Here is a 223,544-nt window from a genome sequence, read left to right as displayed (position 1 = left end):
GTCGGGCGCGAGCTTGGCGACGACGGGCACGTCGTAGCGCATGATCGAGCGGACGGAGGCGATGACCTCGGCCGCCGCGCTGCCCTCGCGGGCGAAGACGCGGCCGCGGTCCTCGATGTTGGGGCAGGACAGGTTGACTTCGAGCGCGGTCACGCCGGGCGCGTCGGCGAGCCTGCGGGCCAGCTCGGAGTACTCGGCGACGGTGCCGCCGCCGATGGAGACGATGGTCTTGATGCCGCGCTGCGCGAGCCAGGGCAGCTCGCGTTCGAGGAACGCCTCGATGCCGGGCCCCTGCAGGCCGACGGCGTTCAGCATGCCGGACGGCGTCTCGGCCATGCGCGGCGTGGGCCGCCCGGCGCGCGGCGCCATGGTGATGGAGCGGGTGGTCAGCGCGCCGAGCCGGTGCAGGTCGAAGAACTGGGCCAGTTCGCGGCCCGAGGACGCGCACCCGGCCGCCGTGGTGATCGGGTTGCCCAGCTCCACGTGCGCGAGGAACGTCCGCATGTCAACCGACATGGCGCGCACCGCCTCCGGGGGCGCCGAGCGCGTCGAAGGGGATGGTCCCCACGTCCTCGAACCGCACCCGTTCCCCCCGGAACACCGGGCCCTCGGCGCAGGCCCTGACCATCCTGGTGACGCCGTCGTCGCCGATGACCGGTATCACGCACGTCATGCACACCCCGATGCCGCAGGCCATCGCCTCCTCGACGGCCACCTGCACGGGGATGTCGAACTCCATCGCCACCGCCGTGACGGCGCGCAGCGTCTCCATGGGGCCGCACGCGTACACGGCGTCGGCCCGCGTGTCGGCGATCACCGAGGGCAGCGCGTCGGTGACCCTGCCGCGCAGGCCGAGCGAGCCGTCCTCGGTGGTGAGGGTGGTGGTCTCGGCGATCCTGCGGGCCCGCATGGCGCCGAACACGCGGTCGGCGCTCGCGCCGCCGAGCACGAAGTCGACCCGGCAGCCGCGCGCCAGCAGCGCGTCGGCCAGCGGGAAGAGCACGGCGGAGCCGTACTCGGCGCCGACCAGCACGCAGTGCGCCGGGTCGCGCGGCAGCGGGAACGGGCGGCCGAACGGGCCGACCAGGTCGAGGGTGTCGCGGGCGCGGCGCTCGGCCAGCCAGGCCGTGCCGGGGCCGCGCACGGTGAACACCAGCTCGACGGTGCCGCCGTAGTCGGACTTGACGTCGTGGATCGACAGGGCGCGCCGCGTCACCATGGACGTGTGCGCCCCGCCGACCGCGACGGAGACGAAGTGGCCGGGACGGTAGCGCTCGGCGATGCCGGGCGCCACCACGGTGAGCGCATGGTAGGCGTCGACCCGGCGCGTCGTCAGCACCGTGCCCGTCACCTGCACCGGAGTGCCGGCCAGACGTCTTCACCTCCCGATCGGGGGTCAGCCCCGTAGTGCCTGCGCGTGCTCCTGGAGGGAACGGACGCCGACGTCGCCGCGTACGATCGCCTGGATGCCGGCCGCGGCGGCGGCCAGGCCGGCGACCGTGGTGATGCACGGGATCCCGCGCAGCACCGCGGCGGTGCGGATCTCGTACCCGTCGAGCCTGGGGCCGGACTGCCCGGGGCTGCCGAACGGCGTGTTGACGATCAGGTCGACCTCGCCGCCGAGGATGCGCTGCACGATCGTGGGTTCACCCCCTGGACCGGTCCCTTCGCTGTGCTTGCGCACGATCTTGGCATGGACGCCGTTGCGCCGCAGCACCTCGGCCGTGCCCTCGGTGGCGAGGATCTCGAAGCCCAGATCGGCGAGCGCCTTCACAGGGAAGATCATCGCACGCTTGTCCCTGTTGGCCACGGATACGAACGCGCGTCCCTTCGTCGGAAGCTCTCCGTAGGCCCCCGCTTGGGACTTCGCGTACGCGATGCCGAAGAACCCGTCGATGCCCATGACCTCGCCGGTGGAGCGCATCTCGGGGCCGAGGACGGTGTCGACGCCGCGGAAGCGGTTGAACGGCAGCACCGCCTCCTTGACCGCGATCGACGCGTCGAGCGGCAGCGTGCCGCCGTCGCCGGTGGCGGGCAGCATGCCCTCGGCGCGCAGTTCGGCGAGGGTGGCGCCGAGCATCACGCGGGCGGCCGCCTTGGCCAGGGGCACGGCTGTGGCCTTGGACACGAACGGCACGGTACGGCTGGCGCGCGGGTTGGCCTCCAGGACGTACAGGACGCCGGCGGACATGGCGTACTGGACGTTGAGCAGGCCGCGCACGCCGACGCCCGCGGCGATGGCCTCGGTGGCGGCGCGGATGCGCTTGATGTCGGCGCCGCCGAGCGTGATGGGCGGCAGGGCGCAGGCGGAGTCGCCGGAGTGGATGCCGGCCTCCTCGATGTGCTCCATGACGCCGCCGAGGTACAGCTCGGAGCCGTCGTAGAGCGCGTCGACGTCGATCTCGACGGCCTCGTCGAGGAACTTGTCGACGAGCACCGGGTGGCCGCCCTCCTGGGCCGCCATGTACGTGGTGAGCGTGGCGTCGTCGTACACGATGGCCATGCCGGCGCCGCCGAGCACGTACGAGGGCCGCACCAGCACCGGGTAGCCGATCTCCTCGGCGACCTGGAGCGCCTCGGCGACGGTGGTGGCGGTGCCGTGCCGCGGGGCGGGCAGGCCGGCCTCGGCGAGGACGCGGCCGAACGCGCCGCGCTCCTCGGCCAGGTGGATCGACTCGGGCGAGGTGCCGACGACGGGCACGCCGGCGTCCTTGAGCGCCTGCGCCAGGCCGAGCGGGGTCTGGCCGCCGAGCTGGACGATGACGCCCGCGACGGGCCCGGTCTGCTGCTCGGCGTGGACGACCTCCAGGACGTCCTCCAGGGTGAGCGGCTCGAAGTAGAGCCGGTCGGAGGTGTCGTAGTCGGTGGAGACGGTCTCGGGGTTGCAGTTGACCATGACGGTCTCGAACCCGGCCCTGGACAGCTCGAACGAGGCGTGCACGCAGGCGTAGTCGAACTCGATGCCCTGGCCGATGCGGTTGGGGCCGGAGCCGAGGATGATGACCTTGCGCCGCTCGCCGTACGGGACCTCGGTCTCCTCGTCGTAGGTGGAGTAGAGGTACGGCGTCTTGGCGGCGAACTCGGCGGCGCAGGTGTCGACGGTGTTGTAGACGGGGCGCACCCCGAGTTCGTGGCGCAGGCCGCGCACGCGGGGCTCGTCGAGGCCGCGGATCTCGGCGATCTGGGCGTCGCTGAAGCCGAGCCGCTTGGCGCCCTCCAGCACCTCGGCGGTCAGCTCGGGCGCGGCGGCGACGGCCTCGGCCTCCTCGTGGAGGAGGAAGAGCTGGTCGAGGAACCACGGGTCGACGCTGGTGGCGTCGAACAGCTCCTCGGCGGTGGCGCCGGCGCGGATGGCCTGCTGCATGGTGCGCAGCCGGCCGTCGTGCGGGGTGCGGCAGGCGCGCAGCAGGTCGTCCTTGTCGCCGGGGTCGCCGGCCCAGCTGAACGACGAGCCCTTCTTCTCCAGCGACCGCAGCGCCTTCTGCAGCGCCTCGGGGAACGACCGGCCGATGGCCATGGCCTCGCCCACGGACTTCATGTGGGTGGTGAGGGTCTGGTCGGCCCCGCGGAACTTCTCGAAGGCGAACCTCGGCACCTTGACCACGATGTAGTCGAGGGTGGGCTCGAAGGAGGCCGGGGTCTCCTGGGTGATGTCGTTGGGGATCTCGTCGAGCGTGTAGCCGATGGCGAGCTTGGCGGCGATCTTCGCGATCGGGAACCCGGTGGCCTTGGAGGCGAGCGCGGAGCTGCGGGACACGCGCGGGTTCATCTCGATGACGATCATGCGGCCGGTGCGCGGGTCGACCGCGAACTGGATGTTGCAGCCGCCGGTGTCGACGCCGACCTCGCGGATGACCGCGATGGCGACGTCGCGCATGTTCTGGTACTCGCGGTCGGTCAGGGTCAGCGCGGGCGCGACGGTGACGCTGTCGCCGGTGTGGACGCCCATCGGGTCGATGTTCTCGATGGAGCAGACGATGACGACGTTGTCGGCCCTGTCGCGCATGACCTCCAGCTCGTACTCCTTCCAGCCGAGGATGGACTCCTCCAGGAGCACCTCGGTGGTCGGGGAGGCGTCGAGCCCGGCGCCGGCGATGCGGCGCAGGTCGTCCTCGTCGTACGCGAAGCCGGAGCCGGCGCCGCCCATGGTGAACGACGGGCGCACGACCAGCGGGTAGCCCAGCTCGCCCGCGGCGGCGAGGCACTCGTCGATGGTGTGGCAGATGACGGACCTGGCCGACTCGGCGTTGAGCCCGTGCTCGCGGGCGACCTTGGCGACGATCTCCTTGAACCGCTCGCGGTTCTCGCCCGCCTGGATGGCGTCGAAGTCGGCGCCGATCAGCTCGACCTCGTACTTGTCCAGCACGCCCGACTCGTGCAGCGCGACCGCGGTGTTGAGCGCGGTCTGGCCGCCGAGGGTGGGCAGGAGCGCGTCGGGGCGCTCCTTGGCGATGATCTTCTCGACGTACTCGGGGGTGATCGGCTCGACGTACGTGGCGTCGGCGAACTCCGGGTCGGTCATGATCGTCGCGGGGTTGCTGTTGACCAGGATGACGCGGAAGCCCTCGGCCCGCAGCACGCGGCAGGCCTGGGTGCCGGAGTAGTCGAACTCGCACGCCTGGCCGATCACGATCGGCCCGGAGCCGATCACCAGGACGGACCTGATGTCCTCACGCTTGGGCACGGCTCATGACCTCACAGAACTCGTCGAAGAGATAGGCGGCGTCGTGGGGCCCCGCCGCGGCCTCCGGGTGGTACTGGACGGAGAAGGCGCGCCCGTCGAGCAGGCGCAGCCCCTCCACGCAGCGGTCGTTGAGGTTGACGTGGCTGACCTCGGCCGGCCCGTACGGGGTGTCGAACGGCCCGTCGAGCGGCGCGTCGACCGCGAACCCGTGGTTGTGGGCGGAGATCTCCACCTTGCCGGTGCGCACGTCCTGCACGGGCTGGTTGACCCCGCGGTGGCCGTAGCGCAGCTTGTACGTGGACAGGCCGAGGGCCCTGCCGAAGATCTGGTTGCCGAAACAGATGCCGAAGAACGGCAGGCCGGCCTCCAGCACCCGGCGCAGCGGCGTGACGTCGACGGTGGCCGGGTCGCCAGGGCCGTTGGACAGGAACACGCCGTCGGGGCGCACCGCCATGATGTCCTCGAACGTGGCGGTGGCGGGCAGGACGTGCACCTCGCAGCCGCGTTCGGCCATGCGGTGCGGCGTCATGCCCTTGATGCCGAGGTCGACGGCCGCGACGGTGAAGCGCTTGGCGCCGATGGCGGGCACGACGTACGGCTCGGCGGTGGTGACCTCCTCCGCCAGCGCGGAGCCCTCCATGGCGGGAGAGCGCCGCACCCGCTCGACGAGCTCCTCGACGGGCTCGGACGGGGCGGAGAAGATGCCGGCGCGCATGGCGCCGCGCTCGCGCAGGTGGCGGGTGAGCGCGCGGGTGCCGGCGATGGCGATGCCGACGACGCCCTGCTCCTTGAGGTAGTCGTCGAGCGAGCGGTTCGCCCGCCAGTTCGACACCACCCTGGACGGTTCGCGCACGACGTACCCGGCGACCCAGACGCGGCCCGACTCGGGGTCCTCGTCGTTGACGCCGGTGTTGCCGATGTGGGGCGCCGTCATGGCGACGATCTGCCGGTGGTAGGACGGGTCGGTGAGGGTCTCCTGGTAACCGGTCATGCCGGTGTTGAAGACCATCTCGCCGAACGTCTCGCCTTCGGCGCCGTACGGGGTTCCGTGGAAGACTCGGCCGTCTTCCAGGACGAGCACCGCTGTGTTCAAACCAGCTTCCCTTCGAGAACGGTCGGCTTGCCGCGCAGGAACGTGGCGACGACCCGTCCGGGCAGGGTCATCCCCTCGTACGGGGTGTTCCTGCTCTTCGACGCGAACGCGGACGGATCCACCTCGGTGCGTACCGACGGGTCGTACAGCACGATGTTGGCCGGGGAGCCCACCTGCAGGGGCTGCCCCTGGCCGCTCAGGCGGCCGATGCGGGCCGGCGCGGCCGACATGCGGTCGGCCACGCCCGCCCAGTCGAGCAGGCCGGTCTCGACCATGGCCTCCTGCACCACGCTGAGCGCGGTCTCCAGGCCCACCATGCCCATGGCGGCGGCCGACCACTCGGTCTCCTTGTCCTCGACCGGGTGCGGCGCGTGGTCGGTGGCGACGACGTCGATGGTGCCGTCGGCCAGCGCCTCGCGCAGCGCCTCGACGTCGGCGCGGGTGCGCAGCGGCGGGTTGACCTTGTAGATCGGGTTGTACGCGCCGACCGGCGACTCCTCGACGAGGTCGTCGGTGAGGAGCAGGTGGTGCGGGGTGACCTCGGCGGTGACGTCCCAGCCCTTGGACTTGGCCCAGCGCAGGATCTCCACCGAGCCCGCGGTGGAGACGTGGCAGACGTGCAGCCTGGAGCCGACGTGCGCGGCGAGCAGGCAGTCGCGGGCGATGATCGCCTCCTCGGCGACCGCGGGCCAGCCGGTCAGGCCGAGCCTGCCGGAGACCTGGCCCTCGTTCATCTGGGCGCCGCCGGTGAGCCGAGGCTCCTGGGCGTGCTGGGCGACGACGCCGTCGAACGCCTTGACGTACTCCAGGGCGCGCCGCATGAGCACCGCGTCGTCGACGCACTTGCCGTCGTCGGAGAAGACGCGGACCCGGGCTGCGGAGTCGGCCATCGCGCCGAGCTCGGCGAGCTGCCTGCCCTCCAGCCCGACGGTGACGGCGCCGACCGGGTGGACGTCGCAGTGGCCGAACTCGTGGCCGAGCCGCCACACCTGCTCGACCACGCCGGCGGTGTCGGCGACGGGCGAGGTGTTGGCCATGGCGTGCACGGCGGTGTAGCCGCCGCGGGCGGCGGACTGGGTGCCCGTCTGGACGGTCTCGGCGTCCTCGCGGCCGGGCTCGCGCAGGTGGGTGTGCAGGTCGACCAGGCCGGGCAGCGCGAGGGCGCCCTGGCCCTCGACCACCTGGTCGCCGGCGGCGGGCGGCTGCGCCCCCGCCGGGGTGACGGCGGCGATCAGGCCGTTCTCGACGCGGATGTCGACCGGCTCGCCGCCCAGGATCCTGACGTTACGGATGATCACGCGGTCTCTCCCCCGAGCAGCAGGTACAGGACGGCCATGCGGATGGTGACGCCGTTGGCGACCTGCTCGACGATCGTCGAGCGCGGCGAGTCGGCCACCTCCGCGGCGATCTCCATGCCCCGGTTCATCGGGCCGGGGTGCATGACGATCGCGTCGTCGGGCATCTTGGCGAACCGGTCGCGGTCGAGGCCGTACCGGCGGGAGTACTCGCGCTCGCTGGGGAAGTAGGCGGCGTTCATCCGCTCCTTCTGCACGCGCAGCATCATGACGACGTCGGACTTCGGCAGCACCGCGTCGAGGTCGTAGGAGACCTCGCACGGCCAGGAGCCGACCGAGACGGGCAGCAGCGTGGGCGGCGCGACCAGGGTGACCTCGGCTCCGAGCGTGCCGAGCAGCAGCACGTTGGAGCGGGCGACGCGGCTGTGCAGCACGTCGCCGACGATCGTGACCTTGCGGCCTTCGAGCCCGCCGAGCCGGCGGCGCATGGAGAAGGCGTCGAGCAGGGCCTGCGTGGGGTGCTCGTGCGTGCCGTCGCCGGCGTTGAGCACGCTGCCGCGCACCCAGGTGGCCAGGCGGTGCGGCGCGCCCGAGGCGCTGTGGCGGATGACGACCGCGTCGGCGCCCATGGCCTCCAGCGTCAGCGCGGTGTCCTTCAGCGACTCGCCCTTGGAGACGCTGGACCCCTTGGCCGAGAAGTTGATCACGTCGGCGGACAGCCGCTTGGCGGCGGCCTCGAAGGAGATGCGGGTGCGGGTGGAGTCCTCGAAGAAGAGGTTGACCACGGTGCGTCCGCGCAGCGTGGGCAGCTTCTTGATGGACCGCTCCGAGACCCTCGCCAGCTCCTCGGCGGTGTCGAGGATGAGCAGGGCGTCGTCCTTGCCGAGGTCTCCCGCGGAGATGAGGTGGCGGTTCACCTGGCCTCCTCCTTGATGAGCAGCACCGCGTCGCGGCCGTCGGTCTCCTGGAGGAAGACCTTCACCTTCTCGCTCTTGGCGGTGGGGAGGTTCTTGCCGACGTAGTCGGCGCGGATGGGCAGCTCGCGGTGGCCGCGGTCGACCAGCGTGGCGAGCTGCACGGCGGTGGGCCTGCCGAGGTCGTTCAGCGCGTCGAGCGCGGCGCGGACCGTGCGGCCGGAGAACAGGACGTCGTCGACCAGCACGACGACCTTGCCGTCGATGCCGTCGGAGGGCAGCTCGGTGCGGCCGAGCGGGCGCGCGGGCCGCAGCCGCAGGTCGTCGCGGTACATGGTGATGTCGATCGAGCCGACCGGGATCTTGACGCCTTCGAACTGCTCGATGCGGCCGCCGAGCCGCTGCGCGAGCGTCGCGCCGCGGGTGGGGATCCCGAGGAGCACCACGTCGCCGGCGCCCTTGGTGCGTTCGAGGATCTCGTGCGCGATGCGCGTGAGAGCGCGGTGGATGTCGGGGCCTTCGAGGACGGCCCTGGACAGGGGCCCGTTTTCGGGCATGAGGTATCTCACCACCTTTCCCGCCTCACAGGACGGGGCTTAAAGGGTGTTGGCCGGGACACACAGTACCAGGGGCTACCAGCCACAATGCCGAGGGTCCCGCGGCGATCACGGTGCGCGGGAGGCACGCGAGGCGATCGGGGACCGCGATGGGTGCTCAGCTGCGGCGGATCCGCGGGCGGATCAGATCGGTCACGTCCACGGCGAAGATCACGCGGGCCCAGGAGCTGATCGCGTCCTCGCGGGTGGGCAGGGCCAGGGACCGCGCGGCGGCGGCCGAGCCGTACGCGCGGGAGATCTCCAGGGCGGTGACGGCGCTGGTCAGCCACCGGATGCGGATGGACCACCCGCTGCTGGACGAGCGGCCGGACGCCTCACGCGTCGCGGTGCTGCTGCTCACCAGCGACAGGGGGTTCGCCGGCGGTTTCAACGGCAACGTCCTCAGGCAGGAGCAGGCGCTGAGCGGCCTGCTGGAGGGGCAGGGCAAGCGGCCCGTCCACTACGTGGCGGGCCGCAAGGGCGTGGACTGGTTCCGCTTCCGCGGCAGGCCGGTGGCCGGGCAGTGGACGGGCGTGAGCGGCGCCCCCGACTACGCCACGGCGGCCGAGATCGGGCGGACGCTCATCGAGGCGTTCGACACCCCGACGGGCGAGGGCGGGGTGGGCGAGGTGCACGTCGTCTACACGCGGTTCGTGTCGATGCTGGCCCAGCGGGTGACGGTGACGCGGATCCTGCCGCTCGTGGTGGAGGAGGAGCTCGCGCGGTCGTGGCCGGAGGGGCGGGCGCCGCTGCTCGCGCCGTACGAGTTCGACCCCTCCCCCGAGGAGATCCTCGACCGGCTGCTGCGCACGTACGTGCGCTCGCGGCTGTGGCACATGCTGCTGTCGTCGGCGGCGTCGGAGCACGCGGCCAGGCGGGCGGCGATGATGGCGGCCACGGAGAACGCGCACGAGCTGATCGAGCGGCTGACGCGCGAGGCGAACGAGGCCAGGCAGGCCGAGATCACGACGGAGATCAGCGAGATCGTGGGCGGGGCGGAGGCGCTCAGGCACTCCTGATTTGCCAATTTACGACATATCGGTATAAAACCTCCTCTATCTGGGTTTTAGGGGGAGGTAACACCATGGGGCTGTCCGCGCGCGAGCAGGCCGTTCTCGAGGCGATCGCCCGCCGGCTCAAGGAGGACGACCCGGCACTGGTGAAGCGGCTGTCGGCCTTCGGCGCCCGCAGGGCGGAGGCCGCCTGCTCCCCCTCCTCGCACGAGGGCTGGCCGGTGGCGCTCATCGCCGTGTGCCTGGCCGTGTTCGCGCTGGTGCTGCTGCTGTCGGGGTCGGGCAACGGCCTCACCAACACCTCGATCAGGTAATTTACCGTTCCCTTCCGTGTCAGTCCCGTTCCGTGAGGGCAGGGTCATGAGCGGCCGCGTGCGCCAGCGGCGGCCGGTGTGACAGCTGGGCCTGCCGGGACCTGACCCGCCGCGGCCCTCAGGATCCGGGCCGGGGGACACACGATGGGGGAGGCGCCACCGTCCGACGGCACGCTGCCCGGCGGCCCCGCGGCCACGGCTCCGCGGAGCTCCCGCTCCCCCGCCCCCGCCGGACTCGGCTTCGGGTCCGCCGTCGCGCTCGTCATCGGCAACGTCGTCGGCACCGGCATCTTCCTGCTGCCCGCCTCGCTGGCCGCCATCGGCACGGTCAGCCTCGTCGCGATGGTCCTCGTCACGCTCGGCGCCGTCGCCATGGCCCTCGTCTTCGGCAGGCTCGGCGCCCGCATGCCGGTCAGCGGCGGCCCCTACGCGTACGCGCGGGAGGCGTTCGGCGAGTTCGCCGGCTTCTGGATCTCCTGGTCGTTCTGGCTGACCGCGTGGATCGGCAACGCCGCCATCGCGGTGGCCTGGGTCGGCTACGTCCAGTACGCCGCCCGCCACCTCCTCGGGCTCGACTGGGGCGGCACCGCCGGCTCCGTCGCCGTCGGCCTGGCCGGGCTGTCGATCCCGGCCGCGGTCAACCTCATGGGCGTGCGCAACATGGCCGCCTTCCAGACCGTCACCGCCGTGCTCAAGTTCGTGCCGCTGCTGCTCGTCGCCGTCGTGGGCCTGCTCTTCTTCCAGGTCCGCAACTTCCCCGCCTTCAACGCCACCACCGGCGGCTGGGTCGGCGCGCTGTCCACCGCCGGCGCGGTGACGCTGTTCATCTACTCCGGCGTCGAGAGCGTCGCCGTGGCCGCGGGGAAGGTCAGGGACCCCGCCCGCACCGTCGGCCGGGCCAGCGTCGCCGGGGTGCTGGCGTGCGCCGCCCTGTACCTGCTCACCACGGTCGCGGTCATGGGCACCGTCCCGCACGAGCGGCTCGCCCGCTCCAGCGCGCCCTTCGCCGACGCGCTCGACCAGATGGCGGGCGGCTCCGCCGGCGGCGTCGTCATCGCGCTGTGCGCGGTGGTCTCCGGCCTCGGCGCGCTCAACGGCTGGACACTGCTCGTCGCCGAGATGCCCATGGCCGCCGCCAGGCACGGCATGTTCCCGCCCGCCTTCGCCAGGACGTCCGCGCGCGGCGCCCCCTACGTGGGCGTCCTCGCCGGGACCGCGCTCACCTCCCTCATGCTGCTCGTCGGCTACGCCTCCTCCGACTCCTTCCGCACGATCGTGCTGCTGGCCTCGTTCACCACGGTGATCCCGTACTTCTTCTCGGCCGCCGCCCAGGTCCTCTGGCTGGCCACCGGCACGCGCGCGGTCGCCGGGGCCAGGCTCGCGCGCGACCTGCTCGTCGCGCTGCTCGCCCTGCTGTTCTCGTTCTGGATGGCGTACGGCTCCGGCGCCGACGCCGTCCTCGGGGGCGTCCTCATGCTGCTGGCCGGCGTGCCCGTCTACATCTGGCTGAAGGCGAGACGCGGTGAGTGCGGCCCGCGTGACTCGCGCCTCGTCGAGGGGATAGACACAGGATGAGGTTCCATGTCGATTCCGAGGTGGGCAGGCTCCGCAGGGTCCTGCTCCACACGCCCGAGCTGGCGCTCAAGCGGCTCACCCCGTCCAACAAGGACGACTTCCTCTTCGACGACGTGCTGTGGGTGCAGCGCGCCGTGGAGGAGCACGAGGAGTTCCAGCGGGTGCTGCGCGAGCGCGGCGTCGAGGTCCACATGCTGTCGGACCTGCTCAGGGAGACCGTGGACATCCCGGAGGCGCGCGAGCAGATCCTGGACGCCGCCGTGGACGAGCGCTGGCTCGGCCCCCTGGCCGTCGACGACATCCGCAGCGCTCTCGACGCGCTCGACGCGGCCACCCTGCAGATGCACCTGACCGGCGGCATCACCAAGCGCGAGCTGGTCGCGCTGGGCTGCTCGCCCAGGTCGATGGCCTTCCACGTCCTCGGCGACGACGACTTCGTCCTGCCGCCGCTGCCCAACCACCTGTTCACCCGCGACACGTCCTGCTGGATCTACGACGGCGTCTCCGTCAACGCCATGCGCAAGAAGGCCCGCATGCGCGAGACGATCAACATGGAGGCGATCTACCGGTTCCACCCCATGTTCGCGTCCGGCTTCGACCGCCCCGAGGCCGGCGGCTACCACGTCTGGATGCAGGGCCGCAAGGTCGCGCCCGCCACCCTGGAGGGCGGCGACGTGCTCGTGATCGGGCGCGGCGCCGTGCTCGTCGGGATGAGCGAACGCACCCAGCCGCAGGCCGTCGAGATGCTCGCCCGCGAGCTGTTCAGGGCCGGCTCCGCCACCACGATCGTGGCCGTGGACCTGCCGAAGGCCCGCGCCTTCATGCACCTCGACACCGTCATGACCATGCTGGACGTGGGCGTGTTCACCAAGTACGCCGGCCTCGGCATGCTGCCGGCGTACACGATCGAGCCCGGCCCCAACGACAAGGAGCTCAAGGTCACCGACCACCCGCCCGAGGACATGCACAGGGCCATCGCCCACGCGCTCGACCTGGACGACATCACCGTCCTCACCCCCACCCAGGACGTCTACGCCGCCGCGCGGGAGCAGTGGGACGACGGCTGCAACGGCCTGGCCGTCGAGCCCGGCGTCGTCATCGCCTACGAGCGCAACACCACCACCAACAACCACCTGCGCGACCACGGCATCGAGGTCGTCACCATCCGCGGCAGCGAGCTCGGCCGGGGCCGCGGCGGCCCGCGTTGCATGAGCTGCCCCCTCGAGCGCGACGGCGTCTGACCGCCGCCGCGCCGGACGAACTGGGAGGCTCAATGCGGGTCATCGTCGCGCTCGGCGGCAACGCGCTGCTGCGCCGCGGACAGCGGCCGGACGCCGAGACGCAGAAGGACAACCTTCGCCACGCTGTCAGGACGCTCGCCGCCCTCGCCGAGACTCACGAACTGGTCATCACCCACGGAAACGGCCCCCAGGTGGGCGTGCTCGCGCTGGAGAGCGCCAGCGACCCCAACCTGAGCAGGCCCTACCCGTTCGACACGCTCGGCGCGCAGACGCAGGGCATGATCGGGTACTGGATGCAGCAGGCCCTGCAGAACGCCCTGCCCGGCCGCCAGGTGCTCGCCGTGGTCACGCAGACCCTGGTCTCCGCCGTCGACCCCGCCTTCGACGACCCCACCAAGTTCGTCGGCCAGGTCTACGAGGAGGACGAGGCGCGCAAGCTGGCCGCCGAGTTCGGCTGGACCGTCAAGCCCGACGGGCCGTACTGGCGGCGCGTCGTCCCCTCCCCCGCGCCGCAGCGGGTCGTCGAGACCCGGCTCATCCGGATGATGCTGCGCGAGGGCGTCGTCGTGGTCTGCGCGGGCGGCGGCGGCATCCCCGTCGTGCGCGACGCCCGCGGCCGGCTCACCGGCGTCGAAGCCGTGATCGACAAGGACCTCACCGCGTCCATGCTGGCCGAGGCGCTCGAATGCGACGCCTTCCTCATCCTCACCGACGTCCCCCGCGTCATGCGGGACTTCGGCACCCCCCACCAGACCGAGATCGCCCACACCACCCCGCACGAGCTGCGCGCCCTCGACTTCCCCGCCGGGTCGATGGGGCCGAAGATCGAGGCGGCCTGCCGGTTCGTCGAGACCACCGGCGACATGGCCGCCATCGGCCGGCTCGACCAGGCCGAGGCCGTCCTGGCGGGCGCCGCCGGCACCATCGTCACACCCGGCGGCCGCTGGCCGCTGACGAGCACCCTGTAGGAGCGCGGCATGACCCTGGCCCGGAGGCTCCTGCGCACCAAGCCCGCCGAGATCCTCGTCGCCGAGGGCGGCCACGGCGAGGGCGGCGAGCTGCGCCGCACCATGTCGCTGTGGCAGCTCACCCTGTTCAGCGTCGGCGCCACCCTGGGCACCGGCATCTTCGTCATCCTCGGCCAGGCCGTGCCCAAGGCCGGCCCTGCCGTGGTGCTGTCGTTCCTGCTGGCCGCCGTCACCGCGCTGTTCTCCGCCCTGTCGTACGCCGAGCTCGCCGGCACCATCCCGGTGTCCGGGTCGTCCTACTCGTACGCGTACGCGACGCTCGGGGAGCTGGTCGCCTGGATCTGCGGCTGGTGCCTGATGCTGGAGTACGCCGTCTCCGTCGCCGCCGTCGCCGTCGGCTGGGGCGAGTACCTGAACGCCTTCCTCGGCTCCCTGCTCGGCTTCACCCTGCCCGACGCCGTCACGCGCTCCCCCGGCCAGGACGGCGGCGTGGTGAACCTCACCGCGATCCTCGTCGTGCTCCTCGCCACCTGGCTCCTCCTGCACGGCGCCTCCGAGAGCGCGCGGGCCAACGCCGTCTTCGTGCTCGTCAAGGTGGGCGTGCTGATGTTCTTCTGCGCCGTGGCGTTCACCGCGTTCAAGGCGGGCAACTTCGCGCCGTTCGCCCCCATGGGGGTGGCCGGCGTGACGGCGGCCGCGTCCCAGGTGTTCTTCTCGTACATCGGGTTCGACGCCGCCTCCACCGCCGGCGAGGAGGCCCGCAACCCCAGGCGCGACCTGCCGCTCGCGATCATCCTGTCGCTGGCCGTCGTCACCCTCGTGTACGTCCTCGTCTCCGTCGCCGCCATCGGCGCCCTGCCGTGGACCGCCTTCGAGGAGCAGGGGTCCGAGGCCGGCCTCGCCCACATCGTCAACCTCGCCGCCGGCTCCACCTGGCCCGGCGTGATCGTCGCGTTCGGCGCGGTCGTGGCCATCGCCAGCGTCGTCCTCACCGTCATGTACGGCCAGACGCGCATCCTGTTCGCCATGTCCCGCGACGGGCTCGTCCCCCGCGTCTTCGAGGAGGTGAACCCGCGCCGCCAGGTGCCCGTCGCCAACACGCTGATCGTCGCCGCGTTCATCTCCGTCCTCGCCGGGCTCGTGCCGCTCGGGCAGCTCGCCGAGGCCACCAGCATCGGCACCCTGTTCGCCTTCACCATCGTGAACATCGGCGTGCTCGTCCTGCGCCGCCGCAGCCCCGAGCTGCCGCGCAGCTTCCGCACGCCCCTCTTCCCCGCCACGCCGGTGATCGGCGCCGTCCTGTGCGTCGTCGTCATGGCCGGGCTCGCGGGCGTCACCTGGCAGGCGTTCGGCCTGTGGATGCTGGCCGGGCTGATCTGCTACTTCGCGTACGGCTACCGCCACTCGCGGCTGAACACCGAGGTCGTCGGATGAGGTTCGACAGCGTCCTTTGCGGTTTCATCCCCGAACCGCGCGGCCGCGACGGCCTCGCCCTGGCCATGCTGCTCGCCCGCCGGGCCCACGGCCGGCTGACCGTCGCCACCGTGCAGCCGCCCTCCTGGTCCACGCCGGGGCCGGCCAGGGCGGAGGCGTACGCGTGGCGGGCGTACCTGAAGGAGCAGGCCGAGGCCACGCTGGCGCAGGCGCGGTCGCTGGCGGGCGACGAGGCCGAGTACGTCGTGCAGGCAGGCAGGGGCAGCGGGCGCGGGCTGGTGGAGCTGGCGCGCAGGCGCGGCGCGGACGTCGTCGTCATCGGGTCGGCGCCGGGCGGCGCACGGGGCCGCATCGGCGTCGGCAGCACGGCCGACCAGTTGCTGCACTCGTCCACGGTGCCGGTGCTGCTGGCCCCGCGCGGCTACGCCCAGGACCCTCCCCCCGCGTTCGACCGGCTCACCGTCGCCTACCGGCGCGGTCCCGGCGCCGACGCGGCCGTCGCCCGCGCCGCCAGGGCCGCCGTCGCGCTCGACCTGCCGCTGCGGCTCGTCACGATGGTGGTCACGCACGGGTTCGGGGGCGGCGGCGCGACGGGGCCGGGGGCCGCCGTCGGCGGGGGCGGCAGGCGGGCCGGGGCCGGCCAGGAGATGCTCGCGCGGCTGCGCGAGCAGGCGGCCGCGGACCTGCGGGTCGCGGCCAGGGGCCAGCGCAGGCGGTGCCAGGTGGAGGTCGAGGTGCTGGAGGGCCGCACCATCGCCCAGGCGCTCCGCGCCGCCTCCTGGCTGCCAGGGGAGCTCATCATCTGCGCCTCCAGCGAGACCGGGCCGCTGCGCCGGGTCTTCCTCGGGGACACCTCACTCAAGATCGTGCGGGCCGCGACGCGGCCTGTCATGATTCTGACGCGACAGCCCTGACGGTGGGGCGACTGTCGGCAAACTGTGACGAACTAACGGTACTTTCGGGACACTAGGGGCGTATGTGGCGTTCCCTGCCGCACCGGATTCGGCATCTTTTTTCCAATCAGCTTGACCTCAGCCGCCCTCGCCTTTACCGTCACTGTGCGTAACCACCCGCGCGGCGTGCTGGGGTAAACCCGGGGCCATGGCTACCGATGGTGCCGAGCTCGGCACCAGACCCCCCGGTGGCACGGGCATTCGCCGCAAGGGAGCACAATCTACTGAGAGCGATACATACGAGAGCCGGGGGGCCACACGATGCCGTCTGAGTACGCCAAGTCGCTGGGTGCACGACTCCGCGCCATCCGCACCCAGCAGGGCCTGTCCCTGCATGGAGTCGAAGAGAAGTCCCGCGGCAGGTGGAAAGCCGTGGTCGTGGGCTCGTACGAGCGTGGCGACCGCGCCGTCACGGTGCAGAAGCTTGCCGAGCTTGCCGACTTCTACGGGGTGCCCGTCTCCGAGCTGCTGCCCGGAGGAGCGGCGCCGAGCCCGCTGGGGCCGACGCCGAAGCTTGTGATCGACCTGGAGAGGCTTGCGGCGCTGCCGAAGGAGAAGGCGGGGGCGCTCGCCCGTTATGCCGCCACCATCCAGAGCCAGCGCGGCGACTACAACGGCAAGGTCCTGTCGATCCGCCAGGAGGACCTCCGCTCCCTTGCCGTGATCTACGACAAGTCGCCGAGCGAGCTGACCGAGGAGCTCATCAGCTGGGGCGTGCTGGACGCGGAGGCCCGCAGGGCCGTCGAGTCCTTCTGACCCTGACGCTCCAGGGGAGCTCCACCCGGAGCTCCCCTTTGTGCTCCCCGTCCCCGCCTCCCGCCCTCACTCCAGACCCCCGGGCACACCACCACCCGAACCGGCTCAGTGAACCCCCTGATCCCCCGCACCCGAGCCGGACAGCCGAGCCCCACCCAGCCGGCAGCGCGTTCCGCAGGCCCACGCAGGGGCGCGGCCTTTCCCGGCGCACGGCGTCGCCCAGGGCCGGACATCGGGCAAGGCGGGGCCTTCCCAGGGTGGTGCGTTTCGCGGCGCGCGGCATCCCGCAGGGCACCGTCCTGCCCGGCGCCGTTGTACGACGCAATGGCGTTCTACGGCGCATGACGTTCCGCAGCGCATGGCATTCCGCGGGCACGAGGCTCCGCGGGCACCGCATTCTGCGGGCACGAGGCTCTGCGGGCACCACATTCTGCGGGCACCGCATTCCGCGGGCACGAGGCTCTGGGGCACCGCATTCTGCGGGTACGGAATTGCGCTGGGCGCGGCATCCCATCGCGCACGGCAATCCATCGTGCACGGCAATCCATCGTGCACGGCAATCCATCGTGCACGGCAATCCATGGGCCGCGGCATTCCCCAGGGCGCGGCGTTCCCCGGGCGCGGCATTCCATCGTGTACGGCATTCCCCGGGCCCGACATTCCGCGGGATGAAAGGGAGGCGGACTCCGGGGGTGTTCTGCGGGTGAGAGGGGCGTTCCCCGGGCTCAGCGGAGGGTGGGGGGAGGCGGAGAGGCCTTCTGCCGGCGGGATGGCGTTCTGCGGCGGGATGGCGTTCGCTGGCTCGCCAAGGCGCGGAAGGTGCGGCGTCGGTGGGCGGCGGCGGCCTGGAGGCGGCGGAACTGCCGGGAGGGGCGTGCCGGGAATCGTGTTCTCTGCTGGGGAAGGCGTTCTGAATCGCCATTCTTCATGGCGAGAGGGATGGCCGTGCCGGGGAAGGGGTTCTGCCGGTGAAAGAGCGCAGGGGGTAGCGCGAGCGGTGGTGCGATCTGGCCGGAAGACTCCCTTCCGGCTCCTTACGGCGTCCGATGCCTCCCGATGGCCCGCCCGTCGTACGGGCGCGGCTCCCGGTGTACGGGAGACGGCCGGCCGCCGTCTGTACGGCAGCGCCTCCGGATGGTCAGGCGCTGGCCTCGTTCCCCTGGGGTGGGGTCACCCCGCGAGAGGGACGTCCACGGGAAGCTGGCCCTGCGCCGGAACCCCGAGGATGTCCTCCACCGTCGAGACGAAGGTCTCGGCCTCCGTCAGCAGCTCGTCGGCGTCGGCCGCGCTGATGCCCCGCACGACGCCCGCCTCGGCGGCGGCGCGCTTGGCGGCGCTCTGCGAGAAGTACGCCGCCCACTCGGCCAGGTGCGGCTCGGCCTCGGGCAGCAGCTCCCAGGCACTGCGCAGGCGGCGCCTGCGCCCCTCCATGGGCCTCGGGCGGGCGGCCAGGAGCGCCGCCGCCGCCCGGAGGGCCGCCAGGTGCGCGGCGACGTAGCGGGATGCCGGGGCGCGAGCCGCGCTCGCCTCCGCCAGGCAGGAACGTGAATCGGCAAGGTGTGCCCGGACCGCGGGCGAAAGCCGGGGCCCGGGCGTGTCTCTCGGCCGTGGTGCCATCGTGCGCGCCTCCTCGTGTCGTGGGCGGCTCCCGGCGTCTCCGCCGGTGATGTCAACTCTCGCAGACCCCACCGACATTTCCGCCGGGCTGGCCGGACGAGGAGCTTCCCCTCACCCCGTCCGGCCAGGACGCGCCCACTCGTCTTCGCCGACGACGAGGACGCGACCTTCGCCCGTGGAGCCTGATCGCGGGTCGCGCTTGGGGAAGCGGACGGCCCGCGACCAGGTCCTGCCGACGTGAGCCGCGAGCCTCACGTCGCAACGTCGAACATAATTTCGACCACGCTCGGTGTCAACCTGTTCCACGAACATAGGTTCGATGCGAGACCTGCTCGTCTCCCCCGCACACGCCCCCTGGACGGTGAGCTGACACGACGCCCCGGGCCGCCACCCCTGATGGGGCGAGACGGCAGCGGCCACGCTTGGACGCGGATTGCGGGCGGTGGGTGTCGGGCCGTCAAGGACAGCGACGGAACGGAAGAGGGAGGGAAGAAGGAGGTGGAGAGACACGCGCGGGACGCAGACGAAGGTCCGCCGGGCGCGGGGGCCCCAGGCGCGGGGGCTCCGGGCGCGGAGGCCCCAGGCGCGGGGTGCCGGGCGCGGGGACCCCCGGGCGCGGGGTGCCGGGCGCGGGGTGCCGGGCGCGGGGTGCCGGGCGCGGGGACCCCCGGGCGCGGGGTGCCGGGCGCGGGGACCCCCGGGCGCGGGGACCCCCGGGCGCGGGGACCCCCGGGCGCGGGGTGCCGGGCGCGGAACCCCGGGCGTGGGGTGCCGGAGGTGGCGTGCCCGGGGTTCCAGGGGCGGCGCGCCCAGGGTGCCGGTGGCGAAGGCTCCTGGGCGCTGGCAGGGCCGACGGCACGGCACCGACCGCGGGATGGCGTGGGCGGGGGCTGGGCCGACGGCACGGCACCGACCGCGGGATGGCGTGGGCGGGGGCTGGGCCGACGGCACGGCAGCCGACCGCCGGGCGGGGTGAGCGCGGGGCTGGGCGGGCGGCACGGCAGCCGACCGCCGGGCGGTACCCCGGGGCGGAGGTGGGTCAGTTCGGGGGGCAGGGGGTGAGGGTGAAGTCGATCTCGAAGGTTCTGGTCCAGGGGAGGGTGAGATCGCCGAGGGTCCACCGGTCGTCGCCCGCCAGTGCGCGCAGCAGCGGTCGCAGCAGCGTCTCCACCTGGTCGAGGTAGCCCTGGGCCCGCTCGCCCCCGAAGGCCCCCTCCCTGAACTGCCCGGCCGTGTAGCCGAGCCGGTGCTCGCGGGCCAGCCGCGGCCTGACGACCGCCTGGTACGCGTAGTCCTCCACGAGGCGGTGCAGCTTGAGGCGGGTGGCCGCGCGGGCGTCGAGGGTGCCGTTCCTCCTGCCCGCGATGGTGGCGACGGCGGCGGCCACGACCGAGCCCATGGTGTTGCCCGCGGTGTTCCAGCCGCCGTAGGCGGCGAGCGGCTCGATGAGTTCCTGTTCGATCAGGGCTTCGACCAGGGCGGGGTCGGAGCCGTTGGTGTGGCGGACGTCGGCCAGGGCCACGGCGGCGCCGGTGTCGAGCGCGGCCCGTACCGCCTGGACGGTCGCCTTGGCGGCGGCGGGGTCGGGCTGGGGCGGTGCGCCGCACCAGTCGCCGCGCCCGGGGTCGGGGGTGTGGACGACCAGCACGACGTCGGCCGCCTCGGGGTCCTCCACGAGCGTGGTCCCGGCGGCCTGCGCCTGGCGGCGGGCGCCGAGGCCGGCGGGCAGGTTCTCGAAGGGCGCGACGAGGTCGAGCCCGGCGGGGTCGCCGGCGACGACGGCGACGCGGATGGGCTCGCCCTGGGCGGCGGCGAGCGCCCTGGCGACGAGCAGGGCGCCGACCTCGTCGGCCCCGGGGTACATCAGCAGCGTGCCGGGCGCGTCGAGGGCCCGCGCCCAGTGGCGCAGCCAGTCCTGCTCGACGGAGCCCGCCGAGTGGACGGCGGTGTCGTCGGCGGTGATGAGGAGCGGGTCGACGACGCCTTCGGCGTGCAGCCGCAGCGATTCGAGGTTGACGACGTGGTTGCGCAGCCTGCGGCGCTGGAAGTCGGAGCGGACGGGCGCGGGGATCTGCGCGTCGAGCTCGGCGAGCCGCTCGGCGACGGGTTCGCCCTGGTGGGCGCGATGCAGCAGGCCGCCGTAGGCGTGCAGCTCCCTGCCGTAGGAGGGCCAGTAGGACGGCTCCTCGTCGCCGCTGTAGCCGTCGCTCGCCCTGGTCACGAGGGAGACGGCCGAGATCGGCAGCGCGGGCGCCGCCTCCCGGAGGCGGCGCAGCACGTCGAGGCGGCGCAGGACGGTGGCGGTGGCGTCCTGGGTCGTCCTGGCCGCGATGAGCCCGCCGTGCGCCAGCATGTCGACGCTGACCACCGCGGCGTCGGCGTCGGCGTGGCCGAGCAGCCATTCTCCCAGCAGGTCGGCCTGGCCGGGCACGCGCATCCGCGGGAGGAGGTCGCGGCCGGGCAGGTGGACGCGGGCTCCCGCGACGGCGCCGACGTCCACGGGCAGGCGGGTGTTGACGGGCCGTTCGTCCAGGGGGAGCAGGGCGATGTTCACGTGGGGGCCTCCTGCGTGCTCAGGACGTCGCCGCGGGCGAGTCCCGGTAGATGGTGAGCTGGTAGAAGTAGCGGTCGCCGCGGTAGAGGGACTCGCCCCGCTCGATGGCGCGGCCGCGCGCGTCGTAGGCGGTCCTCTGCACGAGGAACGCGGGCGAGAACGGCGGCGCCTGCAGGGCTTCGGCGTCGGCGGGGTCGAGCACGGTCGCCCTGATCGTCTGCTCGGCCCGGTGGAGGGTGATGCCGCGGGTGGCGAGCTCGGCGTAGAGCGAGCCGTGCAGGGTGAGGACGAGGTCGCCGGGGATCAGCTCGGACGGGAAGTAGCTGTTCTCGAGGCACATGGGCTCGTCGTCGGCGGTGCGTACGCGGCGGACGTGCAGCACCTCGGCCGACGGGCTAATCCGCAGGGCGTAGCCGATCTCGGCGCCGGCCGGGACGCGCTCGCTGGTGACGTGGAGCGAGCCGGGCCGCCGCCCGCGTGAGCGCATGTCCTCGCTGAAGGAGGTCAGCTCCATGGACTTGGCGATGCGCGGCTCGCTGACGAACGTCCCGGAGCCCTGCACGCGGTAGACGTGCCCTTCCTGCTCCAGCTGGTCGAGGACGCGCCTGACGGTGAGCCGGCTGAGCGAGAACTCCTCGGCGAGGCTGCGCTCGGTCGGCAGCCTGTCGTGCGGCGACAGCCGCGTGGACAGCAGCCCGAGCAGGTGCCTGCGCAGGTGCTCGGACTTGGCCGGGCGGCGCGCGGGCGTGCCGGTGGCCGTCATCGTTCCTCCCGTCTCGGCTGCGTACGCCGCCGGTCCAGACCTCCTCGACATCATTGGAGTAGCCCAATCATGCACCGCAAACCCGACAGAAGGCTAGCTATTGACCGCTTTGAAGAAGGTGGGCTATACCAATTCAACCGAACCAACCTCTAACTGGGGAGTGCCTGGATGAGGATCCACGGATTAGGCATGTCCTGGGGCGTCGTGGGGACGGCGGTCGCGCTCACCGCCACCCTGACCGGCTGCGCGGGCTCGTCGGACCCGGAGGGCTCCGGCGGCTCCGGCGGGAAGACCACCATCACGTTCTCGTACCTCTGGACGGGCGCCGAGGCCGCCGCGCTGGAGAAGATCATCAAGGACTTCAACGCGTCGCAGAGCAGGATCGTGGTCAAGGGCGTGTCCAATCCCGACGCGCAGAAGCAGCTGGCCTCGATGTCCAGCGGCTCGGGATCCTTCGACATCTCCGACAACTTCGGCTCGAACGTCGGGGCGTGGGCGGCCAAGGGCATCCTGGCCCCGCTCGACGACCTGCTGAAGGACACCGACACCGCCGACTTCGCCCCCGCCGCCATGGCGCAGATGCGCCACAAGGGCAAGACGTACGCGGTGCCGATCTCCGTCCACACCCTCCAGCTCGTCTACAACAAGAAGATGCTCGCCGAGGCCGGGGTGGAGCCCCCGAAGACCACGGACGAGCTCGCGGCGGCCGTCGCCAAGCTCACCAAGGTGGGCCCCGGAGGCGACATCACCCGGCTCGGGCTGGGCAACCCCAGCCTGATGAACTCCCTGACCACGCTCGGCTTCGCCTTCGGCGGCACCTGGGACGGCCAGGACCCCGCCGCGCCCGCCCCGACCCCGTCGCAGCCGGGCAACCTCGCCGCGCTGAAGTTCTGGCAGGACACGATCACCAGCAAGTACGGGGCCGACAAGGTCGCCAAGTTCGTGGCCGGCTGGGGCCAGTACATGTCGCCGCAGGACCCCTTCTACGCCGGCAAGGTCGCCATGATCATGGATGGCGAGTGGCAGGCGGTGTCGATCCAGAAGAACGCCAAGGACCTGGAGTGGGGCGTAACCTCCATCCCGGTCGCCGAGCCCGCGCTCGAAGGCACGACGCAGCTCACCGCGAGCACGCTGTTCATCCCCGCCAACTCCAGGCACAAGGAGGAGGCCGCGGCCTTCCTCAAGCACCTGTCCGGCAAGGACGCCATGCGGGAGTTCAACCTGGCGCTCGGCAACCTGCCCGCCCGCACCTCGCTGCTGGACGACCCGGCCTTCAAGGCCATCCCCCAGTTCTCGGCCTGGCTGGACGCGCTGAAGTCGCCCAACGTCAAGTCACTGTCGAGCGCGCCCTACTCGGCGCAGTACGCCACCGACCTGAGCAGCGCCTTCGACTCCGTGGCCCGCGGCACGGCGACGCCGGAGCAGGCCATGGGGCAGGTCGCCGAACGAGCCAAGAGCTATGCCACGAACTGACCGGCGCCGCGAGCTCCTCAAGGGGCTCGCGTTCGCCTCGCCGTTCCTGATCGGCTTCGCCGTCTTCATCGCGTACCCGATCCTGGCGTCGTTCCGCTACAGCTTCACCGACTTCAACCTCTTCCAGGAGCCCACCGCGGTGGGCCTGGACAACTACGCGCACATGCTGTCGGACGACCGGTTCTGGCGCAGCCTGGGCAACACGCTCTACCTGACCGCGCTCGGCGTCCCGCTGACGATCGTCATCGCGCTCGCGGGCGCCCACGTGCTCAACCTGCCCGTGCGGGGGCAGCCGCTGTTCAGGGCGCTGGTGTACCTGCCGACGATCGTGCCCGTCGTGGTCGGCGGCTACCTGTGGCGCTGGCTGCTCAACGCCCAGTACGGCTTCGTCAACCACCTGCTGGAGCTGCTGCGCCTGCCCGCGCCGCTGTGGCTGGAGAGCCCCGACTGGTCGCGTCCCGCCATCGTGCTGATGTCGCTGTGGACCGTCGGCGGCACCACGATCATCTACCTGGCGGCGCTGAAGGAGATCCCGAAGGACCTGCACGAGGCCGCCGCCATCGACGGCGCCGGAGCCTGGCGCAGGTTCCGCCACATCACCTGGCCGACGCTGTCGCCGATCACGCTGTTCCAGGTGATCGTCACCCTGATCAGCTTCCTGCAGATCTTCACCCAGCCGTACCTGCTGACCCAGACCCGGCTCAACGAGAGCAGCGGCGGTCCCGACGACTCGATGCTGTCCTACTCGATGTACCTGTTCCAGAACGCGTTCGTGTTCCTGAAGATGGGCTACGCCTCGGCCATGGCCTGGGTGATGTTCCTGATCACGCTGGTCATCACCGCCCTGTTGCTGGCGAGCTCCAGGAGGTGGGTGCACTATGGCTCCCGTTGACCGGGCGGCCCCCGGGACAGGCCTGCGGGAGGCGGGACGGGCGGGCCGCTGGGCGCTGCGCAGGGTCGTCGTCCTCGGGCTGGCGCTGCTGTTCGTCTTCCCGTTCCTGGTCATGCTGACCACCGCGTTCAAGCTGCCGGACGACATCTTCCACGCGCCGCCCCGCCTGCTGCCGAGCAGCTGGACCTGGGACAACTTCACCCAGGCGTTCCAGCAGATGCCGGTCTGGAGGTACCTGGGCAACACGCTGTTCGTCTCGGCGGCGACCGTGGTCGGCACGCTGATCGCCTGCCCGCTGGTGGCGTACTCGCTGTCGAAGCTGCGCTGGCGGGGCCGCAGCGCGCTGCTGGCCGTGGTGCTGGCCACGATGATGCTGCCGCCGCAGATCACCATGATCCCGGTCTACCTGCTGTGGAACGCACTGCACGCGGGCAACACGTACTGGCCGCTGATCACCCCGGCGTTCTTCGGGACCCCGTTCCTGATCTTCATGATCCGCCAGTTCCTGATGAGCGTGCCCGACGAGCTGATCGCCGCCGCCCGCCTGGACGGCGCGAGCGAGCTGCGCATCTACCTGTCGATCGTGCTCCCGCTGGCCAGGCCCGCCCTGGTGACCTCCGCGGTGTTCCAGTTCGTCTGGACCTGGACGGACTTCCTGAACCCCCTCATCTACCTCAACGATAGCGAGAAGTACACCTTGTCGATCGGTCTGTACGCCTTCTTCGGCGAGCACGACATCGCCTGGGGCCCGCTGATGGCCGCCTGCGTCATGTTCACGATGCCCGCGCTGCTCATCTTCATCTTCGGCCAGCGGTACTTCGTGGGCGGCATCTCGGCGGGGGCGTTCAAGTGAGCGTCGCGGACGTGCTCGGCCTGCTGCGCGGCGGGCTCGTCGTCTCCTGCCAGGCGCCCGCGGGGCACCCGCTGCGGGACCCCGGCGTCATCGCCGCGCTGGCCGAGTGCGCGGTGCTGGGCGGGGCCGCGGGCCTGCGGATCAACTCCCCCGCCGACATCCGCGCGGTACGGCGGCGCACCGCGCTCCCGGTGATCGGCCTGCACAAGGTCAGGCACGGCCACCGCGACGTCATCACCCCGTCGCTGGAGCTGGCCGCCGGCCTGGCCGAGGCGGGCGCCGACGTCATCGCGATCGACCTGACGCCCGAGTCCCCGGCGCACGGCCCTGACCTGGTCGCGGCCGTGCGGGACGAGCTGGGCCGCCCGGTGATGGCGGACGTCTCCACCCTGGAGGAGGGCCTGGCGGCCTGGGGCGCGGGCGCCGACGTCGTGGGCACCACGCTGTCCGGGTACACCGCCCGCCAGCTGCCGCCCCCCGACGATCCCGACATCGAGCTCGTCGCGGCGCTGGCCGCCCGGGGCGTCAGGGTCGTCGCCGAGGGCCGCTACCGCACCGAGGAGCAGGTACGGCGGGCGTTCGACGCGGGCGCCTGGGCGGTCGTGGTCGGCAGCGCCATCACCGACCCCGTCGCCATCACGGCGAGGCTCCGCGCCGCGACCCCTCGGGCCGTGGACGAGCCGCGATGACGCCGCTCGCGCTGGCGGTCGACATCGGCGGCACCAAGATCGCCGCCGCGCTCGTGGACGGCGAGGGGCGCCTGGCCGAGCGGCGCAGGGTGCCCACGCCCGCCTCCGAGGGCGGTGAGGCGATCATGGCGGCGGTGGCGGCCGTGTCGGCCCCGCTGCTCGCCGCCGGCGGCTCCCGGGTGGTGGCCTGCGGGATCGGCACGGCGGGCGTCGTGGACGGCCGCGGCCGCGTCGCCAGCGCCACCGACCTGCTGACGGGCTGGGCGGGCACCGACGTCAAGGGCGTCGCAGAGCGGACCCTCGGGCTGCCGGCCGTCGTGATGAACGACTGCCACGCGGCGGGCGCCGGCGAGTCGCGGCTGGGCGCCGCCCGCGACGCCGAGACGGCCCTGGTCGTCGCCGTCGGCACCGGCATCGGCGGCGCGCTGTGCCGCTCCGGCGCGCCGGTCACCGGGCGTACCGGCACGGCGGGCAGCATCGGCCACGTCCCGGCTCCGCCGCCGCCCGCCCTCCCCCACGGCCCCGCGCCGGCGCCGCGCAGGTGCTCCTGCGGCGCGACGGACCACGTCGAGGCGTACGCGTCGGGCCCGGCCGTCGAGCGCGCCTACCGCGAGGCGGCCGGGCGCGCGCTCCCCCTCGCCGAGATCGGGCGGCGCGCGGCCGCCGGCGACGCCGACGCGGAGCGCGTGATCGGGGACGCGGCGACCCTGCTGGGACGCGTCCTGGCCGGAGCCGCGAACCTGCTCGACCCCGACGTGATCGTGATCGCCGGCGGGGTCTCCCTGCTCGGCCCGCCCCTGCTGGCGCCGCTCGCCTCCGCCTTCCGCGCCGAGGCGCTCCCCGGCCCCCGCGACATCCCCGTGCGCGCGGCGGCGCTGGGCGGCGACGCCGTCCTCGTCGGCGCGGGCACCCACGCCCTCGCCCGCGGGCGATGACGCATCGGACCCTCCCCTCCCCCCGACCCCCCGACCGATTGGACGACCATGAAGTCACGCCCCGGCCCCTCCCGCCTGCGCCCCTCCCTCGCCGTCGCCGCGACGGCGCTGCTCACCGCCGCGACGCTGGCGTCGGGAGCCGCGCCCGCCGCGGCGCAGGACGCGCCGTCCCAGAGCGTGCTGCGCCACCGGGCGCTGCACGGCGCGTCGATCGAGATCGACCCGACCTTCCCCTACTACAAGGACCGCTCCCCGGACAGCATCGCCGACGAGATCGCCCGCAACGGGTACACGGCCGTGCACTACTTCGTCGTCGACGAGAACCGGGTCGACGGCGAACTGGTCGCGGCGCTGCGCGAACGCGGCATCGCGGTCTGGGCGCTGACGCTGGCCTTCGGCTCGTACACGGTCGAGGGCTACCCGGCGGAGTGGCCGTCGTGGGAGCAGAAGCTGCTCAGCGCCTCGCAGCCCGGCTTCCACTCGTTCTCGCCCTGGAGCGCCGACTACCTGGCCTTCAAGAAGAAGTCGCTGGGCGACCTGATCAAGAAGTACCCGTTCGACGGCATCGAGCTGGCCGAGTCGTTCCTCCCCGACTGGAACGGCTTCACCTCCGGCTTCTACGGCGACCTGGGGCCGCTCGCCGAGGCGGCGTTCAAGGCCGAGTACGGCCTGGACATGCCGGACTTCACCGACCCCTCCTCGCCGAGGTACTACAAGACCGACACCGCCCGCTACGCCAAGTGGGTCGACTTCCGCGTGGCCGGGGTCAACCGCTTACTCGGCGACCTGGTCAGGGGCGAGGGCGGGCTGCGCTCGGCCCGTCCCGGCGTGCTGGTGGGGAGCTGGTCGGTGGCCGTGGACGCCGGGCCCGACTCGGTGCGGCTGGAACGCGAACTGCAGGCCGTGGACGCCCCTGCCATGATCGCCGCCGTCCGCCCGGACATCCACTTCATCCAGACGAACTGGCCCGACTGGCTCAAGCCCGACCTGGCCCCCGACTACATCAAGGGCTACCAGCCGTACGTGGACGAGATCCGGCGGAGCAACCCGGCGCTGCCGCTGGGCGTGCAGAACGACATCGGCTCCACCACCGGGACCGCGAGGGACCGCGCGTGGATCGGCGCGTTCTCCGACACGGCCTCCTCGATGGGGTTCTCCACCTGGACGGGGTACGAGTTCTCGCTGGCCAAGGCCATGTACACCGAGGCGCCCGAGGTGCGCGCCATCCGCTGCGACCGGGCGGCGGGCACCGTGGAGGTGAGCTTCCAGAAGCGGATCGACGCCGCGTCGGCCGCCCGCCCGGACAGCTTCGCCGTACGGACGCCCGCCGGACGGTCGCACGGCGTGCTGGGCGTCGAGGTGGACGGCAACATCGCGAAGCTGCGGCTGGACGGGCTGCCGCGCGGGCGGTTCGAGCTCGCGGTGCGGAACGTCAGCGACACCCCGTCGCTGTGGGTGTTCAACAAGACGCAGCAGCCCAACACGGTCGAGCCCGGCTACACGGCCGAGGGCCGCTGCACGGGATGACCGCGGCGGGCGCGGGCCGCGGGGTCGCCGCGGCCCGCTCCCCCCGCACGGGGTCAGGCGATCGAGATGGCTCCGGACGGGCAGAGGTTCACGGCGCGGCGCACGGCCTCATCGAGCTCTGCCGGCGGCTCCTTCTGCAGGAGCACCACCGTGCCGTCCTCCTCGCTCTGGTCGAACACCTTGGGCACCGTCAGGGCGCACATGCCCGCTCCGATGCATACCGACGTGTCAGCGTTGATGCGCATGGTGACCTACCAAGTGACAGGGAGGCGATGGACTCCGTAGATGCTCATGTCGGAGCGCATCGGCACCTCCTCGGGTGGTACCGCCAAGCGTAGGCCAGGCAGGCGGCGCAGCAGCGCGGGGTAGGCGATGCGCATCTCCACGCGGGCGAGCTGCTGCCCGAGGCACTGGTGGATGCCGTGCCCGAACGACAGGTGCCCTCCCGCGGGCCTGGTCAGGTCGAGCGTGTCGCCGCCGGGGAAGCGGTCGGGGTCGCGGTTGGCGGCGGGCAGGTGGAGGGTGACGGACTCCCCCGCCCTGACGAGGTGGCCGTCGATCTCGACGTCCTCGATCGCGGTCCTGATGGGCCCGAGGTGGACGATGGTGAGGTAGCGCAGCAGCTCCTCCACCGCGTTCTCGACGGCCCCCGGGTCGCCGCGCATGACGGCGAGCTGGCCGGGGTTGGTGAGCAGCGTGTACGTGCCCAGCGCGAGCATGTTCGCGGTGGTCTCGTGCCCGGCCACGAGCAGCAGGAACGACACGCCGGCGAGCTCGTCGTCCTTGAGCTCGCCGCCTTCGATGAGGCCGCTGATCAGGTCGTCGGCCGGGTGCTCGCGCTTGCGCCCGATGAGGTCGTGCAGGTAGGCGAAGACGCGGCCGATGGCGGCGATGGCCTCCTCGGCGCCGGTCTCCAGGTTGACCAGGATCTTGGAGTCGTCCTGGAAGCGGGCGCGGTCCTCGTACGGGACTCCGAGCAGTTCGCAGATGACCAGCGACGGGATGGGCAGCGCGAAGTCCTGCACCAGGTCGGCGGGCGGTCCGGCGGCCTCCAGCGCGTCGAGCGCGGAGGCGGTGATCTCCTCGATCCTGGGTTCGAGCAGCTTCATCCTGCGGACGGTGAACTGCCCGGTGAGCAGCTTGCGGTAGCGCGTGTGCTCGGGCGGGTCGGTCCGCAGGAAGAACCCCGGCGGCGTCTGGAACCCCCGCTCGCGGAGCTCCTTGCCGGCCGCGAACCGTCCCGGGATGGGCGGGTGCATGTTCTCGGGCCGGTTGCTGAAGCGCGAGTCGGCCAGCACGGCGCGGGCGGCGGAGTAGCCGGTGACGAGCCAGCCGACGTGGCCGTCGGCGTACGTCATCCGGTGCACGCCGCCCTGTTGTCGTAGCCGGGCGACCTCGTCGGGAGGATCGAGCGGCCGTTCGCGGACAGTGGGCAGGGCGGGCACGGTCAGGTCGGACATGCTGGGCTCCTTTCCTGGCTCACCTCCCAGAAAACCTCACGGAATGCAAACTTTCAATGGATGAAAAACATGGCGCCATGCAGTACAGTTCCGCCATGGTGGGTCTGCGGGAGCGCAAGAAGCAGCGCACGCGCCGGGCGCTGGTCGACGCCGCGCTCCGGCTGTTCGCCGACAAGGGCTACGAGGAGACCACGCTCGCCGAGATCGCCGCGGCGGCGGACGTGTCCACCCGCACGTTCTTCAGCTACTTCGCCAGCAAGGAGGACGTCCTCTTCTACGACGCCGAGGAGCGGATGGAGCGCCTCCTCGCCCTGGTCGCCTCCAGAGGGCCGCACGAGTCCCCCGCCGACCTGCTTGTGCGCCTCATCGACGAGATCGTCTACCGCTCCGGCGAGGAGGAGGACCTCACGCTGGAGGAGACCAGGCTCCGCATGCGGCTCATCATGAGCGTGCCGCCGCTGCAGGCGCGGGCGCTGTTCCTGCTGTTCGACACCCAGCTGCGGCTGGCCGAGGCGCTGTGCGAGGCGTACCCGGGGCGGCTCGGCCCCCTCGACGCGGCCGCCGCGGTGGGGGCGCTCACCGGCGCGGTGAAGCTGGCCGCGATGGCCGCCATCAGCCGGGGCGCCTCACTGCAGGAGATCTCGGACACCGCGCGCAGGGCGGCCGCGCTCGCCGCGTCCGGGCTGCGCTCCCTCGGCTGAGCCCCGCCGGTTCCTACCGGGCGGAGGCCAGCCGCGCCGCGACGACCCGCGCGGCGGGGCGCGGCACGTCGAGGAACGCCCGCAGGTCGCCGCCGCGCGACCGCATCAGGCCGGCCCCCGCCGCCGAGAACAGCGAGAGCGTGTGCCCCACCTGGTACGGCTCCAGCCCGCTCGCCCCCAGCGCCGCCCTGGCCTCGCCGAGCGGCACGGGCCGGTAGCCGACGGGCCGCCCGAGCGCCTCGGTGAGCAGCGCGGCGAGGTCCGCGCCGCCCAGCGCCGTCTCGCCCTCCAGCTCGTACGTACGCCCCGCGTGCCTGCGCGGCCTGCCGGCCGCGAGGTCGGCGTGGGTCTCGGCGGCGACGCGCACGGCGACGTCCGCGAGGTCGTCCCTGGCCACCACCGGCATGGCGCCGTCGGCGAGCGGCGCCGCGAGCACGTCTCCCACCGTGCCGGCGAGCGCCAGGTCGGCCAGCAGCTCGGCGTACAGCCCGTTGCGCAGGACCGTGACCTCGAACGGCGCCTCGGCGAGGCGGGCCTCGGTCCAGCGGTGCGCGAGCGCGATGGACAGGGGGTCGCCCGAGCCGGCCAGGCTGGTGTACACCACGTGCCGAACGCCCGCCTCGGCGGCGGCCCGCACGACGGCGCCGTGGCGGGCCAGCACGACGTCGTCCTCGGCGTACCCGGCCGAGACGAGGACCAGCACGTCCACCCCGGCGAACGCGCCGGGCAGCGTCCGCGGCCTGTCGAAGTCGACCAGGCGCACCCCGCCCGCCCCGCCGTCCCCCGCGCGGGAGCCGCCCGCCACCTCCAGGCCGCCGTGCGCGCGCAGACCGCGCAGGATCGAGCCGCCGAGCGCGCCGGAAACCCCGGTCACCAAGATCATGATTGGACACCCCTACTGTGGACGACGTGGATGGGTCGGTCGCCCCAGGATGGGGGCGGCACGCCACTCGGCGTAAGGAGGCACTCTCATGTCAGTCGGGCACACCGCGATAACCGCCCAGCTCAGCGGGCAGGCCGCGGCGCAGGAGGCCGGGCCGTGCGGTGACGACGACTGCGGGATCCGCGACGTCCTCGACCGTCTCGGCGACCGCTGGACGGTGCTCGTGGTCGTGGAGCTGGCCAAGGGCGTGCGGCGGTTCCGCGAGCTGCAGCGGGCGATCCCCGGGATCTCGCAGCGCATGCTGACGCTCACCACCCGCCGCCTGTGCAGGGACGGCCTGGTGGAGCGCACGGCGTACCCGACGATCCCGCCCCAGGTGGAGTACCGGCTGACCCCCATGGGTCACAGCCTGGCGGAGGCCGTGGCGAGCCTGGCCGACTGGTCGCGCGGCCACAAGGACGCCATCGCCGCGTCGCGGGCGCGCTGGGACGCCGAGCGGACGGGCTGAGCCCGCCCCCGCGCGGGGCGGGCGGGCGCGTCAGGCGCGGTGGAAGCGGCCCCGGACGTGCACCGGCACGCCGGTGCCGAGCAGGCCGGGCAGCACCTCGGCGACGTTCATCGGCAGGCGGACGCAGCCGTGCGAGGCCGGGTACAGCGGCACGGACAGCGCGCCGTGGAAGGCGATGCCGCCGTTGAAGAAGATCGGGTTGTACAGCCGCCCGAGGTACGAGGTGTGCCAGCCGCTCCTGCGCCAGGTCGTGCGGAAGTCGCCGGTGGGCGTGCTGGCCGAGCCGCAGAAGCGCTGCTTCCTGCCCTGCCAGGTGGCGGTCTCGCAGTACGGCACGCCGCTGCCGGACGAGATGTGGCTGATCAGCTTGGGCCGGCCGTCGACGTACAGGACCATGACCTGCTTGGTCAGGTTGACCTCGGCGCGGGTGGGCCTGCCGTTCTTCACGAGCACCTGCGGCGCCTTCGGCCGCTCCAGCGCCGCCCAGGTGGCCCTGGTGATCGTGCTGGTCGGCCTGATGCCGTTGACCTTCTGGAACGCCCAGACGGCGGCGAGGGTGGTGCCGCCGTACCTGCCGTCGGCCTTGCCGGGGAGGTAGCCCAGGCCGGCGAGGCGGTTCTGCATCCAGACCACGGCCTCGCCCCTGGCTCCGAGCTTCAGCGTCTTGACGGGCGCGGCGGCGAAGCGGGCGTACTCCGCCTGCTGGACGGTCGCGGAGCCGGTGACGGTCGCCGCGGCGGCCGGACCGGCGAGCGCGCCGGCCCCGGAGAGAGTCACGGAGAAAGTCACGGCGCCGGCCGTCAGGAGAGCGGCCATCGCGGGGAGCGGTCGCACTCGAACCACCTCTCATCTGCCCGGAATGTTCAAAAGACCCTACACCAGCGTCACGATCAGGTAATCGGGCCGTCAACCTGTTTAGAGTGTCCCCATGTCTGAGAAGTTGCCGGGGAACGCGGTGAAAGTCGACGCGGCGCTGCGCGCCCTGGGCGCCACGGGCGAGATCGTGGTGCTGCCGGAGAAGGCCCCGACGGCGGCCACCGCGGCCGCCCAGCTCGGCTGCGAGGTGGGAGCCATCGCCAACAGCCTGATCTTCGACGCCGACGGCGCGCCGCTGCTGGTGCTGACCAGCGGCGCGCACCGCGTGGACGTGGGGCTGATCGCGCGCACGGCCGGGGTGACCGAGGTGCGGCGGGCCACGCCCGAGTTCGTCCGGGCCGCCACGGGCCAGCCGATCGGCGGTGTCGCCCCGGTCGGCCACCCCGCCCCCGTGCGCACGCTGGTGGACAACTGGCTGAGCAAGCACGAGGTGGTCTGGGCGGCGGGCGGGCACCCGCTGACGGTGTTCCCGACGACGTTCGACGAGCTGGTGCGGATCACCGGGGGAACCCCGGTCGACGTCGAGTAATCTGCGACGGGTGATCGAGTTTCGCGGGGCGGGTCCGGCCGGTTTCACCGAACGGCTGGACACCGTGATCGACATTTACACCGCAGCCATGGATCCGCCTCGGGAGCAGATCGCCGGCCGTAAGACCATCATGCGAAATCACAGCACATATCCGTATTTCCAGTGCTATTTCGCAGAATTGCGGGATTCTCCGGGTGAGGGCGGCGCGCCCCGGCCGCCGATCGTCGTCGGCTTCGCGTACGGCTTCCGCGGCGCCCCAGGGCAGTGGTGGCACGACGTGGTGTACCGCGCCCTGGAGGAGCGCGCCGGCGAGGAGGCCGCCCACGCCTGGCTCGGGTTCGCCTTCGAGCTCGCCGAGATCCACGTCCACCCCGACCACCAGGGCAGGGGCATCGGGCGTGCCATGATCAGGACGCTGTGCGCGGGCCGCCCCGAGCGCTCGGCCGTGCTCTCGACGCACGACCGCCCCACCGCCGCCCGCCACCTGTACGCCGCCATGGGCTTCACCGACCTGCTGGCCAGGTTCGTCTTCCCCGGGGGCTACGAGGAGTACGCGATCATGGGCAGGCCCTTGCCGCTCGATTGATCTTTACCTTGCCCGCCGTTTGCCCGGGACGGCCTGCGGGCACGAATCATGACGGAAAGTAACCGTCTCATGACCCTTCGGGGTCGCCCCCCGCCCGTCACCCGCCCGGTCCCCCTGCGGACGGGTGGCGGGCTCCCCCATCACCTGGGTCAGGCGGGCTGGCGCACGTCCAGCCGCTGGAACACCTCGCGCGAGGCGCTCGACCTGTTGAACGTGATGAAGTGGATGCCCGGCGCGCCCTCGTCGAGCAGCCGCTGGCACAGCTCCGCGCCGTGCTCGATGCCGAGCGCCCGCACCGCCGCCGGGTCGTCGGCGACCGCCTCGAAGCGGGCCGCGACCTCGGCCGGGAACGGCGCCCCCGACAGCTGCTCGGACCTGGCGATCGTGCTCATCTGCGTGACGGGCATGATGCACGGGATGATCGGCGTGTCGCAGCCCTGCGCCTCGACCCGGTCGCGCAGCCGCAGGTAGTCGTCGGCCCTGAAGAACATCTGCGTGATCGCGAAGTCGGCCCCGGCCCGGCACTTGCGCACGAAGTACTCGGTGTCGGACTCGATGGACGGCGAGCGGGGATGCTTGTACGGGAACGCCGCCACGCCGACGCAGAAGTCGCCGGACTGGCGGATGAGGCGGACCAGCTCCTCGGCGTAGAGCACGCCCTCCGGGTGCTGGACCCACTCGCCCGTGACGTCGCCGGGCGGGTCGCCGCGCACCGCGAGGATGTTGCGCACCCCCGCGTCGGCGAAGCGGCCCACGAGGTGGCGCAGCTCGCGCACCGAGTGGTTGACCGCGGTGAAGTGCGCCACCGGCGTGAGCGTGGTGTCGTGGGCGAGGCGCTCGACGATGTCGACCGTGCGGTCGCGGGTGGAGCCGCCCGCGCCGTACGTGACCGACACGAAGGTGGGACGCAGGGACTCGAGCTCCCTGATGGCCCGCCACAGCTGACGCTCGCCCTCGTCGGTCTTCGGCGGGAAGAACTCGAACGAGAACGACCGGCCGCCGGAGGCGAGCAGTTCGCGGATCGTGGGGACACGATCGGGGAGGACCGAAGGTCGACCAAGCGCCATGACCCAAGGTTACGCCACAAGCCCGGACGGGAGATCCGAGACTCGCGGCCTGACCATTACGCTCAATGCATGACCAATGACGCAGCCAGCATGGGCACCTTGCGCGCGCACGTCGAGCAGGCACTCAGGGAGTTCGTCGAACGGCAGCTCCCCGCATCAGGCGACCCCGATCTGGAGCCGCTGCGCACCGCCGCCCACGAGCTGCTGGCGGGCGGCAAGCGGCTGCGTCCCGCGTTCTGCTACTGGGGCTGGCGCGGCGCCGGGGGCTCCGACGTGCCCGAGATCTTCACCGCCGCCGCGTCGCTGGAACTGCTGCAGGCCAGCGCGCTGGTGCACGACGACGTGATGGACAAGAGCGACCTGCGCAGGGGCATGCCGTCGGCGCACCGCCGCTTCCAGACGCTGCACGAGAAGGCGGACTGGCACGGCTCGGCCGAGCAGTTCGGCGAGGGCGCGGCGATCCTGCTGGGCAACCTGCTGCTCATCTGGTCGGGCGAGATGTGGCGCACCTGCGGCCTGCCGGCGCGCTCGCTGGCCGCCGCCCAGCCCGTGCACGACCACATGCGGACCGAGCTGATGTGCGGGCAGTACCTCGACCTGCTCGAACAGGCGCACGGCGAGAACACCTTCGACTCCGCGCTGCGCGTCGCGCTGTACAAGAGCGGCAAGTACTCGGTGGAGCAGCCGCTGCGGCTCGGGCTCGCGCTGGCGGCGGGCGAGCTGCTGCCGTGGATGGACGAGCTGTGCGCCGGCTACGGGCGGCGCGTCGGCATCGCCTTCCAGCTCCGCGACGACATCCTCGGCGTGTTCGGCGACCCGGCGCAGACCGGCAAGCCCGCCGGCGACGACCTGCGCGAGGGCAAGCGGACGATGCTCATCGCCCGCACCCTGGCCGCCGCCTCCCCCGCCGCGGCGGCGACGGTGCGCCGCCTGCTCGGCGACCCCGGCCTGGACGCGGACGGCGTCGCGGCGCTGCGGGAGATCATCGACGGCACCGGCGCGCTGCGCGCGTGCGAGGACCTGATCGGCGAGTACCTCGGGGAGGGCCTGGCCGCGCTGGAGGGGGCGCCCATCACGCAGGAGGCGCGTACGGCGCTGACCGAGCTCGCCATCGCCGCCACCTCCCGCAGGACGTGACGCCCGCCCGCCAAGAGGGCCCGCGGAGAAGGAGAAGGCCGGCCCCGGTGGGGGCCGGCCTGAGGACGGGGAGCACGCGGCGCGGGCCGGCCGCGTGAACGGGGGTCAGCGGCCCGGCCGCCGCGTGGTCGGGCTCAGCGGGCCAGCCGCTTGGCGAACTCGGCCGCGGCCGCGCCGGGGTCGTCGGCCTCGGTGATCGCCCGCACGACGACCACCCGGGTCACGCCGTACGCCATGACCTCGTCGAGGGTGGCCAGGTCGATGCCGCCGATGCCGAACCACGGGCGGTCGGCGCCCAGCGACGCGGCGTGCCTGAGCAGCGCCGGGCCGGGCGCGTGGCGGCCCGGCTTGGTCGGCGTCGGCCAGATCGGGCCGCAGCAGAAGTAGTCGACGCCCTCCTCCACGGCCGCGGCGGACGCCTCGGCCATGGAGTGGGTGGACCGTCCGATGAGGAGGTCGTCGCCGAGTATCTCCCGGGCGACGGTCACGGGAAGGTCGTCCTGCCCCAGGTGGAGCACGTCGGGCCGGGCGGCGTACGCGATGTCCGCCCGGTCGTTGACCGCGAGGAGCCTGCCGTGCCGGTCGCAGGCGTCGCGGAAGACCTCGAGGAGGGCGAGCTCCTCGCGCGCCTCCAGGCCCTTCTCCCGCAGCTGGACGATGTCCACGCCCGCCGCCAGCACCGCGTCGAGGAACTCCGCCAGGTCGCCGCGCTCGCGGCGGCCGTCGGTGCAGAGGTAGAGGCGGGCCCCGGCGAGCGCCTCAGAAAGCGAGGGCTTGGGCACGCCGCTTGACCTCCGTGTGGCGACCCGCCTTGATCGCGTCCATCGGCGTGCCGGGCAGGGAGTCGTCTGGAGTGAAGAGCCAGCGCAGGGCCTCGACGTCGTCGTAGCCGGCGTCCTGGAGCACGGTCAGCGTTCCGGGCAGCCCCTTGCGCACATCCTTTCCGTCGAGGAAGACCGCGGGCACGTGCGGCCCGCCGCTGCCGCGGCGCACGCCGAGCAGCTTGTGGTCCTTGAGAAGTTGCTTGACCCGGCCCAGCGGAAGCTCGAGGCGCGCGGCCACTTCGGGGAGGCTGAGCCACTCGTCGACGAGCTGCTCGGTCTCCCGGTCGATCTGTGCAACAGAAAGCGTCACGGAACCACAACTACCACATGCCGTGGTGGCTCAAACAACACAGTCTCGCAGGGCGACATCTGGATCTACCAGGCGTTCCGCGTCGAGGCGGTGCCCCGCCTCGATGATGCGCCGGCCCTGGACGAGATCGCGCGGACGGTCGACCGCGAGAACCGCGGCGAGGGTGTCGCCGGCCGTGAGCCAGCAGGCCGACCACTTGCCCTCGGGCTCGCCACGGTACACCAGCCGCTCGCCCGCCGGGTGGTGCCCGGCGTACTGCAGCATGTGCCCGAACTGCTCGGACCAGAAGTACGGCACCGGGTCGTAGACGGCGTCCTCACCCAGCAGCGTCGCCGCGGCGACCTCGGGGGCGTGCAGCGCGGTGTCCCAGTGCTCCACCCGCAGCCGCGACTGGAAGCGGCGCGACCACCAGGCGGCGCAGTCGCCCGCCGCCACGACGTTCGGCAGGGAGGTGCGCAGGTGCTCGTCGGTGACGACGCCGTTGTGCAGGTCGATCTCGGCGCTCGCCAGCCACTCCACGGCCGGGCGCACCCCGATGCCGGTGACGACGACGTGCGCGTCGACGAACTCGCCGCCGACCAGCTCGACGCCGCCCTCCCGCACCTCGTGGACCATCGTGCCGAGGCGCAGGTCGACGCCCTCGTACCAGCCGGTGGTGCGGGCGCCGAGCTCGGGGCCGAGCGCGTGGGCGAGCGGCGCCTCGCCCGCCTCGATCACCGTCACCGCGCAGCCGGCGCGCCGGGCGGCGGTGGCGACCTCCGCGCCGATCCAGCCCGCGCCGATGACCGCCACCCGCGCGCCGGGCACCAGCAGGGCGCGCAGCTCGTGGGCGTCGTCGAGGGTGCGCAGGACGTGCTGGGGGCCGTCGCCCGGCAGCGTGATCGGCTCGGCGCCGGTGGCGATGACCAGGCCGTCGTAGCCCAGATCGCCCTCGGTGGTCTCCACGGCGCCGTCGCGCAGCGCCTTGGCGGAGACGCCCGCCCAGAAGTCGACCTCGAGCGCCGACAGGTCGGTGTCGACGAAGCTGGAGTCGGCGTCGCCGAGCAGCACCGCCTTCGACAGCGGCGGCCGGTCGTACGGACGGTGCCGTTCCTGCCCGATGAGCGTGATCCGGCCCGCGAACCCGCGCGCCCGCAGCGCCTCGACACTGCGGACGCCCGCGAGCCCCGCTCCCACCACCACGACATGCTTCACGCCCATGACCATAACGGGGCGGGTGCGGGCGCGTCGCGGGGAGGCCGTAGGCTGGGGGCCGTAAGACGCGCGGGAGTCCGGCCGTAACCGGGCTGAGAGGAAGGCTTCACCAGGGCCTTCGACCGCAAGACACCTGATCCGGATCATGCCGGCGAAGGGAGCGCGCATGGACGTCACGGATGTCATGGATGTCGTCGTGGGCGGCGGGGTCGTCGGGCTGGCGGTCGCCTGGCGGCTGGCCCGCGAGGGGCGGCCGGTGACGGTGGTCGATCCCGCCCCGGCCTCGGGGGCCTCGCACGCGGCGGCCGGCATGCTCGCGCCGGTCAGCGAGGTGACCTACACGGAGGCGCCGCTGCTGCGGCTCGGGGCGGCCTCGCTGCGCCGCTGGCCGTCCTTCGCCGCGGAGCTGGCGGCCGACGCGGGGCTCGGCGACCCGGCGCGGGCGCTCGACCTGCGCGCCGACGGCACCCTCGACGTGGCGTTCGGCGCCGACGACCTGGCGGCGCTCGACGAGCTGGCCGCGTTCATGGAGAAGCTGGAGCTGCCGGTCGAGCGGCTGACCGGCCGCGAGTGCCGCCGGCTGGAGCCCATGCTCGCCCCCTCGGTGCGCGGCGGGCTGCTCGCGCCCGGCGACGCCTGGGTCGATCCGCGCCGCGTCACCGCGGCGCTGCTGGCCGCCCTGCACCGGCTCGGCGTGCCGCTGGTGCGGGCGCGGGTGGCCGGCCTGCTGCGCGACGGCGACCGGGTCACCGGGGTGCGGCTGGCCGACGGCCCCGGCGGGACCGGCCTCCAGGAGAGCGGCCCTCGGGAGATCGGCCCCCGGGAGATCCGGGCGGCGAACGTCGTGCTCGCGGCGGGCGCGTGGAGCGGCGAGCTGCTCGACCTGCCGGTGCGGCCGGTGAAGGGCCAGATCATGCGCCTGCGGTCGCCGCAGCCGCTGCTCGGCCGGTGCGTGCGCGGGATGGTCCACGGCGCGCCGGTCTACCTGGTGCCGCGGGGCGACGGCGAGCTGGTGCTCGGGGCCACGCAGGAGGAACTGGGCTTCGACACGCGGGTGACGGCGGGCGGCCTGTACGAGCTGCTGCGCGACGCCAGGGAGCTGGTGCCCGGCGTGACGGAGCTGGAGGTGGCGGACATGGTGGCGGGGCTGCGCCCCGGCACGCCGGACAACCTTCCGCTGATCGGGCCCGCCGGCGTGCCGGGGCTGGTCCTCGCCACCGGCCACCACCGGGGCGGCGTCCTGCTCACCCCGCTGACGACGGACCTGGTGCTGGACGCCCTGACGGCCGCGGGCGGCGGGGCGCGTGAGACGGAGACGGGCGAGACGGGCGAGCTGGCGGAGCTGTGCTCGCCCAGGAGGTTTCAGGAAACTTCATGATTGTGATGATCAACGGGACCGCGCACGAGGTCCCCGACGGCACGACCGTGGCCCAGGCCGTACGGACCCTCACGACGGCCACCGCCGGCGTGGCGGTGGCCGTGAACGACGAGGTGGTCACGCGCGGCTCGTGGGAGACGACGGCGCTGAGCGACAGCGACCGCGTCGAGGTGCTGACGGCGGTGCAAGGTGGATGAGCTGACCATCGCCGGGGAGTCCTTCTCGTCCCGGCTCATCATGGGCACCGGCGGCGCGCCGTCGCTGGACGTGCTCGACCAGGCCCTGGAGGCGTCAGGCACGGAGCTGACCACGGTGGCGATGCGGCGGCTCGACCCGGCGGCGCGCGGCTCCGTGCTGGACGTGCTGCGCAAGCGCGACATCAAGGTCCTGCCGAACACGGCCGGCTGCTTCACCGCGGGCGAGGCGCTGCTGACGGCCCGGCTGGCCAGGGAGGCCCTCGGCACGAACTGGGTCAAGCTGGAGGTCATCTCCGACGAGCGGACCCTGCTGCCCGACCCGATCGAGACGTTCGACGCGGCGGAGCGGCTGGTGGCCGAGGGGTTCGTGGTGCTGCCGTACATCGGCGACGACCCGGCGCTGGCGCGCCGCCTGGAGCAGGCGGGCTGCGCGGCGGTGATGCCGCTCGGCGCGCCGATCGGCTCGGGGCTCGGCATCCGCAACCCGCACAACATCGAGCTGATCGTGGAGGCCGCGTCGGTCCCCGTGATCCTCGACGCGGGCATCGGCACCGCCTCCGACGCCGCGCTGGCCATGGAGCTCGGCTGCGACGCGGTGCTGCTGGCGACGGCCGTCACGCGGGCGCAGCGGCCCGACACGATGGCGGCGGCCATGCGGGCGGCCGTGGAGGCGGGCAGGCTCGCCCGGCTCGCGGGCCGCATCCCCCGCCGCCGCTACGCCGAGGCCTCCTCCCCCATGACCCCCTGACGACCCCCACGCCGGGGGGCGGCGGCTCCCCTGCCGCCGGCCCCCCGAAACCCCGGAACACCTTGTGCGTCGGGCACGTATCGGCATCGGTTTCGGGTGGCGAGGCGGTGCCAGTGCCGAAACGCCCGTAAACTCAGCGGGGTGGATACGACGACAGCGGACCCCCTGGTCGGGCGGCTTCTCGATGGGCGCTACCGCATCGAGAGCCGGCTTGCCCGGGGCGGGATGGCGACCGTCTACCTGGCGCTCGACGTCCGGCTCGACCGGACCGTCGCGCTGAAGGTCATGCATCGCTCCCTCGCCGACGACCCCGCGTTCGTGCGCAGGTTCATCGGCGAGGCCAAGTCGGTCGCGAGCCTCTCGCACCCCAACGTCGTGCACGTCTTCGACCAGGGCACCGACGGCGAGATCGTCTACCTGTCGATGGAGTACGTGCCGGGCAGGACGCTCCGCGACATCCTGCGCGAGCGCGGCCGCATGCCGGCCCGCGAGGCCCTGGAGATCATGATCCCGGTGCTCGCCGCCCTGGGCGCGGCGCACTCGGCGGGCATGGTCCACAGGGACGTCAAGCCCGAGAACGTCCTGATGACCGACGACGGCCGGGTCAAGGTCGTGGACTTCGGCCTGGCCAAGGCCATCGAGGCCACCAACCAGACCCGTACGGGCGTGCTGATCGGCACGATCGGCTACATGGCGCCCGAGCAGGTCATGACGGGCGCCGCCGACGTCCGCAGCGACGTCTACGCCGCGGGCATCATGCTGTTCGAGCTGGTCACCGGCCAGCAGCCGTACGACGGCGAGACGCCGATGTCGGTCGCCTACCGGCACGTCCACGACACCGTGCCGCTCCCGTCGTCGATCGTGCCCGACGTGCCGCCGCCGATCGACGCCCTGGTCGCCCACGCCACCGCACGCGAGCCCCACGACCGCCCGGCCGACGCGTCGGCGATGCTGGTCGAGGCCGTCGAGACGCACCGGGCGCTGCCGCGGCTGACCACCCCTCCCGCGTCCCACTCGCAGCCGCACGCGAGGCCGGCCTCCGGCGCGCACTCCGTGCCGCAGCCGACCCAGGCCCTCCCGCAGGCGGCGCACTCGCAGCCGCACGCGGCCCATTCGGCCCACTCGGCCCCCTCGGCGCCGATGGCGGCGCCGAGCCACACCATGATCCAGCCGCGTGTCGAGGCGCCCGAGCGCCGGCGCGGCTTCCGGCCGAGCTGGTTCCTCGTGGCGCTGGCCGCCGTCATGGCGGTGGCGGTCGGCGTCACCGCCTGGTTCTTCTCTCGCCCCACCCTCGTCATCGTCCCCGACCTGGTCGGCAAGGACATGGCGCTGGCCGAGCAGAGCGCCGCCAGGCTGGGGTTCAAGGTGCGCAAGGCCGAGGGCCGCTACGACGAGAAGGTGCCCGCCGGCCTGGTGCTGAGCATGGAGCCGGTGGCGAAGACCGAGGTGGAGAAGGGCACCCAGATCACGCTGGTGCCCTCGCTCGGCGCCAAGCGCATCGTGGTCCCGAACGTGGCCGGCATGAGCCAGAACGACGCCCGCCTGGCCATCGCCGCGGCCGGCCTCACCGTGGGCGCGGTCAAGCGCCTGCCCGACGAGCAGGTCGAGCGCGACAAGGTGATCCGCACCTCGCCGCAGGTGGGCGAGAAGGTCAAGGAAGGCGCGAAGGTCGGCATCTACGTCAGCGCGGGCCTGGTGATGCCCGACGTGAGCAACATGCCGAAGGACGAGGCGGCCGCCTACCTCGGCGGCCGGGGCTTCCAGGTGCAGGTCAACGAGGTCGACGACGACGCCGAGCCGTGCACCGTCATCGCGCAGTCGCCGAAGGCCAGGTCCGAGGTCGACAAGGGCGCCGTGGTGATGGTCACCGTGGCCCGTTGCCAGACCGACTTCTGGCAGTGGTTCAACGGCGACAACGAGGCCCGCGACGACCAGGACGTCCGCCTGGTGCCCGCGGTGATCGGCAAGAACGTCAAGGACGCCAAGGCCGACCTGGAGGCGCTCGGCTTCCACGTACGGGTGAACCGGCTGAGCAACGGCGGCGTGGTGCAGTTCCAGCGGCCGCTGCCGAACAGCGAGCGGCCGCCCGGCACCACGGTCTACCTCTGGCAGTGACCCCGTGATCCCGCCCGCGCGGCGGGCGGGATCAGGCGGGATGCCCGAACAGGCGCACCCTGGCCAGCCCGCCGTCGGGGTGGATGTCCACGCGCACCGACGCCACGGGCTCGGTGTGGCGCAGCGTGAAACGGTGGAGCGTGTCGGGCCGCAGCGGGGTCCGCGGCAGCAGCTCGATCTCGCGGTCGTCGCCGCCGGGGCCCGGCGGGAGGCCGGTCAGCGCCACCTCGGCGGGGGCGTTGTGCACGAGGTTGGCGGTGTCGATCTCGGCGAGCCTGACGCGGCCGGGCGCGGCCAGCCGGATGACCAGCCACTCGTTGCCCGGCTCGCGGCGGCGCGCGGTCTCCCAGCCCTCCGCCTGGTGGCGGGCCAGGCCAGGGGCGATGACGTTGTGCGGCGCCGAGTAGAAGGCGTCGGAGCAGGCGGTGACGAGCCCGCCGTTGGCCAGCGCCGCCAGGTCGAGGCCGAGCCCGTCGTAGACGGACAGGTCGGCGCGGGGCTCGCCGTGCACGCGCAGCCTGGCCACGCCGCCGTCGGGGTCGATCGCGAGCCGTACGTGGGTGTACCTGGCCTCGTCGGCGACGGGGAAGAGGTGCTCGGCGTCGCCGGTGAGCGGGCTCCTCGGCACGAGGGTCGTCCAGCGGGCGGCGGCCAGCTCGGACGGCGACGGGTGGCCGTCCGCCTCGGTGGCCTCGACCCAGGCGTGGGGCGGGTGGTTGCCCGTGAACCAGGCGGTGTCGATGACGACGCCGCGGACGACGCCGGGCAGGCCGAGCCGTACGAGCGCCCAGTCGTGGCCGGGTGAGCGGCGGCGGCGCGTCTCCCAGCCGTCGTAGACCTGCCCCTTGCCGCCGAACGTCTCCGGGGTGAAGCCGGGGCGGCCCGGCCTGATGAGGTTCTCCTTCTCGGCGAACGACTCGTCGCTCGCGGCGACGACCGCGCCCCCGAACGTCCGCAGGGCCAGGTCCGGCAGGCTGGTGAAGTCCGGCATCTACTCTGCTCCCAGGAGGAATCGCCCGTGTGGTAGGCCGTCCACCGGCCTGCCGCGCAGCCAGGTGGTCAGGACGGCGCCCCGCAGGGTCCGGCCGTGGTACGGGGTGACGGGGTTCCTGTGGTGCAGGCGGGCGGCGTCGACCCGGACGGCCGCGTCCGGGTCGAAGGCCACGAGGTCGGCGTCGCGGCCCGGCGCGATCGCACCCTTCCCCGGCAGCCCGGCGAGCTCCGCAGGCCGCTCCGCCATCCAGCGGACGACGTCCGGCAGCCCGAAGCCGCGGCGCGACGCCTCCGTCCAGACGGCGGGCAGGCCGAGCTGCAGCGAGGAGACGCCGCCCCAGGCGGCGGCGAAGTCGGGCACCTTGAGGTCGGGCGTCGAGGGCGAGTGGTCGGAGACGACGCAGTCGAGCACGCCCCTCGCCAGGCCGTCCCAGAGCAGGTCCCGGTTGGCCCGCGAGCGGATCGGCGGGCAGCACTTGTACGCGGTCTCCCCCTCGGGCACCTGCTCGGCGTCGAGGGTCAGGTAGTGGGGGCAGGTCTCGGCGGTGATGCGCACGCCGCGCGCCCTGGCCGCCTCCAGGACGTCCAGGCACGCGGCGCTGGAGACGTGCAGGACGTGCACCCGCGCCCCGGTCCGCGCCGCCTCCTCGGCCAGCGACTCGACCGCGCCGCGCTCGGCCGCGTCCGGCCGCGACTCCAGGAACTGGCGGTAGGAGGGGCCGCCCGGCTCGCGCAGCAGCGCCGGGTCCTCGGCGTGCACCACGACCAGCCCGCCGAACCCGGCCGCCTCCGTCAGCGTCGCGCGCAGCTCCGCCGGGCTCAGCGGCGGGAACTCGTCCACGCCCGACGGCGACATGAAGCACTTGAAGCCGCGCACGCCCCTGTCGTGCAGCGGCCTCAGCTCCTCGACGTTGCCCGGCACGGCGCCGCCCCAGAACGCGACGTCAACGTGGCAGCGGCCCTCGGCGGCCCGCAGCTTCGCGTCCAGGGCGTCGGGCGAGACCGTGGGCGGCAGCGCGTTGAGCGGCATGTCCACGATCGTGGTGACGCCGCCCGCCGCGGCGGCCCTGGTGGCCGTCTCGAAGCCCTCCCAGTGGGCGCGGCCCGGGTCGTTGACGTGGACGTGCGTGTCGACCAGGCCGGGCAGGAGCGCCAGATCGCGCAGATCGACGTCCTCGGGGGCGGCGAGCGGCGCGCCGTACGGCTCGACCGCGGCCACGCGCCCGCCCCGGACGGCGACGGCCGCGGCCCGCTCCCCCTCGGGCGTGACCACCCGGCGGGAGCGGACCACGAGCTCGTACGCGGTCACCGCACCGCCCCCAGGTGTTCGGCGGCGACGCGCGCCGCGAGGCGTTCGAGCAGCTCCCCCGCCTCTGCCATGCAGCGGGCCGGGTCGGGCTCCAGGTCGGTGAGGGCGTAGGCGGCCTCGATGCCGACCGCCTTCAGCTCCTCGTCGGTGAGCGTGCGCCGCCCGCAGACCGCGACCACGGGCACCCCCGCCTTCGCGGCGGCCTGGGCGATGCCGACCGGGGCCTTGCCGCGCAGCGACTGCTCGTCGAGCGAGCCCTCGCCGGTGACGACCAGGCGGGCGTCGCGGACCAGCTCGCCGAAGCCGAGCAGGTCGAGGAGGTAGGCGATGCCAGGACGGAGGTCGGCGCGCAGGAAGGCCAGCGCGGCGAAGCCGATGCCGCCCGCCGCGCCCGCGCCCGGCGCGCCCGCCACGCCCATCGGCCGGGGGATGTCGTCGTGCTCGACCGCGCCCACCAGCCCGTGCGTACGGGTGGCGACGGCGGCGAAGCGGGACAGCGCCGACTCCAGGACCTTGACGTCGTCGGGGGTGGCGCCCTTCTGGGGGCCGTACACGGCGGCGGCGCCGAACGGGCCGAGCAGCGGGTTGTCCACGTCGCTCGCCACCACGAACTCCACGCCGGAGACGTCCAGGAAGCCGGTGACGTCGATCCGGTCGAGCGCCTTCAGGGCGGCGCCGCCGGGCGGCAGGTCGTGCCCTTCGGCGTCGAGCAGGCGCGCGCCGAGCGCCTGCACCATGCCCGCGCCGCCGTCGGTGGTGGCGCTGCCGCCCAGCCCGAGCACCACGCGGCGGGCGCCCCGCCGCACCGCGTCGGCGATCAGTTCGCCCGCGCCGTGGCTGGTGGCGGTCAGCGGCTCAGGGGCGCCGGGCAGCCTGCGCAGCCCCGACGACTCGGCCACCTCGATCACGGCCGTGGGGACGCCGCCGCCCTCCGCCGACGGCGCGCCGGCGGGGCGCCAGGCGTACGAGGCGGTCACCGGCTGCCCGGTCGGGCCCGTCACCTCGACGGTGACCCGGGTGAAACCGCAGGCCACGGCGGCGTCCACGGTGCCGTCACCGCCGTCGGCGACGGGCAGCTCGACCGCGGGGACGCCGAGCCCCGCCGCCACCCTGGCCGCCACCTCGGCCGCCGTCAGCGACCCCTTGAACTTGTCCGGCGCGACAAGCACCTGCTGAACCACTGCGAACTCCCACACGGTCGGGACATTGAGCGTCCTTCATCATCACACCTCCCGCCCCGGCGACCGTCACCGCGTCGCTCAGGGGCACGGGCACGAGGCGGGCGCGAGCCGGGCTAGGCTCCCGGCGGGACGTACGGACCGGCGAGAGCGCGGCGGGACGGCCGGCGAGAAGGGGGACGGCGTGCGGGTCACTGTGCGGCAGAGGCGGGAGAGGCTGGTCGCGCGGCACCTGCTGTCCGGCGGGGCGCAGACCGCGGAGCAGGCGGCGGCCGCGGTGGTGGCGCTGCACGGCACCGACCCGGCGACCGTGTTCCTCGCGGCGGGCGCCCGCCTGGCGGCGCCCGGCCCCGAGCCGGTCGAGCGCGCCCTGTACGCCGAGCGCACCCTGGTCAGGATGACCGGCATGCGGCGCACGGTGTTCGTCGTGCCGTCGGAGCTGGTGCCTGTGGTGCACCATTCGTCCATGCCGCCGATCGCCGCGAGGGAGCGCAGGTCGGTGCTGAAGGCGCTCGCCGAGGGCGGCGGCTGGGACGAGGCGTGGCTCAAGGACGTCGAGGCGTCGGTGCTGCGGGTCCTGGCCGAGGCGGGCGAGGCGTCCGCGTCGGAGCTGGGCGTGCTGGAGCCGCGGCTGCGCGAGCGGTTCAGGGTGGCGGTGGGCAAGCCGTACGAGGCGACGCACAGCGTCGGCAGCCGCCTGCTGCCGCTCATGGCGATGGAGGGCCTGCTGGTGCGGCGTGGCCGCCCGTCCGGCTCCTGGGTGGACGGCCGGCACCTGTGGGGCCTCGCGCCGGAGATGGAGGAGCTGCCCGCCGCGCAGGCCCAGGCCGAGCTGGTACGCCGATGGCTGGCGGCGTTCGGCCCCGGCACGGAGGCGGACCTGAAGTGGTGGACGGGCTGGACCGTCACCGAGGTGCGCCGCGCGCTCGCGGCCGTGGGCGCCGTGCAGGTGGAGCTGGACGAGGGCGCCGGTTACCTGCTCCCCGACGACCTGGACCCCGTCGAACCCGGGCACGTTCCCGAAGGGGCGGCGTTGCTGCCGGCGCTCGACCCCACCCCGATGGGCTGGCAGGCACGCGATTGGTACCTGCCCGCCGGGCACCGGGCCGAGCTGTTCGACCGCAGCGGCAACGTAGGGCCGACGGTGTGGTGGGACGGCCGGGTGGTGGGCGGCTGGGCGCAGCGCGCGGACGGCGAGATCGTCTGGCGGCTGCTGGAGGACGTCGGCGCCGACGCGGCGGCCGCGGTCGAGGCACGGGCGGCCGGGCTGGCCGCCTGGCTGGGCGACGTCCGCGTGACTCCCCGCTTCCGCACGCCGCTGGAACGCGAGCTGTCCGCCTGACCGCCGCGACGACTCCCCGGTCGGCGGGAGGCGTTCCGAGTCGGCGCGGCGTCGCCGGGCGGGGGTCAGGCCATCGCGCGGATGAACTCCTCGAGGGAGTAGCGGCCGTCCTGGTCGGTGTCGGCGGCCAGGCTCAGCTCCGCGAGCGCCTCCGGCGGCAGGTCGGGGAAGTGCCGCCGCAGCTCGGCCTCGGTGACGTAGCCGTCGCCGTCGGCGTCGATCGCGGCGAACGCGCTCTTCAGCTCCGCCAGCCGCTCTTCCGGGAGTTCCGAGGTCACGGGTCCGCCCTCCCCTCGCACCGCCCCGCCGGCCGGCGGGCGCGTCACCTGTCACCCTACCGGCGGCCGCCCGCCCGGCCGCCTCTGAGCGGGCCGTCACGGGAGGTGTGACCGTGCCAGCCGCATGAGGCGGCGGTGGGCGGCGGCGCCCGCGCGGCCGAGGTCGTCCTGCGCCGCGGTACGCAGCTCGCCGTCCTCGACGACCGTCTCGCCGCCCACGAGCAGGCGGGCCAGCGGCGGCTGCGGCCCGAGGACGAGCGCGCAGACCGGGTCGGCCACGGCCGCGGCGAACGGGCCGTCCACCCGCCACAGGGCGACGTCGGCGAGCTTGCCGGGTTCGAGCGTGCCCAGCTCGGCCGCCCGGCCGAGGTTGCGGGCCCCTCCGAGGGTGGCCAGCTCCAGCGCCTGCCGGGCGGTCAGCGCCCGCGGGCCGTACCTGGCCCGCTGGAGCAGCAGCGCCTGCCGCATCTCCCCGGCGAGCGGCGTCAGCTCGGACGAGGCGCTGCCGTCCACGCCGAGCCCGACGTTCGCGCCGCGCCGCAGCAGCTCCGAGACCCTGGCGATGCCGGCGCCGAGCCTGCCGTTGGACGACGGGCAGTGGGCCGACCCGGTGCCGGTCGCGGCGAGCCTGCCGATGTCGGCGTCGGTGAGGTGCACGGCGTGGGCCAGCCACACGTCGGGGCCGAGCCAGCCGAGCTTGTCCAGGTAGTCCACGGGCCGCAGGCCGAACCGGGCCACGCAGTGCTCGTCCTCGTCGAGGGTCTCGGCCAGGTGGGTGTGCAGGCGCACCCCCTTGTCCCTGGCGAGCGCGGCGGCCTCGGTCATCAGTTCGGCGCTGGCCGAGAACGGCGAGCACGGCGCGACCGCCACGCGCAGCCTGGAGGAGGGCGACGGGTCGTGGTGCTGGTCCACGGCGGCGGCGGTGGCGGTGAGGATCTCGTCGAGGTCCTCGACGACGGCGTCGGGCGGCAGGCCGCCGCGTGACCGGCCCCTGTCCATGGAGCCGCGCGCCGGGTGGAAGCGCAGGCCGACGCGCCGCGCCGCGTCGATGGTGGCGGCGAGCAGGTCGCCGCGCCCCTTGGGGAAGACGTAGTGGTGGTCGCTGGTGGTGGTGCAGCCGGACAGCGCGAGCCAGCCCAGCGCGGCCCCGGCGGCGCCGCCGACGACCTCGGCGTCCATGGCGGCCCAGACGGGGTAGAGCGCGACCAGCCACTCGAACAGCGTGGCCTCCTGCGCCAGCCCCTGCGTGGCCCACTGGTAGAGGTGGTGGTGGGTGTTGACCAGGCCGGGCGTGGCCAGGCAGCCGGAGGCGTCGATCCGTTCCGCGCCGGGCGGCGGCGCCGGGGCCCCCGCCATGGGGCCGACGGCGGTGATCGTGTCGCCGTCGATGCGGAGGCGGCCGCGCGGGATCTCGGGGCCCGCCACGGGGGCGACGTGGGCGTTCTCGATGACGAGGGTCCTCACCCTGACCTCCTCTCCTCCGCCTTCCTGGCCGCGGCCAGCCGGACCGCGTCGAGGATCTTCTCGTAGCCGGTGCAGCGGCACAGGTTGCCGGCCAGCGCCTCGCGGATCTCCGCGTCGGACGGCTCGGGCACGCGCTCCAGCAGGTCGTGCGCCTGGACGATCAGGCCGGGCGTGCAGAAACCGCACTGCACCGCCCCGCACGCGGCGAAGGCCTCCTGCACCGGGTCGAGCCGGTCGCCGGCCGCCAGACCTTCGATGGTGCGTACGCGGCGGCCCTCCGCCTGCCCCGCGGCCACCAGGCACGCGCACACCGGCGAACCGTCGAGGTAGACCGTGCACGAGCCGCACTCGCCCTGCTCGCAGGCGTTCTTCGAGCCGGGCAGCCCGACCCGCTCGCGCAGCACGTACAGCAGGCTCTCGCCCTCCCACACGCCGTCCACGACCTCCTCGCGGCCGTTGACCGTGAAGGTGACGCGCATCAGGCGGCCCTCCTTCCCAGGTGGTCGTCCCAGGCCCAGCCGAGGGTGCGGCGGGCCAGCACCGCGACGGCGTGCCTGCGGTAGGCGGCGGTGCCGCGCACGTCGTCGATGGGGTCGGCGGCCCGCGCGCACAGCTCGCCGAAGCGGCGGGCCAGCGCGGGCGGCAGGGGCGCGTCCCAGTCGAGCTCGGCCGCCAGGAACTCCTCCGCCTCCAGGGCGCGGCGCGGCGTGGGCGCGGCCGAGCCGATGCCCGTGCCGGCGCGCCGCGCGGCGGGGTCCAGGGCGATCGCGAACGAGCAGACCGCGATCACCATGGCGTTCCTCGTGCCGACCTTGGAGAAGTACTGCGGTCCCGGCGCGGGCCTGACCCTGATCGCCCTGATCAGCTCGTCGGGGCGCAGCGCGCTGCGCTTGACGCCCAGGTAGAACTCCTCGGCCGGGATGAGCCTGACGCCGCCGTCGCGCGACTCGGCCTCGACCACGGCGCCCGCCGCCAGCAGCGGCGGGTGGCTGTCGCCCGCCGGGGAGGCCGCGCCCAGGTTCCCGCCGACGGTCCCGCGGTTGCGGATCTGCGGCGAGCCCACCGTCCGCGCCGCCTGCGCCAGGCCCGGCAGCGCGCCGCCCAGCTCGGTGATCACCCGGGCGTACGTCACGTTCGCACCGATCCGGTACACGCCGTCCACGATCTCCCACCGGCCCAGCTCGGGCACCCGGGTGAGGTCGAGCAGCGCCTCCGGCCTGCGCACGTCGAAGTTGATCTCCACCATGACGTCGGTGCCGCCCTGGACGGGCGCCGCCCCGGGCCGGTCCGCCCTGGCGGACAGCGCCTCCTGCCAGGTGGCAGGCCGCAAGAAGTCCATGCGCTACTCCCAGGCGAATCCGGCGTCGGGGGCGTCCTCGCGCAGCACCGTGCCCTCGATCAGCCCGTACGGGCGGTCGGCCGCGTGGAACACCTCGTTGTCGTTGGGCAGCCCGAACGGCGACAGGTCCACGGGCAGGTGGTGCCGGTTCGGCAGCGACAGCCTGACCTCGCAGAGCTCGGGGCCGCCCGCGAGGACGCGCTCGCCCATCGCGTACAGGGTCTGCTGGAGCGACAGGCTGCGCGTTCCCGCGAAGGCGTCCAGCAGGCCGCGCCGCGCCCGGGCGTACGACTCGCCGTAGGAGGCCGTCTCCCCCGCGTGCCGCCAGCGGGCCGTGACGGCGGTGGCCAGCACCCGGTCGGTGGCCGGCTGGAGCGTCGTGTACGCGTCCACCGCGAAGCCGTGGAACTCGGAGGCCGTCGTGTTGAGCACCACGAGGTCCTTCAGCCCCGACACCACCGTCGTGGACCCGTCGTCGTCGTGGTGGACGACGCAGGTGCGCACCGCGCCGCCGTCCCTGACGAACGCGTGCGGGGGGCCGCCCGGCACCCGGTTCCACGCGTACTCCTCGATCTCCACCCTGGCGTGGCGCACCGGGGGCCTGGTGGCGACGAAGTGCCGGGCCAGCAGCGCCGCGAACTCCTCGATCTCGCCGACGCCGTGCCGTGCCGCGAACGCGTAGACGGTGTTCTTCTGCGAGTCGGTCGGCAGGACGGCGGCGTTGTCGCCGGTCAGGTGGGCGGCGTCCATGTCGCCGGAGAGCGAGGTGCTGACGCTGAGGTCCTTCAGGTGGTGGACGGGGCCCTCCCTGGCCACCCTGACCAGCCTGGTCTCCGCCTTGCCGTAACGGTTGGGGCCGAGCACGATCGACGACATCTAGCTCCCTCGGTAGGTGGAGTACGCGTACGGGCTGAGCAGCAGCGGCACGTGGTGGTGCGCGTCCGGGTCGGCGACCGTGAACGTGATGACGACCTCCGGGTAGAACGTGTCCGGCAGGTAGGCGCCCGTGTCGAAGACGGCGCGGTGCACCCCGGCGCCCGGGTTCCAGCCGCTGATGCGCCCGTCGGCGTCGGTGCGGCCCTCGGCCACCACCCTGCCTTCGTGCTCCAGGCGCACGGACAGGCCGGCGGCGGGCCGTCCGGTGACGGCGTCGAGGACGTGCGTCGAGAAGCTCATCGGGCCTCCCCCATGGTCCTCGCCAGCCGCAGCGTGGCGATGCCGGCGAGCTCCCGGCGTACGGTGGCGCGCTCGGTCTCCTCGTCGTGGCCGAGCCGCTCGCGCATGCGGGCCAGCAGCTCGTCGCCGTCCGAGCCGGAGGCGCGGACGAGGCAGACGTGGCCGAAGCGCTCCTCGTAGGCGCGGTTCGCCTCGGCGAGGGCGGCGCGCAGCCGGTCGGGCACGCCCGCCTGCTCCTGCCGCGACCAGGACGCCTCCCTGCCGTCGCCGGCGGGCGGCTCGCCGATCCTGGGGTGCGCGGCCAGCGCCTCCAGGACGTCCGGCCAGGCCAGCGCGCGCACCGCCGCCTCCGCGGCGTCCGTCAGCTCCGCCAGGTCCCGGTACGGCCGCCCGTCCGCCACGGCCGCCGCGAACGCGCGGGAGGCGCAGCAGGCGAGCAGCGCCTCCTCCGCCTCGGCGCGGGACGCGCCGTTGAATCCCGCGAGCGCCTTGCCTTCCGACATGTCAGCAGTACACCCAGCCGGTGCGCGTCCGGTCCATCCGCACAAGCTCCCAACCACCGGGCCCGCGGGCCCCGTCTTTTCGTGTCATGCTCCAAGGCCGGGGGGCTCACGTGGGCGTTCCCTGGACGGCGCCCGCCTACACTGAGTGCCATCATGAGCGCGACATCCCTGATCGGCGGACACGTGTTCGTCGCCGGCGGCCTGGCGACGGGCGGCCTCAAGTACATGGCCGACATCGGCGCCGAGATGATCCAGGTGTTCGTCACCAACCCGCGCGGCTGGGCGCTCCCCGAGGGGAAGCCCGACCAGGACGCGAAGCTCGCCGAGTCGGGCGTGCCGACGTTCGTCCACGCGTCGTACCTGGTCAACTTCGGCTCGCCGAACGAGGAGACGCTCGCGCACTCGGTGGCGGTCATCCGGCACACGCTGCGCCGCGCCGCGACGTTGCGCGCCAAGGGGGTGGTGGTGCACACCGGGTCGGCGGTGACGCAGTCGCATGACGACGCGCTGCGCCAGGTGCGCGAGCACCTGCTCCCGCTGCTCGACGAGATCCCCGACGACGGCCCCGACCTGCTGCTCGAACCCATGGCGGGCCAGGGGGCGATGCTGTGCGCGACGGTCGAGGACCTGGAGCCGTACCTGGCGAGCCTCGACTGGCACCCGAGGGCGGGCGTCTGCCTCGACACCTGCCACGCCTTCGCCGCCGGGCACGACCTGGCGGCCGCGGGCGGGGCCGCTCGGACGCTCGACACGCTGCACCGGATCGCGCCAGGACGACTCAAGCTCGTCCACGCCAACGACTCCAAGGACCTGTGCGGGTCGAAAAAGGACCGCCACGAGAACATCGGCGCCGGCCACATCGGCGCGCAGGCGTTCGCCGAGCTCCTGCACCACCGGGCGGCGGCCGGGGTGCCGTTCTGCATCGAGACGCCGGGCAAGGCCGACAAGCACCGCGAGGACGTCGCCCTGCTGAAGAAGCTGCGCGACGGCTGACGCGCGGGGCGGGCCGCCTGTCACGTGAGGCAAGGCGTTCACGTGACAGGGGCGCCTGCTCACGCGATCCGGCCGCCCCCGAAGGCCGGATCGCGGGGCCGGGTCGCGGCCGGTGCCGGCCGGTGCAGGCGCCCCCTCACGTGGACGGCAGGCGGGCCCTACCCCCCCGGTAAAGGGCCCGGCGGCCGCGGTGACCTGGGCGGTCACCAGTGAAGCCGGCGCATCAGACCTGCGGTGGGCCGGGCGGCCCGTCCCCCCCGATGCGCCGGGCGGCTTTCTGATGCCGAAACACTACGGTTGCGATCTTGTAGGTGAAACCCGGTTTACGGACAGCTCGTCGAACGGTCAGTAACCATCGATGTACGGAGCGCGTCCGTCCGGCGAGCGGGCGCTGCGGCGCGACGAACGGTATCCATGGGGGCCCGCGCAGCACTGCCCCGTCCTCGCGGCGGCGCGCCCGTCCCCGGCGGCGCCGCCCTCGAACCCGCGTGACCAGCGACATCGCCGCACAGCCGCCCCGACGCCGCACCGCCGGAGCGCGCGGACGGCGCCCCGACGCTCCGCCCCGTTTCACGCTCACCCCTTAGGAGGAGCCCTGGCCCCGTCCGGGTCGCCACGGCTGCTTCATGGACGCCCCGGCCGCGCGCCGCGGCCGGTCGAGCCCGGAGCCGCGAGGGTTGGGGGCATCCGGATCGCGCCCCCCGTCAAGCCGGAAAGGCGCGAGCACCCCGGCGGTCAGGAGAAGGTCGTCCTGGGCCCGCGGATGAGCTGCTCGCGGACCTGGCGGGTGTGGCGGCGGCTGACCTGAAGGGTCTCCGTGCCGACCGTCAGGCTGACGCGCCCGCCCTCGAACCTGAGCTCCGTGACATGCCGGGCCGAGACGAGGGTGCTGCGGTGGATGCGGATGAAGCCGGCCTCGGACCAGCGGCGCTCCAGCGCGGCCAGCGACATGCGGACGAGGTAGCTGCCGTCGCCGGTGTGCAGGCGCACGTAGTCGCCCTTGGCCTCGGCGAACCAGACGGCCACCTGGGGCACGAACCGGGTGCGGCCGCCCAGCTCCACCGGGATGACGTCGTCGCGCCCCGGCTCCGGCGGGGGCGAGGCCGCGGCCTCCAGGCGCCGCACCGCCTCGGCCAGCCGCTCGGCCCTGACCGGCTTGAGCAGGTAGTCGACGGCTTCGAGGTCGAACGCCTGCACCGCCCACTCGTCGTACGCGGTGACGAAGACGAGCTTGGGCGGGCTGGGGAAGCCGCCGACGAGCCGGGCGAGGTCGAGGCCGTCGAGGCCGGGCATGCGGACGTCGAGGAACACGCCGTCGAGCCGCTCTCCCCCGCCGATCATCTGGACCATGTCCTGCAGCGCGGTGACGCCGTCGGGCGCGGTGGTGACGTGCTCGATCCGGGCGTCCTGGCGCAGCAGGTAGGCGAGCTCCTCAAGGGCGGGCGCCTCGTCGTCGACGGCCAGCACTCGTAGCATGACCACCACGCTGCCGCATGAAGGCAAAGGTCACAACCGAGATTCCAACTTTGCGTCACCGCACGGTCACGCAACGCCACCGGTCAGGGCGGGCCGTCACCCGGCTCCTCCTGGTAGGAGTAGCGCTGCTCCTGCCACGGGTCGGCCAGGTTGTGGTAGCCGCGCTCCTCCCAGAAGCCCCTGCGGTCCTCCAGGAGGTACTCGATGCCGCGCACCCACTTGACGCTCTTCCACGCGTACAGGTGGGGGACGACGGCCCGCAGGGGGAAGCCGCGCTCCGGCGTGAGGGGCTTCTCATCGAGTTCCAGGGCGAACAGGGTGTCGGGGGCGACGAAGTCGGACATCCTGACGTTCGCGCTGTAGCCGTACTCGGCCCAGATCATGACGTGGCGCACCTCGGGCGCGGGCGGCGCGAACTCCATGATCGTGGACGGGGCGACGCCGCTCCACTCGTTGGCCATGAGCGAGAACTTGGTGACGCAGTGGAAGTCGGCCATGACCGTCAGGCGCGGGAGCCGCTCGAACTCGGGCCAGGTGAGACGGTGCACCTCGCCGGAGGCGGTGGCGCCGAAGACGCGGAAGTCCCAGCTGTCGGGCCTGAACGCCGGGACCCTGCCGTAGTGGATCACGGGTCGGCCGCGCGGCACGTACTGGCCTGGAGGCAGGCGCGACTCCTCCACGATCACTCCCCTCGACGGTCTCGCGGTCTTGGGCCATCCTGCCATCGGCCCGCCCGTGGTTCGCGCGCGGGTGCGGTGCGCTAGCATTGCGAGCTATGCGCACCGCGTTCCTGTTTTGGTATGGCGACGGACCCGAGTCCGTTCGCCATCTGACGCTGCGCTAGCAGACAGGCGAACGGAAGGCCCCGGGTCCAGCTGGACCCGGGGCCTTCTGCGTTTTCAGCAGGTGTCGAGAGAGACGTTGTCAACGAGGGAGAGCGGTAGAGATGGTCATCGTGATGGGCCCGGAGGCCACCCCCGGCGATCTGGAGTCGATCGTGTCGGTCGTCCAGGCGGCCGGCGTCGAGGCGTTCGTCAGCAAGGGGGTGCTGCGCACGATCGTCGGCCTGGTGGGCGACGTGACCCAGCTCGACGCGGCGGCGCTGCGCGGCATGCCGGGCGTGCGCGACGTCATGCGGGTGTCCACCCCGTACAAGCTGGTGAGCAGGGAGAACCACCCCGAGCGGTCCACGGTCAGGGTCGGCGGGGTGCCGATCGGCCCCGACACGGTCACGCTGATCGCCGGGCCGTGCGCGGTGGAGACGCACGAGCAGACGCTTGAGGCGGCGCGGATGGCGCAGGCGGCGGGCGCGACGCTGCTGCGCGGCGGCGCGTTCAAGCCGCGCACGTCGCCGTACGCGTTCCAGGGGCTGGGCGAGGAGGGCCTGCGCATCCTGGCGGCGGTGCGCGAGGAGACGGGCCTGCCGGTGGTCACGGAGGTCGTGGACGCGCAGGACGTGGAGCTGGTCGCCTCGTACGCCGACATGCTGCAGGTGGGCACCCGCAACGCGCAGAACTTCGCGCTGCTGCAGGCGGTCGGCGCGGCGGGCCGGCCGGTGATGCTGAAGCGCGGCATGAACGCCACGATCGAGGAGTGGCTGATGGCGGCCGAGTACATCGCGCAGCGCGGCAACCTCGACATCGTGCTGTGCGAGCGCGGCATCAGGACGTTCGAGACGGCGACCCGCAACACGCTGGACGTCTCGGCCGTGCCGGTGGCGCAGCGGCTGTCGCACCTGCCGGTCATCGTCGACCCGTCGCACTCGGGCGGCCGGCGCGACCTGGTGCTGCCGCTGACCCGCGCGGCGATCGCCGTCGGCGCCGACGGCGTGATCATCGACGTGCACCCGCGCCCCGAGCAGGCGCTGTGCGACGGCCCGCAGGCGCTGGTCTTCTCCGACCTCGGCGACCTGGCCCAGGTCATGACGGACTTCCCCCCGCTGCTCGGCAAGGCGGCGGCGGCCGCGCCCGTCACCGCCTGACCCCCGCCTCCCGGGGATGCGGGTACGTCCGGCCCACCCTCGCCGGTCGTACTCACCGGTGGTCTGAGTACGCGCACCCATGCGCCGGGCCGCCGCCGCGGGCCACGATGGGCCCATGACCAAGCCCATCAGGCCCACCCAGACCACCGCCTTCTACGCCCAGGCGGTGCTGTCGTTCGCCGTCTCCGTGGCGTCCATGGTGATCGCCCTGGCCTACCTGCCCGCCGCCGCGTGGGTCAGGGCGTTCCTGGCGCTCGGCCTGCTGTACGTCGTCACCTCCACCGTCACCCTGTGCAAGGTCGTCCGCGACCGGCAGGAGCTGGTGGAGGTGAGCAGCCGCGTGGACCAGGCCAGGCTGGACAAGCTGCTGGCCGAGCACGACCCGTTCAAGGTGGACGCCGCCTGACGGCGCGGCCGTCAGATCGTGTACTCCTGGACGGAGTCGGCGAGCTGGACGCACAGCTCCTCGGCGTCGAGCCGGCGCTCGATCTGCTTGAGGTCCTCGATCTTGGCCCGCGTCTCGGCGCGCTTGGGGGCGAGCAGTGAGCAGCAGTCCTCGTCGGGCAGCTCGGAGATCTCCAGCGTGCCGATGCGCCGCGCCTCGGCCATGATCTCGGTCTTGTCCCAGCCGACGAGCGGGCGCAGGATCGGCAGGTCAACCGCGTTGTCCTGGGCGGTGATGTTGGCGAGGGTCTGGGAGGAGACCTGGCCGAGCGCGTCGCCGGTGACGAGCGCCGAGGCGTGGATGCGGTGGGCGACCTCCTCGGCCGTCTTCAGCATCAGGCGGCGCTGCGCGATGACCGCCAGGCGGTCCTGGCCGGACGTGCGGATCGACTGCTGGGCCTTGCCGAACGGCACCACCCAGAGGCGCGACCTGCCCTGGAACCTGTCGAGCTTCCTGACCAGCGCGTACGCCTTGTAGATCGACTCGGAGGTGGTGAACGGGATGCCGGAGAAGTGCAGGAAGTCGACGTGGAGGCCGCGCCGCATCATGCGGTAGGCGGCGACGGGCGAGTCGATGCCGCCCGACATGAGCACCAGCGCCCGGCCGCTGCTGCCGACCGGCAGGCCGCCCTGGCCGGGGATGCCGTCGGTGTAGACGAACACCTCGTCCCTGTCGACCTCGATGGAGAGGGTCAGCTCGGGCCTGCTCAGGTTCACCGGAAGGCCGTACTCGTCGTTGATGGCCCCGCCGACCAGCCGGTCGAGCTCGTTGGAGCGCAGCGGGAAGCGCTTGTCGCGGCGGCGCGAGCGCACGGCGAAGCTGGCGCCCCGCTTGACCTCGTCGCGGTCGCGCAGCAGCTCCAGCCCGGCCTTCATGACGGTGTCGGGGTCCTTGGCGACCCGCCAGGCGCGGTGGATCCAGACCAGGCCGGGCACGTCGGCGACCCGCTGGGCCACGGCCTCGGCCTGCTCGACGGTGGCGCCCGGCGGCATGAAGATCGCGACGACGCCGTGGCGCCTGCGGACGTCGAGCTTGAGGTCGAGCTGCCGCAGGGCGTCGCGGATGTTGCTGACCAGCCGTCGCTCGAACAGCTCGCGGTTCTTGCCCTTCAGGACGATCTCGCCCAGCTTGAGCAGAACGCACGGCTCGCCCAGGGCGGACATCGTCATGGTGGAACCTCCGGGGAAGACGGGGAACGCGCGCCTAGATGGCAACGCCGCGACCCATCGAGTTTAGTCCGCGTCCAGGCCCTGCTCGATCGCATATCGGACCAGCTCGACCCGGTTGTGCAGCTGGAGCTTGCCGAGCGTGTTCTGGACGTGGTTCTGGACGGTGCGGTGCGAGAGCACCAGCCTGGCCGCGATCTGCTTGTACGACAGGCCCTTGGCGACGAGCCTGAGCACCTCGGTCTCGCGCTCGGTCAGCCGCGGGCCCTCGGCGGGGGCGGGCTGGGCGGCGAGCCTGCGGTACTCGCCGAGCACCAGGCCGGCCAGGCCGGGCGTGAACACGGCGTCGCCCTCGGCCGTGCGGCGCACCGCGTCGAGGAACTCCTCCTTGCGCGCGGACTTCACCAGGTAGCCGGACGCGCCGGCCTTGACGGCGTCGAGGACGTCGTCCTGCTCGGCGCTCGCCGACAGGACGAGCACGTGGGGCCGCGGCTCCACGGCGCCCAGCCGGGCCGCCACCTCCGCCCCCGACAGGTCGGGCAGGCGCAGGTCGAGCACGACGACGTCGGGCCGGACCGCCGCGGCGGCGGCGAGCGCCGCGCGGCCCTCGCCGACGGCGGCGACCACCTCGTAGCCCGCCTCGGTGAGGTCTCTCGCGACGCCGTCGCGCCACATCGGGTGGTCGTCCACCACCATCACCCGGATCGCGCCGGCCCCTGCCATGCGGGCCACTCTAGGACCGCTCCCGCCCGCCCGCACCCCCCGTCGGGGCGGGGACGGTGATCTCGACCTCGGTGCCCGCCGACGGGGCCGAGGTGATGACGACGGCGCCGCCGAGCCCGGCGACCCGTCCCCTGATCGACTGGGCGACGCCGAGGCGGCCGTCGGCGAGCGCCCGCTCCAGCCGTCCCTCGGGGATGCCGGGCCCCTCGTCCCTGACGGTCACCGTGATCGTGGCGTCGCCCGACTCGGCGAACACCCAGGCCCGCGCCCCGGGCCCGCAGTGCCGCCGAACGTTGTCCAGTGCCGCGCCGACGGCCGCCGCGGTCTCCTCGGCGACCCGGGCGGGCAGCACGAGCGGCGTGGCGGGCGTGGAGACGGTGATCAGCTCGGAGCCGTACCGCATGAGCAGGGTGCGCAGGTCGGCCGCGCCCGAGGGCGCGGGCCGGGAGGAGATGAGCTCGCGCAGCGCCGCCTCCTGCTCGCCGGCCAGGCGCCCCAGCTCGGCCGCCTCGCCGCCGAGCCGCCGCCCGCGCCGCTGGACGAGCGCGAGCACCTGCAGGACCGAGTCGTGGATGTCGCGGGCGATCCGCTCGCGCTCGCGCTGGGCGGCCTCCATCTCGACGGCGCGCTGCATGCGCGCCTCCGCCTCCCTGGCCAGCCGCGCGACGTGGCCGACGACGACGCCGGCGAGGAACAGCAGCACGGCGCCGTTGCCCGGCACCGCCGCGCCGGGGGTGCGGACGCGCAGCCACAGGTCGGTGGCGGCGACGGCGGCCGCTGCGACCGCTCCCGCCCGCCTGCCGCCGTGCACCGCCCAGGCGAGGACGGGCCCTGCCACCCAGGTGGCGGGGACCGGCAGGCCGCCCGCGCCGCCCTGCCCCGGGCCCTCGACGTACGGGGTGGCGAACAGGCAGGCCAGGGCGACGAGCAGGTCGAGCGCGAGGAGCGGGCGGCGGGGCACGCCGGCGGCCGGGTAGGCGAAGGCGGCGGCGGCCGTCCACACCGCCATGACGCCGATCACCAGCCAGCCCGCGACCGGGTGCGCGTAGCCGCCGTGCCGGGCCAGGAGGACGGCCGCGTACGCCAGGGACGCCACCCGGTACACGGTGATCGCCCGGAGGAACGGCCCCTCGATCCCGGGGTTATTCACCGCCGACTTGACAGATAGTTCGAGTATCCATGCGAAATGGACATTCACCCTGACACAATCCGTGAACCCCCAAATACAAGGAAGACCGTTATGTCCGCTGTGAATCATTTCACCCACGGTCCGCTCACGCCGGTCCTCGCCTACGTGATGTCGTGCATCGGGTCGATGCTCGGACTGCGGCTGACCGCCCAGGCGCACGTCTCGCGAGGAGCGTCGAAGGTGCGCTGGCTGATCGGCGCGGCCATCTCGATCGGCGGCACCGGCATCTGGGTCATGCACTTCATCGCCATGATGGGCTTCGAGGTCGAGGGCACGACGATCAGGTACGACGTGCCGCTCACCGTCGTCTCCGCGCTGGTCGCCATCGTGGTCGTCGGCACGGGCCTGTTCCTCGTCTCGTACGGCAAGGGCAGGCTGCTCTCGCTGGCCGGCGGCGGCCTGCTCACCGGCCTCGGCGTGGCCAGCATGCACTACCTCGGCATGTACGCGATGAACATGTCGGCCCACGTCACCTACGAGCGCCCGATCGTCGCCGCCTCGGTGGTCATCGCCGTGGTGGCGGCCACGGCGGCGCTGTGGTTCACGCTGCGGGTCAGGCGGCCGATCTGGATCGCGGGCGCCGCGATCGTCATGGGCGTGGCGGTGGCCGGCATGCACTACACCGGCATGGCGGCGATGATGGTGACGGTGGACCCGGAGCCCGGCGCGGTCACGGGCGCCGACGCGCTCGACTTCCTCGTCCCGCTCATGACCGTCATCAGCCTGATCACCCTCACCATGCTGCTCATGGTCCTGCTGTCGCCCTCGGAGGAGGAGCTGAACGAGGACGCCGCGCTCGTGGCCCGGCTGGAGATGCGCAGGCGCACCGCCGAGCAGCGGCCCCTCGCCGCCCCGCCGGCCTCCCAGGCCCCGCGGGCGCAGCCGGGGGCTCCCGTCCAGGCCCCGCAGGCCCAGCAGGCCCCGCCGGCCCAGGCGCCGCAGGTGCCGCCGGCGGCGCCCGCCCCGCCGTTCGCCGCGCAGCCCCAGCGGTACGCCCAGCCGTACCCCCCGGTGCCCGCCCAGCAGAGGCGCCCGCGCGGCAGGTGACGCGGGCGCCCCAGGGGCGCGGCTCGCGCCGCCGAGTGGGCCGCCTACGTCGCGGCGCGAGCCGTACCCCGGGCGGGACCGTAGCGGTGACCCCCGCCCGGGCAGAACGTACGGCGCGCCGCTTGCAGCCCGCTTTCACACCGCCGAAGCGCCCCGGGGGCACCGCCCGGCGGGCGCCGGCCGAAGCGCCGCGGCGGCGGCGGGCGTCAGCCGAAGAACACCTCGGCCTCGGCGTACCGCGACACCGGCACGGTCTTCAGCTCGGCCGTCGCCTCGCCGAGCGGCACGCGCACGATGTCGGTGCCGCGCAGCGCGACCATGGTGCCGAAGTCGCCCTCGTGCGCCGCGTCGATCGCCTGCAGGCCGAACCGGGTGGCGAGCACCCGGTCGAACGCGGTGGGTGTGCCGCCGCGCTGGATGTGCCCGAGCACGGTCGTGCGGGCCTCCTTGCCGGTGCGCTTCTCGATCTCCTTGGCCAGCAGCTCGCCGATGCCGCCGAGCCGGACGTGGCCGAACGCGTCGAGCTCGCCCGTCTGCAGTTCGAGCTGGCCCTCGATCGGGTGCGCGCCCTCGGCGACGACGAGGATCGGCGAGTAGCGGGTGCGGAAGCGGGACTCGACGTACTCGCAGACCCGGTCGATGTCGAACGGCTTCTCCGGGATGAGGATGACGTTCGCGCCCGCCGCCATGCCGGCGTGCAGCGCGATCCAGCCGGCGTGGCGGCCCATCACCTCGCAGATCAGGGCCCGGTGGTGCGACTCTGCGGTGGTGTGCAGGCGGTCGATGGCCTCCATCGCGATGTTGACGGCCGTGTCGAAGCCGAACGTGTAGTCGGTGCCGGACAGGTCGTTGTCGATCGTCTTCGGGACGCCGACGACCTTGACGCCGCGCTCGTAGAGCTGCCTGGCGACGCCGAGGGTGTCCTCGCCGCCGATCGCGATGAGCGCGTCGACGCCGGTGGCCCGGAGGTTGTCCTTGATCCGGTCGACCCCGCCCTCGATCTTGATCGGGTTCGTGCGGGAGGAGCCGAGGATGGTGCCGCCGCGGGGCAGGATCCCGCGCACGGCCTGGATGTCGAGCGGCATGGTGTCGCCTTCGAGCGGGCCGCGCCAGCCGTCGCGGAAACCGACGAACTCGTGGCCGTGGACGCTGACTCCCTTCCTCACGACAGCCCTGATCACAGCGTTGAGACCGGGGCAGTCGCCGCCTCCGGTGAGCACTCCGATACGCATGGCGGGTTCCTCCCGACGGGTTGTCCGACCACAATCGATTGTGCACGTCGGCACGGCAGTGGTCTAGACCAAAACGCGCGGCCGGTGAACCGGAACACCGATCAGGAGGCGATTGCGTGAGTGTGTTGGCCATCGACGCCGGGACCACCGGCGTCACCGCGCTCGTGGTGACCGAGGACGGCCGGATCGACTCCAAGGGGTACGAGGAGTTCGCCCAGCACTTCCCCCGGCCGGGCCAGGTGGAGCACAACCCGGAGGAGATCTGGCAGGCCACGCTCGCCGCGTGCGCGTCCGCGCTGCGCAGGGCCGCCACGGCGCCCTCCTGCGTCGGCATCACCAACCAGCGGGAGACGGCCGTCCTGTGGGACAGGCGGACCCTCGCCGCGCCGAGGCGGGCGATCGTCTGGCAGGACCGCCGCACGTCCGGCATCTGCCAGGAGCTGCGGGAAGGCGGGCACGAGCCCCGCGTGTCCGAGCTGACCGGGCTGCGGCTCGACCCGTACTTCACGGCGACCAAGCTGACCTGGGTCGCCCGGCACGACCCCGGCGTGTGGGAGGGCGTGACGTCGGGCCGGGTGGTGTGCGGCACGGTCGACTCGTACCTGATCGCCCGGCTCACGGGGGGCGCGCGGCACGTCACCGACCCGTCGAACGCCTCGCGCACCCTGCTGTACGGGCTGGAGTCAGGCGGCTGGGAGCCCGAGCTGTGCGCGCTGTTCGGGGTGCCCGAGGGGGCGCTGCCGGAGATCGTGCCGAACCACGGCGTGATCGGCCGCACCGATCCCGCCGCGTTCCTCGGGCTGGACCTGCCGATCAGCGGCGTGGCGGGCGACCAGCAGGCGGCGCTGTTCGGCCAGACCTGTTTCGACCCCGGCGACGTGAAGTGCACCTACGGCACCGGGTCGTTCATCCTGGCCAACACCGGGGGCGAGATCGTCCGTTCCGAGGCGGGGCTGCTCAGCACGGTGGCCTGGCAGACGCCGTCGGGCGAGCGCACGTACGCGCTGGAGGGGTCGATCTTCGTGACCGGCGCGGCGGTGCAGTGGCTGCGTGACGGGCTGGGACTGATCGGCACCGCGCCGGAGTCTGAGGCGGTGGCGCGCACGGTGCCCGACAGCGGCGGCGTGGTGTTCGTGCCCGCGCTGACCGGGCTGGGGGCGCCGTACTGGGAGCCGGAGGCGCGCGGCCTGATCACCGGCATCACCCGTGGCACCACGCGCGCGCACCTGGTGCGCGCCACGCTGGAGGCGATCGCGTTCGAGGTGCGTGACGTGGTCGAGGTGATGGCGTACGGATCGGTGCCGGTGCTGAAGGCCGACGGCGGGGCGAGCTCCAACGACCTGCTGATGCAGGTGCAGGCCGACCAGCTCGGCGCGCCGGTGGAGCGGCCGGTGATCCAGGAGACGACGGCGCTGGGCGCGGCGTTCCTCGCCGGGCTGGGCTCGGGCGTGTGGGGGTCGACCGCGGAGCTGCGCAAGACCTGGCAGCTCGACCGGCGCTTCGAGCCGGGCGCGCGCGACGACGCGGCGTACGGGCGCTGGCGGGAGGCGGTCCGGCTGGCGTCGCACGGATCGTCAACCGGGGGTTGACCGGAGGCGATCGTCAACGCAGGGTTGACGCATGGAAGGAACCGTCCGGCTCGACGACCTCATCTCCGTCGTCAGGAGCCGTCACCCCGACGGCGACCCGCTCGGGCAGCTCGCCGACGCCGTGGCGCTCGGCGAGCACCTGGGCGAGGTGGCCGACCACCTGATCGGGCACTTCGTCGACCAGGCGCGGCACGCGGGCGCGTCCTGGACCGAGATCGGGCGCAACATGGGCGTCAGCAAGCAGGCCGCGCAGAAGCGCTTCGTCCCGAAGGAGGGCGGCGGCTCGCTCGCCGACGACCTGCGCGCCTTCGCCCGCTACGACGACGGGGCCCGGGTCGCCGTCGTCGCGGCCCAGGAGGAGGCGCGCGCGGACGGGCACCGCCACATCGAGCCCGCGCACCTCGTGCTGGGCCTGCTGCGCGAGCCCCACGGGGTGGCCGCCCGCGCGACGGCCGCGCTGGGCGCCTCCCCCGAGGCGGTGCGCGGCGCCATGGCCGCCGCGCTGGGGGCGGGCGGCGCGCCGCAGCCCTCCGCGCCGCCACAGGGGCCGCCGCAGGGACCTCCGCAGGGGCCGCCTCCGGGGCCGCCGTTCTCCGCCCAGGGCAGGAAGGTCCTGGAGCTGGCGCTGCGCGAGGCGCTGCGGCTCGGCCACGCCCACGTCGGCACCGAGCACCTCCTCCTGGCCGTGCTGTCGCTCAGGGACGAGCCCGCCGCACGGGCCCTGAACGCTCTCGGGGTCGCCAGGGACCCCGCCGAGCGGGAGATCGCCCGCCTGCTCGGCGAGACCCCCCGGACGCCGGGGCCCTAGCCCGTCCCACGCGTGGAGGACAGCCCGCGCGCCCCGGGCCGCGCCGCGGGGCCGCGGGCGAAGCGGGTCAGCAGGTTCGTCGTCGCCCTGCGGGTGAAGGGGGCCGCCGACTCCGGCACCCCGTGGCCGCAGCTCCGCCCCCGCATGCCGCAGACCCAGCGCATCGTGCCCGAGGCGAACACCCCGGCCCCGCTCGGCGCCGTGTAGTACGTGGTGTGCGAGACGGTCTGCCGCCCCCCGCAGGAGAAGTGCGACTCGGCCAGCACCTCGATGTCCTCGGGCGACCCCGGCGAGACGCGGTCGGTCTCGACCCCCGCCATGCCGGGGAAGCGGGTGCCGCGGGTGCCGGCGAAGATCCAGTGCCGGGGGCGGCTCACCGTGTAGGCGCCCTCGGCGGGGAAGCAGTCGTACATCTGGCCCACCAGGGCACTCTCCGGCTCCGTGTCGCGCCACAGGCGGCAGCGCCGCTCCTTGTCGCACTCGACCGTCCTGTCGCCCAGGCCGATGCGCCAGTAGACGGCGTTCGCGCCGAGGAAGGCGAGGTTCGTCCCCTGGTCCCTGGCCCGGGTGACCACCGCGCGCATCTGCGGCGACCAGTACTCGTCGTGGCCGAGCGAGACCACCGCGCGGGCGCCGTCGAGCACGCCCGGCTTGAGGTCGAGGCTGGTCAGGTACGCGAGCGGCACGCCGCTCCGCTCGGCGACGGCGAACGCCTCCTGCTCGAAGTCGAGGAAGAGCCGCGCGCCCGACCCGTCGTACGGGCGGTCGAAGGTGACCGCGCGGGAGCGGTCCTCGAACCCGCCGGGCCCCTTGTACAGGCTGCGCCCGCCCCACAGGTTGTACGCCTGCCAGGTGGTGACGGCGTTCACCATGACGACCTTGCCGCTGGTGGAGGCCGACCGCACGGTGACGGGGACGTAGCGCTGGGCGCCGGTGGAGGCGTCCAGCCTGATCAGGTAGGGGCCCTCGGCCCAGCCGGCGGTGCCGACCGTGAGCGAGGGACGCCAGTGCGCGGCGGTGACGGTGCCGCGCACGGTTCTGGCCGGCGGCTGCCGCTCGCCCTTGACCTGCGCCGACCTCCACACGGCGGTGGGCTCGGCGCCCATGCGGAAGGCGGTGGCGGTGAAGCGCGGCGCGGTGGTGGAGACGTGCAGCGCGAACTTCTCCCCCGGCAGCACGCTGACCCGGTCGGCGTAGCCCTCGATCTCGTGCTCGGCGCCGCGCCTGTCCAGCCGCCAGGAGGCCGGCAGGTCCGCGGGGGGCCGGGACGGCGCGGCCGAGGCGGCGGGCGCGGCCGGCGGGGGCGCGGGCGCCGGGCGGGCCTGCTCGGTGGCGGGCACGGCCGAGCACCCGGCGGCCAGCAGGGCGAGTACGATGATCAGCTTGCGCACGCGCACATGATCACAGGAGCGCCGCCCCCGCGGGACGCGACTTGGCGAACTCCTTACGGCCGCGTCACGGCCCCATCTCCGAAGCGCCTCACGGCCGCGTCACGGACCCATCTCCAGAGGCAGGACGCACGCGGGGCTGTCGACCTCGTGCACCTCGCCGGTGGGCTCGGGCACGCCGTCCTTGATGGCGAACACGGCGACGCCGCCGGAGCGCTGGTTGGCGACGTACATGCGGTCGCCGTCGATGGCGAAGTGGCGGGGCCAGTCGCCGCCCGAGGGCACCTCGGCGACCATGGACAGGTCGCCGGCGCGCAGCACGGAGACCGTGTTCGGGCCCCGGTTGCCGACGTAGACGAGGTCGCCCTCCAGCAGCAGGTGGGAGGGGTGGTTCGGGCCGGGCACGGCGGAGGCGGGCGCCGCGGAGGCGCGGCCGTCCTCGATCATCCAGACGTTGCCGTCGAGCTCGCCCGCGACGTACAGCCGGCCTCCGGAGAAGGCCAGGTGGCGAGGGCCTGCGCCGGGCTGCAGGGTGAGGGGCTCCAGGGCGGTGCCGTCGGGCAGGTAGCGGCGGATCTCGTCGGTGCCGAGGTCGGCGACGTGGATGACGCCGTCGTGGAAGACGCACTGGTGGGCGTGCGAGCGCTCCTGCCGGTCGGCCACGGGGCCGCAGCCCTCGTGCGGCAGCACGACCGGGTCGCCGGTGAACGCGCCGCGGGCGTCGAGGTGGTGCAGGCTGACGGTGCCGTCGCCGTAGTTGGCCACGGCCAGGAGCGTGCCCGAAGGGTCGACGGCCACGTGGCAGGGGGTGTCGCCCTCGCTCGGCCGCTCGGCCAGCGGCACGAGGACGCCGTCCGCGGTCTCCTCCCCCGCCGCGGAGAAGGCGGTCAGCCAGCCGCGCTCCAGCTCGCCCACGGCGTACAGCACCGGCAGGGACGGGTGGGCCGCCAGGAACGACGGGGACGCGACGCGGGTCAGGCCGCCGCCGAGGGTGACGATGCCGGGGCCGTATCCGCCCACGTACAGGTGCTTCACAGGGGGCATCCTCTCATGGTTGACTATGGCAATGAATTCTTTGACGGAGGCAAGGGTCTCTGAGGTCCGGGCCTTCAACAGGTTCTATACGAAAGTGATCGGGCTGCTGCAGGCGGGCATGCTGGACTCGCCGTACTCGCTGACCGAGGGAAGGGTCATCTTCGAGCTGGCGCAGGCCGCGCGGATGGAGACCGGCGAGCTGCGCGGCCTGCTCGACCTCGACGCGGGCTACCTCAGCAGGATCCTCGCCAGGTTCGAGACCGACGGGCTGATCACCCGCGAGCGCTCCGCCGCCGACGCGCGCAAGCAGGTCGTCGCGCTGACCCCGGCGGGCACGCAGGCGTACGCCCACCTGGACAGGCGCTCGACCGAGGAGATCGAGGCCATGCTCGCGCGGCTGACGGAGGACGGCCGGCGCCGCCTCGTGGAGAGCATGGCCGCCATCAGGACCCTCCTCGGGTCCAACGCGCGCCACCAGGGGTACGTCATCAGGCCGCCCCGCACCGGCGACCTGTCCTGGGCCGCCCACCGCCACGCCGAGCTCTACAGCGAGGAGTACGGCTGGGGCACCGAGTTCGAGCAGCTCGTCGCGGGCATCCTCGCCGCGTTCGACCCGGCTCGCGACGCCGGCTGGATCGCGGAGGTGGGCGGCGAGCGGGCCGGCTGCGTCTTCTGCGTCCACCAGGACGACCGCACGGCCAAGCTGCGCATGCTGCTGGTCGAACCGTCCGCCCGGGGGCTCGGCATCGGGCGCAGGCTCGTGGACGAGTGCGTGCGCCACGCGCAGTCCCACGGCTACGAGCGCGTCGTCCTGTGGACCCGCGACTGCCTGACCAGCGCGCGGCGCATCTACGCGGCGGCCGGGTTCCACCTCGACTCGACCGAGCCAGGCGTCGAGAACGGCGTCGAGGTCGTCGAGGAGATGTGGTCGCGCGACCTGCGGCCCACCGGTTCAGCGGCCCCGCCGGACGCCTGAGGCCGGGCGGCGCGGCGTCAGGGACGGAACGGGCGGCACGGTGTCAGGGGGGAACGGGCGGCACGATGTCAGGGGCGGAACAGGCGGCGCGGTGTCAGGGGCGGAACGGGCCCGTCACCTCGAACGTGCAGCCGTCGGTGCGTCCGCGCCTGGCCGAGAAGTAGAGCCGCGCGCCGTCGGGCGAGAACGCGAGGCCCGTCAGCTCGGCACCGTCGTGCCCGGCCAGCCTCAGGAACGGGGTGACCTCGCGGTCGGGGGCGATCACGTGGATCTCCGTGGTCTCCCTGGAGACGTACAGGTCGCCGGAGGGGGCGGCGGTGACGGCGCGCACCCCCGAGCACAGCCGGTCCAGGCTGGACGCCTGCGCGTCGTACGCCCACAGCGTCGTGCCGCCCTTCGTGGTGAAGTAGCAGACGCCGCCCGCGTAGTGGCAGCCGTCGCCGCCGTCGAAGTGGCGGGCGGCCTCGACCTGGTAGCGGGTGGGCGTCAGCAGCGCCGCCGGCGACGGCACCTGCCGCCACTCGCCCGAGCCGCACAGCACCTCCAGCGTGCCCTCCGTCAGGTCGCCCCAGTCGCCAGGACGGAACCGGTAGAAGCAGCCGTCGGGCTCGTCCTCCGTCAGGTAGACGACGCCGCGCTCCGGGTCGCAGGCGGCCGCCTCGTGGCGGAACCGGCCCATCGCCAGGCGGGGACGCGCCGCGCGGGCGCCGTACGGGTCGCACTCGAACACCCGGCCCCGGTGCCCCAGCTCGCACGACAGCCAGCTGTGCCACGGGGTGGCGCCGCCCGCGCAGTTGAGGTCGGTGCCCGACAGGATGCGGTAGGCGTCGGCGATCGAGCCGTCGGGACGGAAGCGCAGCGCCGACGCGCCGCCGAGCAGCGGCAGCTCCGAGTTCGAGACGTAGATCCAGCCGGCGCCGTCGGGGAAGCAGGCGCCGCCGTCGGGGGCGGCGTGCCAGGTCAGCCCGGCGACCTTCTGGCCCGAGCGGGCCACGACCCTGCCGAAGAAGCCGGGGGGCAGGGCCAGACCGTCGGGACCCGGCCGGCCGGGCGGGCCGTACGGGCCGGCTCCGCCCTGCAAGAGCGGGCCCGTGCGGAGGAGCGTCTTGTGGGACATCGTGGGGCCTCCCTCTGGGTGCCACGCTAGTCGACCGCACGGACATGAATGGCAGGGATTCGCCAGATCAAACTCTGCGCAAACCCCGCGCGCCCGGCACCCGGCCGCCGGATGGCGACCGCCTTCCCGCCCCGTCCCACGCGGACGGCGAACGTCCTCGCGCTCCACGCGGCCGTCCTGGCGGTGGGGGGGCGGTTCCGCTAGACGTCGCTCCTCGTGGGGCGGCCGAGGACGGCGAACCAGCGGCCGTGGTCCTCCGCCAGCTCGACCCCCGCGAACCCCGCCCGCGCGGCCAGGGCGGGCGCGTCGCGGGCCGAGACGCGCGCCCAGCGGAACCAGGAGCCGGCCTCCTCGCCGCGCCGCAGCCGCACCAGGTCCACCCCGCTGGCGCTGCCCGGAGCCCCCACCTCCGCGATCACCTCGCCGCCCGGCCCGACCAGTTCGCGCACGCGGCGCAGCAGTGCCAGGGGGTCGCCGCCGATGCCGATGTTGCCGTCGGCGAGCAGCGCCGTCGCCCAGCGCCCGGCGCCCGGCACCGGGCCGAACACGTCCCTGCACAGCGCCAGGCCGCCCGCCCGCCGGGTGAGCCGTACGGCGTGCGGGGTGACGTCGATGCCGAGCGCCGCCACCCCCCGCCGGGCGAGCGCCACGGTGAGCCGCCCGGGGCCGGAGCCGACGTCCAGCGTGGGGCCGCAGCAGCGGGACAGCATCGCCTCGTCGCCGTCGATCGGCTCGCTCCGGCGCGCCGCGTCCAGCGGGACCCTGCCGCCCGCCACGTCCTCGACGTCCACCTCCGCCCCCGCGAGCGAGCGCGCGTACAGCTCGCCGATCATCCGGCGGCCCCGGCGCCGAGCCCGGCCAGGGTGGCGGCGAAGCGGGTGCCCGGCGCCAGCCCGGCCACCAGCCGCGCGGACGCCGCGTCGTCCACGTCGGTGAGGCACGGCAGGAACGCCACGGACAGGCCGCGCAGCCGCCCGAGCTGCGCCCTGCCGGTGTCCGGCCTGGACATGGGGACGCCGACCAGCCGCGCAGGGTCGGGACGGCGCAGCCCGAGCAGCCAGAACCCGCCGTCCGTGGCGGGCCCGAAGACGGCGTCGTGCCCGTCCAGCGTCTCGGCGGCGCGGGCGAGGAGCGCCGGGGTGAGCTGCGGGGTGTCCATGCCGACGAGCACGACGGGCAGGGGGCGCAGGGCGTACGCGTCGTGGAAGGCCCAGGCCAGCCGCTCGTCCAGGCCGGCGCCGCGCTGCCTGACGAGGTCGAACCCCGGCACGTCGGCGTCGTCGTCGAACGCCAGGACCCGGGCGGCGGCGGGGGCCGCGCGCACGGCGGCGAGGGTGTCGGCCAGAGCGCCCGCCGCCAGCTCGGCGGCCTCGGACGGCGTGTACGGCGGGGTGAGGCGGGTCTTCACCCGGCCGGGGCGGGGGCGCTTGGCGAGCACGACGATCTGCGCGCGGTTGCTCATACCCCGGCACGCTAGATCGACGAGGGCTGGTCAGCTCTTACGTGCTGCTTACGGCCGGGCACGGCTCGACGCCGCTCACCCCGGGGCACGGCCCCGTGCCGCTCGGATCGGGGCACGGCTCGGCGGAACCGGCGGCGCGCGGGAGCCCGGGGGCTCTTCCGGCTCCCGGGCTCCGTGCGGCGGCGACGTCAGCGCTGGGCCTGGAACATCCAGTGCTGCTTGTCGATGTCCTGGGCGATGGTGATGAAGAGGTCCTGCGTCACCGGGTCGGCCTCCTCGGTGGCCCGGATGCGCTCGTACATGCGCTTGCTGACCCCGGCCAGGATGTCGGTGACGGTCGCGACGACCTTGCCGTCCTCGATCCAGCCGTGCTCGGGCTGCTGCAGCCGGGTGGACTTCGCCACGGTCGCGGACCGCCCGTCGGGGCTGGACCCGAGCGCCACGCACCGCTCGGCGACGGTGTCCATGTGGGCGCGGGCGAGGTCGGTGAGCTCGTCGAGCTGCAGGTGGATCGCCCTGAAGTGCGAGCCGACCAGGTTCCAGTGCGCCTGCTTGGCGACGAGCGAGAGGTCGATCAGATCGACCAGGGCGCCCTGCAGTGCCTCGACGACGGTGTTCTTGGCATCCCCTGAGAGCGGACCGGTGATCGTAGCCATGTTCTGGTTCCTCCCCGTCGGTCGGATTTCTCCCTATTTAGAACGAAATATCCGAACTCGCTCTTCCGAAACGCCGAACGTTGACAGTGTCACGATGACAGTGTCACTGTGAAGGTATGAGCGACACCTGGACCATCGGCGAACTGGCCGAGCGGGCGGCCGAGGCGCTGCAGGCGCTGCGCGACGGCGGCGCGCCCGCCGGCGCCCCCGTCACCGGGCGCGTCATCGGGCGCGTCAGCGGGCGCGTCCGCGACGTGCCCGGTGAGCGGCTCATCCGGTGGTACACGACCATCGGGCTGGTCGACCCTCCGCTCGCCAGGCGCGGCAGGGTCGCCCTGTACGGCCGCCGCCACCTCCTCCAGCTCGTCGCCGTCAAACGCCTGCAGGCGGCGGGGCGCTCGATCGCGGAGATCCAGGCGGCGCTGGCCGGGGCGCCGGACGCCGCGCTGGAGGCCGCCGCCCGCCTCACCGCCCCGCCCGCTCCCCCGCCCTCCGGCCGGGAGGCGCCCCCTGTTCCCGCCCCCGCCGCCCGTACCGGCCCGGACGGGGCGTCGCCGGGCCGCTTCTGGACGCGCCGCCCCACCGGGCCGGGCGCGGAGAACGGCGCCGGGCGCCAGGGAGGACCCGTGCCGGGCGACGGCGGGCGGGCGGTCTCCGGGAACGGCGGGCTCCCTCGGGAGGGACTGGTGTTCGGGGTCAGGCTCGGCGACGGGGTACGGCTCGTGCTGGACGCGGCGCGCGCCCCGTCGGAGGAGGACGTTCAGGCGGTGCTCGCGGCGGCGGGCCCGTTGCTCGCGGTGCTCGAAGAAAGGGGACTGACATGAAGATCACTTCGCTGGAGCCCGCCCGGTGCCTGCCGGTGCCGGACGCCGGCTTCGGCGCGCTGGTGACCGGGCGCGGGAACCTGCCGCTGGAGAGCGTCGACGTCGCCGCCGACATCTCGGGCCTCGTCGCCGGGGTGGAGGTGACGCAGGGGTTCCGCAACCCGTACGACGTCACGCTGGAGGCCACGTACGTCTTCCCGCTGCCGGAGAGGGCGGCGGTCACCGGCTTCCGCATGGAGGCCGACGACCGCGTGGTGGAGGGCGTGCTGAAGGAGCGCGGCCAGGCCAGGGCCGACTACGAACGGGCGCTGAGCGAGGGCAGGCGGGCGGCCATCGCGGAGGAGGACCGCCCGGACGTGTTCACCATCAGGGTGGGCAACATCCTGCCCGGCGAGCGGGTCTCAGTGCGCCTCACCATGAGCCAGCCCCTGCCGTACGAGGACGGCGCGGCCACGTTCAGGTTCCCGCTCGTGGTGGCGCCCAGGTACGTCCCCGGCAGGCCGGTGGACGGGCCGCCCGCCGGGGCGGGCACCGCGCCGGACACCGACGCGGTGCCGGACGCGTCCAGGATCAGCCCGCCGGTGCTGCTGCCCGGTTTCCCCGACCCGGTGCGGCTGTCGCTGACGGCCCGCGTGGACGGGGCCGGGCTGGAGCTGCGCGAGCTGGCCTCCAGCCTGCACGTCGTCGAGGAGGACGGCGGCACGGTGCGGCTGCGTCCCGGGGAGCGGCTCGACCGCGACTTCATCCTGCGGATGGCGTTCGAGGCGTCCACGTCGCTGCAGCTCGACCGCCGGGACGGCGACGCCGCGGGGACGTTCGCGCTCACGGTCGTGCCGCCCCCGGTCGAGGCGGCACGGACGCCGCGCGACCTGGTGCTGCTGCTCGACCGTTCGGGCAGCATGGGTGGCTGGAAGATGGTGGCCGCGCGCCGGGCCGCCGCCCGCATCGTCGACACGCTGACCGCGCGCGACCGCTTCGCGGTGCTCGCGTTCGACTCGGTGGTCGAGGAGGCGTTCGAGGGGCTGGTGGAGGCGTCCGACCGCAACCGCTACCGCGCGGTCGAGCACCTGGCCAGGGTGGACGCGCGCGGCGGCACCGAACTGCTCGACCCCCTGCGCAGGGCGGTCGCGCTGCTCTCCCCCGAGGAAGGCAGGGAGCGGGTCGTGGTGCTGGTGACCGACGGCCAGGTCGGCAACGAGGACCAGATCCTGGAGCAGGCGGGCGGCGCTTTGTCGGCGATGCGCGTCCACGCCGTGGGCATCGACAGGGCGGTCAACGCCGGGTTCCTCGGCAGGCTGGCCGGGCTGGGGGCGGGCCGGTGCGAGCTGGTCGAGTCGGAGGACCGCCTCGACGCCGCCATGGAGCAGATCCACCGCCGCATCGGCGCGCCGCTGGTGACGGACCTGTCGCTGAAGGGGCTCGACGTCGAGCCCGAGACCGTCACCCACCTCGGCTCGATCTTCCCAGGCGTGCCGCTGCGCGTGTACGGGCGCCACCGCGAGGGCTCCTCCGTCACCCTGGGCGGCCTCGCGGGAGGCGCGCCGTGGGAGGAGCGGGTGACCGGCACCCCCGTGGACAACCCGGCCCTGCGCGCCGTCTGGGCCCGCGCGCACCTGCGCGAGCTGGAGGACCGGTACGCGATGGGCGAGCACGACCTGGAGGAGCGCATCGTCCGCACCTCGCTGGAGTACGGCGTGCTGTGCCGGTTCACGGCGTACGTCGCGGTGGACAGCAGGCAGGTGGCCGAGGGCGGGCCCGAGCACCGGGTGATCCAGCCGGTGGAGCCGCCGAGCGGGTGGGAGCCGCCGTCGGCGCCGCCGGTGTCCGGGACGTTCTTCGCGCAGGCGGCCATGACGGCGGCCGTGCGGCCGGCGCCCAGGATGCGGCTGCCCGAGCCGGGGCTCCCCGCCGGCGACGATCTCGACCTTCCCGACTTCCTCGACGCCGGCCCCGCCGGACCGGCGCCCGCCGGGGCTCCCGTCCCTGGCCGGCCGGCCGGTCCCGCCGGGCGGGGGCCGGGGGGCGGTCCGGGCTTCCCGAAGCAGCCGGCCGGTCCCGTCGTGCCGCCCTCGGCGCCCAAGCGCGGGTTCGCCGCGCCGGGGTTCGCCCGGCCGTCCGCCCCGCCGCCCGTGAACCGGCTGGACGCGATCAGGCCGCAGCTCGTGGCCGAGCTGGAACGGCTCAGGGCGCTGCCCGTGCCCGACCCGCTGTACCTGGCGGACCTGGGGTCGCGTCTCGCGGCGCTGGCGGCGTACCTGGGCGGGCACGAGGAGCTGGCGACGCTGGCGAGGGAGCTGGAGGCCGCCGAACGGCCGGGCACGGACCTGCGGGCCCTGCACGACGGCGCCGTCCGGCTCCTGACCGCCCTGACCCGCCGCACCCCGCCGCCCACGACGCCATCGGGCCCGGCGGCGCCCCAGGACCAGGAGGGACCGGCGGCGCCCCAGGATCAGGAGGGACCGCCCGCCCGGCGCCCCTTCTGGAAGCGCGCCTGACGACCGCCCGCCCCGCACCCCGGCGCGCCGGCTCCGAGAGAGCACGGCACGCCGGGCAGCGGCGGCAGGCAGGCCTGCAAGCCTGGAACGGCGAGAAGGCGCGGCGTCGGCGGTGCGCCGCGGGGCGCGAGGTCGCGGGAGGGGCGCCGGTGGCCGCGGGGCAGGAGCTGGTGGGAGGGGCAAGGGTGTGTCCCGGGGTGGCGGGACGGGCACGGGGGCGTCCCGGGGCACGAGGGTCGCCGGAGGGGCGCGGGTGCGTCCCTGCGCCTCATACCCTGGACGCGTGACGACACTTGTCCTGGATGGCGGCCTCGCCACCCACCTGGAAGCCCTCGGCGCCGACCTGCGCGACGAGCTCTGGTCCGCGCGCCTCCTCCTGGAGGACCCCGGCCTGGTCAGACGCGTCCACGCCGACTACTTCGCCGCGGGCGCCGACGTGGCGACGACGGCCAGCTACCAGGCGTCCATCCCCGGTTTCCGCAGCCGGGGCCTCGACGCGGCCGAGGCGGAGCGGCTCATCAGGCTGTCGGTCGAGCTGGGGGCCCAGGCCCGCGACGAGGCGGGCGGCGGCCTGGTCGCCGCGTCGGTCGGCCCGTACGGCGCGTACCTGGCCAACGGGGCCGAGTACACGGGCGAGTACGACCTGGACGAGGACGGCCTGTACGCCTGGCACCGTCCCCGGTGGGAGATCCTGGCGTCGGCCGGGCCCGACCTGCTGGCGTGCGAGACGATCCCGTCGTACCCGGAGGCGCGGGCCCTGGCGCGGCTGCTGCGGGAGACGCCCGAGGTCAAGGCGTGGGTGAGCTTCTCCTGCCGCGACAGCGCGCACCTGAACGACGGCACGCCGATCACGCAGGCGGCGGCCCTGTTCGCGGGCGACCCGCGCGTGGTGGCGGTGGGCGCGAACTGCACCGCTCCGCGCCACATCCCGGGGCTGATCGCGGCGCTGGACGGCGGGCTGCCGGTCGTCGTGTACCCCAACTCGGGCGAGACATGGGACGCCGGGAACCGGCGCTGGCTCGGCCTGGCCGACCCGGTGGAGTTCGGGCAGGCGGCCAAGGAGTGGCGTCAGGCGGGCGCGTCGCTGATCGGCGGCTGCTGCCGTACGACGCCGGAGCACATCAGGCAGGTCCGCGCCCACCTGTCCTGAGCCACCACAGCACGAGCAGCGCCCCGGCCAGCGCCACGGCTGCCACCACCCGGTACCCGGCGCCCATGCCGTGGGTCGCCATGACGGTGCCCATGACCGCGACGCCGACGGCGCTGCCGAGCTCCCTGGCGGCGCTGTTCAGCCCGGAGCCGAGCCCGGCCCGCTCGGGCGGGAGCGCCGCCATGATCTCGTGGGAGAGCACGGGCAGGCACAGGCCCATGGAGGAGCCCATGACGAGGAGCCCGGCGGCGTACAGCGGGTAGGGCATGGCGGCGTCGGCGAACGACAGCAGCGTCAGCCCTGCGACGTTCCCCGCGAGTCCGGCGGCGACGGCGACGGGGGCGCGCAGCCGTCCGGCCCGCCGCGACACGACGATCATGGGGATGGTCAGGGGCACGATGGCGACGCCGGTGAGCAGCGGGGAGAAACCCTTCACGTCCTGCAGGTAGCGGGCGTTGACGAAGAACAGCGCAAACAGCCCGAAGAACACCACGGCGACGCCGAACGCGCCCGCCCGCAGCCGCCGGCGGGCGAACAGCCGGGGGTCGAGCAGCGGCCGCGCCGCCCTGAGCTGGTGGGCGGCGAACGCGGCGGACAGCGCGGCGGCGGCGGCGAACGCGCCGAGCACGAGCCCGCTCCCCCAGCCCGCTTCCGGCCCTTCGATGACGCCGGTCAGCAGCGCCACGGAGGCGGCGGTGAGCAGCGCGGCGCCGGGCAGGTCGAGCGCGGCGGGGTGGCGGGGCACGCGCGGCACGACGGCGGCCACGGCCGCCGCGAGCACGGCGGCGAGCAGGACGGGCACCGCGAACAGCGCCCGCCAGGGCAGGAACTGCATGACGAGCCCGCCGCCGAGGTTGCCGACGACGCCGGCTGCGCCGGTGGCGGCGGTCCACGAGGCGACGGCCCGTCCGCGCTGCTCCGCCGGGTACGCGCCGACGGTCAGGGCGAGGGTCGCGGGCATGACGAGGGCGGCCCCCGCGCCGCTGAGGGCCCTGCCCGCGACGAGGACGGCGACGTCCGGCGCGAGCGCGCTGGCCAGGCAGCCGAGCGCGAACACGCCGAGCCCGGTCAGGAGCACGCCTTTGCGGCCGTAACGGTCGCCCGCCGCGCCGCCGGGGATGAGCAGGCAGGCGAAGACGATGACGTACGCGTCGACGATCCAGAGGAGCTGCGCCTGCGAGGGGCGCAGCGCGCTCGCGGCGAGCGTGGGGATGGCGAGGTTGACGGCGGCCACCAGGGCGACCGCGAGGATCACGGAGGAGACCATGAGGGCGGTGATCCGGCCGCGGGCGGGATGCCCGGTGCCGGGCACGCCGGTGGGGGTCGAGCTGGTCGTGGACATGGCAGAGCCTTCACGAGGTGTGGGCGGACGGATGGGGAGGCCTCCTGCCGCTCACCGTAGACTCGGCCGTGACTTGACCTCAAATGCAACTTCGACAGGTGATACATGCGCCGGACGCAACCCAGCCTCGACCTGCTGATCGCCCTGGACGCCCTGCTGGAGGAGGGCAGCGTGTCGGCGGCGGCCAGGCGGCTGCACCTGTCGGAGCCCGCGATGAGCCGTACGCTGGGGCGCATCCGCAGGGCGATGGGCGATCCGGTCCTGGTGCGCTCGGGGCGGCAGATGGTGCCGACGCCGCGCGCGCTGGCGGTGCGGGGCGAGGTGCGGGCGCTGGTGGAGGCGGCGGCCCGGGTGTTCACGCCGCAGGGCGCGCTCGACCCGGCGACGCTGGAGCGCAGCTTCGTGATCCTGGCGTCCGACTCGGTGGTCACGGCGGTGGCGGTGCCGCTGCTGACGGAGGCGGCGCGGTCGGCGCCGGGCGTGACGTTCCACTTCATCCCTGAGGGGCACGCCGACGTGACGGCGCTGCGCGACGGCGCCGCCGACCTGGAGGTGACGGTGATCCGCGGCGAGGCGCCGGAGACGCGGGTGGAGCCGCTGCTGCGCGACCGCCTGGTCGGCGTCGTACGGCCCGGCCACCCGCTGCTGGACGGCCCGGTGACGGCGGAGCGCCTGGCGGCGGCCGAGCACCTGGTGACGTCGCGCAGGGGCAGGACGCGCGGGCCGCTCGACGAGGCGCTGGCCGCGCTGGGGCCGGCGCGGCGCGTCGTCGGCTCGGTGCCGACGTTCGGGGCGGCGCTGCCGGCGGTGCGTGAGACGGACCTCGTCGGCATGACACCGGAGCTGCTCACGAGAGGGCTGGTGGAGGCGCTCGGGCTGGTGACGTTCCCGCTGCCGGTCGAGCTGCCCGACCTGACGCTGTCGCAGGCGTGGCACCCCCGCAACGACGCGGACCCCGCGCACGCCTGGCTCAGGGAGCGGGTGCGCGGGGTCCTGACCCGCCTGGGCAGCCTGCGGGACGCCTAGGCGGCGGCGCGTTCGGGGGTGCGGCGGCGGCCGAGCAGGGCGTCGAGCGCGAGCGCGCCTCCGCCGGTGAAGCCGACGGCCAGGCTGGCGGCGGCCAGGGTCAGCACGAACTCGTAGCCGCCATCCCCGGCGCCGAAGCCGTTCTGGCCGTGGACGAACACGACGGCGCCCAGCATGTCGAGCGCCAGCAGGGCGCCGGCGACGGGCAGCGCCGCGCCGAGGATCAGGGCGAGGCCGCCCACCACCTCCAGCACGGCCACCACGGGTGCGGCGACGCCGGGCAGCGGCACCCCGGCGGACTGGAAGAACTGGGTCGTCCCCGCGATGCCCATCGTGGCGAACTTCTGGTACCCGTGCACCAGGAAGACCGCTCCGACGGCCACCCGGGCGAGCAGGAGTGCGACGGGACGCGCGTGGTCGGTCATGGCGACCTCCTCGAAAAGTAGTTCAGATTTGAACAAGCACTCTAGCCCTAAAGTTCAAATCTGAACAACAAGTACACTTGGCCCGTGACGGACATCCGGTGGCTCGACGAGACGGAGATGGCCGCGTGGCGGGCCTTCCTGTCCACCTCCCACCTCCTCGAACGCCGCATCGAGGAGCAGCTCAAGGCCGCTGCGGGGCTCACCCACCCGCAGTACGAGATCCTGGTGCGGCTGGCGGACGCCCCGGGGCGCAGCATGCGCATGACGGAGCTGGCCAGGGGCGTGGTGGTGTCGAAGAGCGCGCTGACGTACCAGATCACCCAGCTCGAGAAGGCGGGGCTGGTGGAGCGGGCGACGTGCCCGTCGGACGAGCGCGGCGTGCTCGCCGTGCTCACGGACGCGGGGCGGCGCTGCCTGGAGCGGGTCGCGCCGGGGCACCTGGAGGTGGTGCGGGCCTACCTCATCGACCGGCTCAGCCGCGCCGAGCTGGAGACGATGACGACCGCCATGACGAAGACGGAGCGGGCCCTGCGCACCTGACGGCCCGGGGAACCCCACCGGGCCTGGGACGCGCCGCCGCGGCGGCCCTACTGCCTGGCGGCGGCCGCGCGGGCCGCGCGCTCCATCTCGACCTTGGCGCTGGCGGCGTACTTGTCGACGTACTCCTGGCCGGACAGCTCCATGAGGGCGTACATGATCTCGTCGGTCACGGCGCGCAGCACGAGCCGGTCGTCCTCCATGCCGTAGTAACGGGAGAAGTCGAGCGGCTTGCCGAACCTGACGCCCGGGCGGATGCCGAGCTTGGGCACCGGACGGCCGGGCGGCATCATCTCGAAGGTGTTGACCATGGCCCACGGGATGACCGGCGCGCGCGACATGAGCGCCAGCCTGGCCACGCCGGTCTTGCCCTTGTAGAGGCGGCCGTCGGGCGAGCGGGTGCCCTCGGGGTAGATGCCGAGGACGTCGCCCTCGCGCAGGATGCGCAGACCGGTGCGCAGCGCCGCCTCGCTCGCCTTGCCGCCGGAGCGGTCGATGGGCACGGTGCCGACGCCGCTGAAGAACATGCGGGTGAAGAAGCCCTTGATCCCGCGCCCGGTGAAGTAGTCGGACTTGCCGAGCGAGATGACCTTGCGGCGCAGGTGGAGGGGCCCGAAGAAGTGGTCGGCGAACGACAGGTGGTTTCCCGCCAGGATGGCCGGGCCCTGCTTCGGCACGTTCTCCACCCCTTCCGCCCACGGCCGGAAGACGACGTGGAGGAACGGCCCCAAGATGGCCTTGACCACCCAGTAGAACACGCGGCCACCTCTTCTCTTCGTCATATTGTCGGCAAGCAGAGTCATCTTCCCATCCCGGATGGGATGCTCCTACACCCGCTCTCGCACAATCCCCTCAGAACGTGCGACGATCGGGCAGTTCCGGGATGAAATTCCACGGAGGTGCTGTTATGCCGCTCATGCCAGGCGCGGAGCCCTACCACCACCAAGCAGGCCAGGTCGGTGTGCTGCTGTGCCACGGGTTCACCGGCACCCCGCAGTCGCTGCGGCCCTGGGGCGAGTTCCTCGCGGGGCACGGCGTGTCCGTGTCACTGCCCCGCCAGCCCGGCCACGGAACGAGATGGCAGGAGATGAACCGTACCCGCTGGGAAGACTGGTACGCCGAGGTGGAGAAGGCGTTCGAGGACCTCAGGGGGCGCTGCGCCGACGTGTTCGTGGCGGGCCTGTCGCTGGGCGGCTGCCTGGCGCTGCGGCTCGCCGAGGTGCACGGCGAGGCGATCAGGGGCGTGATCGCGGTCAACCCGTCGATCGCGAACGACGTGCCGCTGCTGCGGCTCGCGCCGGTGCTGAAGTGGTTCCTGCCGTCGGTGCCCGGAGTGGCGGGCGACGTCAAGAAACCCGGCGTGACCGAGCTGGGCTACACCCGCACCCCGGTGAAGGCCGCGGCGTCGCTGCCGCGGCTGTGGTCGCTGGTGCAGGCCGACCTGGCGAAGGTGACGCAGCCGCTGCTGGTCTTCCACAGCACGGAGGACCACGTGGTGAAACCCACCAGTGTGGCGATCATCCGCCGGAAGGTCCCCCAGGCCACGATCGAGGAGCTTACCGATAGCTACCATGTTGCGACGCTGGACAACGATGCCGACAGGATCTTTGCCGGGAGCCTCGACTTCATCCGTGCGCATGCCTCGGTACCCTTGCAGAGGGACTGATCGCACCCAGGGGGAAGTCGCGATCGCTGCGGAGAGGCCCATCTAGGTGACGCCCCAGAGTGACGAGGACGAGGTCTGGCGGCAGATCGTCGCGTCCTTCAACGACACAGCCGAGCGCGACTCGGCCGACCAGCCGTGGCCCGACAGCGAGAACCTGCCGCCGGAGCCCACGCGCAGGGTGGTGCGGCCACCGGAGGAGCCCGAGCCGGCGGGTCACGGGCCGTACGCCGAGCCGCCCGGCCCCGGCGTCGACGCGGGCGACCCCGACGACGAGGACGAAGGCCACTACGAGCCGCCGCCCCCTCCCCCGCTGCCCAAGCTCGACCTGCCGACCAAGCTGGCCTGGGTGGCGCTGTTCGGCGGCCCCGCCTACCTCCTGGTGGCGGCCATGGCGAGCTGGCAGATGGAGGGCTGGGCGCTGTTCACGGCGGTCGCGGCCTTCATCGGGGGGTTCGTCGCGCTGGTGGTGCGCATGGGCGACGGCCCGCCCAACGACTCGGGCTGGGACGACGGCGCCGTCCTCTGACAGCGCCCCGGGGGGCCGGGGCCGGCGTCAGGAGTCGCGGGACGAGCTGCCCTTGAGCGCGAACGACTCGACGACGTCGGTGTAGCGGTCGGCGGAGTCGACCGCGTGCCCCACGGCCCACACCGCGCCCTTGCCCGGCAGGTACGCGAGGGCCTGGAGCCGCACGCTGCTCCTGCCCTTCTCGGCCCGGCCCCTGATGATCTCGCAGGCGTCCTTCTCGCAGCGCAGCGTGAACGGCTCGGCGGCGTGCGCCGGGTCGTACCCGGCCATCCAGTAGCGGCCCTTGCCGTCGCCGGTGACGCCGTACAGGCGGGCGCCGGAGTCGGGCAGCCGCTGCTCCCTCCACTGCTTGCCGTTCCAGGTGAGGACGAGCGGGCTGATGTCGCCGGGCCCTCGGTAGACGCCGCCGACGGCGACGGCCCGCCTGGGGCTGTCGACCTGCACGTCACGCAGGTAGCCGCCGGGCACGTCGGGCAGGCGCATGGCCTTCCACGCGCCGTCGGCGTAGCGCATGACCAGTGGTTCGCTGCCGGTGTCGCCGACGGCGAAGCCGCCCGACACCGCGTACAGGGCGCCGGTCTCCTTGGTCTCCTGCACCGTCCACCCGCCGTTCTGGCCGGTGAGGATGAGGCCGTTGCGCTCGCGGCTGCCGACCGCCACGACCTTGCCCTGCCTGGCGTCGACGCCGCCGAGCCAGTCGCCGGCCCGCAGCCCCTGCGCCCTGACCCGTTCGAAGCCGTTCACGTCGCCGTGGGCGAGGTACGGCAGCCCGTCGTGCCCGTCGCCGACGGCCCACACGTCGGAGGCCCCGGCGGCGGCCAGGGCGCGCAGGTTGCCCGCGGCCGTGGCGTCGCTCACCGGCACCTCCGTCCAGGCGCTGCCGTTCCAGTGGCGGATCGTGCCGCGGTTCTTCCAGACGTCCCAGATCTCCTGCTGGCCGACCGCCCACACGTCGCCCCCCGACAGGGCGAGCACGTCGGACAGCGAGCCGTCGGCCGCGAGCCGCACGCTCGTGGACCGCTGCCACGCCTCGACCGACGGGCCGGGATCGGCATGCGCGGCAGGCGTGACCGGCGGCACGGCCACGGACGCCGCCAGGATCAAGGTGAGCGCACGCCGCTGAGAGCGACGGGTCATGAGCAAATGCTACGGGCTGCGCGGCGGCGCTCGCCCGTCAGGGGCGCAATCCCAGCTCAGCGACCACGGGCAGGTGGTCGCTGGCGGCCGTCAGGTCCGACGGGGCCGCCTGCGCCCCTCCGCAGGACACCACGCGGACGCCGGGCGCGGCGAAGACGGCGTCGATGCGCTCGGCGGGCCGGCGGGCGGTGAAGGTCAGGCCGTCGCCCTCCGGGGCGGCCGGGTAGCAGTCGGCCAGCCGGGCCGCCAGGTAGCGCCAGGCGGGCTGGTGAGCCTGCTCGTTGACGTCGCCCGCGAGCACCACGGAGGCGTCGTGCGCGGCCGCGGCGCGCTCCATCAGCGCCGCCGCCTCGCTCGCGTGGTGGAGCCTGGCCGAGCCGTTCAGGTCGAGGTGGAGGGAGCCGACGGCGAGCCTCGCGCCCTCGACGTCCAGCACGGCGACGGCGAGGGCGCGCGCCTCCAGCCCGGCGAACACCCGCAGCCGGTGCAGCCGCGCGTCCAGCACCCGCGCCCGGGGGCCCGCCAGCACGGCCACGCCGCCGACCCGTCCGGGGGTGGCCAGGCGCAGCCCGGCCGTGGCGGCCAGCGCCCGCCGCCTGGCCCCGGAGAGCAGGAACCTGGGCGCCTCCTGCAGGCACACGACGTCGGCGCGCAGGGCGGTGAGGACGCGGGCGAGCGCGGCCCGGTCGTCGCGCAGGCCGCGCACGTTGTACGTGGCCACCCGCACGGTCACGTACGCGCCCCCGCGCGGGGCCGGGGGCGGGTCGTGGACGTCCACAGGCGGCGGGGCGCGCTGGTCTAGCGGTGCCTGGCCAGGTCGGCGGCCCCGACGACGCCGGCGGACGCGCCCAGCTCGGCCAGGCGGACCTCCGCGAAGGGCCGGTGCTCACGCCCGGTGAGCCGCCGCGCGAACTCCTCGCGGGCCCGGTCGATGAACAGGTCGGCGGCGCGGGACACGCCGCCGCCGACGATGAAGCAGCCGGGGTCGAGGATGGCGGCGAGGTCGGCCATGCCCTGCCCGAGCCACTCGGCCAGCTCGGCGAACGCCGCGAGGGACGCGGTGTCGCCCTGCCGGGCGGCCTCGGTGACCTCCTCGCCCTCGATCGTGCCGCCCGACAGCCCGAGCAGGATCCTGGCCCGCTCCGGCTGCACCTCGGCGATCTCCCTGGCCGCCTTGACCAGGGCGTTGCCGCTGGCGTACTGCTCCCAGCAGCCGCGGTTGCCGCAGCCGCACAGCCGCCCGTCGCGGACGACCTGCATGTGGCCCAGCTCGGCGCCCATGCCCCAGCGGCCCCGGTAGAGCCGCCCGTCGAAGACGAGGCCGCCGCCGATGCCGGTGCCCAGGGTCAGGCAGACGACATGGGACTGCCCGCGCCCGGCGCCGAACCTGGTCTCGCCCCAGGCCATGGCGTTGGCGTCGTTCTCGATGACGACCGGCAGGCCGACCAGGCCGGCGATCTTCTTCTGCAGCGGCTCCTCGCGCCAGGCGAGGTTGGGGGCGAAGCGCACGATGGACCGGGTCTCGTCGACGAACCCGGCGGCGCCGACGCCGACGGCCTCGACGTCCCTGCCCGCCGACAGCTCGCCCACCACCTCGGCGACGGTCTGGGCGACCACGTCGGGCCGGTCGGCGGCGGTGGGCCTGAGGGTGTGCGCGACGATCTGGCCCTGGTCGTCCACGACGCCTGCGGCGACCTTCGTCCCGCCGATGTCGACACCGATCGTGAGCATGCCCCGCGCCCCCTATCCGAGGTCGATGTGTTCCACGTTGTCCCGGCCGTGCCCGCTCGCGTCGTCGCGGTCGTCGCGGGCGCCGGGGGTCCTGTCTCGGGGGCCGCGCGGCGCGGGCCTGCTGAGGGCGTCGAACGCCCCGCGCACGGCGGCGAACAGCTCGCCGCCCGCCGCCGCCAGGTGGCCGGCCACGTCGGAGCCCGACTCGCGCTGCGCGGCGATCGCGCGGCAGACCGGGCAGGCGCGGCAGATGTACTCGTCGTGCGGCTCCGACACCGCCTCGCTCCACACGTCGCGCTCGCGCCCGCCCCCGGAGGAGGAGCGGCCGGAGAAGGAGCCGCCGGTGAAGGAGTTGAGCACGGTCTTGCCGACCTCGCGGGTGGCGCGGTCCTGGAGCGCCTCGAACAGCTTGCGTGCCTCGTCGGCGACGGTGCCGATCGGGTCTCTGCCCGGCTCCCTGCGGGAGTCGCCGGGCTCCCTGTTCGGGTCCCTGCCCGGATCTCTGTCGTTGCTCTCGGTCATGTGGCCCTCCCTGCCTGTGGGGTCGCGCGTCGCGGGGGCTCAGGCGCCGCCCGATTCGCTCCCCGAGGTGAACCGTACCTGGAGAAGGCCGTCGCGGAGCACGGCGCCGGCGATCTTCCTGCGGGCCAGCGCGGCGGGCAGCGCGAGGACGCGCCGGTACGGCCCCGCGGTGACGATCAGCTCGTCCCCCTTGCGGGCCAGGTCGACGTCCTCGCGGTCGGCCCCGGGCAGGGCGAGGGTCAGCTCGTCGGCCGTCAGCCGCAGCGGCGGCTCGACCGCGGGCGGCGCGAACGGGTCGCTCTCGCCGTAGAGCCGGGCCCCGACGTCGGCCAGCGCGTCCTTGCCGACGGGCTCGGCCGGCAGGTACGGGACCACGTGGACGGGCAGCGGCGCGAACGACTCCTCGGCCTCGGCCAGCAGCCTGGACTGCGCCGACACCCACTGGGCGCGCCACTCGTCGGCGCCCTCCGCGGGGAAGACCCGGTTGGCGATGACGGCGTCGACCCGGTAGCCGTACAGGTTGAGCGAGGTGAGGGTGCGCCTGGCCTCGGCGAGCACCACCGCCTCAGGCGTGAGCACCAGCCGGACGGACGCGTTGTCGCCGGTGAGCAGCTCGCGCACCTCCATCAGGCCGCGGTGGAAGCGCTCGCCCGCGTCGACGACCTGGTCGCCGGGCGCGCTGACGTGCGCGACGCCGCGCACGAACGGCGCGACCAGCCTGACCAGCCTGCGGCCGAGCGGCAGCAGCCTGGTGACGTGCCAGTCGAGCGCCTCGGGCAGCGCGAGCAGCCGCAGCGTCTCGGCGGTGGGCGCGCAGTCGACGACGATGACGTCCCAGCGTCCGGCGCGGGCGTGCTCGCGCAGCTCCAGCAGCGCGATGATCTCCTCGGCCCCGGGCAGGACGGTGATCTCCTCGGAGGTGATCTCGTCGAGCCCCAGGTCGGTCAGGACGCCCCTCGCGTACTCCTGCAGCTCGCCCCAGTGGCGCTCCAGGGTCCGCTGCGTGTCGACCTGGTGCAGGTGCAGGCCGGGCGCGACCTCGCCGGGCGGGACGCCGAGCGCGTCGGCCAGCGAGTGGGCGGTGTCGGTGGAGACGATCAGCGTCTTGAGCCCGCGGCGGGCCGCGAGCGTGGCGGTGGCGGCGGCCGCCGTCGTCTTGCCGACGCCGCCCTTGCCGGTGAAGAGCAGGACCCGCGGGCTCACCTCAGCGGCCTTCGACGCGCTTCTTGAGACCCTTGAGCGCGGTGTCGACGATCACTTTCTCGGCCTTGCGCCTGATCATGCCGATCATGGGGACCTTCAGGTCGACCGTGAGCTCGTACGTCACGTCGGTGCCCCTGCCCGCTTCGGCGAGGTGGTAACTCCCGCGCAGGTCGGCGACCATGGCGCCGGGTTCGACCACCTTCCAGCTCACGCCGTCGTCGCCGAGCCAGGTGTAGCCCAGGGTGTAGGTGTCGCTGATGACGCCGGCGTCGAGGACGAAGCGGACGGTCTCGGGCCGGCCCTCCGCGTCGGTGGTGCGGACGTCGGCCTGCTTCACCTGGCCGGCCCACTCGGGGTAGGAGGGGAAGTCGGAGATGACCGCCATGACGTCGGCGCGGGAGGCGTCGACGGTGATGCTCGAGGAGGTGCGATCAGCCATGCGACCACGTTAGTGCAGAAACCGCTCCCCGCGGTGGACCGGCCGGGCCGCGCTCACCACTCCAGGACGAAGGGGACTCCCCTGCCGCGGAAGTGGCCGACGTTCACGCACTCCGTCCTGCCGATGCGGGTGCGGGCGGCCAGCGGCTGGTGGACGTGGCCGAACAGGGCGTAACGCGGCTGGGTGCGCCTGATGGCCTCCAGGGTGGCCTCGCTGCCCCGCTCGAACCGCCTGGCCACGACGTCGTAGAGCAGTTCGGGCACGGCGGGCGGGATGTGGCAGCACAGCACGTCCACCTCGCCGACCGCCTCGACCTTGGCGGCGAACTCCTCGTCGCCGATCTCGTTCGGGGTGCGGTAGTCGGTCTTCAGCCCGCCGCCGACGAAGCCGAAGCGCAGGCCGCCGATCTCCGCCACCTCGCCGTCGAGCACGCGGTGGCCGGGGCGCAGGTAGTCGGACCACAGCCGGGGGATGTCGACGTTGCCGTACGTGAGGTAGGCGGGCGCGGGCATGGCGGCGAACAGCTCGGCGTACTGGGCGCGGACGTTGCGCTCGATGTGCTCGCGCGGGTCGCCGCCGAGGCTCGCCCACAGCTCGGCCGACATGGCCCTGGCCTCGTCGAAGCGCTTGGCGGTGCGCAGCGCGATGAACTCGCGGGCCCGCTCGGCGCCGAACAGGTCGGCGAAGATGCCCTGGGCGTGGTCGTCGTAGTCGATGAAGAGGATCAGGTCGCCGAGGCAGACCAGCGCGTCGGCGCCGTCGCCCGCGCGGGCCAGCGCCTCGGCCCTGCCGTGAACATCGCTCACCACGTGGACCCTCATGGGGGAATCCTACGAGTGGTGGCTGCTAGCGTGATGAATGCCCTTCATAACGCCTCAATGACGAAGCTACCGGTGCGTAACTTAAGCCGGTAGCGTCCAGGCGGTCCCCGAAGAGGAGTTGAGTCGTGCGCGAGTACAGCGTCCCCGTCCTGGTCGACGTGCCTGCTTCCGCGAGCCTGCCCGACACCGTGTTCAGCCGTGCCGAGCGCGAGCCCGGCACCGTCGTCATGCGCAGGAAGACGGCCGGGGGCTGGCCCGTCGTCACGGCCGGCGAGTTCCGCGACCAGGTGGTCGAGGTGGCCAAGGGGCTGATCGCGGCGGGCGTCGGGCACGGCGACCGGGTCGCGCTGATGTCGCGCACCCGCTACGAGTGGACCCTCGTCGACTACGCCGTCTGGACGGTCGGCGCGGTCACCGTGCCCGTGTACGAGACGTCCTCGGTCGACCAGGTGCGCTGGATCCTGTCCGACAGCGAGGTCAAGGCGGCGTTCGTCGAGCTCGACGCGCACGAGCAGACCGTCCGCGAGGCGGCTCCCGACCTCAAGGACGTCTGGCGGATCGACGCCCCGCTCCCCGCCGGCGACGTCACCGAGGCGGCCGTCGAGGAGCGCAGGAAGGCCGTCACGGCCTCCGACCTCGCCACGATCGTCTACACCTCGGGCACCACCGGCCGGCCCAAGGGCTGCCGCATCACCCACGACAACCTGCTGTTCACCGCGCTCAACGTGCTGCGCGGGCCGCTGGAGCCGCTGTTCATGGGCAAGGCCCCGGCGGCGCTGCTGTTCCTGCCGCTGGCGCACATCTTCGCGCGGATGATCCAGGTGGTGCTCGTCGAGGCGGGCGCGATCATGGCGCACACGCCGAACATGAAGAACGTCGCGCCCGACCTGCAGGACTTCAAGCCGACCTTCCTGCTCGGCGTGCCCCGCGTGTTCGAGAAGGTCTACAACGCCGCCGAGCAGAAGGCCATCGCGGGCGGCAAGGCCAGGATCTTCGCCCGCGCCGTCGAGGTGGCGGTCGCCTGGAGCAAGGCGGAGAGCGCGGGCGGCGCGCCGCTCGGCCTGCGCCTGCGCCACGCCGTGTTCGACCGGCTGGTGTACGCCAAGCTGCGCCAGGCCACCGGCGGACGCCTGTCGGCCGCCGTGTCGGGCGGCTCCGCGCTGGGCGAGCGGCTCGGCCACTTCTTCAAGGGCGTCGGCATCGAGGTCTTCGAGGGGTACGGGCTCACCGAGACGTCCGCCCCCTGCTCCGTCAACATGCCGGGCGCCAACAAGATCGGCACGGTGGGCAAGCCGCTGCCCGGCGTGTCCATCCGCATCGCCGAGGACGGCGAGATCCTGGCCAAGGGCAGGAACATCTTCCACGGCTACTGGAAGAACGACGCCGCCACGGCCGAGGCGGTCGACCCCGAGGGCTGGTACCGCACGGGCGACGTGGGCGAGCTCGACTCCGACGGCTACCTTCGCATCACCGGGCGCAAGAAGGAGATCCTCGTCACCGCCGCCGGCAAGAACGTCGCGCCGGGCCCGCTGGAGGACGCCCTGCGCGCCCACCCGCTGATCTCGCAGGCGATGGTGGTCGGCGAGAACCGGCCGTTCGTCGGCGCGCTGGTCACGCTCGACCCCGAGGCGCTCGACCAGTGGAAGGCCGCCAACGGCCGCGCCGGCGCGACGCTCGACGAACTGCGCGCCGACCCGGCGATCCTGGCCGAGGTGCAGGCGGCGGTCGACCGCGCCAACGCGCCGGTGTCGCACGCCGAGCAGATCAAGAAGTTCGCGATCCTGGGCGTGGACCTCAGCGAGGAGACCGGGCACCTCACGCCCACCCTCAAGATCAAGCGCAACCTGGTGATGCGCGACTTCGCCGACGACGTCGAGGAGCTCTACCACCCCACCGCGTGACCCCTCGTGCGGCGGGCCTCACGCCCGGCTCGGCGCGGGGGTGAGGCCGGGCGGCCCCAGCAGCGCGCGGAAGCGGGCCGCGACCAGGTCCCACGCCCACTCCCTGGTGACCCAGTCGCGGCCGGCGGCGCCCATCTTGCGCGCCCGCTCCGGGTCGCCCAGCAGGTCGGCGAGCGCCTGCGCGATCTCCTCCACGTCCTCGCCGTCGACCACGAGCCCCGTCTCGCCGTGCCGCACCGCGTCGGGCGCGCCGCCCGACGCCCCGGCCACCACCGGCAGGCCGGTCGCGGACGCCTCCAGGAACACGATGCCGAGCCCCTCCACGTCCACGCCGTTCCAGCGGGTGCGGCACGGCATGGCGAACACGTCCGCCGCAGCGTAGTGGCCGGGCAGGCTCGCCGCCGGCACCGTGCCCGCGAACCTGATCGACTCCTGCCCCGCCGCCATCCGCTCCAGCGTCCCCCGGTACGGGCCGCCGCCGACGAACAGCAGGACCGCGTCGGGCACCGCGCGCAGCACCCTGGGCCAGGCCCTGATGAGCTGGTCCTGCCCCTTGCGCGGCACCAGGCGCGACACGCACACCACGACGGGACGGCCGGCGAGGCCCAGCGCCGCCTTGGCCGCCCCCGGGTGGAACTGCTCGACGTCCACGCCGGGCGCGAGCCTGACGAGCTTGGCGGGCGGGATCGCCGCCGTCAGCCGCGCGCGGGTGTACTCCCCGAGGTAGGTCACCACGTCCGCGCCCGCGCCGATCCTGCGCAGCGCCGAGCGGAACAGCGGCGCGCTCGCCCACGACGCCTCGTGGCCGTGCGTCAGCATGACGATCCGCCGCGCTCCCGCCGCGCGCATGCGGGGTGCGAGCAGGCCGAGCGGGGCGGCCGCGCCGAACACCACCGTCTCCGCGCGGTGCTCGGCCACCAGGCGGGCCGCCCGGCGGGCCACGGCGGGCGTGGGCAGCATGAGCCGCGTCGGGTGCCGCGTCACCGGGTACGGCTGCCGCCGGTCGAAGGCGGCGCACCCCGGCCAGGCGGGCGCGTAGACGGCCACGTTCGGCGTGCGCAGGGCGAGCCCATGCACGAACGACTGGATGCCGCCGGGTCTCGGCGGGAAGTCGTTGGTGACGACGAGCACGCGCGGCGCGTCGGGGCCGCGGGACGCCGTGCCGGTCACGGCTCGGGGACGCCGTTCAGCTTCGCCCACGAGCGGGCCATGGCGATGCGCTCGGGGGCGGAGGGGTGCGACGCGTAGAGCACGTACTCCACCGGATCGGGCGACAGGTCGGAGATGTTGGTCAGGGCCAGGCGCTTCTGCATGGCCACGAACGTCGCCGGGTCGCGCGTCAGGTCCAGGGCGTGGGCGTCGGCGCGCGCCTCGACGTGCCGGCTGATCAGGTTCTGGGCCGGGCCCGACGCGACCGTCGCGAGGCTCAGCAGCCCCATGAGCAGCGCCACCGCCCGCGGGTCGCCCGCCGACGCGACGCCCGTGCGCCGCCGCAGCAGGCCGAAGACCAGGAACAGCAGGATCGCGCCGAACCCGGCGCCCAGCCCGCCGACCAGCGTGCCGTAGAGCACGTCGTTCTTCTTCGCGTGCCCCAGCTCGTGCGCCACCACCAGCTCGACCTCGGTCTGCGGCGCCTTCAGCAGTGTGTCGTACACGACGATGCGCCGTGTCGCGCCGAAACCGGACACGTACGCGTTGAGCGCGGTCGTCCTGCGTGAGGCGTCGGCGATCAGGACGTCCTCCACCGGCACGCCGTCGCGTTCCGCCATGGCGAGCAGGTTCGCGCGCAGGGCGCCGCCGCGCATCGGCGTGAAGTCGTTGAACAGCGGCTCGAACACCACCGGGTAGACGAACGACGCCGCCAGCGTGAACGCGAACGCCCCCGCCGCGGCCGGGATCCACCAGCGCCGCACCTTCCTCGTCAGCGCGACCAGCACGAGCAGCATCACGGCGAGCAGGGCGGCGTTGACGCCGATGCTCTTCAGCCGGTCGGCGCTCCAGGACGCCCAGTCCTGGGTGGACAGGCCGTAGTCGCGCAGCACCGTCTCGAACCAGACCCCGAGCGGCCAGCGCACGGCCTCCACGACCGCCGTCAGCGCGACGACGCCCAGGATCACCCGCAGCCACCAGGGGCCGCGCAGGCGTCCCAGCAGCCGGGCGCCCAGCGGGGTGGCGACGAGCAGCCCGGCGAAGACCACGGTGAGAGCCAGCGAGAGGTAGGCCGGCAGGCTGGTGGCCGCGTCGAACGCCGCGGACCGCGCGATCTGCGCCGCCGTGAAGTCGCGCGCCGCGTCGGGCGCCACCGGCGGCGCGCCCTCGGCGAGCACCCGCCACGGCGTGGTCAGCGCCGCCACCGCGGCGATCGCCGCGCCCAGCAGGACCAGCGCGACGCCGGCCTGACGGCGCAGCCGCCGGTCGCCCTCGCCCTCGGGCGCCGGGGACGCCGGCCTCGGCGGCTCGGGGTGTCCCCGCTGGTCGTCCTCGTGCGTCGCCACACCTCCACCATGCACCAGGCCGCCGGAGGACGGGCGCGACGGGGACGCGGCCCCGGCCTCCTCGCCCTCCTGCGCGACGCCCTCCGCGTCGTGCCGCTCGCTCATCTGCCTCTCCTTCACCCGAGCTCGTCCAGGACGTAGCCGCGCCAACCGGCGGCCAGCGACCCGGCGGTGAGCCCCGCCGACGCCAGCGCCCGGTCCACGCCGTGCGCCCGCGCTTCACGGTAGAGCCTCACCAGGGTCTCCTCGCCGTACGACGAGGCGATGAAGCGACACGCCAGCCACGCCTCCTGGTACGCGCGGGCCAGGCGGGCGGGGTCGCCGCCGCCCGGGGCGAAGTCGTGGGGGCCCGGCAGGCCGCGCGGCGGGCGTCCTGCCCGTACCTCGGCGGCCAGTTCCGCGGCGGCCACGGGCGCGGCCAGGCCCGCGTCGCGGTAGCCCACGTAGTCGGCGAACCCCTCGTACAGCCAGGGAGGCAGCCCTCCCGTGCCCGCCGCGGCGTGGGTGAGCTCGTGGGCGAGCACGACGTCGCGTCCGGTGGGGGTCAGCCGCGCGAACGTCCCGGGGACGACGATCACGCGCCCGCGGTCGGCGACCGCCGCGAGCCCGTCGAGCCCGGCCGCCCCTGCGAGCCCGGCCAGCCGTCCGGCCTCCGCGGCGTCTTGGGGGACGATCACCAGCGCCCGTACCGGCTGCCGCAGCACGGCGGCGACCCGGCCGGCCGCCAGGTCGGCGCGGCGCGCGAGGTCGTCGAGCAGGTCCGGCGCGGTGCCGTGGCCGACGACGACGGACGCCCGCCCGCGGGCGACGCCGGTCTGCCCGCTCCAGAGGTTCTGGACGGCGGCGGGCAGGGCGGGAACCGCCACGGGCGCGCTTCCAGCGGCCAGGACGAGCGCCAGACAGGCCGCGGCACGGGCCGCACGGGCCGCAGCACGGGCCGCGGGCTGGGTGGTGAGCGCGTTCCTCAGCCCGGCCGTGACTCTGCTCCTGGCGGGGCGCGGGCTCACCGACACGCTGCCCGAGCCTAACGGCCTCCGGGACCCGGCAGGGCCCCGGCACGGCGACGCCCCCGCCCCGGGGGAACGGGGGGCGGGGGCGTGGAGGAGGCCGGCGGGGGGGACGCCGCCGTCACAGCCCCGGGCGGACCGCTCCGACGAAGGACCCCTTGCGCCACCGGCTGAGCTTGTCGACGCGGACCCGCTCGCCGGTCCTCGGCGAGTGGATCATCTTGCCGTGCCCGACGTACATGCCGACGTGGCCCAGCCCGCTGAAGAACATCAGGTCTCCCGGCCGCAGGTCACGCCAGGACACCTTGTGCCTGATGCGGGCGAACTGGCTGCTCGCCACGCGAGGGATCTTCACGCCGGCCTTCTTCCAGGAGTACTGGACGAGCCCCGAGCAGTCGAACGAACCGGGACCGGTGGCGCCGTACCGGTACGGGTCGCCGATCTGGCGCCGCGCCACGGAGACGGCCTTGCGCGCCCTGGTCGTCTGACGAGCGAGCCTGGCCGTCTTCCTGGCCTTGGCGGACGTGGCGGTCTTCCTGGCGGACGTCGTGGCCGTCGTACCGGCCCGCGTGGCCGACGAGGCGTCGGCCGTGGTCGTGCTGTCGGCCGTGGCTACGGATGCCGCGCTCGCCGACGCGCCGGACACCGTTCCCGTCTCCGCCCGTGCCGCCGGGGCGTGGAGCGCGAGTCCTCCCGCGGTCACGGTCATCGTGAGCGCGCCGAGGGCGAGACGGGACAGGCGGGGGTTGTGCACAGAGGTAGACAGGATTTCTCCTCGGGTCTTCCACCGACGCCTACCGGGTTAGCTGACGGGTTCGGGCCGGGAAGTAGCCCTACGGCGCAGGCGCGCCGATTCACCCCTGATCCCGCGTGACGGGATCCCTGGGTCCCCGGCTCCGTGCCTCATGGCTGCACGGATTCGGCAGGCCACCGCCTCGTGGGGTCGTGCTCGAGGGGATGGGGCGGTGGCCGACGGATGTTCGCCGCGACGTGGCGTGCCGCTGCGACGCCAGAAGGTACGACGAAAGGTCACGGACCGGCAAAGGCCGATGGCGCCTGTAAGGATCAGATAAAGATCGGAGTAAAGAGGGAATCCGCTGCTGGACGCCGAAGCGCCGTTACCGAAATGTGACCCTTCTCACAATCTGCGAGACACCCCCCTGTCAGGGGTTTTATGTCACGTTTGTCACGCTTTCCGCGCACGCCACAGCGCAAGCTCATCGGCGTGCACGGGGCTCCGGAGGACACCCGGAGGGCGCCCTCATCGCAGGGGCGCGGGATGACATGAAGCCGGGGCTTCCAGGGGCTGTCCTGAATGACGCAGGCGTCAGGGGCGGACGGCGCCGACGAGGCGGCCGCCGTACGACGAGAGGGTGGCCACCTTGACCACGTCACCGGTCTGGGGCGCGTGAACGATCTTGCCGCCGCCGGCGTAGATGCTGACATGCCCCAGCCCCTCGCTGAAGATGAGGTCGCCGGGCTGGAGCTGGTCGAGCGGCACCCGCCGGCTGGCGCCCCAGGCCCACTGCTGCCAGGTCGTCCGGGGCAGCGACACACCGCCGGCGCGCCAGGCCGCCTGCGTCAGGCCCGAGCAGTCCCACCCGCCCGGCCCGGTGCCGCCGTACACGTACGGCTTGCCGATCTGCGCGTACGCGAAGGTGAGGACGGCGGCGGCGTTGCCCGAGGCCGGGCCGGTGTACTTGATGCCGGTGCTGTTGGGGTTGCCGGCCCGGTACGCGCCGAGCTTCTTCAGCAGCTTCTTCTGCTCGGCGATCAGCTTGAGGATCTCCGAGCGCTCCTTCTCGACCTCGTCGCGTTCCTTGTCGGCGGCGGCGAGGGCGTCCTGCGCGTTGTCGCGCTCGGCCTTGAGCCCCTGGTTCTCCCTGTCGAAGGCGACGAGCTTCTCGGCGCGCTCCTGGGAGAGCTGCCCGGCGAGCGCGAGTCCGCTCAGCAGGCTGTCGGGGTTGGGCGCGCCCATCATGGCGGGCCAGGAGGTGGGGTCGGTGCCCAGCTTGTACTGGTCGACGGCCACCGAGACGACCTCGGAGCGCAGGGCGGCCACGGTGGCCAGCTTGGCCTTGTAGCGGTCGTCGAGCTTGGTGTAGGCGCGTTTGGCTGCCTTGTGCCGCTCGGTCGCCGTGTTGTAGCGGTCGACGACCTTGTCGGCCTTGTCGTTCAGCTTCTGCAGCTTGGCCTTGGCCTGATTCAGCGTCGGCTTCGGATCGGCGAGGGCCCCACTCGTCGTGGCGAGCAGCAGCCCGATCGCGAGACCCGTGGCCACCGGCACCCGGCCAATCCTCACAGCGTCGCCTCCCAGGGATTACACCTGGGGCGAAATAGTACAGAAGTGGCGAGTGGGGTCTGGCCCAAACCGCCAATTCGTAATCTAGGCCCGGCCGAGCCGGCGCAGCAGCAAACCAGAGGGAACCGGTCTGGCTCCCATGCGCCGTACGGACTCGGCGACCTCACGGTCGGAGGAGACCACGGCGATGGCGCGTCCGGGCGGCTCGGCCCGTACGAGCTGGCGGATGAGGTCGTCGGCGATCTCGCCGGGCGCGCTGAACAGGACGCGCACCCCCCGGGGGGCCACGACCTGCACCGGGGCGTTGAGCTCGGCCCCGTCGAACACCACGGTCACCTCGACCCTGGTCTGCGCGACCAGGCCGCCCAGCCCCGTCATCAGCCGGGTGCGCTGGTCGGCCAGGGTGAGGGTGCCGTAGCCGGTCTTGGTGACGTTGTAGCCGTCGATGATGAGGTGCACCTGGGGCAGCGCCAGGAGCTGGTCGAGGAGCTGCGGGTCGTCGTCGGCCAGCGCGCGGGCAGGCACCCCGCGCACTCCTGGACGCTCCCCGGTGACGGCGGCGACGGAGTCGGCGGGCCTGCTGATGGTGGTGGGCAGGGCCAGCTCCCTGCGCAGGCCGGCGGAGGCGTCCTGCAGGGCGTCGAGCAGCACCCTGATACGGGCCTCCTCGATGCTCCTGCCCTCGCGCGCGGCCCGGCGCGACGCCTCCAGCTGCCGCTCGGCGTCGGCCAGCCGCTCGCGCAGCCGGCGCAGCTCGGCCTCCCCCGCGCTGCCCGCGCTGAGCGCGGCGGCCCTGGCCTCCTCGGCCGCGTGCTCCATCTCCTCGGCCCTGCGCTGGGCGGCCTTGGCCCGCTCGCGGGCCTCGTGGAGCTTGCGCCGCAGGTCGGAGTTCTCGGCGCGGGCCTGCCTGATCTGCTCGCGCAGCCGGTCGGACTCCTCCTTGGCGGCGTTCTTCTGCGTGGCGAGCTGCTCGCGCAGCCGCGAGACGACCTCCTCGCGCTCCGACCCCTCGGCCACGCTGGCGGACTTCTCCAGGTCGGTGCGGGCCATCTCGATCATCTCGGCCCATCCCGGCGGGCGGATGAGGTACGCGGCCGCGGCCACGAGCACCGGATCGGCGGCGGGCGGCACCTGCCCGTCGGACAGCGAGGCGACCAGCTCGGGCCAGCCCGACTTCACCGACTCCGCGACCAGCTCACGGAACTTCTTGTCGTTCTCCAGCTGGGCGGCGATCGGGGCGCCGCCGAGCTTGGCCCTCTTGCGCGGGTCGAACTTGGCGATGCCTCTCAGCGGGGCCGGGATCGAGACAGCGGGCATCGCCCCGAGGACTTGAGCCGCCAGGTCGACCACGTTGAGCCGTACCTGCTCGGGAAGCGGGCGAGACAGGCCTTCACCCGCTGAACTCATCCCACTTGTCCCTTCGTGACATGGCCTTTCAGACAAGGGTACGGCTGCCGCGTACCGGACCGTAACGGCCACCCTCAAAGTGGACAAGCGCTTGGTTGGGAGTATAAGGGGACGTTCTCACCCGCTCGCGTCGTAGACCAGCAGGGCGATCTGGACCCGGTTGTTGAGTCCGAGCTTGGTCAGGATGCGCGAGACGTGCGCCTTGACGGTGGGCACGCTCATGAACAGCGCCCGCCCGATCTCCGCGTTCGAGCTGCCCCGGCCGACGGCCAGCGCCACCTCCCTCTCCCGCTCGCTGAGCCGGTCGAGCAGCGTCCGCGCCCGCTCGGCCCGGTGGCCGCGCCCGCCGTCGGAGACGTGCGAGATGAGCTGGCGCGTCACCACCGGCGACAGGATCGGCTCGCCCGCCGCCACCCGCCTGATCGCGTCGACCAGATCGGCCGGCGCGATGTCCTTGAGCAGGAACCCCGCGGCCCCGGCCCGCAGCGCCCGCAGCACCTGGGCGTCGGCGTGGAACGTCGTCAGCACCACCACCTCGGGCGGCGACGGCGCCGCGCGCAGCGTCTCGGTGGCGGTGAGGCCGTCGACGCCCGGCATGCGGATGTCCATGAGCACCACGTCGGGACGGCGCGCGGCGACCAGCGGCGGCACCTGGGCGCCGTCGCCCGCCTCCCCCACGATCTCGATGTCGCCCGTCCCGCCCAGGATCATCGACAGCCCAGCCCTGACCAGCGCGTCGTCGTCGACGAGCAGCACCCGGATCGGCGCCTGCGCAGGCGCGGTCATCTCTCCTCCTCATCGCGGTCGGCGGGCCACGGCAGCCAGGCCCGTACCAGGAAGTCGCCTTCGGCGGTGGGCCCGTGGCCCAGGCTGCCGCCCGCCAGCTCGGCCCGCTCGGTCAGGCCGATGAGTCCGGCCCCCGCGCCGGGGACGCGCGCGCCCTGCCGGACGGCCAGCGGGTTGCGCACCTCGACCGACAGGCCCGTGCCCGGGGCGCCGGACACCGTCACCGTGACCGGCGCGCCCTGCGCGTGCTTGCGGGCGTTGGTCAGCGCCTCCTGCACGATCCGGTACGCGTTGCGGCCCAGCCCGTCGGGCGCGGCAGGCGCGACCTCCACGCCCAGCCCGTCGGGCGCGGCAGGCGCGATCTCCACGCCCAGCCCATCGGGCGCGGCAGGCGCGATCTCCACGCCGGGCCCGTCCGGCGCGGCGGACGGGACGTCCAGGTCCAGCCGGACGTCCATGCCGGCCTGGCGGCACTCCTCCACCAGCGCGGGCACGTCGGCGAGCGTCGGCTGCGGGCGGTCGGGCACCGTCTCGTCCTCGTCCCCGGCCGCGTCCGCGGCGGAGCCGGTGTGCCGCAGCACGCCGATCACCTCGCGCAGGTCGCGCAGCGCCAGGTGGGCGTTCGCCCTGATCGCCCCCGCCGCCCTGGCGATCTCCTCGACCGGCGCGTCGGGACGGAACTCCAGCGCCCCAGCGTGCAGGCTCAGCATCGACAGGCGATGCGCGAGCACGTCGTGCATCTCCCTCGCGATGCGCTCGCGCTCCAGCCGCCGCGCCTCGCCGGCGGCGGTGAGCGCGCGCTGCCGCAGCGACCAGACGAGCTGCCGCCTGGCCCTGACGACGATGCCCCACGCGAAGACCGCGAGCAGGATGGCCGCGCCGAGGGCCATCGCCGGCATCGGGCCGCCCAGCGTGTTGTCCGGCCTGAGCAGGACGAACGGCACCAGCGTGGCCAGGTTGAGCAGCGCCACCGGGCCGGACACGCGGAACGGCCGGTGCACCGCCACGGTGAACAGGCCGACCAGCGCCGCCCCACCCACGAGCTCCAGGTACGTCGAGGCGACAGTGGTGACGACCGCGAGCGCCACGGGCCACCTGCGCCGCAGCCACACGGCCGCGCACGACAGCACGCCCGTCACCTGCTCCACCGCGAGGAGCGGCTCGGGCTGCCCGCGCATCTCCTCCACGGTCAGCAGCGCCACCAGGCACGCCAGCACGAACATGAGCGTGTCGACGATCCAGTCGCGGGTGGAGCGGCGCACCGGGCGGCCGTCGCCGCCGTCGCCGAGCAGCACCGAGGGCAACGCCCAGCGGTACTCGTGGTCGCCCGCGTCGGCCGGGCCGCTCCTCACCGTCACATGTCACGAGCCTAGGGCCACCACCGGCCCCGCCGACAGCGACCAAAGTCGATCCCGGCGTCAGCCCTCGGGCGGACGCCGGGCGACGGCGCCCGGCCAGCCCCGTGGTCCCCCAGGGCCTGCCCATGCCCCCTGCCCTCGGCAGGCATGACCACGCGACGCTGTCGCCCGGGGCGGCCCTGGTGCAGCGCCGGCGGGAGGACGATCACCGACCTCACCCTCGACCTGGCACCCGGCGAGCGGGTCGCGCCGCTCCGGTCGCCGCGCCGATCGCCTGGGCGACCTCCCCCGGGTGCGTCAGCTGGGGGTGGTGTCCCGCGCCGGGGACGACCGTCACGGTGGCCCGCGGCAGCGCGTCCAGCAGCGCGCGGCCCTCGGTCGTGAGCGGGTCGTCCGCTCCGACGACGACGTGCACCGGCCCCTCGTACCGCCGCAACGCGACCACGAGCTCCTCCCGCCACCGCCGTCCCGCCGCGGCGGCCAGCAGCCGGGCGGCCGTGCCCGCGACCCCCGCCCGGCGCAGGTCGGCGACGCTGCCGCGCAGCGCCTCCGCGTGCCCGGCGTCGCCGGTGAGCCTCCTGGACAGCGCCTGCGGGCTCACCAGGCGCAGGTACCGGCGGGTCAGGGGCGCCCACCGGGCGGCGCCCCCGGCCGGCGCCTGCAGGAAGAACGGCGAGACGAGCGTGAGCCGCTCCACCAGGCCGGGACGCGCCGCTGCCGCCGTCACGGCGGCAGCCGCGCCCACCGAGTGCCCCACCAGGTGGCGGGCGCCGGTCCCGGTCACGAGCGCCCCCGTCCAGTCCGCCCACACGGCGGGGCCGCCGCCGCTCATGCCGAGCCCCGGCAGGTCGGCGACCCGGGCGTGGCCCAGCGCCGCGGCGACCGGCGCCCAGGTGTCGGCGCTGACCGGCAGGCCAGGCAGCACCACCGTGGACGCGCCATGCTCGCCCAGCTCGCCCACCTCGAACGTCCGCACCCCGGCGACCGTCGTGAACCGCCGCCGGCCCTCCGCGGCGTCCCCGAACCGGTACGCCGCCAGGTGGTCGGCCCAGGCGAGGATCGACCGGGTGACGTCCGGCGTGGACAGCCCGTGGCGGGCGGCGAGCTCCCGCGCCGGCGCCGTCGGGTAACGGTCGCCCGACAGGAACGTCAGGGTCTCGGGGTCGGCCCCGGTCAGCCGGCGGGGCAGCCGCCTGAGGAGGGCCACGGGGATCCGGGCACGGGGCGGTCTCACCCCGTAGTGGTCGGCGACGAGCGCGAGCAGGCCGGGCAGCGCCGGGGTGGCGTCGTCCAGCACCCAGTACGCCGCGCCGCGGGTGGCGTCGTCCGGCGGGAGGAGGGTCATGAACCGGGCGAGGTGGTCGGCGGTCACCACGGGCACGAACGTCGTCCCGTCCCCCGGCACCGCCCTCAGCCTGCCCCGCCACAGGTCCTTCAGGGTCGCCGCCAGGCCCAGGTACTGGTCGGACTCGCCGGTGACGCTGTCGCCGATCACGCTCGACGGGTTCACCACCGACCAGGGCAGCCCCAGCCGCTCCGACTCGGCCGTGAACACGGCGTCCGCCTCCACCTTGGACGCCTCGTACGCGCCGAGCGCCGCGTAGGCCTCCCGCCGGCGCTCGGCGCTCCACGGCACCAGCGCCGGGTCCTGCCCGCCCACGCGGTAGCCGGAGACGTGGACGAGGCGGCGCAGCCGCGGCAGCTTCGCCGCGAAGGCCACGACCGCGAGGACGGTGCCGACGTTGGCCCGGTGGGCCTCCTCCGCCGTCATCCCGAACCGGTAGGCGCCCGCGCAGTTGTAGACCTCGGTGACGTCCTGCCACTGCTCCGGGTCGCCGAGGAGCGGCGACCCGGCCTCGAAGTCCACCCGCAGATCGGCGGGGGGCCGCCCGTGCCCGCGCTCCTCCAGCCACCGGGCCAGCCGCTCGTACGATCCGCGGCTCCTGCCGGCCGTGCTGACCCGCACGCCGGCCGCCCCGAGGGCGAGCACGAGGTGCCGTCCGACGAGCCCGGTCGCCCCGAAGACGAGCGCGTGCCGCTCCGCCGCGCTCACGGGGTCGCCTCGCCGCTCCGGCGGCCGTCCAGGAGGACGGCGAGGGCGTCGGCCGCGCAGCGCAGCGGCTCGTCCGACCGCTGGGCGCGCGAGACGATCATCGCCCCTTCGACCGTGCTGACCACGGCGGTGGCCAGCGCGCGGGCCTCGGCCGGCCCGTGCCCGCGCGCCGCCAGGAACTCGGCGACGGGCGTGATCCAGGAGTCGAACGCGCTCGCGCAGGCCGCCCGGAGCCGCTCGCTCTGGGCGCCCATCTCCAGCGTGACGACCGAGACCGGGCAGCCCAGCGTGTAGCCGCTGCCGGACAGCATCCCGGCCAGGACGGCGACCACGCGGCGGATCACCTCGCCCGCGCTGCCCGGCTCCAGCGTCGCGTCGGCCAGCAGGGAGCGGAAGCGGTCGGCCGCCAGCTCGACGGCCTTCTCGCCGAGCGCCTCCTTGCCCTCCGGGAAGTGGAAGTACAGCGACCCCTTGGGCGCGCCCGCGTGCTCCACCACCGTGTTGAGACCCGTGCCGCTGTAGCCCCGGGCCTGGACCAGTTCCAGCATGGACTCCACCAGCCGCGCGCTGGTCCGCGCGCCTTTGTTTCCCACCATGCGGTCAATAATAGACCGGTCTATATATTCTGCTGTCACGGGGGCGCCCGCCGTGGTCCTCCGCCGCCGCCGGGGAGCCGCCTGAGCCGTGCGCGAGGCCCCCTCAGGGGCTCCCGGGGCGGTTCAGCTTCCGGCCGGCTGCCTGGCCAGCTCCGCGACATACGCCCTGGCCATGTCCAGCGCGCCCGCGTTCGCCTGCTTCTCCGGCAGCAGCACCGCCTTCGGCGAGTTCGTCGGCTCGTCCTTCGGGCGGTCATGCCCGGAGAAGTCCACCTGGACGACCGTCGCGCCCTTCAGCACGAGCACCGTGCCCGACGCCGCGAACACCTCGCCCCGCCTGATCCTCGCGTACTGGCCGAACGCGTCCTCGCCGAGCCCGTCGATCTCGACGATCCTGCCCCAGGTGATGCCGCCGATCGACGTGCCCGCGGTGCCCTTGAGGCTGCCGCGCTGGCCCACGAAGTACGCCTTCGCCGCCGGGGCGTCGAGCTCGCCCGCCCGGTTCGTGAACCGGTGCGTCGTGATCAGCACGCTGCGGATCCTCGCCGTGTCGCCGTCGGCGATCTCCCTGTTCAGCCAGCGGCACTCCGTCTGGCTGTCGTTGCCCTGCTCCAGCCCCCTGGCGCGGGGCGTCGGGCTCGGCACGAGCCGCGTCGCCGCCTCCGTCACCGCCTGGCAGGCAGGCGGGAACGCCGCCAGGACCGTCGCCTCCGGCGTCGGCTCCGGGGTCGGGGACGAGACGGACTCCTTCTTGTCCGGCTTGGCCAGCACGCCCGGGTTGCGGGCCTTCCACGCGGCCACGCCCTTGGCGAAGTGCGGGATCAGCCGGCTCACCTCGCGCAGCGCGTTCTCCTCCGTGACCGACTGCACGGTGTCCGTGGACAGGATCTCGGCGTCCTTGCGCTGCTGGCTCGCCTGGAACCGCACCGAGATCGTGAAGTCGTCCACCCGGCCGAGCGCCTCGCCGAACGACAGCCAGGTCAGCTTGCCCGTGCGCTGCCAGGTGTACTGGGCGAACGCCCCCTCACCCACACCCGGGATGTCCCTGACCTTCGACTGGTAGAGCTTCTCGTCCTCCTTCAGCCAGGTGGGCTTCGCCGTCGCGCCGTACTCCGCGCCCTGCCGCTCCACCTCGAACGAGTTCTGCGCCATCGCCCTGCCGGTCTTCGCGCCGTCGCCGACGTGCTGCTCGACCTTCACCTCGACCAGCCTGCTGCGCCGGTACTCGCCGTACGAGATGTTGTCGTTGGCCCAGCTGCACGAGAAGACGACCGTGTACTCGTTCTCCCTGGACGCCCCGCTCACCTTCGCGTCCGGGACGAGCCGGTCGGCCTCGTCCTTCGGCAGCATCGAGCAGACGTCCGGACCGGCGGCGGCGCCGGCCGCGGCGGGGGACTTCGCGGCCGTCCTGCCCGCGGGCGACGTCGCGCCGGTCTTTCCGCCGAACACGACGTACGCGCCGACGCCGCCCGCCGCGACCAGCACCACGAGGGCGGCGGCCAGAGCGGGCATCGCCCAGGGCCGCCTGCCCGGTGCGGACCCGGGAGGCGCCGGCCGCCCAGGAACGGTCGGAGGCAACCCGGCCCCACCGTCCTCCACGCCACCGCGCCCCTCAACCCCAAGGGGAAAGCCGCCCCGCCCCCCACCGGGACCGGGAAAGGCCCCCTGCGCCCCCTCCGGAAGGGGCCCGTGCGGCCCGCTCGGAAGGGGCCCCTGCGGCTCGCCCGGCGGCCAGGCCGGGAAGGCGCCCTGCGGCCCGCTGGGCGGTCCGCCGGGAAAGGTCCCCTGCGGTCCGCTCGGGGGCCCGCCGGGAAAGGCCGCCTGCGGTCCGCTCGGCGTCGGCGTCGGCGACCAGGGGCCGGTGGGCGGCCCGACCCGTGCCGGGCCACCCGGTTGCGGGCCCGCCGCCGCGGGAGGCATCCCGTGGGGGACGCCGGGCGGCGCGGCGGGGGGCGGCCCGTGGAACGCAGGGCCGGGGGTTCCGCCGGGCATCCCGGACGGACCGGGCGGCCCCGCAGGAGGCCGTCCGTACGGCGTTCCCGGCGGCCCGGACGGCCCCGTAGGAGGCCCAGGAGGCGTCGCGGAAGGCGCGTGCGGCCCTGACGACGGCCCGTACGGCGTCGGAGCGGGCCCGGATGGCCCGGCAGGAGGTCCGCACGGCGTCGGAGCGGGCCCGGATGGCCCGGCAGGAGGTCCGTACGGCATCGCGGGAGGGCGCGGCCCCGGGGACTCCTGCGGCGCGGGCGGGCGCTCCGGCTGCGGCTCGAACGCGCGCTCCGACGGAGGCTCGAACGCGGGCTCGGGTGGGGGCTCGGCCGAGCCGCCCGGCATGGCGTACGGGTGGGTCGGCGGCTCGTACTCGCTACCGGGATTCACGCGGGACTCCTGGGGATTGCCCTGACTTGCGGGGGAACATGCTAGTCATCGCTCATGCAAGTCGCTCGCGACTCGGACATTTCACCAACACGTCCGGTGGACAGGAACGGCCCCGGGCCGGTCACCGCGTGAGGGACGTCGCCACGAGCCGGGCTCCCGACAGGGCGGGCCCCGGGTCCCCCGCGTCCTTGGACGGCGTGTCCTCCCGCCGCCAGACCACCTCGGCCAGCACGTTGCTCGTACGGAGGAGCACCCTGCTCTCCGCCAGCCCGCTCTCGGTCGAGGTCAGCGAGAGCCGGAAGTAGTCCTGCACGAACGCCGCCTCCCCGATGCCCTGCTCGTCCCTGACCGCGCTGTACGTCTCCCGCAGCTGGCTGCCCTGCGCGCCCGCCCTGGTGGAGCGTTCGCTGGCGAAGCGCCGCTGCGCGACGGCGGGCGCGCCGAGCCCGCCCGCCGGCCGCTCGGCCCAGACGCGGATGATGAGCTTGCGGGCCCTGCGCTGCTCGGCGGGCGTGGCCCACTCGCACTCGCCGGGCTTGGTGGGCGCGCGCCTCGGGGCGGCCACACCGATGATCTTCCCGGCGTCCGCGCCGGTGAGGAGCGCGCACGGGTCGGGCGCGGAGGCGAACCTGCCGGTGTCGCCGGTGCCGCGCAGCGCCGTGACGCCGTACCAGCCGCCCGCGCCGAGCAGGACGACGGCGGCGAGCACGGCGGGCAGCAGCCACCCGCGCCGCCGCGACGCCGCCCTTCCCTCGGCCGCGGCGGCGAGCACCTGGCGGACCTGGGCGGGGCCCGGGCGGTCGGCGGGCCGCTTGGCCAGCATCGCCATGATCAGCCTGCCCAGCTCGCGCCCGGCCCTGGAGGGGAACGGCGGCTCGTGCAGCAGCACCGCCGCGGCGACCGCGGCGGGGAGCTGGCGTTCGAACGGCGCCCTGCCCTCCACCGCCGTGTACAGGCTCGCCCCGAGCGACCACAGGTCGGAGGCGGGGCCGGACGGCTGCTCGTTCAGCCGCTCCGGCGCCATGTAGCCGGGCGAGCCCGCGGTGCCGGACCTGTCGCCCTGCCCGCCGAGCGGCGCGGCGATGCCGAAGTCGGTGAGCATGGCGGAACCGTCGGCGTCGATCAGGATGTTCGCCGGCTTGACGTCCTGGTGGAGCATGCCGTGCGCGTGCGCGACCTCCAGCGCCGACAGCACCGCCAGCCCGGCCCTGGCCACGAACGCGGGCGGCAGCGGCCCCGACTCCCTGATCACCTTGTCGAGCGACCGGCCCGCGACGAGGTCCATGATGATCCACGGCTGGTCGCCGTCGAGCACGACGTCGTGCACCATGACGATGGCGTGGTCGCGCAGCCTCGCCGCCGACCGCGCCTCGTGGATGGCCCGCTGCGTGAACTCGGCCCGCTCGTGCGGGGTCAGCCCCGGAGGCACCCGCACCTGTTTGACCGCGACCTCGCGGCTGAGCATCAGGTCGGCGGCCCGCCACACGGTGCCCGCGCCGCCCTCGCCCAGCCGCTCCACCAGCCGGTACCGCCCGGCCAGCACGTACGAGCCGTCCCCACCGCCGACGCCGCCGGGCCCGCCAGGACCGCCGGGACCGCCCCAGCTCCCTGTGCCGCCCGCACCGCCCCAGCTCCCTGTGCCGCCCGCACCGCCCCAGCTCCCTGTGCCGCCCGCACCGTCCCAGCTTCTTGTGCCGTCAGCCCGCACTGCGCAACGCCTGCTCGATCGCCCGTGCCGCCCGCAGCGCGGTCTGCTTGACCTCCTCGTCGGTGGGCCGGTTCATGAGCGTCGTGTACTCGACGCTCACCACCAGGTTGGCCAGCCGGTAGTAGACGACCGCCGAGTGGACGCGCTTCGTCGAGCCCGTCAGCTCGAACGCGAACCCCTCCTCCCCCAGCCCGCTCACCGGACGCACGGGGGTGCGCTTGGCCTTCCGGGAGTCCTTCACCCCGATCTCCGGCCACGTCCAGTCGATGTCGTCGTACCGGCCCCAGCGGCGCTGCTGGTTGGCGAGGAGCGTGTGCGCCGACTCGGGCGTCATCGACCACGGGTCGACCGTGTCGGAGTCCTTCTGCACCTGGAGCTCCACGCCCGTCTGCGGCACGGCCCAGCCGCACTTGGGGCCCACCTCGTCGGAGCTGGGGTCGGCCTTGGGCGGGCTGGCCGTGCGCAGGATCGCGCTTACCTCCTCGGCGGGGAGCAGCGTGCAGACGTCCATCGGCACGGTGAACGCCTCCGGCACCGCCTGCTCACGTACGCGGTACACGATGAGACCCGCGGCGGCCACGGCCGCCGCCGCGACCACGGCGACGCCGGTCCAGAGCAGCGTCCGGCCCCTGCGCCTGACCCGGCGGGGCGCCGTGGCGTCGGCGGCGAGCGGAAGGCGCGGATCCTGGCCCGCCGCGACCTGCCTGAGCGCCTCCACCATGGAACGCGGGTCGGGACGGGCGGCCGGGTGCCTGGCCATCATCGCCGCGATCAGCGGCCCGAGCGGGCCGGACGCCGTCGGCACGGGCGCGGTGAGCGTCGCCTTGATCCGCTCGGCCGCCGTGCCGGGGTAGGGCGGGCCGCCGGTCACGGCGACGTACAGGGTGGCGCCGAGCGACCACAGGTCGCTCGCGGGGCCGCCCGGCTCGCCGTCCAGCCGCTCGGGCGCGATGAAGCCGGGCGAGCCGATCATGAGGCCCTGCTCGGTGAGGGTCGCCTGGCCCTCCTGCCTGGCGATGCCGAAGTCGGTGAGCACCACCCTGCCGGCCTCGGTCAGGAACACGTTGCCCGGCTTGACGTCGCGGTGCTGCAAACCCTGCGCGTGCGCGGCCGACAGCGCCTCCAGCACGTCCGCGCCGACCCTGGCCGCGTACGGGTGCGGCATCGGCCCGAAGTCGCGGACCGTGTCGCCCAGCGTCCCGCCCCGCAGCAGCTCCATGACCAGCCACGGACGGTCCTGCTCGACGATGACGTCGTGCAGCGCCACGATGCCGGGGTGGCGCAGCCGCGCCGTGGCCTGCGCCTCACGCACGGCCCTGGTGACCAGTTCCTCCCGCTCCCTGGACGGGAGGCCGTCGGGCAGCGTCAGCTCCTTGACCGCGACCTCGCGCTGGAGCATCTCGTCTCTGGCCAGCCACACCTTCCCCATGCCGCCGCTGCCCAGGGGGCGCAGCAGGGCGTAGCGGCCGGCGAGTCGTGCGGACATAAGGGGAAGGGTAACTAAGGATCATCTCGGATGGTTATCCGAAGCCCTCGCCCCCTCCCTCACGCGCAACTGTCGGTCGGCGTCTCTATGGTCTTGGGACGTGGACGCGGTTCAAGGCACCCTGGACGAGCTCGGCACCCCGCTGAGCGACGTCACGTTCGTCGTGTTCGACCTGGAGACCACCGGCGGCTCCCCGGCGGAGCACACCATCACCGAGATCGGCGCGGTCAAGGTGCGGGCGGGCGAGGTTCTGGGCGAGTTCTCCACGCTGGTCGACCCCGGCGGCCCCATCCCGCCGTTCATCTCGGTCCTGACCGGCATCACCGACGCCATGGTGATGGCCGCGCCGCGCATCGAGGCGGTGCTGCCGAGCTTCCTCGAGTTCATCCGCGGCGCCACCCTGGTCGCCCACAACGCGGGCTTCGACACGCGCTTCGTCAAGGCCGCCTGCGCCGCGCACGGCTACCCCCCGCCGCCCAACCCGGTCGTCGACACCGTCGACCTCGCCCGCCGCGTCCTCACCCGCGACGAGATCTCCAACGCCAAGCTCTCGACGCTGGCCAGGTTCTTCCGCAGCCCCGTCGAGCCGTGCCACCGCGCGCTCCAGGACGCCAGGGCCACCGTCGACGTGCTGCACGGCCTCATCGAGCGGGCCGGGTCCTTCCAGGTCCACACGCTGGAGGAGCTCAAGTCGTTCGTCCGCGCCCCCACGCCGGAGCAGCAGCGCAAACGCCACCTGGCCGAGTCCGTCCCGCACGCCCCCGGCGTCTACCTGTTCGAGGACGAACGCGGCGAGGTCCTCTACATCGGCAAGAGCACCAACCTGCGCAACCGGGTCCGCTCCTACTTCACGGCCAGCGAGACCAGGCCGCGCATCCGCGAGATGATCGGCATCGCCGAGCGGGTCCGCCACATCGTCTGCGCCACCGCGCTGGAGGCCGAGGTACGCGAGCTGCGGCTCATCGGCGGGGCCAAGCCCCGCTACAACCGGAGGTCGCGCTTCCCCGAGAAGGTCGTCTGGCTCAAGCTCACCGCCGAGGCGTTCCCCCGCCTGTCCATCGTGCGCGAGGTACGCGACGACGACGCCACCTACCTCGGCCCCTTCAGCAGCACCCGGCTCGCCGACGACGCCCGCACCGCCCTGCACGAGGCCGTCCCGCTGCGGCAGTGCACCCAGCCCGTCGGGCCGCGCACCCGGCGCGCCGCCTGCGTCCTGCACGAGATGGGCCGCTGCGGCGCGCCGTGCGAAGGCAAGGAGACGCCCGACGAGTACGCCAGGCACGTCGAGCGGGCCCGGCGTGCCATGACGCTCGACGCCTCGCCCGTCTTCTCGGCGGTGTCCGCCCGCATGGAGCGGCTGTCCGCCGAGCAGCGCTACGAGGAGGCGTCCGTCGACCGCGACCGGCTCGCCTCGTTCGTCCGCGCCGCCGCGCGCATGCAGCGGCTCGGCGCCATCACCCGCATCCCGCAGCTCGTCGCCGCCAGCCCCGCCTTCGACGGCGGCTGGGACATCCACGTCATCCGGTACGGACGGCTCGCGGCCGCCGGCGTGATGCCCAGGGGGGCGCACCCCAAGCCGTTCGTCGCCTCGCTCACCGCCGTGGCCGAGGCCGTCATCCCCGGCCCGGGGCCCGTCCACGCGGCCAGCGCCGAGGAGACCGAGTGCATCCTGCGCTGGCTGGAGTCCCCCGGGGTGCGGTTAGTGGAGATCGACGGCGAGTGGTGCCTGCCCGCGCACGGGGCGGCCCGTCACAAAGCCCGCATCGACCTCGCCTACCGCACCCAGGACATGCGCCGATAGAGTTGGCTCATGGTCACGGCTATCGTCCACATCAACGCAGAGGTAGACCGGATCCCGGAGGTCGCCCAGGAGATCGCCGAGATCGAGGGCGTGAGCGAGGTCTACTCCATCACCGGCGAGTACGACCTGCTGGCCATGGTGCGGGTGGCGGCGTACGAGCAGGTCGCCGAGGTCATCCCGGGCCGGCTCAACAAGGTGCCCGGCGTGCTGCACACCGAGACCCACATCGCCTTCCGCACCTACTCCAGGCACGACCTCGACGCCGCCTTCTCCATCGGCTTCCCCGAGTCCGACTGAGCCGACCCGGAAACCGGAGCACCCCGCCCCGCCCGGCGAGCGTCCCCTTCCCTCTTGTGGGAGCCCAGCGGACACGGAGGGGGACGTCGCCATCCGCCCAGCGGCATCCCCCGACGCGCCCTGTGAGACCGGCCGACCGTCCGGAGCCGACGTCCCCACCCGCCCTGGCAGACCAGCCGACCGTCCCGAGCTGACCGTCCCCAGGCGCCTCACCGTCCGACTGAGCCATCCGCCCGGAGCCGCCGCACAGCGGGCACCCCACCCGCCGACACGGAAGGCGAGCCCGCCACCGGGCGGATCGCCCAGAGATCCCCGCGCGCACACCCGCCGGGCAATGAACCGGCCGCCCGGCGGACGTGCCGTACCCCTGCACGGCATACGAGCGCGACCGGAGCCGACGCAGGGACGTCTTCGGGCATCCGGTCGGCCCGGCTAGAACCGACCGCCGCAAGCCGCATCCCCCGCCCCTACCTGGTACGCCCCCGAGCCGACCGTCCAGAGCCGACCGAGCAGCGACATGCCCGCCGCAACCAACCCGGTCTCCAACCCGCCAGTCGAAGCCGAGAGCACAGAACCTCCCCCGCCCTCCCCCGGACCGGAGGCGGGCCCACCGCCCCGGACGCCGCCGCACAGCGGCCTCCCCAGCCTCTCCCCGGCACGGGAGGCGAGCCCGCACTCCGAGACGTCGCCTCCCCCGCCCCTCCCTCACACGGGAAGCGAGGCCGCACTCCGAGACGCCGCCGCACAGCACCATCCCCGGCCTCTCCCCCCACGTGAGGCGAGCCCACCTCCCGAGAGTTGGCGCACAGCGGCGTCATCCCCGCCCCTCCCCACGGAAGTCGGAACGCTCCCCAGGAGGTGGGTGTGCGGGGGCGGCCGTCCTAGCGGTGGTAGGTGCTGATCTCCAGGAGGTTGTGGTCCGGGTCGCGGAAGTAGACGCTGAGGATCGGGCCTGTCGCGCCGGTGCGTTCGACCGGGCCCTCCTCGACGGGGACCGCGTGCCGGGCGAGTTCCTCCATCACCTGGTCCAGCGGGTCGGCGGTGATGAGGCAGAGGTCGGCGCTGCCCGGTGTCGGACGGTGCGCCTTCGGCTCGAACTCGTGGCCGGCGCGATGCAGGTTGATCTTGGTGGTGCCGAAGCGCAGGGCGGTGCGTCCCTCGCCGAACGTGACCGCCTCCATGCCGAGCACCCGGCTGTAGAAGTCCGTGGTCACCTCGATGTCGGCGACGGTCAGCACCAGGTGGTCGAGCCGTTCGATGTGCATGCGGATCACCTTAGCGAGGCCGCCTGACGGGTGACGGCGGCGCTGCCGGCCGGCGTGCTGGTCGGTCCCGCGGGCCTGGCGCCGCTGCGCCGCCGGTACGCCGCCTGGCAGGCGCGTCTCGTCCAGGACGGGCTGGACCGGAGGCCGCGACGGCGATCAGGCCGGCCGTCGACGGCTGGTGGGCCGCCAGGCTGCTCGGCCTGGGCGAGCCGGAGGCGGGCCTGCGCGAGCAAACCCGCCGCTACCTGATGGAGGCCAGCGATGGCGCCGCGCGTCACCATGGCCCTGGTGCTGGTCACGGACCTCGGGTTCGTGGCCTGGAGCCATCACCGGGCCGGGCCTGATCCCGGCGGTGTGGGCGTTCGCCGACTGCACCGACCCGCTGACGGTCGCCTGCAACCGGTCGTTCCTGTGGTTCGACCTGCCGGCGAGCCTCACGGGTCTGGCCTCGCTCCTCCTGCGGCGCGGCCCGGCGCTGGTGCTGGCGGCCGCGTCGGGGCTGAGGACGAGCGCCTTGCGCACCCTTCGGGGCGACTTCTCGCCGGCCTGGTGAGGGCCGAACCTGTTTCTCCTGCTCTTCCCGCTCTCCGCCGCCCGTCCGCCTGACCGCCCCCATGCCGCGGGCCGCCGTCTGCGCGGCGCGGGCGAACCCGAGGAGCCCGGGAAGCCGAAGGGCCCGGACGACGGTGTCGTCCGGGCCCCGGTGGCGGCATTACCTCAGTGGGTCAGGGAGCGGTCGTCGCCTCCGGCGCCGATCGCGGCCTTCTCCTCCTCGTGAGCGTGCTCTTCCTCGAGCGGGATCTTCTCCCCGCCGTACGCCTTCGACATGCGGGCGCGCAGCTTGCCCAGCGGACCGCGCATGCCCTTCGGCGGGATGCCCGACTTGTCCTCCAGGACGGGGAGCATCCGGACGGGCTCCTTGCCCCGCAGGTGCGCCTCGAGGTCCTCGGCCGGCGGCGTGTGCACCTCGATGAACTCGCCGTGCGGCAGGCGCTTGATCACGCCGGACTCCACGCCGTGACCGATGATCGCGGCGTCGGAACGCTGCAGGCCCAGGCACATCCGGTACGTGATGATGTAGGCGATGACCGGAGCCACGATGATCATCACTCGGCCCGCGTACGTCGTGACGTTCAGGCTGACGTTGAAGACCTTCGAGATCTCGTCGTTGGCGCCCATCAGCCACAGCACGCCGTAGAACGTGATCGCCGAGACGCCGATCGCGGTGCGGTGCGGGTTGTTGCGCGGACGGTCGGCGATGTGGTGCTCGCGGTGGTCGCCGGTGATCCAGCGCTCCAGGAACGGGTAGAGCGCGAGGCCGGTCATGATGATGCCGAGCGGCACCAGCGCCGGGATGATCACGCTCAGCGGCAGCGTGCCCGCGTGGGCCGTGCCGAAGAGGTTGATCTCCCACGGCGGCATGATGCGCAGCGAGCCTTCGAGGAAGCCCATGTAGAAGTCGGGCTGCGAACCCGCCGACACGTCGGCAGGCGTGTACGGCCCGAACAGCCAGATCGGGTTGATCTGGGCGAACGTCGCCAGGCCGCTGATCACGCCGAGCGTGAACAGGAAGTACGCGCCGGCCTTGGCCATGAACGCCGGGTAGAACGGCGCGCCGACCACGTTGTGGTTGGTGCGGCCCTTGCCCGGCATCTGGGTGTGCTTCTGCACCCACATGAGCACCATGTGGGCCGACACCAGCGCCAGCAGGATGCCCGGGATGAGCAGGATGTGCAGGGAGTAGAACCGGGAGACGACATCCTCACCCGGATACTCGCCGCCGAACAGGAAGAACGTGACGTACGTGCCCACCAGCGGCAGCGAGATGGCCACACCCTCGGTGATCCGCAGACCGGCGCCGGAGAGCAGGTCGTCGGGGAGGGAGTAGCCGGTCAGGCCCTCGGCCAGCGCCAGCGAGAGCAGCAGGATGCCGATGATCCAGTTGAGCTCGCGCGGCTTGCGGTAGGCGCCGGTGAAGAACACCCGCAGCGCGTGCACCATCATGCCGGCGATGAACAGCAGGGCCGCCCAGTGGTGCATCTGCCTGATCAGCAGTCCACCGCGGACGTCGAAGCTGATCTCCAGCGACGACGCGTAGGCCTGCGACATCATCACGCCCTTGAGCGGCGCGTACGAGCCGTCGTAGGCGATCTCCGCCATGCTCGGCTTGAACCACAGCGTCAGGAACGTGCCCGTCAGCAGCAGGATGACGAACGAGTACAGGGCGATCTCGCCCAGCAGGAACGACCAGTGGTCGGGGAAGATCTTGCGCAGGTTGCGCTTCAGGGCGGAGGCGCCGCCGAGACGCTCGTCGAGGAAGTTCGACGGCCCGGCGATGCCCTTCGGTACGGCTGTCAGGTCGCTCATGCCTGGCCTCCCTTCATCCGCGCCTCAGCCTCGGCGTCGCCCCGCTCCCAGTAGCTGGGACCGACGGGGACGTGGAAGTCGCCCTGGGCGATGAGGTAGCCCTGCTCGTCGACGCTGATCGGCAGCTGCGGCAGCGGCCTGGCGGCCGGGCCGAAGATGACCTTCGCGCCGTCGGCCGCGTCGAACGTCGACTGGTGGCACGGACAGAGGATGTGGTGGGTGGTCTGCTCGTACAGGGCCGCGGGGCAGCCGACGTGCGTGCAGATCTTGGAGTAGGCCACGATCCCGTCGATCGTCCAGTTCTTGTTGACGCCGTCCTTCAGCTCTTCGGGACGGAACTTGATCAGGATCAGGGTGGCCTTGGCGAGGGCGTTCAGGTCGTGCTCGTAGCCCTCGGGGACGACGGACAGGATGCCGCCCGGCGAGTTGAAGTCGGCCGCGCGGATCGGCTGGCCGGTGCCCTCGACGACCAGGCGCAGCGGCTTGCCGTCCTTGGTCTTCTCGCCCCAGACGGTGTGCCGCAGCAGCTTGTTGAACTTCGCGCCCGGCATCTTGCTGTTGTCGAGGTCGCGCAGCAGCACCAGCGGGACGAGGCCCAGCGGGGCCGCGGCCAGCAGCAGCGTGCGGCGCAGCAGCTTGCGCTTGACGAAGCCGCTCTCGCCCGCGCCCTGCAGGAACGTCTCCGAGACGTACCGGCGGTCGTCGTCGTCGGAGACCATCGGGTGGCGCTCCTGGACGAGGGCGTACTTCGGCATGATCATCCGGACCCAGACGACGATGCCGATGGCCATCGCCAGGATGGCCACCGTCAGGGTGCCGCCGAGGGCCAGGTTCGACGTGCCGGTCGCCTCGGGGCTGCCGACCTGGAACACCACGTAGGAGATGATGAACGCGACCGCCGCGAGGAACGTGATCGTGAAGCAGAGCGCCACGATCTTCTCGGCCTTGCGCGCCTTCTTCTCGTCCTGCAGCGTCACGCCGGGGACGTCGCCGCCCGCGGCGGCCGCGGCCTGCTCCGCGGTGCCGAGCATCGAGGTGCCCGGCGCGGGGGTGCCGATGACGCGCTTGGGTACGCGTTCGTCCGGCTGCTCGATCTCGTGCTCGTTGTCAGTCATGACTTCTGTCGCTTCTTCGCGGTGATCCAGATGGCGGCAAGGGCGAGAGCGCTGAGGCCTGCGATCCACGCTACAAGACCCTCGGTGACGGGGCCGATGCGGCCCAGCCCGAAGCCACCCGGGTCCTTCTGCTCACGGACCTGGGTGATGTAGGCGATCATGCTCTGCTTCTCTTCCGGCGTGATCGTCGTGTCGTTGAAGACCGGCATCGCCTGCGGGCCGGTGATCATCGCCTCGTAGATCTGCGTGGGAGAGGCCTGGTTCAGGTCGGGCGCGTACTTGCCTCGCGTCAGCGCGCCGCCGGCGCCTGCCCAGTTGTGGCACTGGATGCAGTTGGCCCGGAACAGCTCGCCGCCCTTGCCGGCGTCGCCGCCCGCGGGGTCGACCTGCTCCTTGCCGGGAACCTGCGGGCCGCCGCCGAGCGACTGCACGTAGGCGCCGATCTGGCTGATGGCCTGGGGCGTGACCCACTTGGCCAGCGGCTTGCGCGGGGCCTGCGCGCCGGGGTCGGCGGCGGGCATGCGGCCGGTGCTCATCTGGAAGTCGACCGCGGCGGCGCCGACGCCGACGAGGGTGGGGCCGGTGGCCGTGCCCTCGGCGTTCATGCCGTGGCAGCTGGAGCAGTGCTGCACGAACAGGCTCTTGCCCTCGGCCACGTCGTCGACCTTGCCCGCCGCCAGCGCCGCGTCGGCGGGCTTACCCGCCTGGACGAAGGCGGCATAGACCATCCCGACCAGCGCCAAGGCGAAAATCAGGACGGCGTATCTCGCGAGGGGATGCCGCCGCCAAGCGGTGATCCTAGTCACAGAGATCCCGTTCCTTAACGAATGATGTAGATGGTCGCGAAAAGACCAATCCAGACGACGTCGACGAAGTGCCAGTAGTAAGACACGACGATCGCGCTGGTGGCCTGCTCATGCGTGAAGCGCTTCGCGGCGTACGTACGTCCCAACATGAACAGGAACGCGATCAGGCCACCGGTCACGTGCAGGCCGTGGAAGCCCGTCGTCAGGTAGAACACCGAGGTGTAGGCGTTGGCGGACAGGGTCGCGCCCTCCGACGCCAGCTCGCCGTACTCGTACAGCTGCCCGGCCACGAAGACCGCGCCCATGAGGAAGCTGACGATGTACCAGAAGCGGAGCTTGCCGACCTGCCCCTTCTCCGCGGCCCACACGCCCAGCTGGCACGTCACACTCGACAGAACCAGGATGATCGTGTTGACCGTCGCGAACGGGATGTTCAGGTGAGCGCCCTCCGCGGCCTCTACGCCCACGGGGTGGAGCGCGGGACCCCAGTCGAGGCCCTTGCCGACGCTCACTGACCGGATGGTGAAGTACATCGCGAACAGCGCCGCGAAGAACATGAGCTCAGAGGACAGCCAGACGATCGTCCCGACGCTGACCAGGTTGGGTCTGCGGTACGACTGTGCTGTCGTCGTCGAAGTTATTGCGGATGCTGTCGCCACGGGCAGCATTATTGCGGCTCCGGTGGTCGGTCCGGCGCACGACCCCCCGTTAGGGGGCCGAAACAGGCCAACAACCTGGGATAATTGGTGCAAAACGCCTGCAAGAGACGGCGGCCTGGGATTGCACGCCGGGGCACCGGTACGATCCCAGGTGACCATACCGCTACGACGGATAGTGAGCGCGACCGTGAGCACCGACGACACGATGAGGGTCCTCGTCTACAGCGACGACGCCGCCACCAGGGCTGAGGTGCGCGCGGCCATCGGCCGGCGCCCGGCCGCGGACCTCCCCCTCGTTGAGATCGTGGAGTGCGCCACCGAGCCCAAGGTGCACCAGTGGCTGAGCTCCGGCGAGATCGACGTGGCCGTCCTCGACGGCGAGACCCAGCCGGCCGGCGGCATGGGCGTCTCCCGCCAGGCCAAGGACGAGGTCTACGACTGCCCGCCCATCTGCCTCATCATCGCCAGGCGCGACGACAGGTGGCTCGCCGACTGGTCCAAGGCCGACGCGGTGGTGCCGCAGCCGATCGAGCCGATGGTCCTGGCCGACACCGTGGCCGACCTCATGCGCCGCCGCTCCTCCACCCGCCTCAACGCCAAGTAGGTGCCCATGGACTCCCGGACGACCTGGCCCGCGCTCTTCTCCGCCCTCCTGTCCGGTGAGCACCTCAGCTCGGACGAGACGGCGTGGGCGATGCGCGAGATCATGTCGGGCTCGGCCACGCCGGCCCAGATCGCGGGCTTCGCGATCGCGCTGCGCGCCAAGGGCGAGACGGTCCCCGAGGTGGTGGGCCTGGCCCGCACCATGCTGGAGCTGGCCACGCCGCTCACGGTCGAGGGCCCCGTGGTCGACATCGTGGGCACCGGCGGCGACCGCGCCCACACCGTGAACGTCTCGACGATGGCCGCCGTCGTGGCCGCCGCCGCGGGCGCCCGCGTGGTCAAGCACGGCAACCGGGCCGCCTCGTCGTCCTGCGGCGCGGCCGACGTCCTGGAGCACCTCGGCATCAGGCTCGACCTCACCCCCGAGCAGACGGCGCGGGTGGCGCGCGAGGCCGGCATCGCCTTCTGCTTCGCCCCCGTCTACCACCCCGCGCTGCGCTTCGCCGGCCCGCCGCGCAAGGAGATCGGCGTCCCCACCGTCTTCAACTTCCTCGGCCCGCTGACCAACCCCGCCCGCCCCGCCGCGCAGGCCATCGGCGTCTTCGACCCGGGCATGCTGCCCGTCCTGGCCGGCGTGTTCGCCGAGCGCGGCGTGCGCGCCCTGGTCTTCCGCGGCGACGACGGCCTCGACGAGCTGACGATCGCGGCCACCTCCACGGTGTGGGTCGTCCAGGACGGCGCCGCCACCCAGACCACGTTCGACCCGGCCGTGCTCGGCATCCCGCGCGCCGACGTCGGCGCCCTGCGCGGCGGCGACGTCGCCTTCAACGCGCAGGCCGTACGCGACCTGGTGGGCGGCAGGACGGGCCCGGTGCGCGACGCGGTGCTGCTGAACGCCGCGGCGGCGCTGGTGGCGCTCGACGGCCCCGGCGACGACCTCGACGCCGCGATGACCGAGGGCTACGCCCGCGCCGTCCAGGCGGTCGACTCCGGCCGCGCCGCCGCCACCCTCGACCGCTGGATCGAGGTCAGCGGCGCGGTCTGACCCGCCGCGCCGCCCCGAGGCCGACGCCGGGGCACCCCTGAGCCGCGCCGTTGAGCCGCGCCGCCCGGGGCCCACGGCGCCGGGCCCCTGAGCCGCGACGCCCGCACGACGCGACGCCTCCGATCCGCGCCGCCTGGAGGCGTACGACGGGAAGCCCCTGAGCCGCGTACGCGGCTGGAAGCCACCACGAGCCGCCCGCGAGGTGCCCCGGCCACCCGGAGGCCCCACGGGGCGGCTCGGACGCTCTGAGGGCCGCCAGAGGCCGCCGGCGCGGTAGAAGCGCGGCGTGGAGGCTCAGAACGTGATGGTGGGGCCGTCCTTCAGCACGCTCCACTTGAGCCAGTCGTGCCAGTCCTCCTGCCAGTGCCCCCAGCCGTTCGTGGGCTCCAGCTTGCGCGGCGACCCCGTGATGATGATCGGGTCGCCGATCAGGGTGTTCTTGAGGAACCACTCGGCGTTCTCGGGGCTGATGTTCACGCAGCCGTGGCTGACGTTCGCGCTGCCCTGCGACCCGACCGACCAGGGCGCGCTGTGGACGTACTCGCCGCTGTTGGAGATGCGGACCGTGTTGTACACGGTGAGCTGGTAGTAGCCGGCCTGTCCTGGGCCGATGCCGGGCGACGTCATGATGGTCACCGGCTCCCTGGACATCGCCAGGTGGATGCCCGAGGTCGTGTAGTACTTCCACTCGCCGCCCTGACCGGCGCTCATCGGCATCGTCCGGATCTTCTTGCCGTCGCGCCGGACCGTCAGCACGTGCTCGTCGGTGGTGCCGCGGGTGATCTGCGCTCGGCCGATCTTGAACTCCAGCCGGATGTCGCGCTTGCCGTACAGGCCGGGGCCGCCGCGCACGCCGGCGAGCTTCGCCTCCAGCTGGACCTTCGTGTGCGCCGGCCACCACTCCTGCGGCCGGAAGTCGACGTGGCGGTCGTCGAACCAGTGCCAGGCCCCCTCGACCGGCTTGGAGGTGCGGACGATGAGGTTGCGCTCGACGGCGACCCTGTCGGCGACGGGCTTGTCGAACGCGAGCATGATCGGCATGCCGATGCCGACGGTGAGCCCCGTGTCGTCCTTGTTCGGCGTCACCCGCTCGACGTCGAACATCTGGGTGGCCTTCACCGTGCTGAACGTGCTCGTCGTCTCGGTCTGCCTGCCCGACACGTCCGCCGACGTCGCGGTCACCGTGTACGTGACCCCGGGCCTGGCGGTGGCGGTGCTGCGCCAGCGCGTGCCGTCGCCGCTCACGGTGCCCGGCAGGACCCCCGCCTTGCCGCCGTCGACGCGGACGCTCCTCAGCGTGCCGCCGGGGGGAGCCGACACGACGACCGCCTGGTCGGTCGGCACGTTCCCGCTCTTGTCCTGCGGGGTGACGACCACGGACGCCTCGGGCGCGACCGCGCCGCCCGCCGGGCGTTCGCCCGGATCACCGGGGCCGCCGGCGGCCACGCTCGCCGAGCACGCCGTCAGCAACGTCAAGGCCAGCAGACCTGCCGATCCATACGCTACGCGCTCCACGAGTGACTCCCTCGTCCAAGATCGAACCGCTTCACCTCCTTTATTCCTCGGTGATCCATTGGCCACATCCGTACACCAGTAAAGAACATGAAAAAGCGGGCGCACTCCCCCAGGAGGAGTGCGCCCGCCCGAATCGGTTCGCTCAGTGCGAGAAGTTGCCCCGGTAGTACTGGAACACGAAGCCGATCATCGCCATGATCACGAGGAACACGCCGATGAGGAACATCCAGAAGCCGATCACGAACCCGGCGAAGGCGAACGCCGCCGCCAGGCACAGGAACAGCGGCCACCAGCTGCTCGGGCTGAAGAAGCCGATCTCGCCCGCGCCGTCGCTGATGTCGGCCTGCTTGTTGTCCTCCGGCTGGGCGCCGATGCGGCGCGCCGTGAACATCAGGTAGTAGCCGACCATGAACGCGAAGCCGACCGAGATGGCCATGGCGGTGGTGCCGACCGGCTCACCGTGACCCGTCGCGCTCTTGGTCCAGAACCAGTAGGCGATGTCGACACCGGCGAAGAACAGGCCGCACAGCAGGAACAGCCAACCCTGGACCTTCATCAGGCCTCAACCTCCTGGGCGGACTTGGCGGACACGCGCGGGAAGCGCATGTCGAACGCGGGACGCTCGGACCGGATGGGCGGCAGCGACGTGAAGTTGTGCCGCGGCGGCGGGCACGAGGTGGCCCACTCCAGCGAGCCGCAGTAGCCCCACGGGTCGTTGACGGTGACCTTGGGCGCGCTGCGCCACGTCTTCCAGACGTTGTAGAAGAACGGCAACGTCGAGGCGCCGAGGATGAACGCGCCGACCGAGGAGATGAGGTTCAGGTCGGTGAACCCGTCGGCCGGGCTGTAGTCGGCGTAGCGGCGCGGGAAGCCGAGCATGCCGAGCCAGTGCTGGACGAGGAACGTCGTGTGGAAGCCGATGAACAGCAGCCAGAACTGGATCTTGCCCAGCTTGTCGTCGAGCATCTTGCCGGTGAACTTGGGCCACCAGAAGTAGAAGCCCGCGAACATGGCGAACACGACGGTGCCGAAGACCACGTAGTGGAAGTGGGCCACCACGAAGTAGGAGTCGGTGAGCTGGAAGTCGAGCGGCGGCGAGGCCAGGATGACGCCCGTCAGACCACCGAGGAGGAAGGTGATCAGGAAGCCGACCGAGAACAGCATCGGCGACTCGAACGTCAGGTGGCCGCGCCACATCGTGCCGATCCAGTTGAAGAACTTCACACCGGTCGGGACGGCGATGAGGAACGTCATGAACGAGAAGAACGGCAGCAGCACCTGGCCGGTCGGGAACATGTGGTGCGCCCAGACCGTGATGGACAGACCCGCGATGGAGATCGTCGCGCCGACGAGGCTGATGTAACCGAAGATCGGCTTACGGCTGAACACCGGCAGGATCTCGGTCACGATGCCGAAGAACGGCAGCGCGATGATGTACACCTCGGGGTGGCCGAAGAACCAGAACAGGTGCTGCCACAGCAGCGCGCCGCCGTTGGCCGGGTCGAAGATGTGGGTGCCGAGCTTGCGGTCGGCCTCCAGGGCGAGCATCGCGGCGGCCAGCACCGGGAACGCCATCAGCACGAGCATGCTGGTGAGCAGGATGTTCCAGGTGAAGATCGGCATGCGGAACATGGTCATGCCAGGGGCGCGCATGCAGATGATCGTCGTGATGAAGTTCACGGAGCCGAGGATCGTGCCGAGGCCGGACAGCGCCAGGCCCATGATCCACAGGTCGCCGCCCATGCCGGGCGAGGAGACCGCGCCCGACAGCGGCGTGTAGGCGAACCAGCCGAAGGCGGCCGCGCCGCCCGGCGTGAGGAAGCCGGACACCGCGATGATGCTGCCGAACAGGTAGAGCCAGTAGCTCACCATGTTGAGGCGGGGGAACGCCACGTCGGGGGCGCCGATCTGCAGCGGCATCAGCTCGTTGGCGAAGCCGGCGAACAGCGGCGTCGCGAACATGAGCAGCATGATCGTGCCGTGCATGGTGAACAGCTGGTTGAACTGCTCGTTGCTGGTGTACTGCAGACCCGGCTGCGCGAGCTCGGCCCGCATCACCAGCGCCATCACGCCGCCGATGAGGAAGAAGGCGAACGACGTGATCAGGTAGAGGTGTCCGATGATCTTGTGATCGGTGGAGGACAGCCACTTGGCGATGGCCCGGCCCTTGGTCATGGGCCTGACGGTCGTCGTCCTGAGTGGTTCGTGGATGGCGGTCACTGGGCGCTCCCAGCCTGGGTCTGGACGTACTGGTCGAACTCAGCCTGCGGAACGAGCTTCACCGAGAAGAGCATGCGGCTGTGGTCGACGCCGCAGAGCTCGGCGCACCGGCCGGCGTACACACCGGGCTTGTCGAGGGTGTTGATCTCGAACTTGCGGCCGGGGTTGCCTTCGGGAATGCCGGGGATGACGTCCCGCTTGAAGAGGAACTCGGGCACCCAGAACGAGTGGATGACGTCGTCGGTGGAGAGGTCGAACTCGACCTTGGACTTCACCGGGAGGACGAGCTGGGGGCCCTGCCTGTAGTCGGAGACGGGCATGCCCGCCACCGGCTTGAGGGTCTTGCCGTTGACCGTGGTGGTGAAGCGCCAGCTCCACTGGTAGGCCTCGACCTTCACCTTCACCGTCGCGTCGCCCTTGACCTGGGTCAGGGTGTTGCTGTCGCGGGCGGTGAAGAAGAAGAACACCGAGACCATGACCAGCGGGATCAGGGTGTAGAGCATCTCGATCGGCAGGTTGTAGCGGACCTGCGGCGGAAGCTCGGCCTTCGCCCTGCGCTTGCGGTGGAAGAGGGACGCCCACACGATCAGGACGATGACGACGGCACCCGTGGCGAGTGCGGCGATCCAGGCCCCGTTCCACAACGTGGTGACCAGGCCACCCTGCTCGGTGATGTGGTCGGGAAGAAGGCCTCGAGACCAGTCTGCCTCGGGAACGTCATTAGCACACGCCGTAGCAGTGGCCAGCAGCAACGCCAAAGCGGCGGCGCGCGGCACCCTGCGCCGGGCCAACGAACGCCGCGTCGTACGGCGAGTCGGACTCACGGATCGCCTACCCCACAGATGAAGCCCAAGAGTCTCTCCCCTGGGCGCTCGTATTTCCAAATGCACAGCTGATTGCAGACACATTAGCGTGCAGGTGCCTCGCCCCACCGCGCGACCCCTCGGTGGGGCCGCAAGTGGGACGATAAGTGTCGTGGCGTACTTCGACGCGGCCTCAACCGAGCCGCTCCACCCCCAGGCTCGCGACGCGCTCCTGACGGCGATCGACGCCGGCTGGGCCGACCCCGCACGATTGTACGGCCAGGCCCGCCGCGCGCATCTGCTCCTGGAGCAGGCGCGCGCCGAGGTGGCCGAGGCGCTCGGCGCGCGCTCCGACGAGGTGTCGTTCACTCCGTCGGGCACGCAGGCCGTGCATCTCGGCGTCCTCGGCACCCTACACGGCAGGCGCAGGGCCGGGCGCCACCTGGTGGTGGGCGCGGTCGAGCACTCCAGCGTGCTGCACGCCGCCGAGCTGCACGAACGCGAGGGCGGCACGGTCGAGACCGTGGGGGTGAACCTGCAGGGGCGGGTCGACGCCGCGGCGTTCGCCGAGGCGGTCGCCCGCCCTGGCGCCGCGCTGGCCTGCCTGCAGAGCGCCAACCACGAGGTCGGCACGCTCCAGCCGGTCGCCGAGGCGGCGGCCGCCTGCCGCGAGCACGGGGTCCCGCTGCTGGTCGACGCCGCGCAGACGGCCGGCAGGATGCCGGTGCCCGAGGGGTGGTCGGTGCTGACGGCGAGCGCGCACAAGTGGGGCGGCCCGGCGGGCGTCGGCGTGCTGGCGGTGCGCAAGGGCACGAGGTTCCGCTCGTTCCTGCCGGAGGACGAGCGGGAGCGGCGCCGGGTGCCCGGCTTCGAGAACGTCCCGGCGATCTTCGCGGCGGCGGCCGCGCTGCGCGCGTCGCTCGCCGAGGCGGCCGAGGAGCAGGCGCGGCTCAGCGCGCTGGTGGACCGCGTGCGGCGGCGGGTGCCCGAGCTCGTGCCCGACGTGGAGGTGATCGGCGACCCGCGCGAGCGCGCGCCGCACATCGTCACCTTCTCCTGCCTGTACGTCGACGGGGAGGCGTTGCTGACCGAGCTGGACAAGGCGGGTTTCGCGGTATCGTCAGGAAGCTCGTGCACCGCCAGTACGCTTCGTCCATCGCACGTTCTGGAGGCGATGGGCGTCCTGACGCACGGCAACATCCGCGTGTCGCTGCCCAGGGGCGCGGCCGAGGCCGACGTCGACAGGTTCCTCGCCGTGCTGCCCGGGCTGGTCCACCGCATCCGTCAAGACGCAGGAGTGGCATGACCGAGGTTTCCGAGCCGGCCCTCACGATCGACGCGCTCGGCAAGAAGTGCCCGATCCCGATCATCATGCTGGCCGAGCAGATCAACCACGTCCCGCTCGACGGCGTGGTCGCCGTGCTGGCCGACGACCCGGCCGCCTACAACGACGTGCCGGCCTGGTGCCGGCTGAAGTCGCACAAGCACGTCGGCTCGTACGAGCTGCCCGGGGGCGGCTGGTCGATCCACGTGCGGCGCAACTACTGAGGGGCGCCCGCCGGGGTAGGTGGCGGCGGAGAGTCACCGACTTCCGGGGGTTGACCATGGAGAAGGCGCAGTCGCACGAGACCGCCCGCAGCGTCATGAGCGCGGGCGCCGAGTGCATCGGAGCGCACGAGACGCTCGACAGGGCGGCGCAGCTGATGCGCTCGCACGACGTGGGGGCGCTGCCCGTGTGCGGGCCCGACGACCGGGTAACCGGCATCATCACCGACCGCGACATCATCGTGAAGTGCGTGGCGGCCGGCCACGACCCGTCCAGGGTGACGGCGGGCGACCTCGCCACGGGCGTGGTGTGGATCGACGCGGACGCCTCCGTGGAGGAGGCGCTGTCGCGGATGGAGCAGCACCAGATCAAGCGGCTGCCGGTGATGGACGGGCACCGCCTCGTCGGCATGATCAGCGAGTCGGACCTGGCCCGCCACCTGCCCGACGACCAGCTCGCGGAGTTCGTCCACCGGGTCTACGCCAGGCCGTGACGCGACGCGGCGCCCGGTCCTGGTGGGCCGGGCGCCGCCGCGGTTCAGTGCGCGACGAGGGTCACGGGTGGTGGCAGCGGACGTGCGTGGCGACTTCTTCGGCCGCCTCCGGGCCGTAGGCGGTGCTGAAGCGCTCCAGGAACACCTTCTGCCCCAGCTCGTACTCCTGGCCGCCGACGCGCTCCAGCACGTGCGTGGCGGTGAGGTTGCCGATCTGGCCGCAGCGCTCCAGCGGCAGGCCCCAGGCGACGCCGGCGAGGAAGCCGGCGCGGAAGGCGTCGCCGACGCCGGTCGGGTCGGCCTTGCCCCGCTCGGGCGCGGGGGCGACGTGGATCGACGGCTCGCCCTTGCGGTCGATGACGGCGCCCTTGGGGCCGAGCGTGGTGACGCGGACGGCGACCCGGTCGAGGATCTCGGCGTCGGACCAGCCGGTCTTCTGCTCGATGAGCCCCTTCTCGTAGTCGTTGGAGAAGAGGTAGGCGGCGCCGTCGACGAGCTGGCGGATGTCCTCGTCGGCCATGCGGGCGAGCTGCTGGGAGATGTCGGCGGCGAAGGCGATGCCCCGCTGGCGGCACTCGTCGGTGTGGCGGAGCATGGCGTCGGGGTCGTTGGGGCTGATCAGCACCAGGTCGAGGCCGCCGACGCGGTCGGCGACGGGCTGGAGCTCGATCATGCGCGCCTCGGCCATCGCGCCGGTGTAGAAGGACGCGATCTGGTTGTGGTGCTGGTCGGTGGTGCACAGGAAGCGCGCCGTGTGCTGGGTCTCGGAGACGTGGACCGACTCGCAGTCGACGCCGTGGCGCTCCAGCCAGGAGCGGTAGTCGGCGAAGTCGTTGCCGACCGCGCCGACGAGGAGCGGCGTCAGCCCCAGGCATCCCATGCCGAAGGCGATGTTGGCCGCGCAGCCGCCGCGACGGATCTGCAGATCGTCGACCAGGAACGAGAGCGACACGCGGTCGAGCTGCTCGGCGATCAGCTGCTCCCCGAAGCTTCCCGGGAAGGTCATCAGGTGGTCTGTCGCGATGGAGCCGGTTACGGCGATGCGCACGGGATTCTTCTTCCTCGTTGTCAGCAGGCCAAATGAGCCCCACGAGAATACGCGAAGGTCCCGCCCGCACCAAGGCAGGCGGGACCCGCGCGTCGCCGTCCGGCCGGTCGGCTAGTTGAACGAGTCGCCGCAGGCGCAGGAGCCGGTGGCGTTGGGGTTGTCGATGGTGAAGCCCTGCTTCTCGATCGTGTCGACGAAGTCGATGGTGGCGCCCATCAGGTAGGGAGCGCTCATGCGGTCGGTGACCACGCTCACACCGCCGAACTCCGACACCACGTCGCCGTCCATGGAGCGGTCGTCGAAGAAGAGCTGGTAACGCAGGCCCGAGCAGCCGCCCGGCTGCACGGCCACGCGCAGCTGCAGACTCTCCTCGCCCTGCTGCTCCAGCAGGCTCTTGACCTTGGCGGCGGCCGCGTCAGTCAGGATCAGGCCCTGCGCCGTGGTCTCGCTGCTCTCAACCGTCATCTGCTGACTCCCTAACCGGCTGTCTGGTTCTGACGTCTTCCAACGACGCTACCAACACCTGCCGTGTGCCACACATTCCCGGGGCCGCGTACCCCCGGAATAAATCGCCTCGTCCCGTGTGTCATCATTAAGCGTCAATTCGACGATAAGGGGGTGTGGCCATGGCCGCACACACGGGCCTGCCGCTGTTCGTCCTCGGCGAGGGCGCGGATCCGCACAGTGAGAAGGGTGTCGAGTGCCCGGGCGAGCTGCCGCCCGCGAGCGACCCCGCGCTCGTGGAGCGGGCGCGCAAGGCCAAGGAGGCGCTGGGCGACCGGCTGTTCGTGCTCGGTCACCACTACCAGCGCGACGAGGTCATCCAGTTCGCCGACGTGACGGGCGACTCGTTCAAGCTGGCCCAGCAGGCCGCGGCCAGGCCGCAGGCGGAGTACATCGTCTTCTGCGGCGTGCACTTCATGGCCGAGTCGGCCGACATCCTCACCGGCGACGGCCAGCAGGTGATCCTGCCCGACATGGCGGCCGGGTGCTCGATGGCCGACATGGCCACCTTCGACCAGGTCGAGGAGTGCTGGGAGGCCCTGGAGGACGCCGGGCTGGCAGGACGGACCGTCCCGGTCACGTACATGAACTCCAGCGCCGACATCAAGGCGTTCTGCGGCAGGAACGGCGGCGCGGTCTGCACCTCCTCCAACGCCAGGCGCGCCCTCGACTGGGCGTTCCAGCAGGGCGACAAGGTGCTGTTCCTGCCCGACCAGCACCTCGGCCGCAACACGGCCGTGCTGGAGATGGGCATGTCCCTGGACGACTGCGTCGTGTGGAACCCGCACCGTCCGAACGGCGGCCTCACCCCCGAGCAGCTCGAACGGGCGCGCATGATCCTGTGGAAGGGCCACTGCTCGGTGCACGGCCGCTTCACCGCCGAGTCGGTGGACGACGTGCGCGAGCGCATCCCCGGCGTGAACGTGCTCGTCCACCCGGAGTGCCGCCACGAGGTGGTGCTGAAGGCCGACCACGTCGGCTCCACCGAGCACATCATCAGGACGCTGCAGGCCGCCCCCGCCGGGTCGAGCTGGGCGATCGGCACCGAGCTGAACCTGGTCAAGCGGCTGGCCCAGATGTTCCCCGACAAGAACGTCTCGTTCCTCGACAGGACCGTCTGCTACTGCTCCACCATGAACAGGATCGACCTGCCCCACCTGGTGTGGGCGCTGGAGTCGCTGGTGCTCGGCGAGGTCGTCAACCAGATCACCGTCGACGCCGACACCGCCCACTGGGCCAGGGTCGCGCTCGACCGCATGCTGGCCCTGCCCTGACCCCTGCCCTGACCCCGCCCCGGCTCCTGGCGGGCGCGACCCGGGCGCCGGGCTGCCCGGGTCCCCGGGTCAGGCGAAGGCGTAGCCGACCCGGACGCCGACCGTCAGGCTCTGGCGTCCCGGGCTGACCGAGCCGCCCTCCGCCGCCATCGCGACCGCCGTCGCGAGCGGCTGCGGCCCGCCCCTGACCTCCTCGCCGACCGACACGACCCGGCCGAGGCCGCGCCCCGCCAGCTCGGCGTACTGCGCGGCCTTGGCCGCGGCGTCGCGGAACGCCCCGGCCCTCGCCTCGGCGAGGGCCGCCGCCGGGTCGGACACCTCGAAGGCCAGCCCGTTCAGCCTGGCCTCCTCCCCCACCCCGGCCACCGCGTCGATGACCCGGTCGGCCGCCGCGAGGTCGCGGATGACCACCTCGACGCCCTGCGCCGCCCGGTAGGCCCCCACCTTGGGGTAGGCGTCGTACTCGGGGCCGAGCGACAGGTCGGTGGTGCGTACGTCCTCGGCGGCGACGCCGGCGTCGCGCAGCGCCTGCGCCAGGCGGGCCGCGGCCGCCCTGACGGCCGTGAAGGACTCCGCCGCCGAGCCCCTGCGCACCTCGACGCCCGCGTGCAGCCGCAGGACGTCGGGCGCGGCCAGGGCCGTCCCCTCGCCGACGACCGTGATGTCCGCGCCCGTGCCCCCGCCGGCGCCCCGGCTCGTGTCCGCGTCCATGCCGATGCCCGTCCCCTCTCCCCGTCGCAGGCTCACCGTACGCCGCCCATTCTGGGCCCGGCGGCGCGGCCCGTCACGCCCCCTCGGCCGCCGCCGCGACGGACCCCGCGTGGTCGGCGAGGATCCTGCGGCGCGGCCCCGGCAGCCGCACCAGGACGCCGCCCAGCTCGGAGGCGACGGCGCGGGCGCACCCGGCGCCCCGGCGCGGGCCGAGCACCGTGACGGGCACGCGCGGGAACGGCATCCCGGACCTGACCGCCAGCAGGTCCGACGCCATCCGCCCGCGCGACAGCCGCTCCCCCGCCGCCGCCGCGAGCACCCGGCCGCGCCGGTACACGCCGCACGGGTCGGGCAGGCCCGACAGCAGGCGGTTCACGGCGGGACCTGCCACGCGGGCCAGCGCGGCGGCGCCCCAGGCGCCTCCCAGCGCGGGCAGCCAGCGCACGACGGGGTCCGCCGGCGCCGCCCGGCCGCGCCGCTTCGGGCAGGGCGGGTCCACGAGGACGAGCCGCTCCACGCGCAGCGGGTGCAGCCTGGCGAACGCCTCGGCGTGCCAGCAGGCGTCCCTGTGGGCGACCACGGTGACGCGTTCCGGGTGGGCGGGGGCCAGGGCGGCCAGGCGGGCGGCCTCGGCGTACAGGGTGGGCGGCAGGGGCGAGGGCGGGCTGAGCCCGAGCCCGGGGCGGTCGAAGCGGACGACGCGCCGGGCCCCGGCGAGCGCCCCGGCCACCGGCTCCCAGTGGAACCAGGAGCGGCCCGTCCCCGGCGCGAGGATGACGGCGGGCCCGTCGCCCTGCGCGACGACGTGCGGCGTGCCACCCTCTCCCGGCATGGTGGGCGGCACGGGGGGCGGCACGGGGGGCGGCATGGTGGGCGACACAGTGGGCGGCACGGGGGCGGCGACGAGCAGCCGCATGGCCGCGTACACGAGCCAGGCGGCCACCAGGGCGAGCTGCACGCGGTGCGCGACGCCCGCGAGGTGGCCGAGGACGACGGCGGCCGCGGTGACGGCGACGGCCCCGGTGGTCATGCCCGACAGCAGCCACGACAGGCGGGCCCGCCAGCTGGCGCCCAGCAGCGCCATGGCGGCCGGGGCGCTGACCGCGGCGAGCGCGGCGGTCACCGTGTGCGCCCGGTGCGGCAGCGACAGCGCGTGCCGCCCGCAGGCGGGGTCGCTCAGCGCGGCGCAGTCGAGCGGGAAGACGCCCGTGGCGGCCGTGAGGAGCCCGAACGCGGCCAGGGCGAGCCAGCCGGGCCACTCGCGCCGCTGGACCGGCGTGAGCGCCACGCCCAGCAGGCAGGCCAGGCCCGCGCCCACGTCGCTGACGCGGAACAGGCGGGTCCACGGCTGGTCGAGCGCGGCCAGCTCGCCCACGTACCCCTCGGTGCGGTCGACGGCGGGCGTGGTGAACTGGCCGGTGACCCACGCGCTGTACAGCACGGCCGCCACGATGAACGCGCACGCCGCCGCCACGACCAACCTTCGCTCCACGTGAGCATTAGATCACCGTGGGCGATCAGAGTCCGGGAGCCCCCCAGACGGGGAACCAGCGGCCGAGGTCCTGCTCCAGCGGCAGCTCGCCCTCCAGCGCGCCCCTGGCCTGCAGTTCGAGCGCGTTGTCGCGCCGCTGCCCCGTGAGCGGCGCGAACGGGTAGAACGTGCCGCGCTTGTAGAGGTAGACGACCGCGAGCCTGCGGCCGTCGCCGTCGGCGAACGACACCAGCGAGCACAGCAGCGACGGGCCGAACCCCGCCGACTCCAGCGACGAGTTCACCGCGTGCAGCTCGGTGACGAGGTCGCCGACGGCGTCGGGGTCGCGGCGCACCAGCAGCCAGGTATAGCCGTAGCCGTCGGACGACTCCTCGACGCGGCCGCCCAGCAGCGCCTTGACGTCGCGCTCCAGCGTCGCGAACGCGCCGCCCTCGGCCGCCCTGAACGCCACCGAGCCGAGACCGGTGGGGACGAGCCCGGTCTCGGCCTGCAGCGTCACGGCGGCCGACGGCAGCGCGAACAGCGCGTCGAGGTTCGGCTTCACCGGCTTCGACCGGCCGAGCAGCGCGTCGAGCCAGCCCATGGATCAGCCCCTTCCGAGCTGCTTGGAGATGGCGGCGAGCTGCCCGAGCCGCCGCTCCAGCGACGGGTGCGTGGAGAACAGGGCCGCCAGCGTCGCCCCTCCGGCCAGCGCCGGGGCGAAGTAGAAGGCGTTGAACGGCTCCGCGTCACGCAGGTCGCGGGTCGGGATGCGCGCCATGTCGCCGGTGACCTTGGTCAGCGCGCTGGCCAGGGCCGAGGGCCGCTGGGTGAGCAGCGCGCCCGCCCGGTCGGCCGCCAGCTCGCGGTAGCGCGACAGGGCGCGGGTGAGCAGGAAGCTCACGGCGTACACGACGACCGAGACGAGCATGATGATCAGCCCGACGGGCAGGCCGCCCTGGTTGTCGCGCCGCCCGCCGAACCCCGTGTAGAGGGCGACCCTGGTCATCAGCCCGGCGACGATGCCGAGGAACGACGCGATCGTCATGACGGCGACGTCGCGGTGGGCGACGTGCGACAGCTCGTGCGCCAGGACGCCTTCGAGCTCCTGCGGCTCCAGCCGCCGCAGGATGCCGGTCGTCACGCACACGACGGCGTTCTTCTGGTTGCGGCCGGTGGCGAACGCGTTGGGGACGTCGGAGTCGGCGATCGCCACCCGCGGTTTCGGCATGTCGGCCATCGCGCACAGGCGGTCGATGACGCCGTGCAGCTCGGGGGCCTCCTGCGGCGAGACCTCCCGCCCGTGCATCGCGAACAGCGCGATGCGGTCGGACAGGAAGTACTGCACCAGCAGCAGGACCCCCGCCACCACCAGCACGGTCAGCGCCCGCACGCCGAGGGCGATCAGGACGCCGACGAACACCACGTACAGCAGCCCCAGCAGGAACATCGTCACGACCATGCGGCTGGTCAGGCCGCGGTCGGACGCGAACCGGGTGCCCATGGCTACCCCGGGATGAGGCCCTGGTCGCCCAGCATCTCCCGGACCTCCTCGATCGAGGCGTCCGCGGGGGGAAGGATCAGCTCTGACGGCTCAAGGCTGTCGTCGGGGAGCGCCTTGCCCACATGGCGCACCTTGTCGAGCAGCGCGTGCAGTTTGACGCGGAACGACGCCTCGTCGCCCGCGTCGATGGCGGCCTCCAGCTCGCTGTCGAGCTCGTTGAGCACCGCGATGTCGTCCGGCGAGATCTCGATCTGGCCCTCGCCCATGATTCTGACGATCACAGGCCCTCCCCAGGCTGACGGAGCTGCTGGGTCTGGCTCTGCTGGGGCTGCTGCTGCTGCGGCTGCTGCCGCCCCTGCTCGATCGCGCTCTGCGGGGCGGGACCCTGCCCGAGCTCGGCCTTCATCCTGGCGAGCTCCAGCTCGACGTCCATGCCGCCGCCCATGCGGTCGAGCTCGGCCTGGATGTCGTCGCGGCTGCCGGTGTAGTCGTCGAGCGCGCCGCTGGCGAGCAGCTCGTCGATGGCGCCGGCGCGGGCCTGCATCTGCGCCGTCTTGTCCTCGGCACGCTGGATGGCCAGGCCGACGTCGCCCATCTCCTCGGAGATGCCGGAGAACGCCTCGTTGATGCGCGTCTGGGCCTCGGCCGCCGTGTAGGTGGCCTTGATGGTCTCCTTCTTCGTGCGGAAGGCGTCGACCTTGGCCTGCAGCCGCTGCGAGGCGGTGGTGAGCTTCTCCTCCTCGGCCTGGAGGTTGTCGTGCTGGATCTTCAGGTCGGCCATCTGAGTCTGCAGGTTGGACCGGCGCTGGAGAGCCTCGCGGGCGAGGTCCTCGCGGCCCACCGACAGCGCCTTGCGGCCCTGCTCCTCGTACCGCCTGGCCTGCTGCTCAAGGCCGTTGATCTGCAGCTCGACCCGCTTGCGGGAGGTGGCGACGTCGGCCACGCCCCTGCGCACCTTCTGCAGCAGCTCAAGCTGCCGCTGGTACGAATAGTCGAGGGTTTCCCGCGGATCCTCCATCTTGTCCAGGGCCTTGTTGGCCTTGGACTTGAAGATCATGGAAAGTCTCTTCATCACGCTCATGCGCGTCGGCCGTCCCCTTCTAGGTCGTGCTGGTGTACCCGATGCAGTGCAGCCGCCTTGTGATTACCCTACGCATAACGCACGAGGGCGTCACTAAGTTGCACTCCAGGTAGGGTTGAGGTCGTGTTGCGACGCCGTTCCCAAACCACCGTGGACGACACCCCCGTCCCCGCCGACGATCCTAAGCCCCAGGGTAAAGGTCGTCCCACACCCAAGCGCCGGGACGCCGAAGGGCGAAGGCGCCAGCCGGTCTCCGCGCCGAAGGACCGCAAGGAGGCCTACCGGCAGATGCGGGCCAAGCAGGCCGCCGAGCGCGATCGCGCCCGGCAGGGCATGCTGGCCGGTGACGAGCGGTACTTCCCCGCCCGCGACAAGGGCCCTGCGCGCAAGTTCGCCCGCGACTGGGTCGACTCGCGGCGGCTGCCGAGCCAGTACTTCCTGCCGCTGTCGATGGTGATCCTGCTCGCCACCTGGATCCCGTGGCCGATCTCGATCAGGGCGCAGGTGCTCGGGTACGTCGTCGCCATCGGCTGGCCCATCATGATGATCGGCGTCCTCGCCACCTCCGTGTACGTCGCGTGGAAGGTGAAGAAGGAGGTCGTGGAGAAGCTGCCCAAGGAGAGCCCGAAGGGCGTCGGCTTCTACGCGGCCATGCGGGCGCTGCAGATCCGCAAGCTGCGCTTCCCGCCGCCCTCGGTGCTGCCGGGCGGCAAGCCGGTCCCCGCCAAGAAGTAGCCGCGGTTCCCGGCTCCGCCGGGACCGGTGATCAGTCCACGGGCGTCCAGCGCAGCACGCCGCGTACGGCGACGGGCCTGCGCCCGGCGATCGGCGTGCCCCGCTCCAGCGCGTCGGCCACCCTGCGCAGCATCGTGTACGTCGAGGCCATGCGCGGGGCCGTGCCGGTGACGCCGTCGTCCCAGCCGACCGTGCCGTCCCTGGAGTCGACCACCACGTAGGGCAGGGTGCCCGGCGCGGCGGCGCCCAGGCGGAACACCGGGATCATCAGGCCGTTCCAGCCCCCTGCTGCGCCTCCGCGGGCGCACATGGCGCGCCAGGCGTCCCTGATCTGGCGGATGCCGAGGTGCCGCGCGCCCCCTTCCCAGAACCCGAGCGCCGACAGCCCGGCGGAGCCGTTGTGGCGCAGGAGCGAGGCGCGCAGGTCGTCGGGGTAGTCCACGCCCGTCTGCGCCTCCGCCACGGCGATCGTGCGGGCCCTGCCCGGCGCGCCGAGGAGCCCGTGGCTGCGGGGCGCGTGGGTCTTGAGCCAGCGCTCGATGCGCTGCCACTGGCGGTTCACCGCGCGCCTGGTGGCGGGGTCGACGGCCCGCGCGTCCACGACACGGTGCCGCGGCGGCGTGCAGGCGGGGTCGGGCGCGGGCGTGGTTGGCATGGTGGGCGCGGGCTGCGCGGCGCCCGGGGAGGAGCCGCCCGGCGACGCCGTGGCGGGAGCCTGGACGGGCGTGGCGCTCCCCGTGGCCGTCGCCCCCTGCGGGGCCGGGCCCCCCGTCAGCGCCACGGCCACGACGAGCGCGACCGCCACCGCGAGCACGGCCGACCCGGCGAGCAGCGCCTTCCCGTGCCCCCGGCGCGGCGCGGGCGGAGGCGGCGGAGGGGGCGCGGGCAGCGGCCTCGGCAGGCGGGAGCGGCGGCGCAGCCGCACCGCCAGGGCGATCAGGACGGCCGCGGTCAGCGCCTGGCGTACGAGCTTGGGCACGTCGCGCACCCTACCCCGAATCCGATCACGGTCAGATCCGGACGATCGCCGCCAGCGCCACGCCGTAAGGTCAGATGCATGGAATTCCGACACCTCGGTCGTAGCGGTCTGAAAGTCAGCGAGATCAGCTACGGCAACTGGCTCACCCACGGCTCCCAGGTCGAGGAGGACGCCGCCAGGCAGTGCGTGCAGGCGGCTCTCGACGAGGGCGTCACCACCTTCGACACCGCCGACGTCTACGCGGGCACGAAGGCCGAGGAGGTGCTCGGCCGGGCGCTGAAGGGCGTGCGCAGGGAGTCGCTGGAGATCTTCACGAAGGTGTACTGGCCGACGGGGCCCGGCCAGAACGACCGCGGCCTGTCGCGCAAGCACATCACCGAGTCGATCCACGGCTCGCTGCGCCGGCTCCAGACCGACTACGTCGACCTGTACCAGGCGCACCGCTTCGACCACGAGACCCCGCTCGAGGAGACGCTCAAGACCTTCGACGACCTCGTCCGCCAGGGCAAGGTGCTCTACGTCGGCGTCAGCGAGTGGACCGCCGACCAGATCGGCCGGGCCCTGAAGATCGCCGACGAGATGGGCTTCGACCGGATCGTCTCCAACCAGCCGCAGTACTCGATGCTGTGGCGGGTCATCGAGGCCGAGGTCGTGCCGCTGAGCCGGCGTGAGGGCGTCGGCCAGATCGTCTGGTCGCCCATCGCGCAGGGCGTGCTGACCGGCAAGTACCTGCCCGGGCAGCAGCCGCCCGAGGGCTCGCGCGCCACCGACGCGAGCGGCAGCGCCATGATCGCCCGCTTCATGAGGGACGACGTGCTGACCCGGGTGCAGGACCTCAAGCCCGTCGCCGCCGACCTGGGCCTCAGCATGGCCCAGCTCGCCGTCGCCTGGGTGCTGCAGAACCCGAACGTCTCCAGCGCGATCGTCGGCGCCAGCCGGCCCGAGCAGGTGCGCGACAACGTCAAGGCGTCGGGCGTCAAGCTGGACGACGACGTGATGAAGCGCATCGACGACGTGCTCGGCCCCGTGGTCGAGCGCGACCCGGGAAGGACCGTCAGCCCGGCCACCCGCCCCTGACCGCGGAACGCCGGAACCCCCCGGGCCTGGACGCCCGAGGGGTTCCGCGCGGCCTGCTCACTCCTCGCGCAGCGACAGCCCCGCGTACTCGACGCGGTCCTCCTCCAGCAGCGCCACGCGCTCGACGCCGGCGGCGAGCAGGTCGCGCCAGTTCTCTCCCAGCCACGACTCCGCGTCGGCCTGGCTCGGGAAGACCTCCCTCGGCAGCACGCGGTCGGTCACCTCGCTGCCGTTCGCGTTCTCATAACGCCACCGCCACGTCATGCCATACGCTCCTTCTTCCCCCGGGTCTTCTCCCCGCGGGTTCGCCGGCACACCACTGGAACCCTAACCCGCGGCCCCCTCGCGGATCGACGCGCGCCGCGCTGCCCGGGGCCCGCGCCCGCCGCCGCCGCGGCCCCTTTTGTACGCTCGGCGCGGTGAAGGTCCTCCTGTCGGGCACGGCGGGCGGCGCGGGCTGGCCCGCGCCGGGCTGCCCGTGCGCCTCCTGCTCCCGGCCGCCCTCCGGCCACCGGCGGCCGTTCGCGGCGGTCGTCGACGACGCCGTCCGCCTCTCCTTCCACTCCCCTCTCACCGGGCTGCCGCCCGGCTACCTGGCGTACGGGGGGCGGGCGCTGACCGGCCCTGACGGCGCCGCGCTGCTGTGCCTGCCGCCCGGGCAGGAGCCGCCGGACGACGGCCCGCCGCGCTACGACGTCGTCCTCGTCGACGTGCTGGAGCGCCCTGAGCGCCTGGGCGAGCTGCGCAGGGCGGGGCTGGTGGACGGCGGGACCCTGGTGGCCGCCGTGGGGCTGGACCACCGGGTGCGTTCGGAGGAGGAGCTGGCCAGGCGGCTGCGCCTGTGGGGCGTGGCTTCCGTGCCCGACGGGACGGAGCTGCGCTCGGGCGTCCCCGGCCCCGCGCCCGCCGTGCCGCGCAGGTCGCTGCTGCTCGGCGGCTCGCGGTCGGGCAAGTCGGCGGAGGCGGAGCTGCGGCTGGCGGCGGAACCGTACGTGACCTACGTGGCGACCGGGCCGGGCGGCGCGGGCGACGCGGAGTGGGCGGCGCGGGTGCGCGCCCACAGGGAGCGCAGGCCCGCGCACTGGGCGACGCTGGAGACGACCGACCTCGTGGCCGCGCTGCGGGGGGCGGACGCGCCACTGCTGGTGGACGGCCTGGGCACCTGGCTGGCCGCGGTGTTCGACGAGCACGGCGCGTGGGAGGGCGACCGCACCGCCGTGGACGCCCGCTGCGACGCGCTGGTGGCGGCCTGGCGGGAGGCGTCCGCGCCGGTGGTGGCCGTGTCGGACGAGGTGGGGATGGGAGTGGTGCCCGCCACGGCGAGCGGGCGGGCCTTCAGGGACGCGCTGGGGCGGCTCAACGAGCGCCTGGCCGCCGAGTCGGAGTACGTGGCGCTGGTGGTCGCCGGCCGCCTGCTGGAGCTCTGACGGCGCCAGGAGCGCCCCTGGCCCGCGCAGGGGCCCTGGCCCGCGCAGGGGCCCTGCTTCATCGGCGGGCGGCGCGGGCGTACCAGCGGCCGTCCACGCGGTCGATCTGCAGGGGGCGGCCGAAGCACTCCGACAACAGCGCCGGGGTGAGCACCTCCGCCACCGGGCCCGCCGCCAGCACCCGCGCGTCGCGCATGAGCAGCGCGTTCGTGGTCGTCGCCGGCACCTCCTCCAGGTGGTGGGTGACGAGCACGGTGGTGAGCACGGGGCGGGTCGCGGCGAGGTCCTCGACGGCCGCCACGAGGTCCTCCCTGGCGGGCAGGTCGAGCCCGGCGAAGGGCTCGTCGAGGAAGAGGACGGCGGGCTCGGACATGAGCGCCCTGGCCACCCTGATCCTGGCCCGCTCGCCCTGGGAGCACACGCGGAACGGCCGCTCGGCGAGGTCCTTGCAGCCCACGTCGGCGAGCAGCCTGGTGGCGCGCTCCCGCTCGGCCTCGCCGTAGCTGTCCCAGAGCGGGGCGCTCGTGCCGGTGTGCCCGGTGAGCACGACGGTGTGCGCGGTGGCCCCCTCCTCCTCCATCAGCTCCTCGTCCACCAGCCGCTGGCTGGCGGCGACCAGGCCGATGTGGCGGCGCAGCCCCCGCAGGTCCACCCGGCCGAACCGGTGGCCGAGCACCGTCACCGCGCCCCGCGTCGGGTGCCGGACGGCGGCGGCCAGGGAGAGCAGGGTGGTCTTGCCCGCGCCGTTCGGGCCGAGCACCACCCAGTGGTCGCCGTACTCCACCCGCCAGTCGATGCCGTCGAGCAGGGTCTTGCCGGCGGCGCGGACGCCTACGCCTTCGAGTTCAACCACATGCATTCCAGCCACCCTAGTGGGACCTAGGATCGAGCGTTATGCAGCTTCCTGGGCGGATTCACGACCTGTTCGGTGAGGGGGCCGTCTGGTCCGACGACCACGGCGGCATGAGCGGCGAGACCTGGCGCGTGACGTCGCCGTCCGGCGTGTGGTACGTCAAGCGGGGCCGGTGGGCGCGGCGCGAGGCCGAGCGGCTGCTCTGGCTCAAGCGCTGGGCGGCGGTGCCCGACGTCGTGGCCGCGGAGGACGACGTGCTCGTGCTGGCCGACGCCGGGCTGCCGAGCCTGGAGGGCCGCGAGGCCGACCCGGTCGCCGGGGCGGTGATGGGCCGGGCGCTGCGGGCCCTGCACGCGATCCCGGTGGCCGAGTGCCCGTTCGACGAGCGGCTGGACGTCAAGCTGGAGCAGGCGCGCGTGGCGGTGGAGTCGGGGCTGGTCGATCCCGGCGACTTCGACGACGACCACACGCCCGAGCACGTGTACGAGCGGCTGCTGCGCGAGCGTCCTCCGATCGAGGACCTGGTCGTGGCGCACGGCGACTTCACCCCCGCCAACGTGCTCGCCGACGTGCTCGCGGACGACGCCGGCGGGCCGGTGCTCATCGACGCGGGCCGCCTCGGCGTGTGCGACAGGCACGTGGACCTCGCGATCGCGCTGCGGGAGCTGGAGGGCCCGGCGGTCGCGAGCTTCCTGGAGGCGTACGGGCCGCCGGCGCCCGACCCGCGCAGGGTGGAGTACTACCGGCTGCTGGACGAGCTGTTCTGATGCACGGCCTGCGGTTCGCCGTCGGGACGCTGAGCGTCTTCCCCGTGCGGGTGGATCGGGTGGACCGCGAGGTGGCCGGGACGGCCATGGCGCTCGCGCCCGCCGTGGGGGCGGCGCTCGGCGCGGTGGCCGGGCTGCCCCTGTTCCTGCCCGGCCCGCCGCTGCTGGGCGCGGCGCTCGCGGTGGGCCTGCTGGCGGTGCTGACGCGCGGCCTGCACCTGGACGGCCTCGCGGACCTCGCGGACGGGCTCGGCAGCAGCAGGCCCGCCGCTCAGGCGCTCGACATCATGAAGAAGTCGGACATCGGGCCGTTCGGGGTGATGGCCCTGGTGTTCACGGTGCTCGTCCAGGTGGCGGCGGCCAGTGTGGCGGGCTTCGCCGCGCTGGTGACGGCCTGCGCGGCGGGCCGGCTGGCGCTGGCCTGGGCGTGCCGGGCCGGGGTGCCCGCGGCCCGTCCCGGCGGCCTCGGGGCGATGGTGGCGGGGACGGTGCGCCCCGCCGTCGCCTGGGCGGCCACGGCGGCCGTCCTCGCCGGAGCCGCCGGGCTCGGCCTGCTGTCGGGGCCGGGGCGGGCCGCGCTGGTGCTGCCGGCCGGCGTGCTCGCGGGGCTGGCCGCCGCGCTGCTGCTGCTGGCGCACGCGCGGCGGCGGCTCGGCGGCGTGACGGGCGACGTGCTGGGCGCCCTGGTCGAGACCGCCACGGCCGCCGCGCTGACCACCACGGCCCTGCTGACCTGACGACCCCGCTGACCTGACGGCCCCGCTGACCTGACGACCCCGCTGACCTGACGGCCCCGCTGACCTGACGGCCCCGCGGACTGCCGGACCGCCACTGCGGGGTCAGGCGACCGGCTGCGGCTCGCGTACCGGGAAGAACTTCAGCAGCGCCCAGCCGGTGGCGGCGAGCAGCGCCCAGCCGACCAGGCCGGTCAGGCCCGCGAGCACCTCGTTCGGCGGGGCGGCGGCGTCGCCGAGCAGCAGCACGGCGGGGGCGACGGCGTTGAGCGAGCCGTGCGCGACCACGGCGGGCCACACGCTGCCGCACCGCAGCCTCAGCCAGCCGAGGATCACACCGGCGAGCACGCAGAAGCCGGTGAAGAACAGCGCCGCCCAGGAGCCGAGGCGGGGGTAGTTGTAGCCGAGCAGGGTCAGCGGCGCGTGCCACAGCCCCCAGATCATGCCCGACAGCACCAGCCCGCGGAGCACGCCGTTGGAGGAGACGAGCCTGGGCGCCAGCCAGCCGCGCCAGCCCCACTCCTCGCCGAGCGCGGGCACGGCGTTGAGCACCGGGCCGATCGCGACGGCGACGACGAGTTGGGTGACGGCGGCCGTGCCGAGGTCGGCGGGCGGGGTGAGGCCCTGCGCCCGCAGCGCCTCGCGGTACAGGCTGAGGCCGCCCAGGTCGAGCGAGGCCGGGCCGAGCGCGGCGCTGAGCGCGAGCGCCAGCGCCACCAGCAGCGGCACGCCGAGCCACGCCCCGAGCACGAGCAGGCCGGTGCGGCCGCGGCGCGGGCCGAGGGTCAGCCCGGTCTCCCTCGCCCAGGCGCGGGCCGGGGTCCTGGTGAGGAGCCAGACGCCCAGCACGCCGATCGAGGGGGTGAACATCATGAGCGTGGCCAGCGCGGGAAGGAACGGCGTGTTCAGCCCGCCGCCGAGCCACAGGGGCAGCGCGACCGCCCACGACAGCGCGAGGGCGAGGACGAGGAAGAGGGGGAGCGGTTTCATGGCTTCACGCGGTCCTGGTCGAGGATGAGGGCGTGGACGGGCCCCGGTCGGGGATGAGGGCGTTGATGAGGGACGCGGCGCGGGCGGCGTCGTCGATGCTGACGGCGAGCTGTCCGCCCGAACGGTAGCGCAGGATCAGGCAGTCCCCGCCGCGCAGCATGATGGTGGCGGTGCCGGGGAAGCCGCGCAGGCCCCAGCCTCCGACCTGGCTCGGGTAGCGCGTCTCCGACCAGGCGGTGTCGATCTGCGACAGCCTGATCCTGCGCACGGGCCAGCCGAGCGGGCCGAACCCGATCGCGACGCCGTCCTCGGTCACCCGCACGCTGACGGACGAGGTGAACACGCCCGCCAGCAGCGCCAGGGCCAGCGCGGGCAGGGCGGCCGTGACGGTCTCGCCCTCGACCGCGCCGGTGAGCGAGAGCAGCGCGACGGCGGCGAGCCCGGCGGCCGCGACCGCGGTGAGCCCGGTCAGCCAGGGGTTGGAGACGCGGCCCACCCACACCGAGCGCCGGCCGGGGCCGAGCTTGAGCCTGGGCGGACGCTCGCCCTCGGGCGGGCGCTGGTCGGGCTCGCCCCTGCCGAGGCGGCCGGCGAGCGCGCCCGTCGCGGCGGCCAGGCCGAGGACGAGGGCGACGTGCCAGCCGGGCATGCGGGCGTCGCTCCAGGTGGGGGCGTCGAGGTTGGCCGCGAGGGACGACGCGGCGACGCCGAGGACGAACACGCCGCCGCCGAACAGCCCTCCCCAGAAGTACGTGCGGCTGAGCCTGCGGCGCAGCGCCCGCCCGTACAGGGCGATGCCGAAGGCCGAGCCCCACAGCAGCGCCCACAGGCCCAGGTCGCTCAGGACGTGGACGGTGAAGGACATCGAGCCGTCGGGGACGGAGCCGCTCCAGTGGGTGGCCAGGGGGTCGGGCAGCCGGTCGCGCAGCGCCAGCGGCACGCCGGCGAGCAGGGTGGCGACGAGCAGGCCCCACGACGCTGCGATGGCTCGGGGTGTCATGGAAGTCCCTCCAGGATGGTGATGAGGTCGTCACGGCCGTAGCCGTATCTCTTGGCCTCGTCCAGCAGCTCGCGGGCCCGCTGGGCGAGCAGGGCGCGGCCGTCGGCGCGGCCCGCGACGCTGACGCCGCGCCCGCGCCTGAACTCGAGCAGGCCCTCGTCGCGCAGGTCGCGCAGCGCGCGCAGGACGGTGTTGGGGTTGATGCCGAGTGCCTGCGCCAGGTCGCGGGCGGGTGGCAGGCGGTCGCCGGGGGCGTAGGCCCCTTCGCCGATCGCGCGGCGGATCGCCCCGGCGACCTGCTCGTGCAGGGGCCGGGCGTCGTTCAGATCGAGCGTGAGCAACATGGTGCTAATGACACTAGCACCATCAATTCTCCAGCGCGCAACGCGGTATTGGTGGGATGAACCCCTGTTTGTGAGTACGCAGAAACCGTGGATAGCATCGGTTTACGTGACCACTGTGCGGCTGAACTCAGCAGATCCAGTCTCCATCGACACCGACGCGTTGATCGTCGGCTTCAGGTCAGGCCAGGACGGCCTCAGCCCCGCAGCGGGCGCGGAAACCCTCGACACCGCCTTCGGAGGCGGCCTCGCCACCTCGCTCGCCGCGCTCGGCTTCGGCGGCAAGCCCGGTGAGCTGGCCAAGCTCCCCACCTTCGGCTCCATCGCCGCGCCGGTGCTGGTCGCCGTCGGCCTGGGCGACTCGCCCGACCTGGAAGGCCTGCGCCGTGCCGCAGGGGCCGCCGTACGGTCACTGGCGGGCACCGCCCGCGCCGCGCTCGCCCTGCCCGCGGGCACCGCCGAGGAGGCCGAGGCCGTGGCGCTCGGCGGCCTGCTCGGCGCCTACGCCTTCGACCGCTACCGCACGAACGGCGAGCGCAAGGAGCCCGTCGCCGAGCTGACCGTCGTCTCCGGCGCCGAGGGCGCGGAGCAGGTCGCCGAGCGCGCCGCGGTGCTCGCCGAGGCGGTCACGCTCGTGCGCGACCTGGTCAACACGCCGCCCTCCGACCTCAACCCGGCCAAGTTCGCCGAGATCGCCGAGCGCGCGGCCGCCGAGACCGGCCTGGGCGTCGAGATCCTCGACGAGAAGCAGCTCAAGGACGGCGGCTACGGCGGCCTCATCGGCGTCGGCCAGGGCTCGGCGAACCCGCCGCGGCTGGTCCGCCTGTCCTACACCCACCCCGAGGCGTCCAAGACGCTCGCGTTCGTGGGCAAGGGCATCACGTTCGACTCCGGCGGCCTGTCGCTGAAGCCATCGGCCTCCATGGACTGGATGAAGTCCGACATGAGCGGCGCGGGCGCGGTCTTCGGCGCCCTGGTCGGCATCGCCAGGCTCGGCCTGCCCGTCAACGCCGTGGGCTACCTCTGCCTGGCCGAGAACCTGCCGAGCGGCACCGCCCAGCGCCCGTCCGACGTCATCCGCAGCTACAGCGGCAAGACCGTGGAGGTGCTCGACACCGACGCCGAGGGCCGCCTGGTGCTCATGGACGGCATCGCGCGCGCCGCCCAGGACTCCCCCGACCTCATCGTGGACGTCGCCACCCTCACCGGCGCGCAGATCGTCGCGCTCGGCTGGCGCACCGCCGCCGTCATGGCCAACGACGACGCCGTCAGGGAGCTCGTCGTCGAGGCCGCCGGCGCCGCGGGCGAGGGCGCCTGGGGCATGCCCCTGCCCGAGGAGCTGCGCAAGGGCCTCGACTCCCCGGTCGCCGACATCGCCAACCTCCAGCCCGAGCGCTGGGGCGGCATGCTCGCGGCGGGCGTCTTCCTGAAGGAGTTCGTGCCCGACGGGGTGCGCTGGGCCCACATCGACATGGCCGGGCCCGCCTTCAACAAGGGCGAACCGTACGGCTACGTCCCGAAGGGCGGCACGGGGGCGATCACCCGCACGCTCATCGGTCTCGCCGAGCGGCACGCGAGCATCTGAAACCAATGAAAAGATGACGGCATCACGAACACCCCTACAAGGAGCCTTCCTGTGGCCTACGACATCGTCGTCCTAGGTGGCGGCAGCGGCGGTTACGCCTGCGCGCTCCGGGCGGCTGAGCTGGGCAAGTCGGTCGCCCTGATCGAAAAGGACAAGATCGGCGGCACCTGCCTCCACAGGGGATGCATCCCCACCAAGGCCCTGCTGCACTCGGCCGAGATCGCCGACGAGACCCGCGAGAGCGAGGCGTACGGCGTCAAGGCGCGCTTCGAGGGCATCGACGTCGCCGGTGTCCACGCGTTCAAGGACAAGATCGTCAACCGGGCCTGGAAGGGCGTCCAGGGCCTGCTGAAGGGCGCGGGCGTGACGATCGTCGAGGGCGAGGGCCGCCTGGTCGGGCCGGACCGCGTCCAGGTCGGCTCCGAGGTCTACGAAGGCCGCCACATCGTCCTGGCCACGGGCTCGGCTCCCCGGTCGCTGCCCGGCCTGGAGATCGACGGCGAGCGCGTCATCACCAGCGAGCACACGCTGAGGATGGACCGCGTCCCCACGTCGGTCATCGTGCTGGGCGGCGGCGTCATCGGCGTGGAGCTGGCGAGCGTCTACCGCTCGTTCGGCGCCGAGGTGACCATCGTCGAGGCGCTGCCCCACCTGCTGCCCACCGAGGAGGAGTCCAGCTCCAAGCTGCTGGAGCGCGCCTTCCGCCGCCGCGGCATCAAGTACGAGCTGGGCGTCTTCTTCGACAGCGCCAAGACCACCGAGACGGGCGTCGTCGTCACCCTGGCCAACGGCAAGACCCTCGACGCCGAGCTGCTGCTCGTGGCCGTCGGCCGCGGCGCCGTCTCCGGCGGCATGGGCTTCGAGGAGCAGGGCATCGCCATCGAGCGCGGCGCCGTCGTGGTCGACGAGCACTGCCGCACCTCGGTGCCGGGCGTGTACGCCATCGGCGACCTCATCCCCACGCTCCAGCTCGCGCACGCCGGGTTCGCCGAGGGCATCATGGTGGCCGAGCACATCGCGGGGCTCAACCCGCCGCCCATCGACTACGCGGGCGTCCCGCGCATCACCTATTCCGACCCCGAGGTGGCCTCCGTGGGCATCACCTCGAAGCAGGCCGCCGAGCGCGGCATCGAGATCGTCGAGCAGGTCTACGACCTCGCGGGCAACCCCAAGAGCCAGATCCTCGGCACCTCCGGCGCGGTGAAGGTCATCGCCCAGAAGGACGGCCCCGTCGTCGGCGTCCACATGGTGGGCCGGCGCATCGGCGAGCTCGTCACGGAGGGCCAGCTGATCTACAACTGGGAGGCGCTGCCCGCCGAGGTCGCCCAGCTCATCCACGCACACCCGACCCAGTCCGAGGCGGTCGGTGAGGCGATGCTGGCCCTGGCCGGCAAGCCTCTGCACGTACACAACTAGTCCAGCCCTCGAATCAGAACGCGAGAGAAGATAACGATGCCGGTCTCCGTACAGATGCCCCAGCTCGGCGAGAGCGTGACCGAGGGCACGGTAACCCGTTGGCTGAAGAAGGAGGGCGAGCGCGTCGAGGCCGACGAGCCGCTCCTCGAGGTCTCGACGGACAAGGTCGACACCGAGATCCCGTCGCCGTCGTCCGGCGTGCTGACCAAGATCGTCGTCGCCGAGGACGAGACGGTCGAGGTCGGCGCGGAGCTCGCGATCATCGACGAGAACGCGCAGGCCGGCGCCGCCGCCCCGGCCGCTCCCGCTCCCGCTCCCGCGCCCGCCGCGCAGCCGGCTCCGGCTCCCGCCCCCGAGCCCGCCCCGGCGCCCGCCGCCCCGGTGTCCTCGATCCCGCAGCCCGCCCCGGCCGCTCCGGCTCCGGCTCCGGCTCCGCAGGCCGCGCCCGCCCCGGCTCCCGCCGCCGCCCCGCCGGTGCAGCAGCCCGCGCCGGTCGCCCAGGCGCCCGAGGCCGCCCCGGTGTCCGGCGGCGAGAGCCCGTACGTCACGCCGCTGGTGCGCAAGCTCGCCGCCGAGCACGGCGTCGACCTGGAGGCGATCAGCGGCACCGGCGTCGGCGGCCGCATCCGCAAGCAGGACGTCCTGGAGGCCGCCAAGGCCAAGCGCGAGCAGGCCGCCCAGGCCCCCGCCGCGCAGGCCGCCGCCCCGGCCGCCCAGGCGCCCGCCGCCCAGGCCCCGGTCGCCGCCGCGCCCGAGCCCGTCCAGGTCGACACCACGCTGCGCGGCCGCACCGAGAAGATGTCGCGCCTGCGCCAGACGATGTCGAAGCGCCTGGTCGAGTCGCTGCAGACGGCCGCCCAGCTCACCACCGTGGTCGAGGTCGACGTCACCAAGATCGCGCGGCTGCGCGAGCAGGCCAAGGACGACTTCCTGCGCCGCGAGGGCGTCAAGCTGTCGTTCATGCCGTTCTTCGAGATGGCCGCCATCGAGGCGCTCAAGCAGCACCCCAAGCTCAACGCGACGATCAACAACGAGACCATGGAGGTCACGTACTTCGACGTCGAGCACCTGGGCATCGCGGTCGACACCGACCGCGGCCTCATCGCGGCGGTCATCAAGAACGCCGGCGACCTCAACCTGGCCGGCCTCGCCCGCAAGACCGCCGACCTGGCCGAGCGCACCCGCGCCAACAAGGTGACCCCCGACGAGATCACCGGCGGCACGTTCACGCTCACCAACACCGGCAGCCGCGGCGCGCTGTTCGACACGCCGATCCTCAACCAGCCGCAGGTCGGCATGCTGGGCACCGGCGCCGTCGTCAAGCGGCCCGTCGTGATCGACACGCCCGAGGGCGAGGTCATCGCGGTGCGCTCGATGGTGTACCTGGCGCTCACCTACGACCACCGCCTGGTCGACGGCGCCGACGCCGCGCGCTTCCTCACCACGGTCAAGCGCCGCCTGGAGGAGGGCCGCTTCGAGGCCCAGCTCGGGCTCGCCTGACGCGGTGGCACCCCGTGCCGGGGCCGGGCGGCTTTCCGCCCGGCCCCGCGCCGTTTCTCACCTCGTTCCTCGCCGCGCTTCTTGCCCCGTTCCTTGCCCGCGCCGTCGCCGTCCGGTCATCGCCTCCGGGGGGCCGCGGCGTACGGTTGGAGCATGGCGATCATTGTGACGGGCGCGTCCGGCCTGCTCGGCACGGCGCTGACGCGGGCGCTGCGGGCCGAGGGCCGCGAGGTCGTCGCCCTGGTACGGCGGGAGCCGCGCGGCCCCGGTGAGGCGTTCTGGCAGCCCAGGGACGGCACCGTGGACCGCGCTGCCCTGGAGGGGGCCGAGGCCGTCGTCCACCTCGCGGGCGCGCCCGTCGCGGAGCGGCGGTGGAGCGAGGCGTACAAGCGCGAGCTGGTCGGCAGCCGCGTGCAGGGCACCCGCGTGCTGGTCGGGGCGCTGCGCGAGCTGTCGCGGCCGCCCACGGTGCTCGTGTCGGCGTCCGGCGTCGACTTCTACGGCGACACCGGCGACGCGATCGTGGACGAGAGCACCCCGAAGGGCCGGGGGTTCCTGTCCGACCTGTGCGAGCAGTGGGAGGGCGAGGCGCGGCGGGCCGCCGAGTGGGGCGTGCGCACCGCGCAGCTGCGCACGGGGCTGGTGCTCAGCGGCGAGGGCGGCGCGCTCGGCCGCATGCTGCCGCTGTTCCGCATGGGCCTCGGGGCGCCGCTCGGCACGGGGAAGCAGTTCTGGTCGTGGATCGCCGTGGACGACTGGGTGGGCGCCACCCTTCACATCCTGAAGAACCAGGACGTGGAGGGGCCGGTGAACCTCACCTCCCCCACCCCGGTCACGAACGAGGAGTTCACCAGGACCCTGGGCAAGGCGCTGCGCAAGGGCACGATGCCGATGCCCGTGCCCGCCTTCGCGCTGTCCGTGGGCCTCGGCGAGTTCGCCAGGGAGGGCCTGCTCTCCGGCCACCGCGTCCTGCCCGCGAAGCTGCTGGACAGCGGGTATCGATTCGCCCATACCCGCCTCGACGAGGCGCTGAGCGCCGTACTCTAGGTGCCGTTCGTCCTTCGCCAGGGGGTTGCAGACAATGACCAGGTCCGGCCAGTCGCACATTCTCGCCATCGGGGGCGGCTCGTTCCGCCCGAGTTCCCGCCACGGCTTCATCGAGGCGAGCGGGCTGCTCCGCTACGCCCTCGACCTCACCGGCCAGGACCGCCCCAAGCTCGGCCTCCTGGCCACCGCCACGGGCGACGACTCCGACTGGCTGCTCAAGATGTACGGCGCCTTCGCCGGCTGGGACGTCGAGATCAGCCACCTGACCGTCTTCCCCATGCCCAACGTCGACGACCCGCGCGCCTGGATGCTCGACCAGGACATGATCTACGTCAGCGGCGGCAGCGTGGCCAACCTCATGGCGCTGTGGCGGCTGCACGGCCTCGACGAGGCGTTCGAGGAGGCGTGGCGGTCCGGCGTGGTGCTGTCGGGCCAGAGCGCGGGCGCGCTGTGCTGGCACGTCGGCGGCAACACCGACTCGTTCGGCCCCGAGCTGCGGCCCTGGGCCGAGGGGCTGGCGCTGCTGCCGTACTCGTGCGGCGTCCACTACGACTCCGACCCGCAGCGCCGCTCGCTCCTGCACCGTTCGGTCGCCGACGGCGAGCTGCCCGCCGGCTACGCCGCCGACGAGGGCGTGGGCCTGCACTACGTGGGCACCGAGTTCATCCAGGCGGTGTCGGTCACGCCGGGCGGCGGGGCGTACCGGGTGGAGCCCGACGGCGGCAACGGCGTGAAGGAGTTCAGGATCGAGCCCCGGCTGCTGACCGCCTGAATTACCCTTGATGCGTGACGGAACGGCACAATGGCCCCATGCGCCCCATCCACGGGGTCGATCCCCACGCACTCGCCATCGTCCGTCTCGGTGTGGACGTCCCCTACGAGCAGGCGTGGGCGCTGCAGCGCTGGGTCCACGACAAGCGCGTCGCGGGTGAGCTGACCGACACCGTCCTCGTCCTGGAGCACGCGCCCGTGTACACGGCGGGCAAGCGCACGGCGCCCCACGAGCGGCCCGCCGACGGCACCCCTGTCGTCGACGTCGACCGCGGCGGCCGCGTCACCTGGCACGGCCCCGGGCAGCTCGTCGCCTACCCGATCGTCGCCGTCTCCGACATCACCTCGTACGTCTGCCGCCTGGAGGACACCATGATCCAGGTGTGCGCCGACTTCGGGGTGACGGCGCGGCGCGTGCAGGGCCGTCCCGGGGTGTGGGCGGCGGGCGACACCGCGCTCGGCCTGCCCGACCGGCAGCTCGGCGCGGTCGGCATCCGCGTCTCGCGCGGCGTGACCATGCACGGCTTCGCCCTCAACTGCGCCAACGACCCCCGCTGGTTCAACCGGATCTCGCCGTGCGGCTTCTCCGACGCCGGGGTGTCGTCGCTGTCGGCCGAGACGGGACGCCGCATCGTGGTCGAGGAGGTCATGCCGATCGCGGAGAAGCGGCTGGCCGAGGCGCTGGGGCTGGAGTCGTTCGAGCTGCACGAGGAAGACCTGCTGCGCGGCCGGTGAGCGCCGGGACAGCGGTGCAGGCGGCGGCGACCCCGGCGAGGTAACCGAATCGGCACCGAACAGCGCTGAAAACGCGGTCCGCCCCGGCCTACGATCGCCCGTGTGAAGCGTGCGCTCGCTCTCCTCCTGGCGTCACTGGTGCACCTGCTGACGCTGGCGTTCTTCGCCGCGGGCGGCTGGACGATCGTGGTCAGCGGCGGGTCCCTCGCCGGCTGGCTGCTCGGTGGCCTGGCGGTGGCCGTGGGCTGGGTGCTGCGCCCGCGCCTCGGCCGGCTGCCCTCCGACGCGGACGTCCTCGACCGCTCCGCCGCCCCCTCCCTGTACGCCCTCGCCGGGCGCGTGGCCGACCGGGTCGGCGTCGGACGGCCCGTGCGGGTCGCGGTGAGGGACCTGTCGCTGGAGGCCCGCTACGAGCACCTGGGCCTGCTGCGGACCCCGGCGCTGACGATCGGCCTGCCGCTGTGGCTGGCGCTGTCGCCCCGGCGGCGGGTGGCGCTGCTGGCCGCCGCCTGCTCGCGCGTCCCCTCCGGCGACGAGGTCGTCGTGGAGACCGCGCTCGGCACCCTCGCCGCCTGGCGCGACGCCCTGGTGGGGGCCGCGCCGCTGCGGGCCAGGGAGGAGGCGCAGACCACGATCGCCTCGGCGTCGCTCGGCGCGGTCGACCATCCGGGCACCACGTACGAGGTGATGGGGTTCTTCGGCCGGATCATCGGCCGGGTGCTGGGCGGGCCCGTCCTGCTGACGGAGTACGTGCTGAAGCGGCTGGCGCGGGCCGGCGACGGGCGGGCGCGGGACCGGGCGCGGGCGAGGGCGCTGCGGGCGGCGTCCGCGGCGGAGCTGGACGAGCTGGACGCCCTGATGGCGCGCGGCGGCTACCTGGCCCCGATGCAGGCGGCGGCGCTGCGGGGCGAGAGCGTGTCGGCGATCAGGCAGGGCGTGCTGGCCCGCTCCAGGCTCACCGACGATGGCGTGCTGGACGAGGCGCCGCGGTCGGAGCTGCTCGACGCCGCCGAGTCGGACCGCGTCGACGCCGAGCTGCAGCCGCACTACGCCAGGGCGGTGCGCGGCTTCGGCCTCATCAGCTGACCCCCGCCCCCTGGAGAGTCAGGGCGCGGCGAGACGTAAGCTGGGCTGGTGACCGTTGCTCCTGAAGGCAGAAAGCTCCTCCGCCTGGAGGTGCGCAATGCCGAGACCCCTATCGAGCGCAAGCCCCCGTGGATCAAGACCAAGCTGAGGACGGGCCCCGAGTACTCCGAGCTGAAATCGCTCGTGCGCCGGGAGGGCCTGCACACGGTCTGTGAAGAGGCGGGCTGTCCCAACATCTACGAGTGCTGGGAGGACCGCGAGGCGACGTTCCTCATCGGCGGCGACCAGTGCACGCGCCGCTGCGACTTCTGCCAGATCGACACCGGCAAGCCCAAGGAGTACGACAAGGACGAGCCGCGCCGGGTCGCCGAGTCGGTCCAGCAGATGGGCCTGAAGTACGCCACCGTCACCGGCGTGGCCCGCGACGACCTGCCCGACGGCGGCGCCTGGCTGTACGCCGAGACGGCCAGGCAGATCCACGCGCTGCTGCCCGGCTGCGGCGTCGAGCTGCTGGTGCCCGACTTCAACGGCAACCGCGACCAGCTCGGCGAGGTCTTCTCCAGCAAGCCCGAGGTGTTCGCCCACAACGTCGAGACGGTGCCGCGCATCTTCAAGCGCATCCGCCCGGCGTTCCGCTACGAGCGTTCCCTCGATGTGATCACGATGGCCAGGGAGGCCGGGCTGGTCACCAAGTCGAACCTCATCCTCGGCATGGGCGAGACCCGCGAGGAGGTCGTCGAGGCGATGCGCGACCTGCACGCCGCCGGCACCGACCTGCTGACGATCACGCAGTACCTGCGGCCGACGCCGCGCCACCACCCGGTGGAGCGGTGGGTCAAGCCGGAGGAGTTCGTCGAGCTGCAGGCCGAGGCCGAGGCCATCGGGTTCGCGGGCGTGATGTCGGGGCCGCTGGTGCGCTCGTCGTACCGGGCGGGCCGGCTCTACCAGCAGGCCATCGCGGCCCGCGAGAACGCCTGAGACAGGTCCCTGGCCGTCCGGCGGTGACGCCGGACCCCGTCGCGAGAGCCCCCGGGCGCGTCCGCTCGGGGGCTCTCGCGTGTCCGGGCCCGCGCCGGTCAGGCGGTGAAGAAGCGGGTGAGGAGGTCCGCGAGGGCGGCCGGGTCGAGGGCGCCGTGCGCCTGGCCCTCCAGGGTGTGCAGGCGGGCGTCGGGCAGGGCGGCGGTGACGGCCGCCGCCGCGTCGCGCATCCTGGGCGAGCTCTCCGAGCCGGCGAGCACGAGCACCGGCACGCCGACCCCCGCGAGCCGCTCGGCGGGGACGGGCCCGGGGCCGACGACGGCCGCCTCGTACGCCAGGGTGTGCGCGACGTCCTCCATCGCCGCCCAGAACGGCTGCGCGCGCATCTGGGCGACCATCTCGGCGGGCAGGTCGGCGCCGCCGGTCAGGAACAGCTCGACGGCCTGGTCGCGGAAGCCTGACTCGACGAGCGCGGTGAGCTCCTTCTCCCCCGGCAGCGGCGGCCTGGCCGGGTCGGTGACGTACGGGGGCTCGAACACGGCCAGCCGGGTGATGGGCAGGCCGCGCGCGGCGGCCTCCAGGGCGAGCGCGCCGCCGGACGACCCGCCGAAGACCAGCGCCTCCCCTCCCAGGGCGGCGACGAGCGCGGCGAGGTCGTCGACCTCACGCTCGACCGCGTACGGGTGGACGTCGCCGCTGTCGCCCCTGCCGCGCCGGTCGTAGACGCAGACGGTGAAGGAGGGGGCGAGCAGGGCGGCCAGGCCGGCGAGCGTGGGCTCGCGCCTGTCGCCGAAGGCGCCGCCGACGAGGACGACCGCGGGGCCCTCGCCGGTGCGGTCGTAGGCGATGGGGGTGCCGTCGGCGGACGTGACGTGCTGCAAGGGAGTCTCCTCGGTTCGGGGGGAAGGGGGGTGGTCGTGCGGCCGGGCCCGCAGGGCGCGCTTGGGGCGACCGGGCGAAGGGTCATCGTTCGGCCGCGCCGCCGATGACGGGTTTGACGTCGAGGACCGGGGTGCCGTCGAGTGCCTCCAGGTCGCGTACGCGCATCCTGAGGCCCTCGACGGCGGCGATCCGCACGCGGTGGAGGCCGATCGGGTTGGGGCGGTCGGGCGCGCGGGTGCTGAAGACGCCCTGCGGCGGCCTGGCGGTGTCGCCGCGCGGGTGGACCACGAGGGTCTTCCTGTCGGCCCTGTCGAGCCAGGTGAACACCAGGACGTCCATGCCTTCGCGCAGGTCGCGCAGCCCTTCGCGGACGTGCTCGCCGAACACCAGCCACGCCTCCGGCGCCCCTTCGTCGCCCTGTCTGGGCGCCTGGCGGCGTTCGGTGAGCGGCGACTCGACCTGCCCGATCGGCTCCAGCGTGAACTCCATGGCCCCGCTCCTCGTCTGATCAGTTCTCCGTTCCGGATCCACTGTGCCGCCCGGCACCGACAGAAGTCCAAGATATGGTCGATATGCGGAGGCATAAGGGGTTCTTATGGAATTGCGGCAGTTGCTGTACATGGTGGCGACCGCGGAGGAGTCCAGCTTCACCCGCGCCGCCGCGCGGGTCAGGGTGGCGCAGCCCGCGGTGAGCCAGCAGATCGCGCAGCTCGAACGCGAGCTCGGCCAGCGCCTGTTCGACCGCTCCGAGCGGCGGGTCAGGCTGACGCCGGCCGGCGAGGCGTTCCTGCCGCACGCCAAGGCCGTGCTGGAGGCGGCCGCCGCCGGGCGCGACGCCGTCGACTCCCTCCGGGGCGTGCTGGCGGGCAGGCTCACGGTCGGGACGGTCCCCGTGCCGCCCGCGTGGCTGCTCGACCTGCTCGCCGCGTTCCGCCGGCGGCACCCCCGGGTGAGGCTGACCCTGCGCACCGGCGACCCGGAGGGCCTGGCGTCCGAGGTGGCGTCGGGCGCGCTGGACCTGGCGCTCATCGGCGTGGCGGCCGCCCGGCTGCCCGCCGGGCCAGCCGGGCAGCGGCTGCGGGCCGGGCTGGCCAGCCGCACCGTGTCGGCCGAGCCCCTGGTGGTGGCGGTCGCCCCCGGGCATCCCCTGGCCGCCGCGTCCGAGACGACCGTCGCCGCGCTGCGCGGCGAGCCCCTGCTCACGCTCACCCACGGCTCCGGGCTGCGGGCGGCGCTCATCGCGGCCTGCTCGGAGGCGGGTTTCCTGCCCGACGTCCACACGGAGACCGACGACCTCACCCTCCTCGCCGACCTGGCCGCGCGGGGGTTCGGCGCGGCGCTCATGCCGAGGTCGGCGGCCGAGCGGTCGCGCCCGCCGCTCGCCGTGGTGCCGCTGGCCGGGCCCGCGCTGCTGCGCACGACGGCGCTGGTGTGGCCGCGCGACCGGGTCACCGCGCCCGCGCGGGCCTTCCTCGACCTCTGCGACGAGGACCTCCATGATGAGGACCTCCGTGATGAGGTCCTCCGTGATGAGGACCTCCGCGACGAGCCGGACGGACAGGGCAGATAACGCAAAGGTCACAAACCTATCGGTCACTCGGTTTCGTGGTGAACACTGGCCGCGTGGACTTCGACGCTCTCATCGCCGCGCTGGACCTGCCCACCAAGATCCGCCTGCTCACCGGGGCCGACATGTGGTCGCTGCCGCCGGTGCCCGAGATCGGCCTCGACAGGATCGTCATGAGCGACGGCCCCATCGGGGTGCGCGGCGAGCGGTGGACCGCCGCCGACCCCTCCGTCGCGCTGCCCAGCCCCACCGCGCTGGCCGCCACCTGGGACACCGGCCTGGTCAGGCGCGCCGGGCTGCTGCTCGCCCAGGAGGCCAGGCGCAAGGGGGTGCACGTGCTGCTCGCGCCCACGATCAACCTGCACCGCTCGCCGCTCGGCGGCCGGCACTTCGAGTGCTTCTCCGAGGACCCGTACCTGACCGGTGAGATCGGGGCCGCGTACGTCGAGGGCGTGCAGGCGGGCGGCGTGGCGGCCACGCCCAAGCACTTCGTCGCCAACGACTCCGAGACCGACCGCTTCACCGTGGACGTGCGGGTGAGCGAGAAGACGCTGCGCGAGGTGTACCTGCGGCCCTTCGAGCGGGTCGTCGGCGCCGGGGCGTGGGCGCTGATGACGGCGTACAACACGGTGAACGGCACCACGATGACCGAGCACGCGGAGCTGGTGCACGGAGTGCTGAAGGGCGAGTGGGGCTTCGACGGCACGGTCGTGTCCGACTGGACGGCCGTGCGCAGCACCGAGGCCGCCGCGCTGGGCGGCACCGACGTCGCCATGCCGGGCCCCCACGGCCCCTGGGGCGATCGGCTGGAGGCGGCCGTGCGCGAGGGCCGCGTCCCCGAGTCGGCGGTGGACGAGCGGGTACGGCGGATCCTGCTCCTGGCCGCCCGCACGGGCGCGCTGCGCGACCCCGGCCGCTCCCCCGCGGACGCCCCGCAGGGCCCGGGGACGGGCGGGGCCGCCATTGACGGCGTGGCGCTGGCCCGTGAGGTGGCCGTGCGCGGCTTCACCCTGCTGGCCAACGACGGCCTGCTGCCCCTGAGCGGCGTGGCAAGCGTCGCCCTGATCGGGTCCGCCGCCGACGAGGCCAGGGTGATGGGCGGCGGCAGCGCGCAGGTCTTCCCCGACCGGGTCGTCTCCCCGCTGGAGGGCCTGCGGGCACGGCCGGGCGTCGAGGTGCGGTACGCGCTCGGCACCGACCCGCGCGTCCGCCTGGCGCCGCTCGCCGTGCCCGCGACCGCGCAGTTCCTGGACCGCGACGGCGCCGTGCTCGCCGAGGAGCCGCTGGCGGCGGCCGAGGCCCGCTGGATCGGGACGCTCCCCCCGGCCGTGGACGGCGCGCGCCTCGCCGCGGTACGGCTGCGCGCCGCCTACACGCCGCCCGTGTCGGGCGAGCACGAGCTGTCGATCGCGGGCGTCGGCGCGTTCACCGTGACGGTGGACGGCGCGACCGTCTTCGACGCGGTCGTCGAGCCCGACGGCGACGACCCGGCCGCGGCGTTCCTCGCGCCGCCCGAGCGCCGGGTGAAGGTCCCGCTGGCCGCCGGGCGCGCGTACGAGCTGGCCGTGACGCACCCGGCGGGCGCGTTCGGCGGGATGACGTTCGTCGCGTTCACGCTCGGGCACGCCGCGCCGCGGGCCGGTGAGGACGAGCTGATCGCCGAGGCGGCGCGGCTCGCGGCGGACAGCGACGTGGCCGTCGTGGTCGCCTCGACCACGCCCGAGGTGGAGAGCGAGGGCTTCGACCGCGAGCACCTGCGGCTGCCCGGCCGCCAGGACGACCTGATCCGCGCCGTGGCCGCCGCGAACCCGCGCACCGTGGTCGTGGTGAACGCCGGGTCGCCGGTCGAGACGCCGTGGCTGGAGGAGGTGGCGGCCGTGCTGCTGACCTGGTTCCCCGGGCAGGAGGCGGGCGCGGCGCTCGCGGACGTCCTGTTCGGCGACGCCGAGCCGGGCGGGCGGCTGCCGACCACCTGGCCCGCCCGCCTGGAGGACGCCCCGGTGACCGCCGTCGAGCCCGTGGACGGGGTGCTCGCCTACGACGAGGGCGTCCACATCGGCTACGACGCGTGGCAGCGGTCGGGGCGGGCCCCGGCGTTCTGGTTCGGCCACGGCCTCGGCTACACGACCTGGTCGTACGGCGCCGTCACGGCGCAGGGCGACGGCGGCGCCGTCGCGGTGACGGTCGCCGTCACCAACACCGGCGACCGGCCCGGCCGCGAGGTGGTGCAGGTGTACGTCTCCCGCGACGGCTCGGGACGGCGGCTGGCGGGCTTCGACGTGGTGGAGGCCGACCCCGGCCAGACCGTGGTCACGACGGTCCGGCTGCCGGAGCGGGCCCTGCAGGAGTGGACGGACGGCGCCTGGCGCGCGGTGCCGGGCCCGCACACGGTCACGGCCGCCAGGAACGCCGCGGATCCCGGCCTCGGCACGGTCGTCGAGGTGTGAACCGGCCGCGGAATCGCCGGTCACGTTTTCCTTACCGCACCAGTTGGTTTGTATCCTTCTGAGCATGGCAAAGTCCGAGGACACAGAGAAGCCGGGGCGCATCAAGCAGCTCCGCATGATCGCGCAGATCATCCAGCAGGCCAACCCCAAGGGGATGCCCATCGTCTTCCTTTCGGCGGTCGGCACGCTGGCGGTGGTCGTCGTGATCGGCCTGGTCACGGACTACCTGTGGTATTCGCTGTTGCCCGGCCTGCTCGCCGCGGTCACGGTGGGCCTGGTCGTGTTCGGCCAGCTGGCGCAGAGGGCGCAGTACTCCCTGCTGCACGGCCAGACCGGCGCCGCCGCGGCGGTGCTGCAGGGCATGCGCGGCAACTGGCAGGTCACGCCCGCGATCGCGGTCAACCGTGACCAGGACCTCGTCCACCTCGTCGTGGGCTACCCGGGCGTGGTGCTGGTGTCCGAGGGGCCGGGCAACCGGGTCGCGAAGATGCTCGCCGCCGAGAAGAAGCGCGTGGCCCGCGTGGTGCTCGGCGTCGAGATCTACGACATCCAGTGCGGCGACGGCGAGGGTCAGGTGCCGCTCGGCAAGCTGCAGCGCCACCTGATGAAGCTGCCGCGCAACCTCAAGAAGCCCTCGGTCAACGAGGTGAAGGACCGCCTGCGCTCGCTGCCGAAGAACCTGCCCATGCCCAAGGGTCCGATGCCGAAGGGCGCGCGCATGCCGCGCGGCCCCAAGATGCGCTAGTGCTCTCGACCTCTTCGCGCGCCAACCGCGGCTGGTGGGACGGCAACGCCGACGACTACCAGGCCGAGCACGGCGGCTTCCTGCGCGACACCGGCTTCGTCTGGTGCCCCGAGGGGCTCGACGAGGCCGACGCCCGCCTGCTCGGCGACGTCGAGGGCCGCGCCGTCCTGGAGATCGGGTGCGGCGCGGCGCAGTGCGCGCGGTGGCTGGTGACGCGGGGCGCCCGGGTGGCGGCGTTCGACGTGTCGCACCGGCAGCTGCGCCACTCCCAGCGCATCGACCTCGACACCGGCCTGCGCGTGCCCGTCGTGCAAGCCGACGCCGAGGCGCTGCCGTTCGCCGCCGGGTCGTTCGACCTGGCCTGCTCGGCCTTCGGCGCGCTGCCGTTCGTGGCCGACCCGCTCGCGGTCTTCCGCGAGGTGCGCAGGGTGCTCAGGCCGGGCGGCAGGTTCGTGTTCTCGGTCAGCCATCCCGTGCGGTGGGCGTTCCCCGACGACCCCGGCCCGCGCGGGCTGACCTCCGACCGGTCCTACTTCGACCGCTCCCCGTACGTGGAGCGCGACGACGCGGGCACGCCGACGTACGTCGAGCACCACCGCACGCTGGGCGACTGGGTGAACCTCCTCGTCGCGTCCGGGTTGACGGTCACCGGGCTGCTGGAGCCCGAGTGGCCCGAGGGGCACGACCGGGTCTGGGGCGGGTGGAGCCCGCTGCGCGGCCGGCACCTGCCGGGCACCGCGATCTTCAGTTGCGCGCGTCCCTGACCGGGCCGCCGCCGCGCCCGTACCTGGCGGCCATCGCGTGGAAGACCTCCCGGGGCTCCCAGCGCGAGCCGCCGCGCCTGCCGACCACTCCGTACGAGCCGAGGTCGGAGCCTTCGGCCAGGTGGAAGGCGGCGAAGGTGAACCACAGCGCGGTGTCGACGCCCTCGCGCTCGAACAGGTCGGTCAACTCCTCGAAGTAGCGCGCCTGCTCGCCCTCGTCGGGCACGGCGCCGTCGGGCACCATCCAGGCGGAGCCGCCCCGGTCGCCCGCGCCTCGGTAGGGGCAGGTGCCGAACTCGGTGACGGCGACGGGCTTGCCGTGCCGGAAGTGGGCCCGCAGGTCGTCCAGGTAGTCGTGCGCGTTGTACGCCGCCCGGTAGGCGTCGACGCCGACGACGTCGAACGGCGTCCAGTCCACCGGCTCCCAGGGGCCTGAGGCGTAGCTGAGCGGGCCGGAGAAGCGCTCGCGGGCGGCGGACGCCGTCTCGGCCAGGAACGCGTTGAAGCGGGGCATGACGTCCATCAGGGACGTCCACCACGCCACGTCGCCCGTCATCATCGCGCGCAGGCGCTCGCGGTGGCCGTCGCCGGGGATGAAGCCGTGCGCGAACGCGCTCAGCTCGCAGCCGGTGACGAGCACGACCCGGGCGCCGCCGCGCCGTAACGTCTCGGCCCGTTCTGCCGCGTCGGCGACGACGGCGAGCGTCCCGGCGGGGCCGAGGTCGACGGGCAGCGGCGAGAACCACACCTCCAGCCCCTCGGCGGCGGCCTCCTCGGCGGCGACGGCGACGCGGGCGGGGTCGGCCCCTGAGACGCGTACGCAGGCGCAGTGCAGGTCGCGGGCGATGGTCCGCATGTCGCGCCGGACGTCCTCGACGTCGAACGCCTTGCGGGTCAGGCCTGGACCCGGGAGGAACCCGACGTCGTAGTTAACGCCCATCTTCATGGCTGTCCCCGTTCTGCTGGGTGGCGTGCTCGTCGGCGGCGGCGAGGCCGTGCTCCAGGAGGTCGAAGGCCGTCTCGACGTCGGCGGTCAGGCGGCGCCCCGCCTCCTCCATCGGCGTGCCGGAGGCCAGCCGCAGGAAGAACGCCTCCTGCAGGGCGCCGACGACGGCCGTGACCTGCGCCGCCATGAGCCGCGCCACCAGGTCGTCACCGCCCGCGCCTAGGGCCGCGCCACCGTCCGCGCCACCGCCCGCGCCACGGGCCGCGGCGAGCGCGGCGGCGAGACGGTGCCGCTCCGCCGCGTTCGCCTGCTCGACCGCGGCCAGCAGCGCCGGGCTGGAGGTGATGACCCGGACGCGTGCCATCAGCTCCCCGGCCAGCTCCCCGGCGTCGGCCTCGCCGGGCGGGCGCGCGGCCACCTCCCGCAGGTGGGCGCGCAGCGCCGCGAGCGGCGTGCGCCCCGCCCCCCGCCGCTCGACGACGCCCGCCAGGTCGTCGCCGACGCCGTCGAGGACGATCGCCTCCTTCGAGGGGAAGTACGAGAACAGCGTCACCTTGGCGACCCCCGCCGCCTCGGCGATCTCGTTCACGGTCACCGCGTCGTAGCCGCGCGCGTCGAACAGCCGCAGCGCCGTCTCGGCGATGCGCCGCCGCGTCTCGGCCTTCTTGCGCTCCCTGAGCCCCGCCATCATGCGGACAGCATAAACCAAACCCGGTTCGTTTCCGAACCCGGTATGGTTTTTCTCGCCTCTGGACTACATCCTGACGACCATCGTGTTCGACACGCGGTCGTGCACGCCGCGGTGGTCGCGGTCCCAGATCAGCGCGGGCACCGCCAGGCACAGCAGCACGGTGCGGACGAGCACGGGCAGCAGGCGCGGGTCGCCGCCGTCCATGGCCGCCACCCTGATGCCCGCCAGCCGGTGGCCGAACGTCTGCCCCATGAACCCCACCAGCACGAGGTACTGCAGGGCGAAGACGGCGACCGGCGCCCACGGCGCGTCCGCCGGGTTCATCCTGAGCAGCAGCTGCACCACCACCCAGGTGCAGATCATCCAGTCGATGACGAGCGCCGCGATGCGCCGGCCCCACCCCGCGATCGACCCGCTGCCCTCCTCGGGCACGCCCAGGCGCTCGCCCGGATACCCCAGATCGATCCCGGCGGAGCGCACCCCGCCCAGCCAGGTCTGCGTCCACCGCGGCTCGTTGCTGCTCATGCCCTCCACGGTATCCGGCCGCACGGCCGGTCCACGTCGTGACCCAACCGCGCTCTGACGCGTCCATCATGGACGCATGCCATACGGGGACGACCTCGACGCGCGCTTCAACGAACTCATCTCCCAGTTCAGCGAGGAGGAGCAGCGCAGGATGCGGGCGGCGGCGGTCAAGGGGGTCAGGCCGCCCAGGAACGCGGGAGGCGGCGCGCGGCCCGCCGGAACCCGGCGGGAGGCCGGCCCGCAACGCCGGACCGGCCGGCTCTGGGTGGCCCTCGCGCTGATGTGCACCGTGCTGGCCGCCTCGGGCATCGTCGTCGCCTTCCGTCCCGACCTGCTCTCCCCCGTGCCCGCCCGGCCCGCCGTGACGCTCACGGCCACGGCCGTGGCCACGGCCCCGGCCACGGCCTCGGCCCCGGCCGCGACGCCGGTCGCGGTTCCCGAACGCCTGGTGAACCCGTTCGCCGGGTCGCCCGCGCAGTCGTACGCCGAGGGCGTCGCCGGCTTCGTCATGCCGAAGGCCAGAGCCGTCAGCGGACTGTCGGAGAAGCAGGTGGCCGCGGGCCTCAAGCGCACCCGCGCCCTGCTCGCCGCCGCCTTCCTGGACCGTGCGACGATCGCGGGAGGGCGGCCGTCCGCGTTCATGAAGCTGCTGCACCCCGACGAGCGCTCGATCTTCGCCAAGCGGCTCGACCGCAAGGGCGGCGAGCGCGACGGCGACACCCGCGGCTGGGTCACCAGCCTCGCCCCCGGCAGCGCCGAACTCGCCACCGACGTGATCAAGGTGACGTCCAAGGCCACGCTGGCCCCCTTCAAGGAGCCGGGCCACGCCGGGGCCAAGGTGACGACGCGCTTCGTCGTCGTCTACGGCGTGCGGCGGCCCGGTGACGCCGGCTCGACGATGCGCCTCGTCGTCCACGGGCGGGCCACCATGCTGATCTACCGTGCGCGCGGCGACCTGGTCGTGTGGGCCACCGACTGGAGCCGGGGCGCCGCCCCTTCCCGGTGCGGCGCACCCGACCGGTTCGTCCACCCCGTCTTCCCCGAGGCGCGGCAGGGCGAGCCCCGGCCCACCGGAGCCCCTCTCGACCCGTACGACCTGGACGGACCCGAGCCGGACGTCCCCTGCCAGAGCGTCCGGCGGACCTGACGCTGTGTAACACGTACGAAACAGTCGGGACACCATATGGAAACGGCGTCGTCCTAGCGTCGGGATGATGCCAGTCCCCAGGGAGGTTCGAGAGTGTTCAACTCCGCCGACGACGTCCTGAAGTTCATCAGCGACGAAGGGGTGCAGTTCGTCGATGTCAGGTTCACCGACCTGCCCGGGACGACGCACCACTTCACCTTCCCGGTCGAGAACTTCGGCGCGAACGTCTTCAACGACGGACTCATGTTCGACGGCTCGTCGATCCGCGGCTTCCAGGCGATCCACGAGTCCGACATGCTCCTGCTGCCCGACCCGTCCAGCGCCGTGCTCGACCCGTTCCGGCAGCACAAGACGCTGAACATCAACTTCTTCGTCCACGACCCGCTCACCGGCGAGGCCTACAGCCGCGACCCGCGCAACGTCGCGAGGAAGGCCGAGGAGTACCTCAAGGGCACGGGCATCGCCGACACCGCGTACTTCGGGCCCGAGGCCGAGTTCTACATCTTCGACGACGTCCGCTTCGAGACGAAGGCCAACGCCGGCTACTACTACATCGACTCGATCGAGGGCGCCTGGAACACCGGCAAGGCGACCGAGGGCGGCAACCTCGGCTACAAGCCGCGCTACAAGGGCGGCTACTTCCCCGTCCCGCCGATGGACCACTTCACCGACCTGCGCTCCGAGATGGTCCGCAACCTCATCGAGTGCGGCATCGACGTCGAGATGCAGCACCACGAGGTGGGCACCGCCGGCCAGGCGGAGATCGACTTCAGGTTCGGCACGCTGCTCAAGACCGCCGACAAGCTGATGCTCTACAAGTACGTCATCAAGAGCACGGCGCTGGAGTACGGCCACACCGTCACCTTCATGCCGAAGCCGATCTTCGGTGACAACGGCTCCGGCATGCACTGCCACCAGTCGCTGTGGAAGGACGGCTCGCCGCTGTTCTACGACGAGGTGGGCTACGCCGGCCTGTCCGACACCGCGCGCTACTACATCGGCGGCCTGCTCAGGCACGCCCCGTCGCTGCTGGCCTTCACCAACCCGACGGTCAACTCCTACCACCGCCTGGTGCCCGGCTACGAGGCCCCGGTGAACCTGGTCTACTCGCAGCGCAACCGCTCGGCGTGCGTCCGCATCCCGATCACGGGCTCCAACCCGAAGGCCAAGCGCATCGAGTTCCGCGTGCCCGACCCGTCGTGCAACCCGTACTTCGCGTTCGCGGCCATGCTCATGGCCGGCATCGACGGCATCCGCAACAAGATCGAGCCGCCGGAGCCCGTCGACAAGGACCTCTACGAGCTGCCGCCCGAGGAGGCCCGCCAGGTGCCGCAGGTGCCCGGCTCGCTGCCCGAGGTGCTCGACGCGCTGGAGGCCGACCACGACTACCTGCTGGAGGGCGGCGTCTTCACGCCCGACCTCATCGAGACCTGGATCTCGTACAAGCGGCAGAACGAGGTCGACCCGATCCGCCTGCGCCCGCACCCGCACGAGTTCGAGCTGTACTACGACGTCTGAGGGCCCGCCGGTCGTCGTCCGTCGTCGCCGAGCAGGCTCGTGCGGCAGGGTTCGAGGGGGCGCCACCGATCACATCGGCGGCGCCCTCGACGTGCGTGGCCACCACCTGAACAAGACCGGGCAGCCCATCCGAGGCAGCCGCCATCAAGTGGTTGTCAAGTGGGCGGACGTACCACGGGAGCACGGCACCCGCACGAGCAGAGCGGCGGGTCTGGTTCCCTGGGAGCGTGCTCGATGAGCAGTCGCATGATCTCCTCCGTCACCGTCGGCCTCTCGCTCGCCGGGACGATTGCTGTCGCAGCACCGGCCCACGCCTCTGGCGGTTGCGCGATCACGCCGTACGGGCTGATCGGCGCGCGGTGGGCCGAGCTGGGCGGCGAGGACGGCAAGCTGGGCTGTCCGACGACGCAGGAGACCGACATCTACATGAACGGCGTCGGCTGGGCCGGGCGCAGGCAGTCGTTCGTGCGCGGGCAGATGGCCTGGTCGCCCAAGAACGGCGCCAAGCTCGTAGTGGCCGCCTATTCGAAGGACGGGTACGCCTACTTCGATTGGACACCGACCGACCGTTCCTGGGACAAGTTCCTCGTCCGCTGGACCAGCGCCGCCGACCCGAACGGACGGCAGGAGGACTTCGTCGGCGGCAACCGCGGCAAGGCGTGGACCCGCCTGCGGACCAACAGCGGCTACCGCTGGAACGTCAAGGGTTGCGACACCGGCGTGTTCGGTTCGCGTTGCCAGCGGTACTGGACGGTCTCGGTCACTGGCTGACCCGTGGCCCGGGTGGCGGGCCCGGGTCCTCGGCGCGGCGCGCCCTGCGGCGGCGGATGGCGAGGACGGTCATGACGCCCTGGTACGCGGCCAGGGCCAGCAGGATGCCGGGGATGAGGTACTCGCCCCAGGAGTCGCCGTCCTCCTTGAGGAAGAACACCACCAGGACGATCCCCATGACTCCGAGGAGCAGGCCCAGGACGTTGACGCCCAGGTCGCCCGCGCTCGGCCTCTTCGGCTCTTCAGAAGGACGCACCCGCTCACTCTAGACACCCGCTCCCGCAGGGGGCACCGGTCGTGGAGGCTCGGCTCCGCCGGTTCTCCCGCAGGAGGGTGACCGCCTCGACGTGGCGTCCGGCGGGTGCGGGGTCAGCCGGTGGTGACGGGGGCGCGGCAGGAGCGGGTCGTGGCCGCGTAGCAGGCGCAGGTGGCGGCCGTCAGGGCGGCGGCCGTGGCGAGCGGGTGCGGCAGGCCGCCGAGGACGGCCACCCCGAGCGTGGCGCCCGTCTGGCGCACCGCGTTCAGGACGCCTCCCGCGGTGCCCGCCGTCCCCGGCGGAGCGGCGGCGATCATGCCGGCCATGAGGGCGGGCAGGCAGAACGACAGGCCGAAGCCCGTCGCGGCCAGCCAGGGCCACGCCGTGGGCGCGACGGCGACCCCGGCCAGCCCCGCGGCGAGCAGGGCCAGCCCGCCCAGGATGGGCGTGCGGGCGCCGTACCTGGCCACCAGGCGTCCGGTGAGGACGGGGTTGACCGCCATGGGCAGGGTGAGCGGCAGGAACGAGAGTCCCGCGGCCAGGGGGGCGAGGTGGCGGCCGTCCTGGAAGAGCAGGGTCAGCACGAACAGCGCGCCGGAGAACGCGAAGCCGGCCATCGCGCCGGCCGCCAGTTCGGGCCAGGTGGCCGCGAGCAGGCCGCCGGGCAGGGCGGGCGAGGCGCTGCGGCGTTCCACGGCGACGAGCGCGGCCAGGGCGAGCGCCGCCAGAATGCCCGCGAGTGCGGAGGAGTCGGTCAGCGCCTCGGCGAGCAGGCCGAGGAACACGCAGGCGAGCGCCTGCACGGCCCCGTCGATGCGGCGCGTGCCGCGGGGCGAGCGGACGCGGCGCAGCGCGAGGAGGCTGAGCAGCGCGATCGGCGGGTTGACGAGGAAGACGGCGCGCCACCCGTACAGGCCGACCAGCAGGCCGCCCAGCAGCGGGCCCGCGGCGAGCGCGGTGCCGGTGATCGCGGCCCACAGTCCGGTGGCCCTGGCCCGCTCGGCGGGCGCGGGGAAGAGCTCGGCCAGCAGACCGAGCGAGCCGCCCAGGCACAGGGCCCCGGCCACGCCGAGCAGCGCGCGCAGCGCCACGAGCGCGCCGAGGCCGGGCGCGGCGGCGCCGAGCAGCGAGAGCACGCCGAAGGCGGCCACGCCCACCCTGAACACCCGCGCCGCGCCGAACCTGTCGGCCACCGCTCCCCCTGTCAGCAGCGACGCGGCGAAGGCGACGGTGTAGGCGTTCACCGCCCACTGCTGGCCGGCGAGGGTGCCGCCGAGCGTGGCGCGCAGGTCGGGCAGCGCGATCGTCAGGACGGTCGTGTCGAGGAGGACGAGGAAGTAGGCAAGGGACAGACCCCACAGTCTCATGGCGCTCCAGCCTGCGCGGAAGCGACGCCTGCCTCAACAGGCGCGGCCTGAGGGGGCGTTCGGGAGAACCGTATGCTGGCGGCGTGGAACTGCGGCAGCTGAGGGGTTTCGTGGCGGTGGCCGGCACGGGCAGCGTGACGGCGGCGGCCGGGACGCTGGGGCTCGCCCCCGCGTCGGTGTCGGAGCAGATCCGCAGGCTGGAGGACGGCCTCGGCGTCGCGCTGTTCGAACGGACGCCGCGCGGCATGCGGCTGACCCCGCAGGGGGCCGCGCTGCTGCCCCGCGCCCGGGAGCTGCTCGACCACGCCGACGAGGTACGCAGGGCCGTCACCGGCGGGCGGCGCCGGGTCACGATCGGCGCGCTGGAGACCCTGGCGGCGACCCGCCTGCCCGCCGTGGTGCGCCGCCTGTCGGAGCGGCGTCCCGACCTGGACGTGGACGTCAGGTCGCTGCAGCGCGCGGAGCTGCTGTCGGAGGTCGCCGAGGGCAGGGTGGACGCCGGGCTGCTGCTCGACCACGGCATGCGCGTCGGCGCGCTCGGTTTCTCCCCGCCGCCCGGCCTGGACTTCCTCGACGTCGGCGAGGTCGCGCTGCTCCTCGTCGCCGCGCCCGGCGGCGGCGACGGCCCGCTGCTGGTGTCGCCGCCGGGGTGCTCGATCAGGATGGCGGCGGACCGGACGTTCGGGCCGGAGGTGCCGCGGCGCGAGCTGGGCGGCATCCAGACGGCCCGCGAGTGGGCCAGGCAGGGCCTGGGCAAGGCCCTGCTGCCGGACTTCGCGGTGGGCGGCGACCTCGCCTCGGGCGCGCTGGTGCCGCTCGGCTCGTCCGCGCCCCCGCTCGCCCTGCGCCTGGTCTGGCTGCGCGGGCGCGAGCCCTCGATACGCGAGGTGCTGTACGCCCTGAGCGCCTGACCGGGCGCGCGGGACACCCGGGGGGCGGCGGGCTGGTCAGCGGGCGGGGCGGCGCGCCCGGTACAGGACGTGCCGGCGCAGCGGGCTGCCCTCGGGCACGTCGGGGTGGTCGAAGTCGTCGGCCGGGTCACGCGTCATGCCGAGGCGCTCCATGACGGCACGCGACCGGACGTTGCCGACCGCCGTCATGGCCACGATCTCGTCCAGGCCCGCCTCCTCGAAGCCGTACGCGAGCGCGCGGGCGGCGGCCTCGGTGGCGTAGCCCTTGCCCCAGGCGGGGCGGGCCAGCCGCCAGCCGATGTCGGCCGCGGGCGTGAAGTGCGACGCGAACGTCTTCAGCTGCAGGCCGGTGAAACCGACGAACGCGCCGCTGCCGCGCTCCTCCAGCGCCCACAGCCCCCAGCCGTGGCGTTCGAAGCCCTGCTCGATCCTGTCGACGAACAGGTCGCTCTGCTCACGGGTGAGGGGGGCGGGGAAGTGCTCCATCACCTCGGGGTCGCGGTTCATCTCCGCGAAGGCCGCGCGGTCGGTCTCCCGCCAGCGCCGCATGATCAGCCGTTCCGTCTGCACCGCGCCACCTTACCGGCGCGAGCGGATGCCGGTGATCCGGCGCAGGACGTCCCACCAGAAGGGGGCGCCGAACAGCAGCGCCACGTACGTGAGGAGGTAGCCGGGCCAGTGGCTGAGGGTGGTGACGCGGTCCCACCAGGCGGCGCCGTTCCAGGTGACGGACGGGTCGCCGGTCTCCGGGACGGTGACGCTGACGAGCGCGTGGTCGAGCACCTTGACCAGCGCGGGGCTGCTGAGCGTGTCGGTGATGCAGCCGACGGGGTCGCTCCCCTCGCAGCGCTCCTTCAGCCCGCCGTACGCGTCGGCCTCGACCAGGCCGGCGACCGAGGCGCGGAAGGCGTTGTCGCGCAGCAGCGTCTTGCCGTACTCCAGGCCGTCCATCGTGAACAGCAGCGTCACGGCCAGGCCGAGCACCGCCAGCACCCACTTGACGTACCGCTTGTAGAGCAGCGACAGGCGCTGCATCTCGCCGTCGAACCAGGACTCGACGCCCTTCCTGAACCGGTCGAGGTCGCGCTGCGCGGTCTCCCAGACGCCCTGGAGGTGGCCGTACAGGGGGCTGCGGATGGCTTTGAGCTTCTCCAGCAGGCCCTCGACGCCGTCGCGTTCGGCCGCGGCGAGCTCCATGAGCGCCACGGCGAAACGCTCGGGCGGGATGTCGGAGATGCTGGTCCTGCCGCGCTTGGGGTGGTCGATCTCCTGGACCCGCTGGTAGAGCCGGGTGACCATGGCGTCGTCCGTCCTGGTCTCCTGGTCGGGCAGCGGGACGGGCTCCGGGGGCGCGGGCTGGTCGCTGTGCCTGGGCCGCGGGTCGCGGGCGAACGGCAGGGCGGCGAAGACGTCGCGCACCCTGGCCGGCAGCCACGACCTGCCTGCGGGGCCGGCGCCGTCGAGGGTGTCCCTGAGGTAGGCCCACAGGAACTTGCTGCGGATGGACAGCACCCGCACGATCGCCTCGTTCAGCCCGCTGACCAGCAGCGACAGCAGCAGGAACGCCAGCGCCAGGCCCAGGGCCAGATCGGCGTACACGGACAACACCGCGCATTGATACACCCGTGGCGATCACCGATCAACCCCCTGGGAGAGGTCAATCGCCGTAGAAGACGCGTTCCACCACCTGCCGGGCACGGCGGGTGACGCGCCGGTAGTCGTCGAGGAAGTCCTCCGAGCCGTCGGGCGGGTAGCCGAGCGTCCGCGCGACGAACCGGCGTTCGCGCACGTCACGCGGCACGCTGTCGCCGGGACGGCCCTTGACCAGCATGAGGGCGTCCCTGACGCGGGAGGCGAAGCGCCACGCCCCGGCCAGCACCTCCTCGTCGCGCTCGGACAGCAGCCCCTCGGCCGCCGCCGCGCGCAGCGCCTCCAGCGTGCGGGTGGTGCGCAGGGACGGCAGGTCCGCCGCGTGCCTGAGCTGGAGCAGCTGCGCCACCCACTCGACGTCCGACAGCCCGCCGGGGCCGAGCTTGGTGTGCAGCGCGGGGTCGGCGCCCCTGGGCAGCCGCTCCGCCTCCATGCGGGCCTTCAGGCGCCTGATCTCGCGCACCGCGTCGTCGCCGAGCCCGCCGCGCGGGTACCGCAGCTCGTCGATCATGGACGTGAACTCGGCGCCCAGCTCCTCGTCCCCCGCGGAGAAGCGGGCCCGCAGCAGCGCCTGCGCCTCCCACGGCGACGACCAGCGCGCGTAGTAGGCGCGGTACGAGGCCAACGTGCGCACCAGCGGACCCTGGCGGCCCTCCGGACGCAGGTCGGGATCGACCATCAGCGGCGGGTCGGGCGCGGGCAGCGCGAGCAGCCTGCGCAGCTCGTTGGCGGCGGCGAAGGCGGCCTCGGCGGCCTCCCGCTCGGCCACCCCCGGGCAGGGCGAGTGGACGAACATGACGTCGGCGTCGCTCGCGTACGAGCACTCCAGCCCGCCGAGCCGGCCCATGGCGACGACCGCGAACCTGGTCACGCCCGCGACCGGGCGCAGCGCGGCGTCCAGCGTCGCCTGCAGGGTGACGTCGTTGAGCCGCGACAGCGCCTCGCCGACCGTCTCGATGTCGGCGAGGCCGGAGACGTCGGCCACCGCCGTGCGGAACAGCTCCCTGCGGCGCAGCGCCCGCACGGCGGCGACGGCGCTCTCGACGTCGCCGCCGTGCCTTGACACGGCCGTCCGGGCCTCGTTCAGCAGCGACGCGGCGGGACGCACGGCGAGGTCGGCGTCGGAGCCGAGCATGGCCACCGCCTCGGGGGCGTGCATGAGCAGGCCGGTGGCGTACCTGCTGGTGCCGAGCACGCGCGCCATCCTCGCCGCGACCGCGGTCTCGTCGCGCAGCAGCCGCAGATACCAGGGCGTGGCGCCGAGCCTGTCGCTGACCTGGCGGAAGCCGAGCAGCGCGGCGTCCGGGTCGGGCGTGTCGGCGAACCAGCCGAGCATGACCGGCAGCAGCGTGCGCTGGATCGCCGCGCGCCTGGACACGCCGCTGGTGAGCGCCGCGATGTGGCGCAGCGCCCCGGCGGGGTCGACGTAGCCGAGCGCCTCCAGCCGGGCCGCCGCCGCCGACGCCGACAGCCGCGACTCCGACTCGGGCAGCCGCGCCACCGCCTGCAGCAGCGGCCGGTAGAACAGCTTCTCGTGCAGCCGCCTGGCCTCCCTGGCGTGGCGCCGCCACCGGGCCGTGAACTCGCCCACCGGGTCGCCCTGCAGGCCCAGCGCCCGGCCCAGGCGGCGCAGCGCGGCCGGGTCCTGGGGCAGGACATGGGTGCGGCGCAGCCGGTGGAGCTGGAGCAGGTGCTCCACGCCGCGCAGGAACGCGTACGCCTCCGCCATGGCGCGGGAGTCGTCACGGCCGACGTACCCGCCTCGCGACAGGGCGGCCAGCGCGGGCAGCGTGCCCCTGCGGCGCAGCAGCGGGTCGAGCCGGCCGTGGACGAGCTGCAGGAGCTGCACGGCGAACTCGATGTCGCGCAGCCCGCCGGGGCCCAGCTTGATCTGCCGCTCCCCCTCGGCCCGGACGTGCTCCTCGACGCGGCGGCGCATGGCCTGCACGTCCTCGACGAAGTGCTCGCGGGTGGCCGCCGTCCAGACGAGGTCGTCGACGGCCTGGACGTACGACTGGCCGAGGTCCATGTCGCCCGCCACCGGGCGGGCCTTCAGCAGCGCCTGGAACTCCCACGTCTTGGCCCAGCGGCGGTAGTAGGCCAGGTGGCTGGCCAGCGTGCGGACGAGCGGGCCCGATCGGCCCTCGGGGCGCAGGCTGGCGTCGACCTCCCACAGCGCGCCCTCCGGGGTGGGCGCGGTGCAGGCGCGCATCATGGCCTGGGCCAGCCGGGTCGCGGCGCGCAGGGCCTTGGCCTCGTCGGCGCCCTCGCGCGGCTCGGCCACGAAGACCACGTCCACGTCGCTGATGTAGTTGAGCTCCCTGGCGCCGCACTTGCCCATGCCGATGACGGCCAGGCGTACGTCGGCGTCGTCGACCTCGGCGCGGGCGACGGCGAGCGCGGCCTCCAGCGCGGCGCCCGCGAGGTCGGACAGCTCCGCCATGACGGCGAGGAGCTCGGCCTCGCCGGTCAGGTCGCGGGCGGCCAGGTGCATGAGGTGTCCCCGGTAGCCGACGCGCAGGGCGGACAGCGCGTCCTCGCGGGACGCGCGCGGCAGCGGGTCTGCGGGGTCGGCGCCGACGGCGCGCAGCAGCGCCGTGCGGGGGTCGTCCAGCTCGGGTTCGGCGAGCAGGGCGAGCTGGCCCGGGTGGCGTACCAGGTGGTCGCCGAGCGCGGCGCTGACGCCTAGGACGGCGAGCACCCTGCCGCGCAGGGCGGCGTCGGACCGCAGCAGGCCGGGCACGGCCGGGTCGCGCTCGGCCAGGCGGGTCAGCGAGAGCAGCGCCTGGTCGGGGTCGGCGGTGTCGGCGAGCGCGTCGAGCAGGTCGTCGAGCGCGGGCGCTGACTGCTCGACGAGCCCGGCGGCCCGCGCGGCGTCGGCGAAGCCGAGCCTGGCGAGCCGCGCCGCGGTGGATTCGATCCTCGGCACCCCTCCATCTTGACAGCAGTCGCCGGGCGGGCCCTAGAGTGAAACGCAACGTTGCGTTGCGTTTCGGGCGCATCGGCATCGGCGTACGGCTTCGGGGAGGGGCACGATGAAGACAACCGGGGCGAAGACCAGGCAGACGGAACGAGCAGGTCAGACACCGCGCACCGACCGGAGAAGGCAGGACACCCCTGGGCTGCCCACCGCCCGGCCCCAGCAGGCCAGGCAGCCCGGGGTGGCCGGGGTGGCCGGGCTGATGCGGTCCGCCCGGATCGGGGTGACCGCCGGGCTCGCGTTGACTGCCACGCGTGGAGAGACGGCCGCCGGGCTGCCGAAGACCTCCGGACCTGCGGAGACGGCTGGGCTCGGGCGAGAGATGGAGGGGCGGGTCTCCTCCGCGGTGACGTGGGGGCTGCTGGCCGCCTGGGCGGTGCACGACGCGGAGGAACTGGCCACGATGGCGGGGTGGGCGCGCCGGGCCCGGCCCCGCCTGGAGCGGCTGTTCCCCCAGGTGCCGTGGCAGCGCCTGGAGGTGTCCCAGCGGCAGGTGACCACGGCCATCGCGCTGATGGGCGGCGTGATGGCGGGCGCGTCGGCCCTCGGGGCCAGGACCGGCGGCCGCAGCCCGGTCTTCCAGGCGGCGCTGGCCGGCTTCGGCGCGCACGGCGTCGTCCACCTGGCGCAGGCCGCTGTGACGCGCGGCTACACGCCGGGTGTCGTGACGTCGCCGCTGGTGGTGATCCCCTTCTCGTTGTGGGCGTGGCGGCGGCTGCGCGAGAGCGGCGTCGCGGTGGGGGCGGGCGGCGCGACGGCGGCCGGCCTGGCCGCGCTGCCCGCGGTGGTGGCGGGCGTCCACGTACTAGCCCACGCCCTGTCCGGACACACGGACGCCCGACACGGCAGCCAGACGCCCGGAAAGAACCGCACAGACACACAGGACGCCGACCAGCCGGACGGAGGAAGCCGACACGGGGACGGATGGCACGGGGACGCGTGGCAGGGAGACGCGTGGCACGGCGGCCAGGCGTGCGGGAAGGACCGGCGCGCTGACGTGCCGCGCGGCGACCGGCCGGGTCGGGAGGGGCGGTTCGGGAAGGTGGGGGGCGGGGTCAGTCGCGTGCGCCGGTTCTGTCGCGAGCGGTGGTTCTGACGCCGGTGTCGCTTCTGACGCCCGCGTCGGCTCTGACACCCGCGTCCGCCCTGCCACCGGCGTCCGCCCTGACGCCCTCGTCGGCCCTGACGCCTGCTTCGGTTCTGGCGCCCGCGGTGGTTCGGACGGCGTCCCCGAAGGCTCGTGCCACCGGTCGCCAGGTCGCGACGAGGGCGTCCTCGGCGGCCTTGACGGCCGCGTTCAGTTCCTCGGCCGCGTCCAGGCCGGAGTCCCGCGTCCAGGAGACGAAGATCTCCGGGGTGGCCTCCGGGTGGAACTGGACGCCCCAGGCGGCCTCCCCCAGCCGGTAGGCCTGGTTCGGGTACGGCGAGCCGGTCACGAGGGGCACCGCGCCGTCGGGCAACCGGGTCATGGCGTCCTGGTGGTACTGCACGGCGGTCGCGACCCCGTCCAGGCGCGACAGCAGCGGGTCGGCGGCGGCGGCGGGCAGCGGCGTGACCTCGCACGCACCGACCTCCAGCCCGTGGGCGCCGCGCTCCACGACGCCGCCGCAGGCCAGGGTCATGAGCTGCGCCCCGAGGCAGATGCCGAGGGTGGGCGTGCCGTCCTCGACCGAGCGGCGCATCAGGTCGCGGGTGGCGGGCAGCCAGGGGTGGCGGTCGTCCTCCCAGGCGGCGGCCGCGCCGCCGAGCACGATCAGCCCGTCCGCGGCCCGCGCGGGCACCTCGTCGCCCAGGTACGGCCGGTGCACATCGCAGTCCAGCCCCAGCCAGCCCGCGAAGTACCCGAGCCCGGCCTCGGCCTCGTGCTCGATCACCGTGATGCGCATAAGGCGTAATTTATCGGGATGAAAGGGGGAAAGGGCGAAAGGGGGAAGGTCATGGTCGCCAGGGCGGCGGCCCATCACCCGCGCCTCCATCCCCCACCGGCCCCTCTCCCTCGGGGGCATCTGTCCCTAAGATCCGGCTATGAGAGTTGATGAGGTCGGCGGGCTGCGCATCGCCACATTCGGGACGGGTCCGCGGGTCATCATCGCCGCACACGGGATCACCGCGTCGCTCATGGCGTGGGCCGCCGTGGGGCGGCGGCTGCCCGAGGAGTGGTCACTGGTCGCCATGGACCTGCGCGGGCGCGGCCACAGCGCCTCGCTGCCCGGCCCGTACGGGCTGTCCCGCCACGCCGAGGACGTCCTGCGCGTGGCCGACCATGTCGGCGCCGGGCCCGACGCCGTGCTCACCGGGCACTCCATGGGCGCGTACGTGGCGGTGCTGGCCGCGGCGGAGCGGGAGTTCGAGCGCGTCGTCCTCGTGGACGGCGGCCTGCCCATGCCGCTGCCTCCCGGCGTGGACCCGGACGAGACGATGGCGGCCATGCTGGGCCCCGCGCTGGCGCGGCTGCGCCGGACGTACCCGTCGGCGGAGGCGTACGTCGACTTCTTCAAGGCGCACCCCGCCTTCGCGGGCCGGGGCTGGAGCGCGGAGGTGGAGGAGTACGTCCGCTACGACCTGACCGGGCCCGAGGGCGCGCTGCGCTCGCGCGCCGTGCCGGAGGCGGTGCGCGAGGACGGCCGCTGGCTGCTGGTGGAGTCGGAGCGCATCGGGGCGGCGCTGTCGGCCATCACGTCGCCGCTGTACCTGCTGCGGGCGCCGCGCGGCCTGCTCGACCAGGACACCGGCATGCTGCCCGACGCCCTCACCAGCGAGTGGACGGCGCGCCTGCCCGGGCTCAGGGACGAGGTCGTGCCCGACTGCAACCACTACACGATCCTGTTCGACGAACGCTGCGTCGCCACGGTCGTGGAGCGGCTCACGTCCGGGAAGTGACGACCGGCCGCGGACGAACGACAGGCCGCGGCGGGGACGTGCCCGCCGCGGCCCTCGAAGAAGTGACGGAGCGCGTCAGCGAGGAGCGATCCAGGTGGCGCGGGCGTTGGCCACCAGCGTGCCGTCGGCCTCGTAGATGGCGCTCTCGCCGTACATCTTGCGGCCGTCCTGGCCCGTGGGGCGGGCCACCACGGAGTACTGGCCGCCGGGGTGCACGGGGCGGTGGATGCTCAGCGCGAGGCGGCCGAGCAGCGCCGACTCGCCGGGGCCGAAGTGCGCCCAGCCGGTGACGCAGTCGAGCACGGCGCCGACGATCGACGGCGGCACGCCGTCCTCGTCGGCCACGGAGAACGGCACCCGCCAGCCGGCGGCCACGAGGTCGGTGCCCTCGACGCGACCGGGGAAGATGCGCAGGCCGTCGCCGGGCTCACGCTGACCGCAGGCGAAGCACTCGGCGAAGGGGTGGCCGCCCTTCCAGCCGACGAAGTTGGCCTCGGCGCGGGCGGCGTCGTTGAACGGCACGAAGCGCGGCGCGTCCAGCTCCTCGGCCACGGGGATGGCCTCGACCAGCAGCGTCTCGTCGTGGTGCAGCGACACCGAGTTGGCGACGTGCTCCAGGCGCAGCTCGGTCTCCAGGGGCGTGGGCGCGTGCAGCGTGACCTCGACCGCCGATCTGCCGCCGTTCAGCGCGCCCGCCATGGTGCCCGCGATCCAGCCGCCGTTGGCGACTCCTGCCGGGCCCCTGAAGCGCTGGGGAACGGTCAACACGGTCTGCAGGGCAGCCGTCGTCATGCCACACCCTCCAATATCGCCGCACAGGACGAGAAGTCCGGAAACATCATTGAGAGCAGCCGATATTACTGGACTCCGGGTTTACCAAGATGCCGGGGGTCAGGAAGGCCGCTCTGTACGTACGTACATAACACCCCGGAAGGGGCATTTACTTCCCACCCCTGGGTCATCCGGCACCACGGCTTTCACCGGGAGGCTAGGCACCGCGCATCACGGGGATGTGACTCGGGGGTCAGAAGCAACGAAAATCGGCCCCACACCGGGGTGCACCCGAGGTGAGGCCGATCAAGCCACCAGCCGTACTTTATCCCGAGATTCCCCTACCCCGCGCCCTTTCCGCAGTCTCGCGCGGGAAAGACGATCACGACTTAGGCTGGCGCCACACGGAGAGGACGGCGCATTGCGGGGCGAGACGATCCCAGCCGGGCAGCCACCGGCGGCGAAGGCGATGCCGGCGACGGACTGGACCCTGACGACGGAGGGGCCCCAGCCAGACAGGACGCGGACGGACATAACCCGGGCGGACAAGACTGGGGCGGACGGGCCGCGAGCGGAGGCGACACCCGCAGACGGGACGCGGGCAGACGGGCCGCAAGCGCACAGGACTGACGGGGCGGACGGGACGCGGGCGGAGGAGCGCCCGGCGCCGGGGACGCCGCTGCTGCGCTACCCGCCGCGGTCGCTGGTGATCCTCACGGGCCTGCCGGGCGCGGGCAAGACCACGCTGCTGCGCCGCCTGTACGGCCTCACCGGCGCCGAAGGGTCCCCCGCCGTCTCGGGCCCGGCCGTCGTGATCGACTCCGCGCAGTCGCGCCTGCGCTGGCGGGGCCGCCTCGACCGGTTGCCGAAACCGCTGCGCACCGCCGCCGTGTTCGCCACCCACGTCACCCGCATCGCCCGCGCCCTGGCCGCGGGCCACGCGGTGGTCGCGCACAACCGCGGCTGCGCGCCGTACGTGCTGCGCGGCTTCGCCTGGCTGGCCCGCCGTCACGGCGCCGGCTTCCACCTGCTCCTCCTGGACGCCTCGCCGGAGGCGGCGCTCGCCGGCCAGCAGGCCCGCGGCCGGGTCGTCGCCCCGGCGACGTTCGTCCGTCACCGCCGCCGCTGGGAGGCGCTGCTGACGAGGGCCAGGGCGGGCGACCCGTCCCCGGCGGCGTCCGCGCACGTCATGACCCGCGCCGACGCCGCCCGCCTCACCGCCATCCACTTCGACGCCACCGAATCCCGCTGAGGCCGCGCGAGGTCCTCGGGTCTCAGCGGAGAGAGGCGGTCACAGCACCGGCAGGTAGCGGCCCAGCTCGAACTCGGTGACGGTGCGGCGGTAGTCGCGCCACTCGGCGCGCTTGTTGCGCAGGAAGAAGTCGAAGACGTGCTCGCCCAGCGTCTCGGCGACCAGTTCGCTGCGCTCCATGACGCTGACGGCCTCGTCGAGCGACTGCGGCAGCGGCTGGATGCCGAGGGCGCGGCGTTCGGCGCTGGTAAGCCTCCAGACGTTGTCCTCGGCGGCCGGGGGAAGCTCGTACCCCTGCTCGATGCCCTTCAGGCCGGCGGCGAGGATCAGGGCGAAGGCGAGGTACGGGTTGCAGGCGGAGTCGAGCGAGCGGAACTCGATGCGGGTGGAGCCGGCCTTGGCCGGCTTGTACATCGGCACCCGGACGAGGGCGGAGCGGTTGTTGTGGCCCCAGCAGATGTACGAGGGCGCCTCGCCGCCCTGCCCGGCGATGGCCTCGGCGCCGCCCCAGAGCCGCTTGTACGAGTTCACCCACTGGTTGGTGATGGCGGTGATCTCGGCGGCGTGCTTGAGCAGGCCCGCGATGAACGACCGGCCGGTCTTGGAGAGCTGGTAGTCGGCGCCGGCCTCGTAGAAGGCGTTCCTGTCGCCCTCGAACAGCGACATGTGGGTGTGCATGCCGGAGCCGGGGTGCTCGGTGAACGGCTTGGGCATGAACGAGGCCCAGATGCCCTGCTCCAGCGCGACCTCCTTCATGACCAGGCGGAAGGTCATGATGTTGTCGGCGGTGGTGAGCGCGTCGGCGTAGCGCAGGTCGATCTCCTGCTGGCCGGGGGCGCCCTCGTGGTGGCTGAACTCGACGGAGATGCCCATCGACTCCAGCATCATGATCGCCTGGCGGCGGAAGTCGTGGCCCGAGCTGTGGGGCGTGTGGTCGAAGTAGCCGCCGGAGTCGATCGGCTCGGGCCGCTGGCCCGGCTCCGGACGGTTCTTCAGCAGGAAGAACTCGATCTCGGGGTGGGTGTAGAAGGTGAAGCCCATGTCGGCGCACTTGGCGAGCGTGCGCTTGAGCACCCAGCGGGGGTCGGCGTGGGAGGGGGAGCCGTCGGGCATCAGGATGTCGCAGAAGATGCGTCCAGCGCCGGGGGTCTCGCTGCGCCAGGGCAGGATCTGGAAGGTGGCCGGATCGGGCTTGGCGAGCATGTCGGACTCGTACACGCGGGCGAAGCCCTCGATGGCCGAGCCGTCGAAGCCGATGCCCTCGGCGAAGGCGCCCTCCAGCTCGGCGGGGGCGATGGCGACGGACTTGAGGAAGCCGAGAACGTCGGTGAACCAGAGCCGGATGAACCGGATGTCGCGTTCCTCAAGCGTGCGGAGCACGAACTCCTGCTGGCGGTCCAAGGCATCCCCTCGTGAAAGACAGTGCCGGTGACGCTGCGCCGGTACGTAGAGCGCGGGTTACATACCAGCATGCCGCGCCCGTGTTTCGCACAGGTTACCGGGGGCGGCGGTGCGAGCCTCACTGACAAAGCGCCCCTCCCGACTTAGTGTGATCACGCAGTCAGTCTCGGGGGAGGCATTGGTGGCCATCGACCTGCTCAATCACAAACTGGATCGGGCATTCGACCACATCGACGCGAACGGCAGGGGCCTCGTCGCCCGCGAGGACCTGCTGGGGCTGGGCGCGCGCATCCTGGTCGGCTTCGGGGAGTCCCCCACCTCGGTGACCGGCAAGAGCCTGGTCGAGAGCTTCGACGGCATCTGGTCGGCCCTGACCGGCGTTCTGGGGCACGACGTGGACGCCTCCCTGACGCGGGACGAGTTCCGCGAGGGGATGGCGGCGGCCTTCGTGACGGGCGGCCACTACGAGCCGGTGTTCCGCCCGGCCACGGTCGCGGTGGCCGAGCTGTGCGACGGCGACGGCGACGGACGGATCGGCAGGCCCGAGTTCCGCACCATGCTGACGGCGTTCGGCACCGCGTACGACGACGTGGACGCGGCGTTCGACCGGCTGGACCGCACCGGCAGGGGCACGCTCGGCGTCGAGGACCTCGTCGTGGCCGCGCGGGAGTTCTACGGCGGCGACGACCCGAACGCGTCGGGCAACTGGCTGTTCGGCCCGCTGTGAGAACGGCAGGGAGCACCAGATGTCCACGGTGATGTCCACGGCGGTGTCGACGGCCGTCTCCACGGCGATGTCCACGGCGCGCACCGCTCTGCGCTCGGTGCTCAAGCCGCTGCTGCCCCTGCCGCGCAGGGGCGGCCCGGCCGCGCTGGCGCTGCTGCCCCTGACGGAGCGGGTGCCCGCCCTGGCCCGGCCGTGCCGGATGCACCCTTCGGTGTACGCGATCGAGGCCGCCGTCATCGACTGGGCCAGGAGGACGGGGCTGCGCGCCGATCCCGGGGTGGGGTACCACCGGATGGCCGGCCGGGCGTTCGCCGAGTTCGACGCCGCCGCGGCGGCGCTGTTCGCGCAGTGGCTGACCTGGCTGTTCCACCTCGACGACGAGCTGGACGAGCGGGGCGGCCCGCTGGAGGTGTTCCAGGGGCTGCTGGCGGGCGCGGCGTCGCACCCGCTGGAGGCGGCCTTCGCGGACCTGTGGCGGGTGACCAGCGCGCGCATGAGCGACCGCTGGCGGGCGAGGTTCGCGGTCAACCTGCGCCGTCAGCACGAGGCGTGCCGGGCCGAGGCCGACAACCGCGCGTCGGGGCGGATGCCTGCGATCGAGGAGTACCCGGTGCTGCGCAGGGGCACGGTGGGGCCGTACCTGTTCGACCTGGTCGAGCCGTGCCTGCGGGTGGAGGTGCCGGCCTGGGTGCACGAGTGCGAGTCCTGGCAGGAGCTGGTGGACGCCTGCAGCGACGTGACGGCCTGGTGCAACGACGTGGCGTCGCGCCCGAAGGAGCGCGACGACGCGCACAACCTGGTGGTGCTGGCGGCGCGCCAGCTCGGGCTGGCCGAGCGCGACGCCGTCGCGTGGGTGCTCGACCGCATCGCCCGCCGCTGCCAGGACATGCGCAGGGCGGCCAGGCGGCTGCCGCTGCACGACCTGCCGCCCGCGGCGGCGAGGGACGTCAGCAAGGTGGCGTGCGCGTACCTGGCGGCGCCGCGCGCCCACCTCGACTGGCTGCTGGAGTCGGCCCGCTACGCCTGACCGCCGCGTCCGGACTACGCCTGACCGCCGCGGCCGGCCGCTACGCCCGGCCGGCGAGCATGTCGCCCGTCTGGGTGCGCCGGTAGACGACCTGCTTGCCGACCCGCATGCCCACGGTCAGCCCGCCGGCGCTGAGCACGCCGAGGTGCTGGCTGACCGCGCCGGGCGTGAGCGCCATGCGGGCCGCGAGCGCCGTGGTGGTGCTGGGCTCCGCCAGCGCGAGCAGGATCCGCGCCCGGTTCCTGCCGATGAGGGCGGCGAGCGCGCCCGGCGCGGGCGGCGGCCCCTCCTCCCACAGCGTCCCGACGCCCAGCACGGGATAGACCAGCATCGACTGGTACGGCGCCGACATGACGGCCACGGACGGCCAGTAGAACGCGGTCGGCACGAGCACGAGCCCGTCGCCGTGCAGCCCGCCCGTGGCGCACCAGGGCCGGTCGATGACGAGCTGCTCACCGGTCCAGACGACGGCCGGGTCGAGCCCGGCGAACAGCTCGCGGGCGCCTTCGCGGGCGAGCTGGCGGGACCTGCGCAGCACGTCGCGTTCGAGCAGGGCGTACACGCGGGGCCAGAACTCGGCGAAGCACTCCTCCCAGTAGGCGAGCAGGGCGTCGGCGACCCTGGCGACGCCCGCCGCGGGGTCGGCGGCGAAGCGGCGCAGCACGGCGGGGTCGGTGCCCCGCACGATCGCGGCCTCGGCGCGGGCCTGCTCGGGCGGGGTGCTCCTGACGCGGTCGAGCTCGGCGGCGAAGTCGGGCAGCGGGGTGTCGGGCGGCGGGGTGAGGAAGTCGGCCAGGTACCCGGTCGGCGGGACGAGCGCGAACAGCTCGTCCAGGTCGAGCGCGGCCAGACGGGGCCGGACCCGTTTGATCCACGGCAGGTGGATCGACTGCCTGGAGGGGTCCTGGAGCGTGCGCAGGCTGGCGACCAGCTCCCACATGGGCGAGAAGGCGAACCTGATGCGGGCGACGTCCTCGGCGTTGAGCCGCCAGGTCACAGTCATGCTTTTAGTGTGCGCTAAAACGTTCGCGGCGCGGGAACGCGGGTCGCACGCTGGTTCCCGTGTCTACCGCGACCTCCTCCGGCCCCTCCCCACGCGTCGTCAAGAAGCCCGCCTTCGTGCGTTCCAAGCTCGGCGGGCTGCCCCGCCCGTTCTGGGCCCTGTGGACCGGCACGCTCGTCAACCGCCTGGGCAGCGTCGTGGTGCCGTTCACCGGCGTCTACCTGACGCAGGAGCGCGGGCTGTCCGTCACCGCGGCCGGCCTCGTCATCGGCGTGTACGGCGTGGGCTCGCTGGTGTCGCAGATCCTCGCGGGCGTGCTCACCGACCGCGTCGGGAGGCGGGCCACGCTCGCGGGCGGCATGCTGGCCACGGCGGCGGCGCTGCTCGCGCTCGGCTACAGCACGTCCATGCCGGCGATCCTGGCCTCCATGGCCGTGCTCGGCGTGGTCACCGACGTCTACCGGCCGGCGTCCAACGCGATGGTGGCCGACCTGGTCGACCCGGAGGAACGGCCACGCGCGTACGGCCTGCTGTTCTGGGGGATCAACATCGGTTACGCCCTGGGCATGACGGCGGGCGGGTGGCTGGCGGAGCGCGGGTTCACCTGGTTGTTCTGGATCGACGCCCTCTCCAGCGTGCTCTTCGCCGTGCTGGTGTGGCGGGCGGTGCCCGAGACCAGGCCGGCCGGGCGCGAGGCGGTGGGCGGCGGGTTCGGCGAGGTGCTGCGCGACCGGCTGATGGTGGCGTTCACGCTGGTCGTGCTGGGTGACGCGCTCATGTACATGCAGACCGTCTCGATGCTGCCCGTCGCGATCACGAGGGTGGCGGGGCTGACGCCGGGGCAGCTCGGCGTGGCGATGGCGCTGAACGGCGTGCTCATCGTGGTCGTGCAGCCGCTGGTCTCCGACTGGCTGGGGCGCAGGGACCCGGCGCGCACGTTCGCCCTGGGCCTGGCCGTGATGGGGCTCGGCTTCGCGATGACGGCGTTCGTCACCTCGACGCTCTGGCTGGCCGTGACGATCGTGGTGTGGACGGCGGGCGAGATCGTCACGGCGGGCATCGCCGGCTCGATCCTGGCCACGCTGGCCCCGCCTCACCTGCGGGGGCGCTACTCGGGGCTGTTCGGGCTCGCCTGGTCGGCGGCGATGGTGCTGGCGCCGGCGCTCGGCGGTCCGCTGCTGGAGATCGGGCCTGAGGCGCTGTGGTTCACGATCGGCGGGGTCGGCCTGGTCTCGGCGGCGGGGATGCTCGCGCTGGGCCCCGCCATCCGCAGACGGTGACCGCCCCCAGGCTTTTGAGCGTCGGCACGGATTGAGCGGATGTCGATCGAACGGCGACATCCCCCTCCTACCCTCCGAGGGATGCTGACCTCACGAAAAATCGCGGTATGGCCGGGCGACGCTTACGCTTACGCCTGACATGCTGACCTTCACGGCGCTCGGGCCGTTTCAGGCCTGGTCCGACGGCGCCCCACTCGACCTCGGCGGCCAGCGCCAGCGCGCGGTGCTCGCCCGCCTGCTCGTGGCGGGTGGCCGCGCCGTGCCCGTCGCCACCCTGATCGACGAGCTGTGGCCGGGCAGCCCGCCGCCACAGGCGCTGTCCACGATCCAGGGGTACGTCTCACGGCTGCGCCGCGCGCTCGAACCTGGCCGCGCGCCGCGCGAGGAGGCCGAGGTGCTGGTCTCCGCGCCGCCCGGCTACGCCCTGCGGGCCGCGACCGACCAGGTGGACGCCTGGCGCTTCGAGTACCTGGTGAAGTCCGACGGCCCGCCCGCGCAGGTGTGGGCGGCCATGGACGAGGCGCTGGAGCTGTGGCGCGGTCCCGCGCTGGCCGAGTTCTCCGACCTGGCGTGGGCGGCCACCGAGGCGGGCAGGCTGGAGGAGCTGCGGCTCATCGCCGTGGAGCGGCGGGCCGCCGCGGGCCTCGCGCTCGGCCGGGCCACCTCCCTGGTGGCCGACCTGGAGGCGCACGCCTCGGCGTACCCGCTGCGGGAGGAGGGCTGGCGGCTGCTCGCCCTCGCCCTGTACGCGATGGGCCGCCAGGGCGACGCGCTCGCCGCGCTGCGCAGGGCCCGCGCCGTCTGGCGCGAGGAGCTGGGGCTCGACCTGTCGGCGGCGCTCCAGCGGCTGGAGGGCGACATGCTGGCGCAGCGGCTGGAGGAGCCCGCCGCCCCCGCGGCGACGGCGCCGGAGGCGTCCGGCACGCTGCGCGTGCTCGTGGCCGACGACCAGGCGCTGGTGCGCGCCGGGCTGCGGGTGATGCTGGAGAGCGAGGCCGGCGTGGCGCTCGCCGGCGAGGCGGCGGACGGCGAGGAGGCGATCGCGCGGGCCCGCGAGACGGGCGCCGACGTGGTGCTGCTCGACATCCAGATGCCGCACCTCGACGGCCTGGCCGCAGCCCGCAGGATCCTCGCGCAGGAGCGCCCGCCGAAGGTGATCATGATGACCACGTTCGGCAGCGACGACAACCTGTACGCGGCGCTGCGGGCCGGTGTGAGCGGGTTCCTGCTGAAGACGTCGCCGCCCGAGCAGATCCTCGCCGCGATCAGGGCCGCCGCGGCGGGCGACGCGCTCATCGACCCGGCCGTCACGACGCGGATCATCGCGGCGTTCGCCGGGAGGACCGATCCGGCCTCTCCCCCGGCGCTGGCCGGGCTGTCCGACGCGCAGCTCGACGTGCTGAAGCTGGTGGCGCGCGGCCTGACGAACCGGCAGATCGGCCAGACCCTCGCCCTGCCCGAGCACGAGGTGGCGGCCGCGGTGTCGGCGCTGCTGGAGCATCTCGGGCTGTTCGACCGCGCGCAGCTCGTCATGGCAGCGTACGAGTCGGGTCTCGTCACCCCGGGCGGCATGTCACAGAAATGACCGACTTTTCGTCGCTTGGACGATAAAAAGGTTGGAGTACTAGGCTGGTCGCGTGGCCCAACTGCGCATCGCCCTGGCACAGACGAACCCTGCCGTCGGTGACCTGACCGCCAACGCGGAGCGGCTGGTCGCCTGGACCCGCGACGCCGCCGACCGCGGCGCGCACCTGGCCGTCTTCACCGAGATGTTCCTCACCGGCTACCCCGTCGAGGACCTCGTGCTGCGCACCTCCTTCGTGGAGGCCAGTATCAGGACGCTGGAGGAGACCGCGGCCAGGCTGGAGCGCGAGGGCCTCGGCCACCTGCCCGTCGTCGTCGGCTACGTCGACCGCGCCGGGCTCGCCCCGCGCGTCGGCCAGCCGAAGGGCGCGCCGCTCGACGCCGCCGCGCTGCTCCACGAGGGGCGGGTCGTCACCCGCACGGCCAAGCACCACCTGCCCAACTACGGCGTCTTCGACGAGTACCGCTACTTCGTGCGCGGCGACAGGCTGCCGATCTTCCGCCTGCACGGCGTGGACGTCGCCATCGCCGTCTGCGAGGACCTGTGGCAGGACGGCGGGCCCGTCTCCGTCGTCGGCCAGGCCGGCGCCGGGCTGCTCGTCGTGCCCAACGCCTCGCCGTACGAGAAGGAGAAGGACGACGTCCGCCTGGAGCTGGTCGCGCGCAGGGCGCGCGAGGCCGGGTGCGCGCTCGCCTACGCCAACCAGGTCGGCGGCCAGGACGAGCTGGTCTTCGACGGCGACTCGATCGTGGTCGACGCCTCCGGCGCGCTCGTGGCCAGGGCCGGGCAGTTCCGCGAGGAGCTCCTCGTCGTGGACCTCGACCTGCCCGTCTCCACCGCCGCGACCGGCACCTTCCCGTACGACGCCGGCGACGGCACCACCATCACCGTGGACCGGTTCGTGGTCTCGTCCGAGCCGGTGGAGCCGTACGCGCCCGAGCCCGGCGTCATCGCCGAACGGCTCGACCTGCCCGCCGAGGTCTACTCGGCGCTCGTGCTGTCCGTACGCGACTACGTGGCCAAGAACGGCTTCCAGTCGGTGATACTCGGCCTGTCGGGCGGCATCGACTCGGCGCTGGTGGCGACCATCGCCTCCGACGCGATCGGCCCGTCGCGGGTGCACGTCGCGCTCATGCCCTCGCGCTACTCCTCCGACCACTCCGTCTCCGACGCCGACGAGCTGGTACGCCGCCAGGGCATCCACGCCAGGGTCGTGCCGATCGCCGACATCGTCACCGCGTACGAGAAGGAGATCGACCTGTCCGGCCTGGCCGCGGAGAACCTGCAGGCGCGGGTGCGCGGCATGATCCTCATGGGCCTGTCGAACGAGCACGGCCACCTGGTGCTCACCACCGGCAACAAGAGCGAGCTGGCCACCGGCTACTCCACCCTGTACGGCGACTCGGCGGGCGGCTTCGCCCCCATCAAGGACGTGCCGAAGACGATGGTGTGGGAGCTGGCCAGGTGGCGCAACGCCCACACCTGCCCCGGGTTCCTGCTCGACGCCGAGCGCCCGATCCCCGAGAACTCCATCGTCAAGGAGCCCAGCGCCGAGCTGCGGCCCGGCCAGCGCGACACCGACTCCCTGCCGCCGTACGAAGTGCTGGACCGCCTGCTCGACGACTACGTGGAGAAGGACATGGGCTCGCGGGAGCTCATCGCGGCCGGGCACGACCCCGCCCTGGTGGCCCGCGTGATCCGGCTGGTGGACCTGGCCGAGTACAAGCGCAGGCAGTACCCGCCCGGCCCGAAGATCACGCCGAAGAACTTCGGCCGCGACAGGCGGCTGCCCATCACCAACCGGTGGCGCGAGAGCGCCGGCTGATCAGCGGTCAGCGGTTCGCCATGGAGCCGCAAGGGTTTGACCCCGGCGCGGTAGGCGCGCGGTTCGGTGCGGCGCGCCCGGGTAGGCACGGCAGTGCTGGTCTGGCACCAGTGTGGCCATCGCTGCCCGTCGTCTCCCCGCCCTGTGGCGGAAACGCGGGGCCACGCCGACCTCGCATCTGACCACCGGAGCGCGATGTGACGATCAAAGAGCCCGGCAGCGAGCCGCTGACCTCGCCACTCGCCCCCGTGCATGCCCGCACGGGGGCGGTCTTGTCGAAGTGGCTGTCGTCGACCGACCACAAGGTCATCGGCTACATGTACCTGATCGCGTCGTTCGTCTTCTTCCTCATCGGCGGGATCATGGCGCTGATCATCCGCGCCGAGCTGGCCCAGCCCGGCCTGCAGCTCGTCAGCAACCAGCAGTACAACCAGCTGTTCACGATGCACGGCACGATCATGCTGCTGCTGTTCGCGACGCCGCTGTTCGCCGGGTTCGCCAACGTCATCATGCCGCTGCAGATCGGCTCGCCCGACGTCGCGTTCCCCCGGCTCAATGCCGCCAGCCTCTGGCTGTTCGTCTTCGGCGGCATCATCGCCGTCAGCGGGTTCTTCACCTCGGGCGGCGCCGCCGACTTCGGCTGGTTCGCGTACGCGCCGCTGAACAGCAAGACCTACAGCCACCTCATCGGGTGCGACCTGTGGATCATGGGGCTGGTGCTGTCGGGGCTGGGCACCATCCTCGGCTCGGTGAACTTCTTCACGACGATCATCTGCATGCGCGCGCCCGGCATGACGATGTTCCGCCTGCCCATCTTCTGCTGGAACACGCTGCTGACCAGCATGATCGTGCTGATGGCGTTCCCCGTGCTCGCCGCCGCGCTGCTCGTGCTGGAGCTGGACCGCAGGTTCGGCACCGTGGTCTTCGAGGCGCCCAACGGCGGGCCCATCCTGTGGCAGCACCTGTTCTGGTTCTTCGGCCACCCCGAGGTCTACATCATCGCGCTGCCGTTCTTCGGCATCGTCACCGAGGTGCTGCCCGTCTTCAGCCGCAAGCCGATCTTCGGCTACATCGGGCTGGTGGCCGCGACCATCGCCATCGCCGGCCTGTCGATGACGGTGTGGGCCCACCACATGTTCGGCACCGGCCAGGTGCTGCTGCCGTTCTTCTCGTTCATGACGTTCCTCATCGCCGTCCCGACCGGTGTGAAGTTCTTCAACTGGATCGGCACCATGTGGCGCGGGCACCTCACCTTCGAGCCGCCGATGCTGTTCTCCGTCGGCTTCCTCGCGACGTTCCTGCTCGGCGGGCTCACCGGGGTGATCCTGGCCTCGCCGCCGCTCGACTTCCACATCACCGACACCTACTTCGTGGTGGCCCACTTCCACTACGTGGTCTTCGGCACCGTCGTGTTCGCCATGTTCTCCGGCTTCTACTTCTGGTGGCCCAAGTTCACCGGCAAGATGCTGGACAAGACCCTCGGCACCTGGCACTTCTGGCTGCTGTTCATCGGCTTCCACACGACGTTCCTCATCCAGCACTGGATCGGCGCGATCGGCATGCCGCGCCGCTACGCCGACTACAGCCCCGCCGACGGCTTCACCGACCTCAACATCATCTCGTCGATCGGCGCGCTCATCCTCGGGATCTCGACGCTGCCGTTCCTCTACAACGTCTGGCACACCGCGCGGTACGCGCCGCGCGTCACCGTGGACGATCCGTGGGGGTACGGCAACTCGCTGGAGTGGGCGACGTCGTGCCCGCCGCCCCGTCACAACTTCACGGGCATCCCGCCGATCCGTTCCGAGCGGCCCGCGTTCGACCTGCACTACCCCCACTCGCAGTGGCGGGAGGTCGAGAGCCCCTGACGGCGACGCCGAGCGGGGCCCGGCCGGGTGGCGGCCGGGCCCCGCTCTCGCTCTGCACGCCGCCTGCCTGCTACGACGGGGCCGGGGACGCGGGCCGGGAGGACGGCGGGGACGGCTGGGAGGGCGTGGTCACCGGGGCCGTCCCGGCCGGCGACGGGACAGGCGGGCCCGCCGGCGACGGCGTGAGGCTCGCGTAGATGCCCGTCCTCCGCATGACCGGCAGCAGCAGGCGGAGGTCACCCGCGTTCCTGAACGAGAACGTCATCGCGACCGGGCCACCCTTGACGCCGCTGACCGAGGCGATCGGCCGGTTGCCCGTGCCCACCGGCTGGTTCGGCGGGAGCTCGATCGGGCCGGGCAGCTGCACCTGGCCGCCGCCCTCCACGGTGATGCGTTCCAGGGTGTCCGGCTTCGCCGCCGAGTTGATCAACACCGCGAACAGCGCGTCCTGGCCGCCGCCCTGGCCCGTCGGCTGCCCGGAGGGCGACGCCGGGCCGGAGGCGGAAGGCGGGGAGGCGGGCGGGCTGGAGGGTGAGGCCGCGGGCGGGGCGGCGGACGTGGTCGCGCCGCTCAGCAGGAAGGCGTTGCGCACGTGCAGCACGCCCTTGAGGTCGTAGTTCGTGCCCTCGTTCGGCTGGTAGTGCCGAAGGCTGGCGTCGGTGGACTGGTTCGCGCAGGCGGCCGTCACGACAGCCGTGGCGACGAGCGCGGCGACCAAGGGACGCATCTACGCAGCCTCCTCCCGTTACGGATCGTCGGCTCCCCGCTACCCGGGAACACCGCCCCGAACCGTCACGCCACCCCCACCGCGCACCCCCGGGCCCTGGCGACCGGTGCGGCGGTTACGGCAGGCGGCACAGGAGGCGCGAGCAGGCCATCGGCCCCGGCGGCCGGTGTGGCCGTACGAGGGGCGGCGCCTAGGGGGTGAGGCCGTGCAGGGCCGCGTCGACGACCCGTTCGGCCAGGTCGGGCGCGAGGTCGCCCGCCGGGCCCCACTTCGTGTACCAGAGCATGGTCCCCGACAGGACCGCCGTGCCCAACTCGACGTCCAGGTCCGGGCGCAGCTCCCCCGAGGCGATGCCGCGCTCGATCACCGCGCGCAGCGCCTCCCTGCGCGGTTCGATGGCGCGCTTGAAGAAGCGCTCCATCAGCCGCGGGTAGCGATCGGACTCGCTCATGGCGATGTTCATGACACAGCGCGAACGGGCCTGCCCCGACTCCCTGCGCATCGCGTCGAGCAGGGCGATCAAGTCCTCGCGTACCGACGTCCCCGACAAGGGCGGCAGCGGCGACTTGAGCGTGGACAGCGCGTCGACGACGAGGTCCTCCTTGTTGGACCAGCGCCGGTAGATCGTCGTCTTGCCCACGCCCGCCCTCGACGCGATCGCCTCGATGGACAGCTCGGAGACGCCCATGCCCTCGCCTATCAGGTCGAGGGTCGCCTCGATGATCGCCCTCTCGGCCTTCTCGCTGCGCGGGCGGCCCGCAGGACGGGTCGTCCCTGATTCCTGGATCGTCATCGCGGCCTCACACTACCGCTGGTTCCTTCTGTTCCGCCTGCTGGACAGGCTTCGCCTTGCCGGGCATCCACCTGGCCACGACCGCCACGCCCACCAGCGCGATGACCGCGGAGACCAGGGCCGTGACGTGCATGCCGTCGACGAAGGCGGAGAAGGCGGGCTTGATCAGCGCCTGGCCGCGCTCGCCGAGCGCCTGCGCCAGGCCCACCGTCGCCATGATCGACTCACCGCCCTTGTGCTGGACGTCCGCCGGCAGGCCGGCGAGCGCGGGCGCGATCTCACCCCGGTAGCTGGACGACAGCACCGAGCCGAGCACTGCCACGCCGAGCGCGCCCGCCACCTGGCGGACGGTGTTGCTCATGGCCGAGCCTACCCCCGCCTTCTCCCTGGGCAGGGACTCCATGATGGCGGTGGTCGCGGGCGGCATGATGTTGGCCATCGCGGCGCCCTGGACGAAGAAGACGACCTCGATGAGCACCACCGGGGTGTCGGCGTCCAGGAAGGCGTAGCTGGCGAGGGCCGCCGTCACCACGAGCATGCTGACCGTCGCCGACAGCTTCGCGCCGAACCGCTGGTTCACCCGCTGGCTCAGCGGGGCGAAGATGAGCTGCGCCGCCGCGAACGGGATCATCAGCGCGCCCGCCTCCACCGGCGTGAACCCGAGCACGATCTGCAGGTAGAAGGTCAGGAAGAACATCCCGCCCATCATCGCGAAGAAGACGATGCCCATCATGCCGATGGCCGAGCTGAACCTGATGTTGGTGAAGTTGCGGACGTCGAAGACCGGGTTGTCGATGCGGCGCTCCCACCACACGAACGCGCCCAGCACCGCCAGGCCGATCAGCGTCGGCACCAGCACCTGCGCGTTGGCCACGGTCGCCAGCTCGCCGCCGCGGATGATGCCGTACACGAGGGCCACCAGGCCGATGATCGACAGCAGCACGCCGACCGGGTCGAGCTTGGACGGCTTGGGGTCGCGCGACTCCGGCACGATCGTGGCGATCAGGATCATGCTGATGATCACGATGGGCACGTTGACCAGGAAGACCGAGCCCCACCAGAAGTGCTCGATCAGCACGCCGCCCGTGATGGGGCCGATCGCCACCGCCAGGCCCACGCCGCCGGCCCAGATGCCGATGGCCTTGCCACGCTCACCGGGCGGGAAGACGTTCGAGATGATGGCCAGCGTGGCGGGCATGATGGCGGCGCCGCCGATGCCCATCGCCGCGCGGGCGAAGATGAGCTGCATCGGGTCCTGCGAGTACGCGCTGGCCAGCGAGGCCAGCCCGAACAGCGCCATGCCGATGAACAGCATCCGCTTGCGACCGGTGCGGTCGCCGATCACGCCGAAGGTGAACAGCAGGCCGGCGAACACCAGCGTGTAGGAGTTGATCGCCCACTCCAGCTGGCTCTGGGTCGCCCCCAGACCCGCGTGCGGGTCGGCGATCGTCTTCATCGCCACGTTGAGGATCGTGTTGTCCAGCACGACCGCCAGCAAGCTGAACACCAGGACGCCGAGGATGGTCCATCGGCGTGGGTGCCCCGAGTTCGGGTCCATACAAGGTCCTTAATTTCGATACGACTAAGTTTCGCAACGACACCGTATCGCAAGCCTATTCCGATACGCAACGGTGCCGTTTCGTAAATTCCATGTAAACGCCCGTAGACCGCAGCCCCACATCGACGCGCACACCCCGAAGCCCAGGCCGCGGCCCCCACACGCCCCTCGCTCAACCGGAGCACGCCCGCCCACCGGAGAACGACAGCCTCCGGACAACTGGATTCCCGGGACGGGTGGAGGTCCGGAGAAGCCGTCCCACGTGGGGAGGCCTGGGGGTGGCTTTCGGGGTGGGGGCCAGGGCTGGGAGGCCGCTGGCCCGCCTGAACGGAAGTTCGGGAGGAGCGCCTTGCCCGGTGGGCGTCCAGGGGCGGCCTTGCCGGGTGAGCGTCCGGGGGCGGCCTTGCCGGGTGAGCGTCCGGGGGCGGCCTTGCCGGGTGAGCGTCCGGGGGCGGCCTTGCCCGATGGGCGTCCGGGGCGACCTTGCCGGGTGGGCGCTCGGGCCTCCCCGTCCAGGGGGACGGCCTCTCCCAGACCTCCACCCACCGGCAAGCCCGCCGGGGCCCACCTGGGACGACTTGCCCCGGACCTCCATCCACCCCGGAAGCCCCCGGCCTCCCCAGCTGGGACGGCCTTCCCGGTTCCCCCATCCCAGGGAAGGCCGTCACCCCGTCTCGGGGTGGGTCAGGTGGGGGTGGGGAGGGATTCCTGGACGGCGTCCTGGGTGGTGGGCGGGTGGACCGGGCGGCGGCGCCAGAAGGGCAGGGCCACGGTCACCATCGCCACCGCCGTGAGCCCCGCGACGGCGAACGCCCACGCCGGACCCACCGAGTCGATGATCGCCCCCGCGATGGGCGCCGACGCCGCGCCGCCCAGCAGGAGCGCGGTGCCGTGGAAGCCCATCGCCTCACCCCTCGCGGCGGGCGGCACCCAGCGGCTGATCACGTCCACCGTGGACGACAGGGCCGGCGCGCACAGCAGGCCGCCGGGCAGCAGCGCGAGGAGCAGCCACCGCCAGTCTCCCGAGGCCAGCCCCACGGGCACCGTGAGCAGCCCCATGGCGGCGATCAGGCCGAGCGGTGAGAAGCCGCGCGAGAGCCCGCCGTAGACGAACCCGCCGACCAGGGAGTACACGCACCAGATGCCGACCGCGAGCCCGACCCACTCCGTCTGGCCAGCCTTGTTGATCGTGGCCGTCAGCGACAGCTCGGTCGCCGTCAGCACGAACGTGGCCGCCGCCACCGTGCCGAGCAGGCCCACGAAGCCGGGGGTGAGCCACTCGCGCCTCGGCACCTTGGTGAGGGGCTGCTCCAGCTCGGAACGGGACCTGGTGGGCGGGTTGAGCACGGCGAGCGCGACGCCCGACAGCGTCATGCCCGCGCCGATGACCGTCATCGTGACCCCGCTGCCGAACTGGGTGATGCCCACGACCGCCAGGGCCGGGCCCGTCATGTACGACAGCTCGACCAGCATGGAGTCGAGGGTGAAGCCCATGCGCCGCTGGTCGACGGGCACCATGGCCGCCAGGCACTGCCTGATCACGCTGAACACCGGCAGCGCCAGCAGGCCCGCCACGAGCGCCGCGACGACCAGGGCCGGGAACGGCAGCGCCCAGGCGCAGGCCCAGAACGCCGCCTGCGCCAGCGTGGTGACCACCAGCACCGGCCGCAGCCCGTGCCTGTCGACGAACCGCCCCGACAGCGGCGACCCCACGGCCATGCCGATCGTGCTCGCCGTGGTGACGAGGCCGGCCTTGGCGTAGCCCAGGTCGAGGCCGACGGCCACGTGCAGGGTCAGCGCCATGCCCGTGGCGGTCGACGGGACACGCGCCAGCAGCCCCACCAGCAGCAACGTGGGGACGCCAGGGAGCCGCAGCAGCCGCCGGTACGGTTCGAGAGCCATTCTGTTTGTTACCTCCGGCAGCAAGTGTCCCAAGGACCACCGACAGTTTCGCCACCGGATTTCCGTCCGTGCCATCATCGAAGGGTCCGGGGACGCCACTGGGGCGCCTCGAGACGCTCTGGAGGGTTATCCCATGTCAACCAAGCTTTACGGCGGTGTCTCGGGACGCCGGGTGACGGTGCGCGACCTCGCCGCGGCCAAGGAGCGCGGAGAGCGGTGGCCGATGCTCACCGCCTACGACGCGATGACGGCCCGGGTGTTCGACGAGGCCGGCATCCCCGTCCTGCTGGTGGGCGACTCGGCGGCGATGGTCGTCTACGGCTACGACTCGACGCTGCCCGTCACCGTGGACGAGCTGCTGCCGCTGACCGCGGCCGTGGTGCGCGGCTCGCGGCGCGCGCTCGTGGTCGCCGACCTGCCGTTCGGCTCGTACCAGGCGTCGCCGGCGCAGGCGCTGGAGACGGCGGCGCGCTTCATGAAGGAGGCGGGGGCGCACGCGGTCAAGCTGGAGGGCGGCAGGCGCGTCCTGCCGCAGGTGGAGGCGCTGGTCGCGGCGGGCGTCCCGGTCATGGCGCACCTGGGGCTGACCCCGCAGTCGGTGAACGTCCTGGGCGGCTACCGGGTCCAGGGGCGCGGCCAGGCGGGCGACGAGCTCATGGCCGACGCCAAGGACCTGGAGCGGGCGGGGGCGTTCGCGGTGGTGCTGGAGTGCGTGCCCGCCGACCTGGCAGAGCGGGTGACGACGTCGCTGTCGATCCCCACGATCGGCATCGGGGCGGGCGCGGCGACCGACGCGCAGGTCCTGGTGTGGCAGGACCTCATGGGGCTCACGCCGCAGCCGGCGAAGTTCGTCAAGAGGTACGGCGACCTGGGCGCCGACCTCGGACGCGCCGCCCGCGCCTTCGCCTCCGACGTGACGTCCGGCGCCTTCCCCACGGGCGAACACGCCTACGGCTGATCCCCGCGGGAGGGCTCGCGACCGCGACGGCGGACCACGCCGGCGCGGTCGCGGCCCACCCGCGCCGGATTCGACACCGGGGCGGGACCTGATCCCGAGCCGGGCCACGGGGATCCCCGGAAGCCAGGCGACGACCGGCCCGGACGCGGGCGGCCAGTGGCGGACGTCAGGTGGCGCGGCGCGGCCGCCGAGTGGCCGACGTCAGGCGGCGAGTGACGGGTGGCGGACGTCAGGTCGCGGGTGACGGGCGTCAGGTGGCGCGCCGCGGGCGTCGGTGGCGGGTGACGGGCGTCAGGTGCGAGTGGCGGATGGCGGGCGTCAGGTGGCGCGCCGCGGGCGTCGGTGGCGGGTGGCGTCCGCCCCCGCGGCCTCCCGCTCCGGGCCGGTGCGGTATGCGCCTGAGCCCGACCCGCCCTCCTGCGACGGGCCGGTGCGGGGGCGACGGTTCAGGGCCATAACGGGTCGTCGGCGCACACCTTGATCTCCGCGACCCGGCTGATGTGCCGGCCGCCGCACCGGTCACCGGGCACCACCAGATGCGGGCCCTCCTCGTCGAGGTCGCGGCGGTCCATGCGGACCGCCAGCAGCGCCGCGGTGTTGCCGAACTCCGGGTCGATCTCCCCCCAGGACAGCACCGCACGGTGCCCGTCGCGGCCGAGGACCGAGACGAGGAAGCGCAGGCGGTCCTTGCGTTCGCCCGCGTCGAACCGCGGCCCCGCCGCCTGCAGCACCTCCAGCAGCAGCGGCCCGCTGAAGTGGTGCCGCCGCAGCCCGGAGGTGCGGCACTCGAAGGTCACGGTCACCTCCCGCTGCGGCATCGACCGCAGCGCGGCCACGCTCACCGGGCCCGGCTCGCGCAGCGCCCCCGACAGGGGCACCCGGCCGTCACCGGCACGGCCGGTCGGCGTCGACTCCACCATGGCCTCTCCTCGCCTGATCCGCCCACTCCCCGCCCACCGATTGTCACACGCGTCTGCGAGGGTTTCCAGGCGAAGGGGCATCGCAAAAGCGAGGCCCGAGATGGGATCGTGGTCGCTCGTGAGTCCTTCGGGTCGAGGGTGAGGAGGGACCGGCAGGCCGGTGAGGTGGTCAGGCCTCGGCTGCCAGGGTGGCGGGGTCGGTGTTGGCGCCGCAGACGACCACCGCCACCCGCTCCCCCGGCTCCCGGACGTACGCGCCCGACAGCAGCGCCGCGTACGCGGTCGCCCCGGCGTGCTCGGCCACCACGCGGTGCCGCTCCCACAGCGCGCGGCGGGCGGCGACGATGGCGTCGTCGGGCACCAGGACGCTGCGGACCCCGGCCCGCGAGACGACGCCGTAGGCGATCGTCCCGAGCCGGGTGGCGCCGAGCGCGTCGGCGGCCACGCCGCTCACCGGCACGCGTACCGGCTCACCCGCCGCCAGGGCGTCGTGCAGGGTGGGGATCAGCTCCGGCTCCACGGCGACGACCCGCGGCCCTCCCGAGCCGCCCAGGCCCCCTGAGCCCTGCGCGCCATGCGCGTCGCCTGCGTCGCCCGACACGCCGAGGGTGATGCCCGCGACGAGGCCGCCGCCGCCCACCGCCACCAGGACGGTGTCGACCCCGCCCGTCTGCTCCATCAGTTCCAGCCCCACCGTGCCCTGCCCGGCCACCACCTCGGGCTGGTCGTAGGCGTGCACCTCCAGCGCGCCGGTCTCGGCGGCGCGCTTGGCCGCAGCCTCCGCGGCCTCCGAGTAGATGGCCCCGGTCTGGGTGATGTGCGCGCCAAGGGCGCGCAGCCCCGCCACCTTGACCGGGCTCGTCACCTCGGGCACGAAGATCTCGGCGCGGACGCCCAGGGCGCGGGCCGCGTGCGCCACCGCGAGCCCGTGGTTGCCGCCGCTCGCCGCGATCACGCCGCTCGCGGGCAGGTCGCCCGCCGACAGCAGGCGGTTGAACGCCCCGCGCACCTTGAAGGAACCGGAGTGCTGGAGCTGCTCCAGCTTGAGGAACAGCCCGGGGGCGACCTCCAGCACCGGCGTGCGGAGCACGCGCCCCGCGATGCGACCGGCGGCGTCGCTGACATCCTGACGAGTGAGCACGACCATGGGACGAGGTTATGCGACCGCCGCGGCCACGGCCTGCTCGACGTCGGCCCACAGGTCCTCGGGGTGCTCGACGCCCACCGCGATGCGCACGGTGCCCTCGCCGATGCCGTGCCTGGCCAGTTCCTCGGCGCTCAGCGCGCGGTGCGAGGTGGTAGCCGGGTGCATGACGAGCGTCTCGACGCCGCCCAGCGACGGCGCGAGGAGCGCGAGGCGTACGGCGCTCATGAACCGCTCCCCCGCCGCCCGGCCGCCCGCCAGGTCGAAGGTGAACACGCCGCCGAACCCGGGCAGCAGCTTGGCCCCCAGCTCGTACGACGGATGCGAGGGCAGCCCTGGCCAGTGCACGGCGGTGACGGCGGGGTGCTCGTCGAGCCTGGATGCGAGCAGGTGGGCGTTGGAGCAGTGGCGTTCCATCCGCAGGGGCAGCGTCTGCAGGCCGCGCAGGGTCAGCCACGCCGCGAACGGGTCGGGCGAGGCGCCGAGCTCGATCGCGAAGTGCCAGATCTTCGCGTGCAGCGCGGCGTCGGCGAAGACGGCCATGCCGCCGACGACGTCGGAGTGCCCCGACAGGTACTTGGTGGCGGAGTGGATGACGACGTCGGCCCCGTGCTCGATCGGGCGGCAGAGCATGGGGGTGGCGAACGTGTTGTCCACGACCGACAGGACGCCCAGTTCGCGGGCGGCGGCGCACATGGCGGGCAGGTCGCAGATCCTGGCCATGGGGTTGCTGATGGTCTCCAGGTAGACGAGCCTGGTCTCGGGCCTGACGGCGGCGCGCAGCGCCTCGGGGTCGTTCTCGGGGACGTGGGTGACGCCGACGCCGAACCTGGCGGCCAGGTCGTTGATCATGGCGGCCGTGCCGCCGTACAGGGACTGCTGGGCGACCAGGTGGTCGCCGGGCTTGAGCAGGCCGAGCAGCACGGTGTTGACGGCGCCCATGCCGGAGGCGGTGGCGAGGGCCGCCGCGCCGCCCTCCAGCCCGGCGACGGCCAGTTCCAGCGCCCGGACGGTGGGGTTGCTGTAGCGCGCGTACACGAACGGGCCGTCGGGGCGGGTCATGGCGTCGGCCATCACCGCGGGGTCGTCGAAGACGAATCCGGAGGTCTGGTAGATGGGCATCGTCGTGGGCCTGCTGCCTTCGACCGTGGGCTGCGGCACGTGCACGGCCCGCGTCTGTGGGCTGAGTTCGCTCATGACCACCAGGATCGCCCGGGGCGGCGCCCCGGGTGAGAGCCAATCACGCAGAATTGGCTCATGAATCGGGCCAATCTCGACGACCTCGTGGACCTGCTCGGCCGGTGGGCGTCCGGGCGGGGCCCGCTGTACCTGCTGCTCGCCGCCCGCCTGCGGGAACTGATCGACGACGGCGTCCTCGCCCCGGGCGCGTCGCTGCCGCCCGACCGGGTGCTGGCCAGGCGCCTGGCCGTGGGCCGCGGCACCGTGGTGGCCGCGTACGACCTGCTCCAGCAGGAGGGCAGGGTGGTGCGCAGGCAGGGCAGCGGCACCCGGGTGGCGCCGCTCGACCTGCCGGCGACGCGGGCCGCCGACGGCGTGGCCGCCAACCCGGTGATCCTGCATCTGCTCCACCCGCCGGACGGCGTGCGCCTGCTGACCTGCGCCGCGCCCGGCGCCCCGCCGCCCGAGCTGCTGGAGGCGTACCAGGAGGCGTTCGCGGGGCTGGCGCGCGAGCGCGGCATGGGGCTGGACCCGGCGGGCCGGCCGGAGCTGCGCGCCGCGCTGGCCGCGTACTACACCGGCCGGGGCGTGCCGACGGCGCCCGGGGAGATCCTCGTGACGACGGGCGCCCAGCAGGCGCTGACGCTGCTGGCGGGGCTGCTGCTCGCGCCGGGTGACAGGGTGCTGACGGAGTCGCCGACGTACCCGGGGGCGCTGGAGGCGTTCAGGCACGCGGCGGCGGTCGTCCGCCCGGTCGATCCGGCGGAGCCGGGCGAGGTGCGGCGCGAGCGCGCGGCACTGCTGTACTGCGTGCCGACGAACCGCAACCCCGACGGCTCCGTCATGGACGAGGCGGCGCGCAGGCGGCTGGCGGCGGTGGCGGCGGAGCGCGACCTGCCGGTGATCGAGGACGAGGTGGGCGCCGAGCTGGGCTTCTCCGGTCCGCCACCGGCGCCGGTCGCCGCGTACGCGCGGGGCGAGCAGGTCGTGGCCGTCGGGTCGCTGAGCAAGCTGGTCTGGGGCGGGCTGCGCGTCGGCTGGGTGCGGGCGGCGGCGCCGCTGGTGTCGCGGCTGGCGCGCCTGCGCGCCGTCCACGACCTCGGCGGGGAGGTCCTGGGCCAGCTCGCCGCCGCCGCGCTGCTGCGCCGCCTGGACGAGGTCCGCGCCGCCCGTACGCGGGTGCTGCGCGAGGGACACGACCTGCTGGTGTCGGAGCTGCGGGCCCGACTGCCGTCCTGGACGTTCGAGCCCGCCGCGGGCGGCCAGACGCTCTGGGTGCGGCTACCGAGGGGCGACGCCGACTCGTTCGCGCAGGTGGCGCTCAGGCACGGCGTGGCCGTGCCGCCGGGGCGCTCCTTCGACCCGCTCGGCGGCCACGCCGCCTTCCTGCGGCTGCACTTCCTCCTGCCGCCGGACGAGCTGACCGGCGCCGTCGCGGGCCTGGCCGCCGCCTGGGCCGCGTACGACGGCTCTGAGCGAACGCCGTCACGCAGCCCCCTCGTCGTCTGACACCCTCGGGTGCCATGGAGACGACCTTCGTGCTGGTGCACAGCCCGGCCGTGGGGCCCGAGACGTGGGCGCCGGCGGCCACGGCGCTGGAGCGGCGCGGGCATCGCGCCGTCGTGCCCGACCTGACCGGGGTGGCGGCGGGCCCGGTGCCCTCCTGGCCGCGGGCGGTGGAGGCGGTGCGGTCGGCGGCGCCGGCCGGGCCGCTGGTGCTCGTCGCGCACAGCAACGCGGGGCACCTCCTGCCGGCGGTCAAGGAGGGGCTGGGCGGGCGGGTGGTGGCCTGCGTCTTCGCCGAGGCCCACCTGCCGCCCGCGGCGGGCCTGGTCAAACCGGTCGCCGAGAGGTTCCTGCCGTTCCTGCGCAGGCTCGCCGACCACGAGGGCGTGCTGCCCCGCTGGACGGACTGGCGCGACCCGGCCGAGGTCGCCGCCCTGCTGCCCGACCCGGAGACGCGCGAGCGGGTGGTGTCCGGGCAGCCGCGCCTGCCGCTCGGCTACTTCACCCAGCCGGTGCCGGTGCCCGCCGGGTGGGACGACGTCAGGTGCTCGTTCCTGTGGTACGGCCCGCCGTACGACGAGGTGGCGGCCGAGGCGCGGCAGCGGGGCTGGACGGTCGCGCGCGTGCCCGGCGGGCACCTGCACCAGGTCGTCGCGCCCGACGCGGTCGCCGAGGCGCTGGTGCGGCTGTCGCTCAAGTCCTGACTCAGCGGCCGAAGTCATGAATTCTTCACTGCCGCACGGCCGGGCGGCCCGGCATCGTCGTGACCATGACAGCGATTCGAGTGCGGGAGCTCAGGAAGAGCTACGGAGACTTCCCGGCGGTGCGCGACGTCTCGTTCGAGGTCGCCGAGGGCGAGATCTTCGCGCTGCTGGGCAGGAACGGCGCGGGCAAGACCACGACGGTCGAGATCCTGGCCGGGTTCCAGCGTGCCGACGGCGGCACGGTCGAGGTGCTGGGCCTCGACCCGTACGCCGATCGGGCGGCGGTCAGGCAGCGTACGGGTGTCATGCTGCAGGAGGCCGGGTTCTTCCCCGACCTCACGGTGGCGCAGACCGTCGACGTGTGGCGCGACTTCACGGCCGCGCCCCGGCCGCGTGACGAGGCGCTGGGGCTGGCCGGGCTGGAGGCCAAGGCCGGCACCAGGGTGCGGCAGCTTTCCGGAGGTGAGAAGCGGGCGCTCGACCTGGCGCTGGCCGTGCTCGGCCGTCCCGACGTGCTGTTCCTCGACGAGCCCACCAGCGGCATGGACCCCGAGGCGCGCCGGCGCACCTGGGAGGTCGTGCTCGGCCTGGCCAGGCAGGGCACGACGGTCCTGCTGACCACCCACTACCTGGAGGAGGCGCAGCACCTGGCGTCGGCCATGGCCGTCATGGACGCCGGCGAGATCGTGGCGGCGGGCGGCATGGCCGAGACGCTGTCGGCGCAGGCCGGGCGGGTGTCGTTCACGCTGCCGCCGGGTGTCGATCCGGCGAGCCTGCCGCTGCCCGTCACCTTCGACGGCGACGGCGACGGCCGCCGGGCCGTCTGCAGGGCCGCGGACCCCGACCTGGCCGCGCAGACGCTGCTCACCTGGGCGGCGGGCCGCGGCCTGCGGCTCGCGGGGCTGGAGGTCCGTACGGCGACGCTGGAGGACCTCTTCCTCGACCTGGCCGCCGCGTCCGCCAAGGGGGGCGCCCGATGAGCATGGCCGCCACGTACCGGCTCGGCACCCGGCTGTTCTGGCGCGACAAGACGATGCTGTTCGGCTCCGTCGTCACCCCGGTCGGGCTGGCGGTCGGCATGCCGGCGCTCATGCGGCACGTCCAGCCCGACGGGGTCGTCAGCGCCACCGCCATGTTCCAGAGCGCGATCGCGCTGCTGCTGGCGATCACGGCGTTCATGAACGTCGCGGTCGCCCTGTCGAGCCGCCGCGACCAGCTCGTGCTCAAGCGGCTGCGCGCCACCTCGCTCACCGACGCGCAGATCCTGCTGGGCCAGGTCGCGAGCACGGCCACGCAGACCGTCGCGATGATCGTGGTGAGCATGCTGGCGGTGCGGTGGCTCGCCGGGGTGCCGCTGCCCGCCGACCCGCTGCTGTTCGCCGGGGCGGTGGTGGCGGGCTCGTTCGTGCTGTCGCTGCTGGGGGCGGCGTACACGGCGGCGATCTCGCGGGCGGAGCTCGCCGCCGCCTACACCACGCCGGTGTTCCTGGTCGCGGGCGTGGCGGCGGGCGCCATGGGGCCCATCCCGCTCCCCGACTGGCTGCGTCCCGTCCTCGACCTGCTGCCGACGAGCGCCGTCGTGAACGCGGTCAGGACGGGCGACGCCCTCGGGCTGACGCTGAACATGGCGGCCTGGACGGCGGTCGGCCTGGTGGCGCTGCGGCTGTGGTTCCGCTGGGAACCCCGCCGCTCGTAGCCGGGCGGGAGCGGGGGCGACGGCGGTGGGGCCCAGGACGCGGGTGGCGGAGGCCTGCCACGGGGGCGCGGGTCATGGGGGCGCGGGTGACCGACGACGGGGATCATAATCGTCGCGTGCACTCCACCTCCGCCCGCCGGCTGGCCGCCGGCCTCATCACCGCCGCCTCCGCCGCGCCCTCGATGATCGGCCTGCTCTACTTCTCCTACAGCGCGGCGTACGGAGTGGCGGCCGGGCTGGCGATCCTGGTGGTCGTCACCACCCACACGGTGAACATGCGGGCGGCGCTGCACGGGGGCCGTCCCCCGCTGTTCCCGCTCACGCCGCTGCTGCAGGCGGTGGCCGCGTACCTGCCGGACATGTTCCTGCCGTACGGCTGGTCCACCGTCACCGCGCCGATGCTGGCCGGCACCGCCCTGGTGTTCCTGCCGCTCGGCTGGGGCGCCGCCGCGGTCGCCCTGATGATCGCGTACGAGGCCTACACCCTCACCCTCGGGCCGGGCATGCTGGTCATCACCCTGTTCTACACGCTGACCGTCCCCCTCACCGGGGCCATGATCTACGCCCTGGTGCGGTTCGTCCGCATGGCGGCGGACCTGGAGGCGGCCAGGGCGGAGCTGGCCGACGCGGCCGTGCTGAGGGAGCGGCTGCGCATCTCCCGCGACCTGCACGACGGCCTGGGCCGCAGCCTGACGGCCATCGCGCTCAAGGGCGACCTGGCCGCGCGCCTGATGGACCGCGACCCGGGGACGGCGCGCGGCGAGGTGCAGGAACTGGCCCAGGTGGCGAGGGAGGCGGCGCAGGACGTCCGGCAGGTGGCGCGCGGCTACCGCGCGATGTCGCTGCCGGGCGAGGTGGACCGCGCGGTGGCGCTGCTGGAGGCGTCCGGGGTGCGCTGCCAGGCCCACCTGGCCGACGCCGGCGTGCCGCGTCCCTCGGAGGAGGCGCTGGCGTGGGCGGTGCGCGAGGCCGTCACGAACGTGCTGCGCCACAGCAGGGCCACCACCTGCACGATCACCACCTCGGTACGTCACGGCACGCTGCGGCTGGAGGTGGCCAACGACGGCGCGGCCGCCGACCCGGCACCGGCGGGCGGGGGGCTCACGGGCCTGGCCGAGCGTGCCGCCCAGGCGGGCGGCGCCTGCTCGGCGGGCCCGACGGCCACCGGCGGCTACCTGCTCGCGATGGAGGTACCGGCGTGATCAGGGTGCTGCTGGCCGAGGACATGCACATGATCAGGGCGGCCCTCACGGCGCTGCTGCGGCTGGAGCCCGACATCGAGGTCGTCGCCGAGGTCACGCGGGGCGACGAGATCGTGCCGGCCGGCCTGCGCACGCGCCCGGACGTGGCGGTGGTCGACATCGACCTGCCCGTGCTCGACGGCATCACGGCCGCCGCCGACCTGCTGGAGCGGCTGCCGGCGTGCCGCGTGCTCGTGCTGACCGCGCTCGGGCAGCCCGGCCAGGTGCGCCGGGCGCTGGCGGCGGGCATCGAGGCGTTCCTCGTGAAGGACGCCCCTGGCGACCGGCTGGCCGACGCCGTCAGGCGCACCGCGGCGGGGCTGCGCGTCCTGGACGCCGAACTGGTGTCGGCCGCGCTGCAGTACGGCGAGAGCCCGCTGACGCCGCGCGAGTCCACGGTGCTGCGGGAGGCGGCGCGCGGCTCCTCGGCCGAGGACATCGCCGCCGCGCTCCACCTGTCGCCCGGCACCGTACGCAACTACCTGACGTCGGCCATCACCAAGACCGGCGCCCGCAACAAGATCGACGCCATCCGCATCGCCGAGGACGCGGGCTGGCTGCCCCCGTGACGGTCAGATGTCGGTGACGCGCAGCCCGGCGTGGGCCTTGTAGCGGCGGTTCACCGAGATGATGTTCGCGGTGAGCGCCTCGACCTGGTGCGCGTTGCGCAGGCGGCCGCCGTACACGCCGCGCACGCCCGGGATCGACTCCGCGAGCGCCTGCACGGTGTCGGTGGCCTCGCGGTCGTCGCCGAGCACGAGCACGTCGAGGTCCACCTTCTCCACCGACGGGTCCATGAGCACGACCGCCGACACGTGGTGGAAGGCCGCGACCACGCGGCTGTCGGGGAGCACCGCGGCGGCCTGCTGCGCGGCGCTGCCCTCCTCGACGGCCAGCGCGTACGCGCCCTGCTTGTCGAAGCCGAGCGGGTTGACGCAGTCGACCACGATCTTCCCGGCGAGCTCCTGACTGAGCGACTCCAGCAGCGCCTTGTGCCCCTCGTACGGCACCGCGACGATCACCAGGTCGGCCGCGGCGGCGACGGCGGCGTTCTCGTCGCCGGTGGCGCCGTGGCCGATGGACTCGGCGGCCTCCCTGGCGCGTCCGGCGCTGCGCGACCCGATGAGCACCGGGTGCCCGGCCAGCGCGAACCTGCGTGCCAGCCCCTTGCCCTGGTCGCCGGTGCCGCCCAGGATGCCGATGGAAAGCCCGTTCACGTCTGTCATAGGCCCGATCATGCCACCCGGGGTGGGTCGCGTGGCGGACGCCCCGGGGTCGTCCGGCCCGCCACGCCGGTGACGAAGGACGCGAATCGCCCTCCCCTCGGGGCCGGGCCGGGGCACCATGGAGCCATGGACTCAGGTTCGGTGGCCTTCCTGCGCGAGCTCCTGTCCGGCACCGGCTGGCTCGAACACGCCCGCGAGCTGGGCGCCGCCCTGCGGGCGACCCGCTCACCCGGGGGTCTGCTGCTGGTCGGCACCCCCGACGACGAGCCGTGGCACCTGACCGCGCACCTGGACGACGAGGCCAGGCTGTCGGGCCTGCGGCAGCTGTCGCCGACGCTGGTGCGGTGGTCGCCTCCTGCCGACGCCCCCGCGCACCTGCGGGTGGGGCTGGAACGCATCGAGCGGGCCGCCAGGGGCGAGACGCTGTTCGTGGTGGCCGAGCGGCAGGCGCCCGCGCCGCTGCTGGAACGCGTCGACGACGCCCGGCGCACCGGCGCCACCGTCCTGGCCCTGGAGGGCGGCGACGCGGAGCTGGCCGGGCTGGCGCACGACGCGATCGCGGTGCCGCCACGCGGCCTGGTGACGTTCGACGGCGCGCAGCACCTGGTGAGCGCGGCGGCAGGGGAGGTGGAGCAGCGGCCGACGCTCCGGGCGCGCCTGGCCCGCCTCCTCGACAAGGTCAGCGGCCCCCAGGTGACCGACTGACTCCTCGGCGAGGTCAGCGCCCGCGGGTGGCCGGCTGCCCCTCGGTCAACCGGCGGCGGCCGGCTCCTCCGAGGCGGGCCGCTCCTCCCGCCGCCCCCGCAGGTGGGCGCTGATCGGCGCCTGGAGCGCCGCCGTCGCCTCCTCGATCGCGCCGATCACGACCGCCTGCACGGGGTCGGGCTCTCCCGACCTGGTACGCCCCACCCGGGTGACCGTGTCGAGGCGGCGCGAGCCCACGTCGCGCACCTCGGTCACCCGCACCTCGCCCTCGGGCACGTCCAGCAGGGCCAGGGTCGGCACGATCGCGACGCCGTGCCCCGCCGCGACCAGCGCCAGCGTCGGCCCGAACTCGGTCACCACGTGCACCTTGCGCGGCTCGAACCCGTGCAGCGCGGCCAGCCGGTCGAGGGCCTGCCCGCACGCCTGGTCGGGCTCGCCCGACACCCACGGCACGTCGGCGAGGTCGGCGACGGAGCGGATGGCGTGCGGCCAGTCGGGGGGCACCACGATGCGGTACTCGTCGACGTAGAGGGGGCGGGTGGCGAGCGACGCCTGCGACAGCACCGGCCGGGCCATGTCCTGCTCGGTGATGAGGACGTCCACGGCGCCGAGCCTGAGTTCCTGGAGCGCGGGCTGGCCGTAGATCTCGTGGATCAGCGGCGTGATGCGGGGGTGCCGCTGCGCCAGCGCCCGCATGGCGGGCACCAGCATGTGCTTGATGACGGTGGGGAAGGCGGCGATGCGCACCGGCCCGGCGATGCGCTCGGTGAAGCGGGTCAGCTCGCGCCTGGCCTCGGCCAGTTCCTCCTCGACGCGCTCGGCGTACCCGGCGAGGACTCGGCCCGCCGGGGTCAGGGAGACGCTGCGCTGGGAACGGTCGATGAGCGCGAGCCCGACCTCGCGTTCGAGCTGGGCCAGCTGCTGCGACACGGCGGAGGGGGTCAGGTAGAGGGCCTCGGCCGCCCGCATCACGCCGCCGCGGCGCGCGACCTCGCGCAGGATGCGCAGCCGCCGCGGATCGATGTCCATGCAGGTCACCTTACGCCCGTCTTTAACGAATCCTTATTTGTGCAGGACGGCGGGACCTCCGGACAATGGCCGCCATGGATCTCCTGCTCGCGGCCGTCGGTTGGATCGGCGCCGCCCTGCTCCTGGCCGGCTACGCCCTGGTCTCGACGTCGCGCCTGTCGGGCGACGGGCTGCCCTACCAGGTCGTCAACCTCGTGGGCGCGGTCGCCCTGATGGTCAACAGCGCCTACAACGCGGCCTGGCCGTCGGCGGGGCTGAACCTCGTCTGGGCGGTGATCGGCGTCGCCGCGCTGGTCAAGCTGGCCAGGGTGGGGGTGGCCAAGTGATCGTCGAGCTGAGCCACCGCATCGTCGAGGGGATGGTCACCTACCCGGGCATCCCAGGCCCCCGCCTGGCCATGCACCTGACCAGGGAGGACTCCCGCGAGCTGTACGCGCCGGGCACCGAGTTCGAGATCGGCGTGATCACGCTGGCCGCCAACACCGGCACCTACCTGGACGCGCCCCGCCACCGCTACGCCGGCGGAGCCGACCTGTCGCAGGTGCCGCTGAGCAGCCTCGCCGACCTGCCCGGCCTGGTGGTGCGGGCGGAGGAGGAGACGCGCGCCGGGGCCCGCGAGGTGCGCCTCGACCCGTCGCTGGACGTGCGCGGGCGGGCCGTGCTCGTCCACACCGGCTGGGACCGCCGCTTCGGCACCGACGCGTACTTCTCCGGGCACCCGTACCTGGCGCCCGAGTCGGCCGCGTGGCTGGCCGAGCAGGGCGCGGCGCTGGTCGGCATCGACTCGCTCAACATCGACGACACCCCGCCGCGCGGGCCGCGCCCCGCCCACACGGCGCTGCTGGCCGCCGGCATCCCCGTGGTCGAGCACCTGACGGGGCTCGGCGCGCTGCCCGGCGAGGGCTTCCGCTTCCACGCCGCGCCGCCCATGGTGGCGGGCATGGGGACGTTCCCGGTCAGGGCCTACGCGGTCGTGCCCGAGGAGTCGTAGCGGGTTGACGCGGGCCGCAGGCGTACCTGCGCGTCGTGAGGACCGGCCGGGCCGAGCCAGGTCGTGAGGGCGGTCCGCAGAGCGTCCAGGTCCGGGCGCTCGCCGGCGCGGGCGACCCAGGCGACATGTCCGTCGGGACGGATGAGGACGGCGTCCGCGCCGAGATCGGAGCCTTCGGCCGGACGGGCGCGGACGAGATCGACCCGGTCCGCCCAGCCGGTCACGACGGCGTCGAGCGGCGGGAGGCCGCCGAGATCCAGCAGCGCCGCACGGGCGCGGTGCAGAAGCTCGTGGACGCGGCCGTGTCCGAGGTCGAGATCCGGGATCCGCCTGCCGAGGAGGTCGTCCGTCCCCTCCATCGGATACCTGACGTCGGTGGCCGTGATCATTGCGGCCAGGCGCAGCCGTACCTCGTCGATGCCGATGAGGTCGCCCAGCACCTCGCGCAGGGCGGAGGTGTGCTCGTCCACCCGCCACAGCGCGGTCTGGGCGCGGGTGTTCTGCAGGACGCGGGCGGCGACCGGGTGGCGTTCGGCCTGGTAGGTGTCGAGCAGCAGGTCGGGGCTCCGGCCGTGGACGACGGCGGCGAGCTTCCAGCCGAGGTTGACGGCGTCCTGCATGCCGGTGTTCAGGCCCTGACCGCCCGCCGGGAAGTGGATGTGCGCGGCGTCGCCGGCGAGGAGAACGCGGCCCTCGCGGTAGCGGGCGGCCTGGCGGGCCGCGTCGCCGTGCCGGGAGAGCCAGCGCGGCGAGTGCATCCCGAAGTCCGTCCCAGCGATCTTGATCAGGGCCGCGCGGAGGGTCTCCAGGGTCACCGGTTCGTCCCGGTCGGCGACGTGATCGAACTCGCTGGTCAGCACCCGGTACCAGTCCGGGCCGAACGACAGCACCGAGAAGCTGCCGTGCTCGCGCCGTTCCTGGAAGATGTCGTCCGCGGGCGGCTCGGCGAGTTCGACGTCGCCGAGCAGAGCGGTCATCGTGGCCGGGGTGCCGGGGAACTCGATGCCCGCGAGCCTGCGCACGGTGCTGCGGCCGCCGTCGCAGCCGACGAGGTAGCCGGCCCGGACCCTCGACCCGTCCGCCAACTCCACCGTGACGCCCTCGTCGTCCTGGGTGAACCCCGCCACCTCGGCGCCGCGCCTCAGCCGTGCGCCGGCCTCCGCGGCGCGCTCCTCCAGCAGCCGTTCCACCTCGGACTGCAGGATGAAGAGAAGGTACGGATGCCGCGTCCTCATGTCGGACACGTCGAGCGGGAGGCCGGAGAAGTGCACGCCCTGCCTCGGCCGTCCGCGCTCGAGGAACCGGTCGAGGAGGCCCCGCTGGTCGAGCGTCTCCATCGTGCGGATGTGGAGACCACCGGCCCGCGACTCCACCGTCCGGCGCTCCGTGAGACGCTCCAGCACGAGCACGTCTACCCCGGCGAGCCGCAGCTCGCACGCGAGCATCAGCCCCGTCGGCCCCGCCCCGGCGATCACTACCTGTGTGTCGGTCATGGTCAACTCCTTGTGCCTTGATGAGGTGTGCCGGTCCGGGCGGGACTACCGGGTGATCTGACGCGGAACCGCCACCGCGAGCAGCTTGTCGGGGTTACGAATGGCGTAGAAGTGGGTGATCCTCCCGTCGGCGATCTCGATCAGGAAGACGCCTTCCACCCGCTCGCCGCCGACCACCATCGCGGGCGTGTTGTTGCAGTTGACCGTCTCGATCCGCAGGCTCCCCAGCCGCTCCAGGCGGAACATGGTCATGAGGACCCCGGCCACCCTCTCCGCGCCCACCACCGGCCGGCGCGCCGCGGTGGTCCTGCCGCCGCTGTCGGCGGTCCAGGTGACGTCCGGCGCGAGCAGCGAGAGCAGCCCTTCCAGGTCACCGGTCGCCGCCGCGGTCATGAACCGCTCGGTGATCTGCGCGGTCGTCGCGGCGTCGGCGGGTTCGAAGCGCTTACGCCGTGCCTGAACGTGCCCGCGGGCGCGGTGCGCCATCTGGCGCACCGTCGCCGCGGACCTGCCCACCGCTGTGGCGATGTCGTCGTAGCCGAAGCCGAACACCTCGCGCAGCACGAACACCGCGCGCTCATCGGGGGTGAGCGTTTCGAGCAGCACGAGCATCGCCATCGACACCGACTCGGCGAGCACCACATCGGCTGAGGCGTCCTTCTCGTCGAGCAGCAGCGGCTCGGGCAGCCACGAGCCGACGTAGTCCTCGCGGCGGCGGGCCCCCGCCCGCAGGGCGTTGAGCGCCTGACGGGTCACCAGCTGCGCCAGGTACGACTTGGTGTCCCGCACCGTCGCCAGATCCACTTCGGCCCACCGCAGGTAGCTGTTCTGCAGCACGTCGTCGGACTCGGTCACCGAGCCGAGCAGCTCGTAGACGATCGTGAACAGCAGCGGCCGCAACAGGGTGAACCGCTCGGCGTGCTCGTCGGCGCTCACGGGGAGGTGACCACCCGCGCGGCGGAGGCCGGCTGCCCGGGACGCGGGCCACCCCTGGGCCAGCCCATGGAACCCGGCTCGCGGGCCTCGCGGCGGATCCTCTTCTCCACGACGTACCTGCAGGTCACCTCCTTGATCATCGCACCGATCCGGCCGCCGATGTAGACGTTCACCGCGGTGTCGTCCTTACGCGCGAGCTGCCGGATGCCGGCCCGCCGGCCGAGGCTGACGCACGCCCCCGTGAAGGCCAGATCGATCACCGCCGGTTCGGTGCCCGCGATGCGGCTCAGCACGGTGTCGGCGGCCCGTGCGCCGAGCGGCCCGGCGGCGTAGCCGCTCATCCGCAGCGGCCGGCCCGACGGTGCGGCTGCGTCGCCCGCCGCGACCACGCGGTCGTCGTCGACGCTGGTCAGCGTCTCGTCGGTGAGCAGCCGGCCGAGCGCGTCGGTGCGCAGCCCGCTCGCCGCCGCCAGCTCAGGCACGCCGAAACCGGCCGTCCAGACGGTCAGCGCGCTCGGACGCACCGCACCGCCGACGACGACCGCGTCCGGCCGCACCTCGCTCACCGCGGCGGCCTCGACGACGGCGACACCGTGCCGGGACAGCCAGGTGGCGATGTATCGGCGAGCGGAGGCGCTGAACGACGGTGCCAGGGCACGGCCGCACACCAGCGTGACCGTGCGTCCTTGCTCGGCCAGCTCGGCGGCCGTCTCGACGCCGGTCAGCCCGCCGCCGACCACGGTGACAGGAGCGTCGAGAGGCAGCTCCTCCAGCCTGGCACGCAGCCGCCGCGCGTACTCGAACTCGGCGATGTCGAACCCGAACTCGGCCGCTCCGGGCACCGACGACGGCACGGCCCTGGTGCTGCCGACGGCGTAGACGACGTAGTCGTAGTCCAGGGTGCGGCCCGACTCCAGCCGCACGCGGCGGGCGGCGGTGTCGATGCGCGTGGCGCTGTCGACGACCAGGTGGACGCCCTCGCCGAGCAGCGTGCCGTAGTCGATCGTGGCGTCGCCGGTGCCGGCCGCGAACTGGTGCAGCCGGATGCGTTCGACGAACTCCGGGCGCGGATTGACCAGCGTGATGTCGACGTCGTCGCGCATCCGCAGGCGGTTGGCCGCGAGCGTTCCTGCGTACCCGCCACCGATGACCACGACCTTGTGGGGTGTGTTGCGTTCACTCATGTCCTCAGGACACCGCCGATCGCTGAGACGTGACAGGACGGTACGTGACACGCGTCACTCCCCTCAGCCGTGGTCGCTCGCGACCGTCCTCAGAATCCGATGGCTTCGCGGAGGAGGAGGACGGTGCCGCGCCCGGGGCGGGCTTCCGCGTTGAGCACGAGGAGACGGTTGACGGCGCTGGGCCACCCGTGGACCGCCTGGGTACGGGCGCTCTCCAGCGGAAGGCAGTGCTCTTCGACGCGGCGCAGAGCGGTGGGCAGGTCGGGCACCACCTTCTGCGCCCCGACGATCCAGATCGCCCGGGCGGCGCCGCCGGCGTATCCGGGGAGCTGGCTCCCGCTGCCCGAGGCGACCACGAGCGAGCCGGTCTCTGTGACCGCGTGGACGCTGCCCATGATGACGTCGGGGGTGGACGTCAGCCGCCGGATCTCGTCCTGTTCGGTGCCGCGGTCCATGGCGAGGACGCGTGGCCTGACGGCGTCGTACCGTCCGCTGGTGTTGATGTCGGCCTCGATGCCGGACAGCCGGAGGGTTTCGCTGGCGCCGGTGAACACGCTGGCGCCCTCGGGTATCAGGTCCTCGACGCGGGCGCGCGCGGCGGCGACGTCGTCGAGGATCTCGACGGTGAACCCGTGCGCGGCCAGCGCGTCGGCCGCCCGCTCCAGGTGTTCCGCGGGCGCGGGGTCGGCGAAGCGTGTCGCCGGGATCGGGGTGGTCATGGTGCCTCCTGGGCCTGTGGTGAGGTGAGACGTGTTCGTCCCACCTCCTCGACAGGACAGCGCGCCGGAATGTCAGGCGGCGCCCCGACCTCACATTCCGGTGCGCTGTCCTGTCGAACAGGTGAGGGCAGACGCGACCGAGGGAGCCACCGGCACCATGAACACCCGATCCTGGCCAGGGAACCGCCGACCCGGTCCGGTGCCGGACGCGGTCACGGGCGAGCGGGGCCGGCTGATCAACCTCGCCTACCGGCTCCTCGGCTCCCTGGCGGAGGCCGAGGACGCCGTGCAGGAGACCTACGCCCGCTGGTACGCGATGTCCGCGCAGCAGCAGGACGCCGTCGAATCGCCCGGCGCCTGGCTGACGAAGGTCGCCGGCCGGGTCTGCCTCAACGTGCTCGGCTCGGCACGGGTGCGGCGAGAGACCTCCGTGGGCGAATGGATCCCGGAGCCGTTGCCCGAACCGGGCGAGTGGACGGACGGTCGGCCGGGCGGCGGCACCGCCGACCCCGCCGACCTGGTCACCCTGGACGAGTCGGTCAGCATGGCGTTCCTGGTCGTGCTGGAGTCGATGACCCCGGCCGAGCGCGTCGCGTTCGTCCTGCACGACGTCTTCCGCTACTCCTTCGCCGAGGTGGCCGAGATCGTCGGCCGCACCCCGGCGGCGTGCCGCCAGCTCGCCTCCTCGGGCCGCCGCCGCGTGCGCGCGTCACAGCCTTCCCCGGCGCCGGCGCCCCGGCAGGCCGCCGTCGTCAGGGGCTTCAGGCGGGCCTGGGAGGCCGGGGACATCGACGCCCTGGTCGGCCTGCTCGACCCCGATGCCACGGTCATCGCCGACGGTGGCGGCGTCGTCGTGCGGCGCCCGCGGGTCGAGGGCGGCGAGCAGGTCGCGCGCGCCTGCGTCGAGCTGACCGGCCGGGCGCCCGGCCTGACGATCCTGGAGCGCACCGTCAACGGCCGGCCCGGTCTGGTCGCCCAGCAGGACGGCGCCACCACGGCGGTGCTGGCCTTCGACGTCGCGGGCGACCGCGTCACGCGCGTCTGGGCGGTGTTCGACCCTGCGAAACTCCGCGCCTGGACCAGAGGCTGACGCCCGGCGGCCAGCCTGACCGCGGGTCAGCCGCAACCCACGCCGCCGGGCCGCCGTCAGCCGGGACCCACGCCGCCTGACCGCAGGTCAGCCGGAACCCACGCCGCCGGGCCGCGGGTCAGCCGGAACCCGCGCCGTCGCCGGCAGGCGCACGGCGCGGCGGTCTCCCCGAGTCAGGTCCGCGCAGGCTCTAGTCGTCGTCCTCCTCGGCCTCGTCCCACGCCTTGTTGCGTTCGGCGGCGCGCTGCAGAGCGCCCGCCGCCTCCTCCTGGGTCGCGTACGGACCCATGCGGTCCTTGTTGGGGCAGCCCTGGTCGGGCTCGACCCGCATGTGTGTCAGACAGAACCACCACTGGCCTTCGGTCACGCGACCAATTCTGCCCCGTAGACTCATGTTTCATGACGACACTGCTCCAGCCCGGGCGAGTTTCCCCGATGCGAAAGGTTCCCCCGCAGATCGAGCGGCCGGAGTACGTCGGCAGGAAGCGTCCCAAGACCGGCGAGCCCGACGTCAAGACCCCCGAGCTCATCGAGCGGATGCGGGTGGCGGGCAGGATCGCCGCGCAGGCCCTGGAGGAGGTGGGCCGGCACGTCGCGCCGGGGGTCACCACCGACGAGCTCGACCGCATCGGCCACGAGTTCCTCCTCGACCACGGCGCCTACCCGAGCACGCTCGGCTACCGCGGCTACCCCAAGTCGCTGTGCACGTCGATCAACGAGGTCATCTGCCACGGCATCCCCGACGACACGGCGCTGCGCGACGGCGACATCGTCAACGTCGACATCACGGCCTTCATCGGCGGGGTCCACGGCGACACCGACGCCACGTTCCTCGTGGGCGAGGTCGACGAGGAGTCGCGGCTGCTGGTCGAGCGCACCCGTGAGGCGATGATGCGCGGCATCAAGGCGGTCGCGCCCGGCCGCCAGCTCAACGTGGTGGGCCGCGTCATCGAGGCGTACGCCAAGCGGTTCGGCTACGGCGTGGTGCGCGACTTCACCGGCCACGGCATCGGCACGACGTTCCACTCGGGCCTCGTCGTGCCCCACTACGACGACCCGTCGCTGCGCGTGGAGCTGGTGCCCGGCATGACGTTCACCATCGAGCCGATGCTGACGCTCGGCGTGATCGAGTACGACATCTGGCCCGACGGCTGGACCGCGGTGACGAAGGACCGCAAGCGCACCGCCCAGTTCGAGCACACGATCGTCGTCACCGAGACCGGCAGCGAGATCCTCACCCTGCCGTAGCCACCGCGCGTCACAGCGGCCGCCGCGCGTCTCGACGGCCGCCGCGCGTCACGGCGGCTCGTAGCCTGTCACGGCGGCCCGCAGGGGGTCACTGCGGCCTGCCGTCAGGCGGCCGCCGGCACCACGCCGCTGACCGTCGTGCCCTCGCCTTCCACGCCGTGCACCGACAGCGTGCCGCCGACCTCGGCGAAGGCCGCCCGCATGCGGGCCACCCCGCTGCCCGCTGCGGCTCCCGCCAGCCCCTGGCCGTCGTCGCTGATGGTCAGGCGCAGGCCGCTCCTGCCCGCGGTCACCGCGATCGCCACCGTACGGGCCCTGCTGTGCCGCTCGACGTTGGACAGCGCCTCGTCGAACACCGTCAGCACCGCCGACGACACCCGGGCCGGCACGTCGGTGGCGGGCAGCGCCCACGTCTCGACGGTGACCCCCGTGCGTTCGGACCACTCGGCGAGGCGGCTCTCCAGGGCCTCGGCCAAACTCCGTCCCCCGCGCATCCGCGTCTCTTCCGACACTGGTTCTCGCCTTCCTGCGCCCCCGGGCAGCCGGCCCCCTCTCCGGCCGCGCCCGTGACGCGGTGCGCACCTCCCCGGCGCGGGCGCGGCCGGGACCACTGCCGGGGTGATGCGTGTCTGCCCTGCTAGGAAGGCTACCCGCCGGTCAGGAACCTGTCGGCCGAAGATAGAAGGCCATGGCCGATCCGCTACTCCCCGTTGTCGGCCCGGTTGAGACGCGCGAGGTAGGCGTTGTAGGAGTCGAGCTCGGAGTCGCCGGTGCCGGCTCTGTCGGCCCTGTCGGCCTGGCGGTCGGTGCGGCGGGCCTTCCTGTCCTCGTCGCCGTACCACTGGAAGGCGATGGCGAGCAGCACGATGAGCGTGGGGATCTCACCGAAGCCCCAGGCGATGGCGCCGCCGTCCTGCTGGCTCTGCAGCAGGCTCGACCCCCAGGCGCGGCCGAGCTGCTCGTACCAGCCGGAGGCGATGACGGTGCCGGTCATCATCAGGGCGATGCCGAAGAACGCGTGGAAGGGCATCGTCACGAAGAGCGTCAGCAGCCGCCCGACGTACGGCAGGCGGTTGGGCGCCGGGTCGACGCCGACGATCACCCAGAAGAACAGCGCCCCGCTGATGAGGAAGTGCAGGGTCATCCAGATGTGGCCGAGGTGCTCCTTCATCGCCGCCTCGAACAGCGGCGTGAAGTACAGCCCGTACGTCGAGGCCACGAAGATGGACGTGGCGATGATCGGGTGGCTGAGGACCTTGACGACCTGGCTGTGCAGGATCGTGGTGAGCCACTCCCGCGGCCCCCTGTCGCCGCGCCTGGCCGCCGGCTTGAGCGCGCGCAGCGCCAGCGTCACGGGCGCGCCGAGCACCAGGAAGATCGGCACGACCATGGAGAGGGTCATGTGCTCGATCATGTGGACGTCGAACATGACCTTGGCGTACCTGGCGAGGCCGCTCTGCGTGGCGAAGACCAGCACGGCCACGCCGAGGAACCACGACACCGTGCGTCCCCACGGCCAGCGGTCGCCGCGGCGCAGCAGCCTGGCGACGCCGGCGCCGTACAGGCCGGCCAGCGCCAGGGCCACGGCCGCGAAGAACAGGTCGAACCACCACAGCGAGAACACGTTAGGCAGGGAGTACGGCGGCGGCATGGGGAAGCCGAGCAGCTCGTAGGCGCGGTCGGCGGGGGTGGTGAAGTCGGGCGGCGGCGTGCGGGACAGCGCGACGGCCAGGCCGACGGTGGCGAGCATGAGCATCGCCTCGCCGCCGGCCAGGCGGGTGAAGGAGCGGGGCCGCCCGGCCCGCAGCCCGGCCAGCGTGCGCTGGCGGTGCCACCAGCCGACGTAGCCGAGCAGCACGAACGCGACGATCTTGGCGGTGGCCAGCTTGCCGTAGTCGGACGTCCACAGGTCGGAGACCGCGCCGAGCCGCGCCACCAGGCTGAACACGCCGGACAGGCCGACGGCGGCGAAGCACCACATCGCCATCCTGGAGAAGCGGGCCGCGGCGACGTCGAGCTGCTGCTGCCCGCTCACCGCGTGCACGGCGAGCACGACCAGGCCGCCCACCCACAGCGCGAGCGCGAGCATGTGCAGCGACAGCGACGAGGTGGCCAGGTCGTGGTTGGGCGAGGAGGACGTGTGGCCGGTCAGCGGGGGCGGCAGCAGCGTCACCAGGGCGAGCACGAGCAGCGCCGCCGCCGCGCCCGAGGTGATCGCGCCGCGCGAGAACAGCGCGATGGCCACGCCGAACAGCACGACGAGGGTGAGCGCCACGCCCTGCGTGGTCTGGGTGGCGTAGCTGGTGAGGTAGACGCTGTTGAAGATGTCGGGGACCGAGCGGCCCCACGACTCGGCGGTGCTGAAGACGATCGCGAGGAACGCCCCGCCCGCCCAGGTGAGCCCCGACCACGAGGCGGCCCTGACGTAGCGCTGGGCCGCGGCCCCGAGCACGCCCTTGTCGGCGGGCAGCAGCAGCGCGGCGGTCAGCAGCAGGCCGACGGTGACGACGCCCGCGGCGTCGAGGAGCACCTTCGACACCGGCAGCCCCCAGCGGACGATCACGCCCGCGTCGGGCAGACCCGGGATGATCCTGGGGAACGCCCTGCCGCCGGCGATCATGCCGAGCACCAGGGCGGCCACGGCGGCGACCGCCCCCGCGACACCCAGCCGCGCTGCCCTGCTCACGGCTTGCTCTTCCGCGCGCTCAGCAGGAACCCGATGCCGATGCCGACGAGCGCGCCGACCACGATGATCAGCCAGACGGGGAAGGACGTCCCCTCGCCGGAGGCGGTCTGCGCGGCGGGCGCGGCGGGCGGGCTCGCCGCGGCGCTCTGCGACGCCTCAGGCGTGGCCGGGGGCACGGAGGCGGACGCGGATGCGGACGCGGACACCGAGGCGGACGCGGACGGCGTGGCGGACGCCGAGGGCGCGCCCTTGACCGTGAACGGGATCTCACCCTCGATGGGGTGCCCGTCGGACGACACGACGCGGAAGGCGATCGTGTACGCCCCGTCGGGCAGGGGCCCCTCGACGGCCTGCGTCACGACGGAGCCGTCGACCTGCGGCTCGCCGCGCTGGTGCTGGGCGTCGCCGGCACCGCGCACGATGACGAACGGCATGCGCACGCCGGCGCTGAACTCCAGCTTGACCTCGTCGAGCGTCTTCACCGTGGCCCCCTTGGCCGGGGTGCTGCTCTTGAGTGTGTCGTGCGCCAGGGCCGGGCCGGCCGTGACGATCACGAACAGGGCGGCGAGAATCGCGGCGGCGGCCGCGAGCGGGGATCTCTTCATGACACCCCCAAGGCTACCGACGCCACCGCCCGGTCCGGACTCCGCCGTTAAACTCCCGCGCAGGCCAGCGCCCGCTGGTACGACTCGACGGCCGCGTCGGAGTCGCCGAGCCGCTCCAGCGTCTCGGCGGTGGCGTACCAGGAGCTGGCCGACTGCATGGAGCCGGGCAGCGGCTCCAGCGAGGCGCGCACCCGGGCGACGTGCCGCTCGGCCTCGGCGAAGTCGCCCCGCGCGCCGTACGCGAGCCCGAGCAGCAGCCCGGCCTCGGGCTCCTGCCCGACCTCCGTGTCGGTGAGCATCGCGTCGGCGGCGAGACCGTGGCGGATCGCCGCCTCGGAGTCGCCGCTCATGAGCTCGACGCAGGCCAGCTCGGCCAGGGCCTGGGCCCTGTTGCCGCCGCTCGTGGCGCTCTCCTCGTGCTCGGTGACCGCGCGGGTGAGCAGGTCGCGCAGCTGGCCGGCGTCCTGGGGGCGGGCGCGGCGGAAGATCTGCGCGTAGGAGACGCGCATCCTGGCGAGGAACCGCGGGTGGGCCGTCTCGGTGTGCAGCGCGAGGGCCCGCTCGGCGAAGGTCAGCGCCTCCTCTCGGTGGCCGGTGTGGCTCGCGGTGTAGGCGGCGTTCCAGTTGGCGGCGGCCATGGCCCTGGGCGTGCCGAGGGTGTCGGAGGCGTTCAGCAGCTCGGCGGCGAACTGGCGGGCCCGCAGGTGGTCGCCCCGCACGATGTAGGCGCCGAGCAGCGTGGAGCCCAGCTCGACCAGCAGGTCGGACCAGGCGGGGCGGGTGGCGCCGCCCAGGATGCTCTCGCCGATCTCGACGGCCTCGGTGAGCCGGTTGCTCTCGCGGTAGGCGCGGCACAGCGCGATGGCGATCTCGATGCGGCGCTCCGCCGGGACGTCCTCGCCCTGCAGGCGCAGCAGGATCGCGATGGCCTCGTCGCGGTCGCCGCACGCCTCGGTGGCGAGGGCGAGCCCGAATTCGGTGTCTTGACGAAGAGCGGTCAGACCTGTCAGGTTGTTGTTCGCCAGAAGCTCGGCGAAGCGGGTGCGGGCCTCGGAGACCTCACCGTTCTCCAGCGCGAGCCTCGCGTAACCGAGCGCCAGTTCGATGTCCTCCATCTGCTCGGCGGTCACGCCGTTGATCAGATAGGACAGCGAGCAGTCGAGCTTCTGCGCCAGCAGCTCCAGAACGGCAGGGGTAGGGGTACGCTTACCGCTCTCGATCAAGGAGACGTAGCTGTCAGACAACTCGGGGTGCGCAAGCTGCGCCTGCGACAGCCCACGCTGCCGCCGGACAGTCTTAATACGGAGTCCGACCAGGTCAGATGTGGTCACAGCCGCCGCTCCTTGAGATGATGACGTCCAAGCAACACACCTAGGCGAGGGAGAACCCCCATGCGCACGCGTATCGCCCTGTCCGCACTTGCTGCCTTGCTCACGGCCTTCGTGACCGTCGCAGGCAATAGTACGGCCGCCCAGGCTCAGTCGTCTGCCCCTGCCGTCCAGCTCGGCGACGCACTCTGCTGCTAGCCGGCGTCCGGCCGGGGACGCACGACCGCCCGCTCGCCCGACGAGCACGGTTCAGGTGGGCGGCGCGGTGTCCCTGAGCGCGAGGAAGAAGTCGACGCGGTCCGCCATCGCCGACAGGTTCCTGCCCGTGAGCTCCTCGATCCTGCGGACGCGGTAGCGGACCGTGTTGACGTGCACGTGCAGCCGTTCGGCGCACGCGTTCCACGATCCCGCGCAGTCGAGGAACACGCCGAGGGTGCGCACCAGCTCCGACTGGTGGCGGCGGTCGTAGTCGAGCAGCGGCGACAGCAGCCGCGACGAGAACGACCGCCGCACGTCGCCCGGCACGGTGGCCAGCAGCAGCGCGTGCGTGTAGATCTCGTCGCTCGTCACCACCCCTCCCCCTCGGGCCTCCGCCAGCCGTCTGGCGTGGCCCGACTCCTCGATCCCGCCCTTGACGCCGGCGGCGCCCGTCAGCGCGCCGCTCAGCCCGCAGCAGACGCGCGTGCCCGGCAGGGCGGACAGCACGCCGGCCCCCGCCCGCAGCCGCGCGGCGAGCCGCCCGACGGTGGCGCCGCGCAGCGGCACGAGGGCGACGGCCCCGCCCGGCCCGTCGGCCGCCACGATCTCGCGGCTCAGCAGTTCCTCCACCACCCTGCCGCCGAGCGTGACCGGGTCGGGGCCGCGCGTCGCGCCCGGCCTGGCGGCGGTGACGTTCACGACGGCGTACGGTTCGGCGGCGTCCAGGCCGCAGGTGCGCAGCCGCGCGTTCAGCTCGGAGGGGTCGGCCCCGGCGAGCGCGGCCCCGACGAGCTGCCCGGCGAGCCGGCGCTCGACCCTGCGGCCCTCCTCCATGCGCCCGCGTTCGAGCGCGACGCAGGCGGCCAGCTCGTGGCCGAGGTCGGCGCGGCCGAGCAGGTCGCCGTCGCAGGCGAGCGCCCATCCCGCGGCGCGGTGCCCGCGCCCGACCCCGAAGATCGTCCTGCCGTGCGCGTACGCGGGGAGCCTGGGCGCGGTCAGGTACGCCCTGGCGAGGGCGGCGGGGTCGGGGGCGGAGCCGGCGACCACCTCGCCCGCGGCGGAGATGACCGCCCCGGTGACGCCGAGTTCGGCGGCGGTCAGCTCGAACAGCTCGCGCAGGCCGGCGCCCTCGGCGATGGCCGCCACGAGCCTGCGGTGCCGGCCGAGGGCGTCGCGGGCGTCGCGGGCGTCCGCCGACAGGCCGGGCGCGGCCAGCTCGGCGACCCTGCCGAACGACACCTCCGTCGGCACCTCGACGACCGGCAGCCCGGCGGCCTCGCAGGCCGCGACCAGGTCGGCGGGGACGTGGCCGAGCCTGGCCAGGCCCGCGCCGACGGCGGCGGCCCCCGCCCTGGCCAGCGCGGAGGCGAAGCGGGCCGAGTCGCCGGGCGCGTGCCGCCACATGAGGCCGGTGAGCACCAGCTCGCCTCCCGACAGGTAGCGTCCGGGCTCGGGCAGGTCGGTGATGTGGACGGCGCCGAACTCGCGGTGCGGGTCGCCGGTCAGCAGCGTGAGGCGCAGCTCGCCGATGGCGAGCAGGTCACTGATGCGCACTTGGAGGAATATACAATCCCGCAGGTCGGACGCTGACCGGGATTTCACGCGACGCGCATAGGACCGGCCGGGCCGCGGTGCTCTACTCGGAGGATGACCGAGACGGCTGACACCGCGCTGCACGGCGTGGGCGTGAGCGCGCGCCGGCCCGACGCGACGCTGAAGGTGACCGGCGAGTTCGCCTACGCCTCCGACCTCTGGCTCGACGGCATGGTGTGGGGCGTGACGCTGCGCAGCCCGCACCCGTCGGCCTGGATCAGGTCGATCGACGTGGGCCCCGCGCTGCGCGTGCCCGGCGTGCTGGCCGTCCTCACCCACGAGGACGTGCCCGGCGAGAAACGCTACGGGCTGGAACGCAGGGACCAGCCGGTGCTCGCCGTGGACGAGGTGCGCCACCAGGGCGAGCCGGTGGCGCTGGTGGCCGCCGACCACCCCGAGACGGCCCGCAGGGCGGCGGCCCTGGTCGCCGTGGAGTACGAGCCGCGCCCCGCCGTCACCGACCCCCGCCTGGCCACCGAGGTCGTGCGGCGCCAGCCGGTGCGCAGGGGCGAGGTGTTCGAGGCGGACGTCGTCGTCACCGGCGAGTACGAGGTCGGCATGCAGGACCAGGCGTTCCTCGGGCCTGAGTCGGGGCTCGCCGTGCCCGCCGAGGACGGCGGCGTGGACCTGTACGTCGCCACGCAGTGGCTGCACGTGGACCGCGACCAGCTCGCCCCCTGCCTGGGCCTGCCGCCGGAGAAGGTGCGGCTGACGCTCTCGGGCGTCGGCGGCGCGTTCGGCGCCAGGGAGGACCTGTCGATGCAGGTCCACGCCTGCCTGCTGGCCCTGCGGCTGAACCGTCCCGTGAAGATCGTGTACGGGCGGGAGGAGTCGTTCTTCGGCCACGTGCACCGGCACCCGGCCAGGATGCGCTACGAGCACGGCGCCACCCGCGACGGGCGGCTCGTCTACGTCAGGGCGGACATCCTGCTCGACGGCGGCGCGTACTGCTCCTCCTCCCCCGCCGTCGTGGGCAACGCCGCCTCGCTCGGCGTGGGGCCGTACGAGGTGCCGAACGTGGACGTGGTGGCGACCGGCGTCTACACCAACAACCCGCCGTGCGGGGCGATGCGCGGGTTCGGCGCGGTGCAGGCGTGCTTCGCGTACGAGTCGCAGATGGACCGGCTGGCCGAGGCGTGCGGCCTGTCGCCGGTCGAGATCAGGCGGCGCAACGCCGTCTCCCAGGGCTCGTCCTTGATCACAGGGCAGGTGGTCGACTCGCCGGCGCCGCTCGCGGAGATGCTCGGCGAGCTGGAGTCGCTGCCGATGCCGGGGCCGCGCGGCCGTGACCTGCAGGACCTGCGGGACCTGCCGGGCGGCGTCTCGCAGACCACGCACGGCGAGTCGGTGCGGCGCGGCGTCGGCTACGGCGTCGGCATCAAGAACATCTGCTTCTCCGAGGGCTTCGACGACTACTCCACGGCCGTGGTGCGGGCCGAGCTGGTGGGCGGGGAGCCGCACGTCACGGTGCGCACGGCGGCGGCCGAGGTGGGTCAGGGCCTGGTGACGCTCCAGGCCCAGATCGCGCGGACCGAGCTCGGCATCGCGGACGTGACGGTGGCCACCGCGGACACGTCCGTGGGGTCCGCGGGCTCGTCGTCGGCGTCCCGCCAGTCGTACGTGACGGGCGGCGCGGTGAAGCTGGCCTGCGAGGCGGTGCGGGCCCGTTTCGAGGGGCTGCCGCCGCGGGAGGCGCTGGAGCGGTCCGGGCCGATCGAGGAGACGCGGGTGTTCAGGCACCGGCCGACGTACCCGCTCGACCCCCGCACCGGGCAGGGCGACAGCCACGTGCAGCTCGCGCTGTGCGTGCACCGGGCGGTCGTGGACGTGGACGTCGAGCTGGGCCTGGTCAAGGTGGTGGAGCTGGCGGCCGTGCAGGACGTCGGCCGGGCGCTCAACCCGCAGGCGCTGGAGGGGCAGATCCACGGCGGGTCGGCGCAGGGGCTGGGCCTGGCGCTGATGGAGGAGATCCGGGTGCGCGACGGCCGGGTGCTGAACCCGTCGTTCACCGACTACCTCATCCCCACGGTCCTCGACATGCCGCCCATGCGGCTGAAGATCCTGGAGTTCCCCGACCCGGCGGCGCCGTACGGGCTGCGGGGGGCGGGTGAGCCGCCGACGCTGTCGTCCACGCCGGCCATCGCGGCGGCGGTGCGGGCGGCGACCGGGCTCCGGTTGACGCGTGTTCCGATCAGGCCGGAAGATATCGCCTTGTCCAATCACGGGGAGGTATCTGATGGCTAGCGCGCGTGAAGCCGCCGAGGCCGAGTTCAAGCGTTTCGACACCGACGGCGACGGCCTGCTGACCGCGGACGAGATCCGGCAGGCCAACCAGGCGCTCGGCGGTGAGGGCGCGTCGGAGAGCGAGATCGAGGCGTTCATCCAGTCCGCGGACCGCGACGGCGACGGCCGTGTCGCACTGGAGGAGTTCGTCGCCCTGGTCGGCCACGGGCGGCACGAGAAGGCATGACCCTCGGCCCCGCCGGGTAGGCAGTGATCGTTCCCCCCGACGGCGAGGGGGGACGAGCGTGCTCGACAGGTTCTTCGAGCTCACCGGGCGGGGCACCACCGTGGGCCGCGAGGTGCGTGGCGGCGTCACCACCTTCATGGCGATGGCCTACATCATCCTGCTGAACCCGATCATCCTCGCAGGGGCGCGCGACGTCACGGGCGCCAAGCTCTCGATCGCGCAGCTCACCACCTCCACGGCGCTGGCGGCGGCCGTCTCCACGCTGCTCATGGCGTTCGTCGGCAACGCGCCCTTCGGCCTGGCCGCGGGCCTCGGGCTGAACGCGGTGGTGGCCTACCAGGCCGCGCCGTACATGACGTGGGCCGAGGCCATGGGCCTGGTCGTGCTCGAAGGGCTTGTGATCATCATCCTGGCGGTCACCGGCCTGCGCGCGCTCATCATGAACGCGATCCCGCTCGCGCTCAAGCACGCCATCAGCGTGGGCATCGGGCTGTTCATCGCGCTCATCGGCCTGGTGGACGCCGGGTTCGTGGCGCGCGGCACCGGCACGCCCGTGCAGCTCGGCGCGACCGGCCACCTCACCGGGTGGCCCGTCGCGGTGTTCTGCTTCGGCCTGCTCCTCATGATCGTCCTGTACGTGCGCAGAACGCCCGCCGCCATCCTGCTCAGCATCGCCGTGACGACCGTGCTGGCCGTGGCCGTGAACGCGGTCGCCAGGATCGACCCCGCCGCGTGGGGCGTCGTCGTGCCGCGCGTGCCGGCGTCGCTGATCTCGGCGCCGGACTTCGGGCTGGTCGGACGGTTCGACGTGTTCGGCGGTTTCGTCAGGGCGGGCGCGCTGACGGCGACCGTGGTGCTGTTCACGCTGGTCCTGTCCGGGTTCTTCGACGCCATGGGCACGATCATCGGCGTGAGCGACGAGGCCGGGCTGGTGGACGAGCAGGGCAGGGTGCCGCGGCTGGGCCGCATCCTGACGGTGGACGGCGTGGCCGGCGTGATCGGGGGCTCGGTGAGCGCGTCGGCGAGCACGGTGTTCGTGGAGTCGGCGGCGGGCGTGGGCGAGGGCGCGAGGACCGGGCTGGCCAGCATCGCCACGGGCGTGCTGCTGGGAGCCACGCTGCTGTTCACGCCCATCGCGGCCGTGGTGCCCGCCGCGGCGGCCGCCCCGGCGCTCGTGCTGGTCGGCGCGCTGATGATGACGCAGTGCAGGAACGTGCCGTGGGAGAACATGGAGCTCGCGGTGCCGGCATTCCTCACGATCGCGCTGATGCCGTTCACGTACTCGATCACGAACGGCGTGGGCGCCGGGGTGATCGTCTACACGCTGATCAAGGCGGCGAGGGGGAGGTTCGCCGAGATCCCCTGGCTGCTGTGGGTGGTGTCGGCGGTCTTCCTCGCCTACTTCGGCATCGCCGGGGTGGAGAAGCTGCTGTCGTAGAGGCCCTGGCTGCCCGGTGTCAGCGCAGGTCGGCGCTGTTGCAGGCGACGCCGTTGCCGTCGACGTCGGTGTACCAGGAGTACTCCTCGTGGAGGCCCTTGCTGTAGGGGCCGTAGCCCTGGGCGACGGCCTCCTTGCAGGAGCCCAGGCGGGGGTCGGGGGTGCGTCTGCCGCCGGAGGCGGGGTTCGTCCTCGGGGGGCCGCCGCCCGGGTCGCCGGTGCCACCGGTGCCACCGGTGCCGGTGGTGCCGGTGGTGCCTGAGTTCGTCGAGCCGGTGGTGCCAGGGTTCGTCGTGCCCGGGTTCGTCGTGCCAGGGTTGGTGGCTCCCGGGTCGGTGCCGGGCTGGGACGCGGGCGGCGACGCGGCGGGTGAGGCGGCGGGCGAGGCGGGCGGCGAGGCGCTGCTCCCCAGGAGGACCGCCGCCAGCTCCTCGGCGTCGGCCTGGGAGAAGCCGGTGATGCTGAGGCTGTCGCCGTCCATGCCCTGGGTGACGATCGGCGCGGCCACGACGGTCTTCGGCGCGTCGGGCTGTTCGGGCGCGAGGACGACGGCGACCTGCCGCTGCTCGGCCACCTGCTCGTCGATGAGCTGCACCAGCTTCTCCTTGAACCCGGCGGCGACGGCGATGCGGACGGAGTACTGGCCGTTCTTCTCCCGTACGGACTGGATGCGCTGCACCGCGAGGACGGTGACGCCGTCCTCCAGGAGGTAGCAGGTGGTCTGCGCCTCGTCGAGCACGGCCTGCTCGCCGGGGCACGGCGCGGGCTTGGTCTCGCGGACCGGCGCGAAGTGGATGGGCGTCGCCAGCCGCTGCGGAGGCGCGCCGCCGAGGAGCGGCACGTCGGGGCTCTTCGTCATCAGCACGGCGACGGTGGCGAGCACTCCGGCGACCAGGACGACGAGGACGAGCGCGACGATCAGCACGATGGTGGTGAGTCGGCTGGCCTTCGGCTCCCCCGGTGCCGCGGGCGGCGGCTGTTCCGGCTTGTCCATCGATGGCGACCTCATCCTGACGTTCGGGCTGCGGGTGAGCCTATCGAGGACGCGCCCCGCCCAGGTAATCAGCCGACCACCGCATTTTTCACCACTTGCGAGGAACAATGGTGAAAAGCGACAAATGTCGAGAGATCCCACGCGAACGGGAGATGACCATGAAGGTCGGCGTTCCCCGCGAGGTCAAGAACAACGAGTACCGGGTGGCGCTCACCCCGGCGGGCGTCCACGAACTGGTCAGGCACGGGCACCAGGTCCTCGTCGAGCGCGAGGCCGGCATCGGCTCCGCGATACCCGACGAGCAGTACGAGGCCGCGGGAGCGGTCATCGTCCCCGACCCGGACACCGTCTGGGCCGACTCCGACCTGATCATGAAGGTGAAGGAGCCGGAGCCCGAGGAGTACCACCGGATGCGCAAGGAGCAGGTGCTCTTCACGTACCTGCACCTGGCCGCCTCCCCGTCCTGCACCCAGGCGCTGCTCGACTCGGGCACCACCGCGGTGGCGTACGAGACCGTGCAGACGCCCGACGGGGCGCTGCCGCTGCTCGCGCCGATGTCCGAGGTGGCCGGGCGGCTCGCCCCGCAGGTCGGCGCGTACCACCTGATGCGCTCGGAGGGCGGCAGGGGCGTGCTGATGGGCGGCGTGTCCGGCGTGCGGGCGGCGAACGTGGTGGTGATCGGCGCGGGAGTGTCCGGCATGAACGCCGCCGCCATCGCGCTCGGCATGCAGGCCGAGGTGGTGCTGCTCGACAGGAACATCGACAAGCTGCGGCAGGCCGACCTCATCTACCAGGGGCACTGCCAGACCGTCGCCTCGAACACGCTGGAGATCGAGAAGGCCGTGCTGGAGGCCGACCTGGTCATCGGCGCGGTGCTCGTGCCCGGCGCCAAGGCGCCCAAGCTCGTCACCGACGACCTGGTCAGCAGGATGAAGCCGAACTCGGTGCTCGTCGACATCGCGATCGACCAGGGCGGCTGCTTCGAGGGCTCCCGGCCGACCACGCACGACGAGCCGACGTACCGGGTGCACGACTCGATCTTCTACTGCGTGGCCAACATGCCGGGCGCCGTGCCGCACACCTCGACGTTCGCGCTGACGAACGTGACGCTGCCGTACGCGCTGGCCATCGCCCACCAGGGGTGGGCGGCCGCGATGCGGCAGGACCGCGCGCTCGCGCTCGGCCTGAACACGCACGAGGGCCGCCTGGTGAGCCAGCCGGTCGCCGAGGCGCACGGCCTGGAGTGGACCCCGCTGGACGAGGTGCTCGGCTAGACCGGCCCCGCGCCCGCGGAAACCGCCGAACGCGGGCGAGCCCGGGAGATCATGCGTTACTCTGTGTGACCATTCGCCGCAGAGCGCGAAGCGGGCGGGGGTCCGGCGCCAAGGGAGGGGGAGCCGGGCCCCGCGTCTGCTCCTACTTGCTCTGGGTGGGCGACGGGGAGATGGTCTCCATCGGCGTCTGCTGGTCGGCCTTCGGCTCCGGCGGCAGCGCCGCCTGGTCGGCCGTCGTGGTGATGGCGTACTCCCCGCCGCACGTCGAGCCCGGCTCAGGGGTGTCGGGGCCGTTCTGGTACTTCTTGATGAACGCGCCGAGCTTCGGGTCCTCAGGGTCGTCCAGCTTGAGCTGGTGGTTCCACGACGACACCACGATCGGCGACGCCAGGTTCGGGAACGGGCTGACCAGCATGTAGTCCTGCTGCCCCGTGGAGGTCGCGACCTTCTTCAGCGCGTCGACCTTGGCCTTGGGCAGGTCGGGCCGGTAGGTGATCCAGATGGCGCCGTGCTCCAGCGAGTGCACGGCGTGCTCGCTGTGGATCGGCTTGTCGTAGACGGCGCACTGCTGCCAGTAGTTGTTGTGCTCGCCGCCCGCCGGGGGCGTCTCCTTGTACGACACCGTCTTCCAGACGTGCTGCCCGCCCTCGTACTTGAAGCTCGCGACGGCGTCGAGCGAGGTCTCCTTGGCCTGTTTGACCAGGTAGAAGCCGACCAGGCCGACGAGCAGGACGATGACGAAGCCACCGGCTCCCCACATGAGCAACGCGGCGCGGCGTTCCTTCCGCCTCTGCTCCGCCCGCATCTTCTGCAGATGCTCGCGTCGCGCCTGCGCCTTCTCCCTCGTCATCGTTCCTCCATCGGTGTGCCAACCTCGGGCATCGCCGTGCAACTTCGGGTCACCCTATGCCTTCCAGGCGTATGCAGAGAATAAGAGCGGGGCAAGCGGCTCATCGCCGCCTTATGCGCGTGCTCGGTACGCTGGACGGGCCATGGATAAGCCCGCCAAGAAGACCCTTCTGGCCGCCTGCGCCGTGCTCGTGCTCGCCGCCGCGGCGTTCCTGCTGCTCGCCCGCGACGGCACCCCCGGCGACACCTCCCCGGAGGCCGGGTTCGCCCGCGACATGGCCACGCACCACGCGCAGGCCGTCGACATGTCGTTCGTCATCAGGGACGAGAGCCAGGCCAGGGAGATCAGGAACCTGGCCTTCGACATCATCAACACGCAGTCCAACCAGCGCGGCATGTTCCTCGGCTGGCTGGAGCAGTGGGGGCTCACCCAGGCGGGCGACCAGCCGCCGATGGCCTGGATGAGCGGCCACCCGCACGGCGGCTCCGCCCAGGCGGCCACCGGCGCCGGCACGATGCCCGGGATGGCGTCGCCGCAGGAGCTCGCCAGGCTCAAGGAGCTGAAGGGCGCCGAGGCCGAGGTGCTGTTCCTCCAGCTCATGATCCGTCACCATGAGGGTGGCGTGGAGATGGCCGAGGGCGTGCTCAAGCTGTCCAAGCGGGACGAGGTGGTGCGCATGGCGCAGAAGATCATCCAGGGGCAGAGCGGGGAGATCAAGCTGATGACCGACCTGCTGCGCAAGCGCGGCGCCGAGCCCCTCCCGTCGATACTCAAGTGAGCGCCCTCCATGAGCCACGAAGATGAGGCACGGAGATGAGCCGCGAAGTCGAGGCACGGAGATGAGGCACGGAGATGAGCGGCTGACGTGAGCGCCGACGCCGTCGTCGTGGGGTCGGGGCCGAACGGCCTCGTCGCCGCTCTCCTGCTGGCCCGCGCCGGGCGCAGGGTGCTGCTGCTGGAGGGGGCGGAGCGGTTCGGCGGCGGCCTGCGCTCGGGCCCGCTGACCCTGCCGGGCCACGTCCACGACCTCGGGGCGACGGTGATGGCGATGGCCCTGGCCTCCCCCGCCTTCCACGACCTCGGCGTCTCCGCCGCCACCGGCGCCCCCGCCTTCCACGACCTCGGCGTCTCCGCCGCCACCGGCGCCCCCTCCTCCCCCGGGGGCGGCGCGGCGGCTGGCGGGTTCGCGCCGTTGCGCGGGGTGGAGTTCGCGCATCCGCCCGTCGCGGCGGCCCATCCGCTCGACGGCCGGCCGGCCGTGCTCGTCCACCGCAACGCCGTGCGCACCGGCGAGGGGCTGGGCCGCGACGGCGCCGCCTGGCGGGCCGCCGCCGGCGCGGTCGCGCGGGCCGGGTTCCCCCTGATGGACCTCGTGCTGAAGCCGCTCG

General features: G+C 73.5%; 218 protein-coding genes and 2 riboswitches (2 of these 220 running past the window's edge). Of the genes, 97 read left to right on the top strand and 121 right to left on the bottom strand.

Features of this window, described 5'->3' with window-relative positions:
* The 7 genes in view from BMX74_RS10320 to pyrR are tightly spaced (at most 24 nt apart) and all read right to left on the bottom strand, a layout consistent with a single transcriptional unit that may run on beyond the window.
* Positions 1-516, bottom strand: partial view of a dihydroorotate dehydrogenase gene (locus BMX74_RS10320; protein ID WP_055504046.1) — the 5' portion only. Its footprint begins 462 nt before the window's first position; the window shows 516 of its 978 coding nt (coding positions 1-516); its start codon is at positions 514-516; its stop codon lies beyond the left edge, outside the window.
* A complete protein-coding gene (locus BMX74_RS10315; protein ID WP_055503123.1) occupies positions 506-1,372 on the bottom strand; it encodes a dihydroorotate dehydrogenase electron transfer subunit in 867 nt (288 codons plus the stop codon). Before BMX74_RS10315 ends, BMX74_RS10320 begins: the two co-directional genes overlap by 11 nt.
* 24 nt (positions 1,373-1,396) lie before the next feature.
* The gene (carB, locus tag BMX74_RS10310; protein ID WP_055503124.1) at positions 1,397-4,684 is read right to left on the bottom strand and encodes a carbamoyl-phosphate synthase large subunit; all 3,288 of its coding nucleotides are present in this window, start codon (positions 4,682-4,684) and stop codon (positions 1,397-1,399) included.
* Positions 4,671-5,777 carry a glutamine-hydrolyzing carbamoyl-phosphate synthase small subunit gene (carA, locus tag BMX74_RS10305; RefSeq protein ID WP_091099889.1) on the bottom strand — a complete coding sequence of 369 codons (1,107 nt, stop codon included), beginning with the start codon at positions 5,775-5,777 and terminating at the stop codon, positions 4,671-4,673. Before carA ends, carB begins: the two co-directional genes overlap by 14 nt.
* On the bottom strand, positions 5,774-7,075 hold the full coding sequence (locus BMX74_RS10300) for a dihydroorotase (protein WP_091099887.1): 1,302 nt from the start codon (positions 7,073-7,075) through the stop codon (positions 5,774-5,776). The genes carA and BMX74_RS10300 overlap by 4 nt, the downstream gene beginning before the upstream one ends.
* Positions 7,072-7,989: an aspartate carbamoyltransferase catalytic subunit gene (locus BMX74_RS10295; RefSeq protein WP_055503127.1), complete on the bottom strand. Its 918-nt coding sequence runs from the start codon at positions 7,987-7,989 to the stop codon at positions 7,072-7,074. Before BMX74_RS10295 ends, BMX74_RS10300 begins: the two co-directional genes overlap by 4 nt.
* Positions 7,986-8,543, bottom strand: a complete 558-nt coding sequence (pyrR, locus tag BMX74_RS10290) for a bifunctional pyr operon transcriptional regulator/uracil phosphoribosyltransferase PyrR (protein ID WP_055503128.1) — start codon at positions 8,541-8,543, stop codon at positions 7,986-7,988. The genes BMX74_RS10295 and pyrR overlap by 4 nt, the downstream gene beginning before the upstream one ends.
* A 149-nt stretch (positions 8,544-8,692) precedes the next feature.
* Between pyrR and BMX74_RS10285 the strand changes: the two genes are divergently transcribed.
* From BMX74_RS10285 to bldD, 8 genes are all read left to right on the top strand, one after another.
* On the top strand, positions 8,693-9,601 hold the full coding sequence (locus BMX74_RS10285) for a F0F1 ATP synthase subunit gamma (RefSeq protein WP_091099884.1): 909 nt from the start codon (positions 8,693-8,695) through the stop codon (positions 9,599-9,601).
* A gap of 65 nt (positions 9,602-9,666) precedes the next feature.
* Positions 9,667-9,909 carry a DUF3040 domain-containing protein gene (locus BMX74_RS10280; protein ID WP_055503130.1) on the top strand — a complete coding sequence of 81 codons (243 nt, stop codon included), beginning with the start codon at positions 9,667-9,669 and terminating at the stop codon, positions 9,907-9,909.
* Between the two features lie 144 nt (positions 9,910-10,053).
* Positions 10,054-11,484, top strand: coding sequence for an amino acid permease (locus BMX74_RS10275; protein WP_091099882.1), 1,431 nt, complete (start codon positions 10,054-10,056; stop codon positions 11,482-11,484).
* Positions 11,481-12,725 carry an arginine deiminase gene (locus tag BMX74_RS10270; protein ID WP_055503132.1) on the top strand — a complete coding sequence of 415 codons (1,245 nt, stop codon included), beginning with the start codon at positions 11,481-11,483 and terminating at the stop codon, positions 12,723-12,725. The genes BMX74_RS10275 and BMX74_RS10270 overlap by 4 nt, the downstream gene beginning before the upstream one ends.
* 32 nt (positions 12,726-12,757) lie before the next feature.
* Positions 12,758-13,693, top strand: a complete 936-nt coding sequence (arcC, locus tag BMX74_RS10265; protein ID WP_091099879.1) for a carbamate kinase — start codon at positions 12,758-12,760, stop codon at positions 13,691-13,693.
* A 9-nt stretch (positions 13,694-13,702) separates the two neighbouring features.
* Positions 13,703-15,127, top strand: a complete 1,425-nt coding sequence (locus BMX74_RS10260) for an amino acid permease (RefSeq protein WP_091099876.1) — start codon at positions 13,703-13,705, stop codon at positions 15,125-15,127.
* Complete coding sequence (locus BMX74_RS10255; protein ID WP_091099874.1) at positions 15,124-16,041, top strand: universal stress protein; 918 nt, start codon at positions 15,124-15,126, stop codon at positions 16,039-16,041. The genes BMX74_RS10260 and BMX74_RS10255 overlap by 4 nt, the downstream gene beginning before the upstream one ends.
* Before the next feature lie 300 nt (positions 16,042-16,341).
* Complete coding sequence (gene bldD, locus BMX74_RS10250) at positions 16,342-16,836, top strand: transcriptional regulator BldD (RefSeq protein ID WP_055503136.1); 495 nt, start codon at positions 16,342-16,344, stop codon at positions 16,834-16,836.
* A gap of 1,170 nt (positions 16,837-18,006) precedes the next feature.
* Here the strand turns inward: bldD and BMX74_RS10245 are convergent.
* The 3 genes from BMX74_RS10245 to BMX74_RS10235 form a co-directional block, all read right to left on the bottom strand.
* Positions 18,007-18,453, bottom strand: a complete 447-nt coding sequence (locus tag BMX74_RS10245) for an SAV_6107 family HEPN domain-containing protein (RefSeq protein WP_055503137.1) — start codon at positions 18,451-18,453, stop codon at positions 18,007-18,009.
* 1,039 nt (positions 18,454-19,492) lie between these two features.
* Positions 19,493-21,007, bottom strand: a complete 1,515-nt coding sequence (locus BMX74_RS10240; RefSeq protein WP_055503138.1) for a DUF4127 family protein — start codon at positions 21,005-21,007, stop codon at positions 19,493-19,495.
* A 19-nt stretch (positions 21,008-21,026) separates the two neighbouring features.
* Entirely contained in the window at positions 21,027-21,770 is a 744-nt protein-coding gene (locus tag BMX74_RS10235; RefSeq protein ID WP_177227301.1) for a GntR family transcriptional regulator, read from the bottom strand.
* 189 nt (positions 21,771-21,959) lie between these two features.
* Here BMX74_RS10235 and BMX74_RS10230 point away from each other — a divergent pair, with 189 nt between their 5' ends.
* From BMX74_RS10230 to BMX74_RS10205, 6 genes are read left to right on the top strand one after another with little or no spacing between them, the layout of a single operon-like run.
* Positions 21,960-23,243: an ABC transporter substrate-binding protein gene (locus tag BMX74_RS10230; protein ID WP_177227300.1), complete on the top strand. Its 1,284-nt coding sequence runs from the start codon at positions 21,960-21,962 to the stop codon at positions 23,241-23,243.
* Complete coding sequence (locus tag BMX74_RS10225) at positions 23,230-24,135, top strand: carbohydrate ABC transporter permease (RefSeq protein WP_055503141.1); 906 nt, start codon at positions 23,230-23,232, stop codon at positions 24,133-24,135. The genes BMX74_RS10230 and BMX74_RS10225 overlap by 14 nt, the downstream gene beginning before the upstream one ends.
* On the top strand, positions 24,122-24,988 hold the full coding sequence (locus BMX74_RS10220) for a carbohydrate ABC transporter permease (RefSeq protein ID WP_055503142.1): 867 nt from the start codon (positions 24,122-24,124) through the stop codon (positions 24,986-24,988). The genes BMX74_RS10225 and BMX74_RS10220 overlap by 14 nt, the downstream gene beginning before the upstream one ends.
* A complete protein-coding gene (locus BMX74_RS10215; RefSeq protein ID WP_055503143.1) occupies positions 24,985-25,677 on the top strand; it encodes an N-acetylmannosamine-6-phosphate 2-epimerase in 693 nt (230 codons plus the stop codon). The genes BMX74_RS10220 and BMX74_RS10215 overlap by 4 nt, the downstream gene beginning before the upstream one ends.
* Positions 25,674-26,612: an ROK family protein gene (locus BMX74_RS10210; RefSeq protein WP_055503144.1), complete on the top strand. Its 939-nt coding sequence runs from the start codon at positions 25,674-25,676 to the stop codon at positions 26,610-26,612. Before BMX74_RS10215 ends, BMX74_RS10210 begins: the two co-directional genes overlap by 4 nt.
* 48 nt (positions 26,613-26,660) lie before the next feature.
* Positions 26,661-28,139 (top strand): hypothetical protein, encoded by a 1,479-nt coding sequence (locus tag BMX74_RS10205; protein WP_218153928.1) that lies wholly within the window; start codon positions 26,661-26,663, stop codon positions 28,137-28,139.
* Between the two features lie 53 nt (positions 28,140-28,192).
* Here the strand turns inward: BMX74_RS10205 and BMX74_RS10200 are convergent, their stop codons facing one another.
* Together BMX74_RS10200 and BMX74_RS10195 are read right to left on the bottom strand one after the other, a co-directional pair.
* Positions 28,193-28,384, bottom strand: coding sequence for a ferredoxin (locus BMX74_RS10200; RefSeq protein WP_055503146.1), 192 nt, complete (start codon positions 28,382-28,384; stop codon positions 28,193-28,195).
* 6 nt (positions 28,385-28,390) lie between these two features.
* Positions 28,391-29,599, bottom strand: a complete 1,209-nt coding sequence (locus BMX74_RS10195; protein WP_055503147.1) for a cytochrome P450 — start codon at positions 29,597-29,599, stop codon at positions 28,391-28,393.
* A 77-nt stretch (positions 29,600-29,676) separates the two neighbouring features.
* On the opposite strand from BMX74_RS10195, the gene BMX74_RS10190 reads away from it, so the two are divergent.
* Entirely contained in the window at positions 29,677-30,300 is a 624-nt protein-coding gene (locus tag BMX74_RS10190; protein ID WP_256256861.1) for a TetR/AcrR family transcriptional regulator, read from the top strand.
* Positions 30,301-30,313: 13 nt separating this feature from the next.
* Here the strand turns inward: BMX74_RS10190 and BMX74_RS10185 are convergent, their stop codons facing one another.
* Complete coding sequence (locus tag BMX74_RS10185; RefSeq protein WP_055503148.1) at positions 30,314-31,183, bottom strand: Rossmann-fold NAD(P)-binding domain-containing protein; 870 nt, start codon at positions 31,181-31,183, stop codon at positions 30,314-30,316.
* A gap of 88 nt (positions 31,184-31,271) precedes the next feature.
* Between BMX74_RS10185 and BMX74_RS10180 the strand changes: the two genes are divergently transcribed.
* Positions 31,272-31,691, top strand: a complete 420-nt coding sequence (locus tag BMX74_RS10180; RefSeq protein WP_091099867.1) for a winged helix-turn-helix transcriptional regulator — start codon at positions 31,272-31,274, stop codon at positions 31,689-31,691.
* Positions 31,692-31,721: 30 nt separating this feature from the next.
* Here the strand turns inward: BMX74_RS10180 and BMX74_RS10175 are convergent, their stop codons facing one another.
* Positions 31,722-32,468, bottom strand: a complete 747-nt coding sequence (locus BMX74_RS10175) for a L,D-transpeptidase family protein (protein WP_256256860.1) — start codon at positions 32,466-32,468, stop codon at positions 31,722-31,724.
* Between the two features lie 151 nt (positions 32,469-32,619).
* Between BMX74_RS10175 and BMX74_RS10170 the strand changes: the two genes are divergently transcribed.
* Together BMX74_RS10170 and BMX74_RS10165 are read left to right on the top strand one after the other, a co-directional pair.
* Positions 32,620-33,096, top strand: a complete 477-nt coding sequence (locus tag BMX74_RS10170; RefSeq protein WP_055503151.1) for a YbaK/EbsC family protein — start codon at positions 32,620-32,622, stop codon at positions 33,094-33,096.
* 178 nt (positions 33,097-33,274) lie between these two features.
* Positions 33,275-33,682 (top strand): GNAT family N-acetyltransferase, encoded by a 408-nt coding sequence (locus BMX74_RS10165; protein WP_236714695.1) that lies wholly within the window; start codon positions 33,275-33,277, stop codon positions 33,680-33,682.
* A gap of 149 nt (positions 33,683-33,831) precedes the next feature.
* Here the strand turns inward: BMX74_RS10165 and metF are convergent, their stop codons facing one another.
* Positions 33,832-34,749: a methylenetetrahydrofolate reductase [NAD(P)H] gene (gene metF / locus BMX74_RS10160; protein ID WP_055503153.1), complete on the bottom strand. Its 918-nt coding sequence runs from the start codon at positions 34,747-34,749 to the stop codon at positions 33,832-33,834.
* A gap of 69 nt (positions 34,750-34,818) precedes the next feature.
* On the opposite strand from metF, the gene BMX74_RS10155 reads away from it, so the two are divergent.
* Positions 34,819-35,886 (top strand): polyprenyl synthetase family protein, encoded by a 1,068-nt coding sequence (locus BMX74_RS10155; protein WP_091099862.1) that lies wholly within the window; start codon positions 34,819-34,821, stop codon positions 35,884-35,886.
* A 134-nt stretch (positions 35,887-36,020) separates the two neighbouring features.
* Here the strand turns inward: BMX74_RS10155 and thiE are convergent, their stop codons facing one another.
* The 3 genes from thiE to BMX74_RS10140 are packed head-to-tail and all read right to left on the bottom strand — an operon-like array spanning position 36,021 to position 38,214.
* Positions 36,021-36,668 (bottom strand): thiamine phosphate synthase, encoded by a 648-nt coding sequence (gene thiE / locus BMX74_RS10150; protein WP_091099860.1) that lies wholly within the window; start codon positions 36,666-36,668, stop codon positions 36,021-36,023.
* On the bottom strand, positions 36,646-37,020 hold the full coding sequence (locus tag BMX74_RS10145; protein WP_055503156.1) for an Rv2175c family DNA-binding protein: 375 nt from the start codon (positions 37,018-37,020) through the stop codon (positions 36,646-36,648). Before BMX74_RS10145 ends, thiE begins: the two co-directional genes overlap by 23 nt.
* Positions 37,021-37,050: 30 nt before the next feature.
* Entirely contained in the window at positions 37,051-38,214 is a 1,164-nt protein-coding gene (locus BMX74_RS10140) for an NAD(P)/FAD-dependent oxidoreductase (RefSeq protein WP_420538121.1), read from the bottom strand.
* A gap of 59 nt (positions 38,215-38,273) precedes the next feature.
* Positions 38,274-38,391, top strand: a riboswitch (TPP riboswitch).
* Between BMX74_RS10140 and thiO the strand changes: the two genes are divergently transcribed.
* The 4 genes from thiO (at position 38,381) to pknB (ending at position 42,652) form a co-directional block, all read left to right on the top strand.
* Positions 38,381-39,592, top strand: a complete 1,212-nt coding sequence (gene thiO / locus BMX74_RS10135; protein ID WP_091099857.1) for a glycine oxidase ThiO — start codon at positions 38,381-38,383, stop codon at positions 39,590-39,592. It overlaps the preceding riboswitch by 11 nt.
* Positions 39,589-39,789: a sulfur carrier protein ThiS gene (gene thiS, locus BMX74_RS10130; RefSeq protein WP_055503158.1), complete on the top strand. Its 201-nt coding sequence runs from the start codon at positions 39,589-39,591 to the stop codon at positions 39,787-39,789. Before thiO ends, thiS begins: the two co-directional genes overlap by 4 nt.
* Positions 39,782-40,537 (top strand): thiazole synthase, encoded by a 756-nt coding sequence (locus BMX74_RS10125; RefSeq protein ID WP_055503159.1) that lies wholly within the window; start codon positions 39,782-39,784, stop codon positions 40,535-40,537. The genes thiS and BMX74_RS10125 overlap by 8 nt, the downstream gene beginning before the upstream one ends.
* A 141-nt stretch (positions 40,538-40,678) precedes the next feature.
* Complete coding sequence (gene pknB / locus BMX74_RS10120; RefSeq protein WP_055503160.1) at positions 40,679-42,652, top strand: Stk1 family PASTA domain-containing Ser/Thr kinase; 1,974 nt, start codon at positions 40,679-40,681, stop codon at positions 42,650-42,652.
* 31 nt (positions 42,653-42,683) lie between these two features.
* On the opposite strand, the gene alc is transcribed toward pknB, so the two are convergent.
* Genes alc through BMX74_RS10105 form a run of 3 tightly spaced genes read right to left on the bottom strand, consistent with a single transcriptional unit; the run spans position 42,684 to position 46,123 of the window.
* Positions 42,684-43,643, bottom strand: a complete 960-nt coding sequence (gene alc / locus BMX74_RS10115; protein WP_091099853.1) for an allantoicase — start codon at positions 43,641-43,643, stop codon at positions 42,684-42,686.
* On the bottom strand, positions 43,644-44,954 hold the full coding sequence (gene allB, locus BMX74_RS10110) for an allantoinase AllB (RefSeq protein WP_055503162.1): 1,311 nt from the start codon (positions 44,952-44,954) through the stop codon (positions 43,644-43,646). It lies immediately after the preceding gene.
* Positions 44,951-46,123, bottom strand: coding sequence for a glycerate kinase (locus tag BMX74_RS10105; RefSeq protein ID WP_091100148.1), 1,173 nt, complete (start codon positions 46,121-46,123; stop codon positions 44,951-44,953). The genes allB and BMX74_RS10105 overlap by 4 nt, the downstream gene beginning before the upstream one ends.
* 193 nt (positions 46,124-46,316) lie before the next feature.
* Between BMX74_RS10105 and BMX74_RS10100 the strand changes: the two genes are divergently transcribed.
* On the top strand, positions 46,317-47,474 hold the full coding sequence (locus BMX74_RS10100) for a winged helix DNA-binding domain-containing protein (protein ID WP_091099850.1): 1,158 nt from the start codon (positions 46,317-46,319) through the stop codon (positions 47,472-47,474).
* Between the two features lie 65 nt (positions 47,475-47,539).
* Here BMX74_RS10100 and BMX74_RS10095 read toward each other — a convergent pair whose 3' ends face one another.
* From BMX74_RS10095 to uraD, 7 genes are all read right to left on the bottom strand, one after another.
* Entirely contained in the window at positions 47,540-47,752 is a 213-nt protein-coding gene (locus BMX74_RS10095) for an EF-hand domain-containing protein (RefSeq protein WP_055503164.1), read from the bottom strand.
* A gap of 96 nt (positions 47,753-47,848) precedes the next feature.
* Positions 47,849-49,216: an 8-oxoguanine deaminase gene (locus BMX74_RS10090; RefSeq protein ID WP_055503165.1), complete on the bottom strand. Its 1,368-nt coding sequence runs from the start codon at positions 49,214-49,216 to the stop codon at positions 47,849-47,851.
* Positions 49,213-49,695 carry a (2Fe-2S)-binding protein gene (locus tag BMX74_RS10085; protein ID WP_055503166.1) on the bottom strand — a complete coding sequence of 161 codons (483 nt, stop codon included), beginning with the start codon at positions 49,693-49,695 and terminating at the stop codon, positions 49,213-49,215. Before BMX74_RS10085 ends, BMX74_RS10090 begins: the two co-directional genes overlap by 4 nt.
* Positions 49,695-50,555 (bottom strand): FAD binding domain-containing protein, encoded by an 861-nt coding sequence (locus tag BMX74_RS10080; protein WP_091099848.1) that lies wholly within the window; start codon positions 50,553-50,555, stop codon positions 49,695-49,697. The genes BMX74_RS10085 and BMX74_RS10080 overlap by 1 nt, the downstream gene beginning before the upstream one ends.
* 3 nt (positions 50,556-50,558) lie before the next feature.
* Positions 50,559-51,431, bottom strand: a complete 873-nt coding sequence (gene pucL, locus BMX74_RS10075; RefSeq protein ID WP_091099846.1) for a factor-independent urate hydroxylase — start codon at positions 51,429-51,431, stop codon at positions 50,559-50,561.
* Complete coding sequence (gene uraH, locus BMX74_RS10070; RefSeq protein WP_055503169.1) at positions 51,432-51,731, bottom strand: hydroxyisourate hydrolase; 300 nt, start codon at positions 51,729-51,731, stop codon at positions 51,432-51,434.
* Positions 51,728-52,234: a 2-oxo-4-hydroxy-4-carboxy-5-ureidoimidazoline decarboxylase gene (uraD, locus tag BMX74_RS10065; protein WP_091099844.1), complete on the bottom strand. Its 507-nt coding sequence runs from the start codon at positions 52,232-52,234 to the stop codon at positions 51,728-51,730. The genes uraH and uraD overlap by 4 nt, the downstream gene beginning before the upstream one ends.
* Positions 52,235-52,387: 153 nt before the next feature.
* On the opposite strand from uraD, the gene BMX74_RS10060 reads away from it, so the two are divergent.
* Positions 52,388-53,227, top strand: a complete 840-nt coding sequence (locus tag BMX74_RS10060; protein ID WP_055503171.1) for a deoxyribonuclease IV — start codon at positions 52,388-52,390, stop codon at positions 53,225-53,227.
* 735 nt (positions 53,228-53,962) lie between these two features.
* Here the strand turns inward: BMX74_RS10060 and BMX74_RS10055 are convergent.
* A complete protein-coding gene (locus BMX74_RS10055; protein WP_055504050.1) occupies positions 53,963-54,703 on the bottom strand; it encodes a LytR/AlgR family response regulator transcription factor in 741 nt (246 codons plus the stop codon).
* A gap of 83 nt (positions 54,704-54,786) precedes the next feature.
* Complete coding sequence (locus tag BMX74_RS10050) at positions 54,787-55,383, bottom strand: molybdopterin-dependent oxidoreductase (RefSeq protein WP_055504051.1); 597 nt, start codon at positions 55,381-55,383, stop codon at positions 54,787-54,789.
* 266 nt (positions 55,384-55,649) lie between these two features.
* On the opposite strand from BMX74_RS10050, the gene aroF reads away from it, so the two are divergent.
* On the top strand, positions 55,650-56,684 hold the full coding sequence (gene aroF / locus BMX74_RS10045) for a 3-deoxy-7-phosphoheptulonate synthase (RefSeq protein WP_091099841.1): 1,035 nt from the start codon (positions 55,650-55,652) through the stop codon (positions 56,682-56,684).
* A gap of 115 nt (positions 56,685-56,799) precedes the next feature.
* The gene (locus BMX74_RS10040) at positions 56,800-57,090 is read left to right on the top strand and encodes a YiaA/YiaB family inner membrane protein (protein ID WP_091099839.1); all 291 of its coding nucleotides are present in this window, start codon (positions 56,800-56,802) and stop codon (positions 57,088-57,090) included.
* Positions 57,091-57,101: 11 nt separating this feature from the next.
* On the opposite strand, the gene thiI is transcribed toward BMX74_RS10040, so the two are convergent.
* The 3 genes from thiI to macS all read right to left on the bottom strand — a co-directional run bounded on the left by thiI (position 57,102) and on the right by macS (position 60,168).
* Positions 57,102-58,298, bottom strand: coding sequence for a tRNA uracil 4-sulfurtransferase ThiI (gene thiI / locus BMX74_RS10035; protein WP_091099837.1), 1,197 nt, complete (start codon positions 58,296-58,298; stop codon positions 57,102-57,104).
* Between the two features lie 63 nt (positions 58,299-58,361).
* On the bottom strand, positions 58,362-59,018 hold the full coding sequence (locus BMX74_RS10030; protein WP_091100146.1) for a response regulator: 657 nt from the start codon (positions 59,016-59,018) through the stop codon (positions 58,362-58,364).
* A 10-nt stretch (positions 59,019-59,028) separates the two neighbouring features.
* Positions 59,029-60,168 (bottom strand): MacS family sensor histidine kinase, encoded by a 1,140-nt coding sequence (gene macS / locus BMX74_RS10025; protein WP_256256859.1) that lies wholly within the window; start codon positions 60,166-60,168, stop codon positions 59,029-59,031.
* A 90-nt stretch (positions 60,169-60,258) separates the two neighbouring features.
* Here macS and BMX74_RS10020 point away from each other — a divergent pair, with 90 nt between their 5' ends.
* Positions 60,259-61,254 (top strand): MHYT domain-containing protein, encoded by a 996-nt coding sequence (locus BMX74_RS10020; protein ID WP_256256858.1) that lies wholly within the window; start codon positions 60,259-60,261, stop codon positions 61,252-61,254.
* Between the two features lie 206 nt (positions 61,255-61,460).
* On the opposite strand, the gene BMX74_RS10015 is transcribed toward BMX74_RS10020, so the two are convergent.
* The gene (locus BMX74_RS10015) at positions 61,461-62,486 is read right to left on the bottom strand and encodes a 6-phosphofructokinase (protein WP_055503176.1); all 1,026 of its coding nucleotides are present in this window, start codon (positions 62,484-62,486) and stop codon (positions 61,461-61,463) included.
* 116 nt (positions 62,487-62,602) lie between these two features.
* Here BMX74_RS10015 and glpK point away from each other — a divergent pair, with 116 nt between their 5' ends.
* Both glpK and BMX74_RS10005 read left to right on the top strand, forming a co-directional pair.
* Positions 62,603-64,075 (top strand): glycerol kinase GlpK, encoded by a 1,473-nt coding sequence (gene glpK / locus BMX74_RS10010; RefSeq protein WP_055503177.1) that lies wholly within the window; start codon positions 62,603-62,605, stop codon positions 64,073-64,075.
* A gap of 31 nt (positions 64,076-64,106) precedes the next feature.
* Positions 64,107-64,883 carry a Clp protease N-terminal domain-containing protein gene (locus tag BMX74_RS10005; protein WP_091099833.1) on the top strand — a complete coding sequence of 259 codons (777 nt, stop codon included), beginning with the start codon at positions 64,107-64,109 and terminating at the stop codon, positions 64,881-64,883.
* On the opposite strand, the gene BMX74_RS10000 is transcribed toward BMX74_RS10005, so the two are convergent.
* Positions 64,880-66,274, bottom strand: coding sequence for a N,N-dimethylformamidase beta subunit family domain-containing protein (locus BMX74_RS10000; protein WP_091100143.1), 1,395 nt, complete (start codon positions 66,272-66,274; stop codon positions 64,880-64,882). The two genes, BMX74_RS10005 and BMX74_RS10000, sit on opposite strands and share 4 nt — an antisense overlap.
* 99 nt (positions 66,275-66,373) lie before the next feature.
* Positions 66,374-67,315 (bottom strand): lactonase family protein, encoded by a 942-nt coding sequence (locus BMX74_RS09995; protein ID WP_091099830.1) that lies wholly within the window; start codon positions 67,313-67,315, stop codon positions 66,374-66,376.
* An 85-nt stretch (positions 67,316-67,400) separates the two neighbouring features.
* Between BMX74_RS09995 and BMX74_RS09990 the strand changes: the two genes are divergently transcribed.
* Positions 67,401-68,282 carry a bifunctional helix-turn-helix transcriptional regulator/GNAT family N-acetyltransferase gene (locus BMX74_RS09990; RefSeq protein ID WP_256256857.1) on the top strand — a complete coding sequence of 294 codons (882 nt, stop codon included), beginning with the start codon at positions 67,401-67,403 and terminating at the stop codon, positions 68,280-68,282.
* Between the two features lie 94 nt (positions 68,283-68,376).
* Here BMX74_RS09990 and BMX74_RS09985 read toward each other — a convergent pair whose 3' ends face one another.
* From BMX74_RS09985 to BMX74_RS09970, 4 genes are all read right to left on the bottom strand, one after another.
* On the bottom strand, positions 68,377-69,399 hold the full coding sequence (locus BMX74_RS09985) for an alkaline phosphatase PhoX (RefSeq protein WP_055503182.1): 1,023 nt from the start codon (positions 69,397-69,399) through the stop codon (positions 68,377-68,379).
* A 200-nt stretch (positions 69,400-69,599) separates the two neighbouring features.
* Entirely contained in the window at positions 69,600-70,232 is a 633-nt protein-coding gene (locus tag BMX74_RS09980; RefSeq protein WP_091099826.1) for a class I SAM-dependent methyltransferase, read from the bottom strand.
* Positions 70,229-70,861 carry a TIGR04282 family arsenosugar biosynthesis glycosyltransferase gene (locus BMX74_RS09975; RefSeq protein ID WP_055503184.1) on the bottom strand — a complete coding sequence of 211 codons (633 nt, stop codon included), beginning with the start codon at positions 70,859-70,861 and terminating at the stop codon, positions 70,229-70,231. The genes BMX74_RS09980 and BMX74_RS09975 overlap by 4 nt, the downstream gene beginning before the upstream one ends.
* A 188-nt stretch (positions 70,862-71,049) precedes the next feature.
* Positions 71,050-71,517 carry a Dps family protein gene (locus BMX74_RS09970; RefSeq protein WP_091099824.1) on the bottom strand — a complete coding sequence of 156 codons (468 nt, stop codon included), beginning with the start codon at positions 71,515-71,517 and terminating at the stop codon, positions 71,050-71,052.
* A gap of 116 nt (positions 71,518-71,633) precedes the next feature.
* Between BMX74_RS09970 and BMX74_RS09965 the strand changes: the two genes are divergently transcribed.
* The 3 genes from BMX74_RS09965 to mmuM all read left to right on the top strand — a co-directional run bounded on the left by BMX74_RS09965 (position 71,634) and on the right by mmuM (position 75,986).
* Positions 71,634-72,341 (top strand): MerR family transcriptional regulator, encoded by a 708-nt coding sequence (locus tag BMX74_RS09965; RefSeq protein WP_091099822.1) that lies wholly within the window; start codon positions 71,634-71,636, stop codon positions 72,339-72,341.
* Positions 72,338-74,836 (top strand): VIT domain-containing protein, encoded by a 2,499-nt coding sequence (locus BMX74_RS09960; RefSeq protein ID WP_091099819.1) that lies wholly within the window; start codon positions 72,338-72,340, stop codon positions 74,834-74,836. Before BMX74_RS09965 ends, BMX74_RS09960 begins: the two co-directional genes overlap by 4 nt.
* Before the next feature lie 283 nt (positions 74,837-75,119).
* Positions 75,120-75,986, top strand: coding sequence for a homocysteine S-methyltransferase (gene mmuM / locus BMX74_RS09955; protein WP_091099816.1), 867 nt, complete (start codon positions 75,120-75,122; stop codon positions 75,984-75,986).
* Here mmuM and BMX74_RS09950 read toward each other — a convergent pair.
* Positions 75,958-77,328, bottom strand: a complete 1,371-nt coding sequence (locus BMX74_RS09950) for an MFS transporter (RefSeq protein ID WP_091099813.1) — start codon at positions 77,326-77,328, stop codon at positions 75,958-75,960. The genes mmuM and BMX74_RS09950 overlap by 29 nt on opposite strands.
* A gap of 105 nt (positions 77,329-77,433) precedes the next feature.
* Between BMX74_RS09950 and BMX74_RS09945 the strand changes: the two genes are divergently transcribed.
* Entirely contained in the window at positions 77,434-78,354 is a 921-nt protein-coding gene (locus tag BMX74_RS09945) for a LysR family transcriptional regulator (protein WP_055503189.1), read from the top strand.
* Here BMX74_RS09945 and BMX74_RS09940 read toward each other — a convergent pair.
* Positions 78,351-78,779 carry a DoxX family protein gene (locus tag BMX74_RS09940; RefSeq protein ID WP_055503190.1) on the bottom strand — a complete coding sequence of 143 codons (429 nt, stop codon included), beginning with the start codon at positions 78,777-78,779 and terminating at the stop codon, positions 78,351-78,353. The genes BMX74_RS09945 and BMX74_RS09940 overlap by 4 nt on opposite strands.
* A gap of 84 nt (positions 78,780-78,863) precedes the next feature.
* Here BMX74_RS09940 and BMX74_RS09935 point away from each other — a divergent pair, with 84 nt between their 5' ends.
* Complete coding sequence (locus tag BMX74_RS09935; protein ID WP_055503191.1) at positions 78,864-79,319, top strand: MarR family winged helix-turn-helix transcriptional regulator; 456 nt, start codon at positions 78,864-78,866, stop codon at positions 79,317-79,319.
* Positions 79,320-79,366: 47 nt separating this feature from the next.
* Here the strand turns inward: BMX74_RS09935 and BMX74_RS09930 are convergent, their stop codons facing one another.
* On the bottom strand, positions 79,367-80,074 hold the full coding sequence (locus tag BMX74_RS09930; RefSeq protein ID WP_055503192.1) for a lysophospholipid acyltransferase family protein: 708 nt from the start codon (positions 80,072-80,074) through the stop codon (positions 79,367-79,369).
* A gap of 149 nt (positions 80,075-80,223) precedes the next feature.
* On the opposite strand from BMX74_RS09930, the gene BMX74_RS09925 reads away from it, so the two are divergent.
* Together BMX74_RS09925 and BMX74_RS09920 are read left to right on the top strand one after the other, a co-directional pair.
* Positions 80,224-80,982, top strand: coding sequence for an alpha/beta hydrolase (locus BMX74_RS09925; protein WP_082534875.1), 759 nt, complete (start codon positions 80,224-80,226; stop codon positions 80,980-80,982).
* A 46-nt stretch (positions 80,983-81,028) separates the two neighbouring features.
* Positions 81,029-81,508 carry a hypothetical protein gene (locus BMX74_RS09920; protein ID WP_055503194.1) on the top strand — a complete coding sequence of 160 codons (480 nt, stop codon included), beginning with the start codon at positions 81,029-81,031 and terminating at the stop codon, positions 81,506-81,508.
* A gap of 27 nt (positions 81,509-81,535) precedes the next feature.
* On the opposite strand, the gene BMX74_RS09915 is transcribed toward BMX74_RS09920, so the two are convergent.
* From BMX74_RS09915 to BMX74_RS09885, 7 genes are read right to left on the bottom strand one after another with little or no spacing between them, the layout of a single operon-like run.
* A complete protein-coding gene (locus BMX74_RS09915; RefSeq protein ID WP_055503195.1) occupies positions 81,536-82,645 on the bottom strand; it encodes a hypothetical protein in 1,110 nt (369 codons plus the stop codon).
* A gap of 37 nt (positions 82,646-82,682) precedes the next feature.
* On the bottom strand, positions 82,683-83,423 hold the full coding sequence (locus tag BMX74_RS09910; protein ID WP_236714697.1) for an endonuclease/exonuclease/phosphatase family protein: 741 nt from the start codon (positions 83,421-83,423) through the stop codon (positions 82,683-82,685).
* A 20-nt stretch (positions 83,424-83,443) separates the two neighbouring features.
* On the bottom strand, positions 83,444-84,376 hold the full coding sequence (locus BMX74_RS09905; RefSeq protein WP_055503196.1) for an ROK family glucokinase: 933 nt from the start codon (positions 84,374-84,376) through the stop codon (positions 83,444-83,446).
* Positions 84,377-84,388: 12 nt separating this feature from the next.
* Complete coding sequence (locus BMX74_RS09900; protein WP_055503197.1) at positions 84,389-84,898, bottom strand: DUF5304 family protein; 510 nt, start codon at positions 84,896-84,898, stop codon at positions 84,389-84,391.
* A gap of 39 nt (positions 84,899-84,937) precedes the next feature.
* Entirely contained in the window at positions 84,938-86,101 is a 1,164-nt protein-coding gene (locus BMX74_RS09895; RefSeq protein WP_091099811.1) for an ArsA family ATPase, read from the bottom strand.
* A gap of 1 nt (position 86,102) precedes the next feature.
* Entirely contained in the window at positions 86,103-86,540 is a 438-nt protein-coding gene (locus BMX74_RS09890) for an SRPBCC family protein (protein WP_055503199.1), read from the bottom strand.
* Between the two features lie 53 nt (positions 86,541-86,593).
* Entirely contained in the window at positions 86,594-87,361 is a 768-nt protein-coding gene (locus BMX74_RS09885) for a metallophosphoesterase family protein (RefSeq protein WP_055503200.1), read from the bottom strand.
* Positions 87,362-87,486: 125 nt separating this feature from the next.
* Between BMX74_RS09885 and BMX74_RS09880 the strand changes: the two genes are divergently transcribed.
* Positions 87,487-89,262, top strand: a complete 1,776-nt coding sequence (locus BMX74_RS09880) for an AMP-dependent synthetase/ligase (RefSeq protein WP_091099808.1) — start codon at positions 87,487-87,489, stop codon at positions 89,260-89,262.
* An 18-nt stretch (positions 89,263-89,280) separates the two neighbouring features.
* Here the strand turns inward: BMX74_RS09880 and BMX74_RS09875 are convergent, their stop codons facing one another.
* From BMX74_RS09875 to BMX74_RS09815, 13 genes are all read right to left on the bottom strand, one after another.
* Positions 89,281-90,432: a glycosyltransferase family 4 protein gene (locus BMX74_RS09875; RefSeq protein WP_055503202.1), complete on the bottom strand. Its 1,152-nt coding sequence runs from the start codon at positions 90,430-90,432 to the stop codon at positions 89,281-89,283.
* Positions 90,429-91,862, bottom strand: coding sequence for a M48 family metallopeptidase (locus BMX74_RS09870; RefSeq protein WP_091099806.1), 1,434 nt, complete (start codon positions 91,860-91,862; stop codon positions 90,429-90,431). The genes BMX74_RS09875 and BMX74_RS09870 overlap by 4 nt, the downstream gene beginning before the upstream one ends.
* Positions 91,863-91,873: 11 nt before the next feature.
* Positions 91,874-92,770, bottom strand: coding sequence for a hypothetical protein (locus tag BMX74_RS09865; protein ID WP_143078611.1), 897 nt, complete (start codon positions 92,768-92,770; stop codon positions 91,874-91,876).
* Between the two features lie 115 nt (positions 92,771-92,885).
* Complete coding sequence (locus tag BMX74_RS09860; protein ID WP_256256856.1) at positions 92,886-93,518, bottom strand: C40 family peptidase; 633 nt, start codon at positions 93,516-93,518, stop codon at positions 92,886-92,888.
* A gap of 26 nt (positions 93,519-93,544) precedes the next feature.
* A riboswitch (cyclic di-AMP (ydaO/yuaA leader) is annotated at positions 93,545-93,689 on the bottom strand.
* A 402-nt stretch (positions 93,690-94,091) separates the two neighbouring features.
* Positions 94,092-95,051, bottom strand: coding sequence for a C40 family peptidase (locus BMX74_RS09855; RefSeq protein WP_091099801.1), 960 nt, complete (start codon positions 95,049-95,051; stop codon positions 94,092-94,094).
* Between the two features lie 99 nt (positions 95,052-95,150).
* Positions 95,151-96,473, bottom strand: a complete 1,323-nt coding sequence (locus tag BMX74_RS09850; protein ID WP_055503205.1) for an NYN domain-containing protein — start codon at positions 96,471-96,473, stop codon at positions 95,151-95,153.
* A 117-nt stretch (positions 96,474-96,590) separates the two neighbouring features.
* Positions 96,591-97,259 (bottom strand): response regulator, encoded by a 669-nt coding sequence (locus tag BMX74_RS09845; protein WP_091099799.1) that lies wholly within the window; start codon positions 97,257-97,259, stop codon positions 96,591-96,593.
* Positions 97,256-98,617: a sensor histidine kinase gene (locus tag BMX74_RS09840; RefSeq protein ID WP_256256855.1), complete on the bottom strand. Its 1,362-nt coding sequence runs from the start codon at positions 98,615-98,617 to the stop codon at positions 97,256-97,258. Before BMX74_RS09840 ends, BMX74_RS09845 begins: the two co-directional genes overlap by 4 nt.
* Positions 98,618-98,831: 214 nt before the next feature.
* Positions 98,832-100,670 carry an alpha/beta fold hydrolase gene (locus BMX74_RS09835; protein ID WP_055503208.1) on the bottom strand — a complete coding sequence of 613 codons (1,839 nt, stop codon included), beginning with the start codon at positions 100,668-100,670 and terminating at the stop codon, positions 98,832-98,834.
* Positions 100,667-101,266, bottom strand: coding sequence for a TetR/AcrR family transcriptional regulator (locus tag BMX74_RS09830; RefSeq protein ID WP_063792006.1), 600 nt, complete (start codon positions 101,264-101,266; stop codon positions 100,667-100,669). Before BMX74_RS09830 ends, BMX74_RS09835 begins: the two co-directional genes overlap by 4 nt.
* 123 nt (positions 101,267-101,389) lie before the next feature.
* Positions 101,390-102,778 (bottom strand): hypothetical protein, encoded by a 1,389-nt coding sequence (locus BMX74_RS09825; RefSeq protein WP_055503209.1) that lies wholly within the window; start codon positions 102,776-102,778, stop codon positions 101,390-101,392.
* A 985-nt stretch (positions 102,779-103,763) separates the two neighbouring features.
* Positions 103,764-105,350: a serine/threonine-protein kinase gene (locus tag BMX74_RS09820; protein ID WP_143078610.1), complete on the bottom strand. Its 1,587-nt coding sequence runs from the start codon at positions 105,348-105,350 to the stop codon at positions 103,764-103,766.
* Positions 105,340-106,836, bottom strand: a complete 1,497-nt coding sequence (locus BMX74_RS09815; RefSeq protein ID WP_055503211.1) for a serine/threonine-protein kinase — start codon at positions 106,834-106,836, stop codon at positions 105,340-105,342. The genes BMX74_RS09820 and BMX74_RS09815 overlap by 11 nt, the downstream gene beginning before the upstream one ends.
* 100 nt (positions 106,837-106,936) lie before the next feature.
* Between BMX74_RS09815 and BMX74_RS09810 the strand changes: the two genes are divergently transcribed.
* Both BMX74_RS09810 and BMX74_RS09805 read left to right on the top strand, forming a co-directional pair.
* The gene (locus BMX74_RS09810) at positions 106,937-108,637 is read left to right on the top strand and encodes a DEDD exonuclease domain-containing protein (protein ID WP_055503212.1); all 1,701 of its coding nucleotides are present in this window, start codon (positions 106,937-106,939) and stop codon (positions 108,635-108,637) included.
* Positions 108,638-108,646: 9 nt separating this feature from the next.
* Positions 108,647-108,934 carry an Lrp/AsnC family transcriptional regulator gene (locus BMX74_RS09805; protein WP_055503213.1) on the top strand — a complete coding sequence of 96 codons (288 nt, stop codon included), beginning with the start codon at positions 108,647-108,649 and terminating at the stop codon, positions 108,932-108,934.
* Between the two features lie 881 nt (positions 108,935-109,815).
* Here BMX74_RS09805 and BMX74_RS09800 read toward each other — a convergent pair.
* Complete coding sequence (locus tag BMX74_RS09800) at positions 109,816-110,199, bottom strand: VOC family protein (protein WP_055503214.1); 384 nt, start codon at positions 110,197-110,199, stop codon at positions 109,816-109,818.
* Between the two features lie 23 nt (positions 110,200-110,222).
* Here BMX74_RS09800 and BMX74_RS46615 point away from each other — a divergent pair, with 23 nt between their 5' ends.
* Entirely contained in the window at positions 110,223-110,543 is a 321-nt protein-coding gene (locus tag BMX74_RS46615; RefSeq protein WP_218153938.1) for a hypothetical protein, read from the top strand.
* A complete protein-coding gene (locus BMX74_RS46610) occupies positions 110,525-110,752 on the top strand; it encodes a DUF5360 family protein (RefSeq protein WP_420538124.1) in 228 nt (75 codons plus the stop codon). The genes BMX74_RS46615 and BMX74_RS46610 overlap by 19 nt, the downstream gene beginning before the upstream one ends.
* A 164-nt stretch (positions 110,753-110,916) precedes the next feature.
* Here BMX74_RS46610 and qcrB read toward each other — a convergent pair whose 3' ends face one another.
* The 4 genes from qcrB to ctaE are packed head-to-tail and all read right to left on the bottom strand — an operon-like array spanning position 110,917 to position 115,155.
* Positions 110,917-112,566: a cytochrome bc1 complex cytochrome b subunit gene (gene qcrB, locus BMX74_RS09790; protein ID WP_055503215.1), complete on the bottom strand. Its 1,650-nt coding sequence runs from the start codon at positions 112,564-112,566 to the stop codon at positions 110,917-110,919.
* Positions 112,563-113,681: a cytochrome bc1 complex Rieske iron-sulfur subunit gene (gene qcrA / locus BMX74_RS09785; protein WP_055503216.1), complete on the bottom strand. Its 1,119-nt coding sequence runs from the start codon at positions 113,679-113,681 to the stop codon at positions 112,563-112,565. Before qcrA ends, qcrB begins: the two co-directional genes overlap by 4 nt.
* Positions 113,678-114,487 carry a cytochrome bc1 complex diheme cytochrome c subunit gene (gene qcrC / locus BMX74_RS09780; RefSeq protein ID WP_055503217.1) on the bottom strand — a complete coding sequence of 270 codons (810 nt, stop codon included), beginning with the start codon at positions 114,485-114,487 and terminating at the stop codon, positions 113,678-113,680. The genes qcrA and qcrC overlap by 4 nt, the downstream gene beginning before the upstream one ends.
* A gap of 14 nt (positions 114,488-114,501) precedes the next feature.
* The gene (gene ctaE, locus BMX74_RS09775; RefSeq protein ID WP_055503218.1) at positions 114,502-115,155 is read right to left on the bottom strand and encodes an aa3-type cytochrome oxidase subunit III; all 654 of its coding nucleotides are present in this window, start codon (positions 115,153-115,155) and stop codon (positions 114,502-114,504) included.
* Between the two features lie 196 nt (positions 115,156-115,351).
* Here ctaE and BMX74_RS09770 point away from each other — a divergent pair, with 196 nt between their 5' ends.
* Together BMX74_RS09770 and trpD are read left to right on the top strand one after the other, a co-directional pair.
* On the top strand, positions 115,352-115,750 hold the full coding sequence (locus BMX74_RS09770) for a hypothetical protein (RefSeq protein WP_055504058.1): 399 nt from the start codon (positions 115,352-115,354) through the stop codon (positions 115,748-115,750).
* 6 nt (positions 115,751-115,756) lie between these two features.
* Positions 115,757-116,794, top strand: coding sequence for an anthranilate phosphoribosyltransferase (gene trpD / locus BMX74_RS09765; RefSeq protein WP_082534877.1), 1,038 nt, complete (start codon positions 115,757-115,759; stop codon positions 116,792-116,794).
* 294 nt (positions 116,795-117,088) lie between these two features.
* Here trpD and BMX74_RS09760 read toward each other — a convergent pair whose 3' ends face one another.
* From BMX74_RS09760 to ctaC, 4 genes are all read right to left on the bottom strand, one after another.
* Positions 117,089-118,309 carry a L,D-transpeptidase gene (locus BMX74_RS09760; protein WP_055503220.1) on the bottom strand — a complete coding sequence of 407 codons (1,221 nt, stop codon included), beginning with the start codon at positions 118,307-118,309 and terminating at the stop codon, positions 117,089-117,091.
* A gap of 142 nt (positions 118,310-118,451) precedes the next feature.
* A complete protein-coding gene (locus BMX74_RS09755; RefSeq protein ID WP_055503221.1) occupies positions 118,452-118,865 on the bottom strand; it encodes a cytochrome c oxidase subunit 4 in 414 nt (137 codons plus the stop codon).
* Positions 118,865-120,484, bottom strand: a complete 1,620-nt coding sequence (gene ctaD / locus BMX74_RS09750) for an aa3-type cytochrome oxidase subunit I (RefSeq protein ID WP_055504059.1) — start codon at positions 120,482-120,484, stop codon at positions 118,865-118,867. The genes BMX74_RS09755 and ctaD (BMX74_RS09750) overlap by 1 nt, the downstream gene beginning before the upstream one ends.
* A 41-nt stretch (positions 120,485-120,525) precedes the next feature.
* On the bottom strand, positions 120,526-121,305 hold the full coding sequence (gene ctaC / locus BMX74_RS09745; RefSeq protein WP_434093920.1) for an aa3-type cytochrome oxidase subunit II: 780 nt from the start codon (positions 121,303-121,305) through the stop codon (positions 120,526-120,528).
* Positions 121,306-121,504: 199 nt separating this feature from the next.
* Between ctaC and BMX74_RS09740 the strand changes: the two genes are divergently transcribed.
* From BMX74_RS09740 to BMX74_RS09730, 3 genes are read left to right on the top strand one after another with little or no spacing between them, the layout of a single operon-like run.
* Complete coding sequence (locus tag BMX74_RS09740; protein ID WP_091099791.1) at positions 121,505-122,638, top strand: cysteine desulfurase family protein; 1,134 nt, start codon at positions 121,505-121,507, stop codon at positions 122,636-122,638.
* Positions 122,635-122,880 (top strand): sulfurtransferase TusA family protein, encoded by a 246-nt coding sequence (locus BMX74_RS09735; protein WP_055503224.1) that lies wholly within the window; start codon positions 122,635-122,637, stop codon positions 122,878-122,880. The genes BMX74_RS09740 and BMX74_RS09735 overlap by 4 nt, the downstream gene beginning before the upstream one ends.
* A gap of 56 nt (positions 122,881-122,936) precedes the next feature.
* Positions 122,937-123,371: a CBS domain-containing protein gene (locus BMX74_RS09730; RefSeq protein ID WP_055503225.1), complete on the top strand. Its 435-nt coding sequence runs from the start codon at positions 122,937-122,939 to the stop codon at positions 123,369-123,371.
* A gap of 61 nt (positions 123,372-123,432) precedes the next feature.
* On the opposite strand, the gene BMX74_RS09725 is transcribed toward BMX74_RS09730, so the two are convergent.
* Together BMX74_RS09725 and erpA are read right to left on the bottom strand one after the other, a co-directional pair.
* Positions 123,433-124,419 carry a carbohydrate kinase family protein gene (locus BMX74_RS09725; RefSeq protein WP_091099788.1) on the bottom strand — a complete coding sequence of 329 codons (987 nt, stop codon included), beginning with the start codon at positions 124,417-124,419 and terminating at the stop codon, positions 123,433-123,435.
* Positions 124,420-124,530: 111 nt separating this feature from the next.
* Positions 124,531-124,884 carry an iron-sulfur cluster insertion protein ErpA gene (gene erpA / locus BMX74_RS09720; RefSeq protein WP_055503227.1) on the bottom strand — a complete coding sequence of 118 codons (354 nt, stop codon included), beginning with the start codon at positions 124,882-124,884 and terminating at the stop codon, positions 124,531-124,533.
* Between the two features lie 161 nt (positions 124,885-125,045).
* Here erpA and nadA point away from each other — a divergent pair, with 161 nt between their 5' ends.
* Positions 125,046-126,197, top strand: coding sequence for a quinolinate synthase NadA (nadA, locus tag BMX74_RS09715; protein ID WP_091100138.1), 1,152 nt, complete (start codon positions 125,046-125,048; stop codon positions 126,195-126,197).
* 69 nt (positions 126,198-126,266) lie between these two features.
* On the opposite strand, the gene BMX74_RS09710 is transcribed toward nadA, so the two are convergent.
* Genes BMX74_RS09710 through BMX74_RS09685 form a run of 6 tightly spaced genes read right to left on the bottom strand, consistent with a single transcriptional unit; the run spans position 126,267 to position 130,940 of the window.
* Positions 126,267-126,944 (bottom strand): SIMPL domain-containing protein, encoded by a 678-nt coding sequence (locus tag BMX74_RS09710; protein ID WP_236714702.1) that lies wholly within the window; start codon positions 126,942-126,944, stop codon positions 126,267-126,269.
* A 37-nt stretch (positions 126,945-126,981) separates the two neighbouring features.
* Entirely contained in the window at positions 126,982-128,400 is a 1,419-nt protein-coding gene (locus BMX74_RS09705) for an alpha/beta fold hydrolase (RefSeq protein WP_091099786.1), read from the bottom strand.
* A 25-nt stretch (positions 128,401-128,425) separates the two neighbouring features.
* Positions 128,426-128,983: a PspA-associated protein PspAB gene (gene pspAB / locus BMX74_RS09700; RefSeq protein ID WP_055503230.1), complete on the bottom strand. Its 558-nt coding sequence runs from the start codon at positions 128,981-128,983 to the stop codon at positions 128,426-128,428.
* A gap of 3 nt (positions 128,984-128,986) precedes the next feature.
* Entirely contained in the window at positions 128,987-129,883 is an 897-nt protein-coding gene (gene htpX / locus BMX74_RS09695; RefSeq protein WP_055503231.1) for a zinc metalloprotease HtpX, read from the bottom strand.
* A gap of 2 nt (positions 129,884-129,885) precedes the next feature.
* Positions 129,886-130,164 carry a PspA-associated protein PspAA gene (gene pspAA / locus BMX74_RS09690; protein ID WP_055503232.1) on the bottom strand — a complete coding sequence of 93 codons (279 nt, stop codon included), beginning with the start codon at positions 130,162-130,164 and terminating at the stop codon, positions 129,886-129,888.
* Positions 130,161-130,940 carry a PspA/IM30 family protein gene (locus tag BMX74_RS09685; RefSeq protein WP_420538120.1) on the bottom strand — a complete coding sequence of 260 codons (780 nt, stop codon included), beginning with the start codon at positions 130,938-130,940 and terminating at the stop codon, positions 130,161-130,163. Before BMX74_RS09685 ends, pspAA begins: the two co-directional genes overlap by 4 nt.
* Before the next feature lie 147 nt (positions 130,941-131,087).
* On the opposite strand from BMX74_RS09685, the gene BMX74_RS09680 reads away from it, so the two are divergent.
* Complete coding sequence (locus BMX74_RS09680; protein ID WP_063792008.1) at positions 131,088-131,699, top strand: DUF3043 domain-containing protein; 612 nt, start codon at positions 131,088-131,090, stop codon at positions 131,697-131,699.
* Positions 131,700-131,730: 31 nt separating this feature from the next.
* On the opposite strand, the gene BMX74_RS09675 is transcribed toward BMX74_RS09680, so the two are convergent.
* Positions 131,731-132,678, bottom strand: coding sequence for an SMI1/KNR4 family protein (locus BMX74_RS09675; protein WP_143078609.1), 948 nt, complete (start codon positions 132,676-132,678; stop codon positions 131,731-131,733).
* Between the two features lie 78 nt (positions 132,679-132,756).
* On the opposite strand from BMX74_RS09675, the gene BMX74_RS09670 reads away from it, so the two are divergent.
* Positions 132,757-133,755: an aldo/keto reductase family protein gene (locus BMX74_RS09670; RefSeq protein WP_091099781.1), complete on the top strand. Its 999-nt coding sequence runs from the start codon at positions 132,757-132,759 to the stop codon at positions 133,753-133,755.
* A 57-nt stretch (positions 133,756-133,812) separates the two neighbouring features.
* Here BMX74_RS09670 and BMX74_RS09665 read toward each other — a convergent pair whose 3' ends face one another.
* Positions 133,813-134,019, bottom strand: coding sequence for a hypothetical protein (locus BMX74_RS09665; RefSeq protein WP_055503237.1), 207 nt, complete (start codon positions 134,017-134,019; stop codon positions 133,813-133,815).
* 155 nt (positions 134,020-134,174) lie between these two features.
* Between BMX74_RS09665 and BMX74_RS09660 the strand changes: the two genes are divergently transcribed.
* Complete coding sequence (locus BMX74_RS09660) at positions 134,175-135,182, top strand: bifunctional adenosylcobinamide kinase/adenosylcobinamide-phosphate guanylyltransferase (RefSeq protein ID WP_091099779.1); 1,008 nt, start codon at positions 134,175-134,177, stop codon at positions 135,180-135,182.
* Between the two features lie 58 nt (positions 135,183-135,240).
* Here BMX74_RS09660 and BMX74_RS09655 read toward each other — a convergent pair whose 3' ends face one another.
* On the bottom strand, positions 135,241-136,041 hold the full coding sequence (locus BMX74_RS09655) for an ABC transporter ATP-binding protein (RefSeq protein WP_091099777.1): 801 nt from the start codon (positions 136,039-136,041) through the stop codon (positions 135,241-135,243).
* A gap of 35 nt (positions 136,042-136,076) precedes the next feature.
* Between BMX74_RS09655 and BMX74_RS09650 the strand changes: the two genes are divergently transcribed.
* On the top strand, positions 136,077-136,802 hold the full coding sequence (locus BMX74_RS09650) for an aminoglycoside 3'-phosphotransferase (RefSeq protein ID WP_091099775.1): 726 nt from the start codon (positions 136,077-136,079) through the stop codon (positions 136,800-136,802).
* Positions 136,802-137,539: an adenosylcobinamide-GDP ribazoletransferase gene (locus BMX74_RS09645; RefSeq protein ID WP_091099772.1), complete on the top strand. Its 738-nt coding sequence runs from the start codon at positions 136,802-136,804 to the stop codon at positions 137,537-137,539. Before BMX74_RS09650 ends, BMX74_RS09645 begins: the two co-directional genes overlap by 1 nt.
* Before the next feature lie 102 nt (positions 137,540-137,641).
* Here the strand turns inward: BMX74_RS09645 and BMX74_RS09640 are convergent, their stop codons facing one another.
* From BMX74_RS09640 to BMX74_RS09630, 3 genes are read right to left on the bottom strand one after another with little or no spacing between them, the layout of a single operon-like run.
* Positions 137,642-138,526: a CPBP family intramembrane glutamic endopeptidase gene (locus BMX74_RS09640; RefSeq protein ID WP_091099770.1), complete on the bottom strand. Its 885-nt coding sequence runs from the start codon at positions 138,524-138,526 to the stop codon at positions 137,642-137,644.
* 4 nt (positions 138,527-138,530) lie between these two features.
* On the bottom strand, positions 138,531-139,526 hold the full coding sequence (locus BMX74_RS09635; RefSeq protein WP_055503243.1) for a hypothetical protein: 996 nt from the start codon (positions 139,524-139,526) through the stop codon (positions 138,531-138,533).
* Positions 139,523-139,870, bottom strand: coding sequence for a GntR family transcriptional regulator (locus tag BMX74_RS09630; RefSeq protein ID WP_055503244.1), 348 nt, complete (start codon positions 139,868-139,870; stop codon positions 139,523-139,525). The genes BMX74_RS09635 and BMX74_RS09630 overlap by 4 nt, the downstream gene beginning before the upstream one ends.
* Positions 139,871-139,976: 106 nt before the next feature.
* Between BMX74_RS09630 and BMX74_RS09625 the strand changes: the two genes are divergently transcribed.
* The 8 genes from BMX74_RS09625 (at position 139,977) to lipA (ending at position 148,985) form a co-directional block, all read left to right on the top strand.
* On the top strand, positions 139,977-141,452 hold the full coding sequence (locus BMX74_RS09625; protein ID WP_055503245.1) for a leucyl aminopeptidase: 1,476 nt from the start codon (positions 139,977-139,979) through the stop codon (positions 141,450-141,452).
* A 51-nt stretch (positions 141,453-141,503) separates the two neighbouring features.
* Positions 141,504-142,868: a dihydrolipoyl dehydrogenase gene (gene lpdA / locus BMX74_RS09620; protein ID WP_055503246.1), complete on the top strand. Its 1,365-nt coding sequence runs from the start codon at positions 141,504-141,506 to the stop codon at positions 142,866-142,868.
* A 36-nt stretch (positions 142,869-142,904) separates the two neighbouring features.
* On the top strand, positions 142,905-144,368 hold the full coding sequence (gene sucB, locus BMX74_RS09615) for a 2-oxoglutarate dehydrogenase, E2 component, dihydrolipoamide succinyltransferase (protein WP_091099767.1): 1,464 nt from the start codon (positions 142,905-142,907) through the stop codon (positions 144,366-144,368).
* 153 nt (positions 144,369-144,521) lie between these two features.
* Positions 144,522-145,415 (top strand): TIGR01777 family oxidoreductase, encoded by an 894-nt coding sequence (locus tag BMX74_RS09610; protein ID WP_091099765.1) that lies wholly within the window; start codon positions 144,522-144,524, stop codon positions 145,413-145,415.
* Positions 145,416-145,449: 34 nt separating this feature from the next.
* Positions 145,450-146,187: a Type 1 glutamine amidotransferase-like domain-containing protein gene (locus BMX74_RS09605; RefSeq protein WP_055503249.1), complete on the top strand. Its 738-nt coding sequence runs from the start codon at positions 145,450-145,452 to the stop codon at positions 146,185-146,187.
* A 38-nt stretch (positions 146,188-146,225) separates the two neighbouring features.
* Complete coding sequence (gene lipB, locus BMX74_RS09600) at positions 146,226-146,921, top strand: lipoyl(octanoyl) transferase LipB (protein WP_091099763.1); 696 nt, start codon at positions 146,226-146,228, stop codon at positions 146,919-146,921.
* A 102-nt stretch (positions 146,922-147,023) separates the two neighbouring features.
* Complete coding sequence (locus BMX74_RS09595) at positions 147,024-148,007, top strand: M48 family metallopeptidase (protein ID WP_091099762.1); 984 nt, start codon at positions 147,024-147,026, stop codon at positions 148,005-148,007.
* A gap of 48 nt (positions 148,008-148,055) precedes the next feature.
* Positions 148,056-148,985, top strand: a complete 930-nt coding sequence (lipA, locus tag BMX74_RS09590; RefSeq protein ID WP_055503252.1) for a lipoyl synthase — start codon at positions 148,056-148,058, stop codon at positions 148,983-148,985.
* Positions 148,986-149,083: 98 nt separating this feature from the next.
* On the opposite strand, the gene BMX74_RS09585 is transcribed toward lipA, so the two are convergent.
* Both BMX74_RS09585 and tsaA read right to left on the bottom strand, forming a co-directional pair.
* On the bottom strand, positions 149,084-149,866 hold the full coding sequence (locus tag BMX74_RS09585; protein ID WP_091099756.1) for an alpha/beta fold hydrolase: 783 nt from the start codon (positions 149,864-149,866) through the stop codon (positions 149,084-149,086).
* Positions 149,867-149,948: 82 nt separating this feature from the next.
* Complete coding sequence (tsaA, locus tag BMX74_RS09580; protein ID WP_055503254.1) at positions 149,949-150,356, bottom strand: tRNA (N6-threonylcarbamoyladenosine(37)-N6)-methyltransferase TrmO; 408 nt, start codon at positions 150,354-150,356, stop codon at positions 149,949-149,951.
* A gap of 106 nt (positions 150,357-150,462) precedes the next feature.
* On the opposite strand from tsaA, the gene BMX74_RS09575 reads away from it, so the two are divergent.
* From BMX74_RS09575 to BMX74_RS09560, 4 genes are all read left to right on the top strand, one after another.
* Positions 150,463-151,437, top strand: coding sequence for a LysR family transcriptional regulator (locus tag BMX74_RS09575; protein WP_091099754.1), 975 nt, complete (start codon positions 150,463-150,465; stop codon positions 151,435-151,437).
* Positions 151,438-151,490: 53 nt separating this feature from the next.
* On the top strand, positions 151,491-153,881 hold the full coding sequence (locus BMX74_RS09570; protein WP_091099751.1) for a glycoside hydrolase family 3 protein: 2,391 nt from the start codon (positions 151,491-151,493) through the stop codon (positions 153,879-153,881).
* A 64-nt stretch (positions 153,882-153,945) separates the two neighbouring features.
* The gene (locus tag BMX74_RS09565; protein WP_055503257.1) at positions 153,946-154,626 is read left to right on the top strand and encodes a DUF4191 domain-containing protein; all 681 of its coding nucleotides are present in this window, start codon (positions 153,946-153,948) and stop codon (positions 154,624-154,626) included.
* Positions 154,626-155,390 carry a class I SAM-dependent methyltransferase gene (locus BMX74_RS09560; protein ID WP_055503258.1) on the top strand — a complete coding sequence of 255 codons (765 nt, stop codon included), beginning with the start codon at positions 154,626-154,628 and terminating at the stop codon, positions 155,388-155,390. The genes BMX74_RS09565 and BMX74_RS09560 overlap by 1 nt, the downstream gene beginning before the upstream one ends.
* Here BMX74_RS09560 and BMX74_RS09555 read toward each other — a convergent pair.
* The 3 genes from BMX74_RS09555 to BMX74_RS09545 form a co-directional block, all read right to left on the bottom strand.
* Positions 155,371-156,336: a hypothetical protein gene (locus BMX74_RS09555; protein WP_091099748.1), complete on the bottom strand. Its 966-nt coding sequence runs from the start codon at positions 156,334-156,336 to the stop codon at positions 155,371-155,373. The genes BMX74_RS09560 and BMX74_RS09555 overlap by 20 nt on opposite strands.
* Entirely contained in the window at positions 156,320-157,027 is a 708-nt protein-coding gene (locus tag BMX74_RS09550; protein ID WP_256256852.1) for a TetR/AcrR family transcriptional regulator, read from the bottom strand. The genes BMX74_RS09555 and BMX74_RS09550 overlap by 17 nt, the downstream gene beginning before the upstream one ends.
* Before the next feature lie 63 nt (positions 157,028-157,090).
* Positions 157,091-157,552, bottom strand: a complete 462-nt coding sequence (locus tag BMX74_RS09545; RefSeq protein WP_055503261.1) for an RDD family protein — start codon at positions 157,550-157,552, stop codon at positions 157,091-157,093.
* 76 nt (positions 157,553-157,628) lie between these two features.
* Here BMX74_RS09545 and BMX74_RS09540 point away from each other — a divergent pair, with 76 nt between their 5' ends.
* From BMX74_RS09540 to BMX74_RS09530, 3 genes are all read left to right on the top strand, one after another.
* Positions 157,629-158,699 (top strand): hypothetical protein, encoded by a 1,071-nt coding sequence (locus BMX74_RS09540; protein WP_055503262.1) that lies wholly within the window; start codon positions 157,629-157,631, stop codon positions 158,697-158,699.
* 93 nt (positions 158,700-158,792) lie between these two features.
* Positions 158,793-160,217, top strand: coding sequence for a type I glutamate--ammonia ligase (gene glnA, locus BMX74_RS09535; RefSeq protein WP_055503263.1), 1,425 nt, complete (start codon positions 158,793-158,795; stop codon positions 160,215-160,217).
* A gap of 234 nt (positions 160,218-160,451) precedes the next feature.
* The gene (locus BMX74_RS09530; RefSeq protein ID WP_091099747.1) at positions 160,452-160,988 is read left to right on the top strand and encodes an LGFP repeat-containing protein; all 537 of its coding nucleotides are present in this window, start codon (positions 160,452-160,454) and stop codon (positions 160,986-160,988) included.
* On the opposite strand, the gene BMX74_RS09525 is transcribed toward BMX74_RS09530, so the two are convergent.
* Both BMX74_RS09525 and BMX74_RS09520 read right to left on the bottom strand, forming a co-directional pair.
* Complete coding sequence (locus tag BMX74_RS09525) at positions 160,978-161,244, bottom strand: hypothetical protein (protein WP_091099746.1); 267 nt, start codon at positions 161,242-161,244, stop codon at positions 160,978-160,980. The genes BMX74_RS09530 and BMX74_RS09525 overlap by 11 nt on opposite strands.
* 113 nt (positions 161,245-161,357) lie before the next feature.
* Positions 161,358-162,611: an MFS transporter gene (locus BMX74_RS09520; protein WP_091099745.1), complete on the bottom strand. Its 1,254-nt coding sequence runs from the start codon at positions 162,609-162,611 to the stop codon at positions 161,358-161,360.
* Between the two features lie 83 nt (positions 162,612-162,694).
* Here BMX74_RS09520 and BMX74_RS09515 point away from each other — a divergent pair, with 83 nt between their 5' ends.
* The gene (locus BMX74_RS09515) at positions 162,695-163,522 is read left to right on the top strand and encodes a LysR family transcriptional regulator (RefSeq protein ID WP_055503266.1); all 828 of its coding nucleotides are present in this window, start codon (positions 162,695-162,697) and stop codon (positions 163,520-163,522) included.
* 36 nt (positions 163,523-163,558) lie between these two features.
* Here BMX74_RS09515 and BMX74_RS09510 read toward each other — a convergent pair whose 3' ends face one another.
* From BMX74_RS09510 to BMX74_RS09500, 3 genes are read right to left on the bottom strand one after another with little or no spacing between them, the layout of a single operon-like run.
* Entirely contained in the window at positions 163,559-164,092 is a 534-nt protein-coding gene (locus BMX74_RS09510; RefSeq protein WP_256256851.1) for a GNAT family N-acetyltransferase, read from the bottom strand.
* Between the two features lie 9 nt (positions 164,093-164,101).
* Complete coding sequence (locus BMX74_RS09505; RefSeq protein WP_091099744.1) at positions 164,102-165,130, bottom strand: hypothetical protein; 1,029 nt, start codon at positions 165,128-165,130, stop codon at positions 164,102-164,104.
* Between the two features lie 49 nt (positions 165,131-165,179).
* The gene (locus BMX74_RS09500; RefSeq protein WP_091099743.1) at positions 165,180-168,101 is read right to left on the bottom strand and encodes a bifunctional [glutamine synthetase] adenylyltransferase/[glutamine synthetase]-adenylyl-L-tyrosine phosphorylase; all 2,922 of its coding nucleotides are present in this window, start codon (positions 168,099-168,101) and stop codon (positions 165,180-165,182) included.
* Positions 168,102-168,207: 106 nt separating this feature from the next.
* Between BMX74_RS09500 and BMX74_RS43955 the strand changes: the two genes are divergently transcribed.
* A complete protein-coding gene (locus BMX74_RS43955; protein WP_256256850.1) occupies positions 168,208-169,248 on the top strand; it encodes an HXXEE domain-containing protein in 1,041 nt (346 codons plus the stop codon).
* Here BMX74_RS43955 and BMX74_RS09490 read toward each other — a convergent pair.
* Positions 169,208-170,038: a type 1 glutamine amidotransferase gene (locus BMX74_RS09490; RefSeq protein ID WP_091099741.1), complete on the bottom strand. Its 831-nt coding sequence runs from the start codon at positions 170,036-170,038 to the stop codon at positions 169,208-169,210. The two genes, BMX74_RS43955 and BMX74_RS09490, sit on opposite strands and share 41 nt — an antisense overlap.
* 139 nt (positions 170,039-170,177) lie before the next feature.
* Between BMX74_RS09490 and BMX74_RS09485 the strand changes: the two genes are divergently transcribed.
* Positions 170,178-171,032 carry an alpha/beta fold hydrolase gene (locus tag BMX74_RS09485; RefSeq protein ID WP_091099739.1) on the top strand — a complete coding sequence of 285 codons (855 nt, stop codon included), beginning with the start codon at positions 170,178-170,180 and terminating at the stop codon, positions 171,030-171,032.
* Positions 171,033-171,107: 75 nt separating this feature from the next.
* On the opposite strand, the gene BMX74_RS09480 is transcribed toward BMX74_RS09485, so the two are convergent.
* Complete coding sequence (locus tag BMX74_RS09480; RefSeq protein ID WP_091099736.1) at positions 171,108-171,824, bottom strand: PaaI family thioesterase; 717 nt, start codon at positions 171,822-171,824, stop codon at positions 171,108-171,110.
* A gap of 685 nt (positions 171,825-172,509) precedes the next feature.
* Between BMX74_RS09480 and BMX74_RS09475 the strand changes: the two genes are divergently transcribed.
* Positions 172,510-173,055: an AAA family ATPase gene (locus BMX74_RS09475; RefSeq protein WP_236714704.1), complete on the top strand. Its 546-nt coding sequence runs from the start codon at positions 172,510-172,512 to the stop codon at positions 173,053-173,055.
* 39 nt (positions 173,056-173,094) lie between these two features.
* On the opposite strand, the gene BMX74_RS09470 is transcribed toward BMX74_RS09475, so the two are convergent.
* Complete coding sequence (locus tag BMX74_RS09470) at positions 173,095-174,456, bottom strand: glutamine synthetase family protein (protein WP_055503271.1); 1,362 nt, start codon at positions 174,454-174,456, stop codon at positions 173,095-173,097.
* 181 nt (positions 174,457-174,637) lie between these two features.
* Between BMX74_RS09470 and BMX74_RS09465 the strand changes: the two genes are divergently transcribed.
* Together BMX74_RS09465 and BMX74_RS09460 are read left to right on the top strand one after the other, a co-directional pair.
* A complete protein-coding gene (locus tag BMX74_RS09465) occupies positions 174,638-175,183 on the top strand; it encodes an EF-hand domain-containing protein (protein ID WP_091099734.1) in 546 nt (181 codons plus the stop codon).
* 19 nt (positions 175,184-175,202) lie between these two features.
* A complete protein-coding gene (locus BMX74_RS09460; RefSeq protein ID WP_055503273.1) occupies positions 175,203-176,210 on the top strand; it encodes a terpene synthase family protein in 1,008 nt (335 codons plus the stop codon).
* 40 nt (positions 176,211-176,250) lie between these two features.
* Here BMX74_RS09460 and BMX74_RS09455 read toward each other — a convergent pair whose 3' ends face one another.
* Positions 176,251-177,213, bottom strand: a complete 963-nt coding sequence (locus BMX74_RS09455; RefSeq protein ID WP_091099732.1) for an ArsR/SmtB family transcription factor — start codon at positions 177,211-177,213, stop codon at positions 176,251-176,253.
* 59 nt (positions 177,214-177,272) lie between these two features.
* On the opposite strand from BMX74_RS09455, the gene BMX74_RS09450 reads away from it, so the two are divergent.
* From BMX74_RS09450 to ctaD (BMX74_RS09435), 4 genes are all read left to right on the top strand, one after another.
* Positions 177,273-178,493: an MDR family MFS transporter gene (locus tag BMX74_RS09450; protein WP_091099729.1), complete on the top strand. Its 1,221-nt coding sequence runs from the start codon at positions 177,273-177,275 to the stop codon at positions 178,491-178,493.
* A 139-nt stretch (positions 178,494-178,632) separates the two neighbouring features.
* Positions 178,633-180,078 (top strand): BTAD domain-containing putative transcriptional regulator, encoded by a 1,446-nt coding sequence (locus BMX74_RS09445; RefSeq protein WP_055503275.1) that lies wholly within the window; start codon positions 178,633-178,635, stop codon positions 180,076-180,078.
* 52 nt (positions 180,079-180,130) lie between these two features.
* Positions 180,131-181,903: an NAD+ synthase gene (locus BMX74_RS09440; RefSeq protein WP_091099727.1), complete on the top strand. Its 1,773-nt coding sequence runs from the start codon at positions 180,131-180,133 to the stop codon at positions 181,901-181,903.
* A 227-nt stretch (positions 181,904-182,130) separates the two neighbouring features.
* On the top strand, positions 182,131-183,771 hold the full coding sequence (gene ctaD / locus BMX74_RS09435) for an aa3-type cytochrome oxidase subunit I (protein ID WP_256256884.1): 1,641 nt from the start codon (positions 182,131-182,133) through the stop codon (positions 183,769-183,771).
* A gap of 70 nt (positions 183,772-183,841) precedes the next feature.
* On the opposite strand, the gene BMX74_RS09430 is transcribed toward ctaD (BMX74_RS09435), so the two are convergent.
* From BMX74_RS09430 to BMX74_RS09415, 4 genes are all read right to left on the bottom strand, one after another.
* Entirely contained in the window at positions 183,842-184,498 is a 657-nt protein-coding gene (locus BMX74_RS09430) for a hypothetical protein (protein ID WP_143078608.1), read from the bottom strand.
* Positions 184,499-184,688: 190 nt separating this feature from the next.
* The gene (locus tag BMX74_RS09425; RefSeq protein ID WP_055503279.1) at positions 184,689-185,291 is read right to left on the bottom strand and encodes a TetR/AcrR family transcriptional regulator; all 603 of its coding nucleotides are present in this window, start codon (positions 185,289-185,291) and stop codon (positions 184,689-184,691) included.
* A gap of 7 nt (positions 185,292-185,298) precedes the next feature.
* Positions 185,299-186,849, bottom strand: a complete 1,551-nt coding sequence (locus BMX74_RS09420) for an MFS transporter (RefSeq protein ID WP_055503280.1) — start codon at positions 186,847-186,849, stop codon at positions 185,299-185,301.
* 684 nt (positions 186,850-187,533) lie between these two features.
* A complete protein-coding gene (locus BMX74_RS09415) occupies positions 187,534-188,751 on the bottom strand; it encodes an MFS transporter (protein WP_055503281.1) in 1,218 nt (405 codons plus the stop codon).
* 133 nt (positions 188,752-188,884) lie between these two features.
* Here BMX74_RS09415 and panB point away from each other — a divergent pair, with 133 nt between their 5' ends.
* Positions 188,885-189,709 (top strand): 3-methyl-2-oxobutanoate hydroxymethyltransferase, encoded by an 825-nt coding sequence (gene panB, locus BMX74_RS09410; protein WP_091099723.1) that lies wholly within the window; start codon positions 188,885-188,887, stop codon positions 189,707-189,709.
* A 446-nt stretch (positions 189,710-190,155) separates the two neighbouring features.
* On the opposite strand, the gene BMX74_RS09405 is transcribed toward panB, so the two are convergent.
* The 3 genes from BMX74_RS09405 to BMX74_RS09395 form a co-directional block, all read right to left on the bottom strand.
* Entirely contained in the window at positions 190,156-190,629 is a 474-nt protein-coding gene (locus tag BMX74_RS09405) for a molybdopterin-binding protein (protein ID WP_055503283.1), read from the bottom strand.
* A 169-nt stretch (positions 190,630-190,798) separates the two neighbouring features.
* Positions 190,799-191,776: a threonine/serine dehydratase gene (locus tag BMX74_RS09400; protein ID WP_091099721.1), complete on the bottom strand. Its 978-nt coding sequence runs from the start codon at positions 191,774-191,776 to the stop codon at positions 190,799-190,801.
* 9 nt (positions 191,777-191,785) lie between these two features.
* Positions 191,786-192,970: a trans-sulfuration enzyme family protein gene (locus BMX74_RS09395; RefSeq protein WP_055503284.1), complete on the bottom strand. Its 1,185-nt coding sequence runs from the start codon at positions 192,968-192,970 to the stop codon at positions 191,786-191,788.
* A gap of 60 nt (positions 192,971-193,030) precedes the next feature.
* Between BMX74_RS09395 and BMX74_RS09390 the strand changes: the two genes are divergently transcribed.
* The 6 genes from BMX74_RS09390 (at position 193,031) to BMX74_RS09365 (ending at position 198,668) form a co-directional block, all read left to right on the top strand.
* Positions 193,031-194,461, top strand: coding sequence for an aminotransferase-like domain-containing protein (locus tag BMX74_RS09390; protein ID WP_091099718.1), 1,431 nt, complete (start codon positions 193,031-193,033; stop codon positions 194,459-194,461).
* Positions 194,462-194,475: 14 nt separating this feature from the next.
* Positions 194,476-195,162, top strand: a complete 687-nt coding sequence (locus BMX74_RS09385; RefSeq protein WP_055503286.1) for an alpha/beta hydrolase — start codon at positions 194,476-194,478, stop codon at positions 195,160-195,162.
* 65 nt (positions 195,163-195,227) lie between these two features.
* On the top strand, positions 195,228-196,142 hold the full coding sequence (locus BMX74_RS09380; RefSeq protein WP_091099715.1) for an ABC transporter ATP-binding protein: 915 nt from the start codon (positions 195,228-195,230) through the stop codon (positions 196,140-196,142).
* The gene (locus tag BMX74_RS09375) at positions 196,139-196,858 is read left to right on the top strand and encodes an ABC transporter permease (RefSeq protein ID WP_082534886.1); all 720 of its coding nucleotides are present in this window, start codon (positions 196,139-196,141) and stop codon (positions 196,856-196,858) included. Before BMX74_RS09380 ends, BMX74_RS09375 begins: the two co-directional genes overlap by 4 nt.
* Before the next feature lie 116 nt (positions 196,859-196,974).
* Entirely contained in the window at positions 196,975-198,060 is a 1,086-nt protein-coding gene (locus tag BMX74_RS09370; protein ID WP_055503289.1) for a sensor histidine kinase, read from the top strand.
* Positions 198,057-198,668 carry a response regulator transcription factor gene (locus BMX74_RS09365; RefSeq protein WP_055503290.1) on the top strand — a complete coding sequence of 204 codons (612 nt, stop codon included), beginning with the start codon at positions 198,057-198,059 and terminating at the stop codon, positions 198,666-198,668. Before BMX74_RS09370 ends, BMX74_RS09365 begins: the two co-directional genes overlap by 4 nt.
* Positions 198,669-198,671: 3 nt before the next feature.
* On the opposite strand, the gene npdG is transcribed toward BMX74_RS09365, so the two are convergent.
* Complete coding sequence (npdG, locus tag BMX74_RS09360; protein ID WP_091099713.1) at positions 198,672-199,325, bottom strand: NADPH-dependent F420 reductase; 654 nt, start codon at positions 199,323-199,325, stop codon at positions 198,672-198,674.
* A gap of 126 nt (positions 199,326-199,451) precedes the next feature.
* Here npdG and BMX74_RS09355 point away from each other — a divergent pair, with 126 nt between their 5' ends.
* Positions 199,452-200,030, top strand: a complete 579-nt coding sequence (locus tag BMX74_RS09355; RefSeq protein WP_091099710.1) for a hypothetical protein — start codon at positions 199,452-199,454, stop codon at positions 200,028-200,030.
* 45 nt (positions 200,031-200,075) lie between these two features.
* On the opposite strand, the gene BMX74_RS09350 is transcribed toward BMX74_RS09355, so the two are convergent.
* Complete coding sequence (locus BMX74_RS09350; protein ID WP_091099708.1) at positions 200,076-201,059, bottom strand: LysR family transcriptional regulator; 984 nt, start codon at positions 201,057-201,059, stop codon at positions 200,076-200,078.
* 74 nt (positions 201,060-201,133) lie between these two features.
* Between BMX74_RS09350 and BMX74_RS45475 the strand changes: the two genes are divergently transcribed.
* Positions 201,134-201,385 (top strand): CBU_0592 family membrane protein, encoded by a 252-nt coding sequence (locus BMX74_RS45475; RefSeq protein WP_055504066.1) that lies wholly within the window; start codon positions 201,134-201,136, stop codon positions 201,383-201,385.
* Positions 201,382-202,050 (top strand): cyclase family protein, encoded by a 669-nt coding sequence (locus tag BMX74_RS09345; RefSeq protein ID WP_256256848.1) that lies wholly within the window; start codon positions 201,382-201,384, stop codon positions 202,048-202,050. The genes BMX74_RS45475 and BMX74_RS09345 overlap by 4 nt, the downstream gene beginning before the upstream one ends.
* On the opposite strand, the gene BMX74_RS09340 is transcribed toward BMX74_RS09345, so the two are convergent.
* The 4 genes from BMX74_RS09340 to BMX74_RS09325 all read right to left on the bottom strand — a co-directional run bounded on the left by BMX74_RS09340 (position 202,023) and on the right by BMX74_RS09325 (position 206,382).
* Positions 202,023-203,543: an FAD-dependent monooxygenase gene (locus BMX74_RS09340; RefSeq protein ID WP_091099703.1), complete on the bottom strand. Its 1,521-nt coding sequence runs from the start codon at positions 203,541-203,543 to the stop codon at positions 202,023-202,025. The two genes, BMX74_RS09345 and BMX74_RS09340, sit on opposite strands and share 28 nt — an antisense overlap.
* A gap of 45 nt (positions 203,544-203,588) precedes the next feature.
* Positions 203,589-204,479, bottom strand: coding sequence for an RNA polymerase sigma factor SigJ (sigJ, locus tag BMX74_RS09335; RefSeq protein ID WP_091099701.1), 891 nt, complete (start codon positions 204,477-204,479; stop codon positions 203,589-203,591).
* Entirely contained in the window at positions 204,476-205,663 is a 1,188-nt protein-coding gene (locus BMX74_RS09330) for an NAD(P)/FAD-dependent oxidoreductase (RefSeq protein WP_091099698.1), read from the bottom strand. Before BMX74_RS09330 ends, sigJ (BMX74_RS09335) begins: the two co-directional genes overlap by 4 nt.
* 89 nt (positions 205,664-205,752) lie before the next feature.
* The gene (locus tag BMX74_RS09325) at positions 205,753-206,382 is read right to left on the bottom strand and encodes an LUD domain-containing protein (protein ID WP_091099696.1); all 630 of its coding nucleotides are present in this window, start codon (positions 206,380-206,382) and stop codon (positions 205,753-205,755) included.
* A gap of 157 nt (positions 206,383-206,539) precedes the next feature.
* Here BMX74_RS09325 and sigJ (BMX74_RS09320) point away from each other — a divergent pair, with 157 nt between their 5' ends.
* Entirely contained in the window at positions 206,540-207,472 is a 933-nt protein-coding gene (sigJ, locus tag BMX74_RS09320; protein ID WP_091099693.1) for an RNA polymerase sigma factor SigJ, read from the top strand.
* A 190-nt stretch (positions 207,473-207,662) separates the two neighbouring features.
* Here the strand turns inward: sigJ (BMX74_RS09320) and BMX74_RS09315 are convergent, their stop codons facing one another.
* Positions 207,663-207,866 carry a hypothetical protein gene (locus BMX74_RS09315; protein WP_055503299.1) on the bottom strand — a complete coding sequence of 68 codons (204 nt, stop codon included), beginning with the start codon at positions 207,864-207,866 and terminating at the stop codon, positions 207,663-207,665.
* 5 nt (positions 207,867-207,871) lie between these two features.
* Here BMX74_RS09315 and map point away from each other — a divergent pair, with 5 nt between their 5' ends.
* Positions 207,872-208,720, top strand: coding sequence for a type I methionyl aminopeptidase (gene map, locus BMX74_RS09310; RefSeq protein WP_055503300.1), 849 nt, complete (start codon positions 207,872-207,874; stop codon positions 208,718-208,720).
* A 104-nt stretch (positions 208,721-208,824) separates the two neighbouring features.
* On the opposite strand, the gene BMX74_RS09305 is transcribed toward map, so the two are convergent.
* From BMX74_RS09305 to BMX74_RS09285, 5 genes are all read right to left on the bottom strand, one after another.
* Complete coding sequence (locus BMX74_RS09305) at positions 208,825-209,196, bottom strand: ATP-binding protein (protein WP_055503301.1); 372 nt, start codon at positions 209,194-209,196, stop codon at positions 208,825-208,827.
* Between the two features lie 224 nt (positions 209,197-209,420).
* A complete protein-coding gene (locus BMX74_RS09300; protein WP_091099692.1) occupies positions 209,421-211,406 on the bottom strand; it encodes a bifunctional copper resistance protein CopD/cytochrome c oxidase assembly protein in 1,986 nt (661 codons plus the stop codon).
* Entirely contained in the window at positions 211,403-212,011 is a 609-nt protein-coding gene (locus BMX74_RS09295; RefSeq protein ID WP_055503303.1) for a copper resistance CopC family protein, read from the bottom strand. The genes BMX74_RS09300 and BMX74_RS09295 overlap by 4 nt, the downstream gene beginning before the upstream one ends.
* A 47-nt stretch (positions 212,012-212,058) precedes the next feature.
* A complete protein-coding gene (locus BMX74_RS09290) occupies positions 212,059-213,342 on the bottom strand; it encodes a helix-turn-helix domain-containing protein (RefSeq protein ID WP_091099689.1) in 1,284 nt (427 codons plus the stop codon).
* A gap of 246 nt (positions 213,343-213,588) precedes the next feature.
* Positions 213,589-215,091: a helix-turn-helix domain-containing protein gene (locus BMX74_RS09285; RefSeq protein WP_091099686.1), complete on the bottom strand. Its 1,503-nt coding sequence runs from the start codon at positions 215,089-215,091 to the stop codon at positions 213,589-213,591.
* A 93-nt stretch (positions 215,092-215,184) separates the two neighbouring features.
* Between BMX74_RS09285 and BMX74_RS09280 the strand changes: the two genes are divergently transcribed.
* Genes BMX74_RS09280 through BMX74_RS09270 form a run of 3 tightly spaced genes read left to right on the top strand, consistent with a single transcriptional unit; the run spans position 215,185 to position 219,038 of the window.
* Positions 215,185-217,374 carry a molybdopterin cofactor-binding domain-containing protein gene (locus BMX74_RS09280; protein WP_055503306.1) on the top strand — a complete coding sequence of 730 codons (2,190 nt, stop codon included), beginning with the start codon at positions 215,185-215,187 and terminating at the stop codon, positions 217,372-217,374.
* Entirely contained in the window at positions 217,367-217,600 is a 234-nt protein-coding gene (locus BMX74_RS09275) for an EF-hand domain-containing protein (RefSeq protein ID WP_055503307.1), read from the top strand. The genes BMX74_RS09280 and BMX74_RS09275 overlap by 8 nt, the downstream gene beginning before the upstream one ends.
* A 58-nt stretch (positions 217,601-217,658) precedes the next feature.
* Positions 217,659-219,038 carry an NCS2 family permease gene (locus BMX74_RS09270; protein ID WP_091099683.1) on the top strand — a complete coding sequence of 460 codons (1,380 nt, stop codon included), beginning with the start codon at positions 217,659-217,661 and terminating at the stop codon, positions 219,036-219,038.
* 19 nt (positions 219,039-219,057) lie between these two features.
* On the opposite strand, the gene BMX74_RS09265 is transcribed toward BMX74_RS09270, so the two are convergent.
* Complete coding sequence (locus tag BMX74_RS09265) at positions 219,058-220,032, bottom strand: excalibur calcium-binding domain-containing protein (RefSeq protein ID WP_091099681.1); 975 nt, start codon at positions 220,030-220,032, stop codon at positions 219,058-219,060.
* A gap of 158 nt (positions 220,033-220,190) precedes the next feature.
* Between BMX74_RS09265 and ald the strand changes: the two genes are divergently transcribed.
* On the top strand, positions 220,191-221,306 hold the full coding sequence (ald, locus tag BMX74_RS09260; protein WP_091099679.1) for an alanine dehydrogenase: 1,116 nt from the start codon (positions 220,191-220,193) through the stop codon (positions 221,304-221,306).
* 142 nt (positions 221,307-221,448) lie between these two features.
* On the opposite strand, the gene BMX74_RS09255 is transcribed toward ald, so the two are convergent.
* Complete coding sequence (locus tag BMX74_RS09255) at positions 221,449-222,156, bottom strand: DUF3105 domain-containing protein (RefSeq protein WP_055503310.1); 708 nt, start codon at positions 222,154-222,156, stop codon at positions 221,449-221,451.
* Positions 222,157-222,298: 142 nt separating this feature from the next.
* On the opposite strand from BMX74_RS09255, the gene BMX74_RS09250 reads away from it, so the two are divergent.
* Together BMX74_RS09250 and BMX74_RS09245 are read left to right on the top strand one after the other, a co-directional pair.
* Positions 222,299-222,934 (top strand): DUF305 domain-containing protein, encoded by a 636-nt coding sequence (locus tag BMX74_RS09250; RefSeq protein ID WP_055503311.1) that lies wholly within the window; start codon positions 222,299-222,301, stop codon positions 222,932-222,934.
* Positions 222,935-223,021: 87 nt separating this feature from the next.
* Positions 223,022-223,544 carry the 5' portion of a phytoene desaturase family protein gene (locus tag BMX74_RS09245; RefSeq protein ID WP_091099677.1) on the top strand. It continues 986 nt past the right edge of the window, so only the first 523 of its 1,509 coding nucleotides appear in the window; it begins with the start codon at positions 223,022-223,024; its stop codon lies beyond the right edge, outside the window.

Origin of the sequence: Nonomuraea pusilla (genome assembly GCF_900109355.1) — a bacterium.
Classification (GTDB): Bacteria; Actinomycetota; Actinomycetes; order Streptosporangiales; family Streptosporangiaceae; genus Nonomuraea; species Nonomuraea pusilla.
The sequence above is the reverse complement of the archived record's forward strand: the minus strand, read 5'-3'. Positions and strand labels throughout refer to the sequence as shown.

What these genes read in the sequence shown, in the direction of transcription:
- BMX74_RS10055 (WP_055504050.1), bottom strand. Translation starts at nt 54,703, where the DNA reads ATGCTACGAGTGCTGGCCGTCGACGACGAGGCGCCCGCCCTTGAGGAG.
- BMX74_RS10200 (WP_055503146.1), bottom strand. Translation starts at nt 28,384, where the DNA reads ATGCGCATCAACGCTGACACGTCGGTATGCATCGGAGCGGGCATGTGC.
- sigJ (WP_091099693.1), top strand. Translation starts at nt 206,540, where the DNA reads ATGAACACCCGATCCTGGCCAGGGAACCGCCGACCCGGTCCGGTGCCG.
- BMX74_RS09550 (WP_256256852.1), bottom strand. Translation starts at nt 157,027, where the DNA reads ATGATGGCGGGGCTCAGGGAGCGCAAGAAGGCCGAGACGCGGCGGCGC.
- BMX74_RS10085 (WP_055503166.1), bottom strand. Translation starts at nt 49,695, where the DNA reads ATGCGCGTCACCTTCACGGTCAACGGCCGCGAGGAGGTCGTGGACGGC.
- BMX74_RS10080 (WP_091099848.1), bottom strand. Translation starts at nt 50,555, where the DNA reads ATGGACTTCTTGCGGCCTGCCACCTGGCAGGAGGCGCTGTCCGCCAGG.
- BMX74_RS10205 (WP_218153928.1), top strand. Translation starts at nt 26,661, where the DNA reads ATGAAGTCACGCCCCGGCCCCTCCCGCCTGCGCCCCTCCCTCGCCGTC.
- erpA (WP_055503227.1), bottom strand. Translation starts at nt 124,884, where the DNA reads ATGACGGTTGAGAGCAGCGAGACCACGGCGCAGGGCCTGATCCTGACT.
- BMX74_RS10225 (WP_055503141.1), top strand. Translation starts at nt 23,230, where the DNA reads ATGCCACGAACTGACCGGCGCCGCGAGCTCCTCAAGGGGCTCGCGTTC.
- ctaD (WP_055504059.1), bottom strand. Translation starts at nt 120,484, where the DNA reads ATGACCAAGGGCCGGGCCATCGCCAAGTGGCTGTCCTCCACCGATCAC.
- BMX74_RS10280 (WP_055503130.1), top strand. Translation starts at nt 9,667, where the DNA reads ATGGGGCTGTCCGCGCGCGAGCAGGCCGTTCTCGAGGCGATCGCCCGC.
- BMX74_RS09735 (WP_055503224.1), top strand. Translation starts at nt 122,635, where the DNA reads ATGACCGAGGTTTCCGAGCCGGCCCTCACGATCGACGCGCTCGGCAAG.
- pucL (WP_091099846.1), bottom strand. Translation starts at nt 51,431, where the DNA reads ATGTCGTCGATCGTGCTCGGCCCCAACCGTTACGGCAAGGCGGAGACC.
- npdG (WP_091099713.1), bottom strand. Translation starts at nt 199,325, where the DNA reads ATGACAGACGTGAACGGGCTTTCCATCGGCATCCTGGGCGGCACCGGC.
- BMX74_RS09530 (WP_091099747.1), top strand. Translation starts at nt 160,452, where the DNA reads ATGAGCAGTCGCATGATCTCCTCCGTCACCGTCGGCCTCTCGCTCGCC.
- BMX74_RS43955 (WP_256256850.1), top strand. Translation starts at nt 168,208, where the DNA reads ATGAAGACAACCGGGGCGAAGACCAGGCAGACGGAACGAGCAGGTCAG.
- BMX74_RS10190 (WP_256256861.1), top strand. Translation starts at nt 29,677, where the DNA reads ATGCAGTACAGTTCCGCCATGGTGGGTCTGCGGGAGCGCAAGAAGCAG.
- BMX74_RS10220 (WP_055503142.1), top strand. Translation starts at nt 24,122, where the DNA reads ATGGCTCCCGTTGACCGGGCGGCCCCCGGGACAGGCCTGCGGGAGGCG.
- BMX74_RS09755 (WP_055503221.1), bottom strand. Translation starts at nt 118,865, where the DNA reads ATGAAGGTCCAGGGTTGGCTGTTCCTGCTGTGCGGCCTGTTCTTCGCC.
- BMX74_RS10235 (WP_177227301.1), bottom strand. Translation starts at nt 21,770, where the DNA reads ATGACGGCCACCGGCACGCCCGCGCGCCGCCCGGCCAAGTCCGAGCAC.
- BMX74_RS10210 (WP_055503144.1), top strand. Translation starts at nt 25,674, where the DNA reads ATGACGCCGCTCGCGCTGGCGGTCGACATCGGCGGCACCAAGATCGCC.
- BMX74_RS09350 (WP_091099708.1), bottom strand. Translation starts at nt 201,059, where the DNA reads ATGGACATCGATCCGCGGCGGCTGCGCATCCTGCGCGAGGTCGCGCGC.
- BMX74_RS09770 (WP_055504058.1), top strand. Translation starts at nt 115,352, where the DNA reads ATGAGGGTCCTCGTCTACAGCGACGACGCCGCCACCAGGGCTGAGGTG.
- BMX74_RS09430 (WP_143078608.1), bottom strand. Translation starts at nt 184,498, where the DNA reads ATGCGTCCCTTGGTCGCCGCGCTCGTCGCCACGGCTGTCGTGACGGCC.
- arcC (WP_091099879.1), top strand. Translation starts at nt 12,758, where the DNA reads ATGCGGGTCATCGTCGCGCTCGGCGGCAACGCGCTGCTGCGCCGCGGA.
- BMX74_RS09830 (WP_063792006.1), bottom strand. Translation starts at nt 101,266, where the DNA reads ATGGTGGGAAACAAAGGCGCGCGGACCAGCGCGCGGCTGGTGGAGTCC.
- BMX74_RS09545 (WP_055503261.1), bottom strand. Translation starts at nt 157,552, where the DNA reads ATGAGCAGCAACGAGCCGCGGTGGACGCAGACCTGGCTGGGCGGGGTG.
- BMX74_RS10285 (WP_091099884.1), top strand. Translation starts at nt 8,693, where the DNA reads ATGGGTGCTCAGCTGCGGCGGATCCGCGGGCGGATCAGATCGGTCACG.
- BMX74_RS09540 (WP_055503262.1), top strand. Translation starts at nt 157,629, where the DNA reads ATGCCATACGGGGACGACCTCGACGCGCGCTTCAACGAACTCATCTCC.
- BMX74_RS10255 (WP_091099874.1), top strand. Translation starts at nt 15,124, where the DNA reads ATGAGGTTCGACAGCGTCCTTTGCGGTTTCATCCCCGAACCGCGCGGC.
- BMX74_RS09380 (WP_091099715.1), top strand. Translation starts at nt 195,228, where the DNA reads ATGACAGCGATTCGAGTGCGGGAGCTCAGGAAGAGCTACGGAGACTTC.
- BMX74_RS09670 (WP_091099781.1), top strand. Translation starts at nt 132,757, where the DNA reads ATGGAATTCCGACACCTCGGTCGTAGCGGTCTGAAAGTCAGCGAGATC.
- BMX74_RS09640 (WP_091099770.1), bottom strand. Translation starts at nt 138,526, where the DNA reads ATGAAACCGCTCCCCCTCTTCCTCGTCCTCGCCCTCGCGCTGTCGTGG.
- nadA (WP_091100138.1), top strand. Translation starts at nt 125,046, where the DNA reads ATGGCCGCACACACGGGCCTGCCGCTGTTCGTCCTCGGCGAGGGCGCG.
- qcrA (WP_055503216.1), bottom strand. Translation starts at nt 113,681, where the DNA reads ATGACTGACAACGAGCACGAGATCGAGCAGCCGGACGAACGCGTACCC.
- uraD (WP_091099844.1), bottom strand. Translation starts at nt 52,234, where the DNA reads ATGTCGGAAGGCAAGGCGCTCGCGGGATTCAACGGCGCGTCCCGCGCC.
- BMX74_RS09420 (WP_055503280.1), bottom strand. Translation starts at nt 186,849, where the DNA reads ATGGACCCGAACTCGGGGCACCCACGCCGATGGACCATCCTCGGCGTC.
- BMX74_RS09965 (WP_091099822.1), top strand. Translation starts at nt 71,634, where the DNA reads ATGAGCGACACCTGGACCATCGGCGAACTGGCCGAGCGGGCGGCCGAG.
- BMX74_RS09265 (WP_091099681.1), bottom strand. Translation starts at nt 220,032, where the DNA reads ATGGACAAGCCGGAACAGCCGCCGCCCGCGGCACCGGGGGAGCCGAAG.
- BMX74_RS10270 (WP_055503132.1), top strand. Translation starts at nt 11,481, where the DNA reads ATGAGGTTCCATGTCGATTCCGAGGTGGGCAGGCTCCGCAGGGTCCTG.
- BMX74_RS09945 (WP_055503189.1), top strand. Translation starts at nt 77,434, where the DNA reads ATGCGCCGGACGCAACCCAGCCTCGACCTGCTGATCGCCCTGGACGCC.
- BMX74_RS10230 (WP_177227300.1), top strand. Translation starts at nt 21,960, where the DNA reads ATGTCCTGGGGCGTCGTGGGGACGGCGGTCGCGCTCACCGCCACCCTG.
- BMX74_RS09280 (WP_055503306.1), top strand. Translation starts at nt 215,185, where the DNA reads ATGACCGAGACGGCTGACACCGCGCTGCACGGCGTGGGCGTGAGCGCG.
- BMX74_RS10245 (WP_055503137.1), bottom strand. Translation starts at nt 18,453, where the DNA reads ATGGCACCACGGCCGAGAGACACGCCCGGGCCCCGGCTTTCGCCCGCG.
- BMX74_RS09870 (WP_091099806.1), bottom strand. Translation starts at nt 91,862, where the DNA reads ATGAGCGAGCGGCACGACGCGGAGGGCGTCGCGCAGGAGGGCGAGGAG.
- BMX74_RS09295 (WP_055503303.1), bottom strand. Translation starts at nt 212,011, where the DNA reads ATGAAGAGATCCCCGCTCGCGGCCGCCGCCGCGATTCTCGCCGCCCTG.
- BMX74_RS09490 (WP_091099741.1), bottom strand. Translation starts at nt 170,038, where the DNA reads ATGCGCATCACGGTGATCGAGCACGAGGCCGAGGCCGGGCTCGGGTAC.
- BMX74_RS09355 (WP_091099710.1), top strand. Translation starts at nt 199,452, where the DNA reads ATGGACTCAGGTTCGGTGGCCTTCCTGCGCGAGCTCCTGTCCGGCACC.
- BMX74_RS09445 (WP_055503275.1), top strand. Translation starts at nt 178,633, where the DNA reads ATGCTGACCTTCACGGCGCTCGGGCCGTTTCAGGCCTGGTCCGACGGC.
- BMX74_RS09645 (WP_091099772.1), top strand. Translation starts at nt 136,802, where the DNA reads ATGCACGGCCTGCGGTTCGCCGTCGGGACGCTGAGCGTCTTCCCCGTG.
- BMX74_RS10015 (WP_055503176.1), bottom strand. Translation starts at nt 62,486, where the DNA reads ATGCGTATCGGAGTGCTCACCGGAGGCGGCGACTGCCCCGGTCTCAAC.
- BMX74_RS09485 (WP_091099739.1), top strand. Translation starts at nt 170,178, where the DNA reads ATGAGAGTTGATGAGGTCGGCGGGCTGCGCATCGCCACATTCGGGACG.
- ctaE (WP_055503218.1), bottom strand. Translation starts at nt 115,155, where the DNA reads ATGCTGCCCGTGGCGACAGCATCCGCAATAACTTCGACGACGACAGCA.
- BMX74_RS09960 (WP_091099819.1), top strand. Translation starts at nt 72,338, where the DNA reads ATGAAGATCACTTCGCTGGAGCCCGCCCGGTGCCTGCCGGTGCCGGAC.
- BMX74_RS09385 (WP_055503286.1), top strand. Translation starts at nt 194,476, where the DNA reads ATGGAGACGACCTTCGTGCTGGTGCACAGCCCGGCCGTGGGGCCCGAG.
- BMX74_RS09850 (WP_055503205.1), bottom strand. Translation starts at nt 96,473, where the DNA reads ATGAGTTCAGCGGGTGAAGGCCTGTCTCGCCCGCTTCCCGAGCAGGTA.
- BMX74_RS09250 (WP_055503311.1), top strand. Translation starts at nt 222,299, where the DNA reads ATGGATAAGCCCGCCAAGAAGACCCTTCTGGCCGCCTGCGCCGTGCTC.
- BMX74_RS09845 (WP_091099799.1), bottom strand. Translation starts at nt 97,259, where the DNA reads ATGACCGCGCCTGCGCAGGCGCCGATCCGGGTGCTGCTCGTCGACGAC.
- BMX74_RS09890 (WP_055503199.1), bottom strand. Translation starts at nt 86,540, where the DNA reads ATGGCTGATCGCACCTCCTCGAGCATCACCGTCGACGCCTCCCGCGCC.
- BMX74_RS09565 (WP_055503257.1), top strand. Translation starts at nt 153,946, where the DNA reads ATGGCAAAGTCCGAGGACACAGAGAAGCCGGGGCGCATCAAGCAGCTC.
- thiO (WP_091099857.1), top strand. Translation starts at nt 38,381, where the DNA reads ATGGACGTCACGGATGTCATGGATGTCGTCGTGGGCGGCGGGGTCGTC.
- BMX74_RS09395 (WP_055503284.1), bottom strand. Translation starts at nt 192,970, where the DNA reads ATGAGCGAACTCAGCCCACAGACGCGGGCCGTGCACGTGCCGCAGCCC.
- BMX74_RS09800 (WP_055503214.1), bottom strand. Translation starts at nt 110,199, where the DNA reads ATGCACATCGAACGGCTCGACCACCTGGTGCTGACCGTCGCCGACATC.
- map (WP_055503300.1), top strand. Translation starts at nt 207,872, where the DNA reads ATGACGACACTGCTCCAGCCCGGGCGAGTTTCCCCGATGCGAAAGGTT.
- BMX74_RS09390 (WP_091099718.1), top strand. Translation starts at nt 193,031, where the DNA reads ATGAATCGGGCCAATCTCGACGACCTCGTGGACCTGCTCGGCCGGTGG.
- ald (WP_091099679.1), top strand. Translation starts at nt 220,191, where the DNA reads ATGAAGGTCGGCGTTCCCCGCGAGGTCAAGAACAACGAGTACCGGGTG.
- BMX74_RS45475 (WP_055504066.1), top strand. Translation starts at nt 201,134, where the DNA reads ATGGATCTCCTGCTCGCGGCCGTCGGTTGGATCGGCGCCGCCCTGCTC.
- panB (WP_091099723.1), top strand. Translation starts at nt 188,885, where the DNA reads ATGTCAACCAAGCTTTACGGCGGTGTCTCGGGACGCCGGGTGACGGTG.
- BMX74_RS10040 (WP_091099839.1), top strand. Translation starts at nt 56,800, where the DNA reads ATGACCAAGCCCATCAGGCCCACCCAGACCACCGCCTTCTACGCCCAG.
- htpX (WP_055503231.1), bottom strand. Translation starts at nt 129,883, where the DNA reads ATGGGCACCCGGTTCGCGTCCGACCGCGGCCTGACCAGCCGCATGGTC.
- alc (WP_091099853.1), bottom strand. Translation starts at nt 43,643, where the DNA reads ATGCCGGACTTCACCAGCCTGCCGGACCTGGCCCTGCGGACGTTCGGG.
- BMX74_RS09425 (WP_055503279.1), bottom strand. Translation starts at nt 185,291, where the DNA reads ATGACGATCCAGGAATCAGGGACGACCCGTCCTGCGGGCCGCCCGCGC.
- BMX74_RS09950 (WP_091099813.1), bottom strand. Translation starts at nt 77,328, where the DNA reads ATGTCCACGACCAGCTCGACCCCCACCGGCGTGCCCGGCACCGGGCAT.
- BMX74_RS10180 (WP_091099867.1), top strand. Translation starts at nt 31,272, where the DNA reads ATGTCAGTCGGGCACACCGCGATAACCGCCCAGCTCAGCGGGCAGGCC.
- BMX74_RS09985 (WP_055503182.1), bottom strand. Translation starts at nt 69,399, where the DNA reads ATGTCCCACAAGACGCTCCTCCGCACGGGCCCGCTCTTGCAGGGCGGA.
- BMX74_RS09940 (WP_055503190.1), bottom strand. Translation starts at nt 78,779, where the DNA reads ATGACCGACCACGCGCGTCCCGTCGCACTCCTGCTCGCCCGGGTGGCC.
- metF (WP_055503153.1), bottom strand. Translation starts at nt 34,749, where the DNA reads ATGGCGCTTGGTCGACCTTCGGTCCTCCCCGATCGTGTCCCCACGATC.
- qcrB (WP_055503215.1), bottom strand. Translation starts at nt 112,566, where the DNA reads ATGAGCGACCTGACAGCCGTACCGAAGGGCATCGCCGGGCCGTCGAAC.
- trpD (WP_082534877.1), top strand. Translation starts at nt 115,757, where the DNA reads ATGGACTCCCGGACGACCTGGCCCGCGCTCTTCTCCGCCCTCCTGTCC.
- BMX74_RS09730 (WP_055503225.1), top strand. Translation starts at nt 122,937, where the DNA reads ATGGAGAAGGCGCAGTCGCACGAGACCGCCCGCAGCGTCATGAGCGCG.
- BMX74_RS09905 (WP_055503196.1), bottom strand. Translation starts at nt 84,376, where the DNA reads ATGCTCACGATCGGTGTCGACATCGGCGGGACGAAGGTCGCCGCAGGC.
- BMX74_RS09275 (WP_055503307.1), top strand. Translation starts at nt 217,367, where the DNA reads ATGGCTAGCGCGCGTGAAGCCGCCGAGGCCGAGTTCAAGCGTTTCGAC.
- BMX74_RS10195 (WP_055503147.1), bottom strand. Translation starts at nt 29,599, where the DNA reads ATGTCCGACCTGACCGTGCCCGCCCTGCCCACTGTCCGCGAACGGCCG.
- thiI (WP_091099837.1), bottom strand. Translation starts at nt 58,298, where the DNA reads ATGACGATGTCCGCCCTGGGCGAGCCGTGCGTTCTGCTCAAGCTGGGC.
- BMX74_RS09665 (WP_055503237.1), bottom strand. Translation starts at nt 134,019, where the DNA reads ATGACGTGGCGGTGGCGTTATGAGAACGCGAACGGCAGCGAGGTGACC.
- BMX74_RS10005 (WP_091099833.1), top strand. Translation starts at nt 64,107, where the DNA reads ATGGAAGGAACCGTCCGGCTCGACGACCTCATCTCCGTCGTCAGGAGC.
- BMX74_RS09575 (WP_091099754.1), top strand. Translation starts at nt 150,463, where the DNA reads ATGGAATTGCGGCAGTTGCTGTACATGGTGGCGACCGCGGAGGAGTCC.
- BMX74_RS09520 (WP_091099745.1), bottom strand. Translation starts at nt 162,611, where the DNA reads ATGAGACTGTGGGGTCTGTCCCTTGCCTACTTCCTCGTCCTCCTCGAC.
- BMX74_RS09405 (WP_055503283.1), bottom strand. Translation starts at nt 190,629, where the DNA reads ATGGTGGAGTCGACGCCGACCGGCCGTGCCGGTGACGGCCGGGTGCCC.
- BMX74_RS09330 (WP_091099698.1), bottom strand. Translation starts at nt 205,663, where the DNA reads ATGAGTGAACGCAACACACCCCACAAGGTCGTGGTCATCGGTGGCGGG.
- BMX74_RS10170 (WP_055503151.1), top strand. Translation starts at nt 32,620, where the DNA reads ATGTCTGAGAAGTTGCCGGGGAACGCGGTGAAAGTCGACGCGGCGCTG.
- BMX74_RS09455 (WP_091099732.1), bottom strand. Translation starts at nt 177,213, where the DNA reads ATGACTGTGACCTGGCGGCTCAACGCCGAGGACGTCGCCCGCATCAGG.
- BMX74_RS09255 (WP_055503310.1), bottom strand. Translation starts at nt 222,156, where the DNA reads ATGACGAGGGAGAAGGCGCAGGCGCGACGCGAGCATCTGCAGAAGATG.
- BMX74_RS09315 (WP_055503299.1), bottom strand. Translation starts at nt 207,866, where the DNA reads ATGAGTCTACGGGGCAGAATTGGTCGCGTGACCGAAGGCCAGTGGTGG.
- BMX74_RS09415 (WP_055503281.1), bottom strand. Translation starts at nt 188,751, where the DNA reads ATGGCTCTCGAACCGTACCGGCGGCTGCTGCGGCTCCCTGGCGTCCCC.
- pyrR (WP_055503128.1), bottom strand. Translation starts at nt 8,543, where the DNA reads ATGCCCGAAAACGGGCCCCTGTCCAGGGCCGTCCTCGAAGGCCCCGAC.
- BMX74_RS09480 (WP_091099736.1), bottom strand. Translation starts at nt 171,824, where the DNA reads ATGACGACGGCTGCCCTGCAGACCGTGTTGACCGTTCCCCAGCGCTTC.
- BMX74_RS09325 (WP_091099696.1), bottom strand. Translation starts at nt 206,382, where the DNA reads ATGACCACCCCGATCCCGGCGACACGCTTCGCCGACCCCGCGCCCGCG.
- BMX74_RS09655 (WP_091099777.1), bottom strand. Translation starts at nt 136,041, where the DNA reads ATGCATGTGGTTGAACTCGAAGGCGTAGGCGTCCGCGCCGCCGGCAAG.
- BMX74_RS09885 (WP_055503200.1), bottom strand. Translation starts at nt 87,361, where the DNA reads ATGAGGGTCCACGTGGTGAGCGATGTTCACGGCAGGGCCGAGGCGCTG.
- BMX74_RS09915 (WP_055503195.1), bottom strand. Translation starts at nt 82,645, where the DNA reads ATGACCCGTCGCTCTCAGCGGCGTGCGCTCACCTTGATCCTGGCGGCG.
- BMX74_RS09375 (WP_082534886.1), top strand. Translation starts at nt 196,139, where the DNA reads ATGAGCATGGCCGCCACGTACCGGCTCGGCACCCGGCTGTTCTGGCGC.
- BMX74_RS09900 (WP_055503197.1), bottom strand. Translation starts at nt 84,898, where the DNA reads ATGACCGAGAGCAACGACAGAGATCCGGGCAGGGACCCGAACAGGGAG.
- BMX74_RS09635 (WP_055503243.1), bottom strand. Translation starts at nt 139,526, where the DNA reads ATGACACCCCGAGCCATCGCAGCGTCGTGGGGCCTGCTCGTCGCCACC.
- BMX74_RS10020 (WP_256256858.1), top strand. Translation starts at nt 60,259, where the DNA reads ATGTCCGCTGTGAATCATTTCACCCACGGTCCGCTCACGCCGGTCCTC.
- BMX74_RS09605 (WP_055503249.1), top strand. Translation starts at nt 145,450, where the DNA reads ATGACCAGGTCCGGCCAGTCGCACATTCTCGCCATCGGGGGCGGCTCG.
- tsaA (WP_055503254.1), bottom strand. Translation starts at nt 150,356, where the DNA reads ATGGAGTTCACGCTGGAGCCGATCGGGCAGGTCGAGTCGCCGCTCACC.
- BMX74_RS10185 (WP_055503148.1), bottom strand. Translation starts at nt 31,183, where the DNA reads ATGATCTTGGTGACCGGGGTTTCCGGCGCGCTCGGCGGCTCGATCCTG.
- BMX74_RS09400 (WP_091099721.1), bottom strand. Translation starts at nt 191,776, where the DNA reads ATGGTCGTGCTCACTCGTCAGGATGTCAGCGACGCCGCCGGTCGCATC.
- BMX74_RS09980 (WP_091099826.1), bottom strand. Translation starts at nt 70,232, where the DNA reads ATGATCGGCGAGCTGTACGCGCGCTCGCTCGCGGGGGCGGAGGTGGAC.
- BMX74_RS09815 (WP_055503211.1), bottom strand. Translation starts at nt 106,836, where the DNA reads ATGTCCGCACGACTCGCCGGCCGCTACGCCCTGCTGCGCCCCCTGGGC.
- BMX74_RS09610 (WP_091099765.1), top strand. Translation starts at nt 144,522, where the DNA reads ATGGCGATCATTGTGACGGGCGCGTCCGGCCTGCTCGGCACGGCGCTG.
- BMX74_RS09555 (WP_091099748.1), bottom strand. Translation starts at nt 156,336, where the DNA reads ATGAAGATGGGCGTTAACTACGACGTCGGGTTCCTCCCGGGTCCAGGC.
- BMX74_RS10275 (WP_091099882.1), top strand. Translation starts at nt 10,054, where the DNA reads ATGGGGGAGGCGCCACCGTCCGACGGCACGCTGCCCGGCGGCCCCGCG.
- lipB (WP_091099763.1), top strand. Translation starts at nt 146,226, where the DNA reads ATGCGCCCCATCCACGGGGTCGATCCCCACGCACTCGCCATCGTCCGT.
- BMX74_RS09925 (WP_082534875.1), top strand. Translation starts at nt 80,224, where the DNA reads ATGCCGCTCATGCCAGGCGCGGAGCCCTACCACCACCAAGCAGGCCAG.
- BMX74_RS09995 (WP_091099830.1), bottom strand. Translation starts at nt 67,315, where the DNA reads ATGCCCCCTGTGAAGCACCTGTACGTGGGCGGATACGGCCCCGGCATC.
- BMX74_RS09460 (WP_055503273.1), top strand. Translation starts at nt 175,203, where the DNA reads ATGTCCACGGTGATGTCCACGGCGGTGTCGACGGCCGTCTCCACGGCG.
- thiS (WP_055503158.1), top strand. Translation starts at nt 39,589, where the DNA reads ATGATTGTGATGATCAACGGGACCGCGCACGAGGTCCCCGACGGCACG.
- BMX74_RS09685 (WP_420538120.1), bottom strand. Translation starts at nt 130,940, where the DNA reads ATGATCTTCAAGTCCAAGGCCAACAAGGCCCTGGACAAGATGGAGGAT.
- BMX74_RS10260 (WP_091099876.1), top strand. Translation starts at nt 13,703, where the DNA reads ATGACCCTGGCCCGGAGGCTCCTGCGCACCAAGCCCGCCGAGATCCTC.
- bldD (WP_055503136.1), top strand. Translation starts at nt 16,342, where the DNA reads ATGCCGTCTGAGTACGCCAAGTCGCTGGGTGCACGACTCCGCGCCATC.
- BMX74_RS09975 (WP_055503184.1), bottom strand. Translation starts at nt 70,861, where the DNA reads ATGAGCAACCGCGCGCAGATCGTCGTGCTCGCCAAGCGCCCCCGCCCC.
- BMX74_RS09340 (WP_091099703.1), bottom strand. Translation starts at nt 203,543, where the DNA reads ATGACCGACACACAGGTAGTGATCGCCGGGGCGGGGCCGACGGGGCTG.
- BMX74_RS10060 (WP_055503171.1), top strand. Translation starts at nt 52,388, where the DNA reads ATGAGCGCGACATCCCTGATCGGCGGACACGTGTTCGTCGCCGGCGGC.
- sucB (WP_091099767.1), top strand. Translation starts at nt 142,905, where the DNA reads ATGCCGGTCTCCGTACAGATGCCCCAGCTCGGCGAGAGCGTGACCGAG.
- BMX74_RS10155 (WP_091099862.1), top strand. Translation starts at nt 34,819, where the DNA reads ATGACCAATGACGCAGCCAGCATGGGCACCTTGCGCGCGCACGTCGAG.
- BMX74_RS09825 (WP_055503209.1), bottom strand. Translation starts at nt 102,778, where the DNA reads ATGCCCGCTCTGGCCGCCGCCCTCGTGGTGCTGGTCGCGGCGGGCGGC.
- BMX74_RS10030 (WP_091100146.1), bottom strand. Translation starts at nt 59,018, where the DNA reads ATGGCAGGGGCCGGCGCGATCCGGGTGATGGTGGTGGACGACCACCCG.
- aroF (WP_091099841.1), top strand. Translation starts at nt 55,650, where the DNA reads ATGGTCATCGTGATGGGCCCGGAGGCCACCCCCGGCGATCTGGAGTCG.
- pspAB (WP_055503230.1), bottom strand. Translation starts at nt 128,983, where the DNA reads ATGGGCTGGCTCGACGCGCTGCTCGGCCGGTCGAAGCCGGTGAAGCCG.
- BMX74_RS09630 (WP_055503244.1), bottom strand. Translation starts at nt 139,870, where the DNA reads ATGTTGCTCACGCTCGATCTGAACGACGCCCGGCCCCTGCACGAGCAG.
- uraH (WP_055503169.1), bottom strand. Translation starts at nt 51,731, where the DNA reads ATGAGCTTCTCGACGCACGTCCTCGACGCCGTCACCGGACGGCCCGCC.
- BMX74_RS09970 (WP_091099824.1), bottom strand. Translation starts at nt 71,517, where the DNA reads ATGGCTACGATCACCGGTCCGCTCTCAGGGGATGCCAAGAACACCGTC.
- BMX74_RS09805 (WP_055503213.1), top strand. Translation starts at nt 108,647, where the DNA reads ATGGTCACGGCTATCGTCCACATCAACGCAGAGGTAGACCGGATCCCG.
- BMX74_RS09650 (WP_091099775.1), top strand. Translation starts at nt 136,077, where the DNA reads ATGCAGCTTCCTGGGCGGATTCACGACCTGTTCGGTGAGGGGGCCGTC.